Annotated in this window: 192 protein-coding genes, 5 tRNA genes and 3 pseudogenes (1 of these 200 cut by a window edge); 99 read left to right on the top strand and 101 right to left on the bottom strand. The window is 41.2% G+C overall.

Annotated features, from left to right (window positions below; all coding sequences use genetic code 11):
• Positions 1–105: 105 nt before the first annotated feature.
• The 14 genes from IPJ09_10680 (at position 106) to IPJ09_10615 (ending at position 19,700) form a co-directional block, all read left to right on the top strand.
• Positions 106–1,278 carry a gliding motility-associated C-terminal domain-containing protein gene (locus tag IPJ09_10680; protein MBK7371885.1) on the top strand — a complete coding sequence of 391 codons (1,173 nt, stop codon included), beginning with the start codon at positions 106–108 and terminating at the stop codon, positions 1,276–1,278.
• Between the two features lie 136 nt (positions 1,279–1,414).
• Entirely contained in the window at positions 1,415–1,723 is a 309-nt protein-coding gene (locus tag IPJ09_10675) for a hypothetical protein (GenBank protein ID MBK7371884.1), read from the top strand.
• A complete protein-coding gene (locus IPJ09_10670; protein ID MBK7371883.1) occupies positions 1,716–2,690 on the top strand; it encodes a Gfo/Idh/MocA family oxidoreductase in 975 nt (324 codons plus the stop codon). The genes IPJ09_10675 and IPJ09_10670 overlap by 8 nt, the downstream gene beginning before the upstream one ends.
• A gap of 59 nt (positions 2,691–2,749) precedes the next feature.
• The gene (locus IPJ09_10665) at positions 2,750–3,559 is read left to right on the top strand and encodes a hypothetical protein (GenBank protein MBK7371882.1); all 810 of its coding nucleotides are present in this window, start codon (positions 2,750–2,752) and stop codon (positions 3,557–3,559) included.
• Positions 3,556–4,905 carry an exopolysaccharide biosynthesis polyprenyl glycosylphosphotransferase gene (locus tag IPJ09_10660; GenBank protein ID MBK7371881.1) on the top strand — a complete coding sequence of 450 codons (1,350 nt, stop codon included), beginning with the start codon at positions 3,556–3,558 and terminating at the stop codon, positions 4,903–4,905. The genes IPJ09_10665 and IPJ09_10660 overlap by 4 nt, the downstream gene beginning before the upstream one ends.
• 186 nt (positions 4,906–5,091) lie before the next feature.
• On the top strand, positions 5,092–7,110 hold the full coding sequence (locus tag IPJ09_10655) for a hypothetical protein (GenBank protein ID MBK7371880.1): 2,019 nt from the start codon (positions 5,092–5,094) through the stop codon (positions 7,108–7,110).
• Positions 7,111–7,285: 175 nt separating this feature from the next.
• Positions 7,286–10,240, top strand: coding sequence for a T9SS type A sorting domain-containing protein (locus tag IPJ09_10650; GenBank protein ID MBK7371879.1), 2,955 nt, complete (start codon positions 7,286–7,288; stop codon positions 10,238–10,240).
• A gap of 209 nt (positions 10,241–10,449) precedes the next feature.
• On the top strand, positions 10,450–11,901 hold the full coding sequence (locus tag IPJ09_10645; GenBank protein MBK7371878.1) for a hypothetical protein: 1,452 nt from the start codon (positions 10,450–10,452) through the stop codon (positions 11,899–11,901).
• Positions 11,902–11,956: 55 nt separating this feature from the next.
• Positions 11,957–12,029 (top strand) — tRNA-Met (locus IPJ09_10640).
• 97 nt (positions 12,030–12,126) lie between these two features.
• Complete coding sequence (locus IPJ09_10635) at positions 12,127–13,311, top strand: thiolase family protein (GenBank protein ID MBK7371877.1); 1,185 nt, start codon at positions 12,127–12,129, stop codon at positions 13,309–13,311.
• A gap of 109 nt (positions 13,312–13,420) precedes the next feature.
• Positions 13,421–13,975 (top strand): peptide-methionine (S)-S-oxide reductase MsrA, encoded by a 555-nt coding sequence (gene msrA / locus IPJ09_10630; protein ID MBK7371876.1) that lies wholly within the window; start codon positions 13,421–13,423, stop codon positions 13,973–13,975.
• Positions 13,968–14,345, top strand: a complete 378-nt coding sequence (locus tag IPJ09_10625) for a methionine-R-sulfoxide reductase (GenBank protein MBK7371875.1) — start codon at positions 13,968–13,970, stop codon at positions 14,343–14,345. The genes msrA and IPJ09_10625 overlap by 8 nt, the downstream gene beginning before the upstream one ends.
• Positions 14,346–15,334: 989 nt before the next feature.
• Positions 15,335–18,340, top strand: a complete 3,006-nt coding sequence (locus IPJ09_10620) for an amidohydrolase family protein (protein ID MBK7371874.1) — start codon at positions 15,335–15,337, stop codon at positions 18,338–18,340.
• 55 nt (positions 18,341–18,395) lie between these two features.
• Complete coding sequence (locus tag IPJ09_10615) at positions 18,396–19,700, top strand: amidohydrolase family protein (GenBank protein MBK7371873.1); 1,305 nt, start codon at positions 18,396–18,398, stop codon at positions 19,698–19,700.
• A gap of 2 nt (positions 19,701–19,702) precedes the next feature.
• On the opposite strand, the gene IPJ09_10610 is transcribed toward IPJ09_10615, so the two are convergent.
• A complete protein-coding gene (locus IPJ09_10610; GenBank protein MBK7371872.1) occupies positions 19,703–20,476 on the bottom strand; it encodes a 1-acyl-sn-glycerol-3-phosphate acyltransferase in 774 nt (257 codons plus the stop codon).
• 21 nt (positions 20,477–20,497) lie between these two features.
• Complete coding sequence (locus tag IPJ09_10605; GenBank protein ID MBK7371871.1) at positions 20,498–21,751, bottom strand: pyruvate dehydrogenase complex dihydrolipoamide acetyltransferase; 1,254 nt, start codon at positions 21,749–21,751, stop codon at positions 20,498–20,500.
• A 124-nt stretch (positions 21,752–21,875) separates the two neighbouring features.
• Between IPJ09_10605 and recR the strand changes: the two genes are divergently transcribed.
• The 6 genes from recR to IPJ09_10575 all read left to right on the top strand — a co-directional run bounded on the left by recR (position 21,876) and on the right by IPJ09_10575 (position 28,252).
• Positions 21,876–22,493 carry a recombination protein RecR gene (gene recR, locus IPJ09_10600; GenBank protein MBK7371870.1) on the top strand — a complete coding sequence of 206 codons (618 nt, stop codon included), beginning with the start codon at positions 21,876–21,878 and terminating at the stop codon, positions 22,491–22,493.
• Positions 22,494–22,496: 3 nt separating this feature from the next.
• Positions 22,497–24,368 carry a glycosyltransferase gene (locus tag IPJ09_10595; protein MBK7371869.1) on the top strand — a complete coding sequence of 624 codons (1,872 nt, stop codon included), beginning with the start codon at positions 22,497–22,499 and terminating at the stop codon, positions 24,366–24,368.
• Between the two features lie 8 nt (positions 24,369–24,376).
• Complete coding sequence (locus tag IPJ09_10590; GenBank protein MBK7371868.1) at positions 24,377–25,573, top strand: amidohydrolase; 1,197 nt, start codon at positions 24,377–24,379, stop codon at positions 25,571–25,573.
• Between the two features lie 110 nt (positions 25,574–25,683).
• Positions 25,684–26,958, top strand: a complete 1,275-nt coding sequence (locus tag IPJ09_10585) for a sigma-54-dependent Fis family transcriptional regulator (GenBank protein ID MBK7371867.1) — start codon at positions 25,684–25,686, stop codon at positions 26,956–26,958.
• Between the two features lie 37 nt (positions 26,959–26,995).
• Positions 26,996–27,709, top strand: a complete 714-nt coding sequence (locus tag IPJ09_10580) for a TIGR00730 family Rossman fold protein (protein MBK7371866.1) — start codon at positions 26,996–26,998, stop codon at positions 27,707–27,709.
• Positions 27,710–27,889: 180 nt separating this feature from the next.
• Positions 27,890–28,252, top strand: coding sequence for a MerR family transcriptional regulator (locus IPJ09_10575; GenBank protein ID MBK7371865.1), 363 nt, complete (start codon positions 27,890–27,892; stop codon positions 28,250–28,252).
• On the opposite strand, the gene IPJ09_10570 is transcribed toward IPJ09_10575, so the two are convergent.
• The 4 genes from IPJ09_10570 to lpxD form a co-directional block, all read right to left on the bottom strand.
• A complete protein-coding gene (locus IPJ09_10570; protein MBK7371864.1) occupies positions 28,218–28,826 on the bottom strand; it encodes an ABC transporter ATP-binding protein in 609 nt (202 codons plus the stop codon). The genes IPJ09_10575 and IPJ09_10570 overlap by 35 nt on opposite strands.
• Positions 28,810–29,625: an acyl-ACP--UDP-N-acetylglucosamine O-acyltransferase gene (gene lpxA / locus IPJ09_10565; protein ID MBK7371863.1), complete on the bottom strand. Its 816-nt coding sequence runs from the start codon at positions 29,623–29,625 to the stop codon at positions 28,810–28,812. The genes IPJ09_10570 and lpxA overlap by 17 nt, the downstream gene beginning before the upstream one ends.
• A gap of 2 nt (positions 29,626–29,627) precedes the next feature.
• Positions 29,628–31,028: a bifunctional UDP-3-O-[3-hydroxymyristoyl] N-acetylglucosamine deacetylase/3-hydroxyacyl-ACP dehydratase gene (locus IPJ09_10560; protein ID MBK7371862.1), complete on the bottom strand. Its 1,401-nt coding sequence runs from the start codon at positions 31,026–31,028 to the stop codon at positions 29,628–29,630.
• A 151-nt stretch (positions 31,029–31,179) separates the two neighbouring features.
• Positions 31,180–32,202: a UDP-3-O-(3-hydroxymyristoyl)glucosamine N-acyltransferase gene (lpxD, locus tag IPJ09_10555; GenBank protein ID MBK7371861.1), complete on the bottom strand. Its 1,023-nt coding sequence runs from the start codon at positions 32,200–32,202 to the stop codon at positions 31,180–31,182.
• A 162-nt stretch (positions 32,203–32,364) separates the two neighbouring features.
• On the opposite strand from lpxD, the gene recN reads away from it, so the two are divergent.
• The 5 genes from recN to IPJ09_10530 all read left to right on the top strand — a co-directional run bounded on the left by recN (position 32,365) and on the right by IPJ09_10530 (position 38,390).
• Complete coding sequence (gene recN / locus IPJ09_10550; GenBank protein MBK7371860.1) at positions 32,365–34,023, top strand: DNA repair protein RecN; 1,659 nt, start codon at positions 32,365–32,367, stop codon at positions 34,021–34,023.
• 10 nt (positions 34,024–34,033) lie between these two features.
• A complete protein-coding gene (locus IPJ09_10545; GenBank protein MBK7371859.1) occupies positions 34,034–34,846 on the top strand; it encodes an SDR family oxidoreductase in 813 nt (270 codons plus the stop codon).
• A 92-nt stretch (positions 34,847–34,938) separates the two neighbouring features.
• On the top strand, positions 34,939–36,834 hold the full coding sequence (locus IPJ09_10540) for a hypothetical protein (GenBank protein MBK7371858.1): 1,896 nt from the start codon (positions 34,939–34,941) through the stop codon (positions 36,832–36,834).
• Positions 36,835–36,911: 77 nt separating this feature from the next.
• Entirely contained in the window at positions 36,912–37,646 is a 735-nt protein-coding gene (locus tag IPJ09_10535; protein MBK7371857.1) for a DUF1080 domain-containing protein, read from the top strand.
• Positions 37,647–37,655: 9 nt separating this feature from the next.
• Positions 37,656–38,390: a DUF1080 domain-containing protein gene (locus IPJ09_10530; protein MBK7371856.1), complete on the top strand. Its 735-nt coding sequence runs from the start codon at positions 37,656–37,658 to the stop codon at positions 38,388–38,390.
• 63 nt (positions 38,391–38,453) lie between these two features.
• Here IPJ09_10530 and gatB read toward each other — a convergent pair whose 3' ends face one another.
• The 3 genes from gatB to IPJ09_10515 all read right to left on the bottom strand — a co-directional run bounded on the left by gatB (position 38,454) and on the right by IPJ09_10515 (position 42,224).
• Positions 38,454–39,872: an Asp-tRNA(Asn)/Glu-tRNA(Gln) amidotransferase subunit GatB gene (gatB, locus tag IPJ09_10525; GenBank protein MBK7371855.1), complete on the bottom strand. Its 1,419-nt coding sequence runs from the start codon at positions 39,870–39,872 to the stop codon at positions 38,454–38,456.
• Positions 39,873–40,170: 298 nt separating this feature from the next.
• Entirely contained in the window at positions 40,171–41,178 is a 1,008-nt protein-coding gene (locus IPJ09_10520; protein MBK7371854.1) for a DUF3667 domain-containing protein, read from the bottom strand.
• 56 nt (positions 41,179–41,234) lie between these two features.
• Positions 41,235–42,224 carry a M23 family metallopeptidase gene (locus tag IPJ09_10515; protein MBK7371853.1) on the bottom strand — a complete coding sequence of 330 codons (990 nt, stop codon included), beginning with the start codon at positions 42,222–42,224 and terminating at the stop codon, positions 41,235–41,237.
• A gap of 274 nt (positions 42,225–42,498) precedes the next feature.
• On the opposite strand from IPJ09_10515, the gene alaS reads away from it, so the two are divergent.
• Positions 42,499–45,123 (top strand): alanine--tRNA ligase, encoded by a 2,625-nt coding sequence (gene alaS / locus IPJ09_10510; protein MBK7371852.1) that lies wholly within the window; start codon positions 42,499–42,501, stop codon positions 45,121–45,123.
• A gap of 49 nt (positions 45,124–45,172) precedes the next feature.
• Positions 45,173–46,159: a glycoside hydrolase family 5 protein gene (locus tag IPJ09_10505; GenBank protein MBK7371851.1), complete on the top strand. Its 987-nt coding sequence runs from the start codon at positions 45,173–45,175 to the stop codon at positions 46,157–46,159.
• A 60-nt stretch (positions 46,160–46,219) separates the two neighbouring features.
• On the opposite strand, the gene IPJ09_10500 is transcribed toward IPJ09_10505, so the two are convergent.
• Positions 46,220–46,765: a YceI family protein gene (locus tag IPJ09_10500; protein MBK7371850.1), complete on the bottom strand. Its 546-nt coding sequence runs from the start codon at positions 46,763–46,765 to the stop codon at positions 46,220–46,222.
• A gap of 260 nt (positions 46,766–47,025) precedes the next feature.
• The gene (locus IPJ09_10495; GenBank protein ID MBK7371849.1) at positions 47,026–47,583 is read right to left on the bottom strand and encodes a polyisoprenoid-binding protein; all 558 of its coding nucleotides are present in this window, start codon (positions 47,581–47,583) and stop codon (positions 47,026–47,028) included.
• Between the two features lie 159 nt (positions 47,584–47,742).
• On the opposite strand from IPJ09_10495, the gene IPJ09_10490 reads away from it, so the two are divergent.
• On the top strand, positions 47,743–48,243 hold the full coding sequence (locus IPJ09_10490; GenBank protein ID MBK7371848.1) for a hypothetical protein: 501 nt from the start codon (positions 47,743–47,745) through the stop codon (positions 48,241–48,243).
• A gap of 10 nt (positions 48,244–48,253) precedes the next feature.
• Here the strand turns inward: IPJ09_10490 and IPJ09_10485 are convergent, their stop codons facing one another.
• The 7 genes from IPJ09_10485 to IPJ09_10455 form a co-directional block, all read right to left on the bottom strand.
• Positions 48,254–48,526: a zinc ribbon domain-containing protein gene (locus IPJ09_10485; GenBank protein MBK7371847.1), complete on the bottom strand. Its 273-nt coding sequence runs from the start codon at positions 48,524–48,526 to the stop codon at positions 48,254–48,256.
• A gap of 18 nt (positions 48,527–48,544) precedes the next feature.
• Positions 48,545–49,729: a C40 family peptidase gene (locus tag IPJ09_10480; GenBank protein ID MBK7371846.1), complete on the bottom strand. Its 1,185-nt coding sequence runs from the start codon at positions 49,727–49,729 to the stop codon at positions 48,545–48,547.
• A gap of 72 nt (positions 49,730–49,801) precedes the next feature.
• Positions 49,802–50,443: an NAD(P)-binding domain-containing protein gene (locus IPJ09_10475; protein ID MBK7371845.1), complete on the bottom strand. Its 642-nt coding sequence runs from the start codon at positions 50,441–50,443 to the stop codon at positions 49,802–49,804.
• Positions 50,444–50,607: 164 nt separating this feature from the next.
• Complete coding sequence (locus tag IPJ09_10470; protein MBK7371844.1) at positions 50,608–51,321, bottom strand: DUF2807 domain-containing protein; 714 nt, start codon at positions 51,319–51,321, stop codon at positions 50,608–50,610.
• Between the two features lie 71 nt (positions 51,322–51,392).
• Entirely contained in the window at positions 51,393–51,644 is a 252-nt protein-coding gene (locus IPJ09_10465) for a thiamine-binding protein (protein MBK7371843.1), read from the bottom strand.
• Positions 51,645–51,680: 36 nt separating this feature from the next.
• On the bottom strand, positions 51,681–52,841 hold the full coding sequence (locus IPJ09_10460) for an MFS transporter (GenBank protein MBK7371842.1): 1,161 nt from the start codon (positions 52,839–52,841) through the stop codon (positions 51,681–51,683).
• Between the two features lie 85 nt (positions 52,842–52,926).
• A complete protein-coding gene (locus IPJ09_10455; GenBank protein MBK7371841.1) occupies positions 52,927–55,335 on the bottom strand; it encodes a carbohydrate binding family 9 domain-containing protein in 2,409 nt (802 codons plus the stop codon).
• Between the two features lie 242 nt (positions 55,336–55,577).
• On the opposite strand from IPJ09_10455, the gene fabG reads away from it, so the two are divergent.
• Complete coding sequence (fabG, locus tag IPJ09_10450; protein MBK7371840.1) at positions 55,578–56,315, top strand: 3-oxoacyl-[acyl-carrier-protein] reductase; 738 nt, start codon at positions 55,578–55,580, stop codon at positions 56,313–56,315.
• A 1-nt stretch (position 56,316) separates the two neighbouring features.
• Positions 56,317–57,573, top strand: coding sequence for a hypothetical protein (locus IPJ09_10445; protein MBK7371839.1), 1,257 nt, complete (start codon positions 56,317–56,319; stop codon positions 57,571–57,573).
• 7 nt (positions 57,574–57,580) lie between these two features.
• Here IPJ09_10445 and IPJ09_10440 read toward each other — a convergent pair whose 3' ends face one another.
• The gene (locus IPJ09_10440) at positions 57,581–58,243 is read right to left on the bottom strand and encodes a nitroreductase family protein (GenBank protein ID MBK7371838.1); all 663 of its coding nucleotides are present in this window, start codon (positions 58,241–58,243) and stop codon (positions 57,581–57,583) included.
• A 14-nt stretch (positions 58,244–58,257) separates the two neighbouring features.
• Positions 58,258–58,965, bottom strand: coding sequence for an SDR family oxidoreductase (locus tag IPJ09_10435; protein ID MBK7371837.1), 708 nt, complete (start codon positions 58,963–58,965; stop codon positions 58,258–58,260).
• 151 nt (positions 58,966–59,116) lie between these two features.
• Here IPJ09_10435 and IPJ09_10430 point away from each other — a divergent pair, with 151 nt between their 5' ends.
• Complete coding sequence (locus IPJ09_10430; GenBank protein ID MBK7371836.1) at positions 59,117–59,857, top strand: ABC transporter permease; 741 nt, start codon at positions 59,117–59,119, stop codon at positions 59,855–59,857.
• 1 nt (position 59,858) lies between these two features.
• Positions 59,859–60,620: an ATP-binding cassette domain-containing protein gene (locus IPJ09_10425; protein ID MBK7371835.1), complete on the top strand. Its 762-nt coding sequence runs from the start codon at positions 59,859–59,861 to the stop codon at positions 60,618–60,620.
• A 534-nt stretch (positions 60,621–61,154) separates the two neighbouring features.
• Here IPJ09_10425 and IPJ09_10420 read toward each other — a convergent pair.
• Both IPJ09_10420 and IPJ09_10415 read right to left on the bottom strand, forming a co-directional pair.
• Complete coding sequence (locus IPJ09_10420; protein ID MBK7371834.1) at positions 61,155–61,901, bottom strand: DMT family transporter; 747 nt, start codon at positions 61,899–61,901, stop codon at positions 61,155–61,157.
• A complete protein-coding gene (locus tag IPJ09_10415; protein ID MBK7371833.1) occupies positions 61,898–62,068 on the bottom strand; it encodes a hypothetical protein in 171 nt (56 codons plus the stop codon). Before IPJ09_10415 ends, IPJ09_10420 begins: the two co-directional genes overlap by 4 nt.
• Positions 62,069–62,325: 257 nt before the next feature.
• On the opposite strand from IPJ09_10415, the gene IPJ09_10410 reads away from it, so the two are divergent.
• The gene (locus IPJ09_10410; GenBank protein MBK7371832.1) at positions 62,326–65,562 is read left to right on the top strand and encodes a PD40 domain-containing protein; all 3,237 of its coding nucleotides are present in this window, start codon (positions 62,326–62,328) and stop codon (positions 65,560–65,562) included.
• A 123-nt stretch (positions 65,563–65,685) separates the two neighbouring features.
• Positions 65,686–66,156, top strand: coding sequence for a hypothetical protein (locus tag IPJ09_10405; GenBank protein MBK7371831.1), 471 nt, complete (start codon positions 65,686–65,688; stop codon positions 66,154–66,156).
• A 90-nt stretch (positions 66,157–66,246) separates the two neighbouring features.
• Here the strand turns inward: IPJ09_10405 and IPJ09_10400 are convergent.
• From IPJ09_10400 to acs, 3 genes are all read right to left on the bottom strand, one after another.
• A tRNA-Leu gene (locus IPJ09_10400) sits at positions 66,247–66,328 on the bottom strand.
• 289 nt (positions 66,329–66,617) lie between these two features.
• Entirely contained in the window at positions 66,618–68,090 is a 1,473-nt protein-coding gene (locus IPJ09_10395; protein MBK7371830.1) for a glycosyltransferase family 39 protein, read from the bottom strand.
• Positions 68,091–68,106: 16 nt separating this feature from the next.
• The gene (acs, locus tag IPJ09_10390) at positions 68,107–69,999 is read right to left on the bottom strand and encodes an acetate--CoA ligase (protein ID MBK7371829.1); all 1,893 of its coding nucleotides are present in this window, start codon (positions 69,997–69,999) and stop codon (positions 68,107–68,109) included.
• A gap of 182 nt (positions 70,000–70,181) precedes the next feature.
• Here acs and IPJ09_10385 point away from each other — a divergent pair, with 182 nt between their 5' ends.
• On the top strand, positions 70,182–72,092 hold the full coding sequence (locus IPJ09_10385; protein MBK7371828.1) for a type IIA DNA topoisomerase subunit B: 1,911 nt from the start codon (positions 70,182–70,184) through the stop codon (positions 72,090–72,092).
• 184 nt (positions 72,093–72,276) lie between these two features.
• Positions 72,277–72,630, top strand: a complete 354-nt coding sequence (locus tag IPJ09_10380; protein MBK7371827.1) for a GIY-YIG nuclease family protein — start codon at positions 72,277–72,279, stop codon at positions 72,628–72,630.
• Between the two features lie 11 nt (positions 72,631–72,641).
• On the opposite strand, the gene IPJ09_10375 is transcribed toward IPJ09_10380, so the two are convergent.
• Entirely contained in the window at positions 72,642–73,397 is a 756-nt protein-coding gene (locus IPJ09_10375; GenBank protein MBK7371826.1) for an oxidoreductase, read from the bottom strand.
• 9 nt (positions 73,398–73,406) lie between these two features.
• Complete coding sequence (locus IPJ09_10370; GenBank protein MBK7371825.1) at positions 73,407–74,276, bottom strand: GHMP kinase; 870 nt, start codon at positions 74,274–74,276, stop codon at positions 73,407–73,409.
• 219 nt (positions 74,277–74,495) lie between these two features.
• On the opposite strand from IPJ09_10370, the gene IPJ09_10365 reads away from it, so the two are divergent.
• The 3 genes from IPJ09_10365 to IPJ09_10355 all read left to right on the top strand — a co-directional run bounded on the left by IPJ09_10365 (position 74,496) and on the right by IPJ09_10355 (position 76,971).
• Entirely contained in the window at positions 74,496–74,969 is a 474-nt protein-coding gene (locus tag IPJ09_10365; GenBank protein ID MBK7371824.1) for a hypothetical protein, read from the top strand.
• 125 nt (positions 74,970–75,094) lie between these two features.
• On the top strand, positions 75,095–75,751 hold the full coding sequence (locus tag IPJ09_10360) for a T9SS type A sorting domain-containing protein (GenBank protein MBK7371823.1): 657 nt from the start codon (positions 75,095–75,097) through the stop codon (positions 75,749–75,751).
• Positions 75,752–75,906: 155 nt separating this feature from the next.
• Positions 75,907–76,971 carry a T9SS type A sorting domain-containing protein gene (locus tag IPJ09_10355; GenBank protein ID MBK7371822.1) on the top strand — a complete coding sequence of 355 codons (1,065 nt, stop codon included), beginning with the start codon at positions 75,907–75,909 and terminating at the stop codon, positions 76,969–76,971.
• A 442-nt stretch (positions 76,972–77,413) separates the two neighbouring features.
• Here the strand turns inward: IPJ09_10355 and IPJ09_10350 are convergent, their stop codons facing one another.
• Positions 77,414–78,712, bottom strand: a complete 1,299-nt coding sequence (locus IPJ09_10350) for a RagB/SusD family nutrient uptake outer membrane protein (GenBank protein MBK7371821.1) — start codon at positions 78,710–78,712, stop codon at positions 77,414–77,416.
• A gap of 22 nt (positions 78,713–78,734) precedes the next feature.
• Positions 78,735–81,852, bottom strand: a pseudogene (locus tag IPJ09_10345) (SusC/RagA family TonB-linked outer membrane protein).
• A 311-nt stretch (positions 81,853–82,163) separates the two neighbouring features.
• Here IPJ09_10345 and IPJ09_10340 point away from each other — a divergent pair.
• The 3 genes from IPJ09_10340 to IPJ09_10330 all read left to right on the top strand — a co-directional run bounded on the left by IPJ09_10340 (position 82,164) and on the right by IPJ09_10330 (position 85,559).
• Entirely contained in the window at positions 82,164–83,645 is a 1,482-nt protein-coding gene (locus tag IPJ09_10340) for an amino acid permease (GenBank protein MBK7371820.1), read from the top strand.
• 121 nt (positions 83,646–83,766) lie between these two features.
• Positions 83,767–84,837 (top strand): peptide chain release factor 1, encoded by a 1,071-nt coding sequence (gene prfA / locus IPJ09_10335; GenBank protein ID MBK7371819.1) that lies wholly within the window; start codon positions 83,767–83,769, stop codon positions 84,835–84,837.
• Positions 84,838–84,896: 59 nt separating this feature from the next.
• Positions 84,897–85,559, top strand: coding sequence for a metal-dependent transcriptional regulator (locus tag IPJ09_10330; protein ID MBK7371818.1), 663 nt, complete (start codon positions 84,897–84,899; stop codon positions 85,557–85,559).
• Positions 85,560–85,640: 81 nt separating this feature from the next.
• On the opposite strand, the gene IPJ09_10325 is transcribed toward IPJ09_10330, so the two are convergent.
• The 6 genes from IPJ09_10325 to pgi form a co-directional block, all read right to left on the bottom strand.
• Positions 85,641–85,997: a hypothetical protein gene (locus IPJ09_10325; GenBank protein MBK7371817.1), complete on the bottom strand. Its 357-nt coding sequence runs from the start codon at positions 85,995–85,997 to the stop codon at positions 85,641–85,643.
• A gap of 136 nt (positions 85,998–86,133) precedes the next feature.
• Complete coding sequence (gene rplI / locus IPJ09_10320; GenBank protein ID MBK7371816.1) at positions 86,134–86,580, bottom strand: 50S ribosomal protein L9; 447 nt, start codon at positions 86,578–86,580, stop codon at positions 86,134–86,136.
• A 30-nt stretch (positions 86,581–86,610) separates the two neighbouring features.
• Positions 86,611–86,880: a 30S ribosomal protein S18 gene (locus tag IPJ09_10315; GenBank protein ID MBK7371815.1), complete on the bottom strand. Its 270-nt coding sequence runs from the start codon at positions 86,878–86,880 to the stop codon at positions 86,611–86,613.
• A 25-nt stretch (positions 86,881–86,905) separates the two neighbouring features.
• Positions 86,906–87,283 carry a 30S ribosomal protein S6 gene (gene rpsF / locus IPJ09_10310; protein MBK7371814.1) on the bottom strand — a complete coding sequence of 126 codons (378 nt, stop codon included), beginning with the start codon at positions 87,281–87,283 and terminating at the stop codon, positions 86,906–86,908.
• A gap of 207 nt (positions 87,284–87,490) precedes the next feature.
• Positions 87,491–88,678, bottom strand: a complete 1,188-nt coding sequence (gene manA / locus IPJ09_10305; GenBank protein ID MBK7371813.1) for a mannose-6-phosphate isomerase, class I — start codon at positions 88,676–88,678, stop codon at positions 87,491–87,493.
• Positions 88,675–90,327 carry a glucose-6-phosphate isomerase gene (gene pgi / locus IPJ09_10300; GenBank protein MBK7371812.1) on the bottom strand — a complete coding sequence of 551 codons (1,653 nt, stop codon included), beginning with the start codon at positions 90,325–90,327 and terminating at the stop codon, positions 88,675–88,677. The genes manA and pgi overlap by 4 nt, the downstream gene beginning before the upstream one ends.
• Positions 90,328–90,564: 237 nt before the next feature.
• Between pgi and IPJ09_10295 the strand changes: the two genes are divergently transcribed.
• From IPJ09_10295 to IPJ09_10280, 4 genes are all read left to right on the top strand, one after another.
• Positions 90,565–90,930 (top strand): YraN family protein, encoded by a 366-nt coding sequence (locus tag IPJ09_10295; GenBank protein MBK7371811.1) that lies wholly within the window; start codon positions 90,565–90,567, stop codon positions 90,928–90,930.
• Between the two features lie 252 nt (positions 90,931–91,182).
• The gene (locus IPJ09_10290) at positions 91,183–91,449 is read left to right on the top strand and encodes a type B 50S ribosomal protein L31 (GenBank protein MBK7371810.1); all 267 of its coding nucleotides are present in this window, start codon (positions 91,183–91,185) and stop codon (positions 91,447–91,449) included.
• Between the two features lie 659 nt (positions 91,450–92,108).
• Positions 92,109–92,447 carry a P-II family nitrogen regulator gene (locus IPJ09_10285; protein ID MBK7371809.1) on the top strand — a complete coding sequence of 113 codons (339 nt, stop codon included), beginning with the start codon at positions 92,109–92,111 and terminating at the stop codon, positions 92,445–92,447.
• A 226-nt stretch (positions 92,448–92,673) separates the two neighbouring features.
• Complete coding sequence (locus IPJ09_10280) at positions 92,674–94,053, top strand: ammonium transporter (protein ID MBK7371808.1); 1,380 nt, start codon at positions 92,674–92,676, stop codon at positions 94,051–94,053.
• 105 nt (positions 94,054–94,158) lie between these two features.
• Here the strand turns inward: IPJ09_10280 and IPJ09_10275 are convergent, their stop codons facing one another.
• From IPJ09_10275 to IPJ09_10255, 5 genes are all read right to left on the bottom strand, one after another.
• Positions 94,159–94,587 carry a GNAT family N-acetyltransferase gene (locus IPJ09_10275; GenBank protein MBK7371807.1) on the bottom strand — a complete coding sequence of 143 codons (429 nt, stop codon included), beginning with the start codon at positions 94,585–94,587 and terminating at the stop codon, positions 94,159–94,161.
• Between the two features lie 87 nt (positions 94,588–94,674).
• A complete protein-coding gene (locus IPJ09_10270) occupies positions 94,675–95,517 on the bottom strand; it encodes a hypothetical protein (protein ID MBK7371806.1) in 843 nt (280 codons plus the stop codon).
• A 509-nt stretch (positions 95,518–96,026) separates the two neighbouring features.
• Positions 96,027–96,100, bottom strand: a tRNA-Ala gene (locus tag IPJ09_10265).
• 144 nt (positions 96,101–96,244) lie between these two features.
• Positions 96,245–96,318 (bottom strand) — tRNA-Ile (locus IPJ09_10260).
• Positions 96,319–97,245: 927 nt separating this feature from the next.
• A complete protein-coding gene (locus IPJ09_10255; protein ID MBK7371805.1) occupies positions 97,246–97,413 on the bottom strand; it encodes a hypothetical protein in 168 nt (55 codons plus the stop codon).
• 327 nt (positions 97,414–97,740) lie between these two features.
• Here IPJ09_10255 and IPJ09_10250 point away from each other — a divergent pair, with 327 nt between their 5' ends.
• From IPJ09_10250 to IPJ09_10220, 7 genes and pseudogenes are all read left to right on the top strand, one after another.
• A complete protein-coding gene (locus tag IPJ09_10250) occupies positions 97,741–97,884 on the top strand; it encodes a hypothetical protein (protein MBK7371804.1) in 144 nt (47 codons plus the stop codon).
• 148 nt (positions 97,885–98,032) lie between these two features.
• Positions 98,033–98,921 (top strand): annotated as a pseudogene (locus tag IPJ09_10245) (nucleoside hydrolase).
• 94 nt (positions 98,922–99,015) lie between these two features.
• Complete coding sequence (locus tag IPJ09_10240; GenBank protein MBK7371803.1) at positions 99,016–100,071, top strand: hypothetical protein; 1,056 nt, start codon at positions 99,016–99,018, stop codon at positions 100,069–100,071.
• Positions 100,072–100,090: 19 nt separating this feature from the next.
• Positions 100,091–100,705 carry a YhcH/YjgK/YiaL family protein gene (locus IPJ09_10235; GenBank protein ID MBK7371802.1) on the top strand — a complete coding sequence of 205 codons (615 nt, stop codon included), beginning with the start codon at positions 100,091–100,093 and terminating at the stop codon, positions 100,703–100,705.
• Positions 100,706–100,774: 69 nt separating this feature from the next.
• Complete coding sequence (locus IPJ09_10230) at positions 100,775–102,091, top strand: glycerate kinase (protein ID MBK7371801.1); 1,317 nt, start codon at positions 100,775–100,777, stop codon at positions 102,089–102,091.
• 122 nt (positions 102,092–102,213) lie between these two features.
• Positions 102,214–103,974 carry a lactate permease LctP family transporter gene (locus tag IPJ09_10225; protein ID MBK7371800.1) on the top strand — a complete coding sequence of 587 codons (1,761 nt, stop codon included), beginning with the start codon at positions 102,214–102,216 and terminating at the stop codon, positions 103,972–103,974.
• Between the two features lie 48 nt (positions 103,975–104,022).
• Positions 104,023–105,912 (top strand): malate synthase, encoded by a 1,890-nt coding sequence (locus IPJ09_10220; protein MBK7371799.1) that lies wholly within the window; start codon positions 104,023–104,025, stop codon positions 105,910–105,912.
• A 38-nt stretch (positions 105,913–105,950) separates the two neighbouring features.
• Here the strand turns inward: IPJ09_10220 and IPJ09_10215 are convergent, their stop codons facing one another.
• Both IPJ09_10215 and IPJ09_10210 read right to left on the bottom strand, forming a co-directional pair.
• On the bottom strand, positions 105,951–106,694 hold the full coding sequence (locus tag IPJ09_10215; protein ID MBK7371798.1) for a substrate-binding domain-containing protein: 744 nt from the start codon (positions 106,692–106,694) through the stop codon (positions 105,951–105,953).
• A 13-nt stretch (positions 106,695–106,707) separates the two neighbouring features.
• Positions 106,708–106,968, bottom strand: coding sequence for a LacI family DNA-binding transcriptional regulator (locus IPJ09_10210; GenBank protein ID MBK7371797.1), 261 nt, complete (start codon positions 106,966–106,968; stop codon positions 106,708–106,710).
• Positions 106,969–107,297: 329 nt separating this feature from the next.
• Between IPJ09_10210 and IPJ09_10205 the strand changes: the two genes are divergently transcribed.
• From IPJ09_10205 to IPJ09_10170, 8 genes are all read left to right on the top strand, one after another.
• Complete coding sequence (locus IPJ09_10205; GenBank protein ID MBK7371796.1) at positions 107,298–108,296, top strand: multidrug DMT transporter permease; 999 nt, start codon at positions 107,298–107,300, stop codon at positions 108,294–108,296.
• 9 nt (positions 108,297–108,305) lie between these two features.
• Entirely contained in the window at positions 108,306–109,214 is a 909-nt protein-coding gene (rbsK, locus tag IPJ09_10200; GenBank protein MBK7371795.1) for a ribokinase, read from the top strand.
• Between the two features lie 111 nt (positions 109,215–109,325).
• Entirely contained in the window at positions 109,326–112,592 is a 3,267-nt protein-coding gene (locus IPJ09_10195) for a DUF1553 domain-containing protein (protein ID MBK7371794.1), read from the top strand.
• 108 nt (positions 112,593–112,700) lie between these two features.
• Positions 112,701–114,077: a DUF1501 domain-containing protein gene (locus IPJ09_10190; GenBank protein MBK7371793.1), complete on the top strand. Its 1,377-nt coding sequence runs from the start codon at positions 112,701–112,703 to the stop codon at positions 114,075–114,077.
• 7 nt (positions 114,078–114,084) lie between these two features.
• On the top strand, positions 114,085–115,425 hold the full coding sequence (locus IPJ09_10185) for a hypothetical protein (GenBank protein ID MBK7371792.1): 1,341 nt from the start codon (positions 114,085–114,087) through the stop codon (positions 115,423–115,425).
• Positions 115,426–115,716: 291 nt separating this feature from the next.
• Positions 115,717–116,853, top strand: a complete 1,137-nt coding sequence (locus IPJ09_10180) for a mannonate dehydratase (protein MBK7371791.1) — start codon at positions 115,717–115,719, stop codon at positions 116,851–116,853.
• A gap of 30 nt (positions 116,854–116,883) precedes the next feature.
• Positions 116,884–118,035, top strand: a complete 1,152-nt coding sequence (locus IPJ09_10175) for a mannonate dehydratase (protein ID MBK7371790.1) — start codon at positions 116,884–116,886, stop codon at positions 118,033–118,035.
• Positions 118,036–118,068: 33 nt separating this feature from the next.
• On the top strand, positions 118,069–119,253 hold the full coding sequence (locus tag IPJ09_10170; protein MBK7371789.1) for an NAD-dependent epimerase/dehydratase family protein: 1,185 nt from the start codon (positions 118,069–118,071) through the stop codon (positions 119,251–119,253).
• A 52-nt stretch (positions 119,254–119,305) separates the two neighbouring features.
• Here IPJ09_10170 and IPJ09_10165 read toward each other — a convergent pair whose 3' ends face one another.
• Entirely contained in the window at positions 119,306–120,295 is a 990-nt protein-coding gene (locus tag IPJ09_10165; GenBank protein ID MBK7371788.1) for an alpha/beta hydrolase, read from the bottom strand.
• Between the two features lie 219 nt (positions 120,296–120,514).
• Here IPJ09_10165 and IPJ09_10160 point away from each other — a divergent pair, with 219 nt between their 5' ends.
• Positions 120,515–121,447 (top strand): RraA family protein, encoded by a 933-nt coding sequence (locus tag IPJ09_10160; protein ID MBK7371787.1) that lies wholly within the window; start codon positions 120,515–120,517, stop codon positions 121,445–121,447.
• A 266-nt stretch (positions 121,448–121,713) separates the two neighbouring features.
• Here IPJ09_10160 and IPJ09_10155 read toward each other — a convergent pair whose 3' ends face one another.
• On the bottom strand, positions 121,714–122,526 hold the full coding sequence (locus IPJ09_10155; protein MBK7371786.1) for a hypothetical protein: 813 nt from the start codon (positions 122,524–122,526) through the stop codon (positions 121,714–121,716).
• A 308-nt stretch (positions 122,527–122,834) separates the two neighbouring features.
• On the opposite strand from IPJ09_10155, the gene IPJ09_10150 reads away from it, so the two are divergent.
• Positions 122,835–123,767 (top strand): RraA family protein, encoded by a 933-nt coding sequence (locus IPJ09_10150; protein ID MBK7371785.1) that lies wholly within the window; start codon positions 122,835–122,837, stop codon positions 123,765–123,767.
• Positions 123,768–124,075: 308 nt separating this feature from the next.
• On the opposite strand, the gene IPJ09_10145 is transcribed toward IPJ09_10150, so the two are convergent.
• On the bottom strand, positions 124,076–124,369 hold the full coding sequence (locus tag IPJ09_10145; GenBank protein ID MBK7371784.1) for a HigA family addiction module antidote protein: 294 nt from the start codon (positions 124,367–124,369) through the stop codon (positions 124,076–124,078).
• A 10-nt stretch (positions 124,370–124,379) separates the two neighbouring features.
• Positions 124,380–124,664, bottom strand: a complete 285-nt coding sequence (locus IPJ09_10140) for a type II toxin-antitoxin system RelE/ParE family toxin (GenBank protein ID MBK7371783.1) — start codon at positions 124,662–124,664, stop codon at positions 124,380–124,382.
• Between the two features lie 381 nt (positions 124,665–125,045).
• Between IPJ09_10140 and IPJ09_10135 the strand changes: the two genes are divergently transcribed.
• From IPJ09_10135 to IPJ09_10110, 6 genes are all read left to right on the top strand, one after another.
• Complete coding sequence (locus IPJ09_10135; GenBank protein ID MBK7371782.1) at positions 125,046–126,572, top strand: mandelate racemase/muconate lactonizing enzyme family protein; 1,527 nt, start codon at positions 125,046–125,048, stop codon at positions 126,570–126,572.
• Positions 126,573–126,583: 11 nt separating this feature from the next.
• Complete coding sequence (locus IPJ09_10130) at positions 126,584–127,564, top strand: hypothetical protein (GenBank protein ID MBK7371781.1); 981 nt, start codon at positions 126,584–126,586, stop codon at positions 127,562–127,564.
• A 168-nt stretch (positions 127,565–127,732) separates the two neighbouring features.
• Positions 127,733–129,937: a PQQ-binding-like beta-propeller repeat protein gene (locus IPJ09_10125; GenBank protein ID MBK7371780.1), complete on the top strand. Its 2,205-nt coding sequence runs from the start codon at positions 127,733–127,735 to the stop codon at positions 129,935–129,937.
• 144 nt (positions 129,938–130,081) lie between these two features.
• Complete coding sequence (locus IPJ09_10120) at positions 130,082–130,621, top strand: hypothetical protein (GenBank protein ID MBK7371779.1); 540 nt, start codon at positions 130,082–130,084, stop codon at positions 130,619–130,621.
• 33 nt (positions 130,622–130,654) lie between these two features.
• Positions 130,655–131,560 (top strand): TIM barrel protein, encoded by a 906-nt coding sequence (locus IPJ09_10115; protein ID MBK7371778.1) that lies wholly within the window; start codon positions 130,655–130,657, stop codon positions 131,558–131,560.
• Between the two features lie 141 nt (positions 131,561–131,701).
• Positions 131,702–131,941: a type II toxin-antitoxin system PemK/MazF family toxin gene (locus IPJ09_10110; GenBank protein ID MBK7371777.1), complete on the top strand. Its 240-nt coding sequence runs from the start codon at positions 131,702–131,704 to the stop codon at positions 131,939–131,941.
• 9 nt (positions 131,942–131,950) lie between these two features.
• Here the strand turns inward: IPJ09_10110 and IPJ09_10105 are convergent, their stop codons facing one another.
• On the bottom strand, positions 131,951–133,363 hold the full coding sequence (locus IPJ09_10105; GenBank protein MBK7371776.1) for an AAA family ATPase: 1,413 nt from the start codon (positions 133,361–133,363) through the stop codon (positions 131,951–131,953).
• 225 nt (positions 133,364–133,588) lie between these two features.
• Here IPJ09_10105 and IPJ09_10100 point away from each other — a divergent pair, with 225 nt between their 5' ends.
• Positions 133,589–134,722 carry a mannonate dehydratase gene (locus IPJ09_10100; protein MBK7371775.1) on the top strand — a complete coding sequence of 378 codons (1,134 nt, stop codon included), beginning with the start codon at positions 133,589–133,591 and terminating at the stop codon, positions 134,720–134,722.
• A gap of 10 nt (positions 134,723–134,732) precedes the next feature.
• On the opposite strand, the gene IPJ09_10095 is transcribed toward IPJ09_10100, so the two are convergent.
• From IPJ09_10095 to IPJ09_10075, 5 genes are all read right to left on the bottom strand, one after another.
• Positions 134,733–136,157 (bottom strand): efflux transporter outer membrane subunit, encoded by a 1,425-nt coding sequence (locus tag IPJ09_10095; GenBank protein MBK7371774.1) that lies wholly within the window; start codon positions 136,155–136,157, stop codon positions 134,733–134,735.
• Position 136,158: 1 nt separating this feature from the next.
• Entirely contained in the window at positions 136,159–139,317 is a 3,159-nt protein-coding gene (locus IPJ09_10090) for an efflux RND transporter permease subunit (GenBank protein MBK7371773.1), read from the bottom strand.
• A 30-nt stretch (positions 139,318–139,347) separates the two neighbouring features.
• Positions 139,348–140,433 carry an efflux RND transporter periplasmic adaptor subunit gene (locus IPJ09_10085; GenBank protein MBK7371772.1) on the bottom strand — a complete coding sequence of 362 codons (1,086 nt, stop codon included), beginning with the start codon at positions 140,431–140,433 and terminating at the stop codon, positions 139,348–139,350.
• 209 nt (positions 140,434–140,642) lie between these two features.
• On the bottom strand, positions 140,643–141,002 hold the full coding sequence (locus IPJ09_10080) for a hypothetical protein (GenBank protein ID MBK7371771.1): 360 nt from the start codon (positions 141,000–141,002) through the stop codon (positions 140,643–140,645).
• 132 nt (positions 141,003–141,134) lie between these two features.
• Positions 141,135–143,231 carry a S9 family peptidase gene (locus IPJ09_10075; GenBank protein ID MBK7371770.1) on the bottom strand — a complete coding sequence of 699 codons (2,097 nt, stop codon included), beginning with the start codon at positions 143,229–143,231 and terminating at the stop codon, positions 141,135–141,137.
• A 540-nt stretch (positions 143,232–143,771) separates the two neighbouring features.
• Here IPJ09_10075 and IPJ09_10070 point away from each other — a divergent pair.
• Positions 143,772–146,657, top strand: a complete 2,886-nt coding sequence (locus IPJ09_10070) for an FAD-binding protein (GenBank protein ID MBK7371769.1) — start codon at positions 143,772–143,774, stop codon at positions 146,655–146,657.
• Positions 146,658–146,890: 233 nt separating this feature from the next.
• On the opposite strand, the gene IPJ09_10065 is transcribed toward IPJ09_10070, so the two are convergent.
• From IPJ09_10065 to IPJ09_10025, 9 genes are all read right to left on the bottom strand, one after another.
• Positions 146,891–147,193: a helix-turn-helix transcriptional regulator gene (locus IPJ09_10065; GenBank protein MBK7371768.1), complete on the bottom strand. Its 303-nt coding sequence runs from the start codon at positions 147,191–147,193 to the stop codon at positions 146,891–146,893.
• Entirely contained in the window at positions 147,171–147,515 is a 345-nt protein-coding gene (locus tag IPJ09_10060) for a type II toxin-antitoxin system RelE/ParE family toxin (GenBank protein ID MBK7371767.1), read from the bottom strand. Before IPJ09_10060 ends, IPJ09_10065 begins: the two co-directional genes overlap by 23 nt.
• Before the next feature lie 144 nt (positions 147,516–147,659).
• Positions 147,660–149,543: a CocE/NonD family hydrolase gene (locus IPJ09_10055; protein MBK7371766.1), complete on the bottom strand. Its 1,884-nt coding sequence runs from the start codon at positions 149,541–149,543 to the stop codon at positions 147,660–147,662.
• Positions 149,544–149,698: 155 nt separating this feature from the next.
• Positions 149,699–150,091: a hypothetical protein gene (locus IPJ09_10050; GenBank protein ID MBK7371765.1), complete on the bottom strand. Its 393-nt coding sequence runs from the start codon at positions 150,089–150,091 to the stop codon at positions 149,699–149,701.
• A 180-nt stretch (positions 150,092–150,271) separates the two neighbouring features.
• The gene (locus IPJ09_10045; GenBank protein MBK7371764.1) at positions 150,272–151,360 is read right to left on the bottom strand and encodes a Gfo/Idh/MocA family oxidoreductase; all 1,089 of its coding nucleotides are present in this window, start codon (positions 151,358–151,360) and stop codon (positions 150,272–150,274) included.
• A gap of 777 nt (positions 151,361–152,137) precedes the next feature.
• On the bottom strand, positions 152,138–153,904 hold the full coding sequence (locus IPJ09_10040) for a PQQ-dependent sugar dehydrogenase (GenBank protein MBK7371763.1): 1,767 nt from the start codon (positions 153,902–153,904) through the stop codon (positions 152,138–152,140).
• A 28-nt stretch (positions 153,905–153,932) separates the two neighbouring features.
• The gene (locus tag IPJ09_10035) at positions 153,933–155,159 is read right to left on the bottom strand and encodes an amidohydrolase/deacetylase family metallohydrolase (GenBank protein MBK7371762.1); all 1,227 of its coding nucleotides are present in this window, start codon (positions 155,157–155,159) and stop codon (positions 153,933–153,935) included.
• Positions 155,160–155,200: 41 nt separating this feature from the next.
• Entirely contained in the window at positions 155,201–156,460 is a 1,260-nt protein-coding gene (locus IPJ09_10030) for an amidohydrolase/deacetylase family metallohydrolase (GenBank protein ID MBK7371761.1), read from the bottom strand.
• 96 nt (positions 156,461–156,556) lie between these two features.
• Complete coding sequence (locus IPJ09_10025) at positions 156,557–158,185, bottom strand: aminotransferase class V-fold PLP-dependent enzyme (GenBank protein ID MBK7371760.1); 1,629 nt, start codon at positions 158,183–158,185, stop codon at positions 156,557–156,559.
• 178 nt (positions 158,186–158,363) lie between these two features.
• On the opposite strand from IPJ09_10025, the gene IPJ09_10020 reads away from it, so the two are divergent.
• On the top strand, positions 158,364–160,076 hold the full coding sequence (locus IPJ09_10020) for a PQQ-dependent sugar dehydrogenase (protein ID MBK7371759.1): 1,713 nt from the start codon (positions 158,364–158,366) through the stop codon (positions 160,074–160,076).
• Between the two features lie 10 nt (positions 160,077–160,086).
• Positions 160,087–161,742, top strand: coding sequence for an FAD-dependent oxidoreductase (locus tag IPJ09_10015; GenBank protein ID MBK7371758.1), 1,656 nt, complete (start codon positions 160,087–160,089; stop codon positions 161,740–161,742).
• A gap of 484 nt (positions 161,743–162,226) precedes the next feature.
• Here IPJ09_10015 and IPJ09_10010 read toward each other — a convergent pair whose 3' ends face one another.
• Both IPJ09_10010 and IPJ09_10005 read right to left on the bottom strand, forming a co-directional pair.
• A complete protein-coding gene (locus IPJ09_10010) occupies positions 162,227–162,889 on the bottom strand; it encodes a transposase (protein MBK7371757.1) in 663 nt (220 codons plus the stop codon).
• A 151-nt stretch (positions 162,890–163,040) separates the two neighbouring features.
• The gene (locus tag IPJ09_10005; GenBank protein ID MBK7371756.1) at positions 163,041–163,205 is read right to left on the bottom strand and encodes a hypothetical protein; all 165 of its coding nucleotides are present in this window, start codon (positions 163,203–163,205) and stop codon (positions 163,041–163,043) included.
• A 458-nt stretch (positions 163,206–163,663) separates the two neighbouring features.
• Between IPJ09_10005 and IPJ09_10000 the strand changes: the two genes are divergently transcribed.
• Positions 163,664–165,400: a PQQ-dependent sugar dehydrogenase gene (locus tag IPJ09_10000; protein ID MBK7371755.1), complete on the top strand. Its 1,737-nt coding sequence runs from the start codon at positions 163,664–163,666 to the stop codon at positions 165,398–165,400.
• Positions 165,401–165,411: 11 nt separating this feature from the next.
• Here IPJ09_10000 and IPJ09_09995 read toward each other — a convergent pair whose 3' ends face one another.
• The 3 genes from IPJ09_09995 to IPJ09_09985 form a co-directional block, all read right to left on the bottom strand.
• On the bottom strand, positions 165,412–165,798 hold the full coding sequence (locus IPJ09_09995; GenBank protein MBK7371754.1) for a LytTR family transcriptional regulator: 387 nt from the start codon (positions 165,796–165,798) through the stop codon (positions 165,412–165,414).
• A 172-nt stretch (positions 165,799–165,970) separates the two neighbouring features.
• Positions 165,971–167,239 (bottom strand): serine hydrolase, encoded by a 1,269-nt coding sequence (locus IPJ09_09990; protein ID MBK7371753.1) that lies wholly within the window; start codon positions 167,237–167,239, stop codon positions 165,971–165,973.
• Between the two features lie 86 nt (positions 167,240–167,325).
• Positions 167,326–169,464, bottom strand: a complete 2,139-nt coding sequence (locus tag IPJ09_09985; GenBank protein MBK7371752.1) for a pyrroloquinoline quinone-dependent dehydrogenase — start codon at positions 169,462–169,464, stop codon at positions 167,326–167,328.
• 252 nt (positions 169,465–169,716) lie between these two features.
• Here IPJ09_09985 and serC point away from each other — a divergent pair, with 252 nt between their 5' ends.
• The 4 genes from serC to murQ all read left to right on the top strand — a co-directional run bounded on the left by serC (position 169,717) and on the right by murQ (position 174,000).
• Positions 169,717–170,793, top strand: coding sequence for a 3-phosphoserine/phosphohydroxythreonine transaminase (gene serC, locus IPJ09_09980; protein ID MBK7371751.1), 1,077 nt, complete (start codon positions 169,717–169,719; stop codon positions 170,791–170,793).
• 37 nt (positions 170,794–170,830) lie between these two features.
• Entirely contained in the window at positions 170,831–171,571 is a 741-nt protein-coding gene (locus IPJ09_09975; GenBank protein ID MBK7371750.1) for a DUF45 domain-containing protein, read from the top strand.
• Positions 171,572–171,639: 68 nt separating this feature from the next.
• Positions 171,640–173,178, top strand: coding sequence for a sodium:solute symporter (locus tag IPJ09_09970; GenBank protein ID MBK7371749.1), 1,539 nt, complete (start codon positions 171,640–171,642; stop codon positions 173,176–173,178).
• Between the two features lie 6 nt (positions 173,179–173,184).
• Positions 173,185–174,000 carry an N-acetylmuramic acid 6-phosphate etherase gene (murQ, locus tag IPJ09_09965; protein MBK7371748.1) on the top strand — a complete coding sequence of 272 codons (816 nt, stop codon included), beginning with the start codon at positions 173,185–173,187 and terminating at the stop codon, positions 173,998–174,000.
• A 4-nt stretch (positions 174,001–174,004) separates the two neighbouring features.
• Here murQ and IPJ09_09960 read toward each other — a convergent pair whose 3' ends face one another.
• From IPJ09_09960 to IPJ09_09950, 3 genes are all read right to left on the bottom strand, one after another.
• On the bottom strand, positions 174,005–174,688 hold the full coding sequence (locus IPJ09_09960) for a rhomboid family intramembrane serine protease (protein MBK7371747.1): 684 nt from the start codon (positions 174,686–174,688) through the stop codon (positions 174,005–174,007).
• A 79-nt stretch (positions 174,689–174,767) separates the two neighbouring features.
• Positions 174,768–175,736 (bottom strand): 6-phosphofructokinase, encoded by a 969-nt coding sequence (gene pfkA / locus IPJ09_09955; protein MBK7371746.1) that lies wholly within the window; start codon positions 175,734–175,736, stop codon positions 174,768–174,770.
• Positions 175,737–175,744: 8 nt separating this feature from the next.
• On the bottom strand, positions 175,745–176,506 hold the full coding sequence (locus IPJ09_09950; GenBank protein ID MBK7371745.1) for a hypothetical protein: 762 nt from the start codon (positions 176,504–176,506) through the stop codon (positions 175,745–175,747).
• A gap of 192 nt (positions 176,507–176,698) precedes the next feature.
• Here IPJ09_09950 and IPJ09_09945 point away from each other — a divergent pair, with 192 nt between their 5' ends.
• The 6 genes from IPJ09_09945 to IPJ09_09920 all read left to right on the top strand — a co-directional run bounded on the left by IPJ09_09945 (position 176,699) and on the right by IPJ09_09920 (position 184,111).
• Positions 176,699–177,286: a thymidine kinase gene (locus IPJ09_09945; protein ID MBK7371744.1), complete on the top strand. Its 588-nt coding sequence runs from the start codon at positions 176,699–176,701 to the stop codon at positions 177,284–177,286.
• 88 nt (positions 177,287–177,374) lie between these two features.
• Complete coding sequence (purH, locus tag IPJ09_09940; GenBank protein MBK7371743.1) at positions 177,375–178,910, top strand: bifunctional phosphoribosylaminoimidazolecarboxamide formyltransferase/IMP cyclohydrolase; 1,536 nt, start codon at positions 177,375–177,377, stop codon at positions 178,908–178,910.
• A 3-nt stretch (positions 178,911–178,913) separates the two neighbouring features.
• Entirely contained in the window at positions 178,914–179,654 is a 741-nt protein-coding gene (locus IPJ09_09935) for a type III pantothenate kinase (GenBank protein ID MBK7371742.1), read from the top strand.
• The gene (locus IPJ09_09930) at positions 179,638–180,972 is read left to right on the top strand and encodes a hypothetical protein (GenBank protein MBK7371741.1); all 1,335 of its coding nucleotides are present in this window, start codon (positions 179,638–179,640) and stop codon (positions 180,970–180,972) included. The genes IPJ09_09935 and IPJ09_09930 overlap by 17 nt, the downstream gene beginning before the upstream one ends.
• 28 nt (positions 180,973–181,000) lie before the next feature.
• Positions 181,001–182,422, top strand: a complete 1,422-nt coding sequence (locus IPJ09_09925; protein MBK7371740.1) for a hypothetical protein — start codon at positions 181,001–181,003, stop codon at positions 182,420–182,422.
• 246 nt (positions 182,423–182,668) lie between these two features.
• Positions 182,669–184,111 (top strand): hypothetical protein, encoded by a 1,443-nt coding sequence (locus IPJ09_09920; protein MBK7371739.1) that lies wholly within the window; start codon positions 182,669–182,671, stop codon positions 184,109–184,111.
• 2 nt (positions 184,112–184,113) lie between these two features.
• Here IPJ09_09920 and trxA read toward each other — a convergent pair whose 3' ends face one another.
• Positions 184,114–184,419: a thioredoxin gene (gene trxA, locus IPJ09_09915; protein MBK7371738.1), complete on the bottom strand. Its 306-nt coding sequence runs from the start codon at positions 184,417–184,419 to the stop codon at positions 184,114–184,116.
• 151 nt (positions 184,420–184,570) lie between these two features.
• On the opposite strand from trxA, the gene IPJ09_09910 reads away from it, so the two are divergent.
• The gene (locus IPJ09_09910; GenBank protein MBK7371737.1) at positions 184,571–185,089 is read left to right on the top strand and encodes an FKBP-type peptidyl-prolyl cis-trans isomerase; all 519 of its coding nucleotides are present in this window, start codon (positions 184,571–184,573) and stop codon (positions 185,087–185,089) included.
• 82 nt (positions 185,090–185,171) lie between these two features.
• Here the strand turns inward: IPJ09_09910 and IPJ09_09905 are convergent, their stop codons facing one another.
• The 3 genes from IPJ09_09905 to recG form a co-directional block, all read right to left on the bottom strand.
• Positions 185,172–186,116 carry a D-2-hydroxyacid dehydrogenase gene (locus IPJ09_09905; GenBank protein ID MBK7371736.1) on the bottom strand — a complete coding sequence of 315 codons (945 nt, stop codon included), beginning with the start codon at positions 186,114–186,116 and terminating at the stop codon, positions 185,172–185,174.
• Positions 186,117–186,202: 86 nt separating this feature from the next.
• On the bottom strand, positions 186,203–186,574 hold the full coding sequence (locus tag IPJ09_09900; protein MBK7371735.1) for a hypothetical protein: 372 nt from the start codon (positions 186,572–186,574) through the stop codon (positions 186,203–186,205).
• 99 nt (positions 186,575–186,673) lie between these two features.
• Positions 186,674–188,785 carry an ATP-dependent DNA helicase RecG gene (gene recG / locus IPJ09_09895; GenBank protein MBK7371734.1) on the bottom strand — a complete coding sequence of 704 codons (2,112 nt, stop codon included), beginning with the start codon at positions 188,783–188,785 and terminating at the stop codon, positions 186,674–186,676.
• Positions 188,786–188,983: 198 nt separating this feature from the next.
• Here recG and rbfA point away from each other — a divergent pair, with 198 nt between their 5' ends.
• Positions 188,984–189,370, top strand: a complete 387-nt coding sequence (rbfA, locus tag IPJ09_09890; GenBank protein MBK7371733.1) for a 30S ribosome-binding factor RbfA — start codon at positions 188,984–188,986, stop codon at positions 189,368–189,370.
• Between the two features lie 22 nt (positions 189,371–189,392).
• On the opposite strand, the gene IPJ09_09885 is transcribed toward rbfA, so the two are convergent.
• Entirely contained in the window at positions 189,393–189,830 is a 438-nt protein-coding gene (locus IPJ09_09885) for a hypothetical protein (GenBank protein ID MBK7371732.1), read from the bottom strand.
• Between the two features lie 25 nt (positions 189,831–189,855).
• Positions 189,856–190,515 carry an outer membrane beta-barrel protein gene (locus IPJ09_09880; protein MBK7371731.1) on the bottom strand — a complete coding sequence of 220 codons (660 nt, stop codon included), beginning with the start codon at positions 190,513–190,515 and terminating at the stop codon, positions 189,856–189,858.
• 226 nt (positions 190,516–190,741) lie between these two features.
• Between IPJ09_09880 and IPJ09_09875 the strand changes: the two genes are divergently transcribed.
• From IPJ09_09875 to gldN, 8 genes are all read left to right on the top strand, one after another.
• Positions 190,742–191,020, top strand: coding sequence for a hypothetical protein (locus tag IPJ09_09875; protein MBK7371730.1), 279 nt, complete (start codon positions 190,742–190,744; stop codon positions 191,018–191,020).
• Positions 191,017–191,790 (top strand): MBL fold metallo-hydrolase, encoded by a 774-nt coding sequence (locus IPJ09_09870; protein ID MBK7371729.1) that lies wholly within the window; start codon positions 191,017–191,019, stop codon positions 191,788–191,790. Before IPJ09_09875 ends, IPJ09_09870 begins: the two co-directional genes overlap by 4 nt.
• Positions 191,791–191,841: 51 nt before the next feature.
• Positions 191,842–193,836, top strand: coding sequence for a thioredoxin domain-containing protein (locus IPJ09_09865; GenBank protein ID MBK7371728.1), 1,995 nt, complete (start codon positions 191,842–191,844; stop codon positions 193,834–193,836).
• A gap of 19 nt (positions 193,837–193,855) precedes the next feature.
• Positions 193,856–194,791, top strand: a complete 936-nt coding sequence (locus IPJ09_09860; GenBank protein ID MBK7371727.1) for a PorP/SprF family type IX secretion system membrane protein — start codon at positions 193,856–193,858, stop codon at positions 194,789–194,791.
• 210 nt (positions 194,792–195,001) lie between these two features.
• On the top strand, positions 195,002–196,243 hold the full coding sequence (locus IPJ09_09855) for an SUMF1/EgtB/PvdO family nonheme iron enzyme (GenBank protein MBK7371726.1): 1,242 nt from the start codon (positions 195,002–195,004) through the stop codon (positions 196,241–196,243).
• A 102-nt stretch (positions 196,244–196,345) separates the two neighbouring features.
• Positions 196,346–197,173: a gliding motility protein GldL gene (gene gldL / locus IPJ09_09850; protein MBK7371725.1), complete on the top strand. Its 828-nt coding sequence runs from the start codon at positions 196,346–196,348 to the stop codon at positions 197,171–197,173.
• A 56-nt stretch (positions 197,174–197,229) separates the two neighbouring features.
• Entirely contained in the window at positions 197,230–198,798 is a 1,569-nt protein-coding gene (gene gldM, locus IPJ09_09845; GenBank protein MBK7371724.1) for a gliding motility protein GldM, read from the top strand.
• Between the two features lie 31 nt (positions 198,799–198,829).
• Positions 198,830–199,660: a gliding motility protein GldN gene (gene gldN / locus IPJ09_09840; GenBank protein MBK7371723.1), complete on the top strand. Its 831-nt coding sequence runs from the start codon at positions 198,830–198,832 to the stop codon at positions 199,658–199,660.
• 71 nt (positions 199,661–199,731) lie between these two features.
• Here gldN and IPJ09_09835 read toward each other — a convergent pair whose 3' ends face one another.
• From IPJ09_09835 to IPJ09_09800, 8 genes and pseudogenes are all read right to left on the bottom strand, one after another.
• Positions 199,732–201,255, bottom strand: a complete 1,524-nt coding sequence (locus IPJ09_09835) for an aldehyde dehydrogenase family protein (GenBank protein MBK7371722.1) — start codon at positions 201,253–201,255, stop codon at positions 199,732–199,734.
• Positions 201,256–201,354: 99 nt separating this feature from the next.
• On the bottom strand, positions 201,355–201,771 hold the full coding sequence (locus IPJ09_09830; GenBank protein ID MBK7371721.1) for a YceI family protein: 417 nt from the start codon (positions 201,769–201,771) through the stop codon (positions 201,355–201,357).
• Positions 201,729–202,004, bottom strand: a complete 276-nt coding sequence (locus IPJ09_09825; protein MBK7371720.1) for a hypothetical protein — start codon at positions 202,002–202,004, stop codon at positions 201,729–201,731. The genes IPJ09_09830 and IPJ09_09825 overlap by 43 nt, the downstream gene beginning before the upstream one ends.
• Before the next feature lie 40 nt (positions 202,005–202,044).
• Positions 202,045–202,796 (bottom strand): annotated as a pseudogene (locus IPJ09_09820) (ROK family protein).
• 6 nt (positions 202,797–202,802) lie between these two features.
• Positions 202,803–203,462, bottom strand: coding sequence for a peptidylprolyl isomerase (locus IPJ09_09815; protein MBK7371719.1), 660 nt, complete (start codon positions 203,460–203,462; stop codon positions 202,803–202,805).
• Positions 203,463–203,496: 34 nt separating this feature from the next.
• Positions 203,497–204,129: a peptidylprolyl isomerase gene (locus IPJ09_09810; protein ID MBK7371718.1), complete on the bottom strand. Its 633-nt coding sequence runs from the start codon at positions 204,127–204,129 to the stop codon at positions 203,497–203,499.
• Positions 204,130–204,136: 7 nt separating this feature from the next.
• Positions 204,137–204,511, bottom strand: coding sequence for a hypothetical protein (locus IPJ09_09805; GenBank protein ID MBK7371717.1), 375 nt, complete (start codon positions 204,509–204,511; stop codon positions 204,137–204,139).
• Positions 204,512–205,042: 531 nt separating this feature from the next.
• On the bottom strand, positions 205,043–205,636 hold the full coding sequence (locus IPJ09_09800; protein ID MBK7371716.1) for a hypothetical protein: 594 nt from the start codon (positions 205,634–205,636) through the stop codon (positions 205,043–205,045).
• A gap of 244 nt (positions 205,637–205,880) precedes the next feature.
• Here IPJ09_09800 and IPJ09_09795 point away from each other — a divergent pair, with 244 nt between their 5' ends.
• Positions 205,881–206,753 (top strand): helix-turn-helix domain-containing protein, encoded by an 873-nt coding sequence (locus tag IPJ09_09795; GenBank protein MBK7371715.1) that lies wholly within the window; start codon positions 205,881–205,883, stop codon positions 206,751–206,753.
• Between the two features lie 151 nt (positions 206,754–206,904).
• Positions 206,905–209,685, top strand: a complete 2,781-nt coding sequence (locus IPJ09_09790) for an AAA family ATPase (protein ID MBK7371714.1) — start codon at positions 206,905–206,907, stop codon at positions 209,683–209,685.
• A 30-nt stretch (positions 209,686–209,715) separates the two neighbouring features.
• Here IPJ09_09790 and IPJ09_09785 read toward each other — a convergent pair whose 3' ends face one another.
• From IPJ09_09785 to IPJ09_09765, 5 genes are all read right to left on the bottom strand, one after another.
• Entirely contained in the window at positions 209,716–210,477 is a 762-nt protein-coding gene (locus IPJ09_09785; GenBank protein ID MBK7371713.1) for a hypothetical protein, read from the bottom strand.
• 84 nt (positions 210,478–210,561) lie between these two features.
• Positions 210,562–211,602 carry a DUF3078 domain-containing protein gene (locus IPJ09_09780; GenBank protein ID MBK7371712.1) on the bottom strand — a complete coding sequence of 347 codons (1,041 nt, stop codon included), beginning with the start codon at positions 211,600–211,602 and terminating at the stop codon, positions 210,562–210,564.
• 41 nt (positions 211,603–211,643) lie between these two features.
• Entirely contained in the window at positions 211,644–212,501 is an 858-nt protein-coding gene (locus IPJ09_09775; protein MBK7371711.1) for a mechanosensitive ion channel, read from the bottom strand.
• A 31-nt stretch (positions 212,502–212,532) separates the two neighbouring features.
• Positions 212,533–212,751, bottom strand: coding sequence for a hypothetical protein (locus IPJ09_09770; GenBank protein ID MBK7371710.1), 219 nt, complete (start codon positions 212,749–212,751; stop codon positions 212,533–212,535).
• A gap of 21 nt (positions 212,752–212,772) precedes the next feature.
• On the bottom strand, positions 212,773–213,387 hold the full coding sequence (locus IPJ09_09765) for an RNA polymerase sigma factor (GenBank protein ID MBK7371709.1): 615 nt from the start codon (positions 213,385–213,387) through the stop codon (positions 212,773–212,775).
• 220 nt (positions 213,388–213,607) lie between these two features.
• Between IPJ09_09765 and IPJ09_09760 the strand changes: the two genes are divergently transcribed.
• Both IPJ09_09760 and hpt read left to right on the top strand, forming a co-directional pair.
• The gene (locus IPJ09_09760; GenBank protein MBK7371708.1) at positions 213,608–215,020 is read left to right on the top strand and encodes a M28 family peptidase; all 1,413 of its coding nucleotides are present in this window, start codon (positions 213,608–213,610) and stop codon (positions 215,018–215,020) included.
• Entirely contained in the window at positions 215,020–215,562 is a 543-nt protein-coding gene (gene hpt / locus IPJ09_09755) for a hypoxanthine phosphoribosyltransferase (protein ID MBK7371707.1), read from the top strand. Before IPJ09_09760 ends, hpt begins: the two co-directional genes overlap by 1 nt.
• 27 nt (positions 215,563–215,589) lie before the next feature.
• Here hpt and IPJ09_09750 read toward each other — a convergent pair whose 3' ends face one another.
• From IPJ09_09750 to mutY, 5 genes are all read right to left on the bottom strand, one after another.
• Positions 215,590–216,516, bottom strand: coding sequence for a bifunctional hydroxymethylpyrimidine kinase/phosphomethylpyrimidine kinase (locus tag IPJ09_09750; protein ID MBK7371706.1), 927 nt, complete (start codon positions 216,514–216,516; stop codon positions 215,590–215,592).
• Between the two features lie 65 nt (positions 216,517–216,581).
• A tRNA-Asn gene (locus IPJ09_09745) sits at positions 216,582–216,655 on the bottom strand.
• 212 nt (positions 216,656–216,867) lie between these two features.
• Positions 216,868–217,608, bottom strand: a complete 741-nt coding sequence (locus tag IPJ09_09740) for a DUF547 domain-containing protein (GenBank protein ID MBK7371705.1) — start codon at positions 217,606–217,608, stop codon at positions 216,868–216,870.
• Between the two features lie 161 nt (positions 217,609–217,769).
• The gene (locus IPJ09_09735) at positions 217,770–219,476 is read right to left on the bottom strand and encodes a dihydroxy-acid dehydratase (protein MBK7371704.1); all 1,707 of its coding nucleotides are present in this window, start codon (positions 219,474–219,476) and stop codon (positions 217,770–217,772) included.
• Between the two features lie 76 nt (positions 219,477–219,552).
• Positions 219,553–220,566, bottom strand: coding sequence for an A/G-specific adenine glycosylase (gene mutY, locus IPJ09_09730; GenBank protein MBK7371703.1), 1,014 nt, complete (start codon positions 220,564–220,566; stop codon positions 219,553–219,555).
• A 113-nt stretch (positions 220,567–220,679) separates the two neighbouring features.
• Between mutY and IPJ09_09725 the strand changes: the two genes are divergently transcribed.
• A complete protein-coding gene (locus IPJ09_09725) occupies positions 220,680–221,765 on the top strand; it encodes a Gfo/Idh/MocA family oxidoreductase (protein ID MBK7371702.1) in 1,086 nt (361 codons plus the stop codon).
• A gap of 275 nt (positions 221,766–222,040) precedes the next feature.
• On the opposite strand, the gene IPJ09_09720 is transcribed toward IPJ09_09725, so the two are convergent.
• The 8 genes from IPJ09_09720 to IPJ09_09685 form a co-directional block, all read right to left on the bottom strand.
• Positions 222,041–223,315, bottom strand: a complete 1,275-nt coding sequence (locus tag IPJ09_09720) for an ABC transporter permease (GenBank protein ID MBK7371701.1) — start codon at positions 223,313–223,315, stop codon at positions 222,041–222,043.
• On the bottom strand, positions 223,312–223,944 hold the full coding sequence (locus IPJ09_09715; GenBank protein MBK7371700.1) for an ABC transporter ATP-binding protein: 633 nt from the start codon (positions 223,942–223,944) through the stop codon (positions 223,312–223,314). Before IPJ09_09715 ends, IPJ09_09720 begins: the two co-directional genes overlap by 4 nt.
• A gap of 162 nt (positions 223,945–224,106) precedes the next feature.
• Positions 224,107–226,548, bottom strand: coding sequence for a TonB-dependent receptor (locus tag IPJ09_09710; protein MBK7371699.1), 2,442 nt, complete (start codon positions 226,546–226,548; stop codon positions 224,107–224,109).
• Positions 226,549–226,692: 144 nt separating this feature from the next.
• Positions 226,693–227,568, bottom strand: coding sequence for an NAD kinase (locus IPJ09_09705; protein MBK7371698.1), 876 nt, complete (start codon positions 227,566–227,568; stop codon positions 226,693–226,695).
• 3 nt (positions 227,569–227,571) lie between these two features.
• Positions 227,572–228,924: a BamA/TamA family outer membrane protein gene (locus IPJ09_09700; protein ID MBK7371697.1), complete on the bottom strand. Its 1,353-nt coding sequence runs from the start codon at positions 228,922–228,924 to the stop codon at positions 227,572–227,574.
• A gap of 51 nt (positions 228,925–228,975) precedes the next feature.
• Complete coding sequence (locus IPJ09_09695) at positions 228,976–229,632, bottom strand: CBS domain-containing protein (protein ID MBK7371696.1); 657 nt, start codon at positions 229,630–229,632, stop codon at positions 228,976–228,978.
• 61 nt (positions 229,633–229,693) lie between these two features.
• A complete protein-coding gene (locus tag IPJ09_09690) occupies positions 229,694–230,515 on the bottom strand; it encodes an NINE protein (GenBank protein ID MBK7371695.1) in 822 nt (273 codons plus the stop codon).
• 15 nt (positions 230,516–230,530) lie between these two features.
• Positions 230,531–230,686, bottom strand: partial view of a PP2C family protein-serine/threonine phosphatase gene (locus IPJ09_09685; GenBank protein MBK7371694.1) — the 3' end only. Its footprint extends 1,098 nt past the window's final position; only the last 156 of its 1,254 coding nucleotides appear in the window; its start codon lies off the right edge, out of view; the stop codon is at positions 230,531–230,533.

Genomic DNA, 230,686 nt, shown 5'->3' with positions numbered 1-230,686 from the left:
TTTAAGTCTTGTCTGCAATTATCCTATTTTTGCCATTATATTTTATCCATTTCATTGAACAAGTCATTATTATTTAAATTTTGGGTTATACTAGGTTGCTTCTTGGTGAGCAGAGTCTTAAACGCCCAAATAGACAAAAATCTGGTCGCCCATTTTGCTTTTGATTCTTGTGATGTGCAGGACAAGGCGCATTCCATTACCGCATCTTCTATCGGTGCTCTAACTTGTGATTGCGGTGTAAGCGGTTCAGCCCTGAGGTTGAATGGTGGGCTCAATTATGCTGATTGGGAGTCCACTGGCCTCCAATCTTTGTTCATAGGCGACTTCAGTGTAAGTTTTTATTTCAAACCGGATGCTGCTATCGGGACCATGGATATTTTATCTAAACGTGAGAATTGTGGCATTGACAGTTTTTTTGCTATTAGATATATAGCAGATCAAAAAACGGTCGTGGCTGAACTGATTCAAGCTGTGGATAATCAAGGATCACTCAAAGCTGTTTTGCCGTCAAATTCTTGCTGGTTTCACATTGTTTTTACCAAATCAGGCAATAAGCTTACGCTTTACCTCAATGGCCAGGAGGCTGACAGCAGAATCAATAATTACAAAATAAGTGTTGCCAATAAAGCCAGGCTAACCCTGGCCAATAGCCCTTGCTTGTCAGTGTCAGATATCCGGTACTCAGGCTTGATCGACGAAATCAAGCTGTTCAATAGATCCCTTACTTTGCTGGAAATAAGAAGCATTTATGTTCCCGGAGATCATATACTGACCCAAGACACCGTGATTTTCAAAGGCAGCAAAGTAAATGTCCGAATAGGTCAAACATGTGCTGACAAGTTTGAATGGTTTCCCAAGTCAGATATTTCAAACCCGATGATTGCCAACACGGTGCTCTCACCGACTGCTACGACCACCTATGTACTGGTTTCCGAACAGGGATCCTGTATCATTCGGGATACTTTAAAAGTCATTGTAGTTGACAATAGCCAGCTCGATTGCAATGATGTCAGCTTGCCCAATGCTTTTACTCCAAATGGGGATGGGCTCAATGACGAGTTCGGTATCAGCAATCCTTATGTCATAGAAGTTCTTCACTCATTTGATATATTTGATCGTTGGGGTGAAAAAGTGTTTTCTTCTCAGTCTGCTACTGCTACCTGGGATGGCTTATTTAAAGGAAGCCAGCTCAATCCGGGTATTTTTATCTATCATCTGAAGTATACCTGCCAGGGAAAAGCAAGACATAAGAGTGGTAGTTTTAGTTTGATTAAATGACACAGGCACCTCCCGCTTCCGTTTAGCCAGGTATATCAAGTCATTTAAACTGTGCTAAGTAGCTTCCTTTTATCCAGGTTTGAAAGTCCAAAATTGCCTTCTGGCTGCCACTGGATAAATCATTATTTTTGCTGCTATGGAAAAAACATTGATGTATCTCATCATCGTTTTGTTTGCTTTGCTTCTTCTGGTCAATATTTTTTTTAGAATTAAAGTCATCAAATCGTTGAAGGTCTTAAGAGAAAGCAATATTCAATTTGATGCAGCTATGGTATTTGATAAGGATAAACTAAAATCCTTTATCGCAGCGCAACCTCCAACCAATGGAAAAGCTATTTCGGATTTTTCAAAATACCTGAGATCTTCTATCACGATGGCTGTTTTATTGATCGCGCTGATCACTTTATTTGGTGCAGTATTAATGTATTATAGACAACATGAGTGAAAATAAAATAAATATAGGTCTCATAGGAGTAGGCCATTTGGGAAAGATACATATTAAGTGTATTCGACAATCTCCTCTTTGTCGTTTGGTAGGCGTGTGGGATACGGATAAATCAGCCGAACATCTTGTGGCGAAAGACGAAGGCTTGCCCGTTTTTAATACAATTGACGATTTGCTAAGTATCGCCGATGCAGTGTTCATCGTTAGTCCAACCAGCACACATTTTGATTGGGCCCAATTTTGCTTGTCAAAGGGCAAACATGTCTTTATTGAAAAACCGGTCACTGCCATCTTGAGCGAAGCACAAGCGCTCACAAAGTATACTGAAAACAAAAATCTTAAAATTCAGGTTGGCCATGTAGAACGATTTAATCCCGCATATCAATCAGTCAAAAATTTATTTCACAAGCCGATGTTTATTGAAGGTCATCGATTGGCTGAGTTCAAACCAAGGGGTACAGATGTCTCAGTAGTGATGGACTTAATGATTCATGACATAGACCTTGTCTTGTCTATCGTAGGCCGGCCTGTGAGCGACATACGTGCGAGTGGGGTAGCCGTGATCAGTGCTACTCCGGATATCTGCAATGCCAGACTTGAGTTTGAGGGAGGAGCTATAGCCAATCTCACTGCCAGTCGGATTTCTTTGAAACAAATGCGTAAAATCAGGGTTTTCCAGGCAGACCAATACATAGCCATGGATCTCTTGAAAAAAGAAAGCCAGATCGTCAGTATCTCTAATGAAGCTCCTTTCGATCATCCTTTTTCCTGGCCGGTCGATACAGGTGCAGGCACCAAACATATTAGTCTTGACATGAAGTCTGTAGAGGCCAGCAATGCCATTCTGGACGAGATCAATGCTTTCGCCGCTTCAATTTTAGAGGATGCTCCTATTCAGGTAGGACTTATTGACGGTTTGAATGCCCTCCAGGTGGCAGAGGATATCCTCCACATCATCAATAAATAGTCCTGAGGGTCCCATGTAAAATGATAAAAAAATTAGTTTGTTTGATCAGCTATATTTTAATGTGCTCTCATTGCGCTCCGTACCAGTTTGTAGAGTTTGGACCGGCATTTATAGATATTAATCAAGTAGAATTGAAGTCCGCGACGGGCATGTCATTGTCACAAGGCATTAAAGATCTATGGGTATACCAGGACGACCAATACCTGGGCACTTTCCCCCTACCTTGCCGGATCCCACTTTCGCAACATTTGGATGGCACTATCAAAGTATATCCTGGTATCCGAAATTATGGTATCCTCTCTCGTCCTGAAATATATCCCATGATGATAGAATATCAGCAGCATGTCTCACTTCATCCATTTGATTCACTCCTTTTAAAACCAATTTTTTTCTATAAAAGCAACCTGCAACCTTTATTTCAAGAGGGTTTCGAATCAGGCAATAGCTTTTCTTTCGATTTGGATAGTTTTCCTGCGTCTACTCTGATCCGATCCAATGAAAACTTCAGAGAAGGACAGTATGCAGGCTCAGGACATTTGACTCAGACATTGACTGAGATCGAGGTCTCCACTCAAAGCATAAAATTAACTGATGCCACCAAAAGAGTATTATACCTGGAGTTGGATATCCTTTCTGATGCAGAGATCCAAATTGGCCTGGGTTTACCACAAAATAATGCTTTGCTAAAAAATTATTTTCTGACCTTACTCCCCACAGCTGACTGGAAGAAAATTTACATACCCTTACATGAATTATTGATCGATGTGAATATTGCCTCCTTTCAGCTCCTGGTCAAAAGCAGGTTACAGAAGGATGTTGCCACGGCCAATTTTTACCTGGACAATCTAAAAGTATTGAGCCTGCCATGAATGTCAAACTAAGGGATTCTATTTGCTATATACTGATCAATGGACTCGCATTTTGCTTGACAGGCTGGCTATTGTCTTTTTTTGATTCAGGTATTGCTTTTTCGACGATAGGCATTGGGTTGATATTGTTATTTATCACTGGCATCATCGATACTTATATGATAGAAGGGGCACTGGATATCTATAGATTTTCGAGGATGAGCATCATCAAAAATTGGTTTTTTCGTTCATTTATTATATGGGGCTTCGTGATCTTATTTTCACAAAAACCGGCTTTGGGGATAGATCATCAAATTGCCACTTGGATGGTATTGTTTCTGGTCCCTGCATTTTTTAAATTGGTTTTGCTTACCTGGAGTAGTAGGCGCCTTCGACGACAAATGGTAAGCTATCGGACTTTATTGGTTGGATCGGGAGAAAAAGCTCAGGCTGTATTTAAAGAGCTTCACTCCAAAACCCCCTCTTTAGGGCAATACTTTGTAGGGTCTGCAGGAAAAGGGCTTGTCACAGGGCTTCCACTTTTAGGTCCTGCAGATCAAGTTGAAAAAATTATCGGTGATCTTGATATCGAGGAGGTGATTGTAGCCATTGATAAGGACCAATATCAGGGTTTGGACACCATATTGAATACACTTAGATCTTTTCATAAAACATTATTGATTCGGATCACCCCTGATTCTTATGACTTTTTGATGGGACATATCAAAATGGACGCACTGTATGGTGTGGCTCTCATCGAACTGCCGGCTGGCAGATTAATGATTTGGCAGGACTGGATCAAACGAGTGGCTGATGTCATTCTCTCTTTATTTTTATTGCTCCTTTTATCGCCCTTACTCCTATATATTTCCATTAGGACTGCATGGTCTTCTCCGGGACCGGTTATTTACAGCCAAGTCAGAATTGGAAAGTATGGTTTGCCGTTCAATATATTTAAGTTTAGATCGATGCAGGTAGACTCAGAATCGCAGGGTCCATCCTTGTCATTTGATGGTGATCCCAGGTGTACTCCCTGGGGTAATTTTATGCGAAAATGGAGACTGGATGAAATTCCTCAATTTGTCAATGTGATCAAAGGTGATATGTCTATCGTGGGGCCCAGGCCTGAAAGAAAATTCTTTATAGAGCAGATCAAACTGGAGGCACCATATTATTCCAGAATCCTGACTGTCAGGCCGGGAATCACATCCTGGGGTCAGGTCAAATATGGCTATGCTTCTGATATCAAACAAATGGTCGAAAGGTTAAAATTTGACCTTATCTATGTTGAAAACCAGTCTTTGACATTAGATATTAAGATTATTTGTTATACAATACTCGTTCTGTTTCAAGGGAAAGGAAAATGATTGAAAAAAAGATTAAAATTTTGTGAAAATTATTTTTTAATTAAGGTATTCGTAATTTATATTTACGCTCTGAAAGGTTCCCCCCCTTTTGAAATAACCCCCTTATTTCATTTGATCCTTTTGAAACTAAAAGGTCATTTAATTAAAATGTATTATAACCAGAACTAAACAATAAACGAATCTTTTATGAAAAAGACGAATTTTACTATTCATTCATTCACACGACTGGCTTACTGCTGTTTGCCGGTCTTACTGCTTGTGCTGAGTTTCACCGCTTCTGCACAAACACCTTGTAACTTGGTCTGTAATGACCATGTAAATGCCAGTATGCCAGCTGACCCTGGATGTTACCGTACCTTTCAAGCTGAAGATTTTCTTCAAAATCCTGACGGACAGTGTACTTATACCGTTGCATTATCATATCCTTATGGTACTGTAGCAGGTAATGGTACTGATGTCAATCGTAGCCAAATTGGTTACAGTTTTATTTATTCAGTGAGGACCGCTGATGGTAATTCTTGTTGGGGTTATGTCACTGTTGAAGACAAAGCACCACCACAAGCATTCTGTAAAGACAGAACGTTGACTTGTTTTCAGGTAGCTAAGATCAATGCTGATCTTGGAACTACTGTAGACAATTGTTCTCAGGGAGGAGCTACTAAAATTGAAAGTATGCGCTTCGAGACTCAAGGCAATGGTTGTGATCAACAGTACATAGCTCTTGTATATCGCACCATCCGTACATGGGATGATTGGGGCAACACGGGTACTTGCAGTGATGTATTGTCTATCACCCGTGATTCTTTAAAGAATATCAAGTGTGCTGATCTGGTTGAAGCTAATTGCAGGATAGTTTGCAAAGATTTATCCAGTACTCCGAAGAATATTAAAATTTCATTTACAGATGATGAGACTAAAAAGTTTGATCCTAAAAATCCTGTAAGCGGAACTTTCTATCCTTCTCCAGATCTTTTACTGTACATTCAAAAAAATTGCAGAACAGCAATTAAAATCAATGGACTTGATGGTGCTTTGGATGGTGGGTTTGTGGTTCCTTACATCAAAGATGTAGTTTGGGTACCTGTTACTCCTGCCACTACTCCACCTACTTGTATTCCTCGCGATTCATGCGTACCTATGTACCCGGCTATCGGGGGTCTTTGTAAGACTACAGTAGGCTATTGGGACAAACCACTCAAAATATGCGAAGGTGGCGCTGGATTCAAGATCCGTCGCGAATGGCGCATAGCTGACTGGTGTACAGGTAGAGATACTGTATGTGTTCAATACATCAAGGTTGAAGACAAAGAGAATCCAATATTGGTAGATGGTAAATATCCAGACATCCCAAGATATAATGCAAGTGCTCATGACTGTTATGCTACAGTTAGCTTGCCAGCCTTGAATATTGATGATTGTAGCCCGGTAGACCAAAACTATACTATTACTTACGCAGACAATTCTCATCCTGGTAAGACAATCGTAGAAGTTGGTACTTTACCTGGTAAAGTGAAACTGCCCGCATCTCCTTTTGGAGGATGTTATGAAGTTGATATTAGAGTCGTAGACAAATGTTACAATTTTAGTACATTCGCTTATTATGTATGCGTATACGATATTACACCCCCTACTCCGGTATGTATTGAGTATACTCAGACCACAGTAGATCCAGCGACTTGTTGGGCACGTGTATATGCTCATGATTTAGATCATGGTAGCCGTGACAATTGCTGCAATGTATTGCATTTTGCAGTAGCTCATATGGACAGCATTACTTATTACACCAATAAGTGGACTTCTTATTGGGATGCTAATTGTAAGGCTGATTATTGGAAGTACAAACCACAATATGATAAGTTTTTATCTGATTACATCAATTGTTTCGTATTCAAAGACTATATAGATTTGACTGAGTGTGGTACCAATCAGGTAGTACTTAGAGTATACGAAGCTTGTGGTGTTCCAAGATATGACCCACATGTTTTCCCTTGCTCTGAGCATGATTGGTATACTTATAATACCTCTAAATTATGTAGGGCTTGGCATAACTATACCTTCTTCCATGCTGATGGCGCTAAGTCATGCACATCCAAACCTGCTCCAAAATGGTGCAGAACAGATTGGGAAGCTTGGTTTACCAAAGCAAAAGATGCCACAAAATATAAAGGAGGATTCCCATCAAATGCTCCTGGGCAAATCCTGTGAGTTTAGATGCAGTATCTACAAAATTGTACAATACATTCTATGCAGGTGGAACTGATGGCGCAGCAATTGATTATCTTTTGATTGTGTTTTCTATTTCCCACGACCTCTTGCTAACAATGGAACTGATCCATATGCACCAGGAAATAGATGTTCAGACTTCTTGTATAATGACTGTATGGTCAATATCTTAGTAGATGACAAGACTCCTCCAGTATGTGAGCGTCCGGATGATATTTTCTGGTATTGCGACGGAGTAAGCGACACTGAAGGTGGTGTATACGAGTATGCTAGAAATGCATGCCGTGATTTCTCCTGGACTTCAGGCTTAACTGCCAATGCAAAAGATTACCGATGCGTTGATGAAAAAGGAGCTCCTTATAACAATATTGAGAGCACAAAAGAAAACGACGGTGTACTTACCGATACTTTAGATGGTACTGGTGTTAAATCATACGGATGGTATGGTTGCAGTATCTACGGACCTGTACATCAGGATGAGCATGGTGGATATGTAGATCCTTGTAACAGTGCTTACGGAGAAAGCATGTCTGATATCGCTGATTACAAAAACAGACACAGAGGTAATGCATGGACACCGATCTACTGCCATACCTGGTTAGTATTAGATATAAATGACAGAGCAGGCAAAGTAAATCCAAAAGATTACTTCTGGAAGCCTGACTTCCAAAGTGCTGGACCTCAACCATTAGCTACTGGTACTCAGTTTAGAATCTGGGACAATTGCTGGATAGGAACTCCAACAGTTGAAGACAAAGAATACATCGACAATTGTGGAAATGGTTGGATCAGCCGTACCTGGACAGTTGGTGACAAGTGTGATAATTCAAAAGTATCTTGTACGCAGAAGATTTATACCAAGCACAGATCAGACTTTGAAGTTATGTTCCCAGAGGATGTAACGGTAGCATGTGAAGCTGATGCAGCTTTCAGCCCGGATGTAACCGGCAGACCGATGGTGATGGATGATGAGTGCGAATTAGTAGGTGTTAATTACGAAGATGTTCGTTATGACATTATACCAGACGCATGTTACAAAATCATTCGTACCTGGAAGTTGATTGACTGGTGTAAATACGATCCAAACGTACATGACAGGGATGCAGATGTGATCATAGATGACAGATTTGTAGCAGGTGCTGACAGATATTGTGTATATCGAAAATTGAAAGATGACGGTGATGGTTTTATAACCTATACTCAGATCATCAAAGTTATCGATACCATACCTCCTTCAGTGACTTGCAAAGACACTTTGTTCTGTTACTATGGTGGATATGCAGGCGCAGGAGCTGAACCAGATCCAATGTGTACTGTACCTACTTATACAAGTCCTGATTTCGCAGCTACAGACAATTGTACTCCAGCTAATTTGATCTCTTTCCGTTGGGAATTAGATTTAAACTATACCAGTACAAAATCTATAGATAAGAAGAGCGGACCAAATATGAAGAGATTCGTATCCAGCGATCTTACTCCAGGTAAACACAAACTGTATGTAATTGCTGAAGACAATTGCGGAAAAGAAGATACAGCATCATGTATCATTGAAGTAAAAGATTGCAAAAAACCTACACCATATTGTTACAATGGCATCGCAACAGTGATCATGCCTAGCAATGGTTCAGTAGTAGTATGGGCGACTGACCTGAATGCAGGTAGTTATGACAACTGTACTAAGAAAGCAGATCTTACATACACATTTGCGAGTGCCACAGGCGCAGCGAGTGATACCTTCACTTGTGCAGATGTACCAAATGGTGTAAGTGCTACTGTAGAAGTAGACATTTATGTAACAGACAAAGCAGGCAACAGTGATTTCTGTAGAACCTACTTATTAATCCAGGATGGCAATGGCAATATTTGTCAAGATCAGGCAGGTGTAGCAGCAGTCATCGGAGGTAAAGTAGCCACCGAAAGCACAGAGCCGGTAGAGAATGTAATCTTAGAAAGCAAAACAACAAGCAATGCAATCCCTGCATTCAAAACTGATTCAAAAGGAACTTATTCATTCAGTGGCTTGCCAATGAAAGGTGACTACAGCATCACTCCAAAGAGAGATGACGATCCAACCAATGGAGTAAGTACGATTGACTTAGTATTGATCCAGAAGCATATCCTTGGAGTACAACCATTGAACAGCGCATACAAAGTGATTGCAGCCGATGTAGATCGTAGCAATGATGTAAGTGCAGTAGACCTGGTAGAATTGCGTAAACTGATTCTTACAGTATATGACAAACTGCCAAACAATACATCATGGAGATTTGTACCTAAGACTTATAACTTCAGCAATATCACTACTCCATGGGGCTTCCCAGAGAAGATTGATATCAATGGATTGAGCAAAGATGAATTGAGCCGTGACTTCGTAGGTGTAAAAATCGGAGATGTCAACGGAACAGTGACTCCACACAGTCTATTGGGAGCAGAAGCTCGTGAAGCAGGTGCATCGTTGAAATTCAGAACATCAGATCGTCAGATGAAAGCAGGAGAAGAAGCAGTGATAGAATTCACAGCAGAAAACTTCAGCAATATCGAAGGATATCAGTTCAGCATGGCAGTAAGAGGTCTTGAATTAAAATCAATCAACAGTGGAATACTTAAAGTCAGCGAAAGCAACTTTGGTATGACTAAGTTGGGCGAAGGTTATGTGACTACTTCATGGAATGACAGCAAGGGAATCAGCGCAGGAAGCAATGATATCTTGTTCAGCATCAAAGTAAAAGCTACCAAAGCATTGACCTTAAGCGAGAGTTTGATTATCAATTCTAAATACACCAGAGCAGAAGCTTATAATGGAGCTGGCAGCTTAGGAGTAGCATTAGAAGTAGGTAAGAATTCAGTAGCAGGTTATGCTTTACATCAGAATACACCTAACCCATTCAAAGCAACTACAGTGATAAGCTATGAATTAGCAAAAGCTGACAAAGTGACTTTGAAGATCACAGATGTAACTGGTAAAGTAGTAAGAGTATATACTCAGGACGGTGTAAAAGGCTTCAATCAGAAGACTGTAAACCGCAATGAGGTAGGTGGAGCTGGTGTAATGTATTACACTATCGAAACTAAAGATTATAGCGCTACTAAGAAAATGATCTTAGTAGACTAATAACACGCGAAACTTTTCCTCCCCAAGCGATTGGGGAGGAAATTTTTCTTTTTTTAATTAAAAGATTTATCCTCAGAACTAACCTAAAATATTCAGATACGCAAGTATCTTGAATGAATGAGTAGGTGAGAATGTTAGAGAATAAGATTCGGAAATTCGTCTTGAGAAAGGGCTTCTACTAAAGAGGCCCTTTTTTTATTTTGATCATTTTGAAACGAAGTATTCAATATTTTAACTATCAGCTTGCAGAGGGGGCATTCATATTGGCGATGCTCAGCTATATTATTTTGCGTGCTGTAAAGATTCCGGTTACGCATGATGAGGCCGGCACGATTTTAAACTATGCTTCACGATCTATTTATTCGATTATAACCTATGAAGACCCTATACCTAATAATCACTTGCTCAATACGCTGCTGATTAAATTTTCAATTTCGGTATTAGGTTTAAATGAATTTGCTTGTAGGCTACCCAATTTGATAGGAGGCTTTATGTATTTATGGTTTGGAATTAAAATTTCGAATCTATTTAGTCAAAAAAAAATAATTCAAACTTGTTTCCTTCTTTTACTGGTAGCCAATCCATATTTGACAGAATTTTTTGCACTGGCCAGAGGATATGGGCTATCTATTGGTTTTATGATGGGCTCACTTTATTATTATTTTTCCTGGCAGGAGGGCGCTAATAAGGGGATATGGGCTATGATCCTTGGTGCTTTAGGAGTTTATGCCAATTTGACCTTGCTTAACTATTTTATTCCATTGTGTGGCATCATGTTGGTCGGTTGGTTTCAGAGACCCAGAGATTGGAGGCTTTTATTTTCCACAGTATTCATAATAATTGTGTTGATGATGGCGCTGTATCTGCCTATAACCAAAATGATCAGAACTGAACAATTTGTTTATTGGGGCAGTAGGGGTTTTTATCAGGACACTTTTGTTCCTCTTTTGAACGCTTCTTTAATGGGAAAGAAATATTTCGGAAGTGCTACTGCAGTCGTTTTCACCTGGTTCATTTTTATTTTAATATTGATTCAAAGTGTAGCGATAGGGTTGAGTATGTTTTTAACAAAGCCCTTGAGAGTTATATATTTTAATTCAATCTGTATTTTTTTCTTTGCGGTTTTATATAACATACTTCAAAATAAATTATTCAATATTCCCTTTTTAAATGCCCGAACTGCGTTGTTTTTTTACCCGCTTCTGATGATGGGAAGTATCGGAGCTTTATTGTACTTTCATGGAATACCATGGCTGAGAATAGTGATAAAGGCGATTTTTACCATTCTATTTATTTTCTCCATAGTCCATATATATCGAAGCTACAACTTGCATTCTTCTTATGAGTGGTGGTTTGACGGTGATAATAAGCGTGTCGTATCGATAATCGGGCGGGATGTTATTACAAACCACCGTTCTGCGCCAGCTACGCTGCACTGCGATTGGATCTTTCAGCCTTCATTGACATTTTATACTAAAGGCCAGGCTAACCCTTATATAGTCCCACCTCCTTATAATAAAGGCATAGACACAGTAGAGGTAGCAGATTATTATTATATCACCAGTGATGATATGAATGATTGGATTAATGAAAAATATGACACCTTAAATGCCTTTGCCTGGGGCTCCAGATTGCTGATGAAGAAAAAAAGTAATGATTGATATTTTAATAGTATCTTTGCAATCCAATTGAGGGAAGCCTTAATTAAAGAAATATCGCGGGATGGAGCAGTTGGTAGCTCGTCGGGCTCATAACCCGAAGGTCGTAGGTTCAAGTCCTGCTCCCGCTACAATGAGGGCCTTTTTTAAGGCCCTTTTTTATTGGCTAACATGAAGGGGATTAAGAATTCCTGGATATGATTGGCCAAAAAAGCTCAAATTTGGCTTGTGTTAAAAGAAGTATACATCGTAAATGCCGTCCGCACTCCTATAGGGAGCTTTGGCGGGGTATTCACCTCACTTACAGCCACTCAGTTAGGCGGACAAGTCATTAAATCATTAGTTGATCAATCTACCCTTCCAGCGGAAGCTATTGAAGAAGTATTGTTTGGTAATGTCTGCTCAGCCAATTTAGGCCAGGCTCCGGCCAGGCAGGCTGCTTTATATGGTGGATTGCCTTTTGAGGTAAGTTGTACCACGATCAATAAAGTATGTGCATCAGGTATGAAAGCCTTGATGTTTGGAGCACAAAGCATAGCCCTTGGTCAAAGAGGCGTCGTCCTGGTTGGAGGTATGGAGAGTATGAGTAATGTCCCGTTCTATCTTCCTAAAACAAGGTGGGGAAATAAATACGGAAGTTTTGAAACCGTCGATGGTCTTCAAAAAGATGGTTTGATGGATGCCTATGACCATGCTGCCATGGGAATGAGCGCAGATCAAACAGCTTTAAAGTATCAAATATCAAGAGAGCAGCAGGATGATTTTGCAATACGCTCCTATACCTTAGCTGCAAAGTCATGGGCAGCTAATTATTTTAAAGATGAAGTCATCCCAGTTCAGGTGGAGTTGAAGCCGGGGCAAGACACCCAAGTAGTTCAGGATGAGGAATATACGAAAGTAAATCTTGAAAAAATCCCATTTTTAAAACCAGCGTTTAGCAGGGATGGTACCGTCACAGCTGCCAATGCTTCTACGATCAATGATGGAGCTAGTGCCATACTATTGGTATCGGCGGAAAAATTGAAGGAATATAATTTGACGCCAATGGCCAGAATTGTTTCATTTGCTGATGCTGAGCAAGAGCCACAATGGTTTACTACTACTCCAGCTATAGCTACTCCATTGGCTCTCAAATATGCTGGAATAAAAATAGACGAGATCGATTTCTTTGAAGTGAATGAAGCTTTTGCAGTGGTGGCACTTGCCTATGCCAAAATACTCCATGTGGACATTGACAAAATCAATGTTCGTGGGGGCGCGGTGGCACTGGGACATCCATTGGGCAATTCGGGTGCAAGGATCATCTGTACCTTAGCTCATATCTTAAAAGATCATCGATCCAGATATGGCTTGGCTGCTATATGCAATGGAGGCGGTGGCGCCAGCGCAGTTGTTTTAGAAAACCTCATTTAAACCAACCACTTAAGTTGATTGTTATAGTAGCCAATAAGATTAATGGACAGATTGTGGTTTTTTTCAGATCAATCTGGATATCGTTTAATACAAACCTGAAGACTAAACTATGGAACAAAATACTCATTACGAGCTAGCTACATTTGGAGGCGGTTGTTTTTGGTGTACAGAAGCTATGTTTCTTGAATTAGATGGGGTGATTAAAGTCGAATCTGGCTACTCTGGCGGCCATGTAGAAAACCCTACGTACAAACAGGTATGCACTGCAACTACCGGGCATGCTGAGGTAATTCAAATCACCTTCGATCCTGCTAAAGTATCTTATGACGATATTCTTTTAGTACACTTCACCACCCATGATCCCACTACACTCAATCGGCAAGGTAACGATGCTGGTCCCCAATACAGGAGTATCATATTCTACCACTCTCCAGAGCAGAAAAAGTCTGCAGAATATGCGGTTTCTACGGTAGCGCCATCTATATGGGGCGACAAACCCATCACCACACAGATTGAGCCTCTGGTTATATTTTACCCTGCAGAAGGGTACCATCAAAATTATCTGGATCTCAATCCTAATCAACCTTATTGCGTTTATGTAGTCAACCCTAAAGTCGAAAAATTTCGCAAAGTATTTAAAAGTAAATTGAAAAAACATGAATGAGGATCAATTCAACACACTCACTCCGGAAGAAGAGAGAGTCATCGTGCATAAAGGCACAGAACGACCTTACACGGGAGAGTATGATAATTTTTTTCTGGATGGCACTTATATATGTCGGCGATGTAACACTCCTTTGTATGAGTCCAAAGACAAATTTCACAGCGGTTGTGGGTGGCCTAGTTTTGACGACGAGCTACCTGGAGCTGTAATGAAAAAAGTGGATGCAGATGGTCGGCGTACAGAGATCTTATGCGCAAAATGTGGAGGACATCTGGGTCATGTATTTACTGGTGAACGGCTGACGGAAAAGAATACAAGACACTGTGTCAACTCGCTGAGTATGCGATTTATCCCAAGAAGCAAAGAATAATCAGGCATTTTCCACGTAAGTGGTCCTTGGATGAGTAAAAGGATTTATTTGGTAAGTATAGGTTATTAGCATCAGCCTTAATATATTTAGTGCCTTAAATCAGAATAAAAAAAAAAAAATTTTTTAAAAAAAATCAAAAAAATTTTTTTAAAAAAAAAAAAAAAAAAATTAAAAAAAAAAAAAAAAAAAAAAAAAAAAAGAAAAAAAAAGAAAAAAAAAAAAAAAAGCCCGGCGGGAGAAAGGGGCCAAAAGAGAGGAAAAAAGGAGGGGACCCAAAAAAAAAGGAGCCGAAAAAAAAAAGGGGGGTGGGGGGGGGGGGGGGGGGGGGAGGGAAAAAAAAAAAAAAAGAAAAAAAAAAAAAAAGGGGGAGGGAAAAAAAAAAAGACCCCCCCCAAAAAAAAAGGGGACAAAAAAAAGGGGAAAAAAAAAAAATAAATTAAATTATTTAAAAAAAAAAAAAAAAAAAATTTAAAAAAAAAAAAGGGGGGGGGGGAGGGAAAAAGAGAAAAAAGGGGGCGGGGGGCCCAAAAAGGGGGGGGGGGGGGAGGGGGAAAAAAAAAAAAAAAAAAAAAAAAAAAAAAAAAAAAAGAGAAAAAAAAAAAAAAAAAAAGGGAAAAAAAAAAAAACAAACCCAAGACCCAAAATTAAAAAAAAAAAAAAAAAAAAAAGGGGTGTGGGGGGGGGGGGGGGGAAAGGGCAAAAAAAAAAAAAGCGGGGGAACCCGGGTTGCCGGGGTTAAAAAAAAAAAGGAAAAGGAGAAAAAAAAAAAAAAAAAAAAAGGAGAGGGGGGTGGGAAAAAAAAAAAAGGGGTTTGTTGGTTTTTTTTTTTTATTTTAGAACCGGCCCAAGGGGGGAATAAAAAAAAAAAAAAAAAAAAAAAAAAAAAAAGGGGGGTTTTTGGGAAAAAAATTGATTTTTTCTGAAAAAAAATTTTTTTTTTTAAATATTTGTGGGAAAAAATAGACATTAATGCAATAACCTAACACTTTATGAAAGGATTAATTTTTTCGCTATGCTTGCTAGCTGCGGTTGGCAGCCTGGTAGCCCAGGAGACATTTCCACAAAATGACATAGATTTTAAAAAAGTAGGGACCTATGCTTTTGTGCATGCTACCATTATCCAGAATAGCCATATCACTTTAAAAGATGCTACTTTAATTGTATCTAAGGGGAAGATAAGCGCAGTAGGGGTGAATGCTACTGTACCAGCAGATGCTGTGATATTTGATTGTAAAGGAAAATTTATTTATCCTTCTTTTATCGATATATATTCAGATTACGGTATGCCGGCGTTGCCCAGGTCTCAAAACCGCAGATTTGGTGGTCCTGGTCAGATGACCAGTGAAGCTAAAAATGCTGTTGGCTGGAATGCAGCCATCAAGGCAGAAAACGAGGCCGCAAAGGTATTTCAAATCAATGAAGTAAAAGCAAAAGATCTCAGGTCTGCTGGATTTGGTCTGGTGAATAGTCATATCCAGGATGGCATTGTGCGCGGTACCGGCTCATTAGTCTCTCTGGAAAGTGAATCTGCCAATATCGCTTTGATCAAGCCGGTCTCTACAGCTCATTTCTCTTTTTCCAAGGGTAGTTCTACTCAGGATTATCCTGGGTCGCTGATGGGGGTGATCGCATTGATCCGGCAGACTTTTATGGACGCCAAATGGTATAAATCCAATCCTCCTGCTGAAGGCACTAATCTTTCATTGGCTTCTTTCAATCAGCTCCTTCAATACCCGATGATCATTGAAGCAGGGGATAAATGGAATGATCTTAGGGCGGCTAAGATAGGCCAGGAGTTTGGAGTGCCGTTTATTATCGTAGCCGGTGGAAATGAATACCAACGAATCAACGATATTAAGATGGCCGGTTCAAAGATGATAGTACCGATCAATTTTCCTAATGTTCAGGATGTAGATGATCCAAATGATGCCCGATTGATCGCCTTGGCAGATATGAAACATTGGGAAATGGCTCCGGCTAATCCGGGTAGCCTGGAAAAAGCTGGTGTAAGTTTTGCCTTGACCGCATCTGGATTAAAAGATGCTGCAAGCTTTAAATCTAATCTGCAAAAAGCCATTTTGAATGGACTCAGCGAAGCTTATGCTTTGGATGCTTTGACCGTGATTCCAGCTGATCTGTTGGGCATAACTGAAAAAACAGCCACCCTGGAAGTTGGTAAAATGGCCAATTTTGTCATTGCTTCCGGTCCTCCGTTTAAAGAAAATACGACCTTGTTTCAAAATTGGATTCAAGGTCATCCTTATGATGTTGCCGCTGATGGGTGGGACGATCACAGATCTGACTATACACTTACTATCAATGCTGAATCATACAAATTCAACCTGGGAGGCAATTCTCCAGCGAATGTAACGGCGAAAATAATGGATCATGATACGACTAAGGCCGATGTAAAAATAAATGACAAACTGATCAATATCACCTTTTCATTTAAAAAGGATAGTGCGAAATTAAATAGATTAAGCGGGGTCCAGATCGGTACAAGCTGGCAGGGTACTGGCCAATTAGCCAACGGAGATTGGGTGAAGTGGTCCCTAACTAAATCAGATAAAGCGGCTCAACAAGACGCACCTAAAAAAGAGGTCCAGAAGAAATCTGCAGAACTGGGTCAGGTGCTTTATCCTTTCCAGGGTTTTGGCCTGCCGGAGCTTCCTGCTCAAAGCGATATATTGATTAAAAATGCTACCATATGGACCAGTGAAAAGGAGGGAATCCTGCAAAATACAGACATCCTCATTCAGAAAGGTACAATAACTAAGATCGGTGCCAATCTCTCCTCTGCCAATGCAAAGATCATTGATGCCACAGGAAAAAATGTAACCCCAGGCATTATCGACGAGCACAGTCATATAGCAGCCATCGGGGGTATCAATGAATGCACACAATCCGTGACTGCAGAAGTGAGAATAGCTGATGTACTCAACCCGGATGACATTAATATCTATCGTCAATTAAGTGGTGGAGTGACTTCGTCACATATCTTACACGGTAGTTGTAACACGATCGGGGGCCAAACCCAATTGATCAAATTAAGATGGGGCAAAAATGCAGAAGAGCTCAAATTTGAGAACTGGCCTGGATTTATAAAATTTGCTTTGGGTGAAAATGTGAAAAGAGCGAGCAATGCGCAGAACAATAGGTTTCCAGATACGCGTATGGGCGTAGAACAGGTATTGGAAGATGCTTTTAACCGGGCTATTGAATACAAAAATAACCCCTCCGCGAGAAGAGATCTTGAACTGGATGCACTTGTTGAAATCTTGGATCAAAAAAGATTTATTACCTGTCATTCGTATGTTGCTTCAGAAATTTTGGACTTGATGAAGGTTGCAGACAAGTATCATTTTAAAGTAAATACCTTCACCCATATACTCGAAGGTTATAAAGTAGCAGATATTATGAAGGCCCATGGGGCAGCAGCTTCCAGTTTTTCGGATTGGTGGGCATATAAAATGGAAGTAAAGGATGCCATCCCTCAAAGCCCTTATATCATGAATCAGGTGGGGCTCAATGTAGCTATCAACAGTGATGATGCCGAGATGGCCAGACGGCTAAACCAGGAAGCAGCTAAAAGCATTAAATATGCAGGCATGGGCGAGCAGGAGGCTCTAAAAATGGTGACCATCAATCCGGCTACCATGTTGCACGTGGCTGACCGAACCGGATCTATCAAGGTAGGCAAAGATGCGGACCTCGTCATCTGGAGCGATCATCCTTTGAGCATTTATGCCAAGGCTGAAAAAACGATTGTTGATGGCATCATTTATTTCGATAGAGAAAAAGATCTGGAGCAGCAACAATTTATTACCACTGAAAAAAATCGACTGGTACAAAAAATGATGGGGGCAAAAAAAGGGGGTGCCAGAACTGACCGGCCTTCGCCCTCCTTCCAGGAAGAAGCCCAATGTGAAGAAGACCATCAGCACGGCAAAGGGTTGTGGGAGAGAATAGAACAACGATTAATTTATAATGATTAATTTTTAAAGCCAATTGTCAATCATGAAAATTTTAGAATCTCTAAATATTAAATCTATGAACGCCCTGGTCAAATATTTATTTTTATTTTGTTTTGCGCAAATATCATTAGCTCAGGACAATGTCTACCCGATACCTGCTCACAAGGGCATGTTAGCGTTGACAGGTGGTACTATTCATGTGGGTAATGGGGAGGTTATCACCAACGGGACTGTGCTCATCAAGGATGACAAAATCCAAGCTGTCGGTCAGAATCTGACTATTCCTGCCGGTACAGAGTCGATGCAAATTGGAGGAAAGCACTTATACCCTGGCATCATCGCCACCAATACCAACCTGGGGCTATCTGAGATCTCCAGCGTACGAGCCAGTGCAGATCATACCGAAATCGGAGATTTTAATCCCAGTGTCAATGCCCTCGCTGCGTACAACGCAGAGAGTATAATCATCCCTACCTTGAGAAGCAATGGCGTCCTACTGGCGCATATAGTGCCTCGTGGAGGCACTATCAGTGGAGCTAGCTCAGTGGTACAGCTTGACGCCTGGAACTGGCAGGATGCATCATATAAGCCTAATAATGGCATCCATCTCAATTTTCCTGCACTCATCAACAGGCCCAGGGGATTCGGGGGTGGCAATCCCAATCAAGCTATACCATCTGATTTTATTAATAATGCACTCAGGAAGATAGAAGATCTCCGGGTGTTTTTCAGAGAGGCTAAAGTCTATAACTCTATTAAAAATCCTTCCATTCACAATCTTAAATATGATGCAGTCAAAGGGCTTTTTGATAAAAGTCAAAAACTATTCGTTCATTGTGATCTGGTCAAAGAGATGATGACTGCTATTGATTTTAAAGAGGAGTTTGGGTTTAATCTCGTAATCGTAGGTGGCAGTGACAGTTGGCTGGTGGCGGACATCCTCAAAGAACATAATATTCCTGTGATATTAAACGAAGCTCATAGTTTGCCATCCATCGCAGACGATGCAGTAGACCAACCCTACAAGACGGGTGCGATGCTTCAAAAGGCGGGAGTACTTTTTGCAATGTGTATTGAGGCGGACCATTGGCAGCAGCGATGCCTTCCGTTTCAGGCTGGTACAATGGCTGCTTATGGATTGACCAAAGAAGAGGCTTTAAGTGCTATCACGCTCAATGCAGCAAAAATACTTGGTATAGATCAGATGACAGGTAGTATCGAAGCAGGTAAAGACGCTAATATCGTCATCAGCGAAGGTGATATCCTGGACATGAAGTCATCCAGGGTAAGTCATGCATTTATACAAGGTCGTATGATCAACCTGGATAATAAACATACCCAGTTATTTGAAAAATATAAATATAAATACGGCCTTAAATAATATTAGACTTTGAGATTGTATTTAGCCAAAGCTGCAACTTCCGGAGGAACAGTTACACTCAAAAGTTTATCATCTATCCATTCTTTACACTGGTGCATCAACACGATGGGGTCGGAACTTGAAAATGGTCTTTCAGGAAAATAAATAACTACTTCGGTCGACCATTTTCCAAATTGTCTGATAAAATGTTGGATAAGTGAATCAGTGGGTATCCAAAAATCTTTGGCAGGATCATGATACACCATAGCAAGAGGGATGATCGGGATGTTTAATTCAGCTGCTACATCAAAAGCACCTAATTTGAAATCTTTTGTTGTCTGGGCAACATTGGTGGTGCCTTCGGGACAAAGAAAAATGCTCAGTCCTTGTTGTAAGGCAGTTTTCATTCCTTCCTTTACCTGGTTTCTGCTTTCTCTATTATCCCGTTGCACAAACAGGATGCCTGTCTGGCGTGCGCCAAAACCAATCAATGGGTATTTTTCGATCTCCGCTTTTCCTATTGGATAAAAATCAAAATATTGTAAGGCAAGTATAGGATCAGAAAAACATCTGTGATTGGAGATATAAATTGCAGGATGAACAGGGTCTATATGCCCATTGGTATGAATCTTATAGCCAAGTACTGCATTTAATATTTTTACACAAGCCCTTCTGATGCGAAAAGCCCTACGAATGTCTTTTCCGAAGAAAAAAGATATAATGACCAATCCAGTGATGAAAAAAGCGATAATAAGGACGCAAAGAACAATTCTGATCCAGGCCAAAAGATACTTCATATAAACAGAAGGTCACTTTTTTTAGACCAGCATCCTCACCGGTTCTTCCAATAGAGACTTTAAGGTTTGTAGAAATTGGGCTCCTGTAGCACCGTCTACGACTCTGTGATCACAGGACAGTGTTACTTTCATAATATGTCCAATTTCGATTTTTCCATCTCTGACGACAGCTTGTTCGGAGATACCGCCTACAGCCAGAATACAGGCATCAGGAGGATTGATGATGGCAGTAAACTCATCTACTCCAAACATACCCAGGTTTGAGATGGTAAAAGTGTTGCCTTGCATTTCTTCTGGTTGAAGCTTTTTGTCTTTGGCCCTGGCGGCAAGGTATTGCACTTCTGCATTAATCTGAGTCAGGGTCTTGATGTCGGCATGTCTGACGACTGGCACTAACAATCCTTCAGCAACTGCTACGGCCACGCCTATATGTATTTGATGATTTTGCCTGATAGCATCTCCGGTCCAGGAAGAATTGATCGCCGGATGTTTTCTCAAAGCCATTGCGCATGCCTTCAAGACCAGGTCATTAAATGATAATTTTGATGGGGCTATAGCATTCATAGCAGTTCGTGCGCTAACGGCTTTGGTCATATCTATGGCCATAGTCACGTAAAAATGAGGAGCTGAAAACTTACTTTCACCTAATCGACGAGCTATGGCTTTGCGCATTTGGCTCAACGGTTTGTCTTCATACGCTGATCCGCTATCGCTGATGATGGATAAAGGAGCAGACTTGACCGGTGTAGCCTGTTGGACCACTGGGGATGGCTTAGACTGCAGAGCTGCCTCTACATCCCGTTTGATGATACGACCCTGATCACCACTGCCGGTCATTTTCTGTATATCCAAACCGGCTTCTTTGGCAATCACTTTTGCCAGAGGCGAGGCTTTAACATGAGCATCAGATCCAGCACCAGATGGGACTATTGGTTCTGAAGAGGTAGTAGATGTTGAGTTTTCAACGGGAGCTTCTTTTTCAGCGACAGCTTCGGTGGTTGCTGCACCTTCTGCGGACAATGCGGCTTTATAATCTTCTTCTTTGCCTCCTATGACCGCTAAGATCGCATTGACTGCAATGATCCCGCTTGCTACACCGATGTATAATAAAGTGCCATCATAAAAGCTTTCAAGGTCCATGGTAGCTTTGTCGGTCTCCACTTCGGCCAGGACATCACCAACTTTGATGGTGTCGCCAACTTTTTTATGCCATACAAGAATATTCCCTTCTTCCATGGTATCGCTCATTCGGGGCATTCTGATTACTTCAGCCATATCGGTTTATGATTTTTTTAGAGCCGTAAAGATAGCCTTCCTATGGCACTTTTAGGATAGATTCCGCATTTCTCAGAACTAATCTAGGTTAATTCATAAATTTGTGATCTCAAGTAATAAACATATGCGATTTTCCTCTAAATTATTGGAGGAGGCTGTGCAGGCCTTCAATTCATTGCCCGGTGTAGGCAAAAAATCCGCTTTGCGCATGGCCCTTCATCTGCTCAAAAAGGATACTGACTATGCCAGGAAAATAGCCAATGCTATCGTCAATGCGCGTGAAGGAATCAGGTCATGTACTGTTTGTTTTAATTATGCGGATGATGATATATGCACGATCTGTTCGGATCTTAGGCGTGACGGACAAACTATTTGCATTGTGGAAGGTACCAGGGATATCATGGCGATCGAAGAGACTAGCCAATACAGTGGCATGTATCACGTTTTAGGAGGAGTGATATCACCTATAGACGGTGTCAGCCCGGCACAGCTCAATATTGAATCGCTACTCCGCAGGGTAGAGTCTCATCCGGTGCAGGAGATTATCCTTGCTATCAATCCCACTATTGAAGGGGAGACCACCATTTATTACCTAACCAAACAATTGCAAAAATATCAGGTGAAAGTCTCCGTTATAGCCCGGGGAGTATCCTTCGGAAGTGAATTGGAGTATGCTGATGAAATGACACTGGGCAGATCTATCCTGGCCAGAACTCCTTATCAAATCAAGTCGACCAGTTAACCTATGGACCTATCGGTCGTTATACTTAATTACAATGTTCGTTACTTATTGGAGTCATGCCTGGAATCTGTCGTGGAGGCTCTTAAAGGCTTGTCCGCTGAAGTGATTCTCATAGATAATGCCTCTACCGACCAATCTGTAATCATGGTCCGAGAGAAGTATCCGGCAGTAAAGCTGTTGATCAATGACTCCAATCTGGGTTTTGCCAAAGCAAACAATCTGGCTATTGCACAATCGACCGGTCAATATATTTTGATTTTGAATCCGGATACTATAGTGAACAAATCATCGATCATTTCGGCTTTAAATTATATCAAATCGCACAAAGATTGTGGTGGCGTTGGTGTCAAAATGGTAGACGGCAGTGGGGTATTCCTGAAAGAATCGTTGAGGGGTTTTCCGGACATGGCTTCGTCTTTATACAAATTGAGTGGAATAAACAGATTGTTTCCTAAAAGTAAAATATTCAACCATTATTACCTGGGACATCTGGATCCTGATAAGGTCCAGGAAGTAGAAGTGCTTACAGGCGCTTTTCTGATGACTACCCGTAAAGTGTTTGATGCAGTAAATGGATTTGACGAATCGTTTTTTATGTTTGGAGAAGATATCGATCTGTCTGTAAGAATTCGCCAACTTGGTCACAAACTAATATATCTTGGGGACGAACAGATCGTGCATTTAAAAGGGCGCAGCTCTGCCAATCATTCTTATACTTATGTCAGAGATTTTTATAAAGCCATGAGCGTCTTTGTCATAAAATACCAAAAAAATATTTTCATCAAATACCTTGCACTCATTGGGATATATTGTTCAGGCCTGTTCTCCTGGGTTAAAAGACAAGTTGTGAAAAATTTTTTACCAGTCAGTGATTTCATTGTCCTCTTTGGGGCTATCTGGTGCGCTCAGAAAATGTGGGCTATATATTGGTTTAAAGATCCTGATTATTTTAGTCATCCCGCTTTTGTGACCAATGCCGCTGGCTATATTTTGATCTGGATGGGCGCTTTATTTTTTTTTGATGCATACAATCCAATCGGGCAAAGGCAGATCATCAGCACTTTAAAAGCTATTGGGTTTGGTACCCTTGTCATCCTGCTTATTTATTCATTACTCCCCGCTGAATGGCGTACATCAAGAGCAGTGATCATATGGACCACAGCAGCTTTAAGCATCATTTTACCACTGATGCGGAGATTGCTCTCGACCCAGGGAAATGGATTGAGGGCACTTGTAATAGGAGACAGGACACAAATAGATGGATTAGATCACTTGTTAAGGATTTTGAGCAAACAAAATTATTTTTCGTATTTGACTTCTACTGTGATCGAAGGTCATCCGAAGCGTTTTTTTGAAGAAAAATGGATCGATATTCAAGAAAAAATAAAAAGGGAAAATCTTCAATATGTGATCTTAGGAAAGGAAATGGCTATAGAGGATCAATTGTTTTTATCAAATAAACTGATACACCAGGTCAATGTCTTTTTAGAGGACAAAAAGCAAGACGAACATATCCTGCAAGGTGAGATTCCGGGCCTGGTGCCTATAGATTTAAAATTGGGATGGTTGCAGAACCGGATTGTCAAAAAAGTCATTCATGTTCTGACTTCCATATTGATCTTACCCTGGGGTTGGATGAGAAACGATATAAGAAAAAGATATTTTGGTTTATTAAGTGGTCAAGTTCTATGGGTCGGCTATGCGGATCCTGCCAATACCCTGCTACCTCCCCTCAAACCGTCGCTTTGGCATATAGGTGGACTTGAAAAGAAGAGCCAACCGGAGATAGATATGGTCAATCTTGCTTATGCCAGAAATTACACCGTCGATCTCGATATCCAGATTATACTTAAACATATTTTTATTCAAAATTGATGTGGCCAATGCAAAATGAAAAAATAGCACCCCAATGGTATCTGGACAAAGCTCAGGAATATCTTCCTGAAACGATCAAGCTGCGTCGACATCTTCACCAGTATCCTGAGCTTTCCTTTGAGGAGCATGATACTGCTGATTTTATCGAAAAGTCTCTGAACAACTTTGGGATCAAGACAGAAAGGCTCACTCCGACTGGAGTAATAGCCCTCATCGAAGGACTCCCGGGAGATAAGAAACTTGCTTTAAGAGCTGATATCGATGCTTTGCCAATCCATGAAGAAGGAAGGCATGATTACCTATCAAGAAACACTGGCGTGATGCATGCATGTGGACATGATGTACATACAGCCTCCTTATTGACGACAGCCAGAATACTTTACGAGACCAGGTCATCATGGCAGGGCAATATAAAATTGATATTTCAACCTGCAGAAGAAAAATTTCCTGGGGGGGCCTCTATCCTGATCAAGCACGGAGTATTGGATGACCCTCCAGTCCAATCCATATTGGGCCAACATGTTTTTCCTGAGTTAGCAGCAGGTAAATTGGGTTTTCGACCGGGACCTTTTATGGCCTCTGCAGATGAGCTCTATATCACTGTGAAAGGCAAAACCGGTCATGGTGCCATGCCTCATTTGACCAGGGATGCTATCCTGATCGCTTCCCATATGGTGGTAGCTTTGCAACAGGTCGTCAGTCGAAACAACAATCCATTGACTCCAACCGTATTATCGATAGGTAAAATTCAATCTATGGGAGGTGCTACCAATATTATCCCTGGGGAGGTTCGGTTAGAAGGGACTTTCCGGACTTTTGATGAGACCTGGAGAAAAGAGGCCAAAACCATTATAAAAAAAATCTGTGAGGGCATCGCTGAATCAATGGGGGGCACAGTAGAAGTGGATATTAAAGATGGCTATCCAGTATTATTCAATGATCCAGGTTTGACTGAAGAGATAAAAAACTGGGCTATTGAATTGCTCGGAGTGGATAATATAGTCGACCTGCCTATGCGAACTACTGCGGAGGATTTTGCTTATTATTCTCAAAGGATACCGGCTTGTTTTTACAGACTTGGTACTGCTTATGAAGGGCATGAAGGCGACAAAAAAATACATACTCCTGACTTTGATATCAACGAGCTGGCTCTAAAAACAGGAGTGGGTTTTATGGCTTTTGCAGCCACAAGATATATGCAATAATTACACACACATATAAATAAGTATAATATTTAATAAATTAATATTTAGCTTACATACAGATTATAAAATATTTTAATGTATTTTAGTGCCTTTAAAATCTTATATAAGAAATGGCTAAAATATTGATAGCAGATGATGAACGCAGCATCCGTCGCACGTTGAAAGAAATACTGGAGTTTGAAAAATTTGTGGTGGACGAAGCTTGCGATGGTTTGGAATGTCTCACCAAGATCAAACAGAATGAGTACGATGTACTTTTGCTGGATATTAAAATGCCCAATCTGGATGGAATGGAGACCTTAGAGCGAATACAGGTACTGAACCCAGACCTTCCTGTCATCATGATCAGCGGGCATGCCAATATAGATACAGCAGTGGATGCAGTCAAAAAGGGAGCCTTTGATTTTATCAGTAAGCCACCAGATCTCAATAGAATGTTGATCACCATCCGTAATGCGATGGACAAATCCTGTCTTATCAGTGAAAAGAAAGTCCTGCAGCATAAAATAAGTAAAAGCAAGATCCAGCATATAGTCGGGGATTCGTCTGCCATCTCGAAGGTAAAAGATACTATAGACAGGGTAGGTCCTACTGAAGCACGTGTATTGATCACTGGTGAAAATGGGACGGGAAAAGAATTGGTCGCACGATGGATTCACGAAAAAAGTATCAGAAATCAAGGACCGATCATTGAAGTTAATTGTGCTGCGATACCTTCAGAATTGATTGAAAGTGAATTATTTGGACATGAAAAGGGCTCTTTTACCTCGGCGATCAAACAAAGATTGGGCAAGTTTGAGTTAGCGCATGGGGGCACTTTGTTTTTGGACGAAATAGGAGATATGAGCCTTTCTGCTCAAGCGAAAGTCCTGCGCGCCTTGCAGGAGAGCAGGATCACACGAGTCGGTGGGGATAAAGAAATTAAGGTTGATGTAAGGGTAGTCGCTGCTACCAACAAGGATATGCGGAAAGAAATTGAGGCTGGAAGGTTTAGAGAAGACTTATATCATAGGTTAGCCGTGATTATCATCGAAGTACCCTCGCTAAATAATCGCGAGGAAGACATTCCGACTTTGGTGGCACATTTTAATGACATGATCTGCCTGGAATATGGGGTGCCAGCCAAAGTATTTACCGATAAAGCCATCAAAGCCATGCAAAAAGTGCATTGGAGTGGGAACATCAGGGAATTAAGGAATGTCGTAGAGCGACTCATTATTTTGAGTGCTGGCAAAATAACAGAAAAAGAAGTTTGTGCTTATGTGATGCCTACTATCCTGTATGGAAGTAAATACAAAGACATTTTCGATAAGTTCGAAGATGTGCAGGACCTGAGAGTGTTTATCGAGAAGGAATTCGAACAATATAAAGCGGTGACCGCATAAAGTGGTTTAGATTATGGATGTGACTGATTCGCCAGATATGAATATATCGTCCAGATTTCCTAAGGAAATGAAAAAATGGACCGAACTCAAAGGAGAAAATTCTTGGACTCTGTTCAAAGTCATCGCCGAAATGGTAGAAGGATTTGAGAAACTGAATAGAGTAGGGCCTTGCATGTCGATATTTGGCTCTGCAAGAACTAAACCAGGTGACCTTTATTATGAAAAAGCAGCCGAAATAGCACGCAGAATCACTGATGAAGGGTATGGGATCATCACCGGAGGCGGACCCGGTATCATGGAAGCAGGGAATAAAGGTGCGTTTGATGCCAAAGGTGTCAGTGTAGGTTTGAGCATCGATCTGCCATTTGAGCAGAGTTACAACGATTTTGTAGACCCTGACAAAATGCTGCGATATCGTTATTTTTTCATCAGGAAAGTAATGTTTGTAAAATATGCACAAGGATTTGTAGTGATGCCGGGAGGGTTTGGTACTTTAGACGAATTTTTTGAAGTGCTTACGCTGGTACAGACCAAAAAAATCAATAAAGTCCCGATCATCTTATTCGGAGTGGCGTATTGGGAGGGATTAATGAAATGGTTGGTAGAGACAGTTGATGTTCAAGCCCATAATATTAGTCCATCGGATATGGATCTTTTTCACATCACGGATGATGTAGAATCGGTGATCTACCATATTAATACATTCTATGGAGCCAGGGACGACAGATATAAACCTAATTACGAGTTATAATTACTTCAGTACTATGGGTCTGCTTTTTCCTGAGTGAATTGTTTTTTAGTGTTTGAATAAACATTTTCAAGCATGTGGCGGGAGTAAATTTTTCAATTTGCCTTAAGCTAATTGAAAATTATTACCTTAGATTTGGATTTTGTATCATAATCGTGATCAAAACCCGTTATTCTGATGAACATGTTACCACTGCTAAAAGATGAAAAACTGTACTATAGTATCGGAGAGGTGGCTGATATGTTTGGGGTATCCAAGTCCTTGATCAGATATTGGGAGACTGAATTTAGTATGCTCAAGCCGCATAAAAACAGTAAGGGCGATAGGCGGTTTACCAAAGAAAACATAGAGCAATTGCAACTCATTTTTGACCTGGTAAAAAATCGTGGATTTACAATCGAAGGTGCCAAAAATGAAATAAGGCAAAATAAAGATCTTATAAAACAAAGGCAGGCTCTGCTTCAAAAATTAATTCATCTCAAGGCTGATATGATGAAGCTCAAAGAATCTCTTAATCAAGACGGAGAATTTCAGCACAATACTTAAAGTCTTCGGCTTCGTTGGAGGCGATCAATATCAATTTGTCTTTTCGCAGTTTTGCGAGATGGGTAAAAAACCACGCTTTGGCAGCATCATCCAGATTAGAGGTCGGCTCGTCCAATAATAATATATCACCTGACGAATAAAGGGCCAATCCTAGTTTAACACGTTGTTTCATACCGGAAGAAAACTGCAATAATGGCCTTGAGCTGACATTGGAAAGTTCTAACATTTCAAGCCATTGACCGGCAGTAGTCAGCACAGGAGAGTGTTTAAACTTTGTATGGAATCGGATCATTTCACGGAGGTCAAGTTCTTCGATGAGATCTGTATAGGGAGCTGCAATGTTAACTTTTGAGTAGATATTTTCTCTTAACTCCAGACGGCCGTCGATGAGATATTCGATCCTGCCTTTAGATGGAGAAAGTAAACCAGAGATAATCTTTAAAAAGGTTGACTTGCCACTGCCATTTCGACCCGCAACGCCGTATATATTGTCTGATTTAAATATGTAGGAAAGATCTTTGAACACCCAGCCATGCTGATACCTTTTTCCAAGTTGGTCAATCCTTACTTCCATTGGTATATAACTGACGAAACCCTTTCATAATGCCTCTTTCAGAAGAACGAACAAAATCAATGATTTTAGATTTCTCCAGAGACGATGGGATGTTTTGATCTATGAGTTCGAGTGCCTGAGAAGTATTATAGCCTTTGACGAATAAGTACCGATAGGCATCCTGAATCGATTTGATTGATTCAGGAGAAAAACCTCTTCTTTTTAGTCCTATACCATTAATACCTGCATAGGAGATTGGTTCTCTGGCAGCTTTTATATAAGGAGGAACATCTTTGCGGACCAAAGATCCTCCACCTACCATAGCATGGTCACCAATATTGACAAACTGGTGTACAGCAGATAATCCGCCCAGAATAGCATATTTGCCGATATGAATATGGCCCGCTAGAGTCACATTATTGGCCAAAATGACATGTTCTTCAAGTATACAGTCATGTGCTACGTGCACATATGCCATGAGCAGGCAATGATCTTTTATGGTGGTGGTCCAATTAGCTTCAGTCCCACGATTGAGGGTGCAATATTCTCTGATAGTCACATGATTGCCAATCTCAAGCAAGGATTGCTCTCCTCTAAACTTCAAGTCCTGAGGGGCAGCACCCAGCACGGCTCCTGGAAATATCTTGCAATTTTCACCCAGACGGGTACCATCTAATATGCACACATTTGGGCCTATCCAGGTATTGTCACCAATTTCTACATCTGCTTCGATGGTGACGAATGGAGAGATGTGAACATTTTTGCCAATCCGGGCATCAGGATGGACATTACTTAAATGGTATTGGGTTAATACTTCCATGGTTATATTGGGTTTGATTCTCTGCGGACGATCTGAGCTGTGAGCTCGCCTTCAGATACGATCTTATTACCTACATATGCGGTACCCATCATTTGGACGATACCTCTGCGTATAGGGGACATGAGTTCCATTTTTAGTATGAGGGTATCCCCGGGCATTACTTTATGTTTAAATTTTGTATTGTCTATTTTGATGAAATAAGTGTCCCAATTGCCAGGATCGGGTTGCTGAGAGATAGCGAGTATTCCTCCGGTCTGAGCAAGTGCTTCAATCTGAAGTACTCCGGGGAATATAGGATTATCCGGAAAATGTCCGGCAAAGCATGCTTCTGTAAATGTGATATTTTTGATTCCGACTACATGCTGATCATCCAGTTCAATAATCTTGTCAATCAATAAAAAAGGGTGCCTGTGGGGCATAATCGATTGGATCTTTTGAACATCCATCAAAGGGGGCTCGTCCGGGTTGTAGATGGGTTTGCCTTTGAGTTTGCGGAGCTCATGATACTTTTTTTTAAGAAGTTTGGCAAATTCTACATTGGCTGTATGGCCGGGTTTGTTGGCCAATATTTTGGCTTTTATAGGCTTTCCAACCAAAGCCAGGTCACCAATGATATCCAATATTTTGTGGCGGGCAGCTTCATTTGAAAACTGTAACTCTACGGTATTCAATATGCCTTCCTTTTCTACTTTGACCGAAGGCTTATTGAGTTTGGTCGCCAGATCATCCAACTCTGGCTGTGTCATCAATCGATCAACGATGACGATGGCATTATTAAGATCACCTCCTTTAATGAGATTTTCATTGGCCAGTTTTTCAATTTCCCTAAGAAACACAAAAGTGCGACAAGGAGCTATTTGGGTCTCATATTCTGAAAGATCACTCAAACTGGCAAACTGCTGGCCTAAAAAAGGGGATTTAAAATCAATCATTGCAGTGACTTCAAATTTGTCTGAAGGTACGGCAATAAGCTCAGTGCCGCTGAGTTCATCTTTGAAAGATACCGCTTCTGTGATTTCCAGATAGTCCTTGTCCAAAGATTGAGGTTCAATACCGGCCTTTTGGAATGCCCTAGTAAACGGTCTCGCACTGCCATCCATTATCGGAACTTCAGGGCCATCAATCTCAATAAGCACATTGTCTATGCCTAACCCTGCCAGTGCAGAAAGTATATGCTCTACTGTGCTGACCTGGCCTTCGCCGGATTTGATGGTAGTGCCTCTATTAGTTGAAATCACCCGATTGACATCTGCAGGCAATATAGGCTTGTCAGGCAAGTCAACTCGCTGAAATCTAATACCATGGTTGACAGGTGCTGCTTTTACTGTCATAGTAGCCAGCTTACCGGTGTGGAGCCCGATTCCTTCAAAAACACAATCTTCGGATAATGTACACTGCTTCATAATCTACCTGCCTATATTCATCAAGAAGAGAACAACTAAAACGACACAAGTCTCTGAACTTATCTTAATGAAAAGCAAAATTAAGTTAAAAAAAACAAGCAATTAAAAGAGTTTTTATTGGATAGAATATTTTTATCAAATAATCATTCTATCAAGACTTAAACCTTTTTTCTAATTCTCTCATTCTGCGAGCCAAATCAGGCAGATTTTTAAAGATAGCGTAAGATTTTAGATAATCAAAATAGGGTATTGCCGGAGAGCCGAAGAGTTTCTGACCAGGCTCAGGGTGGACAGACATGACCCCACTTTGAGCTTGAATCTGGGTATCGTCAGGCACCTGAATATGACCGGCAAAGCCTACCTGGCCCCCAATCCTGCATCTTGCACCTATCTTAGTACTTCCAGCTATGCCAGTCTGAGCGGCGATGACCGTATTTTCGCCAATCTCTACATTATGTGCAACATGAATCAAATTGTCGAGTTTACAGCCGTATTTGATCAACGTGCTACCCATGGTCCCTCGGTCAATAGTACAATTTGCACCGATCTCAACTTGATTTTGAAGTACTACATTGCCTAATTGTGGCATTTTCTCATATTGACCTTGAGCATTTTGCACAAATCCAAATCCTTCACTGCCAATCACAGAATTGGCTTGAATGACGACCTCATCCCCAATGACACAACCTGCATGTACTTTTACTCCTGAGTGCAGGATACAATTTTTGCCTATGATTACATCATGACTTATATACACTTGCGGATATAAAATTGACTGATCTCCGATAGATACATTTTGCTCTATCACACAATGGGCTGCCAATGATACTTTTTCACCCAAAACTGCAGTCGGATCTATCAGAGCGAGCTCAGAGATGCCACTTGGATGACCATTGGATTGAAAATGACTCAGTAAAGTGCTTAGGCTCTGATATACATTAGGCACTCTCAGCAAGGTAGCATGAAGAGGTTGCTGAGGCGTAAAATCGTTAGAAACTACCAATATGGATGCCCCAGTGGTGTAGGCAAATGGCTCATACTTGGGATTACCAATAAAGCTGACACTGCCCGGGCCGGCTTCTTCGATTTTGCTCGGATGAGTCACTTCTACATCCGGATCTCCATCTATTGTAGCATTGAGAAAAGAAGCTAATTGCCTTGCACTGGATCGCATATCCTGACAAAGGTAATTAATCATCAAAAAGGTTGCTCAAAAATCATTTTTTATTCTTTGGACCTCCTGGGTACTTAAAAAGGGGAAAACACTTTATTATCATAAGGACTTATTGATCGGTCACCCCTAATCATTACCTTTGCGGCTTAATCGATACATGTTTTGATCAAAAGGTTGAAAATCCATAATTATGCTATTATCAAAGATGTGGAGCTTGAATTCACTCCTCACCTGATCGTGATTACAGGCGAAACAGGGGCAGGCAAGTCCATCTTGCTCGGCGCTCTCAACCTGGTGTTGGGTCAAAGAGCTGACACTAAATCAATCGGTGATCTGCAGGATAAATGCATAGTGGAAGCTGAATTTAAACTGGAAAACAAAGACCTCGAGCCATTTTTTGAGCTTCACGACCTGGATTTTGATCAAGACCTCATCATCCGAAGGGAGATCTCACCACAAGGCAAATCACGCGCTTTTATCAATGACACTCCTGTCAACCTGGATATACTACAGACGATCAGCAATGCCTTGATAGATATCCATCAGCAATTTGACACGCTCGATATTTACCAGGTATCTACTCAACTTAAGATGATTGACGCACTGGCAGCCAACAAGTCTATACTCGCTGAATACCAGTTGATCTTCAAGTCTTACCAGCAAGCCAGACAGCAACTTGAAGCCTGGACTGAACAATTGAATCGGCAGCAGCAAGAGGAGGAATTTATCAAGTTTCAATTTAACGAATTGGATGAGCTCGATCTCCGTCCAGGTGAGCTGGATACTTTAGAAACCGAACAAAAAGAACTATCTCATGCCAATGAAATAAAAGAAGTTACGGGACTATTTGTCTCCAGTGTAGCAGAGGATGATCGGGCAGTCCTCAATATATTAAATGATTTGTCCAAAAGAATCCAACATTTAGGGCAATATCACACAGGATTGGAAAAATTAGCAGAAAGGTTAAATTCTGTGACCATTGAACTGGAGGATGTAAGCGACGAATGCCGGACCATATATGATCAGGTAGACGGTAGCCCGATCAGGTTGAATGCAATAGAAGAGCGACTTCATGTTTTGTACAAAATGATGCACAAACACAAACTGGATCATGCGGACAAACTCATCGACTTAAAAGAATCATTCCAGCAAAAACTCTCTTTTACGGATGACCTGGCTTCTAAAATCGCTGGTCTGGAAAAAGAGATCGTTAAAAAACGGGCTAAGCTTCAATCAATGGCAGAGGGTCTTCATGAACGAAGATTGGGCGTAATCCCGGGATTCATAGAGAAAATTTATCAGTTGATTCATCCATTGGGTATGGAACAAACCCGTGTACAGATCAATTTGAAAACTACCGATACTTTTAATCTGACCGGAAGTGATGAGATGGAGATATTACTTGCCACAAACAAGGGAGGGGCTTTTCTCCCAATAAAAAATATTGCGTCTGGGGGTGAGCTGGCCCGGTTTAACCTGGTGACAAAATCGCTGGTAGCCCAGGCAATTCCCTTGCCTAGTTTGATTTTTGATGAGATTGATATTGGTATCTCCGGGGATGTAGCGCTTAAGATGGGGCAGATCTTAAAGGAGCTGGCAGAAAAACATCAGGTGATTTGTATTACACATTCACCCCAAATAGCTTCCAAGGGGGAGGTGCATTATTATGTATATAAGGATGATAGTGCTGAGAAGACAGTCGCCCAGGTAAAGCGACTCAATAAATCTGAAAGAATACAGGCTATTGCTACGATGTTGAGCAGTAATCCTCCGAGTGCGGCTGCCGTTAAAAATGCAAAAGAATTAATCGAAATTGAATAAAATAAACAATATGTCAAATCAACTTTTAAAAGGTAAAAAAGGTATCATATTTGGAGCTTTGGACGAACAGTCCATTGCTTGGAAAGTGGCTGAAAGAGTGGTTGAAGAAGGTGCTACGATCACATTAACCAATGCACCGGTAGCCATGCGATTTGGTAAAATCAATGAACTGGCAGAAAAATTGAATGCCCAGGTAATACCGGCAGATGCTACCTCGATGGACGACCTGACCAAATTATTTACTACTTCTACCGAAGTGCTGGGAGGAAAATTAGATTTTGTACTTCATTCCATTGGGATGTCTATCAATGTGCGCAAGGGCAAACATTATACGGATCTCAATTATGAATGGATGTTAAAAACCATGGATATCTCTGCAATCTCCTTTCATCGCATGATGCAAGTAGCCTTGAAAAATGACAGTATTGCTGACTGGGGTTCTATCCTGGGACTTACCTACATCGCAGCCCAAAGAGTATTTCCCGATTATAATGAAATGGCAGATGCTAAGGCTTTGTTGGAATCTATTGGCAGAAGTTTTGGGTATCACCTGGGTGTACAAAAAAAGATCAGAGTCAATACGATCTCGCAATCGCCCACCTGGACGACGGCTGGCAGTGGTGTAAAAGGATTTCAGGAGTTTTTTGATTATGCTCAGAATATGTCACCTCTAGGCAATGCATCAGCTTTGGATTGTGCTAATTATTGCGTCACCCTGTTTTCTGATCTTACCCGTATGGTCACCATGCAAAATCTATTTCACGACGGAGGATTTTCTGCAATGGGTATTAATCCGGTTATTTTTGAAAATAAAAGTGAATAAACTTTTATTATGGGCGCATTACTTCATGGATTAAAAGGACATAACCATAGGCTGGTACTTATTAATTTAAAACAAACTTTGAATCCTATCCATTGACGAGAATCTATTATTTGATCAGCTTGATGGTTTTGGTCGGGATGACTTTAGTCGCACAGCGCCCTAACCCGGGTGGTTTTCCCCGAAATCCGAATGATCAGTTAGTCGATAGCACAGAACAAGAGGAGCTTACAGATGAGCCGCCAGATACTATATTATATTATTCTCCCTTTAAATTAAAACAAGCGGTTTTTTTCTCAGATACCACTTTGAGTAATGTTTTTCACCAATATGATGTCATACGGTATCAATCGATCCCTTATGCACACCTGGGCAATGTCGGTTCTTCGTACAGGCCGCTGGTATTCAACAACGAAAAAAGACAAGGTCTCGATCTTGGATCTCATATTTTTGACTTGTATAAACAACGATATGAAGATTTGGAGCTCTTCGAATCTAGGAGACCATTTTTTATCGCCAGGTTTGGCCAAAGAAATTTCAGACAAGAAGATTTGCAGTTGGAGCCACGACTAGGCAAAACATTTCAAAATGGCTTGCATCTAAATTTGATGTACAGGACCATTCAATACAAAGGCGATTTTCTCCAACAAATCACCAAGCATCATACCGGGGCCGTTAATTTTTGGTATCATGCACCTAAAGGAAATTATGATTTTATATTGAGTTATTTATTTAATGATATTCGTCAACAGGACCATGGTGGTATCCCAAACGCAGAGGCTTTTCTAAAACAGTCTACCTACCGGAGTAACCCGTTGACAATCGACGAATATTACATTGATGGTAGAACTAAACAAAATGATAAGTCTTTGAGCATTCAAAATGGATTTAATGTACATGTCAAAGGCACTAAAATGGGATTCACCCACAGGATATCTACGCAAAATTCATCGAACACTTTTTTTGATGAAACATCCTCGATTGATTCGACATATTATGATCAATATTATGTGCGGGACACCCAGGATATCACCTTTAAGTCTAATGGGATCGTCAATGAATTTAGACTGGATGGACTGATTAAAGAGTCGAGTTATTTAATGGCCGGGCTCAAACATGAGTGGCATAAAATAAATCAGGGACCCTCTCAGAATACTCTTAACCTGCTATCAATTATAGGAGAGTATGATCAGACTATTGCGGGTAAATTTCATTTTAATGGCGAGGGGCAGTGGGGAATCCTGGACAACCTCGGAGAATATTATCTGAATGGAAAAATTTCCGCGGAAAGCAAAACCCTTGGTGCGATCGAAGGACATGCTATACTTCAACGTTCGCCGGTGCCATGGATGTTTAGGAAATTGTATAGTCATAATCAACTGCTTTATGATTATAATTTTGATAAACCGCTTACGAATCAACTTGGCGGATCTATAAACATTGCTGCTATTGGTTTTAAGTCTGGTCTGGACCAGTCTATCATATCCAATACGATCTACCTCAATGCTTCCCGGACTCCCAGCCAGGAGAAAACCGCAATTAGTATTACCTCAGTATATGGGGACAAGACTATAGATTTTGGAAAATTTCATTCTCATCACAAATTGATTTTTCAGTTTTCGACCAACCAGAATGTGATGCGGATTCCGGCCTGGTACACTCAGAATGTGATTTATTATCAGAGCAATTGGTTTAAAAATAATATGTTTTTACAGACCGGCCTGGATAGCCGAGTACTGCCTTCCTTTAAAACACAATCTTATTTTCCTTTATTGGGCAATTTCTACAATTCTGAAAAGGCAGCGGTGGCATTGCATCCTTCCGTTGAATTTTTCTTCAATTTTCAGTTAAAGAATTTTAGAGGCTTTTTTAAAGTAGAAGGACTGGAATATTTTATGTATTATGCCGGTAAGACTTTTTATGAAACTTATGAAGAGCCACTGTTTAGGACCAATATGCGATTAGGGTTTTCCTGGATATTAAGAGATTGAAGCTTTAAGGCACATTATCCCTTTTTAATCCTATGCGCATAAATATTTCGTATTTTGAATCAGCGATCTGATTAATTATGTTTAAGGCTATTTCTTTTTTTGCTTTCTTTTTATATTCCATCAATTCCATAGGACAACATCAGCCTAAGTGGCAGTATTTGTTTGATGGTAGGTCACAACAAGGCTGGTCGATACTGGGTATGCCTGCCATTGTAAAGATCAGAGACAGCAGCATAGTACTGCATATGACGCCATATACCTCGCGTCATGCATTTGTGCGAACCAATAAGAAGTACCGAAATTTTATCTTCGAAGTTCAGTTTAGAAGAGATCTTGATATTGATTCCGGTATATTGTTTAGAAGTATTGATGCGCCAGATACTGCCTTCCACGATTTGTATGGCTATATGGTAAAAATAGATCCAAGTCAAACAAGGTTGTGGACAGGTGGTGTGTTTTTGGATTTTGGCAATGGATTGCAATGGTTGTATCCATTGGACAAAGATGAGAACGCTAAACATGCCGAGAGAAAACAGGGAGAATGGAATACTATACGCATAGAGGCTATAGGCGACCAGATAAAAGTATGGCTTAATGATATATCAACAGTGTATCTGATGGATGATAAATATCGAAAAGGATATATTGCTTTCAAAATCCATTATCTCATGAATGAAAAGGAGAAAGCAGATTTGGAAATTGCTTATCGTGAGCCAAGGATAATTACAAAACACCTTTCAAAGTATTTGAGGCCAAGTAGTGTCGCGATAAAAGATACTCGCGGACTCAATGAGGTGAAGTATTTTAGGTGATTTTAAACTATGAGATCTGTTGTCAAATTCTTATCAGGGCAAAAAGCAGGTGCAATCCCATTTATATTCGCTCTTTTTTTGACTTTTTCATTAAATGGTCAGGACCCCTGGAGGCCCCTGTTCAATGGCAAGAATTTTTCAGGATGGAAGCAAGTTGGAGACTCAGCGCTTTTCATTGTCCTGGATAGTGCTATAGTACTTCATCAAAAAGCCAATACCCGGGAGCATACTTTTTTAAGAACAAATGAAAAGTATCGAAACTTTATTTTGGAGTTAGACGCAAAACGAGATTCTCAATTTTATTATGGCATATTGTTTAGAGCTATTAATGCCCCGGATTCTGCCCATGTCAGACTATACGGTTATCAAATCAAGGTTGATCATATACCGACACGCAACTGGACCGGAGGGATCTATGACGACTTTGGAAATACGTGGAACTGGCTATACCCTTTGACAAATAATAAGGCTGCTCAAATTGCCTTGCACCCACCTGGTACCTGGGATCATTATAGAATAGAAGCCATTGGTAATGTTATTAAAACTTGGGTGAATGGGATAGAGGCTACCCATATGAAGAATAAAAAGTATCGTAAAGGATATATTGCATTGAAGATTCATTTTTTGGGGCCAAATCTTGACATGGAGCAGCCAACCGGATGGGTAAAAAATATCAAGATCTTGAATCGAAACCTTAAGCAATATATGCTGCCCATGAAAATCGGGATATCAGAGATCAATTAATATATTCAATCATCAATAATTAGTTCTGGTGATCAAATGTTAAATAGCTAATGTTGGTGGCGCTTACAAAGCAGACAATACACTTTGTACTTCCTTTACATTCACTCCTGGATACCGTTTTTTTACTTCGCCCAAAAAGAATCCTAATAATTTCTTTTTTCCGCTTTTGTATTCAGCTGCTTCTGTTGGAAAGGCTGTGAATAGCTCTTCGACCACAAGATATATATCCAGGACAGGCGCAGAGGATATTTTTAATGATATAAGTTCAGCTATGGATTTTGATGGGCTGCGGAGGGCTTCCTGCCAGATTTCATGAGCCTGATTCATACTGAGTTTATCGGCTTGTATGGTAGAGAGTAATAGAAGCAGATTGTTTGGTGTTATGGATAGTTGATCAATCGATTTGTTTTGATCTTTGAGATGAGGCAGAATAGTTTGGATCATCCAATTGGCTGCAGATTTATTTAGAAAGGGATGGTCATGGACCAGTTTCAAATAGTATTCAGCTATAGATCTATCTTCTATCAATACTGTAGCATCAGATCTGCTCAGATTTTTATCTTTAATGAGGGTATCCAGCAATTGTTGTGGCAGTGACGGGATGGACAGTTTGATCTGATTCAATCTATCCTGAGTAATAATAATGGGAGGCAGGTCCGGGTCTGGAAAATAACGGTAATCATGCGCATCTTCTTTTTGACGGATCGGTGTCGTGATGCCTTCCTCAGGCACAAACTGCATCGTTTGCCTTTTGACAATATGACCATTTTCCCATAGGTCTATTTGTCGCTGAACTTCGAACTCAATGGCTTTGCGGGCGAAGCGTCTCGAATTGACATTTTTCACCTCACATCTTTCACGGAGTTCTTGAGTGCCAATGGGGCGAACTGAAATATTGACATCACAGCGCATAGAGCCTTCTTCCATGTTGGCATCAGAGATGTCAAGATATCTCACCAATCGCTGCAGGTCAGTTAAAAAAACCGACACCTCTTCAGCGGTGCGAAAATCTGGCTCTGTGACCATCTCAAGCAAGGGGACACCTGCCCGGTTGAGATCGATCTTGGACCAGACTGGATCGGTATCATGCACGGATTTTCCGGCATCTTCTTCCATGTGGATATGGTGTAGGCGTATGGTCTTTGGGCCTTCTGTAGTCACGAAATCGAGATGGCCCCCAATGCAAATTGGACTCGCTTGCTGTGAGATCTGGTATCCTTTAGGCAAGTCGGGATAAAAATATTGTTTGCGCTCGAAATAAGAAGCCTGGTTGATCTGACTATTCATGGCCAGACCGAGTTTGATCGCTGATTCGATTTGTTGGGAGTTTAATTTGGGCAGGGTACCGGGATGGGCCAGGGAGACTATACTGACCTGGGTATTTGGATCATTAGAAAATTTTGCCTCATCAGCACAGAATGCTTTGGTGCGCGTATTGAGCTGGATATGTATTTCGAGGCCGATGATTGTTTCCCACTGCATAAAGCTTGCTTCTGATTAAGATGGAGGGTTCTTACAAAGGCGCTAAGATCGTAAAAGTTTGATTCCAATATAGATTTTCGGAGTAAGTTGTTTCAAATATCCTGGAATGCCGGTATTAAAATATACATCTCAAGTATTGAAAGCAGATACTCAAAACGCTGAATAAGTTCAATGTTATGTTCACAAACAAGAAAGGGAGAATTAGAAATGGCGCAAATGATTGGAAATCTTTCAAACTAAGAGAATATTTATCCGACGGAGCATCGAAAACAGATTTGTATATTTTTCCCTTAGTAGTTCAAAAAAAGCCAAAACTTATAACCATAGTCAGGGAAAGAAAAAATGCAAACAACATGAGGTAAGCAAAGCCCATCGCCATAAACTTAAAAAGGGTTTTTAGCCAGCCTTGTTGATAATATCGTTTCCAAGCAATGATGCCGAATAAAATGATCAATCCAAAATAAGGAACGACATAGTATTGGATATAATTCCTCATGAAGAATACCAATAAGGTCCCAAGGAGAAAAGCAACTGCATGCCAATGATATAAATAAAATAAATGTTCAATATAAAACCGGCTTTTTCTACGAAATAGCAGTTTCATAAATAAAGCGATCATAGGTACCATAATGATCATCATCCAGGAGATATTGCCCAGTACATACCTGATCATGGCTTTTGGATCCAATAAAAATTTTTGAACCTGGCGATATCCTAGTTTTAACCAATAATTGGGCAACTTATATTTTGAAGCCAGGGAATCGTTAGAGAGGAGGATGATATCCGATAATGGTATATTGGTTCTACCGAAAACTGAAAGGTTGCCGTTCAAATTATTAGCTGTTTTGGCACTGGTATCCTGACCTATTTCGAACCAGGATTTGATACTATCTACGGCTAGCCTGGACGCTTTGTCTTTACTATTAGCAGCAAAATGTTCTAATTCTGATTTGACCAGATTTTGAGTCTGGATCTTATTGGTTTGTTTGCTGATTTGATTGAAAATAATATCAAAGGGGATGAGTCCACCAAGGACTCCCAAATGAATAACCAAAAGGACGAAAAACAATCGCAATGGATGATAATATCGCTTGCGGTATCCATTAAAATAATCAAGTGTCAACTGGCCGGGAATAAAAATCCTGCCAATGGTTCTGAAAAAAGAAGTATCCAGATTGAATACATGATCTATGAGGTCTTTGATAAATTCCGTAATGGTAAGTTTAGCCGGGCCAAACTGTTGGCCGCAGGAAGAACAGAATTTTGCGTCTTGAGTTTCTTGAAAGCTGCAATTAGAACAGATCATATCCGTCCAGTTTGATCACTGGATCATAAATATAATCATTAAACATGGGACACTATTTAATCCAGTGACTGGTTCTGTTGTTCAGAGAGTTTTACCAATTCCTGGTATTCTAGTGGGGTCAGATTATCGAGGCAAAAGTTGATTGGATTGATAGGAGTGCCTTTATATCTTACTTCGTAATGACAATGAGGTGCAGTAGAAGAACCAGTACTGCCAATCACTCCTAACTGATTGCCTTTTTTTACTTCCTGGCCTACCTTGACATCCACCCGATCCATATGGGCGTATAAAGTAAGGTAACCAAAACCGTGATCTACTCTAACGCAATTGCCATAACCTGAGTAATTTTTTTCAATTTCGACGACTCTGCCGTTGCCAGTGACCTGGATTGGGGTACCTTTTGGAGCCGAAAAATCTATTCCGGTATGCATCTTCCTGATCTTATGAATCGGATGCAATCGCATACCGAAGCCAGACAAAAATCTAAGACTTCGATTCAGTTTGTCTACTCTTACAGGTTTGATAGAAGGGATAGAAGCCAGCATTTCTTCTTTATGTGAAGCAGATTCTTGTAGCTTGTCGAGAGATTGTGATTGTAACACCAATTGTCGCTCCAACTGGGATAATTTATTGGCGGTTTGGCCTACCAATTCGCCTGTAGTAGGCAGATTTCGAAATTCATTTAACAAGTCATGCCCCCCTTTACCACCATTCCAGATGTCTTCATCGATGGGGTCCATACCCAGCAACTGGCGGTGCACATCAGCATCTCTTTTTTGGATATTGTCCAGGGCTTTAGCCATCAGGTCCAATTGGTCAGCCATAGCACCATAATGCTGCTGGACCGTCTCCAACTCAGAAACCAATATTTTTTCATTGGGGGATGGCAGGTATTTATGAAAGATAAAGAAAACCAGAAGACCGCTGACCAGGGCAGTAGAGAGGAATGAAAATATCTTGACCAGTTTTATTTTAATAGGCTCAACAGATTTTTCAAACTGTAGAGTGTGCTGATTAAAAACGTATTTAGTAGTTTTTCCTGCCATGTCAGTTCGGTAGTTTATTTAAAATGTAGTTATCTAATGACTTTAAGAGTCCTAGAAAATGATTCATACAATAAATATAGTCCGAGGGATTATCTAAAAGTAAAAGTATATACATTAACTCAATCTGCCAAATCGGAAGTATACAAGATCAAATATTTAATATATTAAAAAATAATATAATATATATACCGTTGGATAATAAATTTTAATTCATAAAATAGTTACTGAAAGATCAATTTTGGTTTTATTATTTTTGCGGCATATAAAATAAGATATGACTTCAAAGGAGATAAGACGACACTTTTTGGACTTTTTTCAATCAAAATCACATTACATAGAGCGATCAGCCCCGATCGTGCTTAAAAACGATCCGACTCTTTTATTTACAAATGCCGGAATGAATCAATTTAAAGATTTATTCCTGGGAAATAAGCCAATAGTCTATCCGAGGATAGCTGATACCCAAAAATGCTTAAGGGTATCTGGCAAGCACAATGATCTGGAAGAAGTTGGTCTGGATGGCTACCACCACACCATGTTTGAAATGTTGGGCAACTGGTCTTTTGGAGACTATTTTAAAAAAGAAGCTATCGACTGGGCATGGGAGCTCCTTACGCAGGTATTGCACATTGATCCGGAAAGGATGTATGCCAGTATATTTACCGGTGATCCGACCGAAAACCTCGATCGTGACCTTGAAGCTGCGGGATATTGGGCAAATTATCTTCCTGAAGACAGAATCATTCTTGGATCAAAAAAGGATAATTTCTGGGAAATGGGTGACACCGGCCCTTGTGGACCTTGCTCTGAAATCCATGTAGACATCAGGAGTGAAGAAGAGCGAAAAAAAATACCCGGCAAAGACCTGGTCAATCAGGGGCATCCTCTGGTCATAGAGATCTGGAACCTGGTCTTTATTCAATTTAATCGCAAAGCGGACGGAAGACTGGAAGAGCTACCTGCCAAACATGTAGATACAGGTATGGGTTTTGAAAGATTATGCATGGTGCTGCAACACAAAACCTCTTCTTATGATACCGATGTATTCAGCGCACTTATATCTTTTGTAGAAAAACATAGTGGCATTAAATACAAGGGGTCCTATGAAATTACAGCCAAAACGGACATTGCCATGAGAGTATTGGCTGATCACATTCGGGCAGTGGCTTTCACGATTGCGGATGGCGAGTTGCCGAGCAATGGAGGTGCGGGATATGTGATCCGTAGGATATTGCGCCGGGCTGTTCGATATTATTATTCATTTCTTGAGATAAAACAACCATTTTTTTATAAGTTGGTACCTGTATTGGCCGATTATTTTGATGAAGTATTTCCAGAGTTGATCCAGCAAAAAGATTTTGTAAGCAAGGTGATCGAAGAGGAAGAAAAATCATTTCTCAGAACTCTGGAAGCCGGCTTAAAAAGGTTAGAATTATTAACCAATAAAAACCATACACTTTCCGGCCACGATGCCTTCGAACTGTACGATACCTTTGGATTTCCAATAGATCTTACCAAGCTGATCTGTGGTGAAAAAAATGTCATAGTGGATGAAGGGGGATTTGATGCAGAACTTGCCAAGCAAAGAGCTCGATCCAGAGCAGCAGCGGTAACAGAGACCGGAGATTGGGTGATCGTGCACGAAGGCAAAGAGACACAATTCGTAGGGTATGACCAGTCAGAAGTCGATGGAGTGAGCATACTCAAATTCAGAAGCATAAAATCTAAGGATAAGGTCGAACATCAACTGGTATTGGATACTACTCCATTCTATGCAGAAGGAGGGGGTCAACTTGGTGATATCGGTATCTTACAAACACCTCATGAGACCATCAGGATCATTAACACTAAAAAAGAAAATGACCTGCCTCTCCATTATGTCGATACCTTACCACAGGATCCGTATGCAAAATTTTATGCATCTATAGATACTGACCGAAGGAGAAAGATAGAAAACAATCACAGTGCCACGCACCTCTTGCATGCCGCACTGCGACAAGTATTGGGAGAACATGTACATCAAAAAGGATCCCTGGTGAGTGACCAATATCTTAGGTTTGATTTTTCGCATTTTCAAAAAGTGAGTGCTGAAGAACTTACACTTATAGAGCATATCGTCAACCAAAAGATAAGAGAAAATATAACGCTGGAAGAATCGAGAAGTATCCCCATAGCGCAGGCACAGGCATCAGGAGCCATGATGCTTTTTGGAGAGAAATACGGTGAAAATGTACGTATGATTACCTTTGATCCAGCCTATTCAAGAGAATTGTGTGGGGGTTGTCATGTGAGTGCTACCGGAAAAATAAGTTTGTTGAAAATCACGAGTGAAGGGGCCGTCGCTGCAGGGGTGCGCAGAATAGAAGCCATCACAGCTGATGCAGTAGAGGAGTTTCTTGAATCAAACGAACAGTTATTGGGTCATATAAAAGCAGCTCTCAAAAATCCTAAGGATGTCCTTCAATCTTTGACGCTGCTGTTAGAGGAGAATAAATCACTTAAATCTCAGTTGTCTGACTATCAGTCCAAAGAAATCGCAGCGATAAAACAATCTTTGATGGCTGGTGTAAAAAATGTTGATGGGATTCATTATGTGATCAGCGACCTGGGTATCGTAGATGAAAAAGATGCTAAAACATTATCTTTTCAACTGGAAAAAGAGTTGGGAAATGCTTATATCCTATTTGGCTTAATATCCAATCATAAACCCATGCTGATGCTGCATATATCAGCTGAACTGGTAAAATCTAAAAGTATGAACGCTGTAATGATCATAAAGGATCTGGCTGCTCATATACAGGGTGGCGGTGGCGGTCAGCCTTTTTATGCAACTGCCGGCGGCAAAAAGGCAGATGGCATACATGCAGCATTGAACGAAGCCAAGTCCAAACTGAAATGATGACATGATAATTAACTTGAATTACTAAATGATTTAACAATCCAGGGTCATGAATAAAATTATAATATTTGTCTTTATTAACCTGATATCGAATTTTTTGTCATTTGGGCAATCCCGAATATCTGTTTCAGGCAATAAATTTATTAATGAACAAAATCAGACCATCATATTTAAAGGGTATAGTTCCAGTGATCCGGACAAGCTGGTATACAATGGTCATTGGAACCAGGATTATTTTGATGAACTTAAAGCCTGGGGAGCCAATATCGTGCGATTTCCTGTTCATCCCCAGGCCTGGAGAAAACATGGAAAGAATAATTATCAAAATCTGTTGGATCAAGGAATAGAATACGCTCAAAAGGCAGGCCTATATGTCATTATTGATTGGCATAGTATCGGCAATCTTAAATCCGCGCTATTTCAATCTCCTAATTATGATACTGATCTAAAAGAGACCTTTGAATTTTGGCGAGCGATGGCATCCAGATACAAAGACAATCCTACGGTCGCGTTTTTTGAATTATTCAATGAGCCTACCGTGTTTAATGGTCAATTGGGTGTGTGCAGTTGGGACGATTGGAAAAAAATCAATGAAGAGATCATTACAATCATCAGAGCGTATGGAGCTAAAGCAGTGCCTCTGGTAGCTGGTTTTAACTGGGCTTATGATCTTACTGCCGCAGGAGCCTCCCCCATCAATGCCGAAGGCATAGCATATGTGTCCCACCCATATCCTATGAAAAAGCCACAACCCTGGGAAGATAAATGGACAGCCGATTGGGGATTTATGGCTGCTAAATATCCTGTGATATTGACAGAAGTCGGATTTTGTGGTGCGGATGATGTCGGGGCACATATACCGGTGATCAGTGATGAATCTTATGGTGATGCAATGGTGGCATACTGTAGAAACAAAGGGATTTCATTGGTGGCCTGGGTTTTTGATCCCAATTGGGCACCTCGTATGTTTAGTGATTGGGAGTACACTCCAAGTCGCCAGGGAAAATACTGGAAGGAAGCCTTCAGGAAATTTTAAAAATGATGCCGGTGACCTTCACTGGCATCATTGAAAAATCTATATTTGATTAAATTGGCATTAGGCAGACTTTGCCAGTTGAATTTCGAAGTTAAGATGGACTGCTTCACTGACCAATAATCCTCCAGAGGCCAGAGGCGCATTCCAGGTAAGACCCCACTCTGTTCTATTAATAATACCACTGATATTAAAGACAGCTTTATCATTTCCCCATGGGTCTTGATAGATGCCGCCAAATTCTACGGCAAGGAGAATTTTTTTCGTTATACCCTTGATCGTGAGATCGCCGGATACTTCCCAGATGCCATCTTTATTGATATCCTCATAAGACTTGCATTGAAAGGTGATCTGTTCGAAGTTGGCAGCATCAAAAAAGTCCGCTGACTTAATATGGTTATCTCGGTCTGCTGAGCCTGTGTCTACAGAACCAACATTAATCCAGAAATTTACCTCAGCAGTTTTAAAATCCATACCAACGGTAGTGATTTCAGCGCCATAATCTTTAAAAATGCCCCTCACGTTCGCTACCATAAGGTGTTTTACCTTGAATCCAACCTCAGAATGAGATTTGTCAATTGCCCATTTAATTTTTTCGTTTGATTCCATTATTTGATATTTTAGTAGCAAACAATCTTCCGGGTAAATAGTTTAGGCTGTATTAGACTGGTTCCAAACAAAATCAAATGGACGAGATCGGTTATATTTCTGATCAGACCACACAAGCTAGGTAAACTAGGCTAATAAGATGGTCATCTGATTGCAGTTAACAGATTTATAACCCCCAATATCAGGTACCCAACATTATTCTTACCAATTTAGCTCGATTGACGGAAGGCTAAGCACTAAGCTGGGAGCAAAAAATCTAATTATATCGTGGTTTGCTTAAATAGTTGAATCTCGCAGTTGATGCTTACTGTTTCGCTCACCAACAGACCACCAGCTTCCAAAGGGGTATTCCAATTGAGGTCCCAGTCTGTTCGATTTATGTTGCCATTTACATTGATGACGGCTTTCTCATTTCCCCAGGGATCTTTCAATATACCCCCAAACTCCGCATCGAACACTACTCGTTTTGTAATACCTTTTATGGTCAAATCGCCATGCACTTGATAACTTCCATCATGATCGACATCGATATAGGTATTGCCTTTAAAAGAAATTTGTTTATAGTGTTCCGTATCAAAAAAATCAGCTGATTTGACATGATTGTCTCTGTCAACAGATCCTGTGTCTACCGAGGCTGCGTCAATCCAAAAATCCACTTCGGCGGTAGTAAAATCTTCTCCAGTCGTGACGATATCGGCATCAAAATCTTTAAACCAACCTCTCAGAGTGGCTACCATTAGATGCTTCACTTTGAATCCGATCTCTGTATGTGCTTTGTCTAAGCCCCACTTTACTTTTTTGTTACCATCTGATTGCATGCGATATTTTTTTTAGTAAAACATCCAAAGAAAACAATTGTTTGGCATCATTCAGAATTTTTTGAATCCGAAAAGATATTGGTTAAAATAAATATAAGTTATATAAAGACAATACGCTATGATCTGCCAGGTCTCGTTGCAGTAATAAAACATCAACTTATGACTGTACAATATAGATTGCTCTTTGGGCTGGTCTCTTTGACGGCATGTCAAATAGATCTGGGTGGAGTGTTTGGCAATGATTCCAAAGATGGTACCTATCCTAATGTGGAGGAGGAGCTTTGGCCTTATTTTGCAAGGTTCGAAAAGGAGGCTGCCCAAAGAGGCTTGACGGTAGATCTCAAAGATGCAGTGATCACAGGGGTTATATCTGACATATCTGCTGACCACGTGATCGGCCAATGCTCTTATAGCAATCAGGATCCACATAAAGTGACTGTAGACAAGCCTTTTTGGGTTAGTGCCTCAGACCTGGGAAAAGAGTTTGTGGTTTTTCATGAGTTAGGCCATTGCTACCTGGGACGACTACATGACGAGTCGATGGACAGCCGTGGTATTTGTTTGAGTATCATGCGTAGTGGTACCGGAACCTGCAGAGATCTGTATACCACAACCACTCGCAGTATCCTGCTCGATGAATTGTTTTTGGATAAAAATTAATTAAGAGAAACTACCAACTGGAAGATTTGTTCCAACGAGCCAAATTGGGAATACCTTTGGTAAACCACCCGGCTATGAATCCCGGGAATCCCATGGATTGAAGTTTTCCTTTGACCAGGGACTGCATGTCTGCGGCCGACATATTCGGGGAAGTGAATTGCCCTTCAGAATAACATTTGCTGCAATATATTTCATTTTTAGATCCATCGGCATTGGTGCCACCACCCATGGTGTCTTTTTTCATTGGCATACCGCAACTCTGGCAGTTTTTATAAGCACTCATGACAATAAGTTTGATTGTTTATTGAAAATATTTTAGGTCTGAAATGAAAGGTATTCCGTTTTCCTTTGGTGAAGATAATGGGCGGGTAGCTCTCACTAAAGAGGCAAGCCTGTTTTCAGCAAAATCCGCATCGCCTCTGATGAGACTTTGTACTTTGACATAACCTGATGCGTGTATTATTTTTCCTTCGCCAATATAAATAGCTACATGGGTAATCTTTTCAGGGCTAGTCTCTGTGGCTTTTCTTCCAAAAAATAAAAAATCACCAGGCAAGAGATTAGTCAGGGTGGTATCTGTTTCGATGGGAAGGCCTACGCTGACTTGCTGGGAGGCATCCCTAGGCAACAGCAGCCCATGCTGAAAAAAGACCATTTTTGTAAATCCACTGCAATCAACCCCATTGGCAGAAGTGCCTCCCCAAAGATAGGGAGTCCCCTTTAACATATTAGCGGTGTTTAGGACAGCCGTAGCACCTGGAGCTTTTGTTTGTTTTGTTTTCCAAAGTGTATAATCTGCCCCATGAGCGCCAGGTAAATATCCAGTTCTGCCATCAGGAAAGGTGACTAAATAATAATCTTTATATTCGTCACCACTCTCCAGAATAGCCCCGAGGGAAATGGTAGACACCAATGGGGATAGGGAAGATTGACGCTCAAATATATAGGAATGATCATTGGTCACGATGACTTTTGGCTTGCTCCACCAAGTATTAATTTCACTCGAATCCATACATTGAAGCGCATCCAGATCGATCCAACCGAGGTAATCATCCGGAGTCTGGCAATAAATCCAACCAGATTGATATTTGAACAATCGCAGTACAGTACCACACAGTATTTGATTGGAGAGTTCGCTGGAATGGCCTGGCTTAGAACGCATATTGGCTACCGGTATATTGACTACCCCAAAATGTTTCCCTTCCAGGCTTGCATTTGGCAATATTTCAATGCTATCTATTGGTGTAAAAGAAGCGAGCTCCTGCAATAATTGGTTTTTGGCTTCTATGTTAAATGTTTCCCCTTTGAGGAGGAGTATGCCATTAGTCAAGCTGGCTTGTATATCAAAAATGGCGGTACGTTTGTCCGGGGCGAATTGTTTTTCGAGTTTATGGATGGTATCTGTGACTAAGGGGGGGATTATATTATCTTTTTGACTGCAAGCTGTGATGAGCAAAAAAGACACAAAAAAATAGCAAGGTTTCATCTACCAAATTTAAATAAAATAACTGCTACTCAGGATAATGATTCTGGTCAGCAGCGGGTAATAAGCGTTATGCTATTTAAGTAATTTAAATGCATGATTCCATTGATTGTCTTTAAATCCCCTGATACACCACAATATGCAAAGGCTCTCAATGCTGCCTGCAGATTGGATAGAACCCATATCTTCTGTCTGCCATCCAAAAGCGTCTAATATATCCGTGACTTCCTTTTTCGCTGAGTCGTTATTGCCACAAATAAACATGGATGGTATCATACCCTGAAAGCTTGGCTGGTACATAAATGGACTTCCAACTGAATTAAACGCTTTTACTATATATGCACCTGGTTGAGTGTCCTGGAGTTGAGCAGCGAGCGATTCATTCTGCAGAGTAAAAAACTGCAAAACTCCCTGGATAGGCGCAGTCTCCGTGATGGGGTTGGTAGTGTCGATCACAGTTTTACCTTTAATATCTTCAGCATTGAGGTTGCTAAAGACCTTGATAGCCGCATACCCTTTTACCGCCAGCACTAGGAGGTCCCCAAAAGCGGATGCCTGTTGGAAACTCCCGGTTTGCACAGGAATTGAAGATTTAATTTGGATGAGTTTGTTGGAGTCACTGGAACCAATCATGACTTCGTGTCCCTGGTCTACGAAACCTTTTGCCAAAGCTTTGGCTACATCACCTGAACCTAAAATTCCAATTTTCTTTTTCATTGATTATTAAATTAAATGGTGTTTGACGGACGCCTCTTGATTTGAACATCTAAACCAAATAAAAGTTTAGTTTCTGCCTTATAAAAATTAGGCCGAACCCCACAGTTGGGATTCGGCCCTGTCCACCTACTCTTTTGAGGAAGAATAGTTCTTTATATTATTTTTTAATCTATGGTGCTTATCGATCCACTACCAGATATGCTGGTTTTAACCTTGGGATGTCCTTTATATTTGACACTGCCACTTCCAGCGATACCTGCTTCTAAAGAATTACTTGCATTAACCAGGCAATCTCCAGACCCGGAAATCCCAATTTTGACTTTCTCCACCTCACAATCCTGGGCTTTCACATTGCCTGACCCCGAAGTACCGATATTCAGTTCTTTTGCAACTCCTTTTATAAATACATTTCCTGACCCACTGATCCCACAATCAATGTATTCAGCTTCCACTGTCGCTCTGATGTTACCAGAACCACTAAGTCCAATCTGAAAGTCATCAGTCTTAATGGTATTCATCGTAGTGATATTACCAGAGCCTGCCATGCCTACTCCATGTAATCGGGGGACAGTAATTTTAATATTGAGCTTATCATAATCCGACCACATGTTTTTGGGAAGCTTGATTCGCCATTTGCCGTCTTTTACTTCTGTTGCAATCTGATCGATGATATTTGCTTGCCCTTCAATCGTCACTTTTTGTGTAGCTCCCTGAGTGATCTCTACATCGGCTGAAACGCTACATTCGACGGTGCTAAATGAAGGCAGATCCAGGGTGCGAGTGACTGATGGTCCAGAGCCTTTGAGCGATACTTTTTGGCTCCATCCCATGACAGAGAATGCAAAAAACATCAAACTTATAGATAATAGATTTTTCATGAAATGATTATTTTAATGATTCAAAATTAAGGACAATTGAATAAACATAAGGTTGCACAAGTATGTTCCTTTTAGTCGGTCAGGTCCAGATTGGCCAATTTGACAATCGAGATAGCAGTGCGGTCCGACTCAAATACTTTTTTAAGTTCATGTTGAATCAAATGCATACAATCATCGTAGTCCCCGACCAGGAGGGTGCTCATTGGTTGGAGGATTACTTCAATACCTGGTCTTGATTGGAGGCTATCGATAAAGCTCCTGATCACAGGGCTATAGTTTTTATCCAGGGGAAAAACACTTATTTCTATAGTAATGCGCATCATCTATGATTTATAAAGTATGGAAATGAATAAGTGACCTCATAGCTTTATTTTGGTAGTAAGGAAGACCCAAAGGAGCCCAATGATGCTGACAAAACCTAGTGCCACTTGAAGATTGATTGCTTTGGATATGAAACCTATGATCACTGGCCCCCCCAGGAAGCTAGCCACTGAAAAAGTATTGAGTGTGGCCAGGCCTACCCCTTTGCCCAAACCTGGCAACCTCGCCGCTGAGCCATATAAAATCGGCGCTCCACAAGAGACTCCAAACCCTACAAGACCGAATGCCAGAATGCATACCCAGGTAGATGGTATGAGTACTGCCAGAGCAATACCTGTAACACTCATAATCCCACCATAAACCAATACTTTATTGGCCCCATATGTAGGAATAATATAATCCCCCAAAAACCTGCCAATAGCCATAAAAAAAGAATAAGAGGCCAGTCCCCAACCAATAAGGTAAGTTGCTGAATGAACTATGTCTCTCATGTATACCGCTGTCCAGTCTGCCATAGCCCCTTCGGTTAAGTTGGTACACAATGCGATACCGATCATTACCAGAAGAGCCCCCTTAGGAAAGGTAAATTTTGGTTTTTGGTCTGACAGTGGACCATGATGATCATCTTGGATATGCAGTATATGGGCACTTACACTCCAGGCAAATAAAAGCAAAATGGCGGAAATAGTACCGGACTGCCATACTGGAATGACCTTAAAACCAATCATGGTACTGGATACCAGTGATCCGATCATCAATCCAAAACTAAAAAGACCATGACAGGTAGACATAATGTAAAGCCTCCATTGATGTTCTAATGCAGAAGCACAAGTATTCATAGACACATTGGTAAAGGCGATGGCTACCCCGGTTAGAAACAATCCTGAAGCTACCCCCCATACCTGGAAGGATAATACCGGTAGAATATAAAAGAAGCACATACCCGTCACGCCGATCATGGTCATCTTTTGCATGCCGTATCTGTGGATAAACCAGGTGGACAAGGGATTAGCTAACGCAGCACCAATGGGTAGGCACAATATAAGTAGGCCTAATTGTGCATCATCTAAATTAAATTTGGTTTTTACAGAGGGTATCAAAGTTGCCCAATTGCCAAATAAAGTGCCCATGATTAAAAAAATCATGCCGACCGCCAGGCTTTGGCGGTTTTGTACAAATTTTACCAGATGTGAAAACATGTTATGGTCAGATGGCCGCAAAGATGCGAAAAAGGTCTAAGAGGGACTCACAATCCTGCTTTCAATAAGACAGGCTGTTTGAATCCTATATAGATGGTTTTGCCAGGTCTTTCTTACGCAAAGAATTGTAATCAATAAAATAGATCACTTTAACCGAAAAATTATTGTTTTGCTCTGAGTTCAGTGTGCCATTGAGATTATTAAAATAGCGGGTATCGTTTTTGTCTGCAGTAGTAAATGCAGCATCTTTCCAGACTAAATTAAAAAAACTGCCGGGAGCGTACTGCCAGGTATAGACCATATCCACATTGAAAAAATTTACATTATAATCAGCATTGTCCGTAGGAACAGTGCGGGGTGCCAGGTTGCCAGCATTTTGCAGATCAAAAAATTCTTTGTGGTGCACACTGCTGAGATAATGTCTGACTCTGAGCGTAAGTCCCATTTTATTATTAAAATTAAAATTCGTGTTGAGCACATTGGATATTGTATGCAGATCTCTTCTGCCGATGATCACCTGACCCTCGGATGTCTCGGTGGTATAGCCTATATTATTTTTAGTTGGTTCGTAACTAAAATTGTGACTTAAAGAAAACTTTGAAGAAAATCGATATCGGTGCTGACCAAATAATTCGAAGCCTTTTAGATCATAAAAATCAAAAAATTTGAAAGTGAATAATTCAGTATAAAAACTATACTTTTTGCTTTGATTGGATTGGAACCAGGTGCCAAAATTAATTCTCCCCCCTCTTCGTAAAAAGTAGCCTTCTTTACGTGGCTCGTAAAAATCGTTTCTGCCTGGATTAAAGCCTGCAAACATTCCAATAAACATCAGCTTTTTGGTTTGTGCATTTGCATTGATATTAAAATTGACAGACTGGTACCTGGTGTCAATGTGGCCAATTCTGCTGGCAAGGTGGGAAAGGGATGTATTGAAATTAAAATTGATCCTGTTATACCATGATTTAGGTTGGATGATTCGATACCCTACAAATAGATTATTGTTGATATAGTTGTTGTTAGTGAAGTAGCCAAGATCATTGTGACTATACCTGGTATCGGCATATTCATTTGAGAATCTAAAATTGAAAACTCCGCTAGTCTTGCCAAAACCAAGTGCACCACTGATCCCTGGTTTTTTATCGTATTCAGTACCATAAAATTTGCTGGTAGCTACTTTCCCATTTACATTCCAGGTATTGGATTTGTCATTGATGTCGTAAAGGAAGGCTGATACATTCGAATCGTATTCGCCGGCTTCACGCATCACATTGGAGTTGAATAGGGTGATGGAAGAATTGTTTTTTAAAGATTGGTCTAATACCACAACACTATAGTTGGTCAAAGGATTGGTGAGTTGATGACGAATCTCTTTGCTGTTAAGGTTTTCTACCAAAGCATAGGCAGGTTTGGTGATGGCATTGAGAATACCGATACCGAATCCAGATTGAGTACGACCTGAAATTTTTGAAGCATTGATTAGTTTGGTCTCAGTCGGATTTTTAATCACTTCTTCTTCAGAGGTGAGGTCATCGTAGATGCTGTATTGATGTATGGGGCTACCACCTATGCGCCTGGAATAAAAGAGTCCTCCTTTATTGAACAACTCGGTGCCTTCACTAAAGAAATTTCGATTTTCATTAAATTTTACTTCAAATGGCGAAAGGTTGAGTACCTGGTTGTCACTTTGTACCTGGCCAAAATCGGGGATCAAGATAGCATCGAGGGTAAAGGCTTGATTGATTCCATATTTCAGATCCAGGCCACCATTGACCTGGCTGGACCAATTTTTTACTCCTGCTGTTTGGGAAGGATAGTGGTTGGCATACACAGAAAGGTAAGGTGAAAACTGCAGTCTAACCGGAGGCTTGATTTCTTTTAACCCAGTCCAGTAACCTTCCTGAGTAAGGAATCCATTTTTGGTAGGATCAATTGGGTTCCAGGTAAACTGCTCTTCTGTCTTGCGTCTTCGACGAGTGATATTCAGCCCCCAATCCTGATGATCGTCTCCCCCAAACCGGATAGCAGAAAAAGGAATGAACATCTCAAAGTCCCAGCCCTGGTCGTGTAGTTTCACGGCACTGGTCCACACCGCATTCCAATCAAAATCTTCTCCCCCATTATTGCTATTATTGCCAGGAGACATTTTAGCATCCCATTGTTCTCCCAAGGGAGTAACGAAATATTCAAAACCATTGATATTGTCTTTATAAGTATCGAACATGATGCCGATATAATCATTAGTACCAAAGCCATCCCTACCTTTTAATTCTTTGGATATATTATCGACAGAGGCCTCATAACATCTGCCCCCAAAATAGATACCCTGATCATTGTACATCAAATAGGCCTCAGTACGCTCTTCGTATTTTTCTTTTTCGCCGATCTGAGGTCTAAACTCTACGAGATCTTTAATCACCTGCGCCTGTTGCCATGCCGGATCACTGATGTCCCCATCGATGACAGGGACCTGGACACACCGTATAGCTTTCAAGGTTTTGGGATTCAAATCTATCGCATACGATGTACAAGAGAAGATAATACAGGCAGCGAAAATTGAAATAATACGATGCATTGGCAATGTGAGCTGATAAGTTTAGATAAAGACCAAAAATAGCGCTATCGGTTGCATTGAAATTCGTTTTACACTAACCTTAATAACACTTTAACCCTCGCATTTTCAAACCATTAACAATTAGTCTTAAGATTATATCTTTGTGCTAATAAAAGATAAATATGAACCTAGAAAATAAAGTAGCTCTGATCACCGGCGGAAGCAGAGGCATCGGTGAAGCATTGGTCAGGAAATTTGCCGCGATGGGAGCCTCAGTGGCCTTTACCTATTCGTCGTCCGCTGAAAAAGCCAACGCTTTGGTCGATTCAATTCCTGAACACAAAATCAAAGCTTATCAATCTGATGCTTCTTCTTACACTGAAGCGGAATCTTTGATTAAACAGGTCCTTGCTGATTTCGGCAAAATCGATATTTTAATTAATAATGCCGGAATCACCAAAGACACACTGATGCTCCGTATGAGTGAGGATCAGTGGGATGAGGTCATCAGGGTTAATTTAAAATCTGCCTTTAACCTTACCAAACACGTGCTGAAGCCCATGCTGTCGGCAAGATCCGGATCCATCATTAATATGACTTCTGTGGTGGGTGTATTTGGCAATGCGGGACAAGCCAACTATGCAGCATCCAAAGCAGGGATGATTGGATTCACTAAGTCCATAGCCAAAGAAGTTGGGAGCCGATCTATCCGATGTAATGCCATTGCACCTGGATTTATTGAAACCGATATGACACATACATTGGATGATAAGACCAAAGAACAATATTTTTCCGGGCTGGCTATAAAACGATTTGGTACTGCTGAGGAAGTCGCTGATCTGGCTGCCTTCCTTGGATCAGATGATTCCAAATATATTACAGGACAAGTCATCAGTATCTGCGGAGGGCTTAATATGTAAGATGAAAGGGATCCTGGTATTTTTGGCTGTAAGTCTTCTTTTGGGCTGTATACCCAAAGTCACCAGTACTTTTATCAAATTAGAAACATTGACTGCCCGGGACAAGTCCACCAAAGCTACCTCTGACGACCGTAGATCTTGTTTCGAAGCGGCAGCTTATATACCGGATACGTTGCATCGGGATCATATGCCTGAGCGATTGCTGAGGGTCAATTTTCACTTTATGAATTCGAGTGACAGTACTATGAATTTTAAGGAAGATGACGGTAAGACATTCATATATCGGTTATTGCCTGTAATGCAAATGCTGTTCGATAAAAACACCAAACTTTGGTTGCCTGCGGGCAATGAGATCCCTGTCATCCCGGTAAATGTGAGATATGTACTTACAGGCGATGAGGTGTCCAATCCCGGGATTTATTTTCACTACGATGACGATCTTTATTATTATATCCATATGGGTGCTCGAAGGAATAACACGGACCGAAACGTAATAGAAAAATATGCAGTCGGACTTGATTCGGTATTGAACATATTTATCCTGCCACATCATCCGGACAGCACCAGGTCTACAACCTATAAATCCGGTTGTGTTGGTATCGCTTTGGGCAATGCCATTAAAATATCGGGCATATTTGAAAAAGGATTTAATGAGTGGAATGTCAGAGGCACCTTTAATCATGAAGTCGGTCATGTGCTTGGGCTCTACCATGCCTGGACTTTTGATGGCTGCGAAGATACCCCTATGCATGACAATAGATGTTGGGTGACCGAAGATCCCGGCTGCCAAGGAAATACTTCAAATAACATGATGGATTATAATGCATGGCAAAGTGCTTTGTCTCCATGCCAGGTCGGAATTATCAATAAGAATTTTTCTAATACTCAAAATCCTGTTAGAAATCTATTGATTAAAACCTGGTGCAATTATGACCCATTCCAAAAAATCACTATCAAGGACTCTATCGTTTGGGCTGGTGCCCGAGATCTATCCGGTGATATAGAGGTGTTGGACGGAGGATCGCTGCATATAAAATGCAGAGTGTCCATGGCCGAAGGTGCCGTGATCAGGGTCCATCCGGGTGGCAGACTGATCCTGGATGATTGTCAATTGGATAATGATTGTGGTAAATCATGGAATGGCATCCTGGTGATGCATCAGGGGAAATTAAGTGGTGAAGTGATTAAAATTGGTGAGGTTAGGCTGGGTCACGCTGCTGATAATTCTAACGCCACTACCAAAACCCCAAAGTTTTAGCTCGGTACTATTCAGTATACCATGATATAACCTCTTCCTCCCGTTTTCGATGGATATCCGGTACCATGGCATGGTCGGCAGGATACCCTACGGGGATAAGTAAAAAAGGAGTTTCGTGTTCAGGTCGGTTTAATATTTTTTTTAGAAAATTCATTGGGCTTGGTGTGTGAGTAAGGGCGACTAGTCCAGCCTGGAATATGGCGGTGAGCAAGAACCCACATGAAATCCCGACTGACTCATTCACATAATAATTTTTTCTTTTTTCATCATGCACTACATCGTAGGACTTCTTAAATACAATAATTAGCCAAGGAGCTACTTCCAGGAATTCTTTTTTATCATTCGTCCCTAATGGAGCTAAATCCTGCAACCAGGCTTCGCTCATCCTGCCATGATAGTTTTCGTATTCTTCTTGTTCTGCTGCTTTTCTAATAGCAGATTTGATGTTGGGGTCAGACACGGCACAATAGGTCCATGGTTGTTTATGAGCTCCTGAGGGAGCCGACGAAGCAGTCATGATGATGTTTCTGATCACTTCGCCAGGCACAGGTCTTGACGAAAAATCACGCACCGATCTTCTTAAGTTGAGAAGCTCATAATAATCGTTGCTGTCCAAAACCATTTGTATTGGATCTTTGATAATCTGGTGATAAGCTATAAAGTCACTCATAAAGAATTTTATTTTTAAAGATCTCCCCCTTGTGGCCGGATGCGAAACTCTTCTACCACAGCCTGTTTACTCAATTGACTACATGACCAGATCATCGCAGCGATGTCGTCAGCATGGATCATGTCGTTTTGAGTAAAGGGTGAGCCTTGCCAGCTTTCGGACCAGGTAGCTCCGGGTAAGACTGCCGTGACCTTGATATCTGTTGGTTTCAGCTCTTCTCGCAGGCACTGTGAGAATCCATACAGGGCAAATTTTGAAATAGTATATGCGCCACCGTTAGGGTAGGCTTTTTGACTGGCAATGGAGCACATGTTGAATATATGACCGGAATGATTTTGTTTAATCATATCGATCAAACCTCTGGTAAACCGATAAGCACTCATCAGATTGGTATCTAGCTGGAGAGATAGGCTAGACTCTGCTTCTGATAATACTCCGCCCGGGATAAATGTGCCCGCATTGTTTATTAAAATATCGAGGTTAGACCAATCATTCGCAAGTGTTTCGCACCATTGTTGTATTTCATCAGCTTTGGTCACATCGCAGGGTTTTACCCACAAGGTCCGATCAGGGTATTTTGATTCCAATTCTTTCTTTAAGGCATCGAGGTCTAAAGCTTGCCGGGAGCAAGTAGCCACATCATATCCGTGAGATAAAAATTTTTCTACACAGGCCCGGCCAATTCCTTTTGATCCTCCTGTGATGACTATTTTTTTTGACATATATATATTATTGCTTGATTTACAAGACAAAATAGGGAGATTTGGGTAAAGTGCCTCCTCAGGAGAATACTTAATAAGAGGTCAATGGATTACTTTGACAATTCCAATCCTTGACTAAGCCGAATGTCCTATCTTTGTCCTTTCCGCGTAGATGAAGTTACTAGACGACTTAGGCCAATATCTTTTATTAATCAAACATGCATTAGTAAAACCTCCTAACTGGAGAATGTATGGGCGTGAACTGATTCGCCAGATGTATGATATAGGCAATGGATCTCTATTGATCATAGCTCTGATAGCTATATTTATTGGTGCGGTCACCGCAGTACAGTTTTTATATCAATTGGATGGCACCCTGATACCTACCTGGTATATTGGGTATATCGTGAGGGATTCTACGATTATAGAACTGGCACCAACGATCAGTTGTCTTGTATTGGCAGGTAAAGTGGGCTCCAATATGGCTTCAGAGATAGGTGGAATGCGCCAAAAAGAGCATATCGACGCCATGGAAGTGATGGGGGTCAATACGCCATCCTATCTTATTTTGCCTAAGATCCTGGCTTCTGTGATGGTCATACCCTTGCTCGTGATTGTCGCAGCTTTTGTGAGCATCATAGGAGGTTATCTGGCTAGCGTAGGTGGGGGTTATATGAATACCGAAGAATATACCAGGGGACTAAGGGCCTTTTTTATTTCTAACAATCTTTGGATGATGCTTTTCAAATCTGTTGTTTTTGCATTTATACTCACTTCAGTGTCCTGTTATCAGGGTTATTTTGTAAAAGGTGGAAGTGTAGAACTTGGTAAAGCAAGCACTAATGCTGTTGTCGTCAGTAATATTTTGATCCTGGTATCTGATTATATCATCGCTTTAATGTTTACCACCTAATATGATTTTAGCTAAAAATGTAGTCAAATCATTTGGTGAACAACAAGTCATCAAAAATATCTCGATCTCATTTGAAACAGGCAAGACTAATCTCGTAATTGGACGGAGCGGAAGTGGAAAGACCGTTTTGCTCAAAATGCTGGTAGGCCTTATCAAACCAGATGCAGGACAGATATTTTATGATGGTGAAGAATTTTATAGCCTTGACAAAAGAGAATTGCAGGCTCTGAGGATGAGAGTAGGGATGTTGTTCCAGGGATCAGCGTTATTTGATTCGCTGTCTGTAGAAGAGAATGTAAGGTTTCCGATGGATATGTTTACCCACAAGACCCGTGCAGAAAAACAGAAGCGTGTGGATTATTGTCTCGATCGGGTTGGACTGGCTGGCAACAATAAAAAGTACCCATCGGAAGTATCCGGTGGCATGCAGAAGAGAGTGGGTATAGCCAGAGCCATCGTGCTCAGTCCTGGTTATTTATTTTGCGATGAACCAAACTCTGGATTAGATCCCAAAACTGCGCTCCTTATAGACGAACTTATCCACGACATCACGGTAGAAAATAATATTACTACCATCATCAATACCCATGATATGAACTCCGTCATGGAAATCGGGGAGACTGTATCATATTTGAATAATGGATTATTGGAATGGAGGGGCTCTAAAGATGATATTCTCAAAAGTAACAATGAAGACTTGCATGACTTCATTTTCGCATCTCCATTTTTGCAGAAATTATTGGATGAAGCTAAAATGAGTTAATCATCTTGATCAGCAGAATTTTTTTAGTCAAAGAAATAAAAAAGCCCAGACTTGAAGAACAAATCCGGGCAGAAGACTAAGGTCTCAAAATAAGAAAACTACTTCTTTATAACGCTGATCGCCATCAAAAAGATGGCTTTCATGATTAAAATCTACTGATTACATTGTACTTCTACAACTCTTGATTTAAAGGATAAAATTCTATTTATTCAATTTCAAGTAACTAAAAGTAGCAAAAATTTTGCCAAACTCAAATTAATATTAACATTAATTTATATATATTTATTAAATTTATTTGTAAAATATTTAATTACAATAGTGTATAAATTAGATTAAGTGGTAATATATTTTCAAAAAAATAACATTACTAACATATTATGATAATTTGCATGTATTTGGTTGTTAATATTTTGCTTTAACTTAAAGTAGAGCTGGTCAGAATCATGTCTAATTATATCAAAGTCAATATGGTGTGTTCGTTAGTTGACATGCTTCTTGGGTAGGCAGCTAATTCTTTTAAAAACAATATCGGGATTATTGGGATTTTTTCTTTTTACTTACAAGGATCACTCCTCCAATGACCAGGGCCGTACCCAGTATTTGAACAACACTCATTTTTTCATCAAGAAAAAAATATGCAAGTATAATAGTACTCACTGGTCCTACTGCTGATACAATGGCTGCATTATTGGCACCAATGCTTTTAATACCAGCGGACACTAAAAAATTTGGAATCACTGTTGCCATGATCCCTAACATCAATCCATATACTATCATTTCACCATGTAAGTCCTGAAATCCAAACTTTCCGGTAAAAGCATAATGAATAAATACACCTACCGAAGAAGCAATCAAGGCCACAGAAGTATACATCATGACGGGCACTTTTTTAAGCAATCTGCCTGAACCTGCTATGTATCCTGCAAATGTGATTGCACATAAAAATATTAAGGTACTTCCCAGGGTGATATTTTTCATCACGACCCCTGCATTGATTTCATGAAAATAAGTAACGATCAGCCCAGTATAACACAAAGCAAGGGCGATGATCTGTTTTTTGGAAATGGACTCTTTAAAAAATACTGCATTGATCAAAATAGTAAACGAAGGATACAAAAACAAGATCACCCGCTCAAGACCAGCCGTAATGTATTGCAATCCAAGAAAATCAAGCAGGCTACTAATATAATAGCCTAATAAACCCATGACAATCATGGCCGCCCATAGTTTTTTCTCAGGCAACTGAGATTTGTATTTTCGAAATGAAAAAAAGCCCGTCACCAGAAAAAAGGAAAAGCGAATAACATCCTGAGTGCCAATAGTGAAATAGCATCGATAGGCGTATCCCTAAAAGCCATCTTGACCATAACGGCTTTTGTGGAAAACAATATGGATCCCAACAGGATGAGTCCATAACCTTTAAGCTGAAAGCGATCGGAGTCTGGCATAAATCGCCTGCAATATGAACTAAATTCTGCAGGAGCGTTAATTCATTATTGTCGCAAACTACAGACTCAAGCGAAGCTTTATGGCTCAATGCTACTCTCGAATATCTGGTGAAAGCATTGTTTGTGAAAATGAATTTTACATTCTTTGAAATCGGGTTTGCAAGTGACCGGGTAATAAAATAAACCTGCTTAACTGATGAATTCTGTTATTTTTCAAATCTAGCATTCTTATATTTATTCTTCAAATTACTATTAGCATGAAAAAAAAAGTATTCTTCATTTGGGCCTTAGCAATCATATGTACTCCAAGCTACGGCCAGATCAGTGCCCGGCTTATGCGATACCTGGATGTTTCTGACAGTCATATCACTTTTGTATATGGCGGAGATATCTGGGTCATGGCCAAAAGTGGAGGTACTGCGATTCAAATCACCCATTCTCCCGGAGAAGAATCCTGGCCCAAATTTTCTCCGGATGGAAAGACTATAGGTTATTCTGCAAGCTATAATGGCAATCAAGATGTTTATACTGTACCCGTCACAGGCGGCGTGCCGACGCGCGTGACCTATCAATCTCATGCCGACCGTATGTTGTGCTGGCATCCCGATGGAAGACAGATTTTATTTGCTTCGCGAAGAGAGCTCGGACAGCGGTCATCCAATCAGTTTTTTTTGGTATCGAAATCCGGTGGACTGCCTATTAAACTTGCCATACCTTATGGAGAACTAGCCAGTTTTTCTCCGGATGGTAATAATTTAGCCTATATCACCAAGATCTCAGAGAACTACCCTTTTAAAAGATATAGAGGAGGCTTGGCGTCAGATATTTTTATTTTTAATCTAAAGACGAACACCGCCGAAAATATAACTAATAGTGATGCGATAGATGGCAAACCATCCTGGTCAGGAGAGCGTATTTATTTTCTATCAGATCGGGATGATAATATGCGCCTCAATGTTTGGTCCTATGATACGAGAACTAAAAAATCCGAGCAACTCACCAAATTTAAGGATTTTGATATTATGTACATGTCTGCAGGGTCCAAAGATCTGGTGTTCGAAGCAGGAGGAGCGCTCTACCTCCTGGATCTAAAGTCCCAAAAATATAAAGAGGTGCCGGTGAATATCGTCAGTGACCTGTCGTTGGAATTGCCACAGGCCAAAGATGTATCCAGGTCCATTACCAATATGACTGCTTCGCCAGAAGGCAAACGCATTGTATTTGAAGCGCGGGGTGAATTGTTTAATGTGCCGGTCACAGAAGGCTACACCCTCAACCTTACCTCCAGTAGTGGTAGTTTTGATCGAAATCCTTCCTGGTCACCTAATGGAAAACAAATAGCCTATTGGTCTGATCAGTCAGGAGAGTTTGAGATTTATCTTCAGTCACCAGATAAAGCATGGCCTTTAAGAAAACTGACCAATCGCAACATAGGATTTGGCTATAATCTTAACTGGTCTCCAGACTCTAAAAGGATAGCTTTTATCGATGAAAAAAACAATATTTCTATTGTCGATAGTGCCGGAACTATCGTCCTGGTGGATCATACAGTTTTGAATATTCCACACAGTGCTAAATTCAATTACACGCTGGCATGGTCGCCGGATAGTAAGTGGCTGGCTTATACCAAAGCAATGGAAAACAATCATTTTGCCATCATGGCCTATGAAGTAGACACTAAAACCAAACACCAGGTGACGAGTGGGTTTTATAATGATGATACACCCGAATTTTCAGTGGACGGAAAATATTTGTTTTATACCACCAATAGGGAGATGGCTGCAGTTTATTCTGATTTGAATGATGGTACCTGGGTCTACCCTAATTCTACTATGGTGGCTGCGCTTTCACTCAGGAAAGATGTACCCTCCTTATTGGCTCCCAAAAATGACCTTTTTGATGAAAAGAAACCCCCAAAGGATACTAATAAACTTGAAGTAAAAATTGATTTTGACCACATCGAATCCCGGATCGCCATTTTGCCGATCATAGCGGGAAATATAGGTGGTTTGGCAGCCTTCGAGGGAAAACTTGTTTATTTTCGAACACCAAATTCTGGTTCAGGAGACAACTCCAATAGTCTGAATGTATATGATTTAATTAAGAAAGAAGACAAGCTGGTGATGGCCGATATCAATCAGGTAAGTTTGACGGCAGATCGCAAGGCGATATTAGTCAATAGTAAAGGGGCTTATGGTATTATAAAACCGGATCCGGCACAAAAGATTGAGAAACCAATACCTACTAAAGGGTTGTCGATGAATTGGATTGCCAAAGAAGAATGGAAGCAAATTTTTAATGATACCTGGCGCTTGCACAGAGATTTTTTCTATGATCCTGCTATGCAGCAAGTAGATTGGAATGAAATGAAAAAACGATACGGTCCCATGATCAATGATGCCCGTACCCGTTGGGATGTATTAAATATTCAATCGCAATTGGTCTCAGAGCTGAGTGCCGGGCATACCTATTCCAGTGGAGGAGATCTGGAGGATGTAACTCCCCGGGTCACCGGATTTTTGGGTATCGACTGGGAATTGAACAATAATATGTATCGTATTAAACGTATCGTTTATCCTGCAGCCTGGGATACCGATGCCAGATCACCATTTGACCGCCCTGGAGTAGATGTTCAATCTGGTGATTATATCCTATCAGTTAATGGTCAGACCATTCAGCCGATGTTGGATCCATATGCCGCTTTTGAAGGCCTGTCCGGGCAAACTGTTTCATTGATGATATCCAGAACCGGCAAATCAGAAGATGCTAAACAAGTGGTGGTCAAATGTCTTGCCCAAAATGAGGAATCCAATCTTAGGTACTTAGAATGGCTAGAGCAAAATCGCAAAATGGTTGATAAACTCTCTAATGGTCAATTAGGCTATGTATACATGTCCAATACTTCTGCCCAGGGACAAATGGAATTGGTTAAAATGTATTATGGTCAACTGGACAAAAAAGGATTTATCATTGATGAGCGATTTAATGGAGGTGGTCAGCTGGCTGACCGTTTTCTTGAAATATTGACTAAACCTGTAGTATACAATCTGCATTGGCGGCATGGAAGGGATCTTACGCAGCCATTGGAGACCAATCCAGGCCCCAAAGGCATGTTGATCAATGGTTGGGCTGGATCAGGCGGTGATGGATTGCCTTGGGCCTTCAAAGTATTAAAAGCAGGGCCCATAGTTGGAGAAAGAACCCTTGGCATTTTAGTGGGGCCTGCCACCGGTCATCGATTGATCGATGGCGGAAGTATCACTGTGCCAGACGCCAGACTGTATGACAATGCTGGTCACTGGTTTTGGGAAGGTGAGGGTGTATCACCTGATATAAAAGTGACAGATGATCCAAATTTACTGGTCAAGGGGAGAGATCCACAAATCGAAAGGGTAGTCGAAGAAGTGATGAAATTGGTGCAGACCAAACCATTTAAAATGACACCGGCTCCGAAGCCTGATGATCGTACTGCCAAAGGTTTGAAGAAGAATTAAAAGTGTGAAATGATGGAGAATCCATTGAATTGAGTGACTTTTTTTGAAAGAAAGGGCACATTTAACACCATTTTTTTTATTTTCACGATTATTAGAATTTATTAACTCAAAATTTTTTTACTAATGGTTAAAAACAAAATTGCTCTTATCGGCACTGTATTTTTATGCTTTGTATCACTATTTGGACATACCCAAGCCAGTGCAGAGCACAAAGATTCACTCAAGAATGTGATTAGAAAGTATTATGCAGCAGAATTGAAAGTACTACAAAGTTATTCAGAGGAAACAGACATCAATGCTTTGTTTGAGTTGTTTTCAGAAGGATTCGAGTTTGAACATCCAAAAGAAAATATCAAAATGACAAAGCAGGAGTATCTTCAAAAGTATCTCGACAATAAGAAAGACGGGGTATTTAACAGCTCAGTTGCCAATTTGAAAATAAAAGGTATGTTACCCGGACTCAATAGTTTGGCAGTGGACAGGGCCTATCTTCAAAGACCTTCCGAAGGCGCAGAACCTGTAGAGATGCCTTCCTGTATGTCTCTATTTGAATTTGAAGGTGAAAAGATATCTAAGATCGTAAGTTATTGGTGATCAATTTTTTAGTTAGCTTGATGGAGAAGCTTCACCAATTAATAAACTAAATAAAAAAAGTCAGTTTTTTCGGAACTGACTTTTTTTTTGTGCCCGAAACAGGACTCGAACCTGCACACCTTGCGGCATATGCACCTCAAGCATACGTGTATACCAATTTCACCATCCGGGCTATAAAAGTTTGCAAAGATAAACAGAATCCAGATAAATCAGGCTGAAAGGAAGCTGAATAAAATTAAGTGAATACTATCGAAATGATGACCATTCTTCTGCCTGGTTCCCAGAATAAGTGTGCCATCCTGAAGCTTCGGGAGCACATCAATTAAATTGAGTCAGGTGATTTGACTTAAATTGGTTCAAAGCCCTTTATATACGTAAGATCAACTCATGATAAGATTCCATGATTCCTTCTACTCTTATTTATTGATTCTTTTCGGGGAAAGTCGCTAGCAGCCTCCTGCCTATCGTTGAATTTTTATTTTATCGACCAACCTGAATACCCTCACTTCACCTTTTTCCAACAAAAGCGAATCAATAAAAGGCACCACACCTGCGCTTGTATCAACGATCCTACTGTCGCTATACATATAAGTAGCTCTGCGATGCAATATCATATCCTCCACCCACATGGCAGGTAAGTCATCTTTGTCAAACACGTATCCCTGATGATCTATAACGTAAGGCACCACCACACCAGAATTGTCATTGAGGATGATACACAACGAATCCCGTGGCACCACTGATTTCAGGTCGGCGCTATAATTAAACCAGTCTTTTTTGTACCCATTGCGATTAATATTCCAGAAAGGCATGATTTTAAAATAAGTGTAAACCGGCATACCAATAAAAAGAATCTGCCATAAGAATCTACTTTTTGCCCAATCGATCGATCTGATCCCCACTGCAATACCGAGGTGTAACCATACTAAAAAGGGCAACATATAATAGTCATGCACTTTTGCAATCATATTGATTTCATAGACATAATAGAGCAGCGTAATGATCAGGCCTGCACTAAAAATCCAACTCAATGAAGGCGTGAAGACTTTGCGTCTGATCAAAATCCACGTGCCTATCAGAAGAAATATCATAGCAAAGACATTGACTAAATGTAGTGGTAGCCAATGGAACAAGGCAAATTTAAAATATACAAATAAGTCACTGAGATTGGCTTGCACAGTCACGCCTTTCAGCACACCCATATAGCCCCAATCTTTGATGGCAAAAATATACCAGGCAGCTACAGGGATAGTAATTGCGAATAAAACGAATAATTTTTTAAGTAATATGCTGGAGGAATGATTAATGCGTAGATAAGCATAAAAGCTTTCTGTTAGCAGCATTATTCCGAACATAAAAAATGGCAGCTTAAACAATCCAGCCAGCATCAAAAAGACGGCAGACCAAATGAAATGGCTAAACTTTTGTGTTCGAATAAATTTTACCAGCCAGACCATCATCCAAATCTGGGCACACAAGGCCCAGATATCGGACATTGGATTGATCATATAATAATAAAATACCGGAGAATAACAAAAGGTCCAGGCTGTGAGGGCAGCCACTATTTTTTGAGACCATATTTGCACCAGGAGTAGGTAAATTCCCCAAATACAAAACAATCCTATTAAAAACATCATCGATCTTGTGACCCAGATAGAATCACCCACGAATTGTTTTACCTGGGCTATCGACCATTGCATGAGGGGAAATTCGTACCGGAGCAGATTGCCTTTGGAACCAAGGTTGTGTGCCGGAATCCGCGGATTGAGAATATTATTGTCCTCACGCATAAAGTTTCTCACATACCACTCATTTTGTGACTGTCGCCAGAGATGAACTCCGATCAGGTCAGTGTTAAATATGGTCCAGTGGGCTCCAATGCTGATCATCATGGAGGCAAGTACGATGAGCAGTGCACTCCTGGATTCTTGCATGTGATAAAGGTAAGGCCTATAATCTGCCTTTCTTTATATCCTCTACAACCATGGGATCGAGTAAGGTGGTTGTATCACCTAGCTGATTGAGTTCTCCTTCAGCTATTTTGCGCAAGATCCGACGCATGATCTTGCCACTTCGTGTTTTAGGCAGGCCAAAAACAATTTGAATTTTATCTGGCCTGGCGATCGGGCCTATGACTTCATTGACTTTGGCATTGATCTCCTTTTTGAGCTGATCTTCATCATGACCTTCACTACAGATGACGAAAGCATAAAGCCCTTGACCTTTGATATCATGTGGAAATCCTACTACTGCGCTTTCAATCACCGCGGGATGCATGTTGATGGCATTTTCTACTTCAGCAGTTCCGATCCTATGTCCGGATACATTGAGCACATCATCGACTCTGCCGGTAATCCTGTAATTACCTGCTTCATCTCTTAAAGCACCATCCCCGGTAAAATACATGCCAGGATAAGTGCTGAAATATGTTTTAAGACATCGGTCATGGTCACCATAAGTAGTGCGTATGATGCTAGGCCAGGCTGACTGAATACAAAGATTGCCAGCGGCAGGATTGCCTTCTACTTCTTCTCCCCGTTCGTCAACCAGAAGGGGAAGTACACCTGGTAATGGAAGTGTCGCGAAGGAGGGTTTGGATGGAGTGACCCCAGCGAGGTTGCTGATCAGGATGCCTCCGGTTTCTGTCTGCCACCAGGTATCGACGATCGGACATCTTTTTTTACCTATATGTTCGTCATACCAGTGCCATGCCTCCTCGTTGATCGGCTCACCGACTGAGCCCAATACCCGTAAGCTGCTCAAATCTTTTCCTTGGAGCGGATCGAGCCCATAACTCATCAAGCTGCGAATGGCTGTAGGAGCGGTATACAATATATTGACCTGATGTTTGTCCACGATATCCCAAAATCTTCCAGCGTCAGGCCAGGTGGGCACTCCTTCAAACATAAGGTTGGTAGCCCCGGCGCATAAAGGTCCATAGACTATATAACTGTGACCGGTCACCCAGCCGATATCTGCAGTACAGAAAAAGATTTCATCAGGCTGATATTGGAATACGTTCAAAAAGCTATACGTGGCATATATCATATATCCTGCGCAGGTATGCACGACCCCTTTTGGTTTGCCGGTACTGCCGCTGGTATACAGTATAAATAGTACATCTTCACTATCCATGATAGCAGCAGGGTAGTCCATGACAGAGGAATCCAAAACATCCTCCCACCATAAGTCCCTATCTGGTGCCATAGCTACAATAGTGTCAGTATGACGGTACACAAAGACTTTTTTGACAATGTCTGTTTTTTTTAATGCTTCGTCTACAACGGGTTTGAGAGGAATCTCTTTAGTGCCTCTCATAGCACCATTGGCGGTGATGATATAGGTGGCTCCGGCATCGATCACTCTGTCAGCGATACTTTGTGCGCTAAAACCTCCAAAGATCACGCTATGGATAGCTCCAATGCGCGCGCACGCAAGGACAGCAATAGCCAATTCAGGTATCATGCCCATATAGAGGCAGACCCGGTCTCCTTTGGTCACACCCTGGCTGCTCAGCATATGAGCTGTCTGGCAAACAGCCCTGTACAGTTGTCTATATGTATAAGACCTTGTCGGTTGAGAGGGATCATTTGGCTCCCACAACAATGCTATTTTGTCGCCGCTTTCAGCCAAATGCCGGTCAAGACAATTTTCAGTAATATTCAGTTGACCTCCCTCAAACCATTTGATATCCAATGGATTAAAGGACCAATTAGATACCCGATCCCATTTTTTCTTCCAGGTAAAATGGTTGGCTACCTCTCCCCAAAAAGCATCAGGGTCACTGATAGACTTGTGATAGGTATCCTTATATTCTTGCAGGCTTTTTATTTGTAATGACATAGGTCTTGATTTTGTCTTTAATTGGAGTGCTTAAAATAGAATATTAATCTTAATTTTTCAAGAATGATAGTCAGAATGATAGTTGATTTTTATTTAAACCTGTCTGTACCAGGCTAAACCGACTTCTATTATTCTTTTTTATAATATGTTCCTATCTTTACTTTTTCAAAAAAAGATACTACATGGCAGAAGTAAAATATAACGAAGACGACATCAGGTCCCTCGATTGGAAAGAACATATTCGACTCAGACCAGGTATGTATATTGGCAAGCTCGGGGATGGTGCCTCACCGGATGACGGGATCTATGTACTGATCAAAGAAGTTATCGACAACTGTATCGATGAATATACCATGGGCTATGGCAAACAAATTGATATCACCTGCCAGGATGGGACTGTAGAAGTTAGAGATTTTGGACGAGGCATTCCACTGGGGAAAGTTGTAGATGCAGTTTCCAGGATCAATACAGGAGCCAAATATGACTCAAAAGCGTTCAAAAAGACCGTGGGCCTCAATGGGGTAGGTACTAAAGCGGTGAATGCTTTGTCAGATTATTTTTGTGTAGAAGCTTATCGTGAGGGCAAAATGAAACTGGCAGAATTTAAAAGAGGGGTCCTGGTCAAAGACCCTGCCATATCCAATTCAAAAGAAGAAAATGGTACTTATGTAAAATTTACTCCCGACAGCAGCATCTTTAAGCACTATGAGTTTCTGCCAGCCCATATTGAAAATCAGCTGTGGAACTATGCTTATCTCAATGCGGGACTCAAAATAAAATTTAACAATAAAATATTTGTTTCCAAAAACGGGTTGTTGGATTTGTTGTCCAGAAAGACCGAAGCCGATGAACTCAGGTACCCGATCATTCATCTCAAAGGCGATGATATCGAGCTGGCACTCAGCCATGGCAATGAATACGGAGAGCAGTATTATTCTTTCGTCAACGGGCAAAATACTACCCAGGGAGGAACCCACCTGGCCGCTTTCAGAGAATCCCTCGTAGAGACCATTCGCAATTTCTATAAAAAAGATTTTGATGCTAAAGATATCCGTGCTTCTATCATCGGAGCCATCAGTGTACGCATAGAAGAGCCTGTCTTCGAATCACAAACTAAAACTAAACTGGGATCACAAACCATTGCTCCGGAAGGTCAAAGCCTCAAGTCTTTTATGCTGGATTTTGTGTCCAGACAGTTGGACAATTATCTTCATAAAAACACAGAGGTCGCCAATGCCTTGCTCGCTCGCATCCAGCAATCTGAACGCGAACGCAAAGAGATCGCCGGGGTGAGAAAACTGGCCAACGAACGTGCCAAAAAAGCCAATATCTACAATAAAAAACTGCACGATTGCAGAGTACACTTAGGAGACAAAGCAGATGAAGAAACCAGGCTGGCGACTACCTTGTTTATCACAGAAGGAGATAGTGCTTCCGGTTCGCTGACCAAAGCCCGTGATGTCCAGACACAGGCAGTATTCAGTTTGCGGGGTAAGCCGCTCAATTGCTATGGCATGTCCAAAAAAATAGTCTACGAAAACGAAGAACTCAACTTGCTCCAACATGCGCTCGACATAGAAGATGGAATAGAAAATCTGAATTTTAACCAGGTCGTAATCAGTACCGACGCAGATGTAGACGGTATGCATATCCGCTTATTGCTCCTCACATTTTTCTTACAGTTTTTCCCTGATTTAGTGCGCAATGGCCATCTTTTTATCCTGGAGACTCCACTGTTTCGCGTGAGAGACAAACAACAGACCTTTTATTGTTATAGTGACAAAGAAAAGCAAGAGGCTATAGCTGCTTTAAGAGGCAAGCCGGAGATCACCAGGTTCAAAGGCTTGGGCGAGATTTCGCCTAACGAATTTGGACAATTTATTGGTGCTGAAATGCGGCTAGAGCCGGTGATACTGACCGAAGGCACCACGATTGAAGATATTCTTGCTTATTACATGGGGAAAAATACGCCCGAACGGCAAGAGTTTATTATTGAGAATCTAAGGATTGGGCTGGATAATTTGAGGCCAGAGGAAGTTTCGACAGGCTCAACTTCCGAGCTAGAGTTAGAACAGGCTCAACTTCCGAGCTAGAGTTAGAACAGGCTCAACTTCCGAGCTAGAGTTAGAACAGGCTCAACTTCCGAGCTAGAGTTAGAACAGGCTCAACTTCCGAGCTAGAGTTAGAATAGGCACCACGGTCTAACTATCCAAAAAAATAAAACCTATATTTCCGAGATGACAACAATTCTTAATTTTATAGTAAGTTGTTTTTATAATGAAAGGTTGGATGTATATATTGGAATGTTCAGATGGAAGCTACTATACAGGAAGTACCAATAATTTAATGTTGAGAATTCAACAGCATCAAAATGGTGAGGGTGCCAAACATACTAAGTTGAGATTGCCAGTAAAGCTCTTGTATTTTGAAGAATTCAACAGAATCGATCATGCATTTTATAGGGAAAAGCAGGTTCAAGGTTGGAGTAGGAAAAAGAAGGAAGCTTTGATATCTGGTAAATTTGATTCTCTTCCCTTATTATCGAAAAATAATGCCCGGCATCCGGTGGTTTCGACGGATTCAACCACCGAAAGAAAAGACTCAACCACCGATAGAGCTGTCGGTGACTGAGCCTGTCGAAGTCATCCGTACAGCTCAAAATGAATCTGCTCCCTTCCAAAACCAATCTCTCCAAACAAATTTTCAACCGCTTCATCAATCATTTTTGACCAACCACAGAGATAAAAGTGGATGTCGGGTCGAGGGGTATCATAGGCTGCCTGATAGATGGGATGTACATGGCCTGCATGCAACTTTGTGAGGAGCCCGGCTTCCGGTCCTGAACTAACTGATTCGCGGGAGAGAGCTACCTCAAATTTAAATCCCGGTATATTATTCATCAGCTGCTCCCATTCCAGTGCATAGAGGATGTCTTCTTTGCGTCGGGTGCCAAAAATTAAATGGATGTCTCGATGGGTTTTGCCTGTGTGATAGATATCCCAAATCATACTTCGGAAAGGAGCTATACCGGTGCCGGTGCAGATCATGACCACATCCTGGTCTATAACCTCCGGAAGTACAAATCCCCCTTCGGGTCCTTTAAATTTTAGTTCGGTGCCGACGACGACCTGGTCGAAAAAATAAGTACTGCCAAGGCCACCATCAAAATGCACGATGCAGAGCTCGATTTTATTAGTCCCGGCAGGGGCAGAAGAGATTGAATAACTCCTCCAACGCTGGAGTCTTTTGTCTCCTACAGGCAGATCAAGGGTGATAAACTGGCCGGCTATAAAATCAAAACTGACTACCTCTGGAATTTCCAGCTCAAAAGATTTGACTTTTGGCGCCAGCTCCTTGATGCCGACTACCAGACCTGTGTACCAATGAGCAGGAGGCATACCTGGAGATTAATTATTGAGCACCAGCTCGGTATAAGGCAGAAGCGTGGAGTAACCTTTTTCAGCAAAATAAGATTTGACTTGTGTTGCAGGGGCTTCACTGCACACGAGTGCAAAATCACCACCCCAGGCACCCAGCGACTTTATAGAACCCTTGAAATCAGGAAATAATGAATGCTTGATAGGCGCCCGGTCTATATGTTTACCAATAAGGTCTTCGTGAGCTTCGATTAGAAGTTGAAATTCACTGGCTTTTTTGCATGATACCATGGCTTCTGTGATTTTAGATACCTGGTCCAATAAGGAGGGCTGGGCTTTGGATTTTGTTTTGTATTCTGCTACGGCGAGGCTGCTGTCTTGTTTTTTGCCCAGGTGGAGGAAATACAGATTATCCTTAAAAGGCGGATTAAAGTATACTTCGTCTATGCGGATGCTTTCGTCACCGAGTTGATAGAGTACCGGCCCTTCGGCATAAGCACAAGCTATATCATATCCGGATCCTCCGGTTGTATTGAAAAGTAAATAATAAGGATTGGCATCAGCCCACTGTGACAGACAATAAATGAGGGTAGAGCTCGATCCAAGCCCCCAATCCAGTGGAAAATCCAGGTAAGTCTCTACGGTCTGACCTTTCCAGGCAGATAAAAATTCAGAGTTTTGACGGGTGCATTCCTTTAGCAGTTTGCTTACTTTTTTGGCTTTTTCTTCGTCATTGGTCTTGATAGCGCTAAAATCATATAAGGAGAAGTGAGCCTCAAACCAGATCTTGCCCGTAGCATCATAACTTTTCCAATTGATTTCTGCTCCTCTACCATCCCGTACATTCATGGACTGACCGGCTTTGGTGGGTACAGCGAGGGCCAAAGCTCCGTCCAGCACAGTGTATTCCGCTGTGAGCAGTAGTTTTCCGTTGCCCCTGAATGTCTGTTTGATGGTGTTGCCTTTAGATTCTTAGAGAAACAAATATAAAAAAATATAATGGATGGTGTATATGGGGTAGGGATAATATTAATATAATGTAAAAGGTTAGGTTGGGGTTGGGTAAGGTGTTACCTTTATTGGGAGAACCTTAACCTTCATTTTTTAAATTACACATTTATGAGATCAAAAATATTTTACTTATTATTTATTAGCTATTTCTTCATACCAGTTGGTATTGCTTTTTCACAACCTCCAACTTCCCAAACCTTCAACTCAGATGGTACTTGGACCATAAATTCAGGATCAGGTTATCATGCTAATGTTACTGTTGAAATTTGGGGCGGAGGTGGAGGAGGAGGAGGAAATACTACATCTGGTAGTGCCGCCGGTGGTGGTGGTGGTGGTGCTTATGCTTCCACAACTTACTCAAATTTGGGAGCTGGAACTTATACTATACTTGTAGGAACTGGTGGAGATGGTGGCTCTACGAATACGGCTGGCGGAAATGGGGGAGCCTCTTCATTTTCTGGTGCCAGTATTACCTCTACCGTTGCCATCGGAGGAACTGGTGGTGGATCTGCAGGTGGCGCTGGTGCAGGGGACGCGTCCGGTTTGGGGATCTGCCTAAAAGGGAGGAAATGGAGGCATTAGGAGGTCACCAATGCAGGGAGGTGGTGGAGGTGGCCAGCTACTTCAGCTACAACCAGTGAGGAGGAGCTGGTCAAGTGCAACTGGTGGAAATGGCGGTGGGGGGAGTTAGGTGCGAGGGACAGGCGGTGACAAACGGTAGAGCCTATGCCCAACCTGGAATTCACCAGGAGGCGGCGGTGGCGGCAGGATCTGATGCAGGCACTTCTAAAGCTGGGTCATCTGGTCAGGTTGTGGTAATAGTGAATAGTTTTCTCCCCATCCAAATCTCCTCCTTTGAAATCACCTCTTCAAAAACCCCAATCATCACCTGGACCACTCTCGCAGAATCCGACAACAGTCATTTCATCCTTGAGCGCAGCCGTAATGGTGAGGATTTTATACAAATCAATACTATTCAGGGCAAAGGTACCACCGATGCCAAAAACGAATATGCTTATACTGATTTGACACCACTTAAAGGAACGAATTATTATAGGTTGAAGCAGGTCGATTACAATGGAACTATGACCTCCTTTGGCATTAAATCCGCTTATGTGACGGTTGATCAGATCGAGGTCTATCCCACCATGATGCAGGATCTTATTCGGATAGAAATGCCCAAGACTGATCGGCCAATGCAGTGGAGCATCTCAAACAGTTTGGGTCAACGAAGCTTAAAAGGTATATTGGCTCCAGGTATAGAAAACGATGCTGTGAATGTGCAACAACTTGCTCCGGGTACGTATTTTTTGAGTTTGCAGACACAATATGGGCAGGAGGTATTTAAATTGATTAAGTTTTGATTGAAGGCACCCATTTTGCAGGGTCGGTTTACGAAAATGCTTTTAATATTTTAATTTAGTAACTATTTAATGAATGGTTACACTGTAAATGAAAATTATCAAACTTAAAGTGTCATGATCATTATTATTGTATAATTCTAAAAAGGATATTGTTTATGAAACCATTGATTATAATTGTATTATTCCTTACTATAGCTTCAGCCGTCTTTGGTCAGATAGTGTGCACTAATCCTATCACTGGTAGCAATCCAGGTGCAAATAATCCATATACCACCGGGCAAACTGTCAATGGAAATCTAACTGTAAGCGGCATCGGCAGAGGCAGCGGTATTGGGAAAGTAGATGCTGCTAACCAATATGCAGCTGATGGCTGGCCGGAATCAGGATCCTTAGGAGCAAATGATTATTTTTATTTCACCCTCACCCCGAGCTCAAATTATTGGATCAATTTATCCTCTTTTGTGTATACCTCGCAGAGCAGCGGTGGGCCCAATAATTTTGCTGTCAGAAGTAGTTTAGATGGATTTACAAGCAATTTAGGTTCGCCTTCAGCTACCGGGGGTAATATCACGCTGGGAGGTCCAGACTTTACACATATAACCACACCTATTACATTTAGAATATATGGCTGGAGTGGCGGTGGCGGAAATTTCGCAATCAATGACTTTACATTTAACGGCTCAGTGGCCTTGCCTATTCAGCTTATAAATTTTAATGTAATTCAGGACCAAAACCCAATCATCACCTGGGCTACCCTTTCAGAATCCGACAACAGTCATTTTATCCTTGAGCGCAGCCGCGAGGGTGAGGATTTTATAAAAATCAATACTATTCAGGGAAAAGGCACCACCGATGCCAAAAACGAATATGCTTATACTGATGTGACTCCATATAAAGGCACGAACTATTATAGGTTGAAGCAGGTCGATTATGATGGAACTATGACCTCCTTTGGCATTAAATCCGCTTATGTGACGGTTGATCAGATCGAGGTCTATCCCACTTTGATGCAGGATCTTATCCGGATAGAAATGCCAAAGACTAATCGTCCAATTCAGTGGAGCATCTCAAACAGTTTGGGACAACAAAGCTTAAAAGGTATATTGGCTCTAGGTGAAGTCAAGGATGCCGTCAGTGTACAACAACTTACCCCGGGTACATATTTTTTGAGTTTAAAGACACAATATGGGCAGGAGGTATTTAAATTGATTAAGCTTTGATGGAAGGCTGGTGAATTTTAAAATGAGGATGTTGGTAGTGGTTGGGCGAATTTAATAAGGGAAGGTTGCCTCGCCTACTTTTTATTGCTATGGAAAACACGGAGAAGATTGTGGTGGGTCTGGGCTGATGGAGAAAGGGGACTATTAATTTGCCTGGAGTTCAGGGGGTACCCATTTGCTGTGCGCCAAATTGAAAAGGGAGGTAGGCTTCGCACTTTTATTATTCATTGCCTTGAGAAATAATTTTATTGGTTTGGTACAACTTAAATTCGTCGAATCATGGTTACTTAATTTTTGCACTGGGTAGTAATAATGCCCTGGCTGCCAGGGAAGGTAAAATAAATATACATGCCTACACACCAAGTCATTTCTGAAAGCGTTTTTGATTGCTTTGTACCGCCGATCTTTATAGCCTATCCACTTAGCGGTACCCAGTAAATTTCTAAAATGCAGGATCCGCAGGCGTATTTGGATTATTATCCCTTTCTCTCAATGGATAAGGCATCAGATTTCTTTTACGCTCACTGGTAGCCCGGCCAAATCGGCGCATGTCTTCCAGCTTTTGACCGCTCATAAATAATTCGATACAGCGATGGCGATAGATTTGTTCCAGCAAATTAGCCTGAGATCCTATGTTAGTAATCGCCGGTTGATTGGCAAATACATTAAAGGGGTCAGATGATTTGGTAATTACATTATTGAGCCAAAGCTTGCCATTGATCGTGTCATTTTGACGAGCGTACGCTTCCGCCTTGATTAAATTGATTTCACCTGGTAAATATATCGGGAAGGCAGTAGCGGCAGCATTCCCAAAACCACTGATCCTAAAACGGGGTAAAATAGTTGGATTGATGCTGGTATAAAAAGATACCCGAGCATCGTTGCTGGCTGGCGCAAGACTGGCCACTAATCCCAGTGTACTGTCTTTGGGCTGGACCACATTGTTTGTACTGGTAGCTACTTCAAAAAGTGGATTCAATGAAAGGGCGTCAAAATTGAAAGTTGATTTTTTCGTAACATCTACCAGATTGGCAGATGCCAGCGCTTGAGGCATCAGGTTAGAATACAAATAAAATCTGGCTTTTAAAGCATTGATGGTATTTGGTATATCGATGCCTGCCGGTACACTACTGGTAAATGCTGCACTGATCGGATTGGCACTGATAGCTGCCTGGGCTTCATCCAGCACTGCTATAGCTTGCTTGAATCCATCAGCACGATCTACAAAACTGATGTTGGATCCTATACCTGCAGGTACTTTTTCCCAAAATTGGGACAGATTGCCTATAGAGAGTGCTTTAAAAATGGAAGCATAAGCGATCAACCCACTTGCAAAGCTCTTGTCACTCAGGTCTTTTGCATTCTCTATCACCAGATTGGCATCGTAAATGACTTTGTTGTTATTAGTCCAAAATGTGGTAAGCATGGTATGATTGCCGTCTACTGCTGTGCCACCGGTTTGTAATTGTACTTCGCCTGTATTACCGGTATTGACTACAAATAATTCATTGGTCAATAATCCGTTGATCGTAACCAGGTTATACAGATTGCTTCCTCTTCCGAGTGTATACACCCGTTGCAGTCCAACAGCTATGCCGGTCAGACCTTTACTGCTGGATAGTACCTGCTCCTCGGTGGCACGGTTGGGATCGATAAAATCTTTTTTACAACCGGTTTGTACCAATGCAGAAAGGAAGAATACTATAAAAATTGATTTATTTATGGTGATAATATTTTTCATGTTAAACTATTTAAATTGATCATTAAAACTTAGCAGATAATCCGACACTAAATGTTTTTGGAATGGGGACGGATCCAAAGTCGATGCCTCTCAGAATGGTGCTTTGTCCACCTGCATTTACTTCCGGATCATAGCCTTTATAATTATCCCAGCTGATGAGGTTTCTGCCACTTAAAGTCAAGGCGATGTCTTTTACACTTTTTAAATTACCGAAATTATAACCGAGCGAAATTTCACGAAGTTTGACAAAACTACCATCATCTATGCGCCATTGTTCTACACTTCCATAGAAACTATTGATATAACCCCTGGGATATACTCCTGTTTGTTCTTTTTGAGCTTCTAACCCATTTCCAACTCCCTGCCTTGTGCGCCAATCTGCATTAAATACATCTACTCCCTTGGACGGCATCAAGTTGCACTCTAAGATTTAATTTTTTCCAATTGACTTCGCTTACGACACTTGCTGTATAATCAGGGTTTGGATCACCAATGATCTTTCTTATCAGAGGATTGGATTGAACAGGCACCCCACTACCATCACGTGTAATAGTATATCCAAGAGCACTTGTTTGAATCCCTCTCTCGCCCTGGGGAAAGCCACTTGCATTTTTAATTAGATTTCCTTTGTCATCTGTAGCAAAGAATGCTCCATAGAATACACCTATCGGCTGGCCTTCGATGATGGCTACCGGAGCACCCTGGTTGGTACTGAGGAGGGTAAGCGTTTGTCCTATCTTAACCGCTTTATTTCGATTGTGATTATAAATACCTGTGAGAGACCAGGTTAAGTCTTTAGTACTCACAGGAAAAGCAGTCAGCATCAACTCGTAACCTTTATTCTCAAGGCTTCCAAAATTATCCAATAAGCTGCTGAAACCATTAGTAGGGGCTATGAAACGATTGATCAACAGATCTTCCACTTTTTTAGAATAGATATTGGTCACTAAATTTAGACGGTTATTTAAGAAGCCGAGTTCAATACCAAATTCGAGCTCATCCTGGCGTTCAGGTCTTACATTCGTATTGGCAAGTGTACCGCTGCTCAACAGGGCTGTGCGGCTGAGAAATGAATTGCTGGAGTATGCGTTAAATCGTGAGTAAGCTCCAATACCAGTTAGGTTGCCGCTTTGTCCGTAGGCCACCCTGAGTTTGGCAAAATTCAGAATTTTACTTAAGGAAAGGTCTTTCCAGAACTCATGCTCACTGATGACATAGCTGGCATTGGCTTTAAAATATTTTTGATTTCTTTGATCCGGCCCAAATACAGAAGATCCGTCCACCCTGATAGCACCTGCCAGATTGATGAGTGTTTTATACCTTAAAGTTTGTTGGGCAAAAAATCCGGAAACGGAAAGCTCACTTCGATCGTCTACACCTTGTAATAAAGTGCTGGCACCGTTAACAGTTTGAACAAAGGGAGCAAGACCGCGTCCTTGTAATAAGCTGTAATTATTTTTCTCATATTGACTACTATAACCTACTTGTGAAGTGGAAAAAAGATCACGATTTATATTAAATTGATAGGTTGCAGATACATCATTATTGATCTGGAAAAAATTATTGGTGGCAGTACTGGCATAACCATTTCGGGTAGGGTCGAGTGCTGCGCCACCTCCAAAAAATCCATCACTTACATTATAGGCAAATGGGGGAATATAAGTCTGTCCTAACTGTCCATATTGATCAATACCGAAAGAATAATCGATGAGCAGTCCTTCGAGAGGCCGATATTTTAATCCTCCACCGGTGATGATGCGATTAGTTTGTTGGTTTTGTTTGATGTCTTCGATAATGGAAACCGGGTTTACGCGTCCACGCTCGCCGATTGCTTTAATATTGCCCAATGCATCTCTTGTCTGTATATCGTGTATGTTGCCAATAATATTAATAGAATTCATTGGTGAGAAAAATGAATTTCCATCCGGTTTTTCATTGGAAAGGCTGTTGACATAATTTAATCCAATGTTAAAATTCAGTTTGTCGGTTAAGACCTGGTCCAGGTTGATTCGGAAACCGTAGCGCTGGTGATCCGTGTTCTTGATGATACCTTCGTTTTTCAGATAGGAGGCTGAAGCAAAGTATTTGGTTTTATCCTTACCACCCGACACGGATATATTATTGTCGGTTCCCATCGCGTGTCGAAAGATATAATCATTGTAATCATACCTTGTCACCGGAGTGGTGGTGGTCAAAGCCGGCAAGAGGATATCCTGGGTGACAGCGCCTGGCCCATCTGCCGGTCCTCCAAATTTAGTAGGAGATTGATTGACCGGAACCGCTTTACGTAGAGAACTAAAAATAGCTGTAGTGCTGAAACTAATAACAGGGGCACCTACGCTGCCTCGTTTAGTAAATATTTGTACTACTCCGGCATTTGCCCTACTACCATATATGGCGGCAGCCGCTGCTCCATTGAGCACCTCGATCCGTTCAATGTCATTTGGGTTAATATCGGCTAATCTGTTTTGGCCGATGGTACCTACAAAATTGCCGCCATCATAATTGGAACTGGTATTTGTGACCCGATTGGTAGCATTATTGACAATGACCCCATCAACAATGTATAATGGTTCGCTGCTGCTGGATATAGAGCTAATGCCCCGGAGCCTGACAGAAAATCCTCCAGCGGGGTCGCCGCTATTCTGAATGATCTGTGCCCCCGGGGTCTTACCCTGCAAGGAGCCAAGCACATTGCTGGTGGCACCTTTGGTCAGCTGATCTGCTTTAATAGTACTGACAAAACTTCCCAATTGTTTGCGGGTCGTCCCGGCGGTAGTTCCGGTGACAACGATTTCATCGAGCCCCGTGATGTCGTCTTCCAGTACAGCGTTGACGACGATCTCAGCACTGTTCTGAACTATAAAAGCCTTGTCAATCGTTTTATATCCGATACCGGAAATGGCCAATATATAATTACCTGGTGAAAGGTTGGAGTTAAATTGAAAATTTCCGTCCACATCCGTGGCAATACCAAGGTTGTGGTTTTTTATCTGTACAGTTACTCCAACAGCAGCCAGGCCTGATTGATCGGTAATAGTGCCTTTAATGATTTGTTGGCTAGACAAAGTACAGGTAAGGAATAAGAAGATCATCAGCGGTACCGATGATCGGAGAGCGGTTTTTTTAATAGGAAACATATGAATTAATTTTAAAAAGCGGCCAAATGTAGTGAATTTTAATCCAGAGACTTTTTAAATTTATTTTTCTCAAAACCTCTAGTCTAACTGTCGATTAAAAGAAGACGCAGACTAATTAATTGTCATGAGACCTAGGAGAAAAAAGAATACTCTGAATCAAATACACAACGTATACACCTAAATCGAAGCTGCTTGATATTGGAAAACTACTATTAGATTTTATTTTTAACAATTTTCTAAACCTTTTTCATGCGGATATGAATTCAACTAAATTTTGCTATTTTGATGCCTCAAACCAAAATTACATTTAAATGAGTCTATTTATACGTAAACCAATAAGCCAGCTTTTAGCCCAAGCTGAAGGAGGCGAAAAATCACTCAAAAGGACCTTGACCGCCACTTCTTTGATTATGCTCGGTATTGGCGCTATCATCGGTGCAGGCCTATTTGTAAGGACTGCGGCGGCAGCTGCTCAGAATGCAGGACCTTCAGTTACTTTTGGTTTTATTCTGGCTGGGGTAGGATGTGCCTTGGCTGGACTGTGTTATGCGGAATTATCTTCCTCTATCCCTATAGCGGGTAGTGCTTATACGTATACTTATGCCACCATGGGTGAATTCGTAGCCTGGATCATAGGCTGGGACCTCGTATTAGAATATGCTGTGGGTGCGGCTACCGTAGGCATAGCCTGGAGTGAATATCTCAATAACTTGCTTGTCAATATCCTACATTGGAAAGCTATCCCTTATCAGTTTTGTCATTCTCCATTTGAACACAGTGTAGACGGAGTAAATGGGATCATCAATATTCCTGCCCTGATGATCGTAGCTTTATTATCGCTTTTGCTCATCAAAGGAATTCAAGAATCAGCAGCCGTAAATAATATTATTGTAATCGCCAAAGTGGCTATAGTGATCCTGATCATCATCATCGGTTGGGGGTTTATCAACCCAGTCAACCATACTCCTTACATACCACCTGCATCCACCTATGTAGATCACTTGGGTATCTCCCATAAATTCGGAGGATTTTGGGGCATGGTTGGAGCTGCAGGGATCGTATTCTTTGCTTTTATAGGATTTGATGCTGTCAGTACTACGGCTCAAGAGGCTAAAAACCCAAAACGAGATATGCCGATAGGGATTCTGGGGTCACTGGTCATCTGCACCATATTATATATATTGTTTGCTCATGTACTTACAGGAGTGGCTACGGTAGAAGATTTCAGGACTTCAGGAAAAGAGGCTTCTGTAGCTTTTGCTATCTCCAAATACATGGCAGGGTATGAATGGCTCGCCAAACTGGTCACAGTAGCTATTCTGGCAGGTTTTTCTTCGGTGATCCTTGTTATGTTACTGGGTCAGTCCAGGGTATTCTATTCAATGGCCAAAGATGGTCTGCTTCCGAAAATGTTTAGCGAAATTCATCCCAAATATAAGACTCCATACAAAGCCAATCTGATCATCCTGGTTTTGGTGGGATTGTTTGCTGCTTTTATACCGGGCGATGTCGTAGGAGATATGACCAGTATAGGCACTTTGTTTGCATTTTGTCTCGTATGTATTGGGGTAATCATCCTGAGAAAGACAGATCCAGACCTTCCACGACAGTTTAGAGCACCGTGGGTGCCCGTGCTGCCTATTTTGGGAGTGGTAGTCTGTTTGCTCATGATGTTGGGCCTTGGCTGGACTAACTGGACTCGACTGATAGGTTGGTTGGCGATCGGCTTTGTCATTTATTTTGGGTACAGTGCCAAGCACAGCCATCTTCGTAATCCGGGTAAGGAGCAATAGCATTGGCAAATTATTTTCAAAGTCTTCTTTGAGCCAATAACAGCTGGTTTCCGGCTCTAACTAAATAGTATGGCATCAAACTTCCTAATAGCAGTGGGGATTATGTAATTTTGCAGCCTTCATGCAGAATAAGTTAGAAGCCATCGCGCACAGATATTACGATCTGGAAGAACAAATGTCTGATCCATCAGTGATTAGTGATACAGCCCGTTTTTCAAAAATTCATAAAGAATACAAAGATCTTGATCCGATAGTCAAAGCCTACAAAAGACAAAATCAACTTAATTCGGAATTAAAGGGAGCTAAAGACATGCTTAAAGAGGGCGATGAGGAGCTAAGACAAATGGCCAAGGCCGAAATAGCCCTGCTCGATGAGGAGTTAACTGAGCTTGAAGAACGGCTAAACCAATTGCTCATACCGAAGGATCCTGAAGATTCAAAGGATATCATCCTGGAGATCCGCTCTGGTACCGGCGGTGATGAAGCCAGCATATTTGCAGGGGACCTGATGAGAATGTATACGAGGTATTTTGAGAAACAAGGATGGAAAATGGAGACCATTTATGTCAATGAGGGGGCAGCAGGAGGTTATAATAAAATAGTCCTTGAGGTCACTGGTGAGGATGTCTATGGTAAAATGAAATTTGAGTCGGGCACACACCGGGTACAGCGAGTGCCCAAAACGGAAGCCCAGGGTAGGGTTCATACTTCTGCTGCGACGGTAGTTGCTGTACCAAAACTTGAGCTGGAAGATGTCAATATCAATAAAGCAGATCTTCGTACAGATACTTTCAGAGCGAGTGGTGCTGGAGGACAGCATGTAAACAAGACAGAAAGTGGTGTTAGGTTCACACATATTCCAACCGGAGTGGTGGCTGAAAGCACTGATAGCAGATCACAGCATAAAAACCGGGAGATCGCGATGGGCCGTCTGATCGCTAAAATAGAAGAAGCTAGCATACAATCTCATAACGAAGGCATATCAGCTCAAAGGAAATCCATCGTCGGTAGTGGAGACCGTTCAGAAAAAATCAGAACCTATAATTTCCCTCAAAATAGACTTACAGACCATCGGATCAACCTTACGCTGTATAATCTGGAGGCCATCATGCATGGAGATCTTGATGATATTATTGAAAAATTGAGAGTGGCGGACAATGCAGAAAAAATGAAAGGTGCCACTGAATCCTAAGGCAATTATAATATTTAAAAGACTCAAAAAATATATTTAGATTTGCCTAATTAATTATAATGGCTAGCCAAACTGTAGAAAATTATATCAAAGCAATATTTCAGCTTACGGAGAAAGAGGGTAATTCGGTGACTACTTCTGCCCTGGCTGACCATTTGACTACCAGTGCAGCTTCCGTCACCGATATGCTCAAAAAGTTAGCAGATCAAAAATTAATTGAATATATCAAATACAAAGGTGTCAGACTCTCAACTTCAGGCAAATCAATGGCTGTTCAATTAATCAGGAAGCACAGGCTCTGGGAGACTTTTTTATTTGAAAAACTGACCATATCGTGGGATGGGGTGCACGATATAGCGGAGCAATTGGAGCATGTACACAGTGATCGCCTGATTGAACAGCTGGATGAGTTTTTGGGGTTCCCAAAATTTGACCCTCATGGTGATCCTATACCGGATGCCAGCGGCAAGTTTACCCTACGAAATCAAGTCTTGCTCTCGAGCCTTGAGGTAGGGGATGATGCTCAAGTAGTGGCTGTCAGAGAACACGATGCTGATTTTTTACAATATTTGCATTCGAGGCAGCTCAATATCCACTCAAAAATAAAAGTCGTAGACAAGCTGGCTTACGATGAGACGATAAAGGTGAGAACTCATGATGGTCTGGATACTCTTTTGAGTGCCAAAGCTTCTCAAAACCTGTATGTGAAGAAGATTAATTAGGAGGGAGATGGTAGTCGCTTCGCAAGTTAATTGCCACAGAAGTTGCGGAGGAGCACGGAAAAATTCTTCATCAAATGATATTTATTCTGGATATCCTGCTTTGCTCCAACATTCAAATAGATTGAGTTCATTGCTGGTCAGTTTTGGTGATCCGGATGGAGGCATAGATCCACTGGTCACTGTACCGATAGCTTCATCAAAAAAATGGTCACCTAATGAACCGCTACCGGTTATAAACCAATGGTTTGCACCTGTTCCACCTGGTGAATGGCAAGCTGAACCGGCACATTTCGAATTAATGATGGACTCTAGTTGGCCGCTATTGCTATTGAAAGTAGCACCAGTCAAGGTCGAACAGTCCAAAGCCAAGGTATCTGACTTGCAGGAGATGGCGATCAATAGTATAAGAATTGCGGTATAAATGATTGTTCTCTTCATCAAACTATTTTTTTATAGTAACGTAAAAAATGGGTATACGGTCTATCACCAAACTAAAACTATTTTGAATATTTTATGAATAAAAAAGGCCATGCTGATACGCATGGCCTTGAATAATTTTAAACGGAATGTCAAATTAACCTTCGACTACATCAAATGCAATGGTGGCAGGTACTTCCTTGTGGAAAAGCACATTAGCACTGTAGGTACCGAGATTTTTGACTTCTTCCGGCAGTATGATTTTTTTTCTTTCAACTTCTACACCCAATTCCTCTTTTAAAGCCTGAGCTATTTGAAGATTGCTGACACTTCCAAAGATTTTGCCGGTTGAGGCAGCTTTCACTACAATTTTGAGTGTTTTGCCTTCCAGTTTTTTAGCAAGTTCTTTATAGGTATCGAGTAGCTTGGATTCTTTGGCAGCTTCGTGTCTGAGCATTTCATCCAGGCGGGCACGATTAGTTTTATTGGCGATGATGGCGTATCCTTTTGGTATGAGGAAATTACGGCCATATCCGTCTTTTACTTTGACCAAAGTATGCTTATCGCCTACCTTGTCTATATCTTGTAACATGATGATTTCCATGATTCAATACTGATTTGACGGTTAATTAAATTATTTTAATAAGTCGGTAGAATAAGGCAAAATCGCCAGGTGTCTCGCTCTCTTGACAGCAGTAGCTACCCTGCGCTGATATTTGAGTGAGTTGCCAGTGATCCTTCTTGGAAGAAGTTTGCCTTGATCATTAACAAATTGTAGCAGGAATTCAGGATCTCTGTAGTCGATATGTTTGATACCAAACTTTCGAAATCTACAGTATTTTTTTCTCAGATGTCCAATGCTTGGATTGGAGAGAAATTTGATTTCTTCTTGTGATGCCATGATAATTTTCTGAATTTAAATGAGATGATTAATTTTCGGCGGAAGTTGATTTTTCTTTCTTGGCCTTATGCTTACCAATTTTTCCGTTACGTTTGTCATCATTGTACTTGACACCATATTTGTCCAATCGGACAGTAAGGTAGATCAGGATACGTTCATCTCTCTTCATTGAAAGCTCTAGTTTTGGAATCAGGGCACCTGCCTCAGATTGAAATTCCAGACCAAAGTACACTCCAGTATTACGCTTATTGACAGGGTAAGCCAGTTGTCTCAGGCCCATCTCATCAAGTTGTACAACCACTCCACCTTCATTGGTGATCAGGTCGGTATAGTTCTTTGCTGTCGACTTTATTTCATCGTCCGACAGCACTGGATCTACGATGAAAGTCACTTCGAATTGTCTCATTACGAAATGTTTATTATTTATTTGGGCTGCAAATGTACTACAATTATGTCAGCTGGCAAAGGGAAACTTTTTAATTGGTAGGATTTCGAAATACTTAAGATAAAATAATTGCATACTGCTGTTAATCAGAACTTAATGCATTAATGAAATTATGATAAAGTCTATGCAGGGGGAAGTTACTTTCTATAGGCAAGCTACCTTCGGTACTTATAGACTTCCAGTCGCCCAAAAAAAAGCTGCATGGGTTGAAATACATTCAATGTTTAAAATTGAAAATGCTGGTATGATCAGGCTTTCACCATCCGACAAAACTGCTCCATTATACACCAACTTACCCTTCTGAACCAGCATAACCGAAACTGTATTGGACTGTATAGTTTTTGTACTGCCATGTTTGAGAGGATAATACTTTAATAAAAAATCATGCACCGGTGGGCTGAATGCCAACTCATCATCCATAAGATAGATAGGCGACAGTAAGCATTGTCCGGGCGAGGTCGTATCCAGGTGCAGCATTAACTCTGCCGGATCGATATGCTTCGGAGTCAGTCCTCCTCTCAAGACATTATCCGAATTGGCCATCAACTCTATATTTTGTCCTTCAAGATAGGCATGTAATACACCAGGAGCCTGGTATCCTAACTGCCCTGGTTTAAGATATTGGACATGCATCAACATCATGACCAGGACACCTCTGTCAGGGCTACCCGATGCATATGGATAGGATTGCAGCGCCTTTTCTATCCAATGATATATATCGTCTTTGTCCGCACAATTTTGACTTTGTATTTGATGCGTTATGGTATCTAAATATCCTAGGTATAGTTCACTATCCAGAGCCCAAATACGAGCCATAAGGGTTCTCCATGAATAATTAGAAGACCATTCGAATTGGGGCAACAATGCTTCAAAACGAGTCTTAATCACTTCCATCGTCGCAAAGCCCTGGAGCATCCAGAAATCGGATAAGGCAAATAGAAGCTCAGGCTTATGATTTGAATCTTTATAATTTCGATTTGGAGAGAGAAGTGGTATATGCATTTCATTTTCCAATGCAAATCCTTTGATAGCTCCATTTTTGGAAGGATGGAGCTGTAAGGACAACATATTCCTGACATCGAGGATTTTAAGCAAAAAAGGCATTCTTGGGCCGTATACATCCACTGATTCTGCTCCTAATATTGCTACCGGGTTAGAGGCGATCCATTGATCCAAATGGGTGTGTTGATTATCTTCCAGTTGAGCAGGAGCCAAAGGATGGTCACCATACCAGGCTTCGGCATAGGGTTTGTCAGCCTTGTTTTCTATTCCTAACCAATCAGGGATAAACTTTGTGCCACCCCATGCATAATGTTGAATGCCAGGACTTATTTTACTTATTACAGGTTCAATCATTTAGAACGCATTTTCTTATATTCATTGATCAGCCCATTGGTAGAACTGTCATGTGAACTCACCTGATCATCAGAAGATAATTCTCTTAAAACCGAAGTGGCCAATACTTTTCCTAATTCTACCCCAAACTGATCAAACGAAAATACATTCCAGATCACGCCCTGAGTAAATATTTTGTGTTCATACAGGGCGATTAAGGCACCGAGATTGAAAGGAGTCATTTTTTGAATCAAAATTGAATTGGAGGGTCTGTTGCCTTCGAACACTTTGAAAGGGGCTATACGATCTGTTTGAGCCTTCGTATTGCCGGCTTTTTGCATCTCGGCTTGCACTTCTTCAAGTGATTTGCCATTGAGCAAAGCCTCCGGTTGAGCAAAAAAATTAGCCATCAATTTTTCATGATGATCAGACAGCGGATTGTGCGACTGAGCCATACCTATAAAATCACAAGGTATGAGCTTGGTACCCTGGTGTATCAATTGATAAAAGGCATGTTGGCCATTGGTGCCCGGTTCTCCCCAAAGGATAGGTCCAGTCTGGTACGATATCGGATGGCCATTTCGGTCTATTTGTTTGCCGTTGCTCTCCATATTGGCTTGTTGGAAATAGGCTGCAAACCGATGAAGGTATTGATCGTACGGCAATATGGCTTCAGTCTCTGCCCCATAGAAATTATTATACCATATGCCGATCAGTGCCAGGATCACCGGAATGTTTTTTTCTAAGGGAGTAGCTCGGAAATGTTCATCCATGGCATGAAGGCCATCCAACAATGCTTCAAATTGTTCAAACCCTATGGTACAGGCTATCGACAGACCAATTGAGGAGCTTAGAGAATATCGGCCACCGACCCAATCCCAGAACGGAAACATATTTTGTGTAGATATACCAAACTTGGAGACTTCTTTTTCGTTGGTAGAGACTGCTACAAAATGACTGGGGATATGAGCTTCGCCTGCATGGCTGACAAACCACAACCTGGCACTCTGCGCATTGGTCATGGTCTCCTGAGTAGTAAATGTTTTAGAAGCTATAATAAATAAGGTAGTCTCTGGTTTTACCTTTTTGAGCACTTGGTAAATATGACTACTGTCTACATTGGATACAAAATGGGGAGTAATGCCCTTATCCCAGTAGGGTTTTAATGCTTCTGTGACCATGACAGGGCCTAAATCAGAGCCACCTATGCCGATATTGACTATGTCCGTGATAGGATCCCCTTTATATCCCAGCCACACACCCTGGTGCAGCTTATGGCAAAATACCTTCATTTGATGCAGGACTTCATTCACTTCCGGCATCACATCGATCCCATCCACGTAGATAGGTCTGTTGCCTCGATTTCTCAGAGCGATATGAAGCACAGATCTGCCTTCGGTTTCGTTTATTTTTTCACCATCGAACATGGATGGTATAGCCTCCTCTAGTTTGCACTCTATGGCAAGCTGTATCAAACTTTCAATGGTTTCTTTGGTGATGTTGTTTTTGGAAAAATCTACCAAAAATTCTTTCCAGGCTAGATGAAACGCTTGAAATCGATGGGGATCCTGATTAAACAAATCTTTGAGCCTGATAGACTGCATCTGTTCAAAATGAGATTCTAGTGTTTTCCAGGCTTGGGTAGTCGTAGGATTTATTCTTGCTAACATGCTTTGATTTAAAATTGTCGTAAAAATAACAAGTTCGATTTGGATAGCCTTTATAAATTCCTTTCAATAGAGTATCATTAACCTTGCATCTTTTACCAAGTACAAACCTGACTAATTCCTTTTACTGACCACTTAAGCAGTTAAAGGTGATTGAGGGTCTAGCAACTATATTATGCAATTCTTCAAGGAGCAATATGATTGTATAAATGCCGGGAGGTAGTATTTTTAATCAACTTTATGTCTAAGAATCAAGCTGTCGGGATCCTGGGGGAGAAAATAGCCGTGGCTCATCTCCAAAACAAAGGCTATACGGTATTGCATCAAAACTGGCGCTTTAGCAGAGCTGAAGTTGATATTATTTGTCAAAAGGATGACCATCTGATATTTGTCGAAGTCAAGACGCGCAGTTATACATATTATGGTGAGCCGGCTGAATTTGTATCCTCAAAAAAAGAAGAGATGATGATGGATGCGGCGAATGCTTATATGGCAGAGACAGGATATGAATGGAAATTCAGGTTCGATATCATCAGTGTAGTTTTGAGTCAGAATGGCCTACACAAAGTAGAGCACATAGAAGACGCATTCTTCCCAGGATGGTAAAAGCAGTTATTTATCTTAAAATATGCCATTCGTGTAGTGATCAACGTTCAAGGGCTAAATCAGAAGCGGTAGTTTTGATAAATAGGATTCAGGTGTTTTTAAATATATTAATTAATTAATATTTATTAGCCTGAATTACAATTAAATATGATACTTCCCTGGAGTCTAATTTTATAAAACAACAGGAACTAGTTATTTTTTTGAAATAATCTAAAATCTAAGTACATTTGCACTCCAAAATTTTTAATACCGATGAAAAAAGATATTCACCCAGGAAGTTACAGGATGGTAGTGTTCAAAGACTTTTCTGCCAACGAAGGCTTTTTAAGCAGAAGCTGTACGCCTACTAAGGATTCCATAGTTTGGGAAGACGGCAAGGAGTATCCGCTAATCAAACTGGAGATTTCCAATAAATCACATCCGTTTTTTACCGGTAAAATGAAGTTTGTGGATACTGCCGGTCGTATTGATAAGTTCAATAAGAGGTTCAACAGACCAGCTGCCAAAACCGAAGAATAATATATTTTTTATTAAATTATACCAAAAGCCTGATCCGATTGGATTGGGCTTTTTTAGTTTTGGTAGGGTTTCTTACAACGCTTGAAGGTCCTATTTTTTTAATTTTTTTTTACAGAGCTCTCCACCGAAATCTTATAGGATAATATAAAAATAAGCTGTTTTAAAAATTACAAAACCCAAAAATTCATGTCTTTTGGCTTGTTAAAATTTAGAAAAGACAAAGTTTGCCCATTTTGGATCCATATTGGGCTAGTCTTCTGAGTGGTCTCGCTTGGCATTATTAAAAACTGCTTGATCTAATTTTGTTATTACAACCAGTATCGGGTGACGCTGCGACTTAAATTCTGTCTTAAAATCGGTTGCTGCAGGTGTTTTTCCCTATGAAAACAATGATTCTTCTATGCTTGGTGAAGCAAAAATTCTTATACGACAAAGGCAATTCTTTGTAGGCGCTGTTTTCATTGCAACACTTTCATTTTTCAGACACAACTATTCCTAATAAGTCATGGAAATCCTATCGCACCTTATGCTGGTTAGAGGGTTTTAGAATATGACAGAATGAATGCTTATGTGTAAATGCTTTGTGAAAGAATCTGAATTTATTTACACGATCCTAATTTATTTCAAATCACTCAAAACTTATTTAATTATTCTTTATTATGAAAAAAATTGAAGCAATCATCAGGACTTCCAAATTTGAGGAAGTTCATTCCGAACTCGGTAAGATCGGAATTGCCTTTTTTACCTTTAGTGAAGTGAAAGGCATCGGTACCGAACATGCAGCCACCCAGCAATATAGGGGTACTGCCTATGATATTGGATTCATTCCACGGACCAATGTAGAAATCGTAGTTCCAAACGACAAGGCGGATGCAGTAGTACAATGCATCTTAAAATCTGCTCATACAGGCAAAGTCGGCGACGGAAAAATTTTCGTTTCGGACATCAACGAAGTATACAGGATCCGCAATGCCGATAAAGGAAATGAAGCACTATAACCTCATCCAATTACTTAACCACCAAATTTTTAATTTCTTAAACACTGACCATATGACTTCCAAATTAAATTACTCAATGATACCTCCTGCATTAAGGAAAACCTGGATCTCCCTACTCGAAGCGGTTGGGACCAGGCACAGCATAATAATTAGTCTTTTTTTCTTATTAGCCATTCCTGTTTTGACTCAAGCACAGGACACCACGGTGGTCGCTGACACAGCTTCGATGATGATGTCGACCACGGCAGTTGCAGAGACAGTACCAGCTGAACCTGAGGCAGAAGCCGTGGCTTATCTTACTCAGGATGTTGCCAATATCATTTGGCTATGCCTTTGCGCTTTCCTGGTATTTTTTATGCAAGCCGGATTTGCAATGGTTGAGACTGGCCTTACGAGGGCTAAAAACTCTGTCAATATCATGATGAAAAACCTTTTGGATTTTGCTTTTGGGGCTGTTTTATTCTGGGCAGTCGGTTATGCAATTATGTATTGCAGTGGTGATTCTAATTATTTTGGTTTCGACAAAGCATTGTCCTTTCTGGCATCCGCCAATGCCCCTGTAGACAATACGGGATATGCCACCAGTGCAGCCTGGCTTTTCCAGGTAGTTTTCGCTGCAACTGCTGCGACAATCGTGTCTGGAGCGATGGCAGAGCGGACCAAATTAAAATCATATCTATTTTATTCTATTTTGATATCGGCTATAATTTACCCAATCAGCGGTCACTGGATCTGGGGTGGCGGCTGGTTGAGCGATATGGGACTTAGAGATTTTGCAGGTTCTACCGTGGTACACTCTGTAGGTGGTTGGGCTGCATTGGCCGGCGCTATTATGGTTGGACCAAGATTGGGAAAATACAATAAAGATGGATCGGTCAATGCCATCACTGGTCATAACATGCCTTTGGCAGCACTTGGAGTATTTATTCTTTGGTTTGGCTGGTACGGATTCAATCCGGGCTCTACACTCCTGGCCATTGGCGGTGTATCCCATGTGGCAGTCACTACCACTTTAGCAGCAGCTACGGGTGCTATTGGTGCATTGATAATATCCTGGATTACTTTTAAAAAACCTGATCTTTCCATGACGCTTAATGGAACTTTGGCGGGCCTGGTAGGTATTACAGCACCCTGTGCTTCAGTAAGTACCGGAAGTGCTGCCGTAATAGGTCTTATCGCCGGAGTATTAGTATTTTATTCATGTTTATTTTTTGAAAGAGTAGCCAAAATCGACGATCCGGTAGGAGCTATCAGTGTACACGGAGTATGTGGTGCCTGGGGCACTATAGCGGTTGGCTTGTTTGGCCAGCAATCAATAGATGTACAATATTGGTCCGCAGACACAGCCATCAAAGATGGTTTGTTCTTTGGCGGTGGTTTTAGTCAGTTAGGTACGCAGTTATTAGGTGTGGGTGTTGTTTTTATCTATGTGTTCCTCGCTATGTTGGTCATTTTTTATGTTATCAAAAAGACCATTGGACTCAGAGTCAGTGATGCTGAGCAGATGGAAGGATTAGACCTGGGAGAACATGGTAATACAGCCTATGGCGGTTTTGTATTTGAAACAACCGGTCCTGCCGCTGTGATCCGAAATGAAGAAGGCTAGTCTGATCCATAAAGATAGATCTTGATTTTGCATTTTTGTTATGGAAGGCAGGCCGATTTGCATTGGCCTGCTTTCTTATTATAATTTGACCGATAAGGTGAATTATTAAATATATATTCGATAAGGGTTGGTCTCCCGCTTTTTGAAGCCGAGACTTTGATACAGACTGTTTGCTGCCACCCGATCGGGCCTTGAAGTAAGGTCTATTTGTTTTATATCCAATTTTTTAGCTTCTGATATCGCGAGCATTACCAAAGCTTCGCCGATTTTTTGGCCCCGATGGCCATTGTCTACTATCACATCTTCGATGCATGCCCTCATACCGGTAGGGATGGGGTACCATGCCAGTGTTATAGCTCCTACGATAATATTCTCTTCCAGAGCAAGTATCAATCGAACAGTGGGGTGATCCAAAATTCGTTGGAGATGATCTTCGGACATGCGAGGACAATCAGGGCATAGCTGAGACATTAGGTCGGTCCACCTTGCCATGTCGATTTGGTCTACACGATCACAGATTTTTAATTGTATCATGAATCAAAAGGTACAAATATGGCATATTGTACTTAAATGAAGATGCTCATTTTAAACCTTCACTGAAACAGAATTGACCTTTTTGGGTTATTTACACCCTTTAAGGTTGAATCTTTTTTGATAAGTGGAGCCATTAGTTTTCTCTGTGAACCTGATCGAAGTAGGGTACCCTTCACTCGAATATTGATATGCCAAATCTAAGTCAGCTTCCAGACTTTGATTTCTATATATTTTCATGGTCCTTGGATTTCCGCCTGCATTGGTATTAAAAAGTGGTTTGTCCATATATTCGCTGATATCTATAGAATTGTCGAAATAAACGCCTTTGTACAATTCATAAGTTGACTTCATGCCGTCATATTGGCTGAGTAGCATTTTATAAACCTCTTTGCCGGTATTGTCCACTTTTTTTACTTCGATGATATTGCCCATGCTGTCATGAATCACTGTTGACTTAAATCCCCGATTATCTGCCAACTCTACAGGTCTGCCTTGTACATCATTTTTGATCGTGATGACATAATTAAGGTAATCAATATTATTTGTGCTCGCCAACTTTATTTTGGTTAGAAAACCATCAGTGTATTCGTACACTTCCTTTTCAATATTGTCAGGTGTGGCAATACTTTGAAGCTTTCCACCACTAAAAGCATATTGATATGCCACCTTAACTGGGAAAGGAGCGCCTTTATTTGAATAATCGGATTTGGCTACACTGATAAAGCCATCTATATCATAAGTTAGGGTTCTGTTCTCAAGATCGTAAAAATTGTTGTTTAGCACATCTGTTTGTTCGGAAGAAATCCTGCAACCGGTATATAGATCGACAGTGATGATATCCGGCGGTGAAGTATCAGGCACACTAGAATCTTTAGAGCAGGACCATGCGCTTAAAATAAAGACAATCAAATAAATAGGACTTTTTCTCATGATCATCTGGGTTGAAAATATTTTTAGTTTTATTAGAAACGTTTGAAAATTGAAATCGAAATAATATGTTATCTATAATTTTTTTACAAAAATAAAAGAAGCTATAAACTTGGTAACAAATATCTGGTGTTTATAGTTTTATATATAAATAAATGATATGTATAGTATATACACAATCAATAAAATAATGATTAAGTTGTGCTAAGGCACCTATAAACATAAAAGAGAAAGGAGTTAGTCTACTACCTATGGTAGATAGATGTAAATAAAAAATGGCTACGAAGACGAACTTCATAACCATTTGAATTGCAGTGGAGAATATCGAAGTCGAGCATCGGGACGAACCGAAGACCCTGACGAGGTAAATTCGGCATGCTCTCGTCAGTTCAGCTAATCCCAACTGACAGTTAGAAATCAGTGATAAATGATGATACTACCTTTGGAAGATAGGCAGGTATAAAAATAAAAAATGGCTATGAAGACGAACTTCATAACCATTTGAATTGCAGTGGAGAATATCGGAGTCGAACCGATGACCCCTTGCTTGCAAAGCAAGTGCTCTAGCCAGCTGAGCTAATCCCCCGCTAAGATATAAGTTCTTAGATCATCTGATTTTGACCCTCCCGAGGTAAACTCGGGATGCTCTAGCCAGCTGAGCTAATCCCCCTAATTTCAAAGAAGCGCAAAAGTAAGAATGTTTTTAAATTCATCACTTTCTATTTCTCAGTAGTCCCAGGCAGATTTGAACTGCCGACCTCTACATTATCAGTGTAGCGCTCTAACCAACTGAGCTATGGGACTATATGTCAAAAAGATACCCAATCTTATTTTGGGTCGGCAAAGATAAATTTTTTTGTGGAAAGTAAAAAGGGATTTATTTGTAATACTGCAGGATATCTATTTAGATTTTGCTTCTCGGCATTTTATGGGTGAAACATTAAAATTTTATACCGGAGTCCTCACTCAGAAAATGACTTGGTTTATTGAAGACACCAAGGTGATCTGGTAGTTCAATGGTTTGTTGAATAAGTTAGACAAACGTATAGCGCAGCATATTTTTAGAGGTCTATATTTAAAGAATTTGTCAATAAATTGTTCCAGCGGAGAATAGAAATTATTGATTATTAGTTGGTATGTCACCTAATATATCATTTTGGGTTTTGTATATCGAAATATTTAGAAATTATATATCGACTTTTGGATTAAATGGCATTTAAATCTTTAACAGGTCTATTAATAGTTTAAATTCAATATATAATTTTGAAAATAAGATTTTGTTGCAAATGGATTACTTGTAATGTAAAATTATTAGGTTCTGAAACCCCCCCCCCCCCCCCCCCCCCCCCGCGGCCCCCCCCCCCCCCCCCGGGGGCCCCCCGGCGCCGCCCCCGGGCCCCCGCCCCCCCCCAACAATCCACTGAACGGCTGGGCCCTATTAAGGCATATTCCGCGATGACAGAGATAACCAGGTTTTCGGATACAGTTAGGCTTGGACAGGGAGTCCTGGTGAAATGCAAGGGACAAAACAAGGAAGAACATGGATAGGTGAATTTGATCCGCTCGAATTTGGGACCTCAACAACCGACGACCGGACCGATCACTAGGAAGGGGGCACAGCCAAAGGGAGCTAAGAAGCGGGCTGAACAGCTGATCAGCAAGATCTAGAAGGGGGTTCAACATAACGCAAAGGCCAACTCGAAACTCATTCCAGAAAGTGCCCCCACGCAATTATTTCGAACCGCAGGAAGCACGGGGAGACATGCCAGGGACTCCGGTGGCATGATGCTCGTATCGAAGACAGGAGGATGTACCATACAGCTCAACCGGATGAAGTGGTACAAAAAACGGAAAGCTGACCGAACCAGCTTCCATTGGTTTGGCGCAAGAAAACACCATTTTGGAAGGGGATGCCCGACTGGTAACGCAAACCCAGGACTCCGCAGTCGATAACGCTACCCATTTGCAGAAAACGCAGTAGGCGCGTCTCCGCACAGGAGAACTAGCCGACAAGAAGGGACCCGCTGATTGGCGTCCGATTTGAGCCTGTCACCCACCTTCAAAAGGGTAAACCGAGAAAGGAGGCCTACCTCGGCGCAGTAGAGACAGACCACTCACCCAGCCCCCCACCCACCGAACCCAAACCACCAGGGCCGCGGATACAGCCGGATCCTCAGTTTGAAATCAAATCAATATTGGACCATGAAGTGATTGTAATAGCGTAGGATGGACCAGTCGATTAAACCTTTCTACTCAAAATCCGGTGACAAACAGGAGCAGGCTTTTGTTGCTGATCTTTTCTGGAGCAATCATTTGCCCAACAATGCGCTGCAACAAAGGGTGGGTCCATTCAAAAAACAATCTGAGTAGTGCATATCTTAATAGAAAGACAACTTCAAAACTGCAAATTGCTAATCCTTCATTATCCATTTAATGCAGCCGCATTGAAAATGAAATTCGATGGTCTTATACTTACTACTCATTTTATCAAAAGTCAGAATTTTCCTACAATGGAGGAATCTGCTCGCTTAAAAAGCTAGAGCCTCCTGCTGGTAAGATCAGATTGGTCCTGGATACGGATACCTATAATGAAATAGACGACCAGTATGCACTGGCTTATGCTTATCTGTCGAAAGAGAAATTGCAACTCGAAGCCATCTATGCAGCTCCTTTTTAATAAGAGATCACTCAGTGCCGGTGACGGCATGGAGAAAAGTTATGATGAGATTCTAAGACTGTTGGCCTTATTGAAGAGGTCGCCTCAAAACTTTGCTTATCGTGGTTCCAACAGGTATCTCGAAGATATTTCCAGGCCGGTGAGCAGTGAGGCAGCACTCGATATGATCAAGAAAGCAAAGGCGTCTGCGCCTGACAATCCATTGTATGTCGTCGCGCTTGGCTGTATTACAAATGTTGCTTCAGCTATTTTAATTGACCCAAGCATCATTAAAAACATTGTTGTGGTATGGCTTGGAGAAACGGATTGGACTGGCCAGATCAGAAAGAGTTTAATCTTAAGCAGGATGTGCTCTCTGCCAGAGTGGTTTTTGATTCAGGGGTACCTCTTATTGTGATGCCCTGCAGGCCGGTAGTTTCCCATTTTCTGACTACCATTCCTGAGCTTGAATATTTCTTAAAAGGAAAAACCAAATTGTCTGATTACCTTTTTAACTCAACAGTAGATTACAGCGGCGGAGCCAAGGTGGTCCAAAGTGATCTGGGATGTTACTGCAGTAGCCTGGCTAGTCAACTCATCCTGGATACCAACTAATCTGGAGCACAGTCCTATATTGACTGATCAGGTAACCTACAGTGTAGACCATTCGCGACATTTGATCAGCATGGCAAAGACGCTTAACCGTGATGCCATATTCAATGACCTTTTTACAAAATTGACTGCCAAATAAATGAATATACTATTAGCCTCTATTGTTAATAGTTGGTCTACTAATAAATTGCCATAGATAACAATTTACATTTATATAATCTTAACGAAAGATCATGAAGTCTGCAGGTGTTGTATGTTTGCTTGTTTTGAGTTTAATTCTTGGATTTTCAAGTTGCGGATACCATCCTCATGGTTGTTTTCCAGGTGATAAACTACCAGCTCATATTATACCACTAACTGATTTTGGTCAACGGGCGGAATGGTCCATTGATTGCAAAAAAACTTATTTCCTTGATAAAGCAGGTGGTGAAGTTTGGGTGGTTGATATTAGATCTAAAAAAACTAAACAAATCACCAAGCTTGCTGATAGACCAGCAGGTCATGGTTACTACAGGGTATTATGTTTGTCAAATGGTGATTTGTTGTTGGGCTGTGGAGCAAAGAGGGAGGAATTGTATTTTCAGGTCTTGGACAAATCATTTAAGAAGTCTCCTGCAACGATCGAAGGGGAGTCACTATGTGAAGGCCCTGCTGTATCCAGAAAAAGTATGAAAATTGCCTGGACACTTGCCGGTCAAAAACAAATCTTTATCGGAGAACTTGCATACACCGACGGCCAGGTTAAAATTATTAACAAGAAGTTATTAATAGATAATGCTGATGGCAGGGTTATGGTCGACGGACAGGAATATGAGACTATTATTGAAACTCAAAATTGGCGTCCAGCGCTTGAAGAGGAATTGATTTATTCGGAATACAGGATGGGAGGGGATACATTATTTAAAAGTGAAGTTTTTGGTATTGATATTCATACAGGTAAAACAGTAAATTATACGCAATCTGCACACACTTATGATGAGCCGGAAGGTATATTCCCAAACGGAGTATATACGCTCACAGAATGTGACAGGCATCGACCTACCCTGAAAAGCAGTACCATCGAAGTATATAAATTGAAACTTGATGGGACAGCCAAAGATTATGAGAGACTCACCTTTTTTAGTGATGTCGAAGGATTTAGGGCCAGTAATCCTGTGGTTCATGACGATGGAAATTCTTTTGTCTTCCAGGCTTCAGAAGCCAATTCGGCGGCGGGAGCTGGATGCGGTTTATATTTGTTTGATATTAAAAAATTTGAACAGGCAAAGCAAACTCTAAATAATAAATAACCATTAGTTTTATAAAAATATGAAAGCATCAAAACTATTTATCCCAGTCATCCTCCTTCTTTTTCTGACCAGCTGCAAATCAGCCGACAAAAAAATCAATCCTGAACAATGGACAGATGAACAAGTGGCTACCTGGTTTAATCAAAAGGAATGGCTGGGTCAGACAGCCTTGCAGGTCGATAGTTCTTTGGATAAAAGAGAATTTGCCATCCAATATCACAAATACAAAGACAGATGGGACAAGGCCTTTGATTTTTTTAAAAAGGAAGATTTGGCAGCTGTACAGGCAGGCAATCATCCACTGGATGACCAAAATGTCTTCGTCAAGTGTACAGAGTATTTCTCAAAAGATCGGGATAAGGTTTTGTTTGAAAACCATAAAAATTATGCTGATATCCATTATGTAGGCACCGGCACTGAATATATAGAATTGGGATCTTCCACTGGCGCTATCGAAAAAACCCCTTACAACGCGGAAAAAGATATAGCTTTCTATGAATCGACTGCCACCCAAACATTTGTGGGTAAGCCAGGTACGATGTACATTATATTTTCACCGGAATTACACCGGTCTGGTATCCGGGTGGAGGACAGTGTGCAGGTCAAGAAGATAGTGATTAAAGTTAAAAATTGATGCAGGAAACTACCAGGCAGCATGTATCAATTAATCAAGACTAATTTGAGGTGCTAGCTATTAATTAATATGATTGAAGCCAGACAGAAAGCATTGGATATTTTTTTAGCTGGAGTAGACAGTGTGATGCCAGACCAATTGATGCATCGATATGTCTCGGTCGATCAAAATATACTTCAGATTGAACATCTCCGATATGACCTTGATACGATTGATCACATTTACATTGTCGGAGCCGGCAAAGCAAGCGCTGCCATGGCAGAAGCCATAGAGTCGATCCTGGGTGCTTCCATTACTCATGGTCACATCGTCACAAAATACAATCATTCGATACCGCTTCAGTATATTACGATTACAGAAGCCGGACATCCTGTGCCTGATGAAAATGGCAGACAAGGGACTCAGTTGATCATGTCAATTGCCAAGGAAGCAGGCGAAAATGATTTGGTGATTTGTTTAATCTCAGGAGGGGGGTCAGCACTATTGACGGATATACCTGATGGGTGTACGCTGGAGGATTTGAAAACATTGAACAGCATTCTCCTAAAATCCGGAGCGGATATCACTGAAATGAATTGCATTCGCAAACATCTATCGAATGTAAAGGGAGGGCTTTTGTCCAGGCTTGCTTTTCCTTCAAAGGTAGTCAGTTTGATTCTCTCCGATGTCATCGGTGATCCTCTGGATGTGATTGCTTCGGGCCCTACTGCGCCTGACCCGACTACCTACCAAGATGCTATAGCTATCATCCGAAAATACAATATTGAGCATGAAATACCTCCATCAATTTGGGTATTGCTTAACGAAGGCCTGGAGAATAAAAGACAAGAGACGCTTAAAGAATCGGATGAGATCAATGCGTTTACGAAAAATCTGGTTATAGGCACCAATAAATTAGCATTGAGCAGGGCAAGCGAAAAAGCGGAATCATTGGGGTATACATCAACAATCCTGACCAATAGACTGCAGGGCGATATACTGGAGGTAGCTGCCATCATTGATAAGTCTATTCGTAGTGCGGTGAAGCATAATGTTTCTGCGAAGCAGTGTTTGCTTTTTGGTGGAGAACCAACGATCAAAGTACATGGCGAAGGATTGGGTGGGAGGAATCAGCATCTGGCATTATTGATGGCCAAAAAATTAGCCGGTCACCCTGGAATTACATTTTTGTCCGGTGGAACTGATGGTACCGATGGACCCACGGATGCTGCCGGTGCTGTTGTCGATGCGGATACTTTAAGCAATTCGTCTTTACTTAATTTGAACATTGATGATTACATCCAACATTTTGATGCTTATCATTTTTTTGAACAAGCAGGGGGGCTGATTAAGACGGGACCTACTCAAACCAATGTGATGGATTTAATGGTTGTACTGATTAATTAAATATCATAAGAATTTGGAATTAAAGACTCATAATTGGTTGAATATTATTTTGCATATGAAGGAATGAGCATTATTATTATACTCTCAATCAATTTATGACTAACTACTAAAAATAAAATTTAATGACCTGGACTCAAATCATAGACCCTTTACACAATCTTCCACTATCCGGACTTGTGGCAGCTGTGCCCATTTTTCTGATATTTTGGTCGTTGATCAAAAAAATGAAAGGTTATCAAACCAGCCTGCTAGCGTTAGGCAGTGCATTGTTGATCGCCATCCTGGTGTATGGAATGCCTTTTAAATTGGCGGCCTTGTCTACGCTCCATGGATCATTATATGGATTATTTCCAATTTGCTGGATCATTATTTCAGCGGTTTTCTTGTTTAATGTCACCGTCAAAAGTGGACAATTTGAAGTAATTAAAAATTTTATGGCCTCCATTACGCCGGATCGAAGATTGCAAGCCTTATTGATAGCGTTTTCGTTTGGAGCCTTTTTGGAAGGTGCTGCAGGATTTGGAGCGCCGGTAGCTATATCGGGAGCCATGTTAGTAGGTCTTGGTTTTAATCCTTTATATGCTGCAGGTATTTGTTTGATAGCCAACACAGCCCCTGTCGCTTTTGGATCAGTAGGCACACCAATCTTTATGGCTTCCAGGATGTCAGATATCCCGGAGTTGGCTATCTCGCAGATGGTGGGTCGCACCTTGCCCATATTGTCCCTCATGCTTCCATTGTACCTGGTCGTTTTGATGTCAGGTTTTAAAAAATCTTTGGAGGTATTGCCTGCTATCATAGTATCAGGAGCTTCGTTTGCTATTGTACAATGGTTTACCGCCAATTATATGGGACCCATGCTGCCCGATGTATTAGCAGGCATTACATCGATTATATGTTTATTGGTCCTGTTAAAATACTGGAAGCCTGAAGCCATATGGCGATTTAGCGAAGAATCCGTTGCAACCGTCGACACGGAATTAAAATATTCTAACGCTCAGATTCTGAGAGCTTGGTCTCCATTTATCGTCATGACTTTGTTTGTGGTGGCCTGGGGACTACCACCGGTCAAGGACGCTTTAAACTCTATCGGATATTTAAAATTTCAAATTCCAGGATTAAATGGGTCGATATTAAAACCAGATGAAAGTCCATTGGCCATCAAGGCTTTTGATTTTAATTATTTGTCGGCACCGGGTACTGCAGTGATTTTGGCTACCTTAATTTCTATTCCCTTGATTGGAATTTCTTTCATGGATAGTATGAGGATTTTTATTGCTACCTTAAAACAATTGATGTTTCCGATTATCACCATTGCTGCGGTGGTAGGCTACGCCTTCGTAGCTAACTATTCCGGTATGTCTATCACCATGGCTTTTGTTCTGGCTAGCACCGGGGCCTTATTTCCATTTTTCTCACCCATTTTGGGCTGGTTAGGGGTGTTTTTGACTGGGTCAGATACTTCTGCCAATGCTTTGTTTAGTAAACTTCAGGCTAATACGGCAGACACGTTAGGGTTTGATCCGGTGGTTACCGTTAGTGCCAATGCATCAGGTGGAGTGACAGGCAAAATGATCTCCCCACAGTCTATAGCGGTAGGAGCAGCTGCGGTGGGTCTGATCGGCAAGGAGTCTGATTTATTTAGGTTTACTGTCAAACACAGTTTTATCATGCTCTTTGTCATTTGTATACTGACCTGTCTGCAGGTATATGTGATGAAATGGATAGTACCGGCCTATCAAAAAATAGATACCGCCAGTGCTTCTGCCGGTGCTGCTGTCAATAACGCGGCAGCTGGTCAGGGATTTTGGTATTTATTGATTTTAGCACTGGCTGTTGGCTTAATTGTTTTAACCATATCTATGAATAAAAAGAAAAATTAATACAATTCAAATCGTTTAATAGACCGTAAACTTTAAAAAATAAATTTGATGATTCAGAATTTTATCATACCCAATCATCTGCAAGAACGATATGCAGATGTCTACACGCCGGAAGTTTTGATTGCCTTAGCAGATTTGTTCCGTTTCAACCAGGAGATTAAAGACTTGATGCAAAAACGCATAAACAAGAGAACTAATAGGCAACAACTTGGGGAAAGAATTTCGTTTCTGGATTCATCATCTTTCATACCGCGCACCGATATCAAGGTACAAGATGCCCGGGATGGTAAGTTTGAAGGGTCTATCATTCCTGCAGACTTGCAGCGGCAATGGATACAAGGCACAGGGCCTGCAGCCAAACCCAATGCAAGTCTTGAAAGCAGTATCCGCAATGTGGCATATGCTCTTCTTTCAGGAGCTGATGGTTGGATGTTTGACGGGGAGGATGCTCTCGGTCAAATCAATACCATGTCTCTAGACAATCAACGAAATCTGAAACTGGCTATCGCCAAAGATCCGGTGTTTTTACAAGTGGCTGAGAAAGTCGCTGAAGAAATGAATAACTGGTCTATTGGTTTTTTAGGCAGAAAGATTGTTGTCGATTGGGCGCAACAACTCAATTTTACAACCAGAATATTTCGCGCTCGTGGCTTGCACCTGGATGATCGTCACATCACGGATATACATGGAAAATCGATAGCAGCCTCTATAGTAGACTTGGCGCTTTACGTAGTAAATAATTATCAGGCATTGCTGCAGGCAGGTTCGTCTATTGTTTTGTACCTGCCAAAAATTCAAACTGCGGAGGAAGCCACCTTGTGGAATGAAATGCTTTCCGCTCTTGAGCAGCATCTTCATATACCAATTGGGTCCATTAAAGTCTATGTACTGGTAGAGCAGGTGGAGGCTACTTATCAACTCATGGAAATTAGAGCGACCCTGGGAAAACATTTTGTAGGGTACAATACAGGCAGATGGGATTATATCAATAGCGTCTCGGATGCTATGTCCTGGGATAAAGGATTTATCAACCCGGATATTGAAACCATTACTATGACCTATGGATACATGCGCAATTATGAAGACCGTGTACGCCGCGCTGTAAATACTCCTGATATGCAAGGCAATTTTGCGCTTTGGCAGGGCGGTATGGAGCCCAATATCCCTGTAGGTACTGCGGAAGGTGTAGCTGCCAGCATGAAAAAAGCTTTGGCAGGAGCAGAACGCGAAGAAAAGGAAGGTGCCAGTGGAAAGTGGGTCGCTCATTGGAAAATGGTGCATATCATCAGACCCGTTTGGGATAAAAAGGAACAGACGAATCAATTGGGAAGATCGTTTCCACGACTCACCTACACACAACAAGATGGTGATGGTTTGCTGTTATTAGAACCAGCACCCAGGACGATAAGAGGTGCCCGAAATCTATTGAGTGTAGCCTTACAATACGGCAACGCATTTGGGCAAGGGATGCAAGCTGCTGCTTTGAAACCGGCCGACTTCTTTGGAAACGATGATATATTGTATCTCATGGAGGATATGGCTACCGGCGAAATAAGATTGAGTATCCTTTGGGAATGGGTACATAAACAAGCCATCATTACCGACTCAGATGCTCAAACCGGGACAGCTGCCGGAGACCCTTTTAGTATGACTTTGTTTGAGAGGTTGCTTGATGAGGAATATGAAAAACTGCTACAAGCGGGTCATAAGGATGTGCATGAAAATTCAAAATCGAGCACCTTACCTATATCACGGGAGATCGTCATTGCCTATATTCGAAGTGAATCAAAATTGCCCTGGTTCGTCGACTTACTCAATATTAATCTGAATAATCTGGATTTGGAAGAGGCAAAGAAGAGAATCGGGTTGTATGTTGGAACTTTTTTGAAAGATGGTACCAGGATTACCCGCAATCTCGAGATTGCAAAAACAATATAATTACAGTCGGAAAGTATTTGAGTATTACCTGCACTAGTTTAATTAATATTTCGAATCGATTTTTTGAATTTCAATTCAGGCTTAAGAAGCACTTGATTTATCTTGTCATTTATTTTGTTAATTCTTGCAAAAAGAAATTTGATGGCTATTTTACTTATATCACTCACTGGTTGAGCTATACAGGATAGCGGAGTTTCTAAATAATCTAGGTAGGGTTGATCGTCAAAAGTGATTAACGAGATGTCTTCAGGAATTCGAATATTTTTTTCCTTTAATGCTTTGAGGCAGCCAAGTGCAATGGTATTGCTCAGTGTGAAAATGGCGGTTGGAATTTTTTTTTGTTGTAATAATAATCTTGTTTCAAGATATCCGTTTTGGATGCTAAAATCATCTCCCACAATATTATAATTTTTTATTCCTGCTGCCTCCATAGCGTCTGTAAATCCTTTTACTCTTAACCTGTTTGGTGTGGAAGGTGGTGACCCCTGGATGCAGCTTATCAAGGTATGTCCGTTTTCAATAAGGAATTCGGTGGCTAGTAAAGCACCTTCATAATTATCTGTTGCAACATAAGGGATATCCTGATCTTCAAAATATCGGTCGATACAGATGATTGGGAGTCCGCCGGAATGTAGCGATTGAATATGACCCAGATGGTCTCCACAGGGCACTATGATTAATCCTTCTATATTGCGAGACACCATTTGTTGTAATTCTAATTTTTCAATCTCGTAGTTTGCATCACTGTCTGCTATTAAGGTGGTGTAACCATATTTCCTCACTTCTGCATTGATCTCACTTGCTATATTTGCAAAAAAAGGGATTTGTCAGGGAAGGTACAATCATAGCTATAGTCTTGCTTTTTCCGGATTTTAAATTTGCAGCAAAATAGTTCGGTATATAATTTAATTCCTTTACAGCATCTCTGATTTTTTGTTGGGAAGTATTCGAAATACGATATTGCTCACCTTTCCCACTGAGCACCCTCGAAATAGTGGAGATGGAAAGCTGTGTTTTGTTGGCAATATCCTTGATAGTTACTTTATGACCTTTCATGATTAAAAATGAACAAATATAAGTGAGTATATCCTTGGTATATATTGATTTAAAGCCGGGTATTGAAAATTTAAATAGTCATTGCTTGGAGGTGCTTTTGGGGATTGATCCTCCGTTGGTATAAGAAAGATATAAAAAGATATTGACCCAAAGTAATAATTAGGTACAATCGTTTGTTCTGATTTGATTAATTTCTATATTGCAGTCATAAGATCTCCGAGAATAGATATTTCCTGAATAATACAAATTCTGCACTCAGAGCTTTGAAGAGTTTAAGTTTAGGGTAAAAATTACTAGATAAGATCATATACAATTCAAATAGGTAGCCCATGTTTATAGTCGATAATTATCTGCAAGCCATTGTTTTTTGCGTGATCACCATGATCTGTTGGGGATCATGGGCCAATACCCAAAAACTAAGTTCCAAAAGTTGGGGCTTCCCTTTATTTTATTGGGACTACACATTTGGTATCATGATATTGGCACTGGTGTTCGGTCTTACGTTAGGGAGCCGTGGAGAGAGCGGGCAAGCATTTATACCTAACCTGTTCCAAGCCTCCTCCGGGGCGATAGGGTATGCATTGCTGGGAGGTATTGTTTTTAATATAGCCAATCTGCTTTTGGTTGCTGCGATTGATATAGCTGGTATGGCGATTGCTTTCCCGATAGGCATAGGCATCGCTTTGGTATTGGGCGTTATTGTCAATTATTTTGCTACGCCGAACGGCAATCCAGTGCTTTTATTTATTGGGGTAGCTTTGGTAGCCGCGGCTATTGTACTCGATGCGATGGCTTACAAAAAGATCTCACAAGGCACTACTACTGCCAAAGGCATTTTAATCTCTCTGGCTGCCGGAGTATTGATGGGTTTCTTTTACCGATTTGTGGCCGCTTCAATGTCACCAGACTATATTCATCCAACAGACGGATTATTTACACCATATGCAGCTGTCTTCGTATTCTCTATTGGTATATTTCTTTCAAATTTTGTGTTTAATAGTTTTTTTATGTACAGGCCGCTCAATGGAACCAAGGTCACCTATATGGATTATTTCAAAAACGGAACACCCAAACTTCATATTATTGGCATAGTAGGCGGCAGTATATGGTGTATCGGTATGTTGTTTAATATGATAGCAGCCGGCGAAGCCGGATTCGCCATTTCTTATGGACTGGGACAAGGGGCTACCATGATTGCAGCGATCTGGGGTGTATTTATCTGGAAAGAATTTAAAGATGCGCCTAAGGGTACTAACATATTGATAGGACTTATGTTTCTGCTTTTTATCACCGGTATTTCTTTGATTATATTAGCTAAATGCAGGTAATTGATTGTTATGGGAAGGATTGTCGTCATAGGGAGTAGCAATACCGATATGGTCGTTATATGTAAAAAAATGCCTTCTCCTGGTGAAACAGTCATGGGTAAGGAGTTTTTCATGGTCCAGGGAGGAAAGGGGGCAAATCAAGCTGTAGCAGCTGCCAGAGCCGGGGGTAGTGTTTCTTTTATTGCCAGGGTGGGTGATGATGATTTTGGTAGAAATGCAGTAGCAGGTTACAAAACTGATGGTATCAATGCGGATCACATATTGATAGATCAGGATATGTCATCCGGTATAGCAGTAATCCTGGTTGATGAAGTAACCGCTCAAAACTCCATCGTCGTCGCCAGTGGAGCAAATGGAAAACTCTCAATAGATGATATTTTATCCGCTGAGAAAATTATTTCTGAGGCAGATGAAGTATTAATTCAACTGGAAATCCCGATCGAGGTGGTTGAATTTTCTTTGAGACTGGCTAAAAAATATGGAGTGAAGACAATTTTAAATCCTGCACCTGCACAATCTTTGACTGAAGAAATATTGAGCCTGGTAGACATCATTACCCCCAATGAGTCCGAAACAGAAATTTTAACTGGCATCTATCCGGGAACCGAAGAAGAAGTAAAGTTGGCTGCGGCCACCCTATTGAAAAAAGTAAATGAATCAGTCATAATTACTCTGGGTCACAAAGGGGTTTATTTTATTGCAAAAAATGGTGAAAATGGATTTGTACCTACGGTCAAAGTGGATGCAATTGATACCACAGCAGCTGGTGATGTGTTTAATGGATTTCTGGCCGCTGCAATCTCCGAAAATAAAAATTTCGTGGAAGCGATATCTCTAGCCAATAAAGCGGCGACCATATCGGTCACCAAAAAAGGTGCTCAGCCTTCGATTCCTACGCTGGAGGAATTGTTAAATTGAGTTTTAGTGCAAAGCATGGAGTCATTTGCTTTTAGCACATTCATCGATTATTGAAAACTGCCTGAACATTTTTAAAGAGTTAGTCTTTAGCCTCATGTAAATAAATAGACCATGGCAGTCGGCACGCAAAATGAATATTTGCCTTATATTGCTACACTTAAATTTAATATGGGTACCGCTTTCAGAAATACTATTTTTTTGCTTCTGGGCTCCATACTTTTTATCAGTCAATTTTCGATTTCCTGCAAAGAGGGTCTTAGGTCAGACCTGCCTGATAAAATTGACTTTAATTTTCATATAAAGCCCATCCTGGTTGATCGATGTTATAAATGTCATGGACCTGATGAGAAAGCTAGAAAAGCTGGATTGAGATTGGACTTGCGTGCAGGTCTTTTCGGCAAAACCAAAAGCGGTAAAAAAATTATTGCACCGGGTCGTCCAGGCAATAGCGAACTCATAAAACATATTTATTCTACTGATCCGGATTGGATCATGCCTCCGACTGAAAGTAACCTTACCCTTAGTGCTAAAGAGAAAGGAATGATCACTAAATGGATTGACCAGGGTGCTGCCTGGAAAGACCATTGGGCTTTTTTACCGATAGAGCAAGAACCTGTACCAAAAGTCAGTTTCGAAAAAGAAATTCGAAATCCGATAGATCAATTTATTGGGATCAAACTTGAACAAGAAGGTATCGAGCCATCTGCGCCTGCTGACCCCGAGCGTCTGCTGCGTAGAATATACCTGGATTTGACCGGATTGCCTCCGTCTGTCGAGGCTATGGATGAATTTTTGAAAAATCCCAGTGACGAATACCTGCAATCAATAGAGGATAAACTGCTTCAAACAGATGCATATGCCGAACGCATGACCATGGAATGGTTGGATGTAGCAAGATATGCGGACAGTCATGGATATCATGCTGATGGCTGGAAATCTATGTATCCATGGCGTGATTGGGTGATCAAGGCATTTAAAGAAAACATGCCTTATGATCAGTTTGGAACCGAACAACTTGCCGGAGATTTACTGCCCAATGCCACTGAAGAACAGATCTTAGCTACAGGATTTAATCGCAATCATCAGATCACCGCGGAAGGTGGCGTCATTGATGAAGAATATCGGATGGAATACGTATTTGACAGAATCAATACGACTTCCACTGCATTTTTAGGGCTTACCATGAAATGTGCTCAATGCCATGACCATAAGTTTGATCCAATCACTCAAAAAGAGTTTTACCAATTTGCTGCTTTCTTTAACAATGTGGACGAATTGGGAATGAATAGTGATGATGGCAATTGTGGCCCCACCATTTTATTGCTTCCAGACAGTAGCAAACATCAACTGGCTGAAGTTAAAAAGTATATTGAAAAAATTCAGACTGACCTTGAAACTAATACTGAAAAGGTCAAAAACAATATGGATTATCTTAATCAGAAAATTTCTTCTGGAGATGTAAAGGGCCTTCAAATGCGTTTGCCTGTTGAAAAGTTGAGCACTTTTACAAAAAACAAAAATAAGGTTACTGTCTTAGATCAAAATCCGCTGGCTAGATTAGATGGTCAAGCAGAACTTAAGGACGGATACCTGGGCAAGTCCATCTGCCTGGAAAATGAATATCAAGGTATATTTTTAGATAGCGTAGGTCTCTTCGATCGCAACCAACCCTTTTCAGCTGGTGTCTGGATCAAGCCTGAGATAGGTAAGGGATTTAAAACGATTTTCTGCAATGCGGGTGACAAAAATTCACTTTGGCGTGGCTGGGATGTTTTAATAGACACTTCTGATGAGCTTATATTTAGGATCATACATGCTTTGCCTCATGATCAGCTGAGGATTCAGTCTACCGTGAAAATAGAATTTGGGCAATGGCAGCATGTTATGGTGACTTATGATGGTAGCGGATCTGCCAGGGGGATGTCTATTTTTCTCAATGGTAAACCCTGTGTTAACCGGATCGTATATGACCAACTCACCAGATCATGCTTACCGGTTGATGGTACTTTCAAACCAGTCAAACGCGCCTTGAGATTGGGAAGGTGGAATGAAAACTTTTCCGGCGAAATAGCTTTTTTAAAAGGATGTTTTGATGATATTAGAATATTTTCCCGACAATTAAGTGCCCTGGAGGTAGCCAGCCTTGGTGATTTTAAATATGAAAATCAATCTCGGGATGATCATAACTTAATGGAATATTATTTACTCAATAATGATTCAACCCATCGGGGATTAACAGATTTATTGAAAAAATGGGTTGGAAAAGAAACTAGTCTATATGATGATGCAGTAGAGGTCCAGGTTATGGATGAGGATCACCCAAGAACGACTTATATTCTTGATCGCGGGGTATATTCAGAGAAGAAAGAAAAAGTGTTGCCAGGTGTTCCTTTATGCCTTCAAGGTATGCCAGCAGAATTCCCACAAAACCGTTTGGGCCTGGCCAGATGGATATTTAGTAGAGACAATCCTCTTACAGCACGAGTCACTGTCAACCGATATTGGCAAATGTTTTTTGGCAGAGGTATTGTAGCCACCGCGAATGATTTTGGCAATCAAGGGGCTTTGCCATCCCATCCTGAATTACTGGACTGGCTGGCGCTACAATTAATGGAACATCATTGGGATATCAAATGGTTGATCAAAACTATTATCGAGTCTGCCACCTATAGACGATCTTCCATTTATCGGGAAGATTTGGAAGCTGCAGATCCTCAAAACATTTTATTAGCTCGCGGGCCTTCTTTTAGATTATCCGCAGAGATGATTCGTGACAATGCCCTTGCTGCCAGTGGCCTGCTAGTAGAGAAAGTAGGTGGGGAGCCCGTGAAGCCTTATCAGCCGGATAATATTTGGGGAGAGAAAAGTTTTTTTTCACCCAAATATCTTGTATATAATCAGGATACCGGGGCCAATCTTTATCGCAGATCGATGTATACTATTATTAAGAGGACCTCACCACCTCCGGCCATGATGACTTTTGATGGCAATGATCGCAGCTATTGTGTAGTATCTCGTCCTACCACCAATACTCCTCTGCAGGCATTGATACTACTCAATGATCCTACCTATGTGGAAGCAGCTAGAATGTTGGCTCAAAAAGTGAAAAGCGAACAACATAAAGACACGAAGGAGCTGATTGGGTTAGCCTTCAGAAGATTGACAGGTCGAAAGCCAAATGAAAAAGAAATGGAGGTGCTCATTGGTTTGTATGCTCAGGAAATTAACCATTTTAAAAATGATCCCAACAAAGCTAACCAGCTGTTATCTATTGGTGAATATCCTTTGGATACAAGTTGGGATCCAAATGAATTGGCTGCCCTCACCATTGTAAATAATACCATTATGAACCACGATGAATCCTATATGAGAAGATAATACTCAAAATATCTTTAATTTTTTTTAATATTAGAGAATATGCATCATTGTAAAGATTACCGCAGGATCCATTCGCGTCGGGATTTTTTATCCACTTCTGCTTTGGGTATGGGGGCCATCGCACTGGCAGGGCTCCTGGATCCGGTGAACGCTCTTGCAGCCACATCCATAAATGACGCAGTAGCTGTTTTGCCACATTTTACTCCACGGGTAAAAAGAGTCATTTATTTGTTTCAGAGTGGAGGACCTTCGCAAGTGGACCTTTTGGATTACAAACCACAATTGCTTAAATACCAGGGTCAGGACCTGCCCCCTTCTATACGGGGTACTCAGCGGCAGACCGGAATGTCTGCCGGACAAAAGATTTTTCCTGTAGTACCTTCTCCTTATTCATTTAAAGCTAGGGGGCAGAGTGGCCATATGATCAGTGATATGCTACCTTTTACGGCCCAGGTGGCTGATGAACTCACCATCATCCGTTCCATGTATACCGAAGCCATCAATCATGATCCTGCTGCTACTTTCATCCAGACAGGTTCGCAACAACCCGGGAGGCCGTCGATTGGCTCATGGGTAAGTTATGGCTTGGGAGGAGAAAATGAAAACCTTCCGTCCTTTATTGTATTGCTTTCTAAAACCAGCAATGGTCAGCCGCTGTATGATCGGCTGTGGGGCAACGGATTTTTGGCTTCCCAGCATCAGGGGGTCAAATTTCGCAGCGGAAAGGATCCGGTTTTGTACCTAGACAATCCATCCGGTATGGATAGTAAGGATCGCCGCAGACAACTAGATTATTTAAATGAGCTTCAAAAATTGCAGAAAAACGAGGTCAAAGATCCTGAGATTGATGCCAAAATAGCACAATATGAAATGGCATTTCGCATGCAGACTTCGGTACCAGAAGCATTGGATGTAAAAGGAGAACCAGAGCATATCTACGAGTTGTATGGACCAGATAGCCGCAAGCCTGGAACCTTCGCAGCCAATTGTTTATTGGCTCGTCGACTGGCTGAACGCAATGTTCGGTTTATTCAGTTGTATCACCAGGACTGGGATCACCATGGTCAATTGCCGCAGGCGATGCCCACAGTATGTAAAGCCACTGATCAGCCTGCTGCCGCCCTGATTAAAGATCTTAAACAAAGAGGATTGTTAGATGATACTTTGGTTATTTGGGGTGGAGAATTCGGCCGTACTACTTATTCGCAGGGTAAAGTGACTGCAGAATCCTTTGGTCGTGATCATCATCCTGGATGTTATAGCATTTGGATGGCAGGCGGAGGACTAAAAAAAGGTTTGGCCTATGGCAGCACGGATGATTTTTGTTTCAACGTAGCCGAAAATGGAGTTCACATACATGATTTTCAAGCTACCTTATTGCATTTGTTGGGCATTGATCATGAAAGACTTAACTTTAAGTACCAGGGTAGACGATTCAGGTTGACTGATGTTTATGGCAAAGTGGTTCACGATATATTAAGCTGAGAGTACAATGGCAGAATGGTTAGGGAGATTTCACCCACTTTTAATACATTTTCCGATTGGTATCTTAGTGATGGCCGCAGCAGCAGTTTTATTGCTTAAAGGAAAAAGTTTTGAAAAATATCGTAGCACCATCAGGTTTCTTTATCTGGTTGGGACTTTATTTGTTGGCTTGTCTATTGCATCGGGTTTGAGTTTAGCTCAGTCGGCCAGTTATGAATATGACAATTTATTCTGGCATAAGTGGTCAGGCATCGGCCTGGGTATATTGGGGCTGACATTATTTTACATTGTTCCGCTCCAACGATATAAGTCTTTAATTCTGATCCTTAATATTGGGCTCCTCATCTTGTTAGCAATCGCTGGGCATTTAGGAGGTAGGATGACCCATGGTCCTGATTATATGCTTCCACGAACCAGGATGGAGATGAGGAGTGTTCAAGCCCAAATAAACGATAGTTCTAGCCTATTCGAAAGTTTGATCTTTCCTATATTTCAGGAGAAATGTATACGCTGTCATCAGGAACGTACCCAAAATGGTGGTTTGGATATGAGTTCTGCGAAGGGTTTACTGCGTGGAGGTGATGGTGGCGAAATAATACAGCCAGGCAATGCTTACAAAAGTAAAATATTTAAGCGCGTAAGCTTGCCTGCCAATCATCCTAAATTTATGCCACCCAATGGAATCGGTCTGACCTATGACGAAGTCAGATTGTTAGAATGGTGGATTGAGTCGGGTGCCACCCTGGATAAAAAAATTGGAGTGCTTGAGAGGACACCTCAAATAACACAATACTTAGAACGGCAGTATGGGTTGAGATCTAGAACCGAGGATCCGCTATCAAATATGCAGGTTCCTCCAGTTTCACCAGGATTGATAGACTCCGTTTCAAAGAATGGGTTTAATATCAAATCGATTTCGTCGGGAAAAAATATAGTAGATATCGTTCCCATAAAACCTAATCAATTGTTTTCGAAGACGCAATTAACATCGTTATTACTTATGAAGGAACAGATAGTCTGGCTTAACCTGGCAGGTAGCAACCTTGATGATGAATCTATGGAGATTATAGGGCAATTATCCAACTTACGAAAATTGAATCTTGAGCATAATCCTATCACGGACAAAAGCCTTAAAAGTATTGAAGGGTTGGACAAATTAGAATGTCTTAATCTATTCAATACCAGGGTCAGTGCGGCAGGGGTTAATAATTTGTCCCGATGGCCTGCATTAACAGAACTATATCTTGGCCAAACCATGGTTGACCAAGATGTCATCAAAGCTTTAAGACAGCAATACTCTCAAATTGAAATCGTGGGCAATGCTGTTCCTTTTGAATTTGAAAAATAATGGAATATTATTTTGAAAATTTATTTTTATTGGATTTTAATAGTGTCAAATTTGTCCGGGACAGGTCGGCATCTATATGTTTTGATATAAAATTGGCAAAGCCGGTTATCCTTAAGATTGATGAATATTGACTATGGTAATTTGCTAAGTTTATTGGGAAAGGCTTAATCCAAAGTACTGCCAGGTCGGCTTGAGACACATTTTAATACAATAGTAATATTTGACTAAAATATGCCGATATTAGAACTTGGAAGCTTAGCTTTAAACCAATAAAAATGTTCAAAGCCATTTATGAAAAACCATAGACGACTTTTTATCAAACGAACAGCATCACTCGCTACCTCTGCCTCTTTAGCAGGAATGGGCCTTGGCAAGGCAGTTCCGGCTCATGATATAGTACCCAAAAAACTGACAACCTTGGTGAAGGATGGCGGTATGGAGCTATCACTTTCTATCCCGTCCTACGACTCTCCCAGGATAGCTATGGCGAAACAAATGGATGTCTTTGGTGCAGTCTATGGGATGCGAAATATAGGCGACTCCAAGCCCTATGATCCCGAAGTCATACTTGGAGTAAAGCAAAAATGGGAGAGCCTCGGCATGAAATGGAATGTGGTAGAAGGGCCTCCTCTTTTGGGTGAAAAGACCAAACTTGGCTTGGAAGGTAGAGATGAAGAAATTTCCAATTTTATCACCTATATGAAAAACCTCAAACAATATGGCGGAGTAGATATCATTTGTTACAATTGGATGCCTGTGGTGAGTTGGTTTAGGACTAAGATGGATACAGTAGGTAGAGGGGGTGCATTGATGACCTCTTTTGATTATGAAGACGCCAGGAGGATGCCTGTCACACAATATGGCGAAATATCGAAAGCTACACTTTGGACTACACTGGAATATTTTCTAAAAGCAGTCGTGCCTGAAGCAGAAAAAATAGGAATGAACCTTTCATTACATCCCGATGACCCACAAGTGGATAAGCTCAAAGGAATCTCCAGGATCATGACCAGTGTTGAAAATTTTGATCGAATGCTCAAGCTGGTTCCCAGCAAATACAGTGGTCTGACGCTCTGCCAGGGCAATTTTTCATTAATGGGCGCCGATATCCCTTCACTCGTCAAACGATGGGGCAACGCTGGCAAAATCAATTATGTCCATTTTAGAAATGTGCGCGATCTCAGCGGGAAGATACCCAGTACAAAATTTGTCGAAACATTTCATGATGAAGGACAGATCGATATGTATGCTGCGATGAAAGCCTATTATGATATTGGATACAGAGGCCCGATCAGACCTGATCATGTACCTACGATGGCGGGTGATAGCAACGATAGGCCGGGGTATAGTACCCTGGGTACTTTGTACGCCCTTGGGTATATGCGTGGTCTTTTAGAATCTATTAATAAAAACGCACTTAAAGCCTGAAACAATCATTGATCTTACGAATCTCAAATCATGAAGAAAAATAATCGAAGAAATTTTATCAAAACAAGTGCTGTCCTTACCGCTGCATTATCATTGGGTGGAAAATCAACTGCCATTGCTGCTACTGACCACCATCTCAAACCCCGGCCCTCTTCCGGGATGAAATCCATAGTCAAAGATGCCGGCATGGTGATGAGTGAAGCTTTCTTTTGGGGGCCGGATGAACGACGAATTGCATTTTGCAGACAAATGAATGTACATGGTGCCGTCGGTGGGATTATGGGCTCGTTGGCAAAAGACCAAAACCCCTGGGACCCAGAAGCTGTCAAAGCCACTAAACAAGCCTGGGACCAAGCAGGTATGAAGTTTAATGTTGTAGAAGGCCCTCCTGCATTAGGCAATGCCACCAAACTGGCATTACCCGGGCGAGATGAAGAAATCTCCAATTTTATCACTTTTATGAAAAACCTCAAACAATATGGTGAGGTAGAGGTGATCTGTTATAATTGGATGCCAGCCATTGGTTGGTATCGCACTAAAAAAGATGATATAGGCAGAGCCGGGGCCCTGGTGACTTCTTTTGATCAGGCATTGATCAAAGATCTTCCTGATACAGAATTTGGCAAAGTTTCTAAAGAATCCCTCTGGGCCAACCTTGAATATTTCCTCAAAGCAGTCGTCCCGGAAGCTGAGAAAATAGGTATGAAACTCGCGATGCATCCCGATGATCCTCAGATCGATAGCATCAGAGGTATCTCCCGCATCATGACGAGTGTAGACAATTTTAAACGCATGACTCAAATCGTAAAAAGTCCTTACAATGGCATCACGATGTGCCAGGGCAATTTTTCATTGATGGGTGCTGATATACCCAAGGCAATAAAACAATTTGATTCACTGATCCATTTTGTCCATTTTAGAAATGTGAGAGACTTAAGCGGCAACAAACCAAGCACCAAATTTGAAGAGACTTTTCATGACGAGGGAGATATCGATATGTATGCCGCGATGAAAGCCTATTATGATATTGGATTCACAGGACCTATTCGACCTGATCATGTCCCGACTATGGCAGGCGACAGCAACGATCATGCGGGTTATAGCAATATTGGGGCTTTGTATGCCTTTGGGTATATGAGAGGATTGATGCAGGCAGTGGGGAATGGGAAGAGGATGGGGTGAGTAAAGGTGGCGTATATTCCTAAATGTCAAAAGATGATAAAGACTATTACTCGAAGAAAAATAATTGAGACTGGCATCAAATCAAGTCTTCTATTTCCTTTATTGGGACAGACCATCATTTCTTGTGCTTCAAAAAAAGGAAAAAATGAAATAACTGATACTGGCCCAAAGACAAAATTAAAAATATTGATACTGGGAGGAACGAGTTTTTTAGGACCGCACCAAATATCTTATGCTTTGTCAAGAGGACATGCTGTGTCTACATTTACCCGTGGCAAAACCGTGTCTACCGTTTACAAGGAATTATTTAATGATGTGGAGCAGCTTATTGGCGATAGGGAGAATGATTTGACCGCTTTAGAAAAAGGCTATTGGGATGTAGTGATTGACAATTCCGGGCGTAAAGTAGATTGGACTAAACGATCAGCCGAATTATTGAAAGATAGATCTGAGCTTTATCTTTATACTTCTTCCACAGGAGTTTATTATCCATATTTAGGCAAGGACATTGATGAAAAGACCGCTCTGGTTTTAAAAGAGCCTGCAAATATTATTGATGAAGAGGAACAGGGAGAATATAGTTACGGAGTCATGAAAGCCAATTCAGAACTGGAGGCTATCAAAGCTTTTGGGCCAGAGCGCGCTATCATTGTTAGGCCTACCTATATGATCGGACCGGCTGATGAACTCGATCGATTTATCCACTGGCCAATCAGATTAGCGAAAGGCGGTGAAGTAATGGTGCCCGGTAAAATAGATGATCCCGTTCAATATATCGATGTCAGGGATGTGGCCGAGTGGATGATCAGATTAGCAGAGAATAAGACCATAGGTATTTTTAATGCCGTGGGACCGAAAATTACCCAAACTATGCCTGAATTCGTTGAGCTGGCACAGCAAGCATTTGATGTAGAACATACTCTCATACGCATAGATGACTACGATTTTTTAAAGTTTCATAAGGTCTCTTATTTAATCCCCTGGATACCAGCTGAAGGAAATAACTATGGTTCGGCGAGGATCAATAATCAGGAAGCCATAAATGCAGGATTGACATGCAGAGCCATTAAAGATTCAGTAAAAGATATCTACGAATGGTGGTATTCTGATGCCCTCACTGATCAAAGGAGAGCAATGTATGAGCAAAACCCTGAATCAGTATTGATGCGGGAGAAGGCTATCATTCAGGCGTGGAGGGATGTTAAAAAAATGAGGTAACTACTTTTTTTTGTTTGGGCAAGTTTCTCACCCAATTATTCTATGCAGCTGATCACAGACTAAAATTTTTCATCCATGCCCAATTTAACACCGCAGCTTCCATAGGATGATTTTCTCCATTGGGATAGGCATGTTTTAATCCTTTTATCATGACAAATTGAAACTCATGTTTATCACTGGCGGATAAAGGTTTGTAAGTCGCTATGATGGCTTTGGTGGTATCTCCAGTGATGACAAACTTAGGATTAAGTGAAAAATTTCTAATATGATCTGTGGCGATAATATTAAATTTTCCATTTTTAAATACAAGGTCGGGTGTAGTTAAAAGAGTAGTAAATGCGGATGCCGGAATAGCCGGCCCGGTATTACCAGGCCCATAATCTTCATTTCCCACTTGGTAGAGTACCGGCAGTTTTCTCTTAGGCTGATACACAGTATCTAGGTAAAAAGAGCCGGCGCTGGATACGACTGCGGCCAGTTTATCACTCAAGGAAATACTGCATTTTGCCGCCATTTGCCCACCATTAGAAAAGCCAACCAGATAGATCCGTTTGTCATCAATCTTATATTTGGATCCCATCTCCGTAATAATGGCACTTAAAAATTTAATATCATCTCTCGGTTTTTGTCCATCACAATAAGTCCATTCACAATCAGGTACCGTGTTCCACTTCGTGATTGTCTTGGTTTCTCCATCGGTATGGATACAATATCGCCAGGATGAAGGATAGACGGTGATGATATTTTCGGCATCACCCACTTCTCTCCATCCTGAATGATTATAAAACTCTTCTCCGTCACCACTGGTGCCGTGTAGCATAAATACCATAGGCACTTCAGTTTTTCCGGTGTAGGAGTTGGGAATGTGCACCCAATACTCTCTATCATCACCATCAATCCTGGTGATGAACCTGTTTTTGCCATAGGTGATATTTTGATTTCCACCATTGTTATCATCTCCTCCTGTGAGTCCATCTTTTTGACACTGTAAGAAGATCAAAGGAATCCAGAGGAAAAGGTAGATAAGGCTTTTGAGTTTCATAAGGATATTTTAGCCCAAAATTACAATAACACTGCAGTTTAATGTCTTACCCCCAGGGGTAGTATTTCCTTTTCATAAACCATTGAAGCTTATTATTTAATTACAAGGTAATTGCCGGAATAGGCCATTTTCACCAGTTTTAAAATAACTTCAGTAGCCACTTACTTCTATTGTTTACCCAATACTGACTATATTTATTGCTTAATAACATTTAACTGTATGTATAAAATAAAAACCTTGTTCCTGGCGATTCTTATGTTGAATATTTGGAACCTTCAAAGTCAATCATTGGGTGCATCCCCTGACCAGGTAAAAGCACTTACCTCTCTCTGGCAAGGGGAGCGATTTGCTGATGGTCGTCCCAAAGTGTCGGATGTGGTCCTGGAAGCCCTGGAGAGTGCTACGCTCGAACAGATCTGGGGTTTTCTGGGTCGAAAAGGTTATCGCAACCAGGTAGAGAAAGATTGGGTCATACTCAAGCCCGGAGAGACGATGGTAGGTAGGGTAGTCACTGCCCAGTTTATGCCCTCCCGGCCTGACCTGGACTCTCTTGTGAGAAAACTTGGTCGGGAAGAAGGCCGATCACAAAAAGGAGGCACCAACCTCTGGCCCATCGATGTATTGACCAAAGGGGATATTTATGTGGCCGATGGATTCGGAAAAATCAAAGATGGTACTTTGATAGGATCGAGTCTCGGCAATGCGATTGTGGGCAAAACCGGCAAAGGGGTGATCTTTTATGGCTCTGTGAGGGACATGCAAGAGCTAAAAGATACCAAAGGATTTAATGCATGGGTCAAGGGACATGACCCTTCATACATTAAAGACATGACGCCTACCGGTATCAATACCCCTATTCGTATAGGCCAGGCTACTGTATTGCCGGGTGATGTGGTTTTTGCCAATGAATATGGTGTAGTGTTTATACCTGCCCACCTGGTGGAAGAGCTGGCTAAAAACTCCACACTGGTCGGTCTAAGAGATGAATTCGAGCGATTTTTATTACAACAAAATAAATACCCCTCTGGTCAAATCCATGGTGACTGGGCGGATGATATTAAAAATGAATTCAGGGCCTGGTTTGCAAAATATCCTAAAAAAGTAGCTGCAAGTAAACAAGATATAGAAGAGTATCTCAAAAAAGGTGATTAAGGATACCATTCCTATTTTGAAGAAATATTCAGGAGGTTGGTCGATATGGCCATTTCGATGGTCTGCATACTGACCTCATTTCCTTTGCTTCCCGGAGGCAATACTGCTCAGATCTATCGGGCTATTTGGTTAGCCTGTTTCTGGTAGCTAAACATATTCTATTACAAAAAGCAGGCATAATTTGGGTTACTGATGGTTGATCAGCTCTTATTTGGTTTTTGGTGTACTTACTTTCAATTAAATGGACTTGGATGTCGACAGGCGCATCAGTAATCCTGGCTAAGAGGTGCCGCTACACTATTCTGCCTGGTATTGAGCATTTCAATCAGATCGTACAATGCTTTCAGAGAAACCTCTGTGCCGGTATCCACTTTGGAATTATAATCAAATGGATTGTCTAAATCCTTGATTAAGAATACCATATAAGTAATCAAAAAAGAAATAAGCAATGTAAAAAAAACAGCAGCAAAAAATGGCTGGATTTCTATGACCAGCATGCAAAGGGCTATCAGAAGGCCCATAAATTCTACGATAGCATAAGCTGAACTTATAAAAGTCGTATCCCGAATGGTATCTATCCTCATTATTATTTTTCGGATATTACTTTGTTCGCTTTTTAATTTGATGATATAATTGGCTTGTACGCATTCGATTTCAAGATCGACAATGTAATCATTCATCCTGCTGATTTTGGCGAGTATGGACCTGGTCTTTTCTTTTTTTGTAAACCAATCAGGGATAATATTCACAAAAGATCTATGAAAAGCTATATACTGAATGGCTGTATCTGATTGTTTGCATTTGAATAAGAGATAAATATCATCATATAGCGCAATGAGGCTGCATACAAGTTCCGTAGGCAGTTTTTCACTTTCTTTATAGTCAGATAGTACTCCGCTGATCAAAAATCCAATCAGAAAGATTGTTCCTGCCACCAGGCTGGTAAACAAGGCATTTAATTGTAATACTTCGTATCCCATGAGATGAGATGAAGTTTTTAATATAGCGATTAAGCCCAAAACCGGCAAGACTTTTATGGCTATATTCCATTTTAACAATACTTTGTTTTTTGGCTTCATTCGCTCAAATTTTATCACTTTTTATTACGACTGGTCAGGATAGCTTGATCTTATTACTAAGGCGGAAAGTTAGTAATTATCCAAGCCAAGTGTAGAGGCTTTACATAAACTTAATATCTGTGATCACCCTAATCGGGCAGGAAATTTAATAGGTTGAGAATAAAGATAATAATATCATTTATGGACATTAATCTGGAATGCCTGCCGGAGCCTTACACAAATCGGATGCATTTTATCACAAACTGATTATTATCATTTAATATCTTAACTTGCTTTTTAAATTTTTTAATTACATCAATACTAAAAAAATGAATCTACTGACCAAAGTTTCGATGACTATATTATCCATTGTTGTGATGCATCGCAACACAATTTGTCAGACCATTCCCAAAGACGAACTCATCTTCCTTACTTCAGAATGGAAAGGCGAGCGCTTTGCAGATGGTAGACCAAAGATCGCAGATGATCTTTTGACCCGCGCCAGAAATATCAATATCGATGATGCCTGGACTGTATTAAAAAACTACGGTTATGTCAACCAATATGAAGGCAATTGGAAGATGGTTAAAGAAAATGAACCTGTCATCGGTCGAGCAGTGACTGCCATGTTCATGCCAAGTCGACCCGATATCGAAAAAAATATAAAGAGCCGTGGAATTGCCAGAGACGGAAGAAAAGGCAATACCAATGCCTGGCCCATAGAGACCCTGGTCAAAGGTGATGTATATGTCGCAGATGGCTTTGGTAAGGTCGGTGGTGGTACACTGATGGGATCTACTTTGGCCACTTCTATTTTTGCAAAATCCGGCAATGGCGTCATCTTTAATGGTGCATCCAGAGATCTCGGTGAGATCCAGCAAATAGAGGGTTTCAACGCCTATGTGCGGGATTTTCATCCTTCTTTTCTGGAAGAAATGGTGCTCATGGGATTGAATACCCCTGTGCGCATAGGCAATGCCATGGTGCTACCGGGCGACCTGGTCATCGCCATGAGAGAAGGTGTGCTCTTCGTCCCGGCCCACATGGCAGAAGAAGTAGTGGCTACAGCCGAGTTTGTTGTGAGAAAAGACAAATTTGGTTATGAAATGGTCAAAACGGCTAAGTACTCTACCGGGCAGATTGATAGTCAATGGACGGATGAGATCAAGTCTGAATTCATTAAGTGGTTGTCAAAACATCCGGAGCTTGGTACGATGAGCAAGGCTGAATTGGATAAAGTGATGAGTAAGAGGACCTGGTGATGTAGGGGTGATAGATCGTGCAAAGGCGCAAAGTTTATGAGGGTGTTAGATCGCGCAAAGACGCAACGGCGCCAAGTTGAAGAGGGTTAGGAATGAGAGCACACAAAGACACAAAGTTGATGTGAGTGATAGATCGCGCGAAGGCGCCAAGTTGATAAGGGTTAGGAAAAATCGAGCAACGGCGCAACAGCGCAGAGTTAATTAATGGTTATGAATCGTGCGAAGTTGATTTAGATCCTGGGCTGCCATGAGGTCGTTGGTCCGAGTGGCGCAAAGATAATTTTGCCAGAAAGAGATGTTGGCAGGGACTAAGTTAAAGGCACAAGCTTGAGTCTTTCAATTCTTTTTCCAGCTTTTTGGAGGTCAAATTTGGTTTGTAATCTCATCCAAATCTCAGGGTTTCCGCCAAAAACTATCGATATGCGCCATGCCATCTCTGGAGAAATGGAAGCTTTGGAATTTAATACGTTTGAGAGTGCTTGGCGGGATACTTTGAGCATACCTGCGATACTGGTGATAGTTAGCTTTCTTTCATCTATTAGTTCCGATTTTAACAGCTCACCAGGATGAATTGCTTTAAATTTTGACTTATTTAATTTCATTTTAAAGAGTTTAATGGTAGTCTACATAATCTATATTGAACGCATCTTGTTTATAAAATTCAAATACAATTCTCCAATTTTCTTTCACCTTAAAACTCCACATTCCTTTCATTTTGCCCTTATGGGGATGTGCTTTCCAACTTTTAAAAAATTCAAAGTCTTGAGGCACAAGTTCAACATTGTCGATCACCACCAACATTTGTAGAATTTTTTTAACTTGATCTTGGGGAAGAGACGGTGAATAACCTGAATCCCATAATTGTTTTAAAGATTTACTTTTAAAACTTCTTATCATAGGCTGTAAAGTTACACTTGACGATCCAGCAATGCAAATGAAATATTGTTTTGACTTATTATTCTTTTTTTCCGGCTTTGTTTCTACTAAGAATCTGCTAAGTTTGGAATTAAAAATAGGAAACTGGAATGCAAATTCTGCCTGAGCCTGACAGCCAGGCTTTCAGGTCTTGTGCGGCATGCTGGCTTTCAGGCCTTGTTCCTAGTAAGAATACCTTCCTGTTCTATTTCCGACAGTGATATTATTTTATCCATAATGTTCACTAAAGAGATGCTTAACAGTCTATTTTTGAAAATTTTGCATTTATTCAAATACCAATGGGTGTGATTGATTAGCTTAGCTATCGATATATCAAGATTAATAAATTACTATCGATTCAATATGAAAAGAAACATCAGGCAACTCATTGAGTCTTACCAGGCCTTGAAGAATCCACCAACTGCCCCTGGCCCTATTCTTTCAGCAGGTGATGACCGTAGGACTTTCCTCAAAAAATCTGTTTTAGGCGGCATTTCTCTTGCAGGGGTAATGGGACTTGGTCCACAGGAGACTATTGCGATGACTACCTCCAGTATATCGAGATACAGCGCTCCTACCGATCTTAAGATCACGGATATGAGATACACCACGATCACCAATGGCAACGGGGCTACTAACGCTCGCAATGTAATGCTACGCATTGATACCAACCAGGGGATTTATGGCTTGGGTGAAGTGCGTGATGGAGGAGATGCCAGATTTGCACTCTATCTCAAAAGCCGCCTCCTGGGTCTAAATCCGATCAATGTGGAGATGATATTCAAGATCATCAAACAGTTTGGTGGCCATGGTCGTATGGGTGGGGGTGTCTGTGGCGTCGAAATGGCGCTTTGGGATCTGGCTGGCAAAGCATTTAATGTGCCGGTCTGGGCGATGCTGGGTGGTCGGTATAGAGAGCAGGTCCGCTTGTATTCTTACATCCCAAACTCAGGCGGCAAACCTTTGGCTGAAGTAGATATGACTGAATTCAAAGCGGATGTCAAGCATCGCATGGTAGACCAGGGATATACCTGGCTCAAAATGCATCCCGGTATAGAAAAGATAAGCAAGATCCCGGGTACTACTGTCAATACTAAATTTACACCAGGATTTAATGATAAGGTACAGTCGTCCAGGGCTCAGAGTTTTCTGCATTATCAGAATACACGGCATGCTTTTACCAATATTCAGATCACTGATAAAGGATTGGATGAATTGGCAAAGTATGTCGACATGGTGCGGAGTGTAGTGGGATATGATATTCCCTTGTCAGGTGATCACCAGGGCCATTTTGATATCAACACCTGTATTCGTGTAGGCAATGCACTGGAGCGATTTAATATGGCTGCGCTGGAAGATTTTTTGCCCTGGGATTTGACAGAACAATGGAAGACACTTACGGATTCCATCAATACACCTACGGTTACAGGAGAAGATATCTATCTCAAAGAAGCATTTATAAACTTATGTGATGCCCATGCGGTCGACATTGTACAACCGGATATGGGATCTTCCGGAGGTATCCTCGAAACCAAGAAGATCGGTGATTATGCTGAAGAAAAGGATACCGCAATGATCATGCATTTTGCCGGCACTCCAATATGTTTCATGGCCAATGTACATATGGCGGCTGCTACGCAAAATGCCCTGGCCCTCGAGATACCCAATCAATGTTCCGACAATCCCTGGTGGCCTAATTTGGTCAGGATGGTTGGTAAAAAACCGATGATCACCAAAGGATTTGCCAATGTGCCGGATGATGCCCCAGGTTTAGGCGTGGAGCTGAATGATGAAGAGATAAAAAAACACTTACATCCGGAGGATACAAGTTATTTTGCCCCGACACCACAATGGAATGACTTGAGATCTTATGATAGACTTTGGAGTTAAATTAATTTGAGATGAAAAAGCTATATTTTTTGAGTTTGGGATTATTGATTGCGACCGTAAGTCTGTCACAATCTCAAGACCATTTTCCACAAGCAACTATCACAAATAAAATAATCAATGCCCGGTTATACCTGCCTAATACCGAAACCGGATATTATCGTGGATCCAGATTTGATTGGGCAGGGGTGATACCCTCGCTGGAATGGAATGGACATCAATATTTTGGTCAATGGTTTGAGACCTATAGACCTACGCTTCATGATGCGATCATGGGACCGGTGGAGGCATTTGCCCCCATTGGATACGAAGAGGCCAAGGTGGGTGAAAAATTTCTTGTAATCGGCATAGGCATGGTCATCAAACCGGAAGAACCTAAATATGCTATATCTACAGAGTACCAACAAGTTAATACGGGTAGCTGGAAGATAAAGACCAAAAAGGATCACGTGGATTTTACACATCGTCTCAATGATATGGGCTATGGTTATGAATACAAAAAAACCGTGAAATTGATAAAAGGCAAAGCCGAATTAGTTTTAACCCATTCGTTGAAGAATACCGGTAACCACTCTATCGAAACCACAGTCTATAATCACAATTTTTTTGTAATGGATCATACACTGATTGGACCAGCTTACGAAGTAAAGTTTCCATACCGGATTTCTGGTGAGGCTCGGGATAATCCTGATTTGGTCAAAGTGGAAGGAAATCATATCGAGTTCGTGAAAGATATAGCCCCTCGAAAAAATCTTTATTTCGAGGATATCGGGCGGCATAACGATGGGGTAAATGATTATGATTTTCAAATCGAAAATCATAAAACAGGCGCTGGAGTCAAAATCAGTGGCGATCAACCTATTTACAAACTACCCATGTGGTCCGCTATTAAAACACTATGCCCGGAGCCTTATATCAAAATCAATATCAAGCCCGGTGAGACTTTTAATTGGACGATTCGGTACGAGTTTTATCAGACCGATATTTCTAAATGACAGAAGCCTGTAGGTTGGAATGGTGCTCTTTTAAAGCCATCTGAAGCTTTCGATTAAACATATTTTCCATGTCTGGCTCCTTGACTTAAAATAAGATGCAGCCGGGTTTATAATTTCTTTATGAAAACACCACTTAATTTCGGATCATTGTGCAAATTAAATCAAAAAATGAAGTATGCTTTGACTCTATTGGTCATCACCTTCTCCTTTTTATTCAGCTGTAAACGGTCGGAATCAGATCCTGCTTCGTTTACCTATCAGGCAGGTAAAGATTATCCCAATTATGGGGGTAATAAGGCAAATAACCGATATTCTCCATTGTCACAAATCAACCTTGAAAATGTGCAAAACCTCCAGGTGGCATGGCAGTATATGGCCAACGAGCTTCCCGATACCACCGGAGGGAAACGAAGGAGAATCGGGGAGATCCAATGTCAGCCCATAGTCATCGACGGCATACTTTATGGTACCAGTACCGAACTCCATGTATTTGCCTTAAAAGCCAATACCGGAGAGGAGCTTTGGAAGTTTAAACCGGATCTCACAAATCCGCAACAACCGAGTAATTCCAATAGAGGCGTTACCTATTGGGAAAATGGTTCGGACAAACGAATATTGTATACAGCAGGTTATTTTATATACGCTTTGAATGCTACGGATGGTAAAATCATTACCTCATTTGGCCAAGGTGGAAGAGTAGATCTTCATACCGGACTGGGTGAGGGGATCAATCATGAGGTCAATAATCTTCGGGTGACTGCTACTTCACCGGGTATCATCTATAAAAATACCTTTATCATTGGCTCCAGCTTGCCTGAAGGTGGTGATGCCGCTCCAGGGCATATCAGGGCATTTGATGTATTGACGGGTCAGTTGAAATGGGTGTTCCATACCATCCCGCAGCCTGGCGAGTTTGGGTATGATACCTGGCCCAAAGACGCTTATCAGAAATTTGGAGGAGTCAATAATTGGTCTGGCATGTCTGTGGATGACCAAAGAGGGGTAGTCTATTTTGGTACCGGGTCGCCATCATCCGATTATTATGGTGGCGATCGTGAAGGCGCCAATCTATTTGCCAATTCTATTGTCGCACTTGATGCTGTGACAGGGGTGCGTAAATGGCATCACCAGGCCATACATCATGATCTTTGGGACCGCGATTTCCCGATTCCACCCAATCTTACCACCATAGATTTTAATGGTCAAAAACGGGATGTAGTGGTACAGGTTGGCAAAGATGGGTATGTATATGTGCTCGACAGAGATTCGGGCGAATCCCTCTTCCCATTAGAAGAAAGATCTGTGCCTACTGATGGTTTGCCTGGCGAACATCCATACCCTGTGCAATCTTTGCCCAGTAAACCAAAATCCTTAATGCCTCAGATTTTTACAGAAGGTGAAATCACCAATATCTCTCCTGAATCTCATGAGTTTGTAAAAAACAGGTTGAAAGAATTTCCTCCTACGACTGATCAGTTTACTCCACCGAGTTCGAAAGGGACCATTTTATTTGGATACAGCGGAGGTGCGGAATGGGGCGGCAATGCCATAGATCCAGAAGGAATCTTATATCAAAATGTAAATATCGCCCCCTGGGAGCTCTGGATGACAGATAAAGCCACGCGCAATAAAGAGCTGATGACCTTATCAAAAGGCAATTCGCTGTTTATCAAAAATTGCGCTGCCTGTCACGGAGCTGATCGCAAAGGCAATGGAAGTGTCGTGCCAACATTGATAGATATCGGCAAAAAAAGAACTGCCGATCAGATCAGTACATTGGTGCAGCTTGGCAATGGCCGAATGCCCGCTTTTCCTTATCTCGGTGAGGGAGATCGAAAGGCATTGGCGGATTATTTGCTCAACAAAGAACCAAAACCTTCGTCCACCGCACGCGAAGAACATAAGATCCCCGATACCATAGCCATAAATAAAACTGTGTTCCCTTATGATCCTGAATACACAATAAAAGTTTGGCAGCGATTTACAGATCAAAATGGGTACCCTGCTATCAAACCGCCCTGGGGTACTTTCAATGCGATCGATCTCAAGACAGGCGATTATCTATGGTCGGTCCCTATCGGTGAATTTCCCGAACTGACTGCCAAAGGGGTACTGCAGACAGGCACCGAGACTTACGGAGGGCCTGTGGTGACTGCAAGCGGCTTGATCTTTATAGCGTCTACCCGGGACGAACGATTCAGGGCTTTTGATAAAAAAACAGGTAAAGTGGTATGGGAATATCAGCTTCCGGCAGGAGGATTTTCTACTCCTATCAGCTATGAGGTAGATGGTAGACAATATATCGCATTGGCAGTTGGAGGTGCCAGAGGAGCCAAACCTGGGGGATGGTATATGGCATTTGCCTTGAAGTAGTAAAGACTTATTTGTTATTTTGATGTACTATCAATTATTTTTGAGTTAAAGAAAATCGTTGACAAATAGCAAGAACTTAGCTCTGATACCCACTGATGTACCTGAAAATGATTTTTATTAAAATGCCTTATAAATTTAAAAATTATGTTCAAGGCAAAATTTATAGAGGACAAAAGATACTTTGATATAGTACATAGTCAGAGCGTACTCTTTGTCGCCAGACAATTACTACCTGTCTTTTTAATAGCCTTTCCTATAATTTGTACAAAAATTTTGTGGGGTGTAAAATTAATTATACCGGGTCTGATACTAATGTTTGCACTACAACAAGTTGGATCTTGGTTGACATTGAATTATGCAAGGAAGCGTACTCAACTAGCCGGAGAGAATATGATTCAAATGGATGAGGGACATTTTTATATTAAATCCAGGCAACATCAGATGCTTGAGTGTATTGATCTAAATAAAGACACTAAAATCATCTTGCCTCAAGTACTTGAGATACCAAATCATTATTCCTGGGCTTCAGCTATAAAGGGTATAAAGAAAAATTTAATTTCAATCAGTCACAATCACCATAATCATACTTACTTTTTTGAGTTTGAGTCCTACTATATGATCGAACAATTAAAAAAATTGATGGATCAGTGGGAAAAGAACGGCATTCAAATAGAAAGAGTGTGACAGGAGTTTTTATTTCGTTAGACACGGAAGAATATGAAAAAAAGCCGAAGAACATTTATTAAATCGATTCCGGTCCTTTCATTATTGCCTCTGGGTATAGAAAAGCCTGGTCAATATCCGATCTCATCCAACACCTATGATTGGCTTACGTTTTTTCGTCGCGACGGAAAAGAATGGGGCAAAGACCTGGATGAAGATATCAAACTGTATGCTACCTCAGGTCTTACTGCAATAGAACCTAGCCTGGATTCTGAAAAGATGGCCATCGATTATATATCCGTATTGAAAAAGTATCATATTCAGATGCCATCAGTTTATGTAGGCAGTGTGTTACATCAGGCAGAAAAAGTTCAAGCTACGCTACAACATATCCTACGAATAGCGGATGTCGTCAGAGGGCATGGTACCAAAATTATTGTGACCAATCCGAATCCTATCACCTGGAGTCAACCAACAAATAAGTCTGATGAGGAACTCCGAACACAAGTCAGGGCACTGGAGGAGTTAGGAGCCAAACTCAGAGCTAAAGGTCTCCATCTCGCCTATCATACTCACAATATGGAGTTGAGGGCCGGAGCAAGAGAATTTCACCATATGCTCCAAAACACCACGGCCAGAAATGTATCTTTTTGTTTTGATGTCCATTGGGTCTATAGAGGATCGGATGATTCCGAACTGGCTGTGTTTGATGTATTAAAGATGTATGGGCATCGGGTCATTGAATTGCATATCAGACAATCACAGCAGGGTATCTGGAAAGAGACTTTTTCTGCAGAGGGTGATATAGATTATAGCAGATTTGCTGCCGAATTAAAAAGATTAAAAGTCATGCCTCACCTGGTCATCGAACAGTGCCTGGAGGAAAAGACACCTAATACAATGAGCGTTGTAGAAGCCCACAGGATGGATTTGATGAATGTAAAAAGGGTGTTTAGGTGACGGATAAAAATCCAGCCCATATCATAAAAAGTATAGCTTAGTGCATACCATGTAAAGAACTTCTCAAAAGGAATGACCAGAAAAGGTGTGTTGGATCATTTCGAAGGAATGGGGTCGCACCAGACTTGAAGAATTATAACAATGAATTATATAACGGGGCGTGGAGATATCATCATGATAGATTGTGATCCTTCTTTAGGGCATGAGCAAAAGGGCAAGAGACCAGCCTTAGTAAGTTCTGTTGAAGAATTTAATGTTCTGGGAATTTCATACCTGATGACGATTACTTCTAAAATCAATCCGGAGGATAAAAAATTCATCCCTAATGAATTTTTTGGGTTTATTTCATCAATAAAAACATGGCTGAAGGAGAAGATTTAGTCCTAAATACTACATCAATTCACTTACATGTATACTGGCATCAACTACTTCCAATGAATATTGATTTACTTTGAGGGGATGATTGGTGATCAGCGTGGTAAATACTGACTTTTTAGTATTCGTTTTTTCGCGAAAGATAAATTTCCTTTTTTGAAGATCCCCTCCATATATTTTTGTTATTTCGAACGGAGCTTCATAGAATTTACATTCGCAAAGGTTTATTGCCGCATCTTTTCTATCTATTACGAAGTCTATCCAAATACCTTCCTTTTGATTTTGGTATTTATAGGTCGAAGTCTCTGTATAAACTTTACCGATGCCCAAGGCATGTTTTATCTCCTCTATGTGTTTTAGACAAAGTGTTTCAAACGCATACCCTCGCCAAATTTTGTATGACTGTGTATTGGAAACCAGCGACCAAATATCAGATTTGGTCTGTTTTTGATTTTTTATGAATCGATGATAGAATACAGAGTATTCGTCGATCAGTCTGTAAATTGCCCCTCTTTTCCTTTTGCCAAACTGATTTTCTTCGACGATAAATCCCGATATTTTTAAATCATCCAGGGTCCTTTGAATGGGCCCTCCAGCACGGACTTTTGAATTTGATATTATTTCATCCCTTGTAAGACCTGATTTGGATAGAGCTAGTGCAGCGACAACGGACTCATGTAATATCGCATTGTCGAATAGAGCTCTATATAGATTTTCGTATTCTTTCTTTAGAATGCCCCCGGTTTTGAAGCACATTCTTTCTATACTTGCTCTTGTGCTTTCACCTCTTTTTATTTCTTCCAAATAGAAAGGAATGCCGCCAATAGCCATATATATTTCTGCTATGGCCGTATCGGTTAAAGTAATTTTTTTTGATTGTAAAAATTGTTTTGTTTCAGACAAGGTAAATGGATCCAGGTGGATGCTGTGTGTTAGACGATTATGAAAGCCCCCTTTATCGTTTATTATCTTTTGATGGATCCAGGATGTAGATGATCCACATATGACTAATATAAAATGCTTCTCCTTTGATAAATAATCATTCCATAAATGAGCAAGAAGTTGAATAAAATTTGATTTAGCGGTGTTCATCCATGGTAATTCATCCAGAAATATGACCTGCTTTTTATTTTTTGGCAATGTTTTTAATGCCTTCTTCAACAAGATGAACAGTTCCTGCCAGTTTTTTGAAGGCTTAGACAAGACTTTTTTAAATTTTTCGATGATTTTATCTTCAAAGTTTATGATTTGGGTCTGTTTGTCTCCGGACTGTATGCCAGTTACTGAAAGACAGATATGTTTTTTGTATACTTCTTCTATAAGGTATGTTTTGCCGACCCGACGCCGACCGGTCACTGCCACGAAGGATGATCTTTTTAGGTGAAGTATATCTTTCATTTGAGCTATCTGGAGTGTCCTCGATATCATGCTATTTGTATTTATCTATCAAAAGTACATAGATAAATACAAGTATTATATATTTTTTTACTTTGCGGATCTTACATGATTTTACAATGTGGATTAAAATTATATTTGTATTTATCTATGTAAAAATATTAGGTAAGTACAGGAATATGTTTTAAATGACTAAAAATGAAAAATATCATTTTCGTAGATTTCCTTATATTCGTTATACACCATAAACTATAATTCATGTATAATAACCGTCGAGACTTCATTAAAAATTCATCTTCATTAGCTGTTTGGCCGCTGCTGCCTAATTCGGAACTAGCGTTTCTCAACTCTAAGCCTAAAAAGAACAAGCAGTGGCCTCTATCGGAAGGACCCTCAACACCCAAAATGGTTTCAGGCCTTCGCGTCAATACCGACGAAAAATCTATGCGTCGACTCAAACAAATAGGGATAAATTATGTCAGCTCAGTAGCATTACCAGGTCAGTGGGTCGAATCAGACCTCCGGGGCTATATGGACAATTTTAAGAACAACGGACTTACGCTCTACAACCTGATGTATGTCGTAGGTGCTGATATCATACTCGCCAGGCCTAATCGCGATGAAGAAATAAATAAAATCATCGAATCCCTCAAAGTCGCAGGTCGCTGCGGCCTCGCGAATGTGGAATACAATTGGTATGTCGACAGACTGACAGATGGTTATTTTGAAGTGGAAGGTAGGGGAGGTTCTGGCATCACTGGTTTTGATTACAGCAAAGTAAAAGACCTTCCTGCCAAACCGGAGATCGGGATACGAAAAGCAGATGAGATCTGGGCCAATCTTGAATATTTTCTCAAAGCCGTGATACCCGTAGCAGAAAAAGCAGGAGTTCGTATGGCCTGTCATCCCAATGACCCGGTCTCACAACAGAGTCATGGCTCTGACCAGATCCTGGCTAACCTGGCCGGCCTCAAGCGGCTGATAACTATCGTAGACAGTCCATCCAATGGGATCACCTTTGATTGTGGTGTGACTAAAGAGATGGGTGAAGACCCTGTAGAAGTGTGTAAATATTTTGCTTCCCGTGATCGAATCAACCATATGCATTACCGAAATGTGATCTCGCAGGAGCAATACAATAAATACACGGAGTGTTTTATCGACGAAGGCCAAGTCAATATGTTTGCAGTCATGCAGGAACTGATCAAACATGGTTATAGCCGTACCATGTGGGCAGAGCATCCGCATATTCTTGATTACGATCGGGATTATCCGGGTAGTCGCATTAGTGGTGGTGTTGCTGGCGGCGGTGGCGGTGGCGGATATGCTGCTGAATGTTTTAATGCAGGATTTTGCAGGGCGATGATGTGGGCAGTGCTTTCAAATGGTTAATCAGTAATCGTTATTTCCACCCTCCCCCCAAAGCTCTGTATAGTCCAACCACATTATTCAATTGTACTTTTTTTATTTCAACCAATTCCAGTTTAGTCTCTAACGCTTCGCGTTGGGCGGTAAGTACCTCGAGATAATTTGCCCGAGCAGATTTAAACAAGTCGTTAGCGATGTCAATTGACTGGTTTTGTACTTCAGATTCTGTAAATTTAAGACTGTACATTTTACTTAGATTATCGATATTGGAAAATTCATTGGACACTTCTCTAAAACCATTCAGAATCGTCTTTTGGTAATTATACAATGCTTGGATCTGTCGGGCATTGGCGTTTTTAAACTCTGCCATCAATACTTTACGGTTGACGATCGGGCCTGTCAGATCACCTACCAGGGAATACAACAGCGATTCTGGAATTTTGTAAATATAGGCTGGACTGAACGATTGCAAGCCTAATCGACCACCAATCCCCAGTGAAGGTAAAAACTCCAATTGGGCAGTTTTAATATCTAGTTTAGCTGCGGTGAGCTCCAATTCTGCTTGCCTGATATCGGGGCGGTTTCGGAGCAGTTGAGATGGAATGCCGGATTGTACCTGGGGTGGAAACAGGGAGTCCAGCGAAGCTGGATTCCGCTGGATTCTTACGGGATACCTGCCGAGTAGAAAATTGACATTGTTTTCTGTCTCGGTGATTTTCTGGAGCGTTTCATACTCCAAACCTTGTGAACTCAGCAACTGAGCTTCAAATTGTTTGACTGCTAATTCGCTAACCACCGACGCTTGTTTTTGTACTTTGACTATTTCCAATTGATTTTGCTGCAGGCGAATGGATTGTCTTATAATTTCTAATTCATTATCCAATGCAAGCAATTCGTAGTAGTTGTTAGCTATTTCAGATACAAGATTAGTTAGTACAAAGTTTTCACCCTCCTTGCTCGCCAGATATTCGGTAAAAGCAGTCTTCTTCGCATTGTGCAGCTTACCCCATATATCCGCCTCCCAACTCGCAGCCAATCCCATATTGATATCAGTGAGATTATCAGGTACTTTTTTACCGGGGGTGATCTCTGTAGATGCATCTCCGGCTCCTGAGGAGGTATAACGCCCAACTTTTTCGAGCCCCAGTCCGCCTCCTACAGATACCAGAGGCAGGAGCTGGCCATCTTTCATCATTATTTTATTCCTTGCGATCTCTATGTCTTGTAAGGTGATGTATAGTTCAGGGTTATTTTGAATGGCAGTATCTATTAGATCTACCAGGTAGGGGTCACTAAAATAGTTCCTCCATTGTATATTACCGATATCAGTCGTATCCAAAACATCTGCGTATTGTTTTGGAATTGATTTGATTGCAGGGCTTTCCATGGTCATTGGGATCTTGCAAGACATATGTATGCCCATAGTCAAGCATAGGATCAGGTATTTAATAATTTTCATTTTAATCTAGTTCTTCAGTTAAAGGATTTTCATCTTCATCTTTTATCAATATATGTTTCTCAGATTCGCGTCCAAAAATGAAATACAAACCGGGTATGACCAGGACACCGAACAGTGTGCCAAATAGCATGCCTCCGGTGGCAGCGCTCCCAATAGTCCTATTGCCAATCGCACCTGGCCCGCTAGCCATCACCAAGGGTATCAAGCCAGCGATAAAGGCAAATGAAGTCATTAATATCGGTCTGAGCCGGACAGCAGCTCCTTCGATAGCAGCTTGAAATACGGAAGAGCCGGCCCGATGTTTTTGTACTGCAAATTCTACGATCAATACAGCATTTTTGGCCAGCAAACCAATCAACATGACCATAGAGATTTGAGCATAAATATTATTTTCTAATCCAAGTATTTTTAGAAAGAAAAAAGCTCCAAATATTCCTGCAGGTAAGGACAATAGGATCGGGAAGGGCAAAATAAAACTTTCATATTGCGCAGCTAATAATAAATACACGAAGGCCAGGCAGATCAAAAATATATAAATAGCCTCATTGCCTCGGCCTACTTCGTCTTTCGAGATACCTGCCCAGTCAATGCCAAATCCACGAGGTAGTTTATTCTTAGCTACTGCTGCAATGGTTTCTATGGCGGTGCCACTACTATACCCTGCTGCTGCACTGCCGCTCACCTCGGAAGCATTGTACATGTTGTGCCGGGTGATTTCAGACAGGCCATACACACGATCCATCGTCATAAAGGATGAAAAGGGTACCATCTCTTCCCGATCATTTTTTACATATAGTTTGAGAATATCTTCTGGCAAAGCCCTGTATTGAGGGAGTGCTTGAACCATCACTTTGTATTGACGATCATATTTGATAAAACTGGTTTCATAATTGCTTCCAATGAGTGTCGAAAGTGTATTCATTGCATTTTCAATGGTTACACCCTTCTGCTGCGCTTTGTCGTTATCCACATTGAGCATGTATTGGGGAAAGCTTGCGCTGTAAAACGTAAATACTGAGGACAGTTCCGGTCTTTTATTGAGCTCCTGTACAAAGTCTTTACTCACTTCTTCCATTTTTTTAAAATCGCCACTACCAGCTTTGTCCAATAATCTCAATTCAAACCCTCCGGCCGCACCATATCCGGGTACGGCAGGCGGTGGAAAAAATTCGATGGAAGCGCCTTTGATATCTTTTGTCTTTTCTTCCAATTCATCCATGATCTCCTGCATCGAATGCTTTCTGTCCTTCCAGGATTTTAGGTTTATTAGACAGGTACCAGCGTTAGCTCCAGTCCCTTCTGATAAAATTTCAAAGCCAGACATGGATGATACGGAGGCGATACCTTCAATTCCGGAAGCTACTCTTTGAACTTCATCACATATTTCATCCGTCCTTTCTAAGGTAGATCCCGGTGGAGTCAAAACGATGGCATAAAATACTCCCTGATCTTCATTTGGAATGAATCCGGATGGTATCAGTCCACTTATCTTCCAGGTTAATAAACAGAATATTAAAAGTACAAGGGCGGTAACTATGCGGCGATTGACAATGCGCGTCAGGATGTTTTTATAGGTACCCAATACCCGGTTAAACCAATTGTTAAAACCCAGGAGGAGGAAGTTGATTACGTTTTTCTTTTTGGCTTTGCTATGGGTATTTTTAAGCATGATGGCACAAAGTGCAGGAGTAAGTGTCAAGGCTATTACTCCAGACAGGATAATGGAGGTAGCCATGGTCACAGAAAATTGGCGGTAAAAAATGCCCACCGGGCCTGACATGAAAGCTACCGGTATGAACACGGCTGCCATGACCAAAGTGATAGCTACTATAGCGCCGCTGATTTCTGACATAGCCAGTTCAGTGGCTGGCAGCGCATCCAGGTGGTGCTCTTCCATCTTAGCATGCACTGCTTCGACGACCACAATCGCATTATCCACGACGATCCCAATCGCCAGTACCAACGCGAACAAAGTAATCAGGTTGAGTGTGATTCCTAAAAATTGCATGAAAAAGAAAGTACCTATGAGCGATACAGGAACCGCGATAGCAGGAATCAAAGTAGATCGCCAATCACCGAGAAAGATGAATACCACCAGGCCTACCAATAAGAATGCCTCTCCCAGGGTATGCAGCACTTTCTCGATCGATGCATCCAAAAATGTGGATACATCATAACTTATTTCATAGTTCATACCCTTGGGGAAAGAAGCTTCTTTGATCTCTTCCAGTCTTTTCTTCACATTGGCTATTACTTCGCGGGCATTACTCCCGTAGGATTGTTTTATCATAATGGCTGCAGAAGGATGACCATTCAGTTTTGAATATAAATCATAGTATGAACTTCCAAACTCAACATCGGCCACATCTTTTACCCTAAGTATTTCACCATCGGGTGTGGACCTTAATATGATATTTTCATACCCATCTTTAGTAGTATATCTTCCGGGATATTTTAATACATATTCGAACGCTTCTGATCTTTTGCCGGAGCTTTCACCTGTTCTTCCGGGCGAAGCTTCCAGGCTCTGTTCGTCCAGGGCAGCCAACACTTCATCGGCTGAGATTTTATACGCCAGCATTCGATCTGGTTTGAGCCAAATCCGCATCGCATATTCTCTGTCTCCCAGTATGTCAGCAAAGCCCACCCCATCGACCCGCTTTATTTCAGACAATAAATTTATGTCGGCAAAATTGTACAAAAAGTTTACATCGAGCGTAGTATCTACACTATACACATTGACATACATGAGCATATTGGATTCTTCCCGGGTGATCTTTACTCCTTCCCGGACAACAATAGGAGGTAGTTTATTGATTACGGCAGCGACCCTGTTTTGTATATTGACCGAGGCAATATTTGGGTCTGTGCCCAGATTAAATACAACCTGGATAGATGCTGTCCCATCGTTTCCAGCATCAGATGCAATATATTTCATGCCCGGTACGCCATTGATAGCTCGCTCCAATGGGATGACAACTGCTTTGATCATGAGTTCGCCATTGGCTCCTGGATATTCCGCTGTAATATTCACTTTAGGCGGGGATACGGAAGGAAATTGCGTGACTGGCAATTTGACCAGTGCTAAAGCTCCCAATAGCGTGATCAAAAGTGATATGACTATAGATAGGACTGGCCTATGAATAAATTTATTAAACATTATTTTTTTACTTATGGGTGGTGAGATTTTCTATTGTTTGATCAATTCCAAATGATCCAGGACTTCTCGGGCCGGCACGAATTGTGGAGTGATTTTATCATCATCTTTTACATTCTGTATTCCTTCTAAGAGTATTTTATCGGTAGGTGAAAGGCTCGACCCAATGTCATATAAATTGGACAGTCTTTGGTGGATGGTAATGCTTTTTGATCTGAGCGTATTGTTTTCACCCAAAACATATACATAGGTTTTATCCTGCAGATCGTAAGTCGCTTTTTGTGGGATCAGGAGCGCATGTGGTAGATCTACTGTCATTTGCACTTTGCCGGTTTCACCATGTTTTAACAGCAGGTCAGGATTGGGAAATTTTGCCCTGAAAGCAATATTGCCGGTGTTTTTATCAAACTCTCCTTCAATGGTTTCGATGATCCCTTTGTATTTGTGCATTTGACCATTGGCCAATAATAAAGACACAGTATTTCTTGCATCGTTTTTAGACCTTGATTTAAAATCCAAATACTCTTTTTCAGATACATTAAAATAGGCGTATACACTTTTGTTATTGGATAAGGTAGTTAGCATACATCCTTCATCAATCAGGCTTCCTACTTTAAACTTTAATCTGTCTACTGTGCCACTAAAAGGAGCTGTAATCCTGGTAAAGGAAAGATTAGTTTCCGCGATGCCTTGTTGAGCTTTTGCTTCGTTGAGCTTTGCGATGGCTAATCCTAACTCAGTCTGGGAAACAATATTTTTATCTGCCAGGGATTTGACATTTTCCATTTCCAGTTCGTTTGTTTTAACCTCTGCCTGCGCCTTAGCCAACTCAGCATCAAATTCTCGTGAACGGATCGTAAATAGGGTTTGACCTTCGGTCACGAGTTGTCCCTCATCTACTGCGATAGACTCCAGGTATCCCTTTACTTTTGCCCTCACTTCTATGTTTTGAATGGATTGGATTCCTGCTATATAATCTTTGACCGTAGAAGTATCCAGGATGAGGGGAGATGTTACTTTATAAGTGCCTTCTTCCTTGACAGCTACTTCTTGTTTAGGATTACATGCTGTAAAAAAGAATAGTGTAACCAGGCTTATTATAAGAATGGATTTGTTCATATTCATAAATTTTTAGGTAGTAATGTTTTATTAAATAAGGGTATTGAACCCCTTAATTTTTGAGGGTCAGGTTGAAGCGGAGGACACCGCATATTTCCTGACGAATAGGATAAAAATGATTTGAAATTATACTCCTACAGCTTTGGGAGGGTATTATATTTATCAGGAGCGTGGGATGACCTGATAATTCTGCGAAGGAAAGAAAAAAATTAAATCCTTAAGACTCTGATGAAAATATAGAGCGCAGGAAAAATTTGGATAAAGGATTTGGATGACTTTGCTTTGGAGAATGAGCATGATGATGATTTGCCCGGAGTCAAAACTGACTTAGAGAAAGATTTGCTGATTCCTGTGTTTTTTTTACCCTCATGAGCAATATCGTCATCTGTCAATTCCAACAGGATAGCTTCAATCATAGGTAATTCACCGCAGGCATGATCTCTTAAAAAATTATGATCTTTGGATGTGAACGCAAGATCAGTTGTAGCCAGCTGGTGGCGGGAATATGAAGAAACCGAGGCGATTATCGCCAACACAATACTAATAGCAGAAAAGATGTTTTTCATCATCCAGCCGCCAAAGGTATTCAGTGATTATTTATAAATGGAGGCATTAACAGATTATTAATGAGTGATAAAATTTTTCACATTTGCTTAAAAATTTATTTTAATTCAACGGGATCCTTGCCATTAAAATCCCTCCTACTTCAACTTCCTCTCAAAAAAATCCGCCACCGCCCCATATACTTTCACCGAATTTTCCCACTTCAACCAATGATGGGTATCGTCTACGATCATCATCGTTTCGTAAGGCACACCTTGTTTCTCCAGCCTTTGGATGAGATCTGTACTTTGATTGAACCGGACATTGCGATCATCATCTGCGTGGATGATAAGCACAGGAGAGGTCCAGGTCTTCATGGAAGAGATAGGGGATGATAACCAGGCTACCTGTTTCGCTTTTTCATAGTCTGGAGCTTTTTCCGTTTTATTGGAATAAGCGTTCATGATATTTCTGGAAGCGCCCCAATCGTGTACGCCATGTATATCTACTCCTGCGGCAAATATTTTGGAATCCCTGGCTAAAGCCATTGCAGTGAGGTACCCACCATATGAACCGCCATATATTCCAATCTTGCCGGAGTTGATATAGCTTTGTTTTTGAAGCCAGAGTCCGGCAGCTTTGATATCCTGGTATTCTGCAGCACCATTGATGCCACCTTTTGCCGGTTGATGGAATTCGTATCCATATCCAATGCCCAATCTATAGTTGACAGATAATACGACATAGCCAAGACTCGCGAGATATTGGTTAGAGGCATAGGCATTAGAATAATAATCCGAATAGTTCCATCCCAATAGCATTTGGCGGGGTGGACCACCGTGCACGTATACTATTGCAGCTTTTTTGGCTGGGCCTCCTGAGGGCATAAAAAGATCCGCATGCACTTCGACTCCATCCAGAGACTTAAAGATCACCTGTTGTGGAGTGACCAATTGACCCGAAGGATAATCATCTGTAATTAAATCAGTGCCTATCAGCTTAAGCGTATTGCTACCTGATACCGGCACCAGGGCGGGGACTGGAGGTCTTTGAGCGGTGGCACTGAGGCAAGCCACTATTTGACCACGAAGAACGACAGGAGCCCATTCAATACCTGATCCAGGCGTAAGCACCCGCATATCAGCTTTATCCACACTTACGATTGCTGCGTGCCTTCGTTCCAGATCAAGTTTATCCGGTCCGGAATTAGTACTGAAGGTCAGATATTTTTTATCCGCACTCAATGCAATATGCTCGCACATAAAATGGCCTGGCGTAAGCAGGAGTGGACTGCCGCCTTGGGCATTCATGGAATAAAGATGTGGCCAACCGTCCTGGTAGGATAAAAACACGATGCGATCATGGGCCGCCCAGTGCAGATTAAATCCACCATGAGTAGTCGGAATAGAGCCTCGCAATGTACTGGTTGATTGCCACAATAGACTTGCAGTGCCGGTAGCCAGGTCAGCAATGTATATGCTCCAGGGCTTAGGTCGCCTCACCAACATAGAGTCTGGTGCGCCACCTGATCCGGACATTCTGACAAATACAATCTTGTTACCATCCGGTGACCACTGCGGTGAATCATCCTGATTGAACGAAGGGGCGATCCATTTTAAAGATTTTTGCGCTACACTATACACGCCGATGATGGAATGGTCTCCGCGATCTGACACGAAGAGCAAAGCAGATCCATCCGGGCTCCAGTCTAAGGAACCTACTGTCCCCCTGGTTGTAAAAAGATTTTTTGCATCATTCACACTGTCCAGCTGTGCCATCCACACCTGGCCGCTTTTTATGAATGCCAATGAATGATTATCCGGTGAGAGGACAGGTTGGTCACCTTCCGAAATATATTGTACACTGCCACCGGCAAACGGAATAGAGGCGATTTTTACTTTAAACGGCTGCAGCTCAGAGGTCGGATTGACTGGTAGTTCCTCGTCCCAATTACCACTATGTTCACCGCCACGCACAAAGACAACCCTGCTTCCGTCATCTGAAATCTGCAGACTGGTTATTTCCTGCCCGTCGTCTTGCGTAAAATCAGTAAGTTTCCTGGCTATAAAATCAGGACCCTCTGCCACATAGACATTTCTACGCCCTTGCTCATCGAGGGCCCAAGCAATTTTGGAGCCATTTGCCGCAGCGGTGAGTTCGGTGGGAAAGGGGTAGTTTTTAAAGTTGGTAAGGGTTAGCTTATTTTGAGCAGATAAGTTGAGCCCAAAGAGTAAAAGGAAAAGTAGTTTTTTCATGAGGTTAAATTATCTAATTATTAGTAAGCACTGGATAGCTTGGATGCTAAAATATTTTATTAATCTATGAGGAGCTTTAACCTCTACATTTTTAAATGGAATATAGATTATCAGGTTGCCATACTTCTCGTCTTTTAGGCCAGCCAGTATCTATTTCACTATGGAGATTATTTTTAGTGATTTTTTTTAACAACTCTTTCAGCTTATAATCTGGTTTTTCTGAAGGTCCAATCACTAACTTACCTTTAACTGTTGAAATGTCCACCAATGATTCATTTTCAATATTAATATAATTTGAGTACGCTTTTGGAATGCTGATTACAAAGCTATTTCCCTTTTTTTTGAACTTTTGCTATCATGATAAGCTGTAGCTATAAAAATAATACACCATTTTGAGATTTTGTACCACCTATTTTCTTCATCCCTGGAATATTTAAGTTGAGATTAGGTAGAAGTCAAATGGGTAGAATTCAGATAAATAGTATAACAATCACTTAATCACATTTTTCATATCTTTTCAGCTTATAGTTGAAGAAAACAATGATAGCCACACAAACCAATCCTCATAGCTACGATTTTGCCTCACTCCAGTCCAAAATCAAAGGCGAAATACTCACCGACGACTATTCCCTGGGTATGTACTCTACTGACGCCAGTTTTTATCAATTGATGCCCCTGGCGATAGTCCTTCCGATGGACGAAGCAGATGTAAAAGCAGCAGTAAAGTTCGCCAATGACCATCATTTAAAAATCCTCCCCCGTGGCGGCGGCACCAGCCTGGCCGGACAGACTGTGGGAGAGGCGCTCATCATTGATTTTTCTAAGTATATGAACAAAATCATTGAATTCAATGAACGTGAAAGATGGGTAAAAGTACAACCAGGACTGGTACGGGATGTACTCAATGAGGAGATGGCCCGCTATGGATTGCATTATGCCCCGGATCCTGCGACTTCCAGCCGGGCTAATGTTGGTGGTATGGTAGGTAACAATTCGTCAGGCACCAAGAGCATTCTCTATGGCAAAACCGTAGATCATATCCTGGAAGCCAAAGTCCTGCTTGCTGATGGTACAGAAATGATTCTCAATGAAAAGACCGAAGCGGAGTACGATCATATCGCCAATCAACCATCCAGGGAAGGTGAAATCTATAAAAAATTTAGAGAAGCCATTCACCTTCATGCTGACGAGATCAAGGCCCGGTTTCCAAAAGTGATGCGTCGCGTCGGTGGGTACAATCTGGATGAATTTGTATACACCGATCGTTGGAATCTGGCCAAATTGATCACTGGCAGCGAAGGTACCCTGGCCATCTCCCTGGAGCTAAAAATCAACCTGGAACCCCTGCCTAAATTCAAGTCGGTCGTCGTAGTCCATTTTGCAGAATTATTAGAGGCGATTAAAGCGGTAGAACCTATGCTGCCGTATAGGCCTTCTGCAGTTGAAATACTGGATCGCACCGTGCTTCATCTCAGTGCTGAAAACCTGACCACCAAACATCTATGCCACTTTATCGAAGGCGATCCGGCAGCTATCCTGATCGTAGAGTTTTATGGGGATACCCAGCAGTCGGTGATCGAAAGGCCCCAGGAAATGATCGAAGAATTAAAAAGACTTGGTTGGGGTTATGCCTATCCTTTGTTTCCCGGCGGAAAATCATACAACGATGTGTGGGAGTTACGCAAAAAAGGCTTTGGTCTGATGCTGGGACTCAAGGGAGATAAAAAGGCTTTGAGTTTTATTGAGGACGCTGCTGTACCTATCCCAGTCCTGCCCGAATACATAGATCAAGTGCTCAAGATATGTGCTAAACACCATACTGAAGTCGCTATGTATGCGCACGCGAGTGTAGGCGTGATCCATGTGCAACCACTGTTAGACCTTCGAGACGAACAAGATATCATCAACCTTAAAAATATCACTGACGAGACCTTTGACCTCGTAGTAAAATATGGCGGGTCCTGGTCGGGAGAGCATGGCGATGGCCTGGTACGCAGTGCATACAATGAACGATTTTTTGGAACTACCATATATAATGTATTCAGAGAGATCAAAACCTGGTTTGATCCTGAAAATATTATGAATCCGGGTAAGATCGTGGATACCCAGGCTATCGAACAAAATCTTCGATATGGTACTAAGTATAAGGACACTGCAGTGAAGACCGCCTTTCATTACCGATCAGAAAATAGTTTTAGTGAATCAGTGCATATGTGTACGGGGGTAGGGGAGTGTAGAAAGATTTTGGGAGGTACCATGTGTCCCAGTTTTAAAGCCACCCGTGAGGAGGAACATTCGACCAGGGGGCGTGCCAATGCTTTGAGGCTGGCCATGTCCAATCAATTAGATCACGCGGGACTATCCAGCAAACGACTGCACGAAGTGATGGACCTATGTATCTCCTGTAAAGCTTGTAAGTCAGAGTGTCCCTCCAATGTCGATATGGCCAAAATGAAGTCGGATGTAGCGCAGCTCTATTATGATGAACATGGAATCAGTTTTAGAGATCGGCTCATCCGCGATTCATCCAGGATGGCTTCCAGGATGTCAGGTTCGCTGGCGGGCATCATCAATTTAGTGCAAAGAACCAGTTTGTTCAAAATGTTACTGGAGAAAATGGTTGGATTCGATCGTCGCAAAAACCTTCCGGAATATGCGCACCAACCTTTTTATAAGTGGTTTGAGAAAAAAGCCAATCATTTTAGAAGCGTGGATAAAAAAGTCGTTTTGTTTGCCGATACCTACCTCAATTTTCATGAGCCTAATATTGGTATCTCCGCCCTCGAATTGCTCAATTCTTGTGGTTACGAAGTCATCCTTGCCAATGTGGGTTGTTGTCAACGACCTAAGATCTCTCACGGCTTTCTCCGGGATGCTAAAAAAGAAGGCATGAAAACTGTGGATGGCCTGAGAAAATATTTGGATCAGGGTTTGTCGATCGTCGTGTGCGAACCCAGTTGTGCTTCTGCTTTAAATGACGATCTGCCCGACCTGATAGATGATGAGGCCCTGGCTCTGCAATTAAAAAATCAAGTCATGATGATCGATGTATTTATAACCAAAGCAATCGAAGCAGGTCATATTGAAAAATCGTTTGAATCTATCGCTGGCAATCTATTGATCCATGGTCATTGCCATCAGAAAGCGTTGTATGGTACCAGCTCGATGAAAACTGTTTTAGAAAATGGCAAATTTTCCTGTAGTGAGATCCCATCCGGCTGCTGTGGTATGGCAGGCTCTTTCGGTTATGAAAAGGAACATTTTGAGGTATCTCAAAAGATCGGAGAGGAGATCCTGATACCCGCCGTCAAGTCGATGAAGGATGGTACCACCCTGGTCGCCAATGGATTTAGTTGCCGGCATCAGATCGAGCATTTTACTGGAGTGAAGGCAAAGCATTGGGTGGAGGTGATCAAAGTGCAATAGGGCTATAGGGCTCACCATTATAGTTTGGGGGCAGGAGAAAAATTGGATAACAGGGATGAAAAGACTGTAAGATAAGGTCAAAATTATGCTAAGATTATTAATGTATTAAGTAATTATTTGATAATCAATAAAATAAACATTGGTATTTTACTTATATATTTATCGATTAATAGGTAGCAAAACCTGCCTGACGCAAAGTACCTGTAATAAGTGATTTTGATCTTCTGCGTTTTTTAGAATTTGATTGAAAGTTGTAGATGACCTCCTAATCCCAATTCAACAATTTTTTGAAGTGTTGAAATTCGAACTTCTTTGATATTGTTTTCGATTTTGGAAATATAGCCTTTGTTTGTTCCACATTTCTCTGCAAGTTCTTCCTGAGTCATTCCTTTTTCTAAACGTGCCTGTTGAATCATATATCCAAGTTTAAAAGATTCAAATCCTTTGTCAAACTTTTCTCGTTTGGGAATCCCTTTTTTACCGTATTGCTCTTCGATAAACTGATCGAGGGACTTAATGTTTTTCTTCTGTTTCATATTCATGTTTTATTTTGAGTGCTTTTATGATTTCAGATTTTGGTGTCTTCTGTGTCTTTTTTTGAAATCCATTCGCCAACACAATAATTTTTCCCTGGTCAAAAAAACAAAATACTCTAAAAGTGTCGCTTCCTTGTATAATTCGTATTTCGTAAAGCCCATCAGTTCCTTCAATATGTTTGAAGTATTCTACAGGAATCTGTTGAGTGATTTCTATCAATTTAAAGGTCCAGATGATTTTGTCCTTTACTTTCTGCCGTTGCTTATTAAAGAACTCAATAAAATAGTCCTTAAATAATATAACTGTTCGAAATTTGTCCATTCTGGTACGATGCAAAAATATATGGAGTTGTCCTATTGTGCAACTTTATTTCATAAACATTGAAAATAAACATCAAAGTTTGATCTGCTCGTGAAGATACTTTCAGCTCAAAATCACTTTTAACATATACTACTCTAAACAGTGTCAATATCTCTTCACCGGCATCCTCACCTGACTCGAATATACCGATGAATGATGTATCGTATTTTTTGCAATTACCCCTTTGTATTCGTTATAATTATTTCCGCCGGTATTTAAGTTGCGATCAAATCGGGGAAAATTACTGGAAGAAATTTCGATGCGTATGCTATGTCCGGGGGCAAAATAGTTGGAAGTGGAGATAGGCGTTAAATCTACCTTGTATACTTTCCCTTTTTCCATCATCACCTCTTTATCATAGCCATCCCGGTAACGGAGTCGTTGTATGGTTTCATCCAGGTTATAAGCTTTTCCATCAGGATATACATCCAGGACTTTTAAGGTAATATCGGTGTCTTTAGCATCTGAGGAAACAAATACGGTCGCTTCGATAGATCCAGTCACCTCTACACCTTGCACCAGCGGATCGGAGGTATAGACCAAAATGTCATTTCTTGCTTCCATTTGTCGCTGATCGTAAGCACCTCCGTTGAGGGCATTACCCATACAGCATACGTTGCCACCATTGCTAGGCACAGGAAAATTGGGATCGTAAGAAAATTGATCTGGGTTTTCATTCGCCGGCATGTTGGGAGATAATTTTCCATCGCCGAAGACAGAATTCGCTTTACCACTGCTATGCAGATAATAAGTAGTCGTCGTATATCCGGAGGGTGGCCAGGTATCTGAAGCTTGCCATTTATTGGACCCCATAGTGTAAAATTGCACTTTGGGCGTTTTGGTCAGGATATCATTCTTTTCTCCCTTCATCCAATAATCGAACCAGCCGTAAGTCAAGGCATCATAATCTAACCGGGCGTCTCCAACATTCCGCTCTCCTACCATCGTGTTTTCTGTGGCTCTTTTATACGAACAATGCAGAACAGGAGCGATCACGAGGTATTGATTATCCGCTATGCCGGGTTTTTTCGCATTTTTTTTGATATGATTGATCATCGCGAGGTTGGGACTGGTAGACACATCGTACCAGGACGCAAACCAAAAAGTTGGTTTTTCATACGGCATATTGTCATGGTATAAGCCACCCTGGTACCAGGCAGGATCGTTGGGTTTACGACGAATCAAATCTTCAAACACACTGACCGGACCATGAATGTTTTTTATAATATCCTGTACAGGCAGATGAGTAAAAGCATCGGTCCAATCCACTTTGGGGTATTCCGGAGCCATATCATAAAATCGCTGAATTCGCAGTAAGTCTTCCTGGGTGGCATTTTTAGGCAATTGAGGTCGAATAATATCATGCTGCGTGCCGTATAACCAGGAGGTAAATAAGAGTTGATGAGCACCTCCCCGATACCAATTACCCTGTTCATAAAATTTGCCTATTCGGCCTACACCAGCACCAAAGGCCTGGGTTATATTGGCGGCCAATGCAGGATGATCCATAGCAGTCACAGCCATTTGCCACTCCGCTGTGGAAGAGCAACCGGTAAGTCCTATTTTTCCATTAGACCATGATTGAGTGGATAGCCAGGTAAGTGCGTCATAACCATCGGTCAGGGGTGTGCCCAGGATGTCCCACTCGCCCTCTGAAAAAAATCGTCCTCTTTCATTTTGAACTACATAGGCATATCCTCGCATGACCGCTTCCAGGGCAGAGGCATAGGCATTGAGTTTCTGCTCGCCATCCCCCCAGGTATTGAAATTGTACGGTGTACGGGAAAATATAATGGGAACTTTCTGGTCACCTTTGGGTCTAAAAATATCTGTCGCTAAGCGTATTCCATCCCGCATAGGCATCATGACCTTCTGATCGATGATGGCCACTTCCTGAAGCTTTTTGTAGGATTCTTCCGGTGAAAGGGATTGAGCAAAAATATATCCTGTCAGCAACAAGGCAGACCACAAGACAACCAATCTTTTCATAGCTAAAATTTTTAAAATATAGCCTCAAGTTAGTGAATTTGGTGTACAGATAGGCTTGAAAATCAGGAAAGTGGAATGAACAAAATTGCCTCGTTAGATGGAAATGAGATTTCAAAAGCAGGATCAAGTTTATAGTTGAATTCTAATCCTCCTACCTACTTGACTAAAATCTCATTGTGGGGCAACGAATATTCGGACTGCATGGTGATCAACACCACATGGTCGCCTGGCTGTACTTTGCTCATAATTTTTTGGATACTAATTTGTGTAAAAGTCTCATCTGAATACATGGTGAGCGTCTTAGTCAGCTGATCCCTGAGGGCGATCTTAAATTTTATTTTATCCACTGCTTTGTTTTCAGTATCGGATAATGCAGCCGTGCAGACAGTTAAAGTGCCTTTACTGGTTTGATCCAGGATACATGCTCCAAAAGGACTGTAAGTGTCTACGATCATTTTATTATCCAGGAATGCGGCGCTGCAATTGGAGAAAGCAGCCTGAGCATAACCCGATGAGCATATGAAAAGCCAAAATAGAATGGAGTAAATCTTAGAAGTTGTTGCATTCATTGTGATTAATTTTATTTGTGATAATATGGGTGCAATGTAAGATCTGCCACCTGTGTAAGAGTAAAATGGATGTAAAATCCTGTAAAAGTCTTGTAAAATTCAGGGATAGACCCAAGCTTATTCTAATTCTAAGGAGATAGTGTAAATATTATTTGAATGCTAAGATCCAAGCCTCACCACCTCCCCTGTCTTCACCGACTCATCACAAGCAAAAGCTACTCTCAAACTATTCACCGCATCCTGCATATGATCGGTCAAATCCAGATTCCCCACAATAGCTTTTAGAAAGTATCGTTGCTCCCTATTGCAGAGCTCCTGGTGATCAGGTTCGTCACGGAGATTGATCCATTCATCTTCTTTGGTAAATTCATGGAATGCATCCTGATCTGCATGATGCAAGCGTAAGGATTCGGTTTTGGTATGGGCATCAATGGAATCCGATTTGCCTTTGCCCCCGGCTTCTTGCGCGACGATCGATACACTTCCTTTGGGACCAATCACATCTTTTATAAAAAATGCAGTCTCACTCATCATAGGTCCCCAGCCCGCTTCATACCAACCGACGGAACCATCTTCAAATCGTATCTGGAGCTGACCATAATTATAATTCCAAGCCGGGATATCATCACTTAGTTTGGCTCCGATCGCACTGACCCATACCGGTTTGCTACGTGTCATCTGGCACATGACATCGATATAATGCACCCCGCAGTCTACGATGGGGCTCAGGCTTTTCATAAGATTGTGATGTACGGTCCACATATAACCATGGCTCTGTTGATTGAGATTCATGCGCATGACCAGGGGCTTGCCAAGAGTCTGTGCCAGCTCTACAAATTTTTCCCACGAAGGATGATGTCGCAGGATATAGCCGATCACTAATTTTTTATCTGCTTTGATGGCGGCTTGCATCACCCGCTCTGATCCGGCCACGGTATCAGCGAGTGGTTTTTCGATAAAGACATGGCAGCCTTGCTCAAATGCTTTGATGGCAAAGGATTCATGGGTGTCAGGGTAAGTGGAGATACAGACTGCCTCAGGTTTGGTCGCTGCCATCGCGTACTCAAAATCATCATACAGCGGGTATTCACCACCTAGTTTTTCATTCAGCACTTTTTTACTGTCACCGGTAGATACTAAACCACAGATTTCAAAACCGTCCATAGTATGATAAGCGGTGGCGTGGGAAGCGCCCATATTGCCGCAACCGACGACGAGGATGCGGAGAGGATTATTTTGTTGAGACATATTTAAAAATTTAGTTTTTATTTATAAATTTTTTTGTTTTGATTTAGAAAACAAGCAAGGGTCATATGATTTATCCAGAATGTTAGGGTTTCACGTTTTTGTAAAGTTAGTGCTTATAAACAGTATAAAACTTTAGAAAGGCCAAATTTTTGAAATGAGATTTTAAACTTGGTTAGTGATCAAGAAGAATCCATTTTCCTCATTTAACTCAGTAAATTTTTTGCATTACTTCGCTAAATTAGAACCTTTCCTGTTTTTTTATTGACCAAGACCCTAATACCCTTTCCTAATCACCCGTGTATTTTCTTAGACTGCAATCGACTAAAAAATACAGTTCATTTTTAATACAATTTTTAATTTTATTGAATCCACAATGGGCAATATCCTTTTCTATTGTCCATATGTATAAATTTATTAAATGATCCTTGATCAAATTCATTTGTCAGGCCAATTGAAAATAATCCATTAATAGCTCTAATGTTAATTTTTCATCCTCAGTAATTATTTTATCAGAAATTGTTTTTTTAAACTCTACAGCCTGTGTTTTTTCCTAATTTAATATTGTATTCAATTGCTAAATCATTCAAGTGGTTCTGTTCTGTTTCAGATAGGATTCCATCAACTAAATATTCATTCAATAATTTGGTAAACAACTAAGCCTTTAGGCTGAAAATAGCCTCATCAAGAAAATGCGAGATTATTACCTTGACAGGAGTTTTGATATAAAGGGCCTCACGGTAGCTCTGTCCGTAAATCTCATCTTAACTCAACCTTTATTTACTTTTTATTAAGCTGCCTCCTTACTCTAGCCACATCTTTTGCATCCACCCCGGGCATCCGATTTTTAAACCCAGCCCGGATATACGTGATGATGGAAGCGATCGCATGATCATCCAGCAGATCGTTCTTCGGCATGATACCCTGATAAGTTTTATCATTAACTTTGATCGGTCCCTGCCTACCATTTAATACGATATCGATTAATTGATCCACATCTCCTTTGACCCATTCTGACTCTGCCAGCGGAGGATATCGATTATTATCACCTTTGCCGTCTTGCTGATGACAGCTTTTGCAATAAGTTTGATACAGGATACTCCCTTTGAGTCGATCGCCGCGTTGCAGATTGTCATTGACTTCGTCGGGAGTTTTGATATAAGAGCGGGACTTACGCGCTTCCATGGCCACAAGTTGTTGATCGGTAAATTTGGTTTTATCTCCGGGATACATCACCCGCCATATCTTGCCTTTATTCGATTCGCTGATGTATAAGGAGCCATCGGGTCCTTCGGCAAGACCCATCGGGCGAAACCTGGCTTCGCTGGTATTGACCACGGTATCTACCTGGGTAAACCCATCCGCGAAGACTTCCCAAGCACCGGTTGGTTTTCCATTTTCAAAAGGGATAAAACATACAATATATCCAGCCTGGGGATATGGCGACCGGTCTGTAGATCCGTGAAAAGCTACAAAAGCACCTTTTTTATAGCGTTCCGGCAGATGATTTCCTTGATAAAACAAAATATCCATCGGAGCCCAATGCCCGGGGAAACCGAACACAGGATTGGTAAATTCACTGGCCCGGCCTATGATTTTGCCATCACCTCCATACCCGGGTTGCAACACATTTTTACCCTGGAGCTGATCATAATACGCATAGGGCCAGCCATAATTATCACCATCCTGCACTTTGGCCATGATCTCAGATGGAAGCAAAGCCGCTTGCCACCCGGTGTAGAGTTCGGGGTACAAAGTTTGAAAATTATCTATTCCATTGACGACGGCATACACGCTTTTATCCCCGGGATTCCATGTCATGCCGACCACACTGCGCAGGCCTGTGGCAAACCGATATCCGTCTTTGATCGTCAGTCCTTTTTTGTTGGCATCAAAACGCCAGATACCGGCATGGGTTTCAAGCACCGGGCATGGGTCTAATCCTTTGCCATGTAAGGTGCCTGTCGGACCATAAACTTTCATATCCTGGCAGGCGTCATTGGGTGCACCAAACGGGACGAACATATGGCCCTGATCGTCAAAAGCAAGTGGTTTGGTGGTATGCCAGTTTCTGACCACATTGGTATCCGTATCAGTGAGTATGATTTCGGTTGGACTGGTTGGGATCAGTTCGCCCCGCTTCAATTTATTTCTTAAGACATATTTGACCGTGGTAGTATAGAGGTAGTCATCATGTATCTGCACCCCTACGGCCAGGCTGCCTTCATCTTTATAATCACCAAAATAAACGATAGAATCCGCTTTGCCATCTCCATCAAGGTCCCGGAGCCCGACGGTGCCGCCACTTCCTTTCATTGCGTCATTATAAGTCAGTTTGACATAGATATCGCCGTGATCATTGACAGCGATATGCCTGGTTCTTCCTATGCTATCGACCACTGCCAAAGCTTCAAAACCATCGGGCAGAAACAATCCTGCATTGTTAGGATCGCCTGATGGTATTGGCATTGGTTTGGATTGACAACCAGACCATATCCACAAAGCGATGAGTAGTGTCAATGGTGAGAGATAAATTAGTTTTTTCATTCAAGATTTTTTTTCAAAAGATGATGATTTATTTCACATACGGTGTTGCTGCCAATCCATTCAGATCCCATACTATTTTGCCATCACGGATCGTCATCTCGACTTCCAATTTTTTTTTGCCTTTGATCCTGGCCCCACTCGCATCGATAAAACCGTAGTTCCCTTTTCGGATTCGGATGATAGCTATGTCTGCGACACTGCCTTCTGCCAAAGTACCAAGATCTTTCCTTTTGATCGCCTGAGCAGGAGCCCAGGTGGCTTTTAATATGATGTCCTCTATACTCATGCCCATAGCCAGGTATTTTGACATCACATTGAGCATGTCCTTCATACCGGCATTCATACTGAACCGATGCAGATCGGTACCGAAAGAATTTGGCGACAATCCTTGCCGGAGAGCAGGTATGGCTTGATTAAACCAAAATCCTGCCCCTCCATGTCCTACATCAAAAAGTATCCCTTTTTGTATGGCGGATTTTATAAATGGCTGCAGCATTCCATTGGAGTCTATTACAGGCATTCGTTCGGTGATATTTTCATAAGTATGGGTGATGATGTCACCTGGTCTCATATGATCCAACTGTTCTTCTAAAGTATAGTTGGGTAAATGACATTCTACGAATAAGGGAATATCGGATTTATTACAAGCAGTCAGTGCATGATCAAAAGGTGTCCAATCTTTGCCAGGGTAATGGCCTATTTTAATGCCAACTATAATGTCTTTATATTTTTGTCTCGTTGCGTAGGCATTGTCTGGATCGATGTCATTGATATCTGTTTCGCTGTCTTTAGCACTCATGCCGTTGCCGGAGATATTGAGCCAGGCCAGGATCCTTGTTTTGGATTGATCGATGACCTGTTGTTTGAATTGCGGAAAATTGCGCCAGCCGGAAGTACCTGCATCGACGACAGTAGTCACGCCGGCTTTGAGTGTAATATCGTCCGGTGATAAACTATAAATGCCATCGGCGAATACATCGGGCTTGCTACCTACGAACACATGGGTATGCAAATCTATGAATCCAGGACAGACGATCAGTCCTTTGGCGTCGATCGTTTTCTTAGCCTTGAATAAAGTGAAGTCAGTACCTACTTTTAATATTTTGCCTTCATGAACAGCGATATCTTTTATTGCATGGATATTATTGGCGGGGTCGATGAGGAGTCCATTTTTTATTAGGATATCTATGTTTTGTGAAGATGAATAAGTAATAAAAATTAAGTAGAATATAAAAAGGCAACAGCTTTTTTTCATCAACTTTAAGTAACCATGCCAAGATATGTGATGTGGCTTATTCATTTTGCATCCCATCCCTTCATGCTTATCCCATTCAGATCCCAAACTATTTTGCCGGCCCGGATAGTCAGTTCAGCTTCTAATTTTTTTGACCCCATTAGTTTCGTTTCTCGTACATCAGTATAGCCAAAACTTCCAGACTTTAAATTCAATACCGTTACATCTGCTTCAGATCCTACGCTGAGATGACCCAAGTCACTTCGATGAATGGCTTCGGCAGGAGCCACAGTAGTGCGCTGAATGACTTCATGGAGGGTCATACCCATGGCCATAAACTTAGACATCAGATTGGTAAAGTCTTTCATGCCTCCGTTCATGCTTTGAGTATGCAGATCCGAACTGATCACATTTGGTTTGAAACCTTGTTGTATGGCTGGTACGGCCTGTCTCCATGAAAAAGCCCCTCCACCATGACCTACATCAAAGATGATACCCCGCTTTTGCGCTTCAAATACAAATGGTTTTACCTTGCCATTTTCATCCACCACGGTTTGTCGCTGTTTGGGCCCATAAGAGTAGGTGTGCGTAAACATATCACCAGGTCTAAGGTGCTTCATAAATAGAGCCTCAATGGAATTTGGCGGATCATGTTCCCCAAAATCCACCATGACTGGTACTTTGGCCAGATTGCCTGCTTCTACTGCACGATCTACCTGCTCAAACTCTCCCCAAAAGTGTGCTGATTTGATACCCACCAAGAAATCAGAATACAATTTGTTGATCATATCCGCTGTCATCTGCGGACTCATATCGGTGAGGTCTTGCTCCTGAAACCGACTCACCATTCCATGGCCGACTATATTCAATAAGGCGAGTACCCGGGTCTGTGCTTTATCGATAGTCTGTTTTTTAAACAATGGAAAATTCCTCCATCCTGAAGAACCTGCATCCACGACAGTAGTCACTCCAGCCCTGAAGGTGAAGCCGTCAGGCATTACACTGGTAGGACCATTGGCTATATAGGCATCCAGGTCATTACCCAGAAATACATGCACGTGCATATCTATCAGCCCGGGAGTGACATAAAGACCTGCGACATTCACTACTTTTTTGGCTTTATCAGCGGCGATATCTTTTGCTACCAGGTAGATTTTATTATTTGAGATGGCTACATCGAGGATCGCGTCAATATTATTTTTTGGGTCAATGACATGGCCGCCTTTGAGTAAGAGGTCGATTTCCTGAGCATTGGTGTTGCTCAGAACAAAAATGAACAAAAAAACCAGTGACTTTATATGCTTAAAACCGCTCTTCTTCATAATATCAGTTTGATTTAAATGCTTTACGCTGACAGTAAAAATCAGGAGGAGATCTCACTGCCTTACTAAAGCTATGCTCGTTTAATAAAAAAGGACCTACGTAGCCAGTGGCGGTCCACCTGGGATCACGACTTTCTTGCGTGCCATTTTGAATGCAGACTTTTGGGCTGTGAATTTGGCAGTTTGATATTCACCAAGGTAAATGGACCCGGACAATTTATCGCCGGCCATTGTACCGGAGAATAAATAAGTGATTTGATCACCTGGTTTTCTGAGATGGGACCTGAGTTTGAACTGATTTCCTTCGACCATGCCCATCACTTCCTGGGTTTCATAATCAGAAGTATGCATGCCCTGTATCCAGTTGCCCTCTTGCTCCAGGTAAAGTTTGTGCTGACTATTGCTACTAAAGAACTGCACTGTCACATCCCATTGTCCTCCGATCTTGACGGAAGCCGGGCTCATCGTTGTAGTTTTTGGACTTCGCTTTTGAGTGAGAAAGTTGTAGATTCTATCTGCCACGACTTTATCATTGCCTGGTTGCATCTGCCCGGTAGTAATGCTGATATGGGTCTGTCCATCGGCTCCGGTGTTGCCACCTATCGCAACCCTGGGTTTATTCCTTGCAAATTCTTCAGCGACCTCTTCGCCGGTGATATTGAGCTGGTTGGGATCCCAGGATATGGTCAATACAGGGGATTTATTATCGAGACCTTCTGGTTCGTAGACGGATGTTTTGATTCCTGCGATTTTGGATACCTGAGTAGAGATTGTATTGAGATAGGACAGCCAGGTCTTCCATTCCGCAGCATGATCTCTGGTAGTCCAGGCCTCGACCGCAGCCAGCATACCCAACATTTCTTCTTTTCCCACCTTGTCATCCCGGCCGGGACCATGATGGGGTGCACTAGCCTGCCAGGCAGACATTAATATATCCTTTTGTCCCAATAATAGTCCGGCACATTGTGGGCCACAGATAGCTTTGCCACCACTATAAGCCACTACAGAAGCTCCGCGCTTTAAATGGGTATTGGGGATGGTCAATACTTCCGCGGCAGCGTCGATGAGTACAGGTATATTTTTGGGTCTGGCGAGTTCGACAATAACTTCTAACGAGAAAGGCTGGCCGGTAGCTGAGGCGTCATTGGTCATGAGGTAGATCATGGCAGTATGATCAGTGATCGCTTTGGACATTTCTTCTGCAGTTTCTACGGTGATCAGCTTTACCCCAATATTTCGCAAGGCATGATCATACACATTCCTGGAATGGGCTGGTACGATCACTTCATTTTTTTCAATTCCCGTCAGGTCAGGAATTCGAATGAGTTTTTCAGGGTTTCCCCCGGTTACACACGCTGCTGTGACATGCTTGAGCCCGGCTGCACAACCCGAAGATACCATGCCCCATTCAGCACCGGTGATCTCCGCCAATCTTTTGCCAATGCCAAAAGCGAGCTCGTCATATTGAACAAACTGACCGGAGGCAGCTTTCATGGCAGCCACGACTTCTGGTCTTTCGATTGAGCCTCCGATAATGGTGAACGTGCCTCTGCAGTTGATGATTGGGTCTACGCCTATGGATTCATAGATATTGGGCCCAAGAGACAATGGTCCGGCCTCCCGCTCCAGGATACGGTCGATGATAGCGCCTGGGGTATTGAGGGGTAGAAAGGCTCCAGCCAGAGGCAGTGCACCCAGGTTTTTAATTAGATCTCGTCGTTTCATAATTCGATTGAGTTAAAATGATGTAGTAGTCTGCTAAAGATAAATTATTTATAGCCTTCACAGGCATTAATCTGACTATAAAGCGCCATTGTGGTGAAGTAAAACGATTTAGTAAAATCTAGTTTAAAAAATTTAATGTATTAGTTTTAGTCTTTTTTCGACTCATAAGGATAGACATATGAAATATTTTAATTGGGGTTTTATATTTTGTACGCTGTCGCTTGCGTTCATAGTCGCCTGCAAAAACGAAGGCATCGTGGACACCAGCTCCATTGCAACAGACTCTTTGAGTATAGCACAAGGCAAAAGGCTTTTTACGCAACAATGTGCAGCTTGCCATAGTTTTTCCCAGGAAGGCATTGGGCCTCCCTTGGGTGGCTTGACCAAAGAAGTAAACACCGGGTGGATAAAATCGTTTATCCTCAACCCTAAAAAAATAATTGATGCCGGTGATAAAAGAGGTCAGCAGTTAATGGCCCGGTACAAATCTTATATGATTCCTTTTCCGGGATTGGATAACCAGTCATTAGACCAGATTGTCGCTTATATGCACACCGAGGACAAACCTGTTTTCGCTTCCGGATCAGATACCTTGCCGGTATTGGCTAATCCTTATCCGGATACGATTCCGATGTCTGACTTAGTGGTCGGATTAAAGTATATCACCCAGTTTCCTGCTTCTGATTCGAATAAATTTCTCCGGACAAGGATTACCAAGTTGGGCTTTGAGCCGAGCTCAAAAAATCTATTTGTACTAGACCTTAGAGGTAAGTTATATAGGTTGAAAAATGATCAACCAGTGGTGTACCTGGATATGCCCGCCTTACGACCAAAGTTTATTCATACTCCTGGTCTGGCTACAGGGTTTGGAAGCTTTGCATTTCACCCGGAATTCAGCAAAAATGGTCTTTTGTATACCACTCACACTGAGCCAGCCAATACTGCGAAGGCAGATTTTGGGTATGCCGACTCGATTCCAGTGGCACTCCAATGGGTGCTTACCGAATGGACGACCAAAAATCCCGGTGAAATAAAATTTACTGGAACAGGACGAGAGTTGGTCAGGATCAATGTCGAGAGCGTGATCCATGGAGTTCAGGAAATCGACTTTAATCCCCGATCAAATCCCGGGGATGAAGATTATAGTTTGTTATACATCGGAGTTGGAGATGGAGGGTCAGTAGAGCATGGTTATCCTCAACTGGCGCATAACCTGCATACCGTCTGGGGCAATGTATTGAGAATAGATCCTCGTGGAAATAACGCTGCAAACGGCCAATATGGAATCCCGGCTACCAATCCATTTGTTGATGAAAAAGAAAATGGCGCTTTGGGAGAAATCTACGCGCGGGGATTCCGAAATCCACATCGGATCACCTGGACTAAAGCCGGCCAAATGCTGGTCAGCAATATAGGTCATGCCAATATCGAATCCCTCAACCTGATATTACCGGGTCATGATTATGGTTGGCCGATCACAGAAGGACCTTTTATGATTGATATTAAGGGGAATATGAAAAATATTTTTGCTCGTCCTGCCGCCTATGATCAATATAATATCACTTATCCAGTCGCTGCTTTTGATCACGATGAAGGTTTGGCGATCACCGGAGGTTATGAATATACAGGGACTCAGGTGCCTTCGCTGGAGGACAAGTTTTTATTCGGAGATATTCCCAAAGGCAGATTGTTTTATGTCAATACATCTGATATTAGTTTGGGTCGAATTGCTCCAATAAAGGAATGGCAGGTCTCTGTGGATGGGAAGTTGAAAACACTTAAGGAACTATGTGGTAATGACAGGGTGGATCTACATTTCGGAAAAGATGCAGCTGGTGAAATCTATATCCTCACCAAACCAGACGGAAAAGTGTACAAACTCATAGATTAAAGGAAACAAGATGAAGAAAATCTACCACCACTTTTTGATATTGATTATGGTTATTGCTTTACGGCCTGACCACGCTTTTTCCAATACACCGCCCATCAGGAAAGCGGATGTCATCGTCTACGGTGGCACTTCTGCCGCAATCATCGCTGCTGTCCAGGTAAAAAGCATGGGTCATTCAGTTATAGTTGTTTCGCCGGATACTCACTTGGGTGGTTTGACTTCCGGTGGTTTGGGATTTACTGATACGGGCAACAAAGAAGTCATCGGAGGTCTCTCCAGACAATTTTATCAAAGACTCTACCAGTATTATCAAAAGCCCGGATCCTGGACATGGCAAAAACAAGAAGAGTATGGCAACAAAGGACAAGGCACTCCTGCCATCGATGGAGCCAATCGCACGATGTGGATATTCGAGCCGCATGCTGCAGAAGCTGTCTTCGAGGATTTTGCCAAAGAAAATGATTTACTCATCTATCGCAATGAATGGTTGGATCGATCTGTCTTTGGGATTACAAAAAAATCAGCGAAGCTGCATAGGATTCGCACCCTGAGCGGACATCAATACCAGGGAAAGATGTTTATTGATGCGACCTATGAAGGAGACCTTATGGCTGCTGCAGGAGTGTCTTATCATGTAGGCAGAGAAGGGCTGGCTGAATATGGTGAGACCTGGAATGGGGTGCAGACGGAAGTGTTTCAACATGGGCATCACTTTAAAACAAATATCAGTCCTTATACTATCCCCGGTGATCCTGGCAGTGGTCTTTTACCTGAGATTTCTGCGCAACCGGCGGGAGTGTATGGTGCTGGAGATCATAAAATTCAAGCATACTGTTTCAGAATGTGCCTGAGCAATCATCCTGACAATCGGGTACTTTTTGAAAAACCGGAAAGGTACGACCCTCACCGATATGAATTGTTAGCCAGGGTATTTGCTGCGGGCTGGCGCGAGACTTTTGACAAATTTGATGATATACCCAATCGTAAAACCGATACCAACAATCATGGCCCCTTTAGCACGGATTATATAGGTAAAAACTATGCCTACCCGGAGGCAGATTATGCAACCCGTAAAAAAATTATCCGCGAACATGAATTATATCAAAAGGGTTTGATGTATTTTCTGCAAAATGATGAAAAAGTACCTATAGAAGTAAGAGAAAAAATGAAGACCTGGGGTTTGGCTAAAGATGAATTCAAAGACAATGGCCATTGGCCTCATCAACTTTACATACGGGAGGCCAGGAGAATGAAAGGTGATTATATCATGAAAGAGGCTGATGCATTGGGCAAAACTCAGGTGCCTCAACCCATCGGCATGGGATCTTATGCTTTAGATGCCCACAATGCCCAGCGATATGTCAAACCGGACGGCTTTGTGCAAAACGAAGGAGATATTGGAGTGCATCCTGACCGACCGTATTCTATAGCCTACGGATCTATTTTACCTAAAGAAAATGAATGCAATAATCTGTTGGTGCCGGTCTGCCTGTCGAGTTCACACATCGCTTATGGCTCCATTCGTATGGAACCTGTATTTATGATTCTGGGCCAATCAGCCGCTACAGCAGCAGTGCTTTCTATTGAAAAAAAAATATCTCCCCAACGTTTGAACTATGATATCCTCAAGCAGGCTTTATTGAGAGATCTGCAACGTTTGGAGTAATAACAAGCTGAATTTTAGAGCTTATTTTACCTTGCACTGGTGTTGTATCACAAATTAATCATCAGGATTAACCTATGACGGAGTGACTGATGGTTCTATCAGCATCCCGATATTAATCATCGGGATCTGACACACATCAGAGTCGTCACAACCTCACCAGAAATTGATTTTCAATTTCTTCGTCAATTAGTGACGATAAATGTCACAATCCCGATATTCATCATCGGGATCCGAGGATAAAAAATTCATCCCTAATGAATTTTTCCATCTAACTTCCGCGCTGACTACCAATAATTAATTCATCTGTATTTATTTCCATATGTTTTATTAATTTATTGATTGTCTTCAACGTTCTTTGTCTTTTTTAATTTGTACTGATCCATATCTATTGGCTTATATGGTTGTTTTTTGTGATCATATTCCAAATAATCACAGCCATTTTTCTGGCGGTTGCAGTAATTGCCGCCCTCTTCCTTTTTGTAAGCTATTTTTTGAAAAAAGAGCAGGTAACCTGTTTTTTTCTACTAATTGTATTGGCTGCATTTCGTAGTGTCAATGTAAATTTATTGGTAGTCTGTGGGGTCTTGGAGCTTATGATTTTACCTCCGGTTTTCTTATTATTTGGAGCCAACCGTAACCAACTGACAAACTTCGAGGCTGTACTAAATTTGAATATATCTCTTCCTACTTCCGCCAATAATGACATCACAGTGGCTTCACTGACACACTCTATTTCCATTAGGTCAACACCATAATATTGATAACTTGTTGTACAGACATTTAAACTGCTGCTATTTCTTGACTTTTGTTTCTTCGTCAGATTAATTTTACCAGCTTCTTCTGCCCCTTGTGATTCAATAATTTGATCAAAACAATTCTTCATTTGTTGATCGCAATTTTCTATTCGATTACGAACATACTGATATGCTTGATGGAGATCTTTCAGAATATAGAGTTGATTATCATTCCACCTTCCTTGAAGGTATTGTGCTAGTTCTTGATGACTTTTTCTGATTCGCGAATCGGCCAGTATAGCTAATTTATTTCCATCTCGTTGACCTTCTACAATTGCCTGTATTATCGATTGTCCTGTTTTGCCTCCCAAATCATTGATGGCTACATCCAGACGGATATTCATTTGTCTCATGCATTGGCCTATTCGGTTCAATAACCTAGAACTCCGTCGATCAGATTATTTCGATGTCGATTTAATGTTCTTATTTCCATAGTTGCATTGGATGGCAAAAACAAGATTTCAAAACCCATAGGTGAATAATTTTTGTATCCATTTACAATCTTTACATCTGTTTTTGACCGCCGATACCCGTAGTATGGCTTCCATGCACCAGGCTAACTGCAAATCCTGCTTCGTGAAGTGCCAAGAATAAAGTCTGAAAATAACTCCCTGTACTCTCCATTGCTACATGAGTGATTTGGTGAACGTTGAGAAAATCTAGCATCAAATTATGATCATCGGTATTGATTCCAAATTTCTTACCTGATCATCAGACTGTCCCACCGCTACCATGTGGAATCGAGACCCTACATCAATCCCTGCGCTGTGAGGGTAAACAATTTGCCATACTTCTTCCTTTTTCTTTTCCATTTCTTTTCATTTTAAAATTAATTAAAAATGCTCTTGAAAGAAATGTATTTTTAGAACTCATTATTATTCCATACGGGGTTCTTGATCTCGACTTCCATCGGGATCAAGACCACCATTAAACTTTCAAGAGCCCTCAAAACGAGGGCTTTACATTCCAGCCATGATTTGGGTGGGGTTTTGATACGCCATTTAACTCAAGGGCTTCTTTTTCAAGAGCTATCAAAATGGAAGTTAGCTGTATAATTTTACTATTGTTTTCAATAGTCTCTTTGTTTTGGGTTAATATCCTAGCTTTGACCATCTAGCTAATAAATTATGAATAAAAACAGACTGTGGATATTTGCAGTGGCCCTCCTCAATTTAATCGCATGTAAGCAGACGGACTCACACCTGGATGGTGTGATTATGGAGGATAAACATTCGATCGCCACCGGTAAATTATTATTTAATCAATACTGTAGTACCTGCCATAATTTCAATTTTGATGGGATAGGCCCACGACTTGGGGGCATTACTGATACTATGCCTGTGACCTGGATTAAAGATTTTATTCATAACCCCCAAGGGTCGATTGACTCAGGAGATGCTCGTGCAACCAGGTTATTTGCCCGCTACAAATTAGTGATGCCTCCTTTTGTTGGGCTCGGAGATTCCTCTATAAATCAGATCATTGCCTATCTCCATACCCGTAAGGCCTTATTGCTTTCGTCCAGGTACAGTGACCGTGCAGAAGTGACCAATCCCATCCCGGATACTATAGAGATGTCTGATTTGGTTTGTGATTTAAAACTGATAGCTCAGTTCCCCACTACAGGAAAAGAAGGCGTAGCACCTCTGGCCAGGATCACCAAGCTGGACTACGAACCTCATTCCGGCCAAACCTATGTGCTTGATATGAATGGCAAGCTGTACAAGCTGATAAATGATCAACCAGTCGTCTACATGGATTTGACTAAGCTGATCCCGAACTTGCTCCTGCAACCAGGATTGAGTTCAGGATATAACAATTTTGCATTTCATCCCGAGTTTTATAAAAACGGATTATTATACACCGCTCATTCTGAACCTGCTGCGACAAAAAAAGCTGATTTTGCAGTTGACGATACTTTGGAAGCTGCGATGCAGTTCGTGATCACAGAGTGGAAGGTATCCAATCCAATGCAATCATCTTTTGAGGGACAAGGCAGAGAACTGTTTAGGATAGATATGGTGAGCAAAGCTCATGGGGTGCAGGAAATCGCTTTCAATCCCATCGCTAAACCAGGCACAGAAGATTATGGTCTGTTATATATATCTATTGGGGATGCTGGTGCAGGTGAGAATAGATATCCATTTTTATTACATAGTACCAGGCGAGCCTGGGGAAGCTTGTTTCGCATAGACCCTAATAGTCAAAATCAAACAGCCCGACCAAGCAAAAATGGGCACTACGGCATCCCTCTTTCCAACCCATTTGCTTCAGATCCAGGGGCCATCGGTGAGCTCTACGCTTATGGTTTTAGAAATCCTCATCGCATCACCTGGACTCAAAAGGGTCAGCTATTATTGAGTAATATTGGTCATGGGGATATCGAGGCATTGGACTGGGTGAGGCCAGGCCAGGATTATGGTTGGCCATATATGGAAGGAGAGTTTGTGATAGACCCATTTGGGGATCTGACTAAGGTATATGCACCGATAGCTACGGATACCCTGGCTCCACATATTCCTGCACCTATAGCCCAGTTTGATCATGACGAAGCCAAAGCTATCGCCGGAGGATATGAATACAAAGGAAGTATCTCTGCACTGAAAGGAAAGTTTTTGTTTGGAGATATTCCGGTGGGCAATCTATATTTTATTAATACCTCAGACATCAAAGAAGGTGCAACAGCCAGGGTATATGAGTATACAGTGACTTTAAATGGCGAACCCTTTAGATTCAAAGAATTGAATAAAAAAGATAGGGTTGAGCTACACTTTGGTCAGGATGCTCAGGGAGAAATCTACATGATGACTAAGGCAGATGGAAAACTATACAAAATAGTGAAAGCTACCAGACGAGTTATCTGATCTTCAGTTCATTAAACTGCAATAGAATTATACATTTTTTGTAAAGCCCAGTCCTGCATCACTGCGATAAAATCAGCTTTGATGCGTCGGCTTATTGGGAGCTTGGCGCCGTCATACATGATCACAGCATCTTCCTCCCCGGTGATAATCTTTTTTACATGCACCTTATTGATCAAATGGGATGCATGTACCTTGTAAAAAGTATGGGTATGCAGTAGATCCTCAAAAAAACTCAGAGCTACAGCACAGGTGTAATTTCTTCCATCCAGAAGGTTGATTTGTGTGAATGGGCCCATGCCATTTATGCGGCAGACCTCCGACAGGTCTATATTGATAATTAAATCATTTGGTCCAGGTAGTTCAATTTGGTTCTGGTTATTGAGACATATATTATTCATGATACTTTAGGCAGCTTGGTGTTTTTTAATTTGGGTGAGGTTGCCCTCCAGTTTTATTAGTGTATTGAAAGCATAAAATGTCAGGTCTTATCCTATCTTAAATATGGCCTGGCGTGTTAAAGTTTTCGAATTTAGTGATCTCTTGTCTGACGGGTAGCCCAAGAAGCCGGACTTATTGAAGAATGATTTTTTGGATCTTGATTAAGTTGTTGGATTTGTCCGTCACGGCAATGATATAAATGCCTTTGCTAAAAGCCTTTAGGTCTATTTTTGGATCAAACGATTTTTGGATTAATCGGCCTTGCAGATCATAGATCTTTGCTTCGATGGGGCTTGTGTTAGGTATATCGACAGAGATATATCGTTGAGAAGGATTTGGATAGAGATGGATGCTCTCCTTTTTTTGAGATGCACTGTTAGAAGTAATACATCCCAGATCCATAATTCTTTCCCAGATGAGATCGTGCAGATCCAGGCCTGACAGATCATCGCTTGCACTTAACCCTTGTCTGATCATAATCAAACCTGTATTTCTGGAGACACTGACAAATTGCCCCATGGCACCTCCGGCAGTAAAGATATCTTCAGGGGCATGGGGAGAAATGGGTCCCGGTACTGATGATGGCCCGGAGGGTTTTATATGAGATTGTTTGCCGTTCAGCCACCACAAATATCCATACGAAGGATTGAGCTCCTGTGATGAAGAGATCATGGCATTGTAGTATGCAGTATCGCGAAGGACTGGATTGCCATTCCATACCATTTTGTTTTGCATTAAAAGTCCAAATCTGGCCATATCCCTGGCAGTGCTTAGAAAATAGTGATTGGGAGGTACTTGTATCCAAATACCACTTGACATGCCTATTTTAATTTTGAGTTGCAGCGTTGTAAAAACATTGATATTCTGTTGGCTGGCAGATTCCAGCACATCCTTCAATAAATCATAAGGTCCATTGTGGTATGCCCAGCGCGTACCAGCATCCGCTTTGTATATCAGGCAACCAGGTTCGACACAGAAAAAAGCTAATTCATTAAGTCCGCTGGTCATCGTGAGTTGATGGCGGACGGTGATAAGATCTTCTTTTTCCGGAGGTAGGCTAGTCCAACCTTTGCCCAGGTAGTCAGAGGTCTTAAGATTTATATTCAAATCACCTTTTTCCTGTGCGATACCTATCAAAACTGAGTGAAGACTTTTACCTGCTGAGTACCATATCCAAAGGCTGTCTTTGGTGAAAGATCCAAAATATTTTTCAAGCACGATTTTGCCATCCTTTAATAATATAAATGACTTAGTCTGTTGTTCGTCGAGATAATTATAAAAATCATTGACTTTATCAGGGCACCACCCCAACCTGGATATCGATAGGGTATCCCAGACACTGGAATTAGAAGGTGGAAAATAGATGCTTTGTGAAAATGATATTGCAATTTGAAATACCATAATAATAACCCACCAATACCTCATGTCACTCAGACTGTTTGTTTTGGACCTGGTTTAAAGGGTGATTGGGTTTATTTTGGAATGCATCATCGATCAGGTATGGTAAATGCGATATAGGCGTCACCCGATGGGGTACCATTTCGATTGCCACCACCAGCGGCGATCACTACATATTGTTTTTTTCCTGATTGATAGATGGCTGGAGTAGCATATCCTCCGGCGGGCAGTTTATAAGACCACAATTCTTTACCCGAATTGGCATCAAAGGCTCTAAACATCTCATCTGGAGTCGCGCCAATAAAAACAAGGCCTCCTGCAGTGGCGACACACCCACCAAAGTTTTGAGTGCCTGTCGAGGACAAACCTCTTGCTTTCAACGCTGGATAATACCCGAGCGGTACACTCCATTTAATATGCCCGGATGATACATCCACTGCATTCAAAGTGCCCCAGGGCGGTTTATTGGCAGGGTACCCCTCCTGATCAGTAAATATCCGGAATCCTTTCAACACATATTTCTCTACCCCTATTGAAGTGCTATCCTTCTGACTATCACCTGGTATAGTGTCTGTGGCCAGGTAATCGATCAATGCATCCAGTATATCATTTGAAAATTGGGTATGCGCAGGCATTAACCCTTTGCCTTGAGTGATGATTTTTTTGATCTCTACAGGCTTATACTTATTGGCAAGGCGACTTAATCCAGGTATGCCTTCCCGATTCCCCTGATGATCCCCACCATGGCAGTTGGAGCAGTTGAGCATATAAGTGGTCTCTCCCAGATATTTTCCGCTTTCGCCTGGTCCGGATTTTTTTACTCTTTCGAGTTGGAGAATCATTGGGAAATCATTGCAATTGGCATACACAGTATTGTTAGCCGGATTGTACGAAATTCCGCCCCATTCCATTCCGCCCCGGGTACCAGGCTGAGCCAGCGTGCCCATCATGCTGGGAGGGGTGTACATTCCTTTTTGTTTATATTTTCTGGCCTGAGCAAGGACATATTTTTGGGCGCTGTCGGAAATGTCTGTCACCCTACTAGAATCCCAGCCTTGGGAGGAAAGGATGATACCATGGTTAAAGGTTTGGGTCGCATTTGCTTTTTCACCCGGCACATCCGATGAGGGGACAGGCCTTTCGTCAATATTCAGCAAAGGTATTCCAGTCTCTCTATCCAGCAGAACGAGCTGTCCCATTTTAGTGGGTTGTATCAATATATCTTTGTTTTTTCCTAGCCAGGGTACAGTAGCGAGGGTAGGAGCGCAAGGTAGATCATAATCCCAGATATCATGTTTGACCAATTGATAATGCCAGATTTTTTTGCCGCTTAGAGCGTCCAGTGCGATCACACAATTGCCATACAGATTCGATCCTAGACGATTAGCGCCATAAAAATCATATGTCGGAGATCCATTGGCGACATACACTACTCCTCTTTTTTCATCCAGGCTCATTCCACCCCAGTTATTGGTGCCTCCATAATTTTCATGTTCAAGCCATTGCCATGTGTCATGGCCTGCCTCATTTTCCTGTGGAATGGTATGGAATATCCATCTGAGCGCTCCTGTGTGTGCATCGTACGCGCGCACATGTCCGGGTGAGGCATCATAACCTTCTCCGGTAGCCGATCCGATGATCAACAAATCTTTGTAGATAATGCCAGGAGTGGTCAGGGATATTGATATATGGGAAGTGTCTTTGCCCAGTTGCATTCTGAGATCTATTTTGCCCTCTTGACCAAATGTATTTATAAGCAATCCTGTGAGCGCATTGACCGCATACATATATTTACCTGAGGAGAAAAATATGCACCCATCCTGGTTATCTGGCCAATAAGTCACGCCACGGTTGATTCCTGAGGTGGTCTCCTGTCCGTAAGGCCTGAATCTCCAAATTTCTTTTCCCGTTGTTGCATTTAAGGCGATAAGATGCAGTGCTGGTGAAGTCACATATATGATGGTGTCTATGATAATGGGATTACACTCTATGATGGTCCTGGGTGTGGTGTCACCGGTATGAAAGATCCATGCCGGTTGGAGCAGATCTACATTGCTGGTATCTATAAAATTTAATGCTGAAAACTGCCGAGCATCCGGTGTGCCCCGATAGGTATTCCATTGTTCATATGGACTTGAGTTTTCTTTACAATGTATGAATAGTAAGAGCCCGAACACCGCCAATACTGCTAAGCTCTTTCCAAATTTAATTTCGTCTGACTCATTCATTGAATAAATCTAGTGATTTTCACCCGATCTCCCGGGTGGAATGTTTAACCTTTTACGGCCTATTATGCCAACATTGGCAAAAAATAATCTGATTAATAGGCAATTATAATCACATACTCCTTACAGTGAACCATAAGTACCTATTTATTCGATCTTTTAAAATGACAATCTTTATTCATTCTCATGAGCTTTTATAAAAACTAATATCTATACCTTTGCAGCGCCAATACTAAAAAACTGGCTTTAAGATTTATGAAAAAGCACAATTTTAACCCTGGTCCTGCTGTATTACCCGCTTCTGTGTTGCAAGAGGCATCAAAGGCGATTTTGGATTACCAGGGTACCGGGTTGTCTATTCTTGAAATTTCCCACAGGGGCAAAGAGTTTGTAGACATCATCGAGGAAGCGATAAGCCTTACCAAAGAACTTCTCGGATTGAATGAAGATCACCATGTACTTTTTACCACAGGGGGCGCTAGTTCCCAATTTTTTATGTTGGCTCAAAATCTGCTTAATGCGGGTGATACTGCTGCCTTTGCGGACACTGGCACCTGGGCAAATAAAGCGATCAAAGAGGCAAAGGCCTATGGCAATATAAAAGTAGTCAATAGCTCAAAAGACAAAAACTATTCCTATATCCCCAAAGATTTTAGTGGAGTACCTGCAGACGCACGGTTCCTTCATGTGACCAGTAACAATACCATATTTGGCACCCAAATGCAGACCTGGCCTGAGGTAGCTATGCCATTAGTGTGTGATATGTCTTCGGATATTTTTAGCAGACCCATCCCGATAGAGAAATTTGGGCTTATCTATGCAGGAGCACAGAAAAACCTGGGCCCAGCTGGTGTCACCATGGTGATCCTTAGAAAAGATATGGTCCGGACTGACCTTACTCATCATATGCCGCCGATGTTGGATTACAAGACCTTTATCGCTGAAAACTCACTCTACAATACACCGCCGGTGTTTCCTATTTACGTTTCGATGCTGACTTTGCGATGGATCAAAAACCTGGGTGGGCTTGAAGCTATGGAAAAAATAAATACAGCCAAGGCTAATCTACTATATGGCGAAATCGATGCCAATCCACTTTTTAAAGGTACTGTAGCCCTGGAAGATCGCTCCAAAATGAATATTTGTTTTGTGACGGACAATGAAGTATTGGAAAATGAATTTGCGACGGATGCTAAAAATGCAGGTTGTATCAATCTGAAAGGTCATCGATCTGTCGGAGGCTTCCGTGCTTCCATTTATAATGCGCTGCCAATAGAAAGTGTCCAGGTATTAGTAGATACTATGAAAGAATTTGCACGTAAAAAAGGTTGACAAGGACCTAATCCAAATCAGTCATTTTTAATCCCCCATGTTCTCTAAAAAAGAAGAAACATATATAGAATACACTGGTCATCGTATCCCCTTTGTCATCATCAATGAACTCAGGCGGAGTGTTCGGGTAGCGTTTGGGAGCAAAGCCATCACACTTAGACTTCCTTATTTGATGTCCGCAGTCAAAAAGGAAAAGCAGATCGAAAACTCCAAACAATGGGCCATCGATCAGCTTCGGGTCAAACCAGGCCTCATTCATTCTTTTGTGGCCAAAGCCTATAGTGATGGTCAAGTCATCCAATTCGGCGATCGGAAGTACGTGCTTCATGTTCAATACCACGATCGCAAGACGAATAAAGCGGTGCTTAAAAGCAGGCTTCTGGAGGTGCATCTTTCCTCTGATCTTCCAGATGATCAGCGTCCGGGGGTATTGCGACACCTCATAAGCAGATCTATCGCCAATGACTTTTATCCCCAGATCGCTGCCCGGGTGCATGAGCTTAATCAATTACATTTTAACCAGCCTATCCGGGACATCAAACTCAAACTGAGTCAAACCAATTGGGGTTCTTGCAGCACGCAGGGTACTATCAATCTTTCGGCGAGATTATTGTTTGCGCCTCCAGTGGTGATCGATTATGTCATCATCCATGAATTAGCACATTTGCTGGAGCACAACCACAGTGACCGGTATTGGGCTATAGTAGAACAAAAAATGCCTGATTATCAAAATCATGAGAAATGGCTCAAACAGAATAGCCATTTGTGCGAATTTTGATTTGCTTGGTAGGAGCTGCCAAAGTAAATGATATTACCTTAGCATTTTTTTAGAAATCAACTGTCATAATGGTAGAAATCGGTCAGGCTATCTCCCCACAATGGATTCTGGTTTTAATTATTGTTTATTTTCTCATGTTAGTAGGGATATCCTATTGGACTACCCGTGGTGAGAATACCAATGAAAGCTTCTTTCTGGCTGGAAGAAATGCTCCCTGGTATCTGATAGCGATCGGCATGATCGGCACCTCCATCAGTGGGGTTACTTTCATCTCTGTGCCTGGCTTTGTAGAGGCCAATCAGTTTTCTTATTTCCAGGTAGTGATTGGGTATATATTTGGCTACCTGGTCATAGGTCTGGTATTGATGCCGATGTATTACAGGCTCAATCTGACTTCTATCTATGGGTATCTGGAGAAAAGATTTGGTTGGAATACCTATAAAACAGGGTCTGCATTTTTCTTATTGTCCAGGTCGATTGGATCAGCCTGTAGATTATACCTGGTGGCTTTAGTATTGTATCAATTTGTGTTCGGTCCGATGGGTATGCCTTTTTGGCTGGCTACCTTGATTACCATATTTTTAATCTGGGTATACACTTTCAAAGGTGGTATCAAGACCATCGTCTATACGGATACGTTTCAGACCTTTTTCCTGCTTTCTTCATTAGTGATCTCTATTTATTTGATTAGCAAGCAGATGGGATGGGGAGCATCCGAATTGTTTAGTCAGGTCAAAGCTTCAAAATATTCAAAGACTTTCTTTTTCGACAGTGGCTGGTCAGACAACAAACATTTTATCAAGCAGTTTCTGGGTGGTATGTTTATTACGATAGTCATGACTGGCCTGGACCAGGATTTGATGCAGAAAAACCTTGCTTGCCGAAATATTAAAGATGCACAGAAAAACATGTTTTGGTTTACCGGCACCCTGGTACTGGCCAATGCATTATTTTTGATGTTAGGAGCTTTATTGTATTTGTATGCCGCCAATAAAGGCATTGCGGTGCCGGCCATTGAAGTGGCAGGTATCATGAAACCCCAGCCTGATCTTTTATTTCCCACCTTGGCTATCAACCATTTTGGAGGCTTGATTGGCGTCTTTTTTATATTGGGTTTAGTAGCAGCCAATTATGCCAGTGCAGATTCTGCTCTAGCTGCATTGACTACTGCATTTTGTGTGGATTTTTTAGGTTTTGAAAGGAATAAAGTACCCCAGGAAAAGATCATCAAAACACGTACCTGGGTGCATTTTGGGTTTAGCATGTTATTATTTTTCATGGTATGGATACTCTGGTATTTGAACGATCGAAGCGTTATAGACACTGTACTTACTCTGGCCGGGTATACTTATGGTCCATTGCTGGGCTTGTTTGCCTTCGGTTTTTTTGTCAAAAGACAGGTCAAAGACCGGCTGGTACCGATCATTTGTATTCTGTCACCAGTCATTACCTTTATCCTCAACAAATACTCTACAGAGTTGTTTTGGGGATATAAATTTAGTTTTGAATTGTTGTTACTTAATGGCTTATTGACATTTTTTGGACTCATGGCCATTTCTTATAAATCAACTATTTCTAGCCAATTATTAGGATTTAAACAAAAATAATCTACCATGTTTGAGCGCATCACAGAACAATCCTCTTTGTATGATCATCTTGAACAGATGGATACAAATACAATCTTAAAAAGTATAAATCAAGAAGATCAAAAAGTAGCCCTTGCGGTAGAACAATCTATTCCCCAAATCGAAAAATTAGTCGATGTGATTGCCACTAAAATGAAGGCAGGTGGTAGGTTGTTTTATTTTGGAGCAGGTACAAGTGGTAGACTAGGCGTACTGGATGCATCAGAATGTCCCCCTACCTACGGAGTTTCTCCTGATCTGGTTATAGGTATCATGGCAGGTGGCGATCAGGCTTTGAGAAGGTCCATAGAGCATGCCGAGGATGACCCTGGCCAGGCCTGGAAAGATTTATTGACTTTCCAGGTGTCTGCTCACGATGTCGTAATAGGTATTGCGTCATCAGGCACTACTCCCTATGTGGTACATGGACTCCAGGATTGCAAATCACACGGCATCACCACCGGTTGTATTACGAGCAACCCAGGATCTCCCATCACATCCCAGGCGGATTTTCCTATAGTGACTGTGGTGGGACCGGAGTTTGTGACAGGCAGCTCCCGCATGAAGTCAGGTACTGCCCAAAAATTAATATTAAATATGATCAGTACCTCTGTAATGATCAAGCTGGGTCGGGTACGGGGCAATAAAATGGTGGATATGCAGATGAGTAATGACAAACTCAAAGATCGGGCTGCACGCATGATTGTCGAAAAACTTGGTGTTCCATACGAAGAGGCAAAAGCCTTGCTTCTAAAACATGGCAGTATACGCCAGGCGATTGACTCTTATGATTCTAATTCATAAGTGATCAAAGTCTGCGGTTCTGAGGCTCTCTTTCCTTGAGCTTTTGGTCAAAAATATCTTTTTCGAAATAGTACTCTTTATCAGCTTCCGACAGTGGCTTTGGCGTCTGCAATTCGATGTCATCATCTTCTCTGATTTCAAATCGTCTCATCATAAAGGCTACGAGTATACCCATGATACCGCCAAACAGGTGACTTTCCCAGGAGATACCTGGTTGCGAAGGCACTATTCCATATAACATCCCGCTGTACAAAATAGTGACTATGAGTAATAAAATAATGGACTTAAGGTCTTTACGGAATATACCATTCCAAAATATAAATGCAACCAGTCCGTACACCACGCCACTGGCACCAATATGGACGGCAGAAGATCTTGCAAATAACCAGACAGACAAGCCGCATAAAAAATAAATCAACGAAAAACTTATCCAGGCAATTTTGCGATAAAAATAAAATAACATCAAGCATAGGACTGCCATTGGAGCACTGTTAGATAATATATGTGACCATCCTCCGTGCATGAGCGGCGCAGTCAATATGCCCTTTAGACTTTCAGTATAGCGTGGGATGATCCCCCAATTTGTAGTATTAAAAAATGGTAAGGCTTGAATCAAAAATCCGATCCACATGGCACCTAAGACAAATAGTGTATTGCGAATACTAAATACTATTCTGCTTGATTTCATATGTCAAAATAATGATAAATAAGTACAACCTGACGATACTATTCGACTAATTTGAGGAAAATTGGATTGAATATAGTGTTTAGGATAAAATTTTAACCATATCTACCATGACCGGATTTATCTCCAGATTGTGCTTACATGCATTTTCAAATGGAGTGTATTCAATACCGGTATGGATCTGTCCGACCATCACTCCTTTTTTCCCTTCTTTTAAAGCTTTCACAGCTTCCATGCCAAGCCGGGATCCAAGCACCCTATCAAAAGCTGTTGGTCTGCCACCCCGCTGCAAATGGCCCAATACAGTGACCCGCATGTCCAGGTGACTGAGTTTTTTCTTGACCATGTCTGCGATTTCAAAAGCACCTCCGGTTTCTTCACCTTCTGCTACTACAACGATACTGGATGATTTTTTACGCTTATAATTTTTTGCCAGCAATTTGATGAGTTCGTCCACATTGGTTTTTTTCTCTGGGATGAGTACTGCCTCTGCTCCTGAGGCAATACCGCTTCTCAAAGCTATAAATCCGGCATCTCTGCCCATCACTTCTACAAAAAATAATCTATTGTGTGAGTTTGCGGTATCCTTGATATTATCAATGCAGGTCATAGCGGTATTGACAGCAGTATCAAATCCAAGTGTAAAGTCCGATCCATACAAATCATTGTCTATCGTACCCGGCACCCCGACGATTGAAATAGGGAATTCTGCAGCAAATACGGAGGCTCCACTGAAGGTGCCATCCCCTCCTATAGCCACCAGTCCTTCAATTCCAAATTTTTTCAATTGGTTAAAAGCTCTTTTGCGACCTGCCGGAGTCCTGAATTTTTCACTGCGGGCACTTTGTAATATGGTGCCCCCTAGCTGAAGGATACTGCTTACATCGTGGGAAACCATGGGTACGATGTCTCCTCTGATCATGCCAGAATAGCCGCGATGGATGCCAAAAACTTCCATTTTATAATACAAGGCTGTTCTGACGACTGCTCTTATACATGCATTCATCCCTGGGGCATCCCCTCCGGATGTAAAAACTCCTATTCTCTTCATTTGATTTTTTATAAATATCTTCTTCTGATAAGTTTGATAAAGTCTACGGCTTTATCCCTGATCTCTACATGATCCCATTTGTAATGAACTGCAGGACCCGCACCAAGCAGATCCCTGGCCTCTTCAAAATTTTTAAATGTATTAAGATCTGTAATGATTTGCTCGAATAATTGTTTTTGACCACCAAACAAAGTATTGACCATCTCCAGTCGGTCGTTGATGCCGATACCTCTATTGATGTCTCTGAGTGGAAGCTCATTCAATTTATCAGACAATTCAGACCCTTTTTTTATTTCAAAAAGTTCGATAATAGAAGCCGGTATAGAAGCAAGCTTGTTAACAAGAGGGTTATCTGAGATGGGAGCCCTCTTAGGTTCTGATAATACTACGGGCACAGGTGCAACGAATGGGGTTGGGTTTGAAGGCAAAACAACTTTGATTTCTTCTTCTACCTGCAAGGGTTCGACTATTGGCGATGATAGAGTAGGTGCAATTTCTTCGTTTGTTTTTAACGAATCTTCGGTATCAAATTTAAATTCTAACGTTTTCTGGACAGGGTCTTTTTCTTCTGTTTTAGCTGAAGCGGCTACTGGAGTAGCTTTTAAGACAGGGAGGGCATGTACTTCCGTTTCCAGGTAGATTTCATATAATTCTCGTAAATAATTTAAAATTAGATCCCGCTCCAATGCACTTAATTGACTGTTGGTCTCCAGTGATTGATGCATGGACTGCAGCCTGCTCAATATAGTCTTGGCTTTGATCAAATCCATATTATATTCATTTAAATCCAGAACGCGCAAATTTACACAAAATCGAACCAATGCAAATATCCTTCATCTATTGGTTGCTTTAATCTGGTTTTGATATAAAATGACCTGATTTGTGTTTTCTAAATCGTTCAATTGTATGTTAATATCGAGATATCCATGCAGTTTGGATTCCGCTAATTAACTTTGTTCAAAATGTTTTTAGAGCCAAACTTTAAAGGTCAGCGCAGCGGATGGATTGAAGTCATCTGTGGATCTATGTTTTCAGGTAAGACCGAAGAATTGATTCGAAGAATGCGAAGAGCAAAGATTGCTAATCAAAAAGTGGTCATTTTTAAACCTTTGAGTGATATACGGTATGATGAGAAAAATGTAGTTTCTCATGATTTTAATACCATTGAGTCAGTCCCCATCAGATCTTCCAAAGACATCAGCAGACAAGTAAGTGGTATCGAAGTAGTCGGAATAGACGAAGCCCAGTTTTTTGATATGGACCTTCCTGAAGTCTGCCAGCAGATTGCATTAAGGGGTATCCGGGTGATCATAGCAGGGTTAGATATGGACTATCTCGGAAGGCCTTTTGGTCCGATACCCAATCTGCTTGCTATAGCTGAATACATTACCAAAGTACATGCCATCTGTCCACATTGTGGCAATCTTGCGACACATTCTTATAGACTTACTGATGAAACGGATACGGTGGTTTTAGGTGAAAAAGACAAATATGAGCCCCGCTGTCGTACCTGCTATCATATGGGCAATATCCTTAATTTTCAACGATAAGGTCCTTAAATCAATGTACACGCTTTCCTCAGCCTCCTCCCCGTATTATTTTCTAATTTTGCATTTGCAAACTCACTTAAATATATAAATGACTGCTATTCGTATTCGCTCTGCCTTAGTATCTGTATATCACAAAGATGGCCTGGATGACATATTGCACATGATGGAAGCATTGGATGTCAAGATCTACTCTACCGGCGGCACCCATCAGTTCATTCAAAGTCTTGGCATAGATGTAGTCAGTGTCGAAGAATTGACTGGATTCGCCTCCATTCTGGATGGAAGAGTAAAGACCTTACACCCAAAAGTGTTTGGTGGTATATTGGCTCGAAGGGACGAAGGCCATCTGGCGCAATTAGTGGCCCAGGATATTCCCGAGATAGATCTGGTCATCGTCGATCTGTATCCATTTGAAGAAACGGTCAGACAAACTTCCGTTGAAAAAGAAATCATTGAAAAAATTGATATCGGAGGGATCTCACTGATCAGGGCTGCTGCCAAAAATTATAAAGATGTAGTGATCGTGCCTTCTAGGGCAGACTATGCTTACTTATCTGACTTATTAAAGCAAAATAAAGGTTTGACAGAGCTTGAAGAACGCAGATATCTTGCTGCCAGGGCCTTCCAGGTGTCTTCTCATTATGATACGCAAATATTTAATTATTTTAATCAGCAGGATAATTTGATCGAACAATTTCAGGAGACCGCCCCATTGGATTTTAAATTGCGTTATGGTGAAAATCCTCATCAAAGTGCTTCCTATTTTGGACATCTCTCGGGATTACTCACCCGTATCCAGGGAAAAGACTTGTCTTATAATAATTTAGTAGATATTGACGCTGCTGTATGGCTGATGAAGGATATGAAAAGTTTTGGCCATTCTATTGCGATTCTCAAGCATACAAATGTCTGCGGATTGGCATCAAGAAGCACTATCCTTGAAGCATGGCAGGATGCATTGGCGGGCGATCCGGTCTCCGCTTTTGGTGGCGTGATCATATCAAGCATAGAAATAGATAGTGCCACCGCTTTAGAAATCGACAAGCTGTTTTATGAAGTGTTGATCGCGCCGTCATTTTCAGTAGAAGCGCTACAGATCCTGCAGAGGAAGAAAAATCGAATCCTGCTCAAGCTTCAATATTGGCCAGAACAAAAATGGCAATTCAAAAACCTGTTGGAAGGTATCATCCGACAGGAAAAAGACAACCATGTCATTGAAGTGCAGGATTTGAAGTGTGTCACGACCGCTACTTCTAATCAAGAAAAATTAGAAGACCTTGTATATGCCACAAGGATCGTCAAGCACCTCAAATCAAATGCCATCGCCATCGTTCATCACAAACAATTGATTGGTATGGGTTGTGGTCAGACTTCCAGAGTTGATGCTTTGGAGCAGGCCATCAAAAAGGCGCATCACTTTAATTTTTCAGCTCGTCTGCCGCTCAGTAGCATGGCCTCCGAAGCATTTTTCCCTTTTCCGGACTGCGTGGAGATCGCAGACAAAGAAGGCGTCAGATCTATCGCTCAACCTGGAGGATCCGTCAAAGATCAGGAAAGTATAACTTATTGTGAGCAGCACTCAGTCGCTATGTATCTCACCGGCATCAGGCATTTTAAACATTGATGCATGAGGGTCGGTCACTTTTTGTGTATAGATGTAGGTAATAGCCGTACCAAAATTGCAATATTCAAAAAGGAACGCCCAATATATAAGGATACACTTGATACATTGGATCTGGTGGCTCTTCAGGGGCTATTCGACCGATTTCCCATCTCACATTCTATACTTTGCCAGGTTAAAAATGTTAAGAAACCCATTAAAGATTACTTAAGAAAACATTCTGTTTATAAAGAAATGGGGCTACATCTTAAGCTCCCGGTAACTATAATGTATCGACCACCTGAGTCTTTGGGCAAAGACAGGCTGGCCGCAGTTTGTGGCGCTGTACGTTTATATCCCGATCAAGATATGCTGATCATCGGTATTGGCACCTGTATTACGTATGATTTTGTCAATGCAAAATCTTGTTACCTGGGTGGTAGTATTTCGCCAGGACTTGATATGAGGCTCAAAGCGATGCATGCTTTTACGGCTAGACTGCCCCTGGTTGAATCAAGACTAGATGTAGGTCTGACCGCAAAGGATACAGTGGCATCCCTTCAGTCAGGAGCTGTATGGGGCATTCAATCCGAATTAGCTGGTATCATTGGTCTTTATTTATCAAAATATCCGGATATCCAGGTCATCTTATGCGGTGGCGGAGCCAAATTTTATAAAAATCGACTTAAAAAAACGATATTTGCGCTCCCAAATCTGGTTACTCTGGGCTTAAATGGGATCTTAATATTAAATGTACAAAATACTTAGCATCGTTATAGTTTTGATCTCTGCTTGTTTTAGTGGAGCTATAGCACAAGAAAAACCGAGAGAATTTTCTCCGTATTCAAGGTTTGGTATTGGCGATTTGGCCGATCCTCATTTTGGTGCAGTCAGTCATCTTGGAGGAATTGCAGCTGCTTTCACTGATCGCAATCAACTTAATGCTGACAATCCGGCTTCTTTAGGTGCTCTGCGCAGCACTGCCTTTGAAGTAGGGGTAAGTACCAAATATACTACGCTATCCTCAGGTGATCAACGAACACGTTTTTTTGGAGGGGGACTCGATTATCTTGCACTGGGCCTACCTTTGTACAATCCCATCAATGATTTGCTTAATCGCAATCGGCGCAATCTGCACATCGGCACTATGTTTGTCCTGAAACCTTATAGCTTCGTTGGTTATGATATCAGCCAGATAGATAGTATTGCAGGGACTGGGTCCTACCAAAGAAAGTATATTGGCAATGGAGGTACCTATGAATTCAAATGGTCTAATGGCTTTGAGTATAAACAGTTCTCCGGAGGTATAGGGCTAGGCTATTTGTTTGGTAAAATGACTTATAAACGTGAGTTAGATTTGCTGTCTGTCCCCTTACCATACACCACGATATTTCTCAACGAAATCTCTATGCGAGGTGTAAAATGGAATGCCGGTATTCAATATAAGGTGAATCTTAAAAAGTTAGCAGAAGGAGAAGTAGAGTCTTCCCGGTACCTTTCTGTCGGTATTTATGGTCAGTCAGCTCAAGATTTTAAAACTACCAGTAATGAGATCTATCGAAGAGAACTTATAGTAACTTCCACTGCGGGCATAGTAGACACTGTTCGAAATGTTACTGATCAACCTGGGACAGGTGTTTTACCGGGCGAAATCCATGCGGGTTTTTATTACAACGATAAATATAAATTACAGTTCGGGGGACAATATAGTCTTGTCTCCTGGTCAAAATATAAGAACTCCGCCAAACCGGAAATTTTGCAAAATGCGTCCCATATTTCTTTTGGGGCGGCCTATTGCCCGGACATTGAGTCCCTGGACAATTTTTTAAAACGAGTGACCTATAGAGTTGGATTTAGATTTGGCAATGATCCAAGGTCTTTCCAGAACGAACAAGTTAAAGACTTTTCTGTAACTTTTGGGGCTGGTGTCCCGTTTGTATACCAAAGAAAAGTGTCTTTTGTTAACTTTGCCGTCGAAATGGGAAACATTGGTTTAAAGGATAATTTGAAAAGCAAATATGTTCAGCTTAAATTAGGGTTTACTTTAAACGACGACGAATGGTTTTTGAAAAGTAAGTATAATTAAAACTTTAAATTAAATATATCAAACGAAAATGAAAAACTCTTTGTATTTACCATTGTTTTTTGCTTTTATAGCTCTGGTGGCTGATGCAAATGCTCAATCTTGCTCTACTTGGAATAATTCACCTAAAAAGGATGAGGCTGAGACTGCACATACTTTGTACCGGGATGCCTTAAAAGCTGGAAAATTTTTAGAAGCAATGCCTAATTGGGAAAAAGCATTTAGTATTGCTCCGGCGGCCGATGGCAATCGTGATTGGCATTATTCTGACGGGATCCTCATCTACAAATCCATTTTTGAAAAAGAAACTGACGCTGCTAAAAAAGAAGCTGCTGTACAAAAGATCCACCAACTTTATGCAGGTATGATTGATTGTTATAATGCCAAAGTCATCAAGATTGCCGGCTGTAATGATGAAAACTGCCTCAAACAAAAAATCTCTGACATCAAAGCCCAGGAAGCTTACGATATGTATTATTCACTCCGTTCTCCTTACAAAGATCTCCTCAAAGTATTGGACGAAAGTGCTGCTCTTGGAGGTAAAAATGCATTATACACCATTATCACTCCATATGCTGATGTAGCGGTGTATCAGTTTTTGAATAAAGAATTGTCTAAAGAAGCTACCCGGGATATATACAATAAGGTCAATGAGATTGGAGAATACAATATCGCCAATAACAAAAAATATTCTTCCTACTACAAAGACGCATTGACATATGCCAATGCCAAATTTGGAGAGATTGAAGACTATATATTCGATTGTGAATATTTTAAAGAAAAATTGATTCCAGAGTATCAAAAAGACGCCGAAAGCCATGAAGTCATAAAAGATGTATTCAATAGGCTTTCGTCAAAAGGTTGTGGTGCTGAAGATCCTCTTATGATTGAATTAAAAACCAAGTTTGAGAAAATCGTAGCGGAGGAAAATGCTAAAAGAAAAGCTGAGTTCGAAGCCAACAATCCGGTCTATATGGCTCAGAAGCTGATGGATGCAGGCGATTTTAATGGCGCAATAGAAAAATACAAAGAAGCTGTAGATTCAGCTGAAAACAACAGTGAAAAAGGTGAGTTAGTTTTATCTATTGCTTCCATCCAATACCGCAAACTTGGCCAACCTGGTGCCGCCAGGGAAACAGCCAGAAGAGCGGCTGGTTTAAAGCCCAACTGGGGAGCACCTTATTTACTTATTGGAGACATGTATGTAGGTGGTGCCAATAATTGTGGAGATGCATGGGTCACCAGCCTTGCGATCCTGGCCGCTATAGACAAATACCAATACGCCAAAGCTACTGATCCTTCTATGAGCGATGATGCGAATGCCAGAATCGGTCGTATCTCTGCATACATGCCTGACAAGGCTGAGGGATTTATGAAAGGAATGAAAGAAGGAGCGAGTTTGAATGTGCCTTGCTGGATTGGCGAGACTGTAAGGTTGAGATACAAGTCTTAAGCCAGCTAGTTTAAAATATCATAAAAAGAGAGCCTCATCAGATATAGTGGGGCTTTTTTGTTTGGAGGCATGAGTCGTATGGTAAGGGTTAGATCTCTAGGTTTGACTTGTATTATTGATTCTCGTTGAATAACTGTTAGGGTTTTACTTGGATTTACACCAAAAACTAAGACGAAATCATCATTATAGGTGAGCTTTTGTATTTTTACAGCCTATCCAATTCAGATCATTCGAAATTTGACCACCATGACTCGATTATTTTTGATCACATGCAGCCTTATATTCATAGCATCCTGTTCGCCAAAATCCAGCTTGCCTGCACCTGAGGCTTCCGTGCCCCAGCCGGGATCTCAGACTATAGACATGAGCAATTTAAGTCCGTGCCCTAATTGGCTCACTTTACCTAACCAGGACGATGTCACCAGTGAATACATATTATATCGGGATGCCATTAAAGCAAATAATTATACCAAAGCTTTTGAAGGCTGGAAAAAAGTATTTGCAGTAGCTCCGGCAGCTGACGGCAAAAGATCTACGGTCTTCGATGACGGGATAAGGATCTATACCAAATTTTTCGAAGAAGCCCATGATACTACCTTAAAAAGAGATTATGTCAATAAGGTGCTGGATTTGTATGACCAGATTGCCAAATGTTACCCTACAGGGGCCAATGTCGATGCTCAAAAAGCATTTCAATATTATTATTCATTTCCCGGATATGCCAGCGATGATTCCATTTTTGCGTTATTTAGAAAGGCTTTGGATAAAGATGGATTGAAAGCGGATTATTTTATCCTCAACCCATTCACAGCCTTATTGATTCAACAATTTTTGGAAAGCAAAATTACCCTTGCTGAGACTCAAAAGTATGCTACTCAGGTGCGGCAAATCCTGGAAAATGGACTCAAAAACTGCAAGACTCCCAAAGAATGTGACCCCTGGAACGCTATCAATGATTATGTGCCAGCCCGCCTGGCCGATATGGAAGGAGTGGAAGATTTTTATGATTGTGCTTATTACAAAAACAAATATTTTAAAGATTTTGAAGCTGCTCCTGCAGACTGTGATGCCATCAACACGACCTTTGGTCGACTCCGATGGGCCAAATGTCCGGACACGGATGAAGGTATACTTGCCCTGAAGGCTGCAAGGGACCTTAATTGTAAGCCAGCAGTCGTCGAAGTAAAACAATCTTCGATGAGCAAAGCCATTGAAGTATTAAATGATGGAAATTATAGGCAAGCGATAGAGTTGTTCAAAACAGCGATCGATGAAACGGAAGACAATAATCGCAAAGCTGAATTGAGCATGATCATCTCAAGAATTTATTATGGCAACCTGAGAAATTTCCCTGAATCCCGACGATGGTCTTTGGTGGCTGCCAATCTTAAGCCAGGATGGGGAGAACCCTATATCAACATTGGCAAACTATACGCTTCCAGTGGTCCCTTATGTGGCCCTGGCCGAGGATATGAAAGCCAGATGGTAGTGTGGCCAGCCATAGATAAGTGGAACTATGCTAAGTCAATCGATCCTTCCTCAGCTAGCGAAGCCAACAAACTCATCAATCAATACAATCAGTATATGCCCACCAGGGAGGATATTTTTCAACGGGTGATTGAACCGGGTTCGACCATCAAGGTCGGTTGCTGGATCCAGGAAACTACTATTGTCAGGACTATTAAGTAAAATTAGACCGGCTGTCCTATCGAACTATTGATATGTGTTTTTAACTCATGCATGGATGGAACTCCCGACACTCTCCATTGTAATTTTCCTTTGCGAAAGATCATGAGGGTAGGGACCGCCTGCACCTGATATTTATCAGCCAGCGTTCGGTTTTTGTCGATGTCGATCTTATATATCTTGATCTTATCGTCAAATTCTTCTTTGACTTTCTCAAGCATGGGCGCCATCATTTTACAAGGACCACACCATTCAGCATGAAAGTCGATGATGACAGGAATGTCCTGAGCGATTAATTGTATGAATTGCATAATAATTTGTCAACGAATATTATGTGCATGAAGTTCTCCGGATAAAAGAAGATTTTTGCATTCAAATTTTATTAACATGTTAAAAAATAGCCTCATCATTTTCTTAGCCATTTTGACAATCTCTTGTCAGAATAAAAAAACTGAAACAATTATGGAAACTCCATCCAATACTCCTTCTACTGCTCCTGCTGCGGCCACTCAGGCTCCTGAAGCGGATATATGGGCCAGCGAATTAGGTGCTAAATTAAAATCGGGATTGATCGCATCTCCTGTTACTCAAGCAGATAAAGATCAGAACATCCTGTTGGAATATGCAGCTAAAAACAACCTGGATGTGACGAGGACAGCCTCAGGATTGTATTATGTGGTGGAGAAAGAGGGTAGCGGTACCCCACCGACCATCAAAGACAGAGCTTCTGTTCATTATCGTGGGTATTTTCTCGATGGCAGAGAATTTGACTCTTCCTATAAAAGAAATGCTCCTTATGATACTGAACTCACTGCAGTCATCAAAGGTTGGACTGAGGCCCTTCAATTGATGAAGCCGGGTGCAAAATTGAAAATATTGGTACCATCCGGTCTTGCCTATGGCGAAAGAGGTTTTCCTGGAGCTATTCCGCCCAATTCCGTAATGGCGTTTGATATGGAACTTGTCAAAGTATTGAAATAAGATCTTGAGAAAAATAGGCCATAAAAAAAGCCTGGGTGCATGCACTCAGGCTTTTTTTATGGCTATTAGGTTTTAAAACCGATTATTTGTAAGCAGCAGTAATCTTTTCAGCCAATTCCAAGCCGATAGCAGACTGCGCTTCAGCGGTTGAGCCACCGATATGAGGGCTGACTGAGATAAGTGGATTAGACAATATAGCCGCACTAGGAGTAGGCTCATTGATAAATGCGTCCACACCCGCCCCGCCTAAATGGCCCGATTGTAGGGATTCAACCAATGCCTCTTCATCGATCACTCCACCGCGGGCTGTGTTGATGATACAGGCACCTTTTTTCATTTTGGCCATTTCTTCTTTGCCTAATATTGGCTTTTGACTGGAAGGTACGTGCAAAGAAATATAATCTGACTCAGTCAGCAAGGTTTCCATAGAGGAGGTAGGTAATTCAAGTGACATTTCATGGCTGCCTATGGATATTTTTAAAGTTGCAGACGAAATCAATGGGTCTACTGCAACGACCTTCATCCCTATTCCCAGGGCCATTTTGGCCAATTCCTGTCCTATCCTGCCAAAGCCAATGATACCTAATGTTTTGCCAGCCAATTGAGTGCCAGCTGAATATTTTTTCTTTAAAGCCCCAAAATCAGCACCATCTTTTCTCATTTGGTCATTTGACAGCTGTAACATTCTGCTCAGGGAAAACATATGCGCCAAAGCCAATTCCGCTACAGCCCTGGAGGAGGCATTAGGAGTATTGATGACCTGGATACCTTTGCTACGGGCATACTCAACATCTATATTGTCCATTCCTACACCTCCACGAGCGACGATCTTGATATTGGGACAAGCGTCTATAAGTTCTTTTCTTACTTTGGTAGCACTGCGTACGATAAGAATTTCGTAATCCTTTAAAGCCTGAACAAGGTCTGCTTGATCTACCTTAGCTGTCACGACTTCAAAACCTGCTGCTTCCAAAGCCAACTTGCCATCAATCTCTATGCCATCATTGGCTAATACTCTTTTATGCATATGTTTTTACTTTTTAGGAATGCAAATAACGAGTTATTTAAGCAAAACCAAAAATCATAATTTTGCCCAATCAGTGATATCTAAACCTATTTCAATGCCTCGGGTATTTTGATTTTATTTTCGCATTCCTGCAGTTTGAGTTTGAGGTCAAGGTTTTCCTTGATGAGTGCGTTGAGTTCCTGGTCTTTGATGCTGATCGTGGATTTGTAATTGGTTATTTCAGCTTCTGTCGCAGCAGGCAAAGATGGTGTAGTGGAGGTAGTTGCATTAGGAGTGGAAGATTTCTCGATATCCGTACCCAAACCTATAGTGGTTTTTGCTTTTGAGAAAAAATTCTTTATGTTTTGGACACCATCCTGGCCGTTATAATAAGAAGCTCCCAGGTATGCCAATGGTGCTAATATAACAATAAAAAGAACAAATCTAAAGCAACCGGTGGTTTTATATGATCTTGCCATAATGATATGATTTATTGATATTCACAAAATTAAGGTGCGTCAAGGCTCAGCAAACTATAAAATCTATCAAATTATAATATTCAACGACAGATAAAGCTTTTAAGATATTTTACTCCATCCCGGGTCATTAATATGTTCTTTAACCAGGTAGTCTAATAAAAGTGAATTTTCAGGATGTTTGAGCGCAGGATCATGCTCCAGTATTTTGATCAGAAGATTTTGTACATCTTGGAGTATACCTAGATCCGATGAGAGATTGACCAATTTAAATTCAATGCCGCCACTCTGCCGGGTTCCCTCTATTTCACCAGGCCCTCTCAGCTCAAGATCGACTTCGGCGATCTTAAACCCGTCGGTGGTGTCACACATTGTTTTTATTCTTTTCCTTGCGGTCTCGGATTGTTTATATCCCGTCATCAATATACAAAATGATTGATCGGCTCCTCTGCCAACTCTACCTCGCAGTTGATGCAACTGGGACAGACCAAAGCGCTCAGCATTTTCAATCACCATGACACTGGCGTTGGGTACATCGACACCCACTTCTATGACCGTGGTGGCGACCAGGATATTCGTTTTTCCCTGGCTAAATCTCACCATCTCTGTGTCCTTGTCATTCGATTTCATGCGTCCATGAAGTATACTGATTTGATAAGCTGGCCTAGGGAAATGAAACAAAAGAGACTCATAACCGTTCTGAAGATCTTTGAGATCCAGTTTTTCAGATTCATCGATCAACGGGTACACGATATATACCTGTCTTCCTTTTTGAATTTGGTCTCGTAGAAATTGATGGACCTGTGGGCGGCTTTTTTCATTGAATTGCATGGTTTTAATGGGTTTCCTGCCGGGAGGTAATTGATCTATGACACTTATATCAAGATCTCCATAATATACCATACTCAATGTCCGGGGAATGGGAGTAGCTGTCATCACCAGGATATGAGGTAAAACAGTTTGGTTTTTCTGCCATAGATTGGCTCTTTGCGCTACTCCAAAGCGATGTTGTTCGTCTATGACTGCCAGGCCAAGATTGCTAAATTGCACAGGTTCCTCCAATAAAGCATGAGTGCCTATCAGAATCTTCAGTTCTCCTTCTACCAATGACTGAAGCACTGCTTTTCTTTTATTGCCTTTAATGCTGCCAGTCAATAAACCTATTTGAATGCCTAGTCCCGACAACGCCTTCCCTATAGATACAAAATGCTGCTGAGCGAGTATTTCGGTAGGCGCCATGAGACAAGCCTGGTATCCATTGTCCAATGCAAGTAACATGACCATCAAAGCGACTATCGTCTTACCGGAGCCCACATCTCCTTGCAAAAGCCTATTCATTTGAATTCCGCCCCCAGTATCATTCCTGATTTCTTTGATTACCCGTTTCTGTGCATTGGTCAGTTCGAATTGGAGATGTTGATGGAAAAACTCATTAAATAATTGACCTACTACCTTGAAGATCGGCCCTTTAGCATGTTGCTTGCGATAAGATTTGTTTGAGAGCAGTTTTAATTGTTGAAAAAATAGTTCTTCAAATTTTATTCTCAGTATGGCCTGATCTAGCTCCATATTAGAAGATGGCAGGTGAATCCATTTTAAGGATTCACTGCTGCCACAAAGCTTGAACCGTTGGATAATATAAGCTGGAAGCGTTTCCGGGAAAGCATTGGCAGGTAATTTTTCAAATAGCCCAGCGATACTTTTGCGTCGCATTCTCGAGTCAAGTCCTTTAGCATTTAATTTTTCTGTGCTGTTGTAGACTGGTTCGAGACCCGGTAGTCGTTTGATATCCTTCACCAGCTCCATTTCCGGATGTGCCATAGAAAATGCATAGCCACTTCGATTGGCTTTGCCATAGATAAGATACTCTTCGCCGGGTATAAGCGATTTCTCCAGCCAGGCTGCACCTTGAAACCAAACCAATTGAATAGTGCCTGATCCATCGGTTAGGTTAGCATTAATCCTTTTTTGATATTTAGGACCTGACAAAGTGAGGTTGCTTAATCTGCCTTTTATTTGGACTGCAGCTCCATCTTCCTGGAGTTGGCTGATTTTGGTCACTATAGATCTGTCAATATACCTGAATGGAAACGCAAATAACAGGTCTCTGAAAGTAAAAATATTTAACTCTGTCTGTAATAAGGCTGCCTTGGCAGGTCCCACGCCTTTAAGATATTCAATGGGGCTGTCGAGGTAATCTACTGTAAATCGCACGAATAGTACTTTGTTTTTCTCACACAAGTATAGCGGATAAGTGTGAAGATAAAAATTGTGGTTTCAGTGAGCTGTCGATTGGTATGAAATTTTAGACGGATAGTGAGTATAACATTATGAATTTGAAAGGAAATTATTGGCTCGGGTACTCGTATCTTTGCTGGATACGCTCACACCAATGCTTTAAAATGTAATACTATGGAATCAAAAAGACAGCAACAGGTATCAGAGCTCATCCTAAGAAATTTTTCTTATGTGCTCATCCAGGAGGGGTTTAACATCTATGGAAATAAGCCACTGGTCACAGTAACACAGGTAAAAGTCGCTACTGATCTGCAACTTGCCCGTATCTATCTCAGCATATACAATGTGGAAGATAAAGAAGCCGTGCTGAATCAGATAAAAGAAAATGATTTTAAGCTCAAACAAGAGATGTATCACAGATTGAGAAAACAGCTTCGTCGTATGCCAGCTATAGAATACTTTATAGACGAAACCCTTGACGAAATGTACCGCGTCGAAGAACTTTTCCAAAAATTAGAAGCTAATCAACTCAAAGCCCCAATAACCAGCCCGAAGGATTAAGCTGATGGGAGCTGCAATGGGCTCATTGAGGTTTATAACTATCAATTAAAGCCTGTAAAAATTTTACCCCTTCCGGTGACATCAATACTGTTCCCGAAGAAACTTTATTTTCTATAATCGTAAAATAGTTGCAGCCAGGGCTTAAATGAATGTCAGCTTCCCTAATGATTTTTCCTTTTGAAAGAAAGGAGATTCTGCCTATAGGAGGACATTGCATATTGGAGGGCTTTCCACTTGCGGTGAGGAAGTTTACGCTTTGTCGGATGGAAGGAGGATCATTTTGACTCACACTGATATTCATGTGGTAAAACAACATATCGACATAATCTGCACTGTTGCTTAGATTGAGAATATCGTCATTAGTCAAATAACTGGCAGCTGAAGTCCGAACAGGATCGCTTTTTTTTTCTTCTTTGTTGTTCTTACAAGCAATGAAAGTGAATATTATAAGCCATGACATAAAGATTCGCATGCGTCAAAAATAGTCAGAAATGGTAAAATGCATCCAGCGAAAGAAAATATCCTTTCATAGAGATGATATTTCTTTTCTCAAAAAAGGGTTGGACTTTTTCTGCGTCAAGGATCTTCGACATCGAGCGGTGATACCGGAAAGTGATTCCGGATTTTCGAGTTAGCTTAATATTTGCTCCCAAAACCATAGAGAGATCATTGGTACTAATATAAGGGTTGATTTCATTTAAATTCAGGCTCCTGACACCTGACCCGATGGGATCTTGAATCTCCGATCTGATGAGCCTTCCCATAGAGACGCCACCTTCTACCTGAAGTCGATAATATTCTTTAAGAGGGTGATACCAATCATTAACCACCAGGAGGCCAGTGATGCAACCATAATCCAATATCATTTTTCTGCCATTATTGGTGGATTTGCCGTATCCTTTGGATTGACTGCCTCTTTGAGAATAACTTAATTCTGTATGAAATTCAAATTTAGGTATGATAAAAGCTATACCTCGCAAGCCAAATTCGATACCCGGCTTGTCATAGCCTTGCATATCATCACCATCCACCTGAGCTAAAGTGCCGCCGGCGAATACACCCGACCCAAACCTCAAAGGTTGCGCCTGCCCCCTGGTTGGAGCTAACATGCTAAGGATCAGATATAAGGCTATTAAGCGCAACATATTAAAAAAAAATTGCATGGAAAATTTCAATTCCCCATGCTAATTTCTGATTTTTGTCTGTCAATTCTTTAAAAAACGTTTTGAAGGACACTGTTGTTAATATTTTCTAAAGAGTCTTTGAGGTTTTATAAACTTTTAACAAAGACTGGGTGAGAATTATTTGAAACGCTGACGGTTACACTTTCTTTATTCCTTTATACCATTTAATTATACAATGAGTTCAAAAATAAGATATACTAAAACTACACTGGAAAAAATAGAATCCTTACTCGCAGAAGCAGGATACAATATTCGATACGAGAAAGGCAATTTTCAATCTGGGTCTTGTGTTCTCGAAAGTCGTAAAATGATCATTATCAACCGTTTTTATGAGACTGAGGGCAGAGTTATTGCATTTTTAGATATCCTGCAGCAGTTGATAATAGACATAGACTCCCTATCGGAAGTATCCCAATCTTTTTATCATCAGCTTAAACTTGAGGCCGAGAAAGAGGAAATGGTGTGAACATTACTTTTTTAGGTACTGGTACTTCTCAGGGCGTCCCTGTTATAGGGTGTACTTGTGAAGTCTGCCTGTCCTCTAATCGCCGAGACAAACGCCTCCGTTGTGCAGCACTGATCCAGGATGGACCGTCCAATATACTGATAGATGGAGGGCCAGATATCCGATATCAATTATTGAGAGCAGGGGTCACCCATCTTGAAGCGTTATTGTTGACCCACGAACATTATGATCATACAGGTGGACTAGATGATTTACGGCCTTTGATCTTCATAAAGAACGAGCCACTCCCAATATACCTTCAAAGAGATGTATCTGAAATAATTAAACTTAAATATGACTACGCCTTCGGAGAACAAAAATATCCTGGAGCACCTAGATTTGAATTGATTGAGATCCAAGCTGATACATCATTTCACATTGGATCTTCCTATGTCAAGCCCTTACGGGTTATACATGGAGAGTTAAGTATCCTGGGCTATCAAATCAATAACAAACTGGCCTATATCACAGATGCCAATCAACTTCCAGAATCAACTTTAAAAAATATACAAGGTGTGGAAGTATTGGTAATCAACGCTTTACATCATAGGCCACATCATTCTCATTTTACATTGGATCAAACATTGGAGGTCATCAAACAAGTTTCTCCAAAATCGACTTATATCATACATATGAGCCATTATATGGGCCTCTATGAAGATGTTCAAGCCAAATTACCACAGAATGTCTATTTAGCATACGATCAGCTCAAACTTGACTTAATGGTTTGACTGTCAGGATAAGCTTAAATTTGTATTCCAGCTCATCCTGCATTAAGCTATATGAATAGATTACAATTCGAAAAAAGTCCTTATTTATTACAACATAAGTCTAATCCTGTCGATTGGTATCCCTGGGGCTCAGAAGCGCTTGAAAAGGCAGTTAAGGAGGATAAACCAATCTTATTATCAATAGGCTACAGCAGCTGCCATTGGTGTCATGTCATGGAGCAGGAATCCTTTACCGATCCTTTGGTAGCCGAATATATGAATCATCATTTTATCAATATCAAACTGGATAGAGAAGAACGACCAGACCTGGATAAGATATATATGGATGCGGTGGTATCGATCTCCGGATCCGGGGGCTGGCCATTAAATTGTTTTTTGCTACCTGACAAAAAGCCATTCTACGGAGGTACCTATTTTCCGCCCTCTCCTAGGCACCAAAGGCCTTCCTGGAGCCAAATCTTACAGCATATCGTCAGAATATTTAAGGAAAAACGAGTTGAAGTGGAAGAGCAAGCCGGTCGATTGATTCGATATGTGAGCAACGCTTCATCTACACTCCTGGAGGTCGCATCCAAAGATCATGACCTTGCTACCGACGCAGGCGTAAAAATATTTCAGCATTTAAAAAATAGATTTGACAGGTCAAACGGAGGATTTGGCGGAGCCCCCAAATTCCCCTCGACGATGACACTCAAGTTTTTGTTAGATCATTATTTCTACACAGGTCAACTACAAGGACTACAGCACGTGATCAGCTCTTTGGAACACATGGCCAGAGGAGGCATATTTGATCAAATTGGTGGTGGGTTTGCCAGGTATACTACGGACACAGCATGGCGCATACCACATTTTGAAAAGATGCTGTACGACAATGCACTTTTCATGTCACTGTATAGTCAAGCCTTCAAAATATCACCCGGACCTATACTCAAAAAAGTAGTCTCCCAATCTGCTACCTGGCTCACCAGGGATATGAAGTCGTCCGTAGGAGGCTATTATAGCGCCATGGATGCTGATAGTGAACATGTAGAAGGAAAATACTATGTATGGGACTATAATGAAATTAAAAAATTATTGAATTCAGAAGACTTTAAGTTATTTGAGTCGGTATACGATATCCATCCTGAAGGCAATTGGGCTGATCCTTCACACACTGGAGGAGCGCCTATCAATATCCTTTGGGTGAGAAATGAATTTGAAGACGAACTCACCTATTGCAGCAAAAGGTTACAGTCTGTACATGAAGAGCTTTTAAAACAAAGAGATACCCGGATAGCACCATTAAAGGATACCAAAATAATTACAGCCTGGAATGCTCTATTATGCATGGGCTGGTTCGATGCATACGATGCTTTTGGGACGAAAGATTTCCTGCAAGAAGCTGTTTCAATATTGACTTATTTTGAAGAGATCGCCCTGGTCGAAGAGCGATATTTGCATCAATACGAATCTGAAATACCGGCCATGCTGGATGATCTGGCATATGGTATTTTGGCATTTTTATATGGTTACAGATCTACAGGTAATAAAGGATATTTATCCAAGGCAAGGCAGCTGGCCAAACATGTGATGCATCATTATTATCTCCCTGCTCAAAAGTCATTTAGATATTCGGTTTCTACTCATGATCTTGTCGCAGAGGTAAATGATCTATATGACAACACCATGCCTTCTGCCTCAGGGGCTATGGCATACAACCTGGTATATTTGGGTAGAGTACTTTCTATAGATGATTGGGAGTTGCTGGGAAACGAACTTATCACAGATCTTCGAGGTGCGATCATTAGATACCCTGATTCACTAAGCCATTGGGCAAGTTTGACGATCAGCCAGGATATAGGTTGGATGGAGGTCAAATCTTCTGCAGAAGCTGACATCGATTCTATAAGGTCACTCTATCTTCCCTCGCCAATCTTACATTTTCTGGAAGAGAAAAATGCAGATATCTCATTATGTCATCAATTTTCTTGTGAAATGCCTGTAAATTCGATCCAAGAATTTCGTTCACTTTTAGATAAGCATTATCATTTGGATGAGGAGAGATAAGATTATAGGTATTTTCTGCATGTTTACAAGCTTAGTTGCTTTAGGTCAGGAGAGCAGCCAATACTCTATCTTCATGGGCCAAAAATATGCCCTCAATCCAGCTTACGCGGGCATGGAGTCCTCTCTGAGTATCACAGGAATATATCGGGCTCAGTGGCAGGAATTAGCTGGATCACCCACTTCCAGGATGATACATGCCAATATGCCGCTTTATTATGTAAAAGGGGCCGGTGGCATTAAATTGGAACAGGAAAGTTTTGGGGTGGAAAAGACGATCCGGGGTCTGATTTCATATAACTATGTCTTCGAAAACAATCTTGGACTTTTTTCAGCGGGTTTGGGTTTGGGTTTTGTACAAAAATCCTTCGATGGTTCTTTATTGCGCACACCTTCAGGCAAGTACGAGGGAGGCATTATTTTTCATCAGGATAATATTTTGCCTGAAACTCAAGCCAATGGTCTGGTACCACAGGTAAGTGCTGGAATTTATTTTGCCCAGGAGCGCTTGGAGGCAGGTCTTTCAGTTGAAAATTTTCATAATCCTACCATTCACTTTAACAGAATTACCGCAGAATACAAACTCCGGCCGAGAGTCAACTTTTATGCAGAATATAAATTTGATTTAAATGAATCCTTGGTCATTACACCTTCTCTCTTGATCAAATCGGACTTGGTGCTGACACAGACCGATCTTACCGGACTAGCTACCATCAATCAAAATGTGCTGGCTGGAATTGGCTTGAGAGGCTATTCAAGTAATACTTTAGATGCCATTTCCGTTCTAGGAGGGCTTCAGGTCAATCCTAATCTAAGGGTGCTATATGCTTTTGATTTTACATTATCCAGCATCAAAACTGTTCACCAGGGTACCCATGAGCTGATGTTGAACTATAACTTGAACAAAAAGATAGGTGGAGTCGAACGAGAACCTATTATTTTCAACCCCAGATATTGAATTTTGCTTTATTTAACTAAATTTTAATGAGGTAAGGCATGATTTATGTACTTAGTAGCAATGTAGATCGTTTAATTGATTGGAGCGCAAGGTTCTTTCAATTATTCACTACCAAAATGAACTGAAATTTTTGTAAATATTTAGAAAACAAGGAAGTATCTTTACGCGCATTTTTAAATTGAGCCAGAATTAAATTGAAAACGAACGACAATGAATAGAAAAGCCTTTCGATGGAGTGTTTCCTCTCTTTTTTTATTGATATTATTTGCTTGTGGGGGCGGTAACAAGCAGTCAGGATACCTCTCTGGTAGTGCCGGTAGACCCAAATGGAAAGGAATCAATCCTTATGGCATGGTCTATATTCCTTCGGGCACCCTTCATGTAGGTCAAAGTGACCAGGATATCTTCAGTTCTTATATTCAAAAACCTAAGGCTATATCTATTTCAGGTTTTTATATGGATGATACAGAGATTACTAATAATGAATACCGTCAATTTGTTGATTATGTGAGAGATTCTTTGGCTCATACCTTGATGGGGGATATCATCGAGAACGATGACGGATCTACCTCGATTGATTGGGAATTGGATATTGACTGGACTGCGGAGGAGCTGAGCGAATTATACTACCAGGGAGAAGATAGATTGGCCGGCAATGAAATCGATGTGAGAAAAATGATTTACACATATTCCTGGTTTGATATCAGGGCAGCAGCGATGAATAAGAATGCTCCAAGAAAATCTTTTATCAAAAAGGAGTCTACTTCAATTTATCCTGATACTTTATGCTGGATCAGAGATTTTGCTTATTCCTATAATGATCCAATTGCAAAAAATTATTTTTGGCATCCAGCTTACGATGATTATCCGGTAGTTGGAGTCAACTGGTCAATGGCAAAAGCATTCAGTCAATGGCGTACCCAGCTTTGGAACACAAACAGACCTGATGAAGTCAATTCTGAAGGCTTCAGGCTGCCTACTGAGTATGAGTGGGAATATGCTGCCAGAGGCAAAAAAGACCTGGCTCCTTATCCATGGGGTGGTTATTATGTCAGAAACGCAAAAGGATGCTTGTTAGCCAATTTTAAACCCGGCAGGGGAAATTATCCTGAAGATGGAGGCCAGTATACGGTAGAAGTACATTCTTATTTTCCTAATGAATATGGTTTGTACAATATGGCTGGAAATGTAGCAGAATGGACAGTGACCGCTTATTTTGACAATGCCAATAATTTCACTCACGACATGAATCCTGATATACAATACGATGCAAAGCAAAGCGATCCGGAAGTATATAAGCGAAAAGTGATCAGGGGTGGATCTTGGAAAGACATATCATATTATCTCCAAAATGGTACTCGTACATACGATTACCAGGATACGACCAAATCATATATAGGCTTTAGAAATGTACTTTCCTTTTTGGGAAGATCTATTAATGATTTTAAGTAATCAACCTTGATTAAACCAAAGAATTGAACTTTCAACTTGTGATTGAAACCTTTATTTTATTTTATTAAATCATCAAATCGTTAAATAAAATTATATATTATTATGGCTACCTGGTATAAAACCTCCTCCTTTAAATACATAAAAAATTTGATCATTGGCGTGGGTGCTGCCCTCGTAATGCTTGGAGCTCTGTTCAAAATTGAGAGTTTGCCTTATGCAAGTGAATTTTTGACGATAGGGCTATGTACTGAGGCTATTTTATTTCTTATGCTTGGGCTTTTACCGCCAGACAAAGATTATTATTGGGAAAAATTATATCCTGGTATTGATGATTATCATGGCGATGTACCTGCGATTTTGCCTGGAGTTGGCGCTATAGATTCCAAAGCAAAAAAGTCAATGCGTCAGCTTGACGGAGAGCTAGTCGAAAATCAGCTTGGAGGAATGTTGACAGAGCTTCAGGGGATGAGTAAAAGCATGGGATCTCTTAAAGCGCTTCAAGAGGTTGATTTTAGCAAGACCAAACAACAGCTTCAATCTGTTACTGACTTTTATGGAAAGATGAATGAAGCTTTTATGGCACTGCAGGGTTCTGTGGAAGATGCCAAAAAGACCCAACACGAACTTGGCATTTTATCTAAAAGCTTAACTTCTCTTAATAGCAATTATGCTGGTATGAATGAGGCTTTTACCTTGATGCAGAATTCAGCAGGTGATGCAAAGAAGACACAGGAAGAACTTGGCATTCTTTCAAAAAGCCTGACTTCCTTAAACGGTACTTATGCTAAAGTGAATGAAGCGTTTACTTCCATACACGATTCAGCTGGAGATGCAGCCCGGACAAAAGAACAATTAAAGGTCTTAGCTCAAAACCTTGAATCCATGAATAAAGTATATGGCAATATGCTTACTGCCATGACTGTTAAATAGTTTTATAACTAAATTATTATTTTAATCACCTCCTCTGAAACAATTTAATTTAAGTCATGTCTATACCTAAGCAACCCAGACAGCTCATGATCAACCTGATGTATCTGGTTCTCACAGCTTTGTTGGCACTCAATGTTTCTGCTGAAATTTTTAATGCATTTAGAGTAGTAGATAAAGGGTTGAAAAAGAGTAATGTAGCCCTGGATGAATCCAATAATAAAATTCCGGCTGAAGTAGATAAGTTGGCCAAAAAAGATGAAGCTCAGCTGCGAAAATATGCCGACCGGGCTGTACCTGCCAGGGAGGTAAGCAAAGAGTTTACCGACTTTGTTCAGACGATAATTGATACGATGGTAAATGAGACAGGAGGTTATGTCACCGACTCACGAACTGGAATCACCTCGCTCAAAGGTGAAAAGAACAAGGATGTGACTACTCGTCTGTTGGTAGGAAAAGATCCAGCTGCAAATAACGGCAAAGGTGCCGAATTAGAAAAAAAGATCACTGAAGCACGAGATAAATTTATTCAACTAATCGATGAAACGGATAGGCCAGAATTCATGAATAAATTGTCCATGAGCATAGACTCAGCCTGGACTGCTACCAATAAAAAGAACTGGGCCAATTTTAACTTCAATCATATGCCGTTGGGAGCCACCTTGCCTATCCTCAATAAACTTCAAAATGATGCTAAAAGTACTGAAGCAGCTGTGCTAAACTATTTGATGGGTAAGGTAGGTGGAGAAGATATCAAATTTGATAAATACCAGGTTGTATCCGCTCCCAAAAAGGGTTATATCATCTCCGGTGAGAAATATGAAGCTGATCTCTATTTGAGTGCCTCTTCCTCTAACGTTGGTACTAATATGACTGCCTCTGTAAATGGAGCCAATGTACCTGTCATCGATGGAGTGGCCAAATATTCTGTGACTCCATCAGGTGTGGGGCAAAAGAAGTATACGGTAAGGTTTTCAGTGATAAACCCAGTTACAGGACAAACTACTACTTCTGAAAGCGAATTTGAATATGAAGTAGGTGAAAGATCTGTCACTGTGTCTGCTGCTAAAATGAATGTATTATATAAAGGAGTTGAAAATCCTATCGAAGTATCGGCTGCAGGAATATCAAGCAACCAGATCAATGTATCCTTTGATGGTCCGGGTACCATTAATAGAAATTCTGATGGCACGTATGGGCTTACTTTGGCCAATTCAGCTAAGCCTGGCACTCAGGGAACCATTATCGTTAGCGCAGCTGGTAATGCGCCCACACGGAAAGCATTCAGAATCAAAGGTATTCCCGATCCGATACCCAGGATAGGGGGCATCAAAGAGAATAAAGTCGGAAATGGAGAATTTAAAGCACAGCTTGGTATAGCTGCTATACTTGAAAACTTCGATTTTGATGCTAAATGTGATATTGCAGGCTATACCGTCACGAGGGTAGCTAAAGGAGAAGATCTATCCGAAGCCACTAACCCAGGCAGTCGGTTTGCTGCGGAAGCTGCCAGAATTATATCTTTGGCTAAACCAGGCAATTTGTATCTGTTTTCAAATATCAGGTGTAAGTGCCCGGGTGATGAAGTCAATCGAAGATTAGGAGACATTACAATATCTATTCAATAAAGAATAAGCTATGAAGAAATTATTTTTTGCCATGTCTTTTGCTTGCGGACTCGCAACTATTGGCCAGGCACAGCGACCAGAAAACATTATCACCGAATCCAGCGAACCTGCTGACAGCAGCATATTCATGGATGATATAGTAGTCCGGAGGACGATTTTGGATCAAAGAGTACTGCCTTACGAATCACTTCGTGAAGCAGATATTCCATGGGAAAAACGTATCTGGCAAGTGATTGATGTAAGAGAAAAACTCAATCTGCCTTTTATATATCCTAGGGAGCCTTTGTTTGCTATTCTCAATGAAGCTGCGGTTAGTGGTATGGTGGCAGCATTTAGAGACGACGAATTCAAACAATTGATGCAGCCTGGAGAGATTGAAGGTATGATGTTTAGCATGGACACGGTGCAGGTAGTGGATCCGGAGACATATGAGACCAAGACATCAGTCGTTAGAAATGAGATTAGCGCAGACAATATTAAATTCTATAGAATCAAAGAAGTTTGGTTTTTTGATCGTGAAGCTTCAAGACTTAAAGTTAGAATATTAGGTATAGCACCTGTACGTGAACGTATCATAGCAGGTAGAGCGGAGGAACAACCGATGTTTTGGTTATATTATCCTCAAATCAGAGAAGTCCTGGCGAAAAAACAAGCATTCAATGACTTTAATGATGCAGCCCCACTCAGTTGGGATGATGTCTTTGAAATGCGCAGGTTCTCCAGCTATATCTTCAAAGAATCAAATGCACAGGACTTGCGTTTGAAGGATTTTTTCCCGGATGATGGAGTAGCCCGCTTACGCGAAAGTGACAAAATCAAAGACAAATTGTTCAATTTTGAACATGATCTTTGGGAGTATTGATCTGAATATCAATCATTTGAATATATTTTTAGGCCGGTCTTTGAACCGGCTTTTTTATTGAGGTTTTGGCTTTATAATGAAAAACTGATACCCTGGGCCAGAGGCAGTTGCGAGGAGTAGTTGATCGTGTTGGTTTGTCTTCGCATATAGTTTTTCCAGGCGTCAGATCCACTTTCACGACCGCCACCTGTTTCTTTTTCCCCTCCAAAAGCCCCTCCAATCTCGGCACCACTGGTGCCAATATTGACATTGGCAATGCCGCAATCAGAACCCTGAACAGATAGAAACAATTCTGCTTCTTTTATTTCATTCGTCATGATGGCGGAGGATAAGCCTTGTGGCACATCATTGTGGATATGAATAGCATCCTGCAATGATTGATATTTCATGACATATAAGATTGGGGCGAAGGTCTCTTGTTGTACTATCTCTATACCATGGTTCACAGCTGCTATAACCGGTCTGACATAGCATTTGCTATTAAATCCTTTACCGGTGAGTACTCCGGAGGGAGTCAGTAATTGTCCACCTTGTTTAATAATCTCCTGAAGTGCCTGCAAATAATTATCCACAGCGGCTTCATCGATGAGCGGCCCCATGTGCATAGATGCATTCAGTGGGTCGCCAATTTTGATCTGAGAGTAGGCTTTACGAAGCGCTGAAACCACTTTATCATATATGGACTCATGGATGATCAATCTTCGAGTCGAAGTGCATCGCTGACCGGCGGTGCCCACAGCACCAAATACAGCTCCAGTCAGTACTATTTTGAGGTCGGCACTTGGAGTAATGATGATGGCATTATTTCCACCCAGTTCTAACAATGTTTTGCCAAGTCTTGAAGCCACAGTTTGGGCTACCGATTTGCCCATCCTGGTACTGCCGGTGGCACTGATGAGGGCTATCCTGTGATCCTGAGCTAACCATTGACCAACTACGGCATCTCCATGGATCAGATTGATTACCCCTTCATAGACTTTATTTATTTTTAGAACTTTTTCGATGATATTCATTACAGCGACCGCACACAATGGGGTCTTTTCTGAAGGCTTCCAGATGATAGTGTTGCCACAGATGAGGGCTAGCATTGCATTCCAGCTCCACACCGCTACCGGGAAGTTAAAAGCTGAAATGATACCTACGACTCCAAGCGGATGCCACTGCTCATACATCCTGTGTCCGGGTCTTTCACTATGCATCGTAAGCCCATAAAGCTGGCGGGACAGACCTACGGCAAAATCACAGATATCGATGATTTCCTGGACTTCACCCTGACCTTCTTGCAGACTTTTACCCATTTCATAAGATACCAATTTGCCGAGGGTAGATTTATTTGCTCTAAAGGCATCTCCAATCTGCCTGACCAAATCTCCGCGCTTAGGCGAAGGCACTTGTCGCCATGATCTTTGTACTCTCACCGCGCCAGCTACTACTTTGTCATATTCCGTTCTGGAGATCTGTGCGACTGCTGCCATCCTTTTACCATCTACCGGGGAATATGAATAGATCTGCGTTTTTGATCTGCCACCTTTCCTCAGACCGGTTACAAATGCTGGATTAACCGGCTTAATTCCTAATTGGTTCAATAGTTTCATAATGATTAGATATGTATATAAAGTTACACTTGAATCTTCATATCAAAAAAAAAGCCCGGCTGGATGCTGGGCTCTGATATATTTTACTGAAGCGAATTATTATAAAACCTGACCATTAAGAGTCAATGAAAAATATAAATTATCCTGAGATGGATCTGCCATTTTGATACCAAGTTCGGAGGCTTTTATTTTAATGCCGGGTGTCAAAATGGTGATAAATTTTGGTCTGTAATCTATCCGAGCCTTGGTATTGAAGGGAATAGATTTGCCCATCAATTCAAGGGTGCCTTTGATTAAGTGGGTCGCTTGCTGATCATTGATGGCTTTGGTACATTCTTCGATGATAAAACTACCATTGGTAAAACGCTGATTGTCAAAAACATCTTTACTTTTTAAGAAGGTGATCATGGATTCGTCCACATTGGCTACCATTTCGATTGAATTCATATCCAGGTTAAAGGCTCCTTTGGTGATCAATCCATCTTTGATATGAAGACTGCCCTTGTTGATAGTGATAGCTCCTTTGACAAGGCTATTTTTAAAAAGCCTTCCAGGAAGAGTTTGCTTCCTTCCGGAGTAATATCAATATCATGATCTAATACCTCTAAGGTAGAGATATCGCCGTCGGTTTTGGCTTTTGCTGCAGGTGCATTCGTTACTTCAGCAGAAGTAGTTTTGGGCTCGTTTTTGCAGGAATTTAAAATAAGAGCGCTTAGAAGTAGAAAGAAGGTGAGATGAAGTGATTTCATATAAGTATTGTTGATATGTATAAAATTTTTTTTATCAGCTTTAATCCATGGTTATAGCAAATGCAGCTGCACCTATGATACCAGCATGATTTTGCAAAGAAGCCGGTTTGACCTTAGTTTTGACTTTGATTTGTTTTTTAAAATCAGCATAGCGTTTGCTTAGACCACCACCAAGAAAGATCATAGTAGGAGAAAAATAAACTCCAGATGTTCCAAAAAGTGGTTGAATTGAATGCCCCAGTTCATCCAGCTCATTCTTTTTTTCTCCCGGGCTGTGTTGGAAGCATAGTACTCAAAATCTGCTTTTTTATAATTTAAATGTCCAAACTCTGTATTCGGTACTAGGGTGCCATCTATAAATAAAGCAGAGCCCAGTCCAGTACCTATAGTAATCAAAATTACAGTTCCTTTTTGCCCTTTACCTAGTCCAAAATGCATCTCTGCCATTCCGGCTACATCAGCATCATTGGCTATATGAAACTTGCAACCAGTGATTTTATTGAATAATTTTTCAGCATTGACTCCAACCCATTTTTTATCAATATTGGCTGCACTTTTAATGACGGCATCATGGATGATAGCAGGAAATCCACATCCTACAGGTCCTTTATATTTAAAAGTATCGACCACTTGTTTTACAGCCTTAAATATATTGGCAGGAGTAGAAGGGGTAGGTGTTTTTATTTTTATAACCTCGCCGATCAAGGCACCTGTATGGATGTCAACCAAACCTGCTTTTATGCCTGTTCCACCGATATCTATACCCAATATTTGAGTTTTAGTTTTTGTCATATAGTTTTAATTATGAGGAATGATTGAAATCTTCATCCAAATATTGTCCAGCGGACGATTACGGCCATCAGCCATGGAAGCAGCGATCTGGTCTAAAATATCCAGACCTTCGGTGATACGACCGAATACCGTGTAATCATGATCGAGAAAAGGTGTACCGCCCAGGGCCTGATACTCTTGCTTTACACTTTCAGTATATTTAAAATTGTGTTTAAACTCTTGTAACGGAAGGTCTGTCAATGCTACAGGTCTGCCTGATACAATATAAAACTGTGATCCGGAAGACTTTTTTTCAGGATTATTACTTCTGGCGGCAGCGAGGGCCCCTTTTACATGGGCCAGAGAATCAACAAATTCTGCAGGGACAAGGTAGCCAGGGCCACCCATACCCAGAGGAATTCCAGCTTTCGCATTTTTGCTGTCAGGATCTCCGCCCTGAATCATGAATCCGGGTATCACTCTGTGAAAAAGCAAACTGTCATAAAATTGTTCATTGATTAATTTTATAAAATTGTCCCGGTGCAAAGGAGTTTCGTTGGCAAGATATCCTTTCATAGTGCCCAGGGGAGTCTCTATTTGGATAAATGTAGTGTCTTGTGCTTCACTCATATTGATAATTGATAGAATAAAAAGTAAAATAAAAAATTTGGATTGGATTGATTTCATAATCAGAAGAAATGAATGTAAAATCAGTAATTTATTATTTAAGTCGCACCTTCATAGATACATCCTCGAGTGGTCGGTTACTAGGATTGGTCGGTGTCACAGCGATTTTCTCTGCGATGTCTAATCCCTTTACGACTTCGCCAAAGACTGTGTAATCAGCATCTAAAGAAGGCAGGCCACCTACTGATTTATATTTTGCTATTTGGGCTTCATTGTATTTTATGCCCTTATTTTGTTGCCATTGAGCAAGTTCCTGATCTGATACCGGAGCTCCAAGTACTATATAAAACTGCGACCCGGAGGACATTTTTTCGGGATTCTGGTTACGGGCAGCTGCGAGCGTACCTTTAAAATGAGGAGCTCCGATCTCTGCTTTGATTTCATATCCAGGCCCGCCACCTCCCAGGAATGCCTCTGGAGCAGCTCCCTTTGATTGGGGATCACCACCCTGAATCACAAAATTGGGTATCACCCGGTGAAACAATAAACCATCATAATATTTTTCTTTGGCGAGTTTTATAAAATTATCCCGATGAAGTGGGGTCTCATCATAAAGGACTATCTCAATATCTCCCATCGAAGTCTCGATCACTGCGTGCTGACCACCTGGCTTAGAACAAGCAGATAACACAAGCATACTGACGAATGCAATAAAAACGGCTTTCATTATTTAATTAAGTTTTTGACCATTGATCATTAAAATATTCAATAGATTTCATTCTAAGATATTGATCCTGAGCTCCTTCTCCTTTTATGTCAAATGCCCGCACTTGAGCATAATGCGGCCATCCATCCGTGTCCAGGCCATCCCAGCGATAATATCCATCAAGCGTCATCAAAGTACAAACAGCTATGTGCATGAGGTCTTGCTTTTCCTCTTTTTTGAAGCGATTTGATTTCCATTTGCCGAGCTCCTGGATACCTATGAATAAGAGGACAGCATTGAGATCCGGCAACTTCTCAAGAACAAAACTGTCTTTGAGCTTATGACGCAGCTGCAACCAATCAAAGTCCAATTGTAAATTTTTCTCCAGTAGGGTACTTTGCATGGGCTGCAAAATTACAAAAATATAACTTCAGCTGACACGATTTTTTAACGCCAGGTTCTTTCAATAAATTGAAGGATGAGTGGCTGGTTTTGAATGTTAAAACACCCGGATTATGGTAATGATGATAAGATCCGAGATTAATTCTGGCACTAATTGGCAAAGACCATATTTCCTGCCATACTAAAATGCTAAAAACCAGCATTTGATTCCATTTAAAGGATTCTTTTTTTTAAAACTACTACGGTGAAAATCGTAAAGACAAGTAACCAACCGCATTTTTGGTGTGCCGCTCCATTCATCCTATTTTAAGTAGCCGTACCAAGCTATAGTTACAAAAGCATTGCTCAATACATGTTGTATATTGAATTCATGTGATTCGTTCCAGAGCTAAAGCAGCCATGACTTCTAATTAAAAAAAGTAAGGAGAACCTTTGTCCTCCTTACTTTGATTAATAAAAAACCTTACTTAAAAACTCTACTTGTCGCTGCAGGATGCAGCTGGATAGATCTTAGGGTGTGCTTAAAGTATATTCAGTCGAGGTTAAAAGAGTGAATGAATCTTTCATTTCCCTGAGTGACCAACAAGGTATACGATCCCCTGTCCAACTTCGAAAGGTTAAACTGTTGATTATACCCTGGATGGTCGATCAAGGCTTCATAAATGGTCTCATGGTTAGGGTCGAGGATCTTTAAAGTGGATTGGTGATCCAGGTTGAGATAATTTACTTTCAATTGTTTGCCAAGAACAGAGATCTGAGGTTTGAAATAAGTCTCAATTGTAGGATCTATGAGTATTCCTTTATCTTTTTTGGTGATATTTTGTTTGGAAGTTCGAAGTTCATTGCTTAATACGATTTTGTACGTACCCTCAGACAATCTGGAAAGGTTGTATTTTTTTATTTTAGTGGCTTCAGTGATTTTGTAAGTCTGATCAAAGATCGTGCGACCTTCTTCATCCTTGATTTGAACATTCAAGTCTGATTGGTTCCATTGGGCAGTTTGTAATAAAAGTGTTTGACCACTTATATTCATTGTAAAGTTTGCATCAGCTATAGTGCCTGCAGAGGCAGTGAATGCTGAGGTTGTGATCAGGGCGATCAACAGGAAGGAGATAATTGTTTTCATAGGTTAAAAATTTAAATTGAAAAATTTGAATTAATTATGATACAAAGATGAAGGTAGAGAGGCCAGCCATCCTTCATTTGGATTTTCAGATCTTAATACCAGATTAACCAACATGAATTTGGAAATAATTTTTTCACCAAAATTTTAAATGCCTGATTTAAGCCAATTTTTTGTTAATTAATACCTTGGTAATTTTAGGAATAGCACATTTGTATTTCATTATGATTCCATCTTTATGAAAAACATGCTTGGCACTGCGCCCGTCCTTGAACTAATTGCGCCGAGTTTTGATCAGTCATTTACCTTTAGACGGTTTGAAGAAGCAGAGCCTAATCTCAAGCCATTTTGGCATTATCATCCGGAGATTGAGCTGGTATATATTAAGTCAGGCTCTGCCAAAAGGCATATTGGGAACCACATTTCTCAATATAATAATGGAGATCTCATCTTATTGGGACCCAATTTACCACATTACGGATTCACCGAAAGATTGCTAGGACATAGATCAGAAATTGTAATTCAATTGAGGCCTGATTTTCTTGGGCCATCCTTTTTCTCCATTCCTGAAATGAAAGGGGTGGACCAATTGATGAATAAAGCTGCTTCCGGAGTAGTATTCCATGGTCGTACTAAGAAAGAAATAGGGGAGCACCTGGAGGATTTGTCTGTAAGTAACACATTTGAAAAACTAATTGGCCTGCTAAAAATATTTAGAGATTTGGCATCTTCTGATGATGACCAGGTACTGAATACCAATGGACCTGCCCTGGTATACAAAAAGCAAGACAATGATAAAATAGGCAGAGTGCATGAATATGTCAAGCAACATTTTACGGAAGAAATCACCTTAGCAGAGATTTCAGATCTTGTTTCTATGGAGATACCCTCTTTTTGCAGATATTTTAAGCGGGTCACCGGAAAAACATTTACGGAGTTCGTCAATGATTTCAGGGTTAGCTATGCCTGCAAATTATTATCTGATACCTCATTAAGCATCTCCGAGGTTTGTTTTGATAGCGGGTTTAATAATTCCTCCCATTTTAATAGACTTTTTAAATCTATAACTGGTAAAACCCCTCTAGCCTATAGAGAGGAATTGGATCATATCATTGTTTAACTCTCATTTTGGCTCGGTATATGCCGACCTTAACCTGACGAATAGTCATCTCCTTAGAGCATAATACTGTCAATTATTCGGATTTTAGCATTTTAAGTAGTTTGGTAAACAAATTGATATATTGTATTTTGATACAAATAAGACTAATAACATGACCTACGATCAATTTACAGTAAAAGCTCAGGAGTGTATCCTGGAAGCTCAGAGAATAGCTGAGACACTCGATCAACAAATAGTCGATAATCCGCATTTGCTCAAAGGCATTATGCTCACAGAATCCAGTGTAAGTGATTTTATATTGAAAAAAAGCGGAGTTAACATTGCTACACTCAAACTGGAATTGGATCGGCTGATACAAAATTATCCTAAAGTCCAGGGGTCTGATGTCAAACAGGCTTTGTCTAATGAGGCCAACCAGTCATTGGCCAGGGCCAAAACACAATTAAAAGAATTTGGTGATGACTTCATCAGTATGGAGCTTATATTACTGGGTATCTTGCTTGGCTCAGATAAGACCGCACAGTTATTAAAAAATTGCGGAGCGACAGAAGCAGGTATAAAAAATGCAATTAAAGAGCTCCGCAAAGGGAGGTCTGTCAAAGAACAAGGTGCTGAAAACAACTATAATGCATTGGGAAAATATGCAGTCAATCTCAACGAACGGGCTGAAAATGGTGATTTGGATCCTATAGTGGGGAGGGATGACGAAATCCGAAGGATCTTGCATATTTTATCCAGGCGGAAAAAAAATAATCCAATACTCTTAGGAGAAGCTGGTGTGGGCAAGACCGCCATCGTAGAAGGAATCGCCTGGAGGATTGTGCGCCAGGATGTGCCTGAAAACCTTAGGAATAAACAAATATTTTCCCTGGATATGGCGTCCCTCGTAGCAGGTGCAAAATATAAAGGCGAATTTGAAGAAAGATTAAAAGCAGTGATCAAAGAAGTGAAAGAATCTGGAGATACTGTGATCCTATTTATTGATGAAATACATACATTGATAGGAGCCGGTGGTGGCCAGGGTGCCATAGATGCTGCCAATATTCTCAAACCAGCTTTGGCCAGAGGTGAGCTCCATACCATTGGGGCAACCACGATGGATGAATACCAAAAATATTTTGAAAACGACAAGGCGCTGGTAAGAAGATTTCAGACTGTTTTTATAGACGAGCCCAGCATAGAAGAGACTATCTCTATCCTTCGTGGCATCCAGGACAAATACGAGGTCTTTCATAAAATAAATATTTTGGATGAGGCGCTGGTAGCTGCTGCAGAATTGTCAAGCAGATATATTCAGGACAGGCAGCTGCCTGATAAAGCAATTGATTTGATAGACGAAGCTGCTGCCAAACTCAGACTTGAGCTGGATAGTGTGCCGGATGAGGTGGATGAGTTACAACGCCGGGTAAGGCAACTGGAAATAGAGAAAGAGGTCATCAAACGAGATAATGATCTCAATAAATTTGACGCAATCAATAAAACGCTGGCAGAAGCAAAGGAAAAGATGGATATCGTCAGTGCGTCATGGAAAAATGAAAAAGAGATCGTGGATCAGATACAGGCCATCAAAAAGGAGATGGAAGATCTTGAAGGTCAGGCAGATAAGGCTGAGCGAGAAAGCAATTATGAGACTGTAGCCAAGATCCGTTACGGCACCTTAAAGGAAGCAGAGAAAAAGCTAGCCGACGCAGAAGCCAAATTAAATGAGCTTCCTGAGGACAACCGATTTACCAATCAGGAAGTCACAGCCAATGATATCGCCGGAGTGGTATCCAAAATGACCGGCATACCTATCCAAAAAATGTTGCAAAGTGAGCGGGGTAAGCTCCTGACACTGGAAGATGAGATTGGAAAAAGACTTATTGGACAAGCAGCTGCTGTCAAAGCTGTTTGTGATGCAGTCCGACGCAGCAGGGCTGGCTTAGGTGATCCCAATAGACCTATCGGATCGTTTATTTTTTTAGGACCCACCGGTGTGGGTAAAACGGAATTGGCCAAAGCTTTGGCCGAAGTATTGTTCAATGATGATAAAGCCATCATTAGGATAGATATGAGTGAGTTTCAAGAAAAACACTCTGTGTCCCGATTGATTGGTGCTCCTCCAGGTTATGTAGGATATGACGAAGGTGGGCAATTGACAGAGGCCGTAAGGAGAAGACCCTATTCAATAGTTTTGTTAGACGAAATAGAAAAAGCACATCCGGATACCTTCAATATATTGTTGCAGGTTTTAGATGATGGCAGACTCACAGATAACAAAGGAAGAGTCGCCAACTTTAAGAACACCATCATCATCATGACTTCTAATATGGGAGCTGATAAAATCCTTGAGAACTTCGAGGATCTCGAAGCGCTTGGAGATAAGCACAGGACTGAGATTATAGAAACTACCAAACTCGAAGTCTTTGATTTGCTCAAAGAAAATATGAGACCAGAGTTTCTCAATCGTATTGATGACAAGATCATGTTCTTGCCTTTGACCAAACCAGAGATGAAAAAAATTGCGGTTTTGTCCCTCAAATCTGTTAAGAAAAATCTGGCTAAACAAAGCCTAGATATAGAATTGACGGAGTCAGCACTTAATCTGTTGGTTGATCTTGGTTACGATCCTCAGTTTGGAGCCAGGCCATTAAAACGCGTAATTCAAGGTGACATCATCGACGAATTGGCCAAATTTCTTTTGTCAGGTACATTTAATTCTGGAGATACCATCATGGTCGATACAGATATAAAAGGGTTTACTTTTAAATCAAAACTCAACCCCGACGGAGACTTGTATCATAGCTCTATGGATAGCGTAGATACTGATCTTAAAACCAAGTTGTCCAGAGACAAATCTATAGATAAACTGAATAAGGCTGCAAAAGATGTAGAGGATACTGCCAAAAACATAAAAGACAGTCAAAATGAAACGGAGTTGGAAGGAAAGTAATCTGGATGAAGCTTAATTTATTGCTTCCGTTTATTTCAACAAATGGAGATAAGACCGGTGGACCTGGAAAAGCTTAGAGATGGCCCGTATATCGGGGTTGGTCAGTCCAATTGCAGCTTCAATTTGAGATTTGGTAAGTCCATAGGAAGCTTCAAAATTTTCCCAGGATGCTGTCATGTCCAGTTTGCCGAGGATTTTAGCCCATTCATACATAGCAATGTCCAAAAAGACAAACGGCTCCAGGACTCCTTTTCTTAAGTTAGGAATTGAAAAAATTAAAAGTTTGTCTTCAATATTACTCTCACTATGATGGAGAGCCTTATATCTTGGTGAAGGGAATGGATGATTGTAAAATACCAGGAGTTCAATTTGAGTAGCCAAATAGTCATCATCTTCCATGGTCAGCATTATCGCAGGCACCGAACTGAGATACTTTATGTCTTCCGGAGCATCAATCTCTTCTTCTTCATCTTGATTTCTAAAAGGTTGCAATCTATATTCATGATTCAATTTAAATAGCTCCAACCTCAGTTCAAATTTTTTCTGTTGGGCATCATCCAATTGTTTGTAGAATGGTACATGATGCAGAAGTAGTTTGATTTGGGAATCCAGTTGAGGCGGATATTTTTGGTAATATCTCCAATCAATTGCGTCCTTAAGCATGAATATAGCCACCAATGATACTAGTCCGATTCCCATGCCAATAGACCAACGGGCATCACTAATGAAAATCATTGCCGCGCAAAATAAAGTCAATAAAGTAATCGGGATGGCAAGGTGAATTGCTTTCATATTGACTTTAATATAAATAAAAAAAAGCAGTAAAATTGAGAAAAATTCAATTTTACTGCTCTTCCGTCTGAGTTGGTCTGTTTATTAAAATATCATATTATACTTGACCAATAATTGTTCTGTAAAGCTAACCCTTCTTCCGGTGCCACGTACACCACCTATTTCGCTGTAGTCCGTTATTTGCACTTTGACATCATGATCATAAAATACATCTGTGAGCAGAGAGATCTGAAAACCTTTATAAATATTGAATCCAAATTCATTGAGCCAGTCTACATCAATATGGTTGGGTTCATTAAGATAATTTGAGAATAGGGTTAATCCGCTCGAATGATTGATGCGGCCATCCAAATATTTATTGGTGTAGTTGCCTTTTATCATGCCTCCAAGTTGACTATCTGTTAGTTTAAAATCTTCGTTGCTGGTCCATTTATTGCCATGTATATTTAGTCGAGCAAGGTCACGGTCTGCTACAATTACCGATTTGTAACCAAACGGGGCAAAGAACCAGGAAATTTTGTCATTGGGTTTATAATCTATCCCCGGGGCTAAAGTGATATAGGCAGGAGCAAATAGTTTCGATACTAGGTTGGTTTGAATCTCCGATGTACGAAATTGTTTCACATAATTTTTGTTGTCGGTACCTCTATATGTAGGCATCAATTGACTGATAAAGCCAAAGTCTACAGCATACGACCATTTAGAAGTTACCCCGGTTTTGTAACCCAACCTCGATCCAAGCCTCAATTCATCTATTGACTTTAGAAAAGGCTGTTTCACTTTAGCAAAACTGGCGGTACTTGCCAATATACCAGTACCCAATTTTACCAGGCCCATATTGAATGACCCAATATTGTCAAAGGATAAAAGGCCTTTTTTATATTTAGCAAAAATGCTTATAGCTCCTCCAAATCCCAGACGATTTTCGCCACCACCTACTTTAGGATTGATCTGCAATAATTGTCCCATGTCCATTCCAAATCCGCCACCACTGATCCAGCCGTCTTCTTTAATCTCTTTTTCTGCGGCTTTGAGTACTGCAGCTGCACGGGCTCCGTCATCGTTTTGACCAGATAGAGAGTAGGCAATCAATACAAGAAATAAAAAAAGTATTCTTTTCATCATAAAAAGTAGTTTTTGATTTTTATATAATTAATTAAATTAGGTTAAGATTCGAGCTGTTTTATTTCTGCAGATTCAATTTCATCGGGAGCTTCCTTATGGATAGTGATGCTCTCTGCGGTTACTTTAGACAATGGTATAATGGATTTTTGGTGGTTTGGTAGAAGCAAAGTGACAGAAGACCGATCGATGTTTAAGATTTCTCCTCTGATATTATCTATAGTGACTTCATCGCCAACTTTGATCTTGTCTTTTGAATAAAAAGCTGATAAGATATTGGACACGATAGTTTTAGATGCTAATCCATATCCTATAGCGAAGGCAAGCGAAATGCCTCCAATGACTATTAAAATATTTTTTTCTATAAAGCCGGTATCTATTTGTAATTGCCCAAGGGCAGCCATCAGGAAATTGATCATGATGAAATAAAAGAAAGCAGTCGCCAACATCCCGGTAGAGGGTATTCCCAAAGACTTACCTGTGGTCTCTATAGCTTTTCTGATACCATCTGCGACCAGGATGCCGACCAGCAAGAGCACGCCTGCTACCACTACATTTGGTATGTAGTTGAGCATATTTTTGAAAAGGTCGGAGAGCGCAGGCATACCCAGTACATCAGTAGCTGCTACTATAAATATCAGCATCATAAAATAGAATATGATCCTGCTGAGTATTCCTGAGATTTTGATCTCAATGTTGTTTTTACGAATGAAGTCTACTTCTTCTATTTTCTTCCCTAATTTATCTACGCCAGCTTTTGAAATGACCGTTTTAATGACTGAAGCCACTATTTTTGATATGATATAGCCCAGGATCAGGATGACCAGACACCCCAATAGTTTAGGTAAGGTGGCGACCATGCTGGTAAGCAACTGCCTGATCAAGTCAAATGAGTTTTCCATGCGGACTCTTGTTTAGAGATGAGGTAAAAAATTAATTCTGATTAGGATATTTGGATGGCGGGTTTTTCCTATTACCACCTGACATGTTGATGAGTGACCTGCCAAAATGAGGAAGGTAGAGAACGATCAGATCTCCTATAGCCCTAAAGACATTCATGTTTTGAGAAACATTTTGTTTTATGGCTTCCGGTGGTTTGCCTAGCTCCGCCAGTTCCATTTTTTCTAATTCTTTAAAATTATTCACACTCATAAACTAAATTTTAAGTTGAAACTAATCTTCCTCATTTTTAAATAATTCGTCGTGTATAGATTTAAACTTGTGTTTCGCTCTTTGGATTTTCATTTTGATAGCACTTTCCCCTTTCCCCAGAATATCCCCCATTTCTTTAATAGAGAGATCATCCTGGTACTTCATTAACAATATGGTTTTATCATCATCATCCATATCCCCCAATACCTTTTTTAGACGACTTACTTTAGTCTCCATCAAAAAAATATCACTGACTTCATCCTGTTTATCAGCATGCTCCATCTTGACATCGACAAAAAAGTTTTTTCTGTTTTTGCGAATCAAATCGATGCAGTGGTTATAGGTAATAGAAAACAACCAGGTCGAGAACCTTGATTGTTGATTAAATCGTGAAATATTGGTTAGCACTTTGATAAATATTTCCTGAGTACAGTCTTGTGCAGATTCCATATTCTTTAACATGGTGATACACTTACCATATATTTTCGCAGAATACCTATTGTACAGGATTGAAAATAATTGATCATCCTGCGTATCGATATACTGCGCTACTAACACCTCATCAGCCAATGTAGGGTCTCCCTTACTTCTGAACTTACTAAATAAAACTTCTAAAAACTGTAGGATCAACCGCATACATCAATTAGTAACTTGGACGAAATTATAATAAAAAGTCACCTAAATTCTCAACTAAACGAATAAAATAATCTTCTGGCCTTAAAACGAAGATAAAATACCTAAAATAAAAAGAGGTAATGCAATTTTCATCACATTACCTCGACCCTAACCAAATGAAACCAAATTAATCTTTAAAAAGTCAGATAATTAATATCTTGACCCCATAAATGTATTTTAAATGAATCCAAATACCTACTCTAATATTTTTAAATTATTACTGCTAATTGTTATTTTCAAAGGTGGTTTTTTGACAGCTCAGTCAAATATTGATCAGGATGCCTGGATGTTGAAAAATATTCATAACCAGGTACTTGCAAATGGAAAATCCTATGAATGGCTCCGGTCCCTCACAACAGAAGCGCCTGGTAGATTGGCTGGTTCGCCTGCTGCCGCCGCCGCGGTAGAGCTTACAAAGCAGATCATGGATAGCCTTGGATTCGATAAAGTATACCTTCAGCCTTGTACAGTGCCCCACTGGACGAGAGGAGAAAAAGAAATAGTGCGCATCGTCAATGCTGCTTCCATTGGTACGCAGGATTTGGATGCTCTTTCGTTGGGCAATTCTACGGGTACTGGTCCATCAGGTTTAACCGCTGAAGTCATAGAAGTGAGATCATTGGATACCCTGGAGAAAATGGGCACTTCCAGACTGAGAGGGAAAATTGTTTTTTTTAACAGGCCTATGGAGGTTACCCAACTTAGGACTTTTGCTGCATATGGAGGTGCTGTGGATCAGCGTGGACGAGGCCCTGCTTTGGCTGCTAAATACGGTGCAGTTGGAGCTATCGTGAGAAGTATGACGACGAGTCAGGACGATATACCTCACACTGGGGCCACCAATTTTCAGCAGGGGGAGACTTTGATACCTGCTTTGGCTATCAGTACCAATGGTGCTGACTTATTGAGCAGAGAGTTAAGCAAAGGGCCAATCAAAGTTTTTATCCGTAATACTTGCAAAATGTTATCTCCTGCATTGTCCTATAATGTAATCGGAGAGATCACCGGGTCTACCTATCCTGATGAGCTCATTGTCATTGGAGGACATCTTGATTCCTGGGATGTCGCAGAGGGTGCACATGATGATGGCGCAGGATGCGTACAAAGTATTGAAGTATTGCACACCTTAAAGTCGTTAAAATACAAGCCGCTAAGATCGCTAAGATGTGTCATGTTTATGAATGAAGAAAATGGATTGGGTGGAGGTTTAGCTTATGGAGATTCTTCCAATGCCAGGAAAGAAAAGCATATCCTGGCACTGGAGTCCGACTCAGGTGGATTTACACCTCGGGGTTTTGGTTTCTCAGCTGATAAAGAGGTATATGAAAACTATTTTAAAAAGGTCAATAACTGGTCTAATCTTTTAGAGCCATTTGACCTAAAAATCTATAACGGAGGAGGTGGGGCAGACATAGGCCCATTAAAGAGTCAAAAAGGATTGCTCGCCAACCTACAGCCGGACAGCCAACGGTATTTTGATTATCATCACACTCGCATAGACCAGTTTGGAACTGTCAATAAAAGGGAATTATTGCTGGGTGCGGCAGCTATGACTTCGCTTGTATATCTTGTAGATAAATATGGATTAGACTAATGACAGACATTGAAGTACATGGACGACGCTTTGAAAAATTTATTGACAAGGCAACTTTAGACCTGGAGGTAAGCCGCCTGGCTGATCAGTTAAATGCCCGGTATCACGCTGTTGGAGACCCTCCTTTGTTAGTTGGTATCCTGAATGGGTCATTTATTTTTATGGCCGACCTGATCCGGCAGCTGACTTTTGAATGCAAAGTTCAGTTTATACGAATAGAGTCTTACCAGGGTATGGAGAGAGGGGGAATCGTCAAGATGGAAGCTGATGTATCTCAGAAATGGAAAAATCAACATATCATCGTCATCGAAGATATCATCGACACCGGCAATACCATGCAGCGTTTTTTGCCAGTATTGGCATCCCACCAGCCCAAATCAGTATTTGTATGTGCACTCCTATTTAAAGAAGCCGCGCTGGAGGTAGCAGTACAGTTGGATGCTTATTGTTTTAATATACCCAAAGATTTTGTGCTGGGTTATGGACTGGATTATGATGGATTAGGACGCAATCTCCCCGAGATTTACAGGCTGGCAGAGTGAAAAGATGATTTAATAGAAGTCTGTTTTTTATTCACTCAGATCTGTGTCGAACCTGACCAACTCTACAAAATCTCTTACCCGATCATTGATCAATCCCTGGCTGAGCGTTTTCATCTTGTCAATAGAAAATTCTTCTACGCAAAAAGAAGCCATAGCCGATCCAAAGATGATAGCTCGCTTCATGTTTTCAAAACTCAGATCCCTTGTTTTCGCCAGATGCCCTATGAACCCACCGGCAAAAGTATCTCCTGCTCCTGTCGGATCAAAAACCTGGGACAAGGGTAGTGCCGGAGCAAAAAAGATATGACCTTCTGAAAATAATAAAGCCCCATGTTCTCCTTTTTTGATGATTAGGGTTTTTGGGCCCATTCGATGGATGATCTCTGCGGCTTTGACCAGCGAAAACTCGCCGCTGAGTTGACGAGCTTCTTCTTCGTTTAAGGTCAATACATCGACCATGGATATCACTTGCAATAATTGATCCATGGCGATGTCCATCCAAAAATTCATCGTATCGAGTACGATCAGTTTTGGCCTTTCATTCATTTGGTTGAGAACGCTGATCTGTACTTCCGGCGTGAGATTGCCCAGCATGACAAATTCACTGTTTTTATATGCTTCAGGCAGTATTGGATTAAAATCAGCCAGGACATTCAACTCTGTGACCAGGGTATCACGTGCATTCATATTGTCGTGATATTTGCCGGACCAATAAAATGATTTTTTACCTTTTATGATATCGAGACCTTGGGTCTTTACACCCCGATTCTGGAGAGCTGTTATCTCCTCAACAGGAAAGTCTTCACCAACGATACTTTGTAAAAATATGGGCTTATAAAAATAGGACGCCGCCCAGGAAATATAAGTGCCCGATCCACCGACCACACGGTCGGCTTTGCCATAAGGGCTTTCTATACTGTCAAAAGCAACAGTGCCAATCACTAAAAGGCTCATAAATATGGTATTATATATACAAAAAATATGGGCAATCTAAAGGAGATTGCCCATTTTAATATCAGCGCCCCCTCCAGGACTTGAACCTGGGACCTGCGGATTAACAGTCCGTCGCTCTAACCAACTGAGCTAAGGGGGCATCCTGTATACTTACCAAGTTATCGATAAGGGATGCAAAAATAATGATTTTTAGGAATGAACCAAATGAGATTGCATTTTTAAGGGATTATGTCCGGTGGCTGGTGTTAGTTTTTAAAAATATTGTCTACAACCTGTTTGTGGTGATAATGCAGTTTTTAGAAGTGCTCTGACCAAATTTGGGGCGAAGAATTGATTAATATTAAAACCAGATTACTGCTTATTTAGGCTCCAGAGATAATCCTTATAGTCGATTTTGGCCTTGGCATTGATTTTTACCGGTGCATATTTATTGAGGAAATCAATCAATGAACCGTTTTTCTTAAAGTCTCCTGTAAACCAATCAAAAATCTTTGAAATGGTGATTCTGTCAGGTGTAAATTCATTTTTATTTTTATCAGCCAGAAAAGATTTTGCCGCATCTGTCAATTGAGCATCTAATTTATCAGCTGTATAAGCTTCGTTTCGAAGTGCCGGACAGGAATAGGAGGCACAGTTGATGGCAAAATGAACCCGTGGTTCGTCATATTTTTTACGGATAATGCCGTGTTCCAGATTATTAAGATCATAGGTCTCTTTGCCAATTTTAATGAATTTAATATCCCATACTGAATTGATAAAGCTGATGCCCGGTCGTATTTCTTTGATGCTGGCTACCGGATAGTGTTTTACTACCAGTGAGATAGTGAAAGCATTGTAGGCGTTGATCCAATAGGCCAATTGTTCATCTTTGGACCAGGAAGCGGATGGTTCATTGGAGGATAACAGAGTAAGATATGAATCCAGTATTTTTTGGTCTTTTTTGAGTCCTATATAATTGACATTGCCATTTTTATCGACATATTTTTTAAGGAGGCCATCAAAAATATCGTGAGAAACTGGCTTAGTCTGCGCTGATGGTTGTTGCTGACCACAAGCGAACAAGACGATTGCAAAGAATAAATGGAGCTTCATAATTAACCTATATACGTGAAAAATATAAAGTGAGATCTTAATATTGAGTTATAATATCACTTTAAATAACATGATTCTTCTAACATAGTTTGACGAATCAAATAATTACTCAGAATAAATCGTATTGATGTTATAGGATAATATAGCCTGATCTGACAATATCAATGACTGTCTCTGGTGACCTCGCTGCTGCTCTTGCCTACCAGGAAATCCAGGTCGGCCCCTTCATGAGCCTGGTTGACAGGGCGTATGTACATGGCCACGTAACCCCTGTCTGTGATTGGTTTAGGAGCTACCCAGGCCGCTTTTCTTCTGGCAAGTTCTTCGTCAGATACTTCAAGAACGAGGGATCTGTTTTCCACATCCAGCGCGATATAATCTCCGTTTTGGACCATTGCAAAATTGCCACCGACGGCCGCCTCAGGAGAAGCGTGCAATACTACAGTGCCATAGCCTGTGCCACTCATACGGCCATCGGATATCCTGACCATGTCATGAATGCCTTGCTCTAATATTTTTTTAGGCAGTGACATTTTGCCTACCTCCGGCATACCAGGATAACCTTTGGGTCCTACCATTTTGAGTACAAGTACACTATCAGCATCGACCTCGAGGTCTGAAGAATCTATCCTTCTATTGTAATCTTCTATATCGTTAAATACCACTGCCTTGCCTCTGTGTTTCATCAAATGTTTGCTGGCAGCACTGGGCTTGATGACGCAACCTCCTTCACTCAGATTGCCTCTCAACACAGCTAGTCCGGTCTCTGTCTTAAATGGTTTTTCGAGCGTAGCGATCACATTAGCATTGTAACTTTTGGCAGAAGATATATTATCATGAACAGACTTGCCGCTTACGGTGATGAGGTCACTGTGCAGATAAGACTCCATTTCTTTCATGACTGCCGGCAGCCCTCCTGCATAATACAAATCCTCGACGAAATAGTCTCCAGAAGGTTGAACATTGGTGAGTAGTGGAATACCCATTGAACATCGGTCAAAATCAGCCAGGGTGAGATCTACCCCAATTCGGCCGGCAATAGCAATCATATGGATGACAAAATTGGTCGAGCCACCGATAGCAGCATTTACTTTGATGGCATTTTCAAAAGCCTTCTTGGTCAATACTTGAGAAATTTTTTGATCTTCCCTTACCATATCTACGATACGCATGCCACTTTTGTGTGCAAACACTTTTCTCCTTGAATCAGCAGCTGGTATAGAAGCATTGCCAGGTAGTGCGATCCCGAGTGATTCCACCATACAAGCCATCGTAGAAGCGGTGCCCATCACCGCGCAGTGGCCTTTGCTGCGGCACATAGCGCCTTCGGCCTCTTCCATTTCTTCCTGGGTTATATTACCTAGTTTTAATGCTGCATCCATGCGCCAGACATCTGAGGTGCCAATGTCTTTGCCTTTGAATTTTCCAGCCAACATCGGACCACCAGATACTACGAGTGTTGGGATGTCTACGCTGCAAGCACCCATGACCAAGGACGGGGTCGTTTTATCACAGCCACACATCAGGACTACACCGTCTATAGGATTGGCACGGATCGATTCTTCAACATCCATACTCGCGAGGTTGCGATACAACATAGCGGTGGGTTTGATTAAGGTCTCACCCAGAGACATGACCGGAAATTCTACCGGATATCCTCCAGCCTGAATAATACCATGTTTTATAGACTCTGCCAACTCCCTGAAATGGGCATTGCATGGGGTGAGCTCTGACCAGGTATTGCAGATACCGATGACCGGTTTTCCTGCTAATTCTTCTTTGGGTATCCCCTGATTTTGCATCCAGGCTCTGTATATAAATCCATCTTTGCCGGTTTTACCAAACCAACCTCTGCTGCGCAATGCCATATTCTTTTTTATTTTTTATGAAATGAAATACTAAACTAAGAAATATTGGTCAACTACCAACTTTGCTCCACCTTGCTTAGGTATACTTATTTATTATATTCAACAATTCAATTCTATTTTTGGCTATGATGCCAGGCATAGGAAGGGCTGTCAATGTTTTTACGGGAATAAAATTCATTTTTTTTGCCATTGTTTTAATTTTACACAAATAGAAATATCCATGAATGACTTGATGGGTTAAAGTCTGTTTGGCAATCAATATTGGAGTTATTGGTTTTTTGATAAGCTGCTGTAGCACAAGATGTTCGGTATCAAGTGGGAATAGCGCACTTTCAGTTTCGATCATTGGGAACTCAAATAGGCCAGTCCAGATATCTCCTTTGGATCTTGGATTGATTGCTGCAAGTTGATCATCCTTCACCACGATGAAATAGTGAAAATGCCTTGACCTTTTGAGCTTGTTGATTTTGGCTGGAGGCAGCTGATCCACTTTTTGATGTTTCAGGGCATAGCAGGATCTCCGAAGAGGACACTCTGCGCACCTGGGGTTAGATGGCGTGCAGCAAGTAGCTCCAAAATCCATGATAGCCTGATTGTATCTGCCTGAAGCGCTGTGGTCTATTAATTGTTGGGAGATTAGTTGAAAGTATTTTTTTTGATCATTGGATTGCATCAGACTGGCTATGCCAAAATATCTGGATAGAATTCTATGGACATTCCCATCCAGCACAGCATAAGGTTGATCATAAGCAAATGAAGTTATTGCAGCAGCAGTATAGTCACCGATACCTTTGAGCTGTTTGATTTTATCATACTCATCAGGAAATTGTCCTCGCAGATCTTTAGAGATATATATCGCAGTATGATGAAGATTGCGTGCCCTGGTATAATATCCCAGCCCTTCCCATAACTTTAGCACCTGCTCTGTGGATGCCCGGGCCAGGTGATGAATGGTTGGAAATCGACGAATAAAGTTTTCGAAATACGGCCAGCCTTGTTCGACGCGGGTTTGTTGTAAGATGATCTCAGATAACCAGATTTTATATGGATCTTTTTCACCTTTCCATGGCATGGGACGAGGATGCTTCAATGCCCACGCATAAAGGCCTTGCCGGAAAATGTTAGCTTTATATTTAGTTATTTTAAGAGAGATGAATTCGGGCACTTTTTATTTAACTTTAAAACAATAATACAGCACAAATCATGAAACGAAGAAATTTTATCCAATCAGCATCTTTGATTTCTACAGGTGCTCTGATAGCTCCATCCATGTGGCCTAATATCGTGGTACCAAAAGCAAAAGACAAACTGGGTGTAGCCTTGGTAGGTCTTGGTTATTACAGTACAGATATATTGGCCAAATCACTTCAGTTCACACAAAAATGTATCTTGGCAGGTATCGTCACCGGCACACCTGCCAAAGCAGAAAAATGGAAGTCTATGTACCAATTAAAAGATCAAAACATCTATAATTATGCAGACTTTGATCAAATAGCTAATAATCCTGATATCGATGTCATCTATATAGTCCTGCCACCATCCATGCATGCAGAATATGTGATCCGCGCCGCTAATGCGGGCAAACAAGTATGGTGTGAAAAGCCGATGGCGCCTTCAGTGGCCGATTGTCAATCTATGATCGATGCTTGCAAGAAAAATAAAGTGAGTCTTGCGATTGGTTATCGTATGCATCATGAACCTAATACCCAGGAAATCATACAATGGGCCAGGTCCAAACCTTATAGTAAGGTGCTCGATCTAAGTGCTGCTGCCGGATACAGAGAAAATCGCACGGATCATTGGAAGCAAAAAAAGGCTATGGGCGGTGGTGTCATGGGAGATATGGGTGTCTATCCGCTCAATGCAGTCAGGTATGCTACCGGTTTGGAACCTATATCAGTGTCTGCCAAAGCATCTACTACCCGACCTGAGATCTATCACGAAGTAGAGGAGACGATGCAGTTTGAGCTTGAATTTCCCGGTGGCTTGATGGCTACTTGTGAAGCCAGTTTTGGCAAGGGTCTCAATACACTCCAAGTCAATTGTGAAAGAGGAGGGTACACGGTAGATCCATTTCAAGCCTATAGTGGAGCAGTCGTAAAAACCAGTGATGGTAAAGTATTAGACAAAAAACTGCCTAATCAACAGGCCAAGCAAATGGATGATGATGCTATGGCTATTATGATGAAAAAACCAGTGCTGGCTCCTGGCGAAGAAGGATTGAAAGACATCAAAGTGGTGGAGGCTATTTATAGATCTGCCGGGAGTGGAATGAGGGTGAAGATTTAGGGCGTTTTTCAATAGGGCATCCCGAAACTTCGTCCCGATGCTTCGGGAGACAATGGGCAATAGGCAATGGGCAATAATCAATGGAATAATCAATGGACAATGGACATCCCGAAACTTCGGGAGGCAATGGGCAATAGGCATCCCGAAACTTCGGGAGGCAATAGACAGTAGACATCCCGAAACTTCGGGAGGCAATAGACAGCCAGAGGCTTCGTCCCAAGACTTCGGGAGACACACTTTAGGGTTGAGGTAGTGCGGTCGAGTGAATGAGAAAATTACTTTATAGCTTTACCAATATCGGTTCTGTAAGCCTGGATAGCCGGAATCAGTGCTGCGACCAATCCAATCATCAGAGCACCAATCAATAAAAGGAATTCTTCCATGATAAAGGCAAAAGGATTGATCCTATACTTATACATTTCGAAGATTTTATCAGCGCCAAAATAGAGTACAAGATGGGCTGTTATAATTCCGACCACAAATCCCAGGAAAGCAATTAGCAAACCTTCTAAAGCAATCAATTGGAAGAGCGTGGCCGGTCGGGCACCCATGGTACGCATGAGAGCTAGCTCTTGCCTCCTTTCTTTGAGTGAATTGTACAAGGATATAAATATGCTGAGCCCTGATACAAAAGCAATGATCCAGGCCAACATTTGAATAGCGTCAAATCCGATACCCATCATAGAAAAAAGTCTATTGATTTCAATGGCCGGGGTAGCAGCCTGGAGTTGGGTATTTTGATTTATGTTGCGCTGCATATTGAGCGTCTGCATATTTCTGGCTTTGAATTGAATCAACAGGGTAGTGATATCATGTTCAGGCTGTAAGGTATCTGGTATGATTTGCTCATGTTCATGCTCATCGGCTTCATCATGATGTGCAGCGGTGGAGTCGATGATCTCAGCAACAGGAGCCGCTTCCATAGGGTGTTCGTGCACTTGCCAGATACTTTCCGCGGATGTCAAGATAAGCTGATCAGCTACCGCATCAGTGGTCTTCATGATGCCTACGACTATATATGGTGCATGGTCGTGCTGGTTGATATCATCTGTGGTCAGACCGTGTGAACTGACAAAAGTATCCCCAATATGCAAATGTGTTGTAGAGGCGATGGTACTTCCGATGACAACTTCCATTGGGTTTTGCCACCAGGCACCTTCGGATAGCGTCGCTTTATACAGGGGAGGAAAATCCATATTGGTACCCACGATTCTAAATCCCTGGTAGCTATCGCCCAAAGACAATGGAATCGCTTTTTTAATCACAGGATGATTAGGATTCATAAATGCCTGCAACTCTTTGAGGGGTATATTGCCGGTAGGGGCATCTATATGGTAGAGTCCATTTAAAACCAATTGTAGTGGGCTGCCCTTGGCACCAATGATAAGATCTATCCCGGCCAGGTTATTTTCAAATTTTTGGGTAATCTGTTTATTCAAAATCATCATCAGCGCAACCAGGCCAATCCCCAAAGAAAAAAGAATCAAACTCAATGTCAGCTGCAATGGTTTGTGGAGTAGATTCTGCAGACTTAATTTGATCAATTTCATACGCCCAACAATATTTGGTGATGAAAATGTTGTTTTATCCTGGCATCATGGGTGACGATGACGAGTGAAGCTCCATCTTGTTCAGCTTGTTCTCTCAGTAAATTGACCACCTCAGCAGCATTGTCATCATCCAATGCAGAAGTTGGTTCGTCAGCCAGGATAATCGATGGTTTATTGACCAAAGCCCTGGCGATCGAGGCCCGTTGCTGTTCGCCGATACTCAACCTGGATGGCAATCTATTTTTGTGTTGGATGATCTGTAATCTTTCCAACAATTCATTGATTCGTTCATGATTGGGATGTTTGCCCGAAAATTGCTGAGCCCAGGCCAGGTTTTCGCTGAGACTGATGGCCTGGATAAAATAAGGTTGTTGAAACACCAGACCAATATGCTGCCCCCTGTAAAAATCAAGCCCGGCAGCTGTAAACTTATAAATATCATTTTGATCAATAACTATGGATCCTTGAGTTGGTTTTAGCAAGCCGGCGAGTATATGTAGAAAAGTAGTCTTTCCCACCCCGGACTTGCCCAGAATCAAACAATGTGCAGTGCTCTCCAGGGTGAGATCTGGAAACTTGATTGAGTCTCTGCCCTGGTATTTATAAGATACATTTTCGGTAGTAAGCACTCTACAAAGCTAAGTAACAAAATCAACTTCTAATACTGTAAAATCACTTTGGACTAAGTGTATTCATCACCACCTTTGGTATAAATAAAAAAGAGGCAAAGAATTCTGGACTCTTTGCCTCTAAATTAAAACCATAAATTACTCTATATAAAACGCTTTAAATTAATTGCCCGCTCTTCGTTGTTCATCTTCCAGTCCTGTTTTTCTTTGCCTGGCACCTTTTACTTTGGTGTTTCCAAATCGATAGGTAAAATTCGCTCTGACAGTTTGTGATTCATTATAGCCACTTCCAGCAAAATAGATGCCGCCAAAATCACTCACAGCATCCCATGCAGCGGTTTTAAAAATGTCGGTGAAAGAAATTTTGATATCGGCTTTGCGTTGCCAAAAAGATTTTTGAATTCCAAAATCTACATTTGCCATGCCTTTGTTGACAAACGTACCTCCCCACACACCTCCCTGATTATACCAACCGGACAATTGAAGTTTGAGATCGTTTTTTAAAGTAACCGAGTGTTCGGAGTATACATTGAAACCATTGGTACCAATATTTAAGTTTTTGCCGGTACCAAAATCCGAAGTGTACACCTGACGGAAGATATTGAAACTCACATAACCATTATACCATTTGGCCAGAGGGATCGGGCTCGCAATGCCAAAACTATAGTTGTCTACTTTCGCTATATTTTTTTCTGTAATGAAAGTTCTTTTTCGCTGCGTAGAGTCAATAATTTGACCAAAAAAATCATTGGTTCTGGAATAAGAGAGGGTAGAGGTCACCATGCCTTTAAAAGTATGGTTCAAACCGAAATTATTTGAATATTGAGGATTGAGGAATGGATTGCCTTTTCTAAATGCCAGTTCATCTAATCTTTGTTCGAATGGATTCAGATTCTGATAGCGCGGTCTATCGATTCTTCGACTGTAAGTCACCCCAAAAGTATTTGATTTATTAGCAGAATAAGTGATAGCAAAACTTGGAAATAGATTCGCATAGGACCTTTTTACATCATCTTCGTCTTTGGGATTCGTGCTGAAAAGTTGTCCATGAGATTGGGTGGCTTCCATCCTTAGACCGGCCTGGAGGGCCACCTTTTTGCCGAATTGTTTATTATAATTACCATAAGCTGCGTACACCATTTCGTTATAGGTAAAATCGCTACTTTTCTCTGTATTTGGAGTTTTGACATTATTTGGGAAGTCAAAAAAATCAAATCCATTCTCTGTGGTTACCTCAGAGAGTTTAAAACCCAGACCAAGCCTTCCTTTGGCCAGATTTTGCTCATAATCACCTTTTAGGGTTTTAATAGTGATGTCGGTATTGGTCAGAGATCCAAATATGGTACTTGAATATAGCGAAGACTCATTGGGGCTCATATACAAGTTAGGGTTATAAGTATCGTTTTTAGAGCCGATCATTCCATAATCTGCATCGAGATTAAAGGTGCGCCCTAACGAATCTTTGTACGCATAATTTGCATTGAAATTGTTGTTATTTCTTTTTTCCAGCGAACGTGAATTAGAATTGAGGACAGAATCTATTTTGCCATTATTATTGAGAGTTCCTATTAGTGTACGACCATTACTGCTCTGTACTCCATCATAAGCATTGCCATTAAATTGAATTCCAAGTGTATGGTTTTTATTGAGCAAATAATCCACACCAACCCGATAATTTATCCTTGGGTACAAGACGGAATCGTCCTTTATTTTAGAAGACTGGTCAAAAAACAATCCTCCCTGTTCACGATAGAAATTGACATTTTCATGGTTGATTCCCATGCCCCCGGTGATATTGGTATAAAAATTAAATTTTTCAGTTCTATTATTTAGATTTAAAGATGCATTGCCTTTAGGGGTCACACCCATTCTGAAATTGAAAGAGGCAGTACCGTTTGTACCCAGGCTAAGATTTCTTTTGAGCCGAATGTTGATAATGCCCGCATTACCTTCCGCTTCATATTTAGCTGATGGATTGAGGATGACCTCTATCGCTTCGATATTGTTGGCATTATAGCTTTTGAGTAAGGAGGCCAGATCTCTGCCACCCAATCGTGCAGGCTTACCATCAATATATACCTGGACTCCATTTTTGCCTTTTAAGGTGATATTTTCATTATTGTCGATGACCACTCCAGGGGCTTTTCTTAAAATTTCCAAGCCGTCACTTCCAGCTGAACTGACATTGTCTGCCACATTTAGAATCATTTTTTCAGCACTGATTTCAATGACCGGTCTTACTGCCGTGACGGTAACTGTCTTTAATTCTGTTGCATTATCGAAAAAAGCATGAGCACCCGTTTCGAGACTGCCACCAGAATATTCAAATGCGGAAGTATAAAAATCAGATTTACCGACATAAGACACTTTTAAAAGATAATTGGCTGGCTTCGAATTTTCAAATTCAAACTTTCCATCAGGATCTGTGATTGCTCCTTTGGCTAAAGAGCTGTCTTTTTGATTTAATAACAGGACAGTAGCGAATTCATATGGTACTTGTTTTGAATCTATTACTTTTCCAGTAATAATGTTTTGCCCGAAAGTTGGTAAAGAGCATAATGCCATTAAAAATATGGCAATGGGGAATTTGTAAAAATTTTTCATATACATAGAGACCAACCTTAAACGCCTATAGTTGCATTGATGCGAGGCCAATGGACGCTTTTGCGACTAAGGGCATGATCTCTTCGACGAGCTTAGAGAAATAAAAAGACGAAAAAAATAACGGAAATGGGGGTTAACAGCTACTCAATTTCTTTGATCCAAACCCCACATCAATTTGTCCCGAAGTGTTTTGAGGAAGGTGTAACCCTCGAGTTTGACAAGATTGACATTAAAATTATTTTTTTGCAAAGTCAGTTTATGGTCACTGGTGACCAGGCCATATCTAGAATCCAGCGTACATAAAAAATTTTCTGTTCGACCTTCCACTTTAAATTCCAGCACTGAGTCATCAGAGAACACGATAGGCCGCACATTGAGGTTATGGGGAGCTATCGGAGTGAGCACAAAATTGCCAGACTGAGGGAAAATGATAGGTCCACCACAACTCAGTGAATAGCCAGTAGATCCTGTAGGGGTGGCTAATATGAGGCCATCAGCCCAATATGTATTGAGATATTCTCCATTGATGGTACTATGGATTCGGATCATAGAGGAATTGTCCCTTTTGAGAATCGTAAAATCATTTAATGCAAATGCATCAGCGTCAAACACTTCAGGTGAGGCATTCATCTTTAAAGTAGAGCGCGATTCCAGAATATAATTGCCATTGACTAAAGCCTCGACCATATTATTGATTTCTTCTTTTTCTATCACTGCCAGGAAACCTAGACGACCAAGATTAAAGCCTAAAAAGGGGATGCCTGCATCACCTGCAAAAGATACAGCCTTGAGCATAGTGCCATCTCCGCCTGCACTGATGATGATGTCTATTTTTTCTTCTTTGAGTTGTATGCGGGAAGCAAGGTGGGTAATATCGGGGAAAGAAGATGACAGATCCATTTCCTGCACGCTATGATAGTATAGTTGTACGCCGGGAGTGTCTAAAAAAGCCTGCAACAGTGCGTTATACGTAGGCCTGGCCTCTTCTTTAATCTCCATTGAAAATACGAGAACATTCATAGCTTAGAATTCTTTTTTGAAATGTAAGTAAAATCCAGATTCTTTGCGATGATTTATACTCCAATCTAACTGGATCAGGCTGGTATTAGAAAATAATCCTTCCAGGCTCATGCCGGACGAATACAGCCATCGGTTACTCAAAGGGTTGGTTTCAGCATAAAAGACATTGTTGACATAACCGGAGCTGGCGTGTGCTGCGACGCTTAATTTGAGCGGCAGTGCTCGGATACCGAGTTTTTTTTCAGGAAGCAGGGAGAAGGTCCGATCATAAAAAATAAAACGTTCTCTGAATTTTAAAAATATAAAATCCATACCGTCTACCACATAGTATTCGTAGCCTTTGAGGTAGTTTTCACCATAACCTAAGGCCCTGCTGTTATAATAGGGTATCTGATCGCGGATGATTGATCCTTTTGCTTTGATGAGGAAGCCGGCATTGTGCCAGGTATTCCAGGGTATATATTGATCTATTTGAAAGCTGGCTGTAAGGGAGTTTACATCACCGGTATTACCTATGCCTTCTTTTAGAATAACGATTTCAGCTGCCCTCCCCTTAGAAGGGTAATACTTTAAATCCCTATCATCATATTTAAATTCGTATCTGATCGCAATAAATTGTTGTTTGTTCTGATTGGGGAGGAAAAAATTAGGATTGAGGAACTTGCTAATTTGGTCACTTGTTTGATTATACACATATTCCAGCCTCAGGCTCTGAAACAATTGAAGGGTGGTGCGATGTTGCAAGCTGGTGGCCAATCTAAACCTTTGTAATGGATAGTCCTCTTCTGATTTGTAAAAGACCAATTTGTCTTCCAGCGTATTGAAATAGGACTCTTTATTTTTAGAATACAGTGCCTCCGTGGTAAATCGCCAGGCACGGTCTTTGCCAAAAAAAGGCCACGAATAGTTCATTTCCAATTTTGTGCTGTAACCAAATTGTGCAGTAAGTTTTAAAGCATCCTGCTGCCCTGTAAGGTTATTGTGGGTAAAGCGGATACCATAGTTTACCCGTGAAAGTGATCCATTGAACTCATCCCACCATACATTAAAGTTTCTGTCTGCCAATTCAAAAATTGGTATTGGATATATATACCAGGCCTCCTGGACTTTGATCTCTATACTGATATGGTTTGACTCAGTATCCCATGATTTTATATTAAGGGCTACCTCTTTAAACAGGCCTGTATTGAGTATTCGGGAGCGATTTTGTAAAAACATACCCGTTAAAGTAGTGGACGCTATGGTGTCTCCTGCTTTGAAGTCCAGCTCCCTGCGGATGATATAATTTTGAGTCTTTTTATTGCCAGTATACAGGATGGAGTCAATATGCAGCACTTGTGCGGTCAATTGATCCATGCAACACGATAAAAAAACAAAATAAATTAAATACTTCATCTGGTGTCAATATCAGACATCTAGATAACGCATAAAGGCATCATATCTTTCTTTAAAATTATCTCCCACTTCGTCTTCTGAAAAAGATGCTGATACTTCATAGTCATATCTCCTTAGTGCTGCTACGATGCGGGAGACATCCAGCTTGTTTACTTTGATGGTGAGCAGAATCGTAGTTTCAGTGGGTCTGCTGATGATACTGCTGAGGATCATAGCTTGTTCTGCCTCTATAATATGGGATATCTCAGATAGGCTATACTGCGCCTCGCTGAGTTCGAGGACAATAATGCTGCCCGGCTCCGACCAGGCAAAACTTTTATGATAATATTCGAATAATTCAGAACGAACGATAGTACCCAGGTATTTTTTCTGATCGTCCAGGACTGCGATGGCAGTCAAATCTGATTCCGTGATTTTTTTCATTACATCAAACAGATGCTCATTTCTATTGGCGTAGATACCATAAAGCACACCGAGGTAAGCTTCCAATTGGGTCTCAATATTGTTTTTTAAAATCTCTTCTTCGCTGAGCAAACCAAAATATTCCTCATCCCCCACCACTGGAAGATGATGAACCCCATATTTTTGCATCATTTGCAAGGCCTTCTCCCCATCCATGTCCGGAGTGAGAGGCTCGATGATTTCAGAAATTAATTCGTATGCTATCATGTCGTGGTTTTATGGATTATTGACGAGATCCATCAAATGACAGATATTAATGTTTTGTTATTTATTCATTTAGCCTTCTCTTCTCCAAAGCATATTCTGCATCAGAGATCAGGCCTTTTTGCCTTAGTTCGTTGAGTTTATTTAGTTGGTCCAGAAGTAAATCATTTTGCGGTTCTGGTTTTGGAGTTTCAAAAGGATCTTTTTTAAAAGGCTCAAATCGACGATAACCACTGTCTTTGAATGCATCCCATTGAGGTTGTATTCTTACATAAGCCAGGTCGTCGTGTGAATTGATTTTTTCAAAATCGGTAAACCCTGCTTCTACTGCCTTGGAAAGATGGGTATATGCTTTTTCTCCCTGCTCTGTCAAAGAATAGGCACAGGCTATATTAAAATGAGTGGCAATATCACGAGGCTCCTGTTGCAAAGATTTTTGAAAATCTTCTATAGCACCGTCCAGATCAAATTCTTTGTACTTACGCAAAGCGCTTTCTTTGAATATATTCCTACGGCTGTTGCTATAATCAGGCACTTCTACATTTTTCCAGGTTCTATTCTGTGGGGCGGATTGGGTTCTCGCCGGATTAGGTTGTTGCCACGGAAATTGTCTTCCTTGTTGTTGCTGTCTTTGCCACGGAAATTGGCCTTCCTGAGGGGCAGTACCGCCATTATATCTCCTGTTGAATTCATTGTCAGACATCATCAGCAAACCCAGACCTTCTAACAAACCGATCATAAACATTACAGGAAACCTGGCATTGAGAAAAACCATAAACATAAAAAAGTAAAAGATCCCAGTCCCGGGCTTCCTCAGGTAAAATTTATGAGCCCCAACAGCGCCACCAAATATAGCCAAAAGGCCAGCTACAATTCTGTTTTTCATCTTTAAAACAAGGGGTCAAGATACAGCATTCGGATCAATTTTGCAGGTAAGGACGGTGATATCGTCGGGAAAAGTCTGATTTCCTTTGAATTTTTCTAACTGTTCCATCAATTGGCGATTAAACTCTGTGGCTCCTTCATGATGATATTCTTGGACAAAAGCTTCGATTTG

It is taken from the genome of Saprospiraceae bacterium, from assembly GCA_016709995.1.
Lineage (GTDB): Bacteria > Bacteroidota > Bacteroidia > Chitinophagales > Saprospiraceae > JADJLQ01.
The sequence above is the reverse complement of the archived record's forward strand: the minus strand, read 5'-3'. Positions and strand labels throughout refer to the sequence as shown.

Bases quoted from the DNA above. Each gene is read 5' to 3' on its own strand.
- IPJ09_09810 (MBK7371718.1), bottom strand. From the start codon at position 204,129: ATGAAAGCCGTTTTTATTGCATTCGTCAGTATGCTTGTGTTATCTGCT.
- IPJ09_10175 (MBK7371790.1), top strand. From the start codon at position 116,884: ATGAAGAAAAATAATCGAAGAAATTTTATCAAAACAAGTGCTGTCCTT.
- IPJ09_10220 (MBK7371799.1), top strand. From the start codon at position 104,023: ATGATTCAGAATTTTATCATACCCAATCATCTGCAAGAACGATATGCA.
- gldN (MBK7371723.1), top strand. From the start codon at position 198,830: ATGTCTTTTGCTTGCGGACTCGCAACTATTGGCCAGGCACAGCGACCA.
- IPJ09_10435 (MBK7371837.1), bottom strand. From the start codon at position 58,965: ATGTCAAAAAAAATAGTCATCACAGGAGGATCAAAAGGAATTGGCCGG.
- rplI (MBK7371816.1), bottom strand. From the start codon at position 86,580: ATGGAAATCATCATGTTACAAGATATAGACAAGGTAGGCGATAAGCAT.
- IPJ09_09995 (MBK7371754.1), bottom strand. From the start codon at position 165,798: ATGAATAATATATGTCTCAATAACCAGAACCAAATTGAACTACCTGGA.
- IPJ09_10470 (MBK7371844.1), bottom strand. From the start codon at position 51,321: ATGAAAAATCTATTATCTATAAGTTTGATGTTTTTTGCATTCTCTGTC.
- IPJ09_09910 (MBK7371737.1), top strand. From the start codon at position 184,571: ATGGAAACTCCATCCAATACTCCTTCTACTGCTCCTGCTGCGGCCACT.
- IPJ09_10225 (MBK7371800.1), top strand. From the start codon at position 102,214: ATGACCTGGACTCAAATCATAGACCCTTTACACAATCTTCCACTATCC.
- recR (MBK7371870.1), top strand. From the start codon at position 21,876: ATGCGATTTTCCTCTAAATTATTGGAGGAGGCTGTGCAGGCCTTCAAT.
- IPJ09_10170 (MBK7371789.1), top strand. From the start codon at position 118,069: ATGATAAAGACTATTACTCGAAGAAAAATAATTGAGACTGGCATCAAA.
- rbsK (MBK7371795.1), top strand. From the start codon at position 108,306: ATGGGAAGGATTGTCGTCATAGGGAGTAGCAATACCGATATGGTCGTT.
- IPJ09_09780 (MBK7371712.1), bottom strand. From the start codon at position 211,602: ATGATGAAAAGAATACTTTTTTTATTTCTTGTATTGATTGCCTACTCT.
- fabG (MBK7371840.1), top strand. From the start codon at position 55,578: ATGAACCTAGAAAATAAAGTAGCTCTGATCACCGGCGGAAGCAGAGGC.
- IPJ09_10505 (MBK7371851.1), top strand. From the start codon at position 45,173: ATGAATAAAATTATAATATTTGTCTTTATTAACCTGATATCGAATTTT.
- IPJ09_10445 (MBK7371839.1), top strand. From the start codon at position 56,317: ATGAAAGGGATCCTGGTATTTTTGGCTGTAAGTCTTCTTTTGGGCTGT.
- IPJ09_10440 (MBK7371838.1), bottom strand. From the start codon at position 58,243: ATGAGTGACTTTATAGCTTATCACCAGATTATCAAAGATCCAATACAA.
- IPJ09_10045 (MBK7371764.1), bottom strand. From the start codon at position 151,360: ATGTCTCAACAAAATAATCCTCTCCGCATCCTCGTCGTCGGTTGCGGC.
- IPJ09_10620 (MBK7371874.1), top strand. From the start codon at position 15,335: ATGAAAGGATTAATTTTTTCGCTATGCTTGCTAGCTGCGGTTGGCAGC.
- hpt (MBK7371707.1), top strand. From the start codon at position 215,020: ATGACAGACATTGAAGTACATGGACGACGCTTTGAAAAATTTATTGAC.
- IPJ09_09775 (MBK7371711.1), bottom strand. From the start codon at position 212,501: ATGGAAAACTCATTTGACTTGATCAGGCAGTTGCTTACCAGCATGGTC.
- IPJ09_10615 (MBK7371873.1), top strand. From the start codon at position 18,396: ATGAACGCCCTGGTCAAATATTTATTTTTATTTTGTTTTGCGCAAATA.
- IPJ09_09900 (MBK7371735.1), bottom strand. From the start codon at position 186,574: ATGGCAAGATCATATAAAACCACCGGTTGCTTTAGATTTGTTCTTTTT.
- IPJ09_10110 (MBK7371777.1), top strand. From the start codon at position 131,702: ATGAATTATATAACGGGGCGTGGAGATATCATCATGATAGATTGTGAT.
- IPJ09_10485 (MBK7371847.1), bottom strand. From the start codon at position 48,526: ATGAGTGCTTATAAAAACTGCCAGAGTTGCGGTATGCCAATGAAAAAA.
- IPJ09_10065 (MBK7371768.1), bottom strand. From the start codon at position 147,193: ATGAAACAGAAGAAAAACATTAAGTCCCTCGATCAGTTTATCGAAGAG.
- IPJ09_09925 (MBK7371740.1), top strand. From the start codon at position 181,001: ATGAAAAACTCTTTGTATTTACCATTGTTTTTTGCTTTTATAGCTCTG.
- IPJ09_09800 (MBK7371716.1), bottom strand. From the start codon at position 205,636: ATGAAAACAATTATCTCCTTCCTGTTGATCGCCCTGATCACAACCTCA.
- IPJ09_10240 (MBK7371803.1), top strand. From the start codon at position 99,016: ATGAAGTCTGCAGGTGTTGTATGTTTGCTTGTTTTGAGTTTAATTCTT.
- IPJ09_09785 (MBK7371713.1), bottom strand. From the start codon at position 210,477: ATGAAAGCAATTCACCTTGCCATCCCGATTACTTTATTGACTTTATTT.
- IPJ09_10115 (MBK7371778.1), top strand. From the start codon at position 130,655: ATGAAAAAAAGCCGAAGAACATTTATTAAATCGATTCCGGTCCTTTCA.
- IPJ09_09865 (MBK7371728.1), top strand. From the start codon at position 191,842: ATGAATAGATTACAATTCGAAAAAAGTCCTTATTTATTACAACATAAG.
- IPJ09_09860 (MBK7371727.1), top strand. From the start codon at position 193,856: ATGTTTACAAGCTTAGTTGCTTTAGGTCAGGAGAGCAGCCAATACTCT.
- IPJ09_10250 (MBK7371804.1), top strand. From the start codon at position 97,741: ATGGACCAGTCGATTAAACCTTTCTACTCAAAATCCGGTGACAAACAG.
- rpsF (MBK7371814.1), bottom strand. From the start codon at position 87,283: ATGAGACAATTCGAAGTGACTTTCATCGTAGATCCAGTGCTGTCGGAC.
- IPJ09_10625 (MBK7371875.1), top strand. From the start codon at position 13,968: ATGAATGAGGATCAATTCAACACACTCACTCCGGAAGAAGAGAGAGTC.
- IPJ09_09725 (MBK7371702.1), top strand. From the start codon at position 220,680: ATGAAACGAAGAAATTTTATCCAATCAGCATCTTTGATTTCTACAGGT.
- IPJ09_10155 (MBK7371786.1), bottom strand. From the start codon at position 122,526: ATGAAGCCAAAAAACAAAGTATTGTTAAAATGGAATATAGCCATAAAA.
- IPJ09_10490 (MBK7371848.1), top strand. From the start codon at position 47,743: ATGACTGTACAATATAGATTGCTCTTTGGGCTGGTCTCTTTGACGGCA.
- IPJ09_10460 (MBK7371842.1), bottom strand. From the start codon at position 52,841: ATGTTTTCACATCTGGTAAAATTTGTACAAAACCGCCAAAGCCTGGCG.
- IPJ09_09770 (MBK7371710.1), bottom strand. From the start codon at position 212,751: ATGAGTGTGAATAATTTTAAAGAATTAGAAAAAATGGAACTGGCGGAG.
- IPJ09_10270 (MBK7371806.1), bottom strand. From the start codon at position 95,517: ATGAGAAAAAGTCCTATTTATTTGATTGTCTTTATTTTAAGCGCATGG.
- IPJ09_10275 (MBK7371807.1), bottom strand. From the start codon at position 94,587: ATGATACAATTAAAAATCTGTGATCGTGTAGACCAAATCGACATGGCA.
- IPJ09_10430 (MBK7371836.1), top strand. From the start codon at position 59,117: ATGAAGTTACTAGACGACTTAGGCCAATATCTTTTATTAATCAAACAT.
- IPJ09_10160 (MBK7371787.1), top strand. From the start codon at position 120,515: ATGTATAAAATAAAAACCTTGTTCCTGGCGATTCTTATGTTGAATATT.
- IPJ09_10190 (MBK7371793.1), top strand. From the start codon at position 112,701: ATGGGGGCCATCGCACTGGCAGGGCTCCTGGATCCGGTGAACGCTCTT.
- IPJ09_10120 (MBK7371779.1), top strand. From the start codon at position 130,082: ATGTTCAAGGCAAAATTTATAGAGGACAAAAGATACTTTGATATAGTA.
- IPJ09_09920 (MBK7371739.1), top strand. From the start codon at position 182,669: ATGACTCGATTATTTTTGATCACATGCAGCCTTATATTCATAGCATCC.
- IPJ09_09690 (MBK7371695.1), bottom strand. From the start codon at position 230,515: ATGAAAAACAGAATTGTAGCTGGCCTTTTGGCTATATTTGGTGGCGCT.
- IPJ09_10330 (MBK7371818.1), top strand. From the start codon at position 84,897: ATGGCTAGCCAAACTGTAGAAAATTATATCAAAGCAATATTTCAGCTT.
- IPJ09_10665 (MBK7371882.1), top strand. From the start codon at position 2,750: ATGTGCTCTCATTGCGCTCCGTACCAGTTTGTAGAGTTTGGACCGGCA.
- IPJ09_09975 (MBK7371750.1), top strand. From the start codon at position 170,831: ATGTTCTCTAAAAAAGAAGAAACATATATAGAATACACTGGTCATCGT.
- alaS (MBK7371852.1), top strand. From the start codon at position 42,499: ATGACTTCAAAGGAGATAAGACGACACTTTTTGGACTTTTTTCAATCA.
- acs (MBK7371829.1), bottom strand. From the start codon at position 69,999: ATGTCATTACAAATAAAAAGCCTGCAAGAATATAAGGATACCTATCAC.
- IPJ09_10595 (MBK7371869.1), top strand. From the start codon at position 22,497: ATGGACCTATCGGTCGTTATACTTAATTACAATGTTCGTTACTTATTG.
- IPJ09_10495 (MBK7371849.1), bottom strand. From the start codon at position 47,583: ATGCAATCAGATGGTAACAAAAAAGTAAAGTGGGGCTTAGACAAAGCA.
- IPJ09_09705 (MBK7371698.1), bottom strand. From the start codon at position 227,568: ATGAATGTTCTCGTATTTTCAATGGAGATTAAAGAAGAGGCCAGGCCT.
- manA (MBK7371813.1), bottom strand. From the start codon at position 88,678: ATGATTGAACCTGTAATAAGTAAAATAAGTCCTGGCATTCAACATTAT.
- IPJ09_10085 (MBK7371772.1), bottom strand. From the start codon at position 140,433: ATGAACAAATCCATTCTTATAATAAGCCTGGTTACACTATTCTTTTTT.
- IPJ09_09885 (MBK7371732.1), bottom strand. From the start codon at position 189,830: ATGTCATGGCTTATAATATTCACTTTCATTGCTTGTAAGAACAACAAA.
- IPJ09_10070 (MBK7371769.1), top strand. From the start codon at position 143,772: ATGATAGCCACACAAACCAATCCTCATAGCTACGATTTTGCCTCACTC.
- IPJ09_10465 (MBK7371843.1), bottom strand. From the start codon at position 51,644: ATGATGCGCATTACTATAGAAATAAGTGTTTTTCCCCTGGATAAAAAC.
- IPJ09_09750 (MBK7371706.1), bottom strand. From the start codon at position 216,516: ATGAGCCTTTTAGTGATTGGCACTGTTGCTTTTGACAGTATAGAAAGC.
- IPJ09_10520 (MBK7371854.1), bottom strand. From the start codon at position 41,178: ATGATCTGTTCTAATTGCAGCTTTCAAGAAACTCAAGACGCAAAATTC.
- IPJ09_10180 (MBK7371791.1), top strand. From the start codon at position 115,717: ATGAAAAACCATAGACGACTTTTTATCAAACGAACAGCATCACTCGCT.
- IPJ09_10340 (MBK7371820.1), top strand. From the start codon at position 82,164: ATGAGTCTATTTATACGTAAACCAATAAGCCAGCTTTTAGCCCAAGCT.
- IPJ09_10060 (MBK7371767.1), bottom strand. From the start codon at position 147,515: ATGGACAAATTTCGAACAGTTATATTATTTAAGGACTATTTTATTGAG.
- IPJ09_09760 (MBK7371708.1), top strand. From the start codon at position 213,608: ATGAATCCAAATACCTACTCTAATATTTTTAAATTATTACTGCTAATT.
- gatB (MBK7371855.1), bottom strand. From the start codon at position 39,872: ATGCAGTGGGAAACAATCATCGGCCTCGAAATACATATCCAGCTCAAT.
- IPJ09_09930 (MBK7371741.1), top strand. From the start codon at position 179,638: ATGTACAAAATACTTAGCATCGTTATAGTTTTGATCTCTGCTTGTTTT.
- IPJ09_10135 (MBK7371782.1), top strand. From the start codon at position 125,046: ATGAAAAGAAACATCAGGCAACTCATTGAGTCTTACCAGGCCTTGAAG.
- IPJ09_09795 (MBK7371715.1), top strand. From the start codon at position 205,881: ATGCTTGGCACTGCGCCCGTCCTTGAACTAATTGCGCCGAGTTTTGAT.
- IPJ09_09880 (MBK7371731.1), bottom strand. From the start codon at position 190,515: ATGTTGCGCTTAATAGCCTTATATCTGATCCTTAGCATGTTAGCTCCA.
- IPJ09_10545 (MBK7371859.1), top strand. From the start codon at position 34,034: ATGTCAAATCAACTTTTAAAAGGTAAAAAAGGTATCATATTTGGAGCT.
- serC (MBK7371751.1), top strand. From the start codon at position 169,717: ATGAAAAAGCACAATTTTAACCCTGGTCCTGCTGTATTACCCGCTTCT.
- IPJ09_10585 (MBK7371867.1), top strand. From the start codon at position 25,684: ATGGCTAAAATATTGATAGCAGATGATGAACGCAGCATCCGTCGCACG.
- IPJ09_10030 (MBK7371761.1), bottom strand. From the start codon at position 156,460: ATGAAGAAGAGCGGTTTTAAGCATATAAAGTCACTGGTTTTTTTGTTC.
- IPJ09_10020 (MBK7371759.1), top strand. From the start codon at position 158,364: ATGAAATATTTTAATTGGGGTTTTATATTTTGTACGCTGTCGCTTGCG.
- IPJ09_10415 (MBK7371833.1), bottom strand. From the start codon at position 62,068: ATGCCAGACTCCGATCGCTTTCAGCTTAAAGGTTATGGACTCATCCTG.
- IPJ09_10130 (MBK7371781.1), top strand. From the start codon at position 126,584: ATGAAAAAGCTATATTTTTTGAGTTTGGGATTATTGATTGCGACCGTA.
- IPJ09_09985 (MBK7371752.1), bottom strand. From the start codon at position 169,464: ATGAATGAGTCAGACGAAATTAAATTTGGAAAGAGCTTAGCAGTATTG.
- IPJ09_09825 (MBK7371720.1), bottom strand. From the start codon at position 202,004: ATGAAATCACTTCATCTCACCTTCTTTCTACTTCTAAGCGCTCTTATT.
- IPJ09_10185 (MBK7371792.1), top strand. From the start codon at position 114,085: ATGGCAGAATGGTTAGGGAGATTTCACCCACTTTTAATACATTTTCCG.
- IPJ09_10285 (MBK7371809.1), top strand. From the start codon at position 92,109: ATGAAAAAAATTGAAGCAATCATCAGGACTTCCAAATTTGAGGAAGTT.
- IPJ09_10375 (MBK7371826.1), bottom strand. From the start codon at position 73,397: ATGCCTCCTGCTCATTGGTACACAGGTCTGGTAGTCGGCATCAAGGAG.
- IPJ09_10365 (MBK7371824.1), top strand. From the start codon at position 74,496: ATGAGATCAAAAATATTTTACTTATTATTTATTAGCTATTTCTTCATA.
- IPJ09_10015 (MBK7371758.1), top strand. From the start codon at position 160,087: ATGAAGAAAATCTACCACCACTTTTTGATATTGATTATGGTTATTGCT.
- trxA (MBK7371738.1), bottom strand. From the start codon at position 184,419: ATGCAATTCATACAATTAATCGCTCAGGACATTCCTGTCATCATCGAC.
- IPJ09_10195 (MBK7371794.1), top strand. From the start codon at position 109,326: ATGGCAGTCGGCACGCAAAATGAATATTTGCCTTATATTGCTACACTT.
- IPJ09_10560 (MBK7371862.1), bottom strand. From the start codon at position 31,028: ATGAAGCAGTGTACATTATCCGAAGATTGTGTTTTTGAAGGAATCGGG.
- IPJ09_10655 (MBK7371880.1), top strand. From the start codon at position 5,092: ATGAAAAAGACGAATTTTACTATTCATTCATTCACACGACTGGCTTAC.
- IPJ09_10235 (MBK7371802.1), top strand. From the start codon at position 100,091: ATGAAAGCATCAAAACTATTTATCCCAGTCATCCTCCTTCTTTTTCTG.
- gldL (MBK7371725.1), top strand. From the start codon at position 196,346: ATGGCTACCTGGTATAAAACCTCCTCCTTTAAATACATAAAAAATTTG.
- IPJ09_10010 (MBK7371757.1), bottom strand. From the start codon at position 162,889: ATGAGACAAATGAATATCCGTCTGGATGTAGCCATCAATGATTTGGGA.
- IPJ09_10000 (MBK7371755.1), top strand. From the start codon at position 163,664: ATGAATAAAAACAGACTGTGGATATTTGCAGTGGCCCTCCTCAATTTA.
- IPJ09_10080 (MBK7371771.1), bottom strand. From the start codon at position 141,002: ATGATGAAAAACATCTTTTCTGCTATTAGTATTGTGTTGGCGATAATC.
- IPJ09_10405 (MBK7371831.1), top strand. From the start codon at position 65,686: ATGGTTAAAAACAAAATTGCTCTTATCGGCACTGTATTTTTATGCTTT.
- IPJ09_10570 (MBK7371864.1), bottom strand. From the start codon at position 28,826: ATGGAAGTAAGGATTGACCAACTTGGAAAAAGGTATCAGCATGGCTGG.
- IPJ09_09765 (MBK7371709.1), bottom strand. From the start codon at position 213,387: ATGCGGTTGATCCTACAGTTTTTAGAAGTTTTATTTAGTAAGTTCAGA.
- IPJ09_09855 (MBK7371726.1), top strand. From the start codon at position 195,002: ATGAATAGAAAAGCCTTTCGATGGAGTGTTTCCTCTCTTTTTTTATTG.
- IPJ09_10105 (MBK7371776.1), bottom strand. From the start codon at position 133,363: ATGATATCGAGGACACTCCAGATAGCTCAAATGAAAGATATACTTCAC.
- IPJ09_09790 (MBK7371714.1), top strand. From the start codon at position 206,905: ATGACCTACGATCAATTTACAGTAAAAGCTCAGGAGTGTATCCTGGAA.
- IPJ09_09945 (MBK7371744.1), top strand. From the start codon at position 176,699: ATGTTTTTAGAGCCAAACTTTAAAGGTCAGCGCAGCGGATGGATTGAA.
- IPJ09_09990 (MBK7371753.1), bottom strand. From the start codon at position 167,239: ATGGTATTTCAAATTGCAATATCATTTTCACAAAGCATCTATTTTCCA.
- purH (MBK7371743.1), top strand. From the start codon at position 177,375: ATGACTGCTATTCGTATTCGCTCTGCCTTAGTATCTGTATATCACAAA.
- IPJ09_09710 (MBK7371699.1), bottom strand. From the start codon at position 226,548: ATGAAAAATTTTTACAAATTCCCCATTGCCATATTTTTAATGGCATTA.
- IPJ09_10255 (MBK7371805.1), bottom strand. From the start codon at position 97,413: ATGGTGTTTTCTTGCGCCAAACCAATGGAAGCTGGTTCGGTCAGCTTT.
- IPJ09_10040 (MBK7371763.1), bottom strand. From the start codon at position 153,904: ATGAAAAAACTAATTTATCTCTCACCATTGACACTACTCATCGCTTTG.
- IPJ09_10425 (MBK7371835.1), top strand. From the start codon at position 59,859: ATGATTTTAGCTAAAAATGTAGTCAAATCATTTGGTGAACAACAAGTC.
- IPJ09_10090 (MBK7371773.1), bottom strand. From the start codon at position 139,317: ATGTTTAATAAATTTATTCATAGGCCAGTCCTATCTATAGTCATATCA.
- IPJ09_10095 (MBK7371774.1), bottom strand. From the start codon at position 136,157: ATGAAAATTATTAAATACCTGATCCTATGCTTGACTATGGGCATACAT.
- IPJ09_10205 (MBK7371796.1), top strand. From the start codon at position 107,298: ATGTTTATAGTCGATAATTATCTGCAAGCCATTGTTTTTTGCGTGATC.
- pfkA (MBK7371746.1), bottom strand. From the start codon at position 175,736: ATGAAGAGAATAGGAGTTTTTACATCCGGAGGGGATGCCCCAGGGATG.
- IPJ09_10355 (MBK7371822.1), top strand. From the start codon at position 75,907: ATGAAACCATTGATTATAATTGTATTATTCCTTACTATAGCTTCAGCC.
- IPJ09_10295 (MBK7371811.1), top strand. From the start codon at position 90,565: ATGTCTAAGAATCAAGCTGTCGGGATCCTGGGGGAGAAAATAGCCGTG.
- IPJ09_10535 (MBK7371857.1), top strand. From the start codon at position 36,912: ATGTTTAAGGCTATTTCTTTTTTTGCTTTCTTTTTATATTCCATCAAT.
- IPJ09_10140 (MBK7371783.1), bottom strand. From the start codon at position 124,664: ATGATAAGAAGTTTTAAAAGTAAATCTTTAAAACAATTATGGGATTCA.
- murQ (MBK7371748.1), top strand. From the start codon at position 173,185: ATGTTTGAGCGCATCACAGAACAATCCTCTTTGTATGATCATCTTGAA.
- IPJ09_10670 (MBK7371883.1), top strand. From the start codon at position 1,716: ATGAGTGAAAATAAAATAAATATAGGTCTCATAGGAGTAGGCCATTTG.
- IPJ09_10575 (MBK7371865.1), top strand. From the start codon at position 27,890: ATGTTACCACTGCTAAAAGATGAAAAACTGTACTATAGTATCGGAGAG.
- IPJ09_10590 (MBK7371868.1), top strand. From the start codon at position 24,377: ATGCAAAATGAAAAAATAGCACCCCAATGGTATCTGGACAAAGCTCAG.
- IPJ09_10515 (MBK7371853.1), bottom strand. From the start codon at position 42,224: ATGGCAGGAAAAACTACTAAATACGTTTTTAATCAGCACACTCTACAG.
- pgi (MBK7371812.1), bottom strand. From the start codon at position 90,327: ATGTTAGCAAGAATAAATCCTACGACTACCCAAGCCTGGAAAACACTA.
- prfA (MBK7371819.1), top strand. From the start codon at position 83,767: ATGCAGAATAAGTTAGAAGCCATCGCGCACAGATATTACGATCTGGAA.
- IPJ09_09815 (MBK7371719.1), bottom strand. From the start codon at position 203,462: ATGAAATCAATCCAATCCAAATTTTTTATTTTACTTTTTATTCTATCA.
- IPJ09_10660 (MBK7371881.1), top strand. From the start codon at position 3,556: ATGAATGTCAAACTAAGGGATTCTATTTGCTATATACTGATCAATGGA.
- IPJ09_09835 (MBK7371722.1), bottom strand. From the start codon at position 201,255: ATGAAACTATTGAACCAATTAGGAATTAAGCCGGTTAATCCAGCATTT.
- lpxD (MBK7371861.1), bottom strand. From the start codon at position 32,202: ATGCGATCCAGTGCAAGGCAATTAGCTTCTTTTCTCAATGCTACAATA.
- IPJ09_10145 (MBK7371784.1), bottom strand. From the start codon at position 124,369: ATGAAATTAAATAAGTCAAAATTTAAAGCAATTCATCCTGGTGAGCTG.
- IPJ09_09740 (MBK7371705.1), bottom strand. From the start codon at position 217,608: ATGAAGCTCCATTTATTCTTTGCAATCGTCTTGTTCGCTTGTGGTCAG.
- IPJ09_10290 (MBK7371810.1), top strand. From the start codon at position 91,183: ATGAAAAAAGATATTCACCCAGGAAGTTACAGGATGGTAGTGTTCAAA.
- IPJ09_10605 (MBK7371871.1), bottom strand. From the start codon at position 21,751: ATGGCTGAAGTAATCAGAATGCCCCGAATGAGCGATACCATGGAAGAA.
- lpxA (MBK7371863.1), bottom strand. From the start codon at position 29,625: ATGGAAGTATTAACCCAATACCATTTAAGTAATGTCCATCCTGATGCC.
- IPJ09_10410 (MBK7371832.1), top strand. From the start codon at position 62,326: ATGAAAAAAAAAGTATTCTTCATTTGGGCCTTAGCAATCATATGTACT.
- IPJ09_10165 (MBK7371788.1), bottom strand. From the start codon at position 120,295: ATGAAACTCAAAAGCCTTATCTACCTTTTCCTCTGGATTCCTTTGATC.
- IPJ09_10230 (MBK7371801.1), top strand. From the start codon at position 100,775: ATGATTGAAGCCAGACAGAAAGCATTGGATATTTTTTTAGCTGGAGTA.
- IPJ09_09960 (MBK7371747.1), bottom strand. From the start codon at position 174,688: ATGAAATCAAGCAGAATAGTATTTAGTATTCGCAATACACTATTTGTC.
- IPJ09_09735 (MBK7371704.1), bottom strand. From the start codon at position 219,476: ATGGCATTGCGCAGCAGAGGTTGGTTTGGTAAAACCGGCAAAGATGGA.
- IPJ09_10500 (MBK7371850.1), bottom strand. From the start codon at position 46,765: ATGGAATCAAACGAAAAAATTAAATGGGCAATTGACAAATCTCATTCT.
- IPJ09_10055 (MBK7371766.1), bottom strand. From the start codon at position 149,543: ATGAAAAGATTGGTTGTCTTGTGGTCTGCCTTGTTGCTGACAGGATAT.
- IPJ09_09935 (MBK7371742.1), top strand. From the start codon at position 178,914: ATGAGGGTCGGTCACTTTTTGTGTATAGATGTAGGTAATAGCCGTACC.
- IPJ09_09970 (MBK7371749.1), top strand. From the start codon at position 171,640: ATGGTAGAAATCGGTCAGGCTATCTCCCCACAATGGATTCTGGTTTTA.
- IPJ09_10475 (MBK7371845.1), bottom strand. From the start codon at position 50,443: ATGAAAAAGAAAATTGGAATTTTAGGTTCAGGTGATGTAGCCAAAGCT.
- IPJ09_10380 (MBK7371827.1), top strand. From the start codon at position 72,277: ATGAAAGGTTGGATGTATATATTGGAATGTTCAGATGGAAGCTACTAT.
- IPJ09_10035 (MBK7371762.1), bottom strand. From the start codon at position 155,159: ATGAAAAAAAGCTGTTGCCTTTTTATATTCTACTTAATTTTTATTACT.
- IPJ09_10395 (MBK7371830.1), bottom strand. From the start codon at position 68,090: ATGCAAGAATCCAGGAGTGCACTGCTCATCGTACTTGCCTCCATGATG.
- IPJ09_10100 (MBK7371775.1), top strand. From the start codon at position 133,589: ATGTATAATAACCGTCGAGACTTCATTAAAAATTCATCTTCATTAGCT.
- IPJ09_10530 (MBK7371856.1), top strand. From the start codon at position 37,656: ATGAGATCTGTTGTCAAATTCTTATCAGGGCAAAAAGCAGGTGCAATC.
- gldM (MBK7371724.1), top strand. From the start codon at position 197,230: ATGTCTATACCTAAGCAACCCAGACAGCTCATGATCAACCTGATGTAT.
- IPJ09_10150 (MBK7371785.1), top strand. From the start codon at position 122,835: ATGAATCTACTGACCAAAGTTTCGATGACTATATTATCCATTGTTGTG.
- IPJ09_10580 (MBK7371866.1), top strand. From the start codon at position 26,996: ATGAATATATCGTCCAGATTTCCTAAGGAAATGAAAAAATGGACCGAA.
- IPJ09_09695 (MBK7371696.1), bottom strand. From the start codon at position 229,632: ATGATAGCATACGAATTAATTTCTGAAATCATCGAGCCTCTCACTCCG.
- IPJ09_10210 (MBK7371797.1), bottom strand. From the start codon at position 106,968: ATGAAAGGTCATAAAGTAACTATCAAGGATATTGCCAACAAAACACAG.
- IPJ09_10125 (MBK7371780.1), top strand. From the start codon at position 127,733: ATGAAGTATGCTTTGACTCTATTGGTCATCACCTTCTCCTTTTTATTC.
- IPJ09_10280 (MBK7371808.1), top strand. From the start codon at position 92,674: ATGATGATGTCGACCACGGCAGTTGCAGAGACAGTACCAGCTGAACCT.
- IPJ09_09720 (MBK7371701.1), bottom strand. From the start codon at position 223,315: ATGAAATTGATCAAATTAAGTCTGCAGAATCTACTCCACAAACCATTG.
- IPJ09_09950 (MBK7371745.1), bottom strand. From the start codon at position 176,506: ATGGATTTGATCAAAGCCAAGACTATATTGAGCAGGCTGCAGTCCATG.
- rbfA (MBK7371733.1), top strand. From the start codon at position 188,984: ATGGAATCAAAAAGACAGCAACAGGTATCAGAGCTCATCCTAAGAAAT.
- IPJ09_10025 (MBK7371760.1), bottom strand. From the start codon at position 158,185: ATGAAACGACGAGATCTAATTAAAAACCTGGGTGCACTGCCTCTGGCT.
- msrA (MBK7371876.1), top strand. From the start codon at position 13,421: ATGGAACAAAATACTCATTACGAGCTAGCTACATTTGGAGGCGGTTGT.
- IPJ09_10350 (MBK7371821.1), bottom strand. From the start codon at position 78,712: ATGAAAAATATTATCACCATAAATAAATCAATTTTTATAGTATTCTTC.
- IPJ09_10480 (MBK7371846.1), bottom strand. From the start codon at position 49,729: ATGAAACCTTGCTATTTTTTTGTGTCTTTTTTGCTCATCACAGCTTGC.
- IPJ09_09700 (MBK7371697.1), bottom strand. From the start codon at position 228,924: ATGGATCAATTGACCGCACAAGTGCTGCATATTGACTCCATCCTGTAT.
- IPJ09_10650 (MBK7371879.1), top strand. From the start codon at position 7,286: ATGGTCAATATCTTAGTAGATGACAAGACTCCTCCAGTATGTGAGCGT.
- IPJ09_10675 (MBK7371884.1), top strand. From the start codon at position 1,415: ATGGAAAAAACATTGATGTATCTCATCATCGTTTTGTTTGCTTTGCTT.
- IPJ09_10610 (MBK7371872.1), bottom strand. From the start codon at position 20,476: ATGAAGTATCTTTTGGCCTGGATCAGAATTGTTCTTTGCGTCCTTATT.
- IPJ09_10075 (MBK7371770.1), bottom strand. From the start codon at position 143,231: ATGAAAAAACTACTTTTCCTTTTACTCTTTGGGCTCAACTTATCTGCT.
- IPJ09_09805 (MBK7371717.1), bottom strand. From the start codon at position 204,511: ATGCAAAGTACCCTACTGGAGAAAAATTTACAATTGGACTTTGATTGG.
- IPJ09_10325 (MBK7371817.1), bottom strand. From the start codon at position 85,997: ATGAAGAGAACAATCATTTATACCGCAATTCTTATACTATTGATCGCC.
- IPJ09_09905 (MBK7371736.1), bottom strand. From the start codon at position 186,116: ATGCATAAAAGAGTATTAGCCAATGATGGCATAGAGATTGATGGCAAG.
- IPJ09_10385 (MBK7371828.1), top strand. From the start codon at position 70,182: ATGGCAGAAGTAAAATATAACGAAGACGACATCAGGTCCCTCGATTGG.